The sequence below is a fragment of the Streptomyces sp. NPDC001744 genome (genome assembly GCF_042892575.1).
Classification (GTDB): domain Bacteria; phylum Actinomycetota; class Actinomycetes; order Streptomycetales; family Streptomycetaceae; genus Streptomyces.
The window spans coordinates 1-174,127 of sequence record NZ_JBIAUG010000011.1 but is presented as its reverse complement, the minus strand read 5'-3'; the positions used below and the strand labels follow the sequence as shown (position 1 = coordinate 174,127).

Annotated in this window: 160 protein-coding genes and 1 tRNA gene; 96 read left to right on the top strand and 65 right to left on the bottom strand. The window is 73.8% G+C overall.

Annotation, left to right across the window (positions count from 1 at the left end; genetic code table 11):
* Positions 1–154: 154 nt before the first annotated feature.
* On the bottom strand, positions 155–427 hold the full coding sequence (locus ACFYZY_RS15945) for a hypothetical protein (RefSeq protein WP_388693903.1): 273 nt from the start codon (positions 425–427) through the stop codon (positions 155–157).
* A 212-nt stretch (positions 428–639) separates the two neighbouring features.
* A complete protein-coding gene (locus tag ACFYZY_RS15940) occupies positions 640–1,422 on the bottom strand; it encodes a hypothetical protein (protein WP_388693900.1) in 783 nt (260 codons plus the stop codon).
* A 215-nt stretch (positions 1,423–1,637) separates the two neighbouring features.
* Here ACFYZY_RS15940 and ACFYZY_RS15935 point away from each other — a divergent pair, with 215 nt between their 5' ends.
* The 4 genes from ACFYZY_RS15935 (at position 1,638) to ACFYZY_RS15920 (ending at position 5,294) form a co-directional block, all read left to right on the top strand.
* The gene (locus tag ACFYZY_RS15935) at positions 1,638–2,240 is read left to right on the top strand and encodes a transglycosylase family protein (protein WP_388693898.1); all 603 of its coding nucleotides are present in this window, start codon (positions 1,638–1,640) and stop codon (positions 2,238–2,240) included.
* Positions 2,241–2,373: 133 nt separating this feature from the next.
* Complete coding sequence (locus ACFYZY_RS15930) at positions 2,374–3,648, top strand: glycosyltransferase (RefSeq protein WP_388693895.1); 1,275 nt, start codon at positions 2,374–2,376, stop codon at positions 3,646–3,648.
* 93 nt (positions 3,649–3,741) lie between these two features.
* Entirely contained in the window at positions 3,742–4,839 is a 1,098-nt protein-coding gene (locus ACFYZY_RS15925) for a helix-turn-helix transcriptional regulator (RefSeq protein WP_388693892.1), read from the top strand.
* Between the two features lie 239 nt (positions 4,840–5,078).
* Positions 5,079–5,294 carry a proteinase inhibitor I78 gene (locus ACFYZY_RS15920; protein WP_388693889.1) on the top strand — a complete coding sequence of 72 codons (216 nt, stop codon included), beginning with the start codon at positions 5,079–5,081 and terminating at the stop codon, positions 5,292–5,294.
* Between the two features lie 70 nt (positions 5,295–5,364).
* Here the strand turns inward: ACFYZY_RS15920 and ACFYZY_RS15915 are convergent, their stop codons facing one another.
* Positions 5,365–6,183, bottom strand: a complete 819-nt coding sequence (locus ACFYZY_RS15915; protein WP_388693886.1) for a phosphatase PAP2 family protein — start codon at positions 6,181–6,183, stop codon at positions 5,365–5,367.
* 473 nt (positions 6,184–6,656) lie between these two features.
* Here ACFYZY_RS15915 and ACFYZY_RS15910 point away from each other — a divergent pair, with 473 nt between their 5' ends.
* A complete protein-coding gene (locus ACFYZY_RS15910) occupies positions 6,657–8,351 on the top strand; it encodes an MFS transporter (protein ID WP_388693884.1) in 1,695 nt (564 codons plus the stop codon).
* A 42-nt stretch (positions 8,352–8,393) separates the two neighbouring features.
* Here the strand turns inward: ACFYZY_RS15910 and ACFYZY_RS15905 are convergent, their stop codons facing one another.
* On the bottom strand, positions 8,394–8,825 hold the full coding sequence (locus ACFYZY_RS15905) for a cell division protein SepF (protein ID WP_388693882.1): 432 nt from the start codon (positions 8,823–8,825) through the stop codon (positions 8,394–8,396).
* A 396-nt stretch (positions 8,826–9,221) separates the two neighbouring features.
* On the opposite strand from ACFYZY_RS15905, the gene ACFYZY_RS15900 reads away from it, so the two are divergent.
* Both ACFYZY_RS15900 and ACFYZY_RS15895 read left to right on the top strand, forming a co-directional pair.
* Positions 9,222–10,493, top strand: a complete 1,272-nt coding sequence (locus tag ACFYZY_RS15900; RefSeq protein WP_388693880.1) for a DUF5685 family protein — start codon at positions 9,222–9,224, stop codon at positions 10,491–10,493.
* Positions 10,494–10,846: 353 nt separating this feature from the next.
* Positions 10,847–11,749: a S1 family peptidase gene (locus ACFYZY_RS15895; protein WP_388693877.1), complete on the top strand. Its 903-nt coding sequence runs from the start codon at positions 10,847–10,849 to the stop codon at positions 11,747–11,749.
* Positions 11,750–11,809: 60 nt separating this feature from the next.
* On the opposite strand, the gene ACFYZY_RS15890 is transcribed toward ACFYZY_RS15895, so the two are convergent.
* Complete coding sequence (locus tag ACFYZY_RS15890) at positions 11,810–12,847, bottom strand: DUF3533 domain-containing protein (RefSeq protein WP_388693874.1); 1,038 nt, start codon at positions 12,845–12,847, stop codon at positions 11,810–11,812.
* Positions 12,848–13,147: 300 nt separating this feature from the next.
* Between ACFYZY_RS15890 and ACFYZY_RS15885 the strand changes: the two genes are divergently transcribed.
* Both ACFYZY_RS15885 and ACFYZY_RS15880 read left to right on the top strand, forming a co-directional pair.
* Entirely contained in the window at positions 13,148–14,026 is an 879-nt protein-coding gene (locus tag ACFYZY_RS15885) for an esterase/lipase family protein (protein WP_388693873.1), read from the top strand.
* Between the two features lie 228 nt (positions 14,027–14,254).
* The gene (locus ACFYZY_RS15880) at positions 14,255–15,610 is read left to right on the top strand and encodes a hypothetical protein (RefSeq protein ID WP_388693870.1); all 1,356 of its coding nucleotides are present in this window, start codon (positions 14,255–14,257) and stop codon (positions 15,608–15,610) included.
* Between the two features lie 131 nt (positions 15,611–15,741).
* Here the strand turns inward: ACFYZY_RS15880 and ACFYZY_RS15875 are convergent, their stop codons facing one another.
* Positions 15,742–16,722 carry a lytic polysaccharide monooxygenase gene (locus ACFYZY_RS15875; protein ID WP_388693868.1) on the bottom strand — a complete coding sequence of 327 codons (981 nt, stop codon included), beginning with the start codon at positions 16,720–16,722 and terminating at the stop codon, positions 15,742–15,744.
* A 317-nt stretch (positions 16,723–17,039) separates the two neighbouring features.
* Positions 17,040–17,708 carry a response regulator gene (locus ACFYZY_RS15870; RefSeq protein ID WP_388693865.1) on the bottom strand — a complete coding sequence of 223 codons (669 nt, stop codon included), beginning with the start codon at positions 17,706–17,708 and terminating at the stop codon, positions 17,040–17,042.
* 132 nt (positions 17,709–17,840) lie between these two features.
* On the opposite strand from ACFYZY_RS15870, the gene ACFYZY_RS15865 reads away from it, so the two are divergent.
* The 4 genes from ACFYZY_RS15865 (at position 17,841) to ACFYZY_RS15850 (ending at position 21,427) form a co-directional block, all read left to right on the top strand.
* Positions 17,841–18,824, top strand: coding sequence for a Bug family tripartite tricarboxylate transporter substrate binding protein (locus tag ACFYZY_RS15865; protein WP_388693862.1), 984 nt, complete (start codon positions 17,841–17,843; stop codon positions 18,822–18,824).
* Complete coding sequence (locus tag ACFYZY_RS15860; RefSeq protein WP_388693859.1) at positions 18,821–19,327, top strand: tripartite tricarboxylate transporter TctB family protein; 507 nt, start codon at positions 18,821–18,823, stop codon at positions 19,325–19,327. Before ACFYZY_RS15865 ends, ACFYZY_RS15860 begins: the two co-directional genes overlap by 4 nt.
* A gap of 3 nt (positions 19,328–19,330) precedes the next feature.
* The gene (locus ACFYZY_RS15855; protein WP_388693856.1) at positions 19,331–20,821 is read left to right on the top strand and encodes a tripartite tricarboxylate transporter permease; all 1,491 of its coding nucleotides are present in this window, start codon (positions 19,331–19,333) and stop codon (positions 20,819–20,821) included.
* A gap of 129 nt (positions 20,822–20,950) precedes the next feature.
* A complete protein-coding gene (locus ACFYZY_RS15850; protein ID WP_388693854.1) occupies positions 20,951–21,427 on the top strand; it encodes a DUF6299 family protein in 477 nt (158 codons plus the stop codon).
* 40 nt (positions 21,428–21,467) lie between these two features.
* On the opposite strand, the gene ACFYZY_RS15845 is transcribed toward ACFYZY_RS15850, so the two are convergent.
* Positions 21,468–21,980 (bottom strand): DUF402 domain-containing protein, encoded by a 513-nt coding sequence (locus tag ACFYZY_RS15845; RefSeq protein WP_388693852.1) that lies wholly within the window; start codon positions 21,978–21,980, stop codon positions 21,468–21,470.
* Positions 21,961–22,884 carry a GNAT family N-acetyltransferase gene (locus ACFYZY_RS15840; RefSeq protein ID WP_388693850.1) on the bottom strand — a complete coding sequence of 308 codons (924 nt, stop codon included), beginning with the start codon at positions 22,882–22,884 and terminating at the stop codon, positions 21,961–21,963. The genes ACFYZY_RS15845 and ACFYZY_RS15840 overlap by 20 nt, the downstream gene beginning before the upstream one ends.
* A 72-nt stretch (positions 22,885–22,956) precedes the next feature.
* On the opposite strand from ACFYZY_RS15840, the gene ACFYZY_RS15835 reads away from it, so the two are divergent.
* Positions 22,957–23,346: a GntR family transcriptional regulator gene (locus tag ACFYZY_RS15835; RefSeq protein WP_388693847.1), complete on the top strand. Its 390-nt coding sequence runs from the start codon at positions 22,957–22,959 to the stop codon at positions 23,344–23,346.
* On the opposite strand, the gene ACFYZY_RS15830 is transcribed toward ACFYZY_RS15835, so the two are convergent.
* From ACFYZY_RS15830 to ACFYZY_RS15815, 4 genes are all read right to left on the bottom strand, one after another.
* Complete coding sequence (locus ACFYZY_RS15830; protein WP_388693845.1) at positions 23,328–23,846, bottom strand: DUF5925 domain-containing protein; 519 nt, start codon at positions 23,844–23,846, stop codon at positions 23,328–23,330. The genes ACFYZY_RS15835 and ACFYZY_RS15830 overlap by 19 nt on opposite strands.
* Positions 23,847–23,915: 69 nt before the next feature.
* The gene (locus ACFYZY_RS15825; protein WP_388693987.1) at positions 23,916–24,680 is read right to left on the bottom strand and encodes a polysaccharide deacetylase family protein; all 765 of its coding nucleotides are present in this window, start codon (positions 24,678–24,680) and stop codon (positions 23,916–23,918) included.
* A gap of 119 nt (positions 24,681–24,799) precedes the next feature.
* Positions 24,800–25,894 (bottom strand): glycosyltransferase family 2 protein, encoded by a 1,095-nt coding sequence (locus tag ACFYZY_RS15820; RefSeq protein ID WP_388693843.1) that lies wholly within the window; start codon positions 25,892–25,894, stop codon positions 24,800–24,802.
* Positions 25,891–26,721: a glycosyltransferase family 2 protein gene (locus tag ACFYZY_RS15815; RefSeq protein WP_388693842.1), complete on the bottom strand. Its 831-nt coding sequence runs from the start codon at positions 26,719–26,721 to the stop codon at positions 25,891–25,893. The genes ACFYZY_RS15820 and ACFYZY_RS15815 overlap by 4 nt, the downstream gene beginning before the upstream one ends.
* Positions 26,722–27,355: 634 nt before the next feature.
* On the opposite strand from ACFYZY_RS15815, the gene ACFYZY_RS15810 reads away from it, so the two are divergent.
* Positions 27,356–28,165, top strand: a complete 810-nt coding sequence (locus ACFYZY_RS15810) for an SGNH/GDSL hydrolase family protein (protein WP_388693840.1) — start codon at positions 27,356–27,358, stop codon at positions 28,163–28,165.
* Here the strand turns inward: ACFYZY_RS15810 and ACFYZY_RS15805 are convergent.
* A complete protein-coding gene (locus tag ACFYZY_RS15805) occupies positions 28,149–29,141 on the bottom strand; it encodes a serine/threonine-protein kinase (RefSeq protein WP_388693838.1) in 993 nt (330 codons plus the stop codon). The genes ACFYZY_RS15810 and ACFYZY_RS15805 overlap by 17 nt on opposite strands.
* Positions 29,142–29,475: 334 nt before the next feature.
* Between ACFYZY_RS15805 and ACFYZY_RS15800 the strand changes: the two genes are divergently transcribed.
* Entirely contained in the window at positions 29,476–29,748 is a 273-nt protein-coding gene (locus ACFYZY_RS15800) for a hypothetical protein (protein ID WP_388693836.1), read from the top strand.
* 93 nt (positions 29,749–29,841) lie between these two features.
* Here ACFYZY_RS15800 and ACFYZY_RS15795 read toward each other — a convergent pair whose 3' ends face one another.
* The 4 genes from ACFYZY_RS15795 to hmgA all read right to left on the bottom strand — a co-directional run bounded on the left by ACFYZY_RS15795 (position 29,842) and on the right by hmgA (position 34,569).
* Positions 29,842–31,038 carry a CaiB/BaiF CoA transferase family protein gene (locus ACFYZY_RS15795; RefSeq protein ID WP_388693833.1) on the bottom strand — a complete coding sequence of 399 codons (1,197 nt, stop codon included), beginning with the start codon at positions 31,036–31,038 and terminating at the stop codon, positions 29,842–29,844.
* 149 nt (positions 31,039–31,187) lie between these two features.
* Positions 31,188–32,396 (bottom strand): type ISP restriction/modification enzyme, encoded by a 1,209-nt coding sequence (locus ACFYZY_RS15790; protein WP_388693830.1) that lies wholly within the window; start codon positions 32,394–32,396, stop codon positions 31,188–31,190.
* Positions 32,397–32,456: 60 nt separating this feature from the next.
* Complete coding sequence (locus ACFYZY_RS15785; protein ID WP_388693828.1) at positions 32,457–33,206, bottom strand: GntR family transcriptional regulator; 750 nt, start codon at positions 33,204–33,206, stop codon at positions 32,457–32,459.
* Positions 33,207–33,246: 40 nt separating this feature from the next.
* Entirely contained in the window at positions 33,247–34,569 is a 1,323-nt protein-coding gene (gene hmgA / locus ACFYZY_RS15780) for a homogentisate 1,2-dioxygenase (protein WP_388693826.1), read from the bottom strand.
* A gap of 188 nt (positions 34,570–34,757) precedes the next feature.
* On the opposite strand from hmgA, the gene ACFYZY_RS15775 reads away from it, so the two are divergent.
* From ACFYZY_RS15775 to ACFYZY_RS15735, 9 genes are all read left to right on the top strand, one after another.
* The gene (locus ACFYZY_RS15775; protein WP_388693825.1) at positions 34,758–37,067 is read left to right on the top strand and encodes a right-handed parallel beta-helix repeat-containing protein; all 2,310 of its coding nucleotides are present in this window, start codon (positions 34,758–34,760) and stop codon (positions 37,065–37,067) included.
* On the top strand, positions 37,064–37,876 hold the full coding sequence (locus ACFYZY_RS15770) for a hypothetical protein (RefSeq protein WP_388693823.1): 813 nt from the start codon (positions 37,064–37,066) through the stop codon (positions 37,874–37,876). Before ACFYZY_RS15775 ends, ACFYZY_RS15770 begins: the two co-directional genes overlap by 4 nt.
* Positions 37,873–39,222 carry a hypothetical protein gene (locus ACFYZY_RS15765; RefSeq protein ID WP_388693822.1) on the top strand — a complete coding sequence of 450 codons (1,350 nt, stop codon included), beginning with the start codon at positions 37,873–37,875 and terminating at the stop codon, positions 39,220–39,222. Before ACFYZY_RS15770 ends, ACFYZY_RS15765 begins: the two co-directional genes overlap by 4 nt.
* A gap of 116 nt (positions 39,223–39,338) precedes the next feature.
* Positions 39,339–40,211: a TetR family transcriptional regulator gene (locus tag ACFYZY_RS15760; protein WP_388693820.1), complete on the top strand. Its 873-nt coding sequence runs from the start codon at positions 39,339–39,341 to the stop codon at positions 40,209–40,211.
* Positions 40,212–40,381: 170 nt separating this feature from the next.
* The gene (locus tag ACFYZY_RS15755; RefSeq protein ID WP_388693818.1) at positions 40,382–41,830 is read left to right on the top strand and encodes a CitMHS family transporter; all 1,449 of its coding nucleotides are present in this window, start codon (positions 40,382–40,384) and stop codon (positions 41,828–41,830) included.
* A gap of 285 nt (positions 41,831–42,115) precedes the next feature.
* Positions 42,116–42,778, top strand: a complete 663-nt coding sequence (locus ACFYZY_RS15750) for a hypothetical protein (RefSeq protein ID WP_388693817.1) — start codon at positions 42,116–42,118, stop codon at positions 42,776–42,778.
* A 10-nt stretch (positions 42,779–42,788) separates the two neighbouring features.
* Positions 42,789–43,523, top strand: a complete 735-nt coding sequence (locus ACFYZY_RS15745) for a class F sortase (protein ID WP_388693816.1) — start codon at positions 42,789–42,791, stop codon at positions 43,521–43,523.
* Between the two features lie 295 nt (positions 43,524–43,818).
* A complete protein-coding gene (locus ACFYZY_RS15740; RefSeq protein ID WP_388693814.1) occupies positions 43,819–45,210 on the top strand; it encodes an aldehyde dehydrogenase family protein in 1,392 nt (463 codons plus the stop codon).
* A 151-nt stretch (positions 45,211–45,361) separates the two neighbouring features.
* A complete protein-coding gene (locus ACFYZY_RS15735; protein ID WP_388693985.1) occupies positions 45,362–46,444 on the top strand; it encodes a Zn-dependent alcohol dehydrogenase in 1,083 nt (360 codons plus the stop codon).
* A 178-nt stretch (positions 46,445–46,622) separates the two neighbouring features.
* Here the strand turns inward: ACFYZY_RS15735 and ACFYZY_RS15730 are convergent, their stop codons facing one another.
* Positions 46,623–47,555, bottom strand: a complete 933-nt coding sequence (locus tag ACFYZY_RS15730) for a DMT family transporter (protein ID WP_388693812.1) — start codon at positions 47,553–47,555, stop codon at positions 46,623–46,625.
* Between the two features lie 122 nt (positions 47,556–47,677).
* Between ACFYZY_RS15730 and ACFYZY_RS15725 the strand changes: the two genes are divergently transcribed.
* On the top strand, positions 47,678–48,343 hold the full coding sequence (locus ACFYZY_RS15725; RefSeq protein ID WP_388693811.1) for a TetR/AcrR family transcriptional regulator: 666 nt from the start codon (positions 47,678–47,680) through the stop codon (positions 48,341–48,343).
* Positions 48,344–48,472: 129 nt separating this feature from the next.
* Here the strand turns inward: ACFYZY_RS15725 and ACFYZY_RS15720 are convergent, their stop codons facing one another.
* The 3 genes from ACFYZY_RS15720 to ACFYZY_RS15710 form a co-directional block, all read right to left on the bottom strand.
* Entirely contained in the window at positions 48,473–49,387 is a 915-nt protein-coding gene (locus ACFYZY_RS15720) for a DMT family transporter (protein WP_388693809.1), read from the bottom strand.
* Between the two features lie 152 nt (positions 49,388–49,539).
* Complete coding sequence (locus tag ACFYZY_RS15715) at positions 49,540–50,235, bottom strand: ArsR/SmtB family transcription factor (protein WP_388693807.1); 696 nt, start codon at positions 50,233–50,235, stop codon at positions 49,540–49,542.
* An 18-nt stretch (positions 50,236–50,253) separates the two neighbouring features.
* A complete protein-coding gene (locus tag ACFYZY_RS15710; protein WP_388693806.1) occupies positions 50,254–50,949 on the bottom strand; it encodes a TetR/AcrR family transcriptional regulator in 696 nt (231 codons plus the stop codon).
* A 68-nt stretch (positions 50,950–51,017) separates the two neighbouring features.
* Between ACFYZY_RS15710 and ACFYZY_RS15705 the strand changes: the two genes are divergently transcribed.
* The 4 genes from ACFYZY_RS15705 to ACFYZY_RS15690 all read left to right on the top strand — a co-directional run bounded on the left by ACFYZY_RS15705 (position 51,018) and on the right by ACFYZY_RS15690 (position 53,880).
* Positions 51,018–52,175, top strand: a complete 1,158-nt coding sequence (locus ACFYZY_RS15705) for an acyl-CoA dehydrogenase family protein (protein ID WP_388693804.1) — start codon at positions 51,018–51,020, stop codon at positions 52,173–52,175.
* A gap of 62 nt (positions 52,176–52,237) precedes the next feature.
* Positions 52,238–52,525 (top strand): YiaA/YiaB family inner membrane protein, encoded by a 288-nt coding sequence (locus ACFYZY_RS15700; RefSeq protein ID WP_388693802.1) that lies wholly within the window; start codon positions 52,238–52,240, stop codon positions 52,523–52,525.
* Positions 52,526–52,622: 97 nt separating this feature from the next.
* Positions 52,623–53,147 carry a hypothetical protein gene (locus ACFYZY_RS15695; RefSeq protein ID WP_388693800.1) on the top strand — a complete coding sequence of 175 codons (525 nt, stop codon included), beginning with the start codon at positions 52,623–52,625 and terminating at the stop codon, positions 53,145–53,147.
* Between the two features lie 106 nt (positions 53,148–53,253).
* Positions 53,254–53,880, top strand: a complete 627-nt coding sequence (locus ACFYZY_RS15690) for a TetR/AcrR family transcriptional regulator (protein ID WP_388693984.1) — start codon at positions 53,254–53,256, stop codon at positions 53,878–53,880.
* On the opposite strand, the gene ACFYZY_RS15685 is transcribed toward ACFYZY_RS15690, so the two are convergent.
* A complete protein-coding gene (locus ACFYZY_RS15685; protein WP_388693799.1) occupies positions 53,871–54,332 on the bottom strand; it encodes a MaoC family dehydratase in 462 nt (153 codons plus the stop codon). The two genes, ACFYZY_RS15690 and ACFYZY_RS15685, sit on opposite strands and share 10 nt — an antisense overlap.
* A gap of 203 nt (positions 54,333–54,535) precedes the next feature.
* On the opposite strand from ACFYZY_RS15685, the gene soxR reads away from it, so the two are divergent.
* A complete protein-coding gene (gene soxR / locus ACFYZY_RS15680; RefSeq protein ID WP_388693797.1) occupies positions 54,536–55,015 on the top strand; it encodes a redox-sensitive transcriptional activator SoxR in 480 nt (159 codons plus the stop codon).
* Between the two features lie 105 nt (positions 55,016–55,120).
* On the opposite strand, the gene ACFYZY_RS15675 is transcribed toward soxR, so the two are convergent.
* The 3 genes from ACFYZY_RS15675 to ACFYZY_RS15665 form a co-directional block, all read right to left on the bottom strand.
* On the bottom strand, positions 55,121–55,735 hold the full coding sequence (locus ACFYZY_RS15675; RefSeq protein ID WP_388693796.1) for a hypothetical protein: 615 nt from the start codon (positions 55,733–55,735) through the stop codon (positions 55,121–55,123).
* A gap of 145 nt (positions 55,736–55,880) precedes the next feature.
* Positions 55,881–57,017: a serine-threonine protein kinase gene (locus ACFYZY_RS15670; RefSeq protein ID WP_388693981.1), complete on the bottom strand. Its 1,137-nt coding sequence runs from the start codon at positions 57,015–57,017 to the stop codon at positions 55,881–55,883.
* A gap of 221 nt (positions 57,018–57,238) precedes the next feature.
* On the bottom strand, positions 57,239–58,495 hold the full coding sequence (locus ACFYZY_RS15665) for an exo-beta-N-acetylmuramidase NamZ domain-containing protein (protein ID WP_388693794.1): 1,257 nt from the start codon (positions 58,493–58,495) through the stop codon (positions 57,239–57,241).
* Positions 58,496–58,671: 176 nt separating this feature from the next.
* Here ACFYZY_RS15665 and ACFYZY_RS15660 point away from each other — a divergent pair, with 176 nt between their 5' ends.
* Complete coding sequence (locus tag ACFYZY_RS15660; protein ID WP_388693792.1) at positions 58,672–59,472, top strand: SDR family oxidoreductase; 801 nt, start codon at positions 58,672–58,674, stop codon at positions 59,470–59,472.
* Between the two features lie 117 nt (positions 59,473–59,589).
* Complete coding sequence (locus ACFYZY_RS15655) at positions 59,590–60,183, top strand: TetR/AcrR family transcriptional regulator (RefSeq protein ID WP_388693790.1); 594 nt, start codon at positions 59,590–59,592, stop codon at positions 60,181–60,183.
* Positions 60,184–60,223: 40 nt separating this feature from the next.
* Here ACFYZY_RS15655 and ACFYZY_RS15650 read toward each other — a convergent pair whose 3' ends face one another.
* The 4 genes from ACFYZY_RS15650 to ACFYZY_RS15635 all read right to left on the bottom strand — a co-directional run bounded on the left by ACFYZY_RS15650 (position 60,224) and on the right by ACFYZY_RS15635 (position 64,489).
* The gene (locus ACFYZY_RS15650; RefSeq protein WP_388693788.1) at positions 60,224–61,438 is read right to left on the bottom strand and encodes an acyl-CoA dehydrogenase family protein; all 1,215 of its coding nucleotides are present in this window, start codon (positions 61,436–61,438) and stop codon (positions 60,224–60,226) included.
* Positions 61,439–61,444: 6 nt separating this feature from the next.
* Positions 61,445–62,473: a phosphotransferase family protein gene (locus tag ACFYZY_RS15645; protein ID WP_388693786.1), complete on the bottom strand. Its 1,029-nt coding sequence runs from the start codon at positions 62,471–62,473 to the stop codon at positions 61,445–61,447.
* A 126-nt stretch (positions 62,474–62,599) separates the two neighbouring features.
* Positions 62,600–62,746 (bottom strand): hypothetical protein, encoded by a 147-nt coding sequence (locus tag ACFYZY_RS15640; RefSeq protein ID WP_388693785.1) that lies wholly within the window; start codon positions 62,744–62,746, stop codon positions 62,600–62,602.
* A gap of 240 nt (positions 62,747–62,986) precedes the next feature.
* Positions 62,987–64,489 carry an MFS transporter gene (locus tag ACFYZY_RS15635; protein WP_388693784.1) on the bottom strand — a complete coding sequence of 501 codons (1,503 nt, stop codon included), beginning with the start codon at positions 64,487–64,489 and terminating at the stop codon, positions 62,987–62,989.
* A 155-nt stretch (positions 64,490–64,644) separates the two neighbouring features.
* Between ACFYZY_RS15635 and ACFYZY_RS15630 the strand changes: the two genes are divergently transcribed.
* On the top strand, positions 64,645–65,121 hold the full coding sequence (locus ACFYZY_RS15630; RefSeq protein ID WP_388693980.1) for a MarR family winged helix-turn-helix transcriptional regulator: 477 nt from the start codon (positions 64,645–64,647) through the stop codon (positions 65,119–65,121).
* A gap of 369 nt (positions 65,122–65,490) precedes the next feature.
* Here ACFYZY_RS15630 and ACFYZY_RS15625 read toward each other — a convergent pair whose 3' ends face one another.
* Entirely contained in the window at positions 65,491–66,402 is a 912-nt protein-coding gene (locus ACFYZY_RS15625) for an MBL fold metallo-hydrolase (RefSeq protein WP_388693783.1), read from the bottom strand.
* Between the two features lie 188 nt (positions 66,403–66,590).
* Between ACFYZY_RS15625 and ACFYZY_RS15620 the strand changes: the two genes are divergently transcribed.
* Positions 66,591–67,520 carry an NADP-dependent oxidoreductase gene (locus ACFYZY_RS15620; protein WP_388693782.1) on the top strand — a complete coding sequence of 310 codons (930 nt, stop codon included), beginning with the start codon at positions 66,591–66,593 and terminating at the stop codon, positions 67,518–67,520.
* 98 nt (positions 67,521–67,618) lie between these two features.
* On the opposite strand, the gene ACFYZY_RS15615 is transcribed toward ACFYZY_RS15620, so the two are convergent.
* From ACFYZY_RS15615 to ACFYZY_RS15605, 3 genes are all read right to left on the bottom strand, one after another.
* The gene (locus ACFYZY_RS15615; protein ID WP_388693780.1) at positions 67,619–67,942 is read right to left on the bottom strand and encodes a DUF202 domain-containing protein; all 324 of its coding nucleotides are present in this window, start codon (positions 67,940–67,942) and stop codon (positions 67,619–67,621) included.
* Positions 67,939–68,334 (bottom strand): YidH family protein, encoded by a 396-nt coding sequence (locus ACFYZY_RS15610; RefSeq protein ID WP_388693778.1) that lies wholly within the window; start codon positions 68,332–68,334, stop codon positions 67,939–67,941. Before ACFYZY_RS15610 ends, ACFYZY_RS15615 begins: the two co-directional genes overlap by 4 nt.
* A 126-nt stretch (positions 68,335–68,460) precedes the next feature.
* Positions 68,461–68,982 carry an NUDIX domain-containing protein gene (locus tag ACFYZY_RS15605; protein ID WP_388693776.1) on the bottom strand — a complete coding sequence of 174 codons (522 nt, stop codon included), beginning with the start codon at positions 68,980–68,982 and terminating at the stop codon, positions 68,461–68,463.
* A 154-nt stretch (positions 68,983–69,136) separates the two neighbouring features.
* Here ACFYZY_RS15605 and ACFYZY_RS15600 point away from each other — a divergent pair, with 154 nt between their 5' ends.
* Complete coding sequence (locus ACFYZY_RS15600; RefSeq protein WP_388693774.1) at positions 69,137–70,792, top strand: FAD-binding dehydrogenase; 1,656 nt, start codon at positions 69,137–69,139, stop codon at positions 70,790–70,792.
* A 201-nt stretch (positions 70,793–70,993) separates the two neighbouring features.
* On the opposite strand, the gene ACFYZY_RS15595 is transcribed toward ACFYZY_RS15600, so the two are convergent.
* The 3 genes from ACFYZY_RS15595 to ACFYZY_RS15585 form a co-directional block, all read right to left on the bottom strand.
* The gene (locus ACFYZY_RS15595; RefSeq protein ID WP_388693772.1) at positions 70,994–71,425 is read right to left on the bottom strand and encodes an ASCH domain-containing protein; all 432 of its coding nucleotides are present in this window, start codon (positions 71,423–71,425) and stop codon (positions 70,994–70,996) included.
* A gap of 79 nt (positions 71,426–71,504) precedes the next feature.
* Complete coding sequence (locus tag ACFYZY_RS15590) at positions 71,505–72,902, bottom strand: gluconate:H+ symporter (RefSeq protein WP_388693770.1); 1,398 nt, start codon at positions 72,900–72,902, stop codon at positions 71,505–71,507.
* A gap of 64 nt (positions 72,903–72,966) precedes the next feature.
* Positions 72,967–73,488, bottom strand: coding sequence for a gluconokinase (locus ACFYZY_RS15585; RefSeq protein WP_388693768.1), 522 nt, complete (start codon positions 73,486–73,488; stop codon positions 72,967–72,969).
* 235 nt (positions 73,489–73,723) lie between these two features.
* Here ACFYZY_RS15585 and ACFYZY_RS15580 point away from each other — a divergent pair, with 235 nt between their 5' ends.
* The 4 genes from ACFYZY_RS15580 to ACFYZY_RS15565 all read left to right on the top strand — a co-directional run bounded on the left by ACFYZY_RS15580 (position 73,724) and on the right by ACFYZY_RS15565 (position 77,907).
* Positions 73,724–74,425, top strand: a complete 702-nt coding sequence (locus ACFYZY_RS15580) for a FadR/GntR family transcriptional regulator (RefSeq protein WP_388693766.1) — start codon at positions 73,724–73,726, stop codon at positions 74,423–74,425.
* A 196-nt stretch (positions 74,426–74,621) separates the two neighbouring features.
* Positions 74,622–76,073, top strand: coding sequence for an amino acid permease (locus ACFYZY_RS15575; protein ID WP_388693764.1), 1,452 nt, complete (start codon positions 74,622–74,624; stop codon positions 76,071–76,073).
* Between the two features lie 119 nt (positions 76,074–76,192).
* Positions 76,193–77,278 (top strand): S-(hydroxymethyl)mycothiol dehydrogenase, encoded by a 1,086-nt coding sequence (locus ACFYZY_RS15570; RefSeq protein ID WP_388693762.1) that lies wholly within the window; start codon positions 76,193–76,195, stop codon positions 77,276–77,278.
* Positions 77,278–77,907, top strand: coding sequence for an MBL fold metallo-hydrolase (locus tag ACFYZY_RS15565; protein ID WP_388693761.1), 630 nt, complete (start codon positions 77,278–77,280; stop codon positions 77,905–77,907). Before ACFYZY_RS15570 ends, ACFYZY_RS15565 begins: the two co-directional genes overlap by 1 nt.
* Here ACFYZY_RS15565 and ACFYZY_RS15560 read toward each other — a convergent pair.
* Positions 77,891–78,817: a pseudouridine synthase gene (locus ACFYZY_RS15560; RefSeq protein ID WP_388693759.1), complete on the bottom strand. Its 927-nt coding sequence runs from the start codon at positions 78,815–78,817 to the stop codon at positions 77,891–77,893. The two genes, ACFYZY_RS15565 and ACFYZY_RS15560, sit on opposite strands and share 17 nt — an antisense overlap.
* Positions 78,818–78,887: 70 nt before the next feature.
* Positions 78,888–78,975: transfer RNA gene (locus ACFYZY_RS15555), tRNA-Leu, on the bottom strand.
* 232 nt (positions 78,976–79,207) lie between these two features.
* Between ACFYZY_RS15555 and ACFYZY_RS15550 the strand changes: the two genes are divergently transcribed.
* The 3 genes from ACFYZY_RS15550 to ACFYZY_RS15540 all read left to right on the top strand — a co-directional run bounded on the left by ACFYZY_RS15550 (position 79,208) and on the right by ACFYZY_RS15540 (position 81,819).
* The gene (locus ACFYZY_RS15550; protein ID WP_388693757.1) at positions 79,208–80,533 is read left to right on the top strand and encodes a M20/M25/M40 family metallo-hydrolase; all 1,326 of its coding nucleotides are present in this window, start codon (positions 79,208–79,210) and stop codon (positions 80,531–80,533) included.
* Between the two features lie 207 nt (positions 80,534–80,740).
* A complete protein-coding gene (chpH, locus tag ACFYZY_RS15545) occupies positions 80,741–80,974 on the top strand; it encodes a chaplin ChpH (protein ID WP_388693755.1) in 234 nt (77 codons plus the stop codon).
* 140 nt (positions 80,975–81,114) lie between these two features.
* Positions 81,115–81,819 carry a chaplin family protein gene (locus tag ACFYZY_RS15540; RefSeq protein ID WP_388693753.1) on the top strand — a complete coding sequence of 235 codons (705 nt, stop codon included), beginning with the start codon at positions 81,115–81,117 and terminating at the stop codon, positions 81,817–81,819.
* A 114-nt stretch (positions 81,820–81,933) separates the two neighbouring features.
* On the opposite strand, the gene ACFYZY_RS15535 is transcribed toward ACFYZY_RS15540, so the two are convergent.
* Positions 81,934–82,122, bottom strand: coding sequence for a DUF5703 family protein (locus ACFYZY_RS15535; RefSeq protein WP_388693751.1), 189 nt, complete (start codon positions 82,120–82,122; stop codon positions 81,934–81,936).
* Between the two features lie 47 nt (positions 82,123–82,169).
* Between ACFYZY_RS15535 and ACFYZY_RS15530 the strand changes: the two genes are divergently transcribed.
* A complete protein-coding gene (locus tag ACFYZY_RS15530; protein WP_388693749.1) occupies positions 82,170–82,850 on the top strand; it encodes a hypothetical protein in 681 nt (226 codons plus the stop codon).
* 155 nt (positions 82,851–83,005) lie between these two features.
* Here ACFYZY_RS15530 and ACFYZY_RS15525 read toward each other — a convergent pair whose 3' ends face one another.
* Both ACFYZY_RS15525 and ACFYZY_RS15520 read right to left on the bottom strand, forming a co-directional pair.
* Positions 83,006–85,213, bottom strand: a complete 2,208-nt coding sequence (locus ACFYZY_RS15525) for a helix-hairpin-helix domain-containing protein (RefSeq protein WP_388693747.1) — start codon at positions 85,211–85,213, stop codon at positions 83,006–83,008.
* Complete coding sequence (locus ACFYZY_RS15520; RefSeq protein WP_388693745.1) at positions 85,210–86,187, bottom strand: aldo/keto reductase; 978 nt, start codon at positions 86,185–86,187, stop codon at positions 85,210–85,212. The genes ACFYZY_RS15525 and ACFYZY_RS15520 overlap by 4 nt, the downstream gene beginning before the upstream one ends.
* Before the next feature lie 129 nt (positions 86,188–86,316).
* Here ACFYZY_RS15520 and ACFYZY_RS15515 point away from each other — a divergent pair, with 129 nt between their 5' ends.
* Positions 86,317–87,366, top strand: a complete 1,050-nt coding sequence (locus ACFYZY_RS15515) for an LLM class F420-dependent oxidoreductase (protein ID WP_388693743.1) — start codon at positions 86,317–86,319, stop codon at positions 87,364–87,366.
* A gap of 260 nt (positions 87,367–87,626) precedes the next feature.
* On the top strand, positions 87,627–88,412 hold the full coding sequence (locus tag ACFYZY_RS15510) for a ferritin-like domain-containing protein (RefSeq protein WP_388693741.1): 786 nt from the start codon (positions 87,627–87,629) through the stop codon (positions 88,410–88,412).
* Positions 88,413–88,494: 82 nt separating this feature from the next.
* On the opposite strand, the gene corA is transcribed toward ACFYZY_RS15510, so the two are convergent.
* A complete protein-coding gene (gene corA / locus ACFYZY_RS15505) occupies positions 88,495–89,490 on the bottom strand; it encodes a magnesium/cobalt transporter CorA (RefSeq protein ID WP_388693977.1) in 996 nt (331 codons plus the stop codon).
* A gap of 158 nt (positions 89,491–89,648) precedes the next feature.
* Here corA and ACFYZY_RS15500 point away from each other — a divergent pair, with 158 nt between their 5' ends.
* The 5 genes from ACFYZY_RS15500 (at position 89,649) to ACFYZY_RS15480 (ending at position 96,425) form a co-directional block, all read left to right on the top strand.
* Positions 89,649–90,338 (top strand): histidine phosphatase family protein, encoded by a 690-nt coding sequence (locus ACFYZY_RS15500; protein ID WP_388693739.1) that lies wholly within the window; start codon positions 89,649–89,651, stop codon positions 90,336–90,338.
* A gap of 67 nt (positions 90,339–90,405) precedes the next feature.
* Positions 90,406–90,996, top strand: coding sequence for a DUF3090 domain-containing protein (locus ACFYZY_RS15495; RefSeq protein ID WP_388693737.1), 591 nt, complete (start codon positions 90,406–90,408; stop codon positions 90,994–90,996).
* Positions 90,993–91,799 (top strand): SCO1664 family protein, encoded by an 807-nt coding sequence (locus ACFYZY_RS15490; protein ID WP_388693736.1) that lies wholly within the window; start codon positions 90,993–90,995, stop codon positions 91,797–91,799. The genes ACFYZY_RS15495 and ACFYZY_RS15490 overlap by 4 nt, the downstream gene beginning before the upstream one ends.
* Positions 91,800–91,996: 197 nt before the next feature.
* On the top strand, positions 91,997–93,226 hold the full coding sequence (gene mshC / locus ACFYZY_RS15485) for a cysteine--1-D-myo-inosityl 2-amino-2-deoxy-alpha-D-glucopyranoside ligase (protein WP_388693735.1): 1,230 nt from the start codon (positions 91,997–91,999) through the stop codon (positions 93,224–93,226).
* Positions 93,227–93,341: 115 nt separating this feature from the next.
* Entirely contained in the window at positions 93,342–96,425 is a 3,084-nt protein-coding gene (locus ACFYZY_RS15480; protein ID WP_388693733.1) for an NPCBM/NEW2 domain-containing protein, read from the top strand.
* A gap of 51 nt (positions 96,426–96,476) precedes the next feature.
* Here the strand turns inward: ACFYZY_RS15480 and ACFYZY_RS15475 are convergent, their stop codons facing one another.
* The 5 genes from ACFYZY_RS15475 to ACFYZY_RS15455 all read right to left on the bottom strand — a co-directional run bounded on the left by ACFYZY_RS15475 (position 96,477) and on the right by ACFYZY_RS15455 (position 103,043).
* Positions 96,477–97,658, bottom strand: a complete 1,182-nt coding sequence (locus ACFYZY_RS15475; RefSeq protein WP_388693731.1) for a PAC2 family protein — start codon at positions 97,656–97,658, stop codon at positions 96,477–96,479.
* 215 nt (positions 97,659–97,873) lie between these two features.
* Entirely contained in the window at positions 97,874–99,478 is a 1,605-nt protein-coding gene (locus ACFYZY_RS15470) for an FAD-dependent oxidoreductase (protein ID WP_388693729.1), read from the bottom strand.
* A gap of 16 nt (positions 99,479–99,494) precedes the next feature.
* Positions 99,495–101,024 (bottom strand): glycerol kinase GlpK, encoded by a 1,530-nt coding sequence (glpK, locus tag ACFYZY_RS15465; RefSeq protein WP_388693727.1) that lies wholly within the window; start codon positions 101,022–101,024, stop codon positions 99,495–99,497.
* A 34-nt stretch (positions 101,025–101,058) separates the two neighbouring features.
* Positions 101,059–101,817 (bottom strand): MIP/aquaporin family protein, encoded by a 759-nt coding sequence (locus ACFYZY_RS15460; RefSeq protein ID WP_388693725.1) that lies wholly within the window; start codon positions 101,815–101,817, stop codon positions 101,059–101,061.
* Between the two features lie 461 nt (positions 101,818–102,278).
* Positions 102,279–103,043 carry an IclR family transcriptional regulator gene (locus ACFYZY_RS15455; RefSeq protein WP_388693723.1) on the bottom strand — a complete coding sequence of 255 codons (765 nt, stop codon included), beginning with the start codon at positions 103,041–103,043 and terminating at the stop codon, positions 102,279–102,281.
* A 244-nt stretch (positions 103,044–103,287) separates the two neighbouring features.
* Between ACFYZY_RS15455 and metH the strand changes: the two genes are divergently transcribed.
* From metH to ACFYZY_RS15440, 3 genes are all read left to right on the top strand, one after another.
* Positions 103,288–106,800 (top strand): methionine synthase, encoded by a 3,513-nt coding sequence (gene metH / locus ACFYZY_RS15450; RefSeq protein ID WP_388693721.1) that lies wholly within the window; start codon positions 103,288–103,290, stop codon positions 106,798–106,800.
* A gap of 126 nt (positions 106,801–106,926) precedes the next feature.
* The gene (locus ACFYZY_RS15445; protein WP_388693719.1) at positions 106,927–107,625 is read left to right on the top strand and encodes an HAD family hydrolase; all 699 of its coding nucleotides are present in this window, start codon (positions 106,927–106,929) and stop codon (positions 107,623–107,625) included.
* 484 nt (positions 107,626–108,109) lie between these two features.
* The gene (locus ACFYZY_RS15440) at positions 108,110–109,699 is read left to right on the top strand and encodes an ABC transporter substrate-binding protein (protein WP_388693717.1); all 1,590 of its coding nucleotides are present in this window, start codon (positions 108,110–108,112) and stop codon (positions 109,697–109,699) included.
* An 86-nt stretch (positions 109,700–109,785) separates the two neighbouring features.
* Here the strand turns inward: ACFYZY_RS15440 and ACFYZY_RS15435 are convergent, their stop codons facing one another.
* Together ACFYZY_RS15435 and ACFYZY_RS15430 are read right to left on the bottom strand one after the other, a co-directional pair.
* Positions 109,786–110,457, bottom strand: a complete 672-nt coding sequence (locus ACFYZY_RS15435; protein ID WP_388693715.1) for a response regulator — start codon at positions 110,455–110,457, stop codon at positions 109,786–109,788.
* A 43-nt stretch (positions 110,458–110,500) separates the two neighbouring features.
* Entirely contained in the window at positions 110,501–111,403 is a 903-nt protein-coding gene (locus ACFYZY_RS15430; RefSeq protein WP_388693713.1) for a RecB family exonuclease, read from the bottom strand.
* A gap of 180 nt (positions 111,404–111,583) precedes the next feature.
* Between ACFYZY_RS15430 and ACFYZY_RS15425 the strand changes: the two genes are divergently transcribed.
* The 3 genes from ACFYZY_RS15425 to ACFYZY_RS15415 all read left to right on the top strand — a co-directional run bounded on the left by ACFYZY_RS15425 (position 111,584) and on the right by ACFYZY_RS15415 (position 114,513).
* Positions 111,584–112,717, top strand: coding sequence for a site-2 protease family protein (locus ACFYZY_RS15425; RefSeq protein WP_388693975.1), 1,134 nt, complete (start codon positions 111,584–111,586; stop codon positions 112,715–112,717).
* Between the two features lie 18 nt (positions 112,718–112,735).
* Positions 112,736–113,623, top strand: coding sequence for a tRNA (adenine-N1)-methyltransferase (locus tag ACFYZY_RS15420; protein WP_015032448.1), 888 nt, complete (start codon positions 112,736–112,738; stop codon positions 113,621–113,623).
* A 311-nt stretch (positions 113,624–113,934) separates the two neighbouring features.
* Positions 113,935–114,513 (top strand): hypothetical protein, encoded by a 579-nt coding sequence (locus ACFYZY_RS15415; RefSeq protein WP_388693711.1) that lies wholly within the window; start codon positions 113,935–113,937, stop codon positions 114,511–114,513.
* A 92-nt stretch (positions 114,514–114,605) separates the two neighbouring features.
* Here the strand turns inward: ACFYZY_RS15415 and ACFYZY_RS15410 are convergent, their stop codons facing one another.
* On the bottom strand, positions 114,606–114,917 hold the full coding sequence (locus ACFYZY_RS15410; protein ID WP_388693710.1) for a ferredoxin: 312 nt from the start codon (positions 114,915–114,917) through the stop codon (positions 114,606–114,608).
* A 240-nt stretch (positions 114,918–115,157) separates the two neighbouring features.
* On the opposite strand from ACFYZY_RS15410, the gene arc reads away from it, so the two are divergent.
* The 5 genes from arc to prcA all read left to right on the top strand — a co-directional run bounded on the left by arc (position 115,158) and on the right by prcA (position 120,788).
* Positions 115,158–116,924, top strand: coding sequence for a proteasome ATPase (arc, locus tag ACFYZY_RS15405; RefSeq protein ID WP_388693708.1), 1,767 nt, complete (start codon positions 115,158–115,160; stop codon positions 116,922–116,924).
* Positions 116,925–117,105: 181 nt separating this feature from the next.
* Complete coding sequence (gene dop, locus ACFYZY_RS15400) at positions 117,106–118,617, top strand: depupylase/deamidase Dop (protein WP_388693706.1); 1,512 nt, start codon at positions 117,106–117,108, stop codon at positions 118,615–118,617.
* Between the two features lie 160 nt (positions 118,618–118,777).
* Positions 118,778–118,990, top strand: a complete 213-nt coding sequence (locus ACFYZY_RS15395; RefSeq protein ID WP_388693704.1) for a ubiquitin-like protein Pup — start codon at positions 118,778–118,780, stop codon at positions 118,988–118,990.
* Positions 118,991–119,151: 161 nt separating this feature from the next.
* Positions 119,152–119,991, top strand: a complete 840-nt coding sequence (gene prcB, locus ACFYZY_RS15390) for a proteasome subunit beta (protein WP_388693702.1) — start codon at positions 119,152–119,154, stop codon at positions 119,989–119,991.
* A 44-nt stretch (positions 119,992–120,035) separates the two neighbouring features.
* Positions 120,036–120,788: a proteasome subunit alpha gene (gene prcA, locus ACFYZY_RS15385; protein ID WP_388693700.1), complete on the top strand. Its 753-nt coding sequence runs from the start codon at positions 120,036–120,038 to the stop codon at positions 120,786–120,788.
* 83 nt (positions 120,789–120,871) lie between these two features.
* Here prcA and ACFYZY_RS15380 read toward each other — a convergent pair whose 3' ends face one another.
* Positions 120,872–121,894, bottom strand: a complete 1,023-nt coding sequence (locus ACFYZY_RS15380) for a LacI family DNA-binding transcriptional regulator (RefSeq protein WP_388693698.1) — start codon at positions 121,892–121,894, stop codon at positions 120,872–120,874.
* A 122-nt stretch (positions 121,895–122,016) separates the two neighbouring features.
* Between ACFYZY_RS15380 and ACFYZY_RS15375 the strand changes: the two genes are divergently transcribed.
* The 11 genes from ACFYZY_RS15375 to ACFYZY_RS15325 all read left to right on the top strand — a co-directional run bounded on the left by ACFYZY_RS15375 (position 122,017) and on the right by ACFYZY_RS15325 (position 133,323).
* Positions 122,017–123,291: an MFS transporter gene (locus tag ACFYZY_RS15375; RefSeq protein ID WP_388693697.1), complete on the top strand. Its 1,275-nt coding sequence runs from the start codon at positions 122,017–122,019 to the stop codon at positions 123,289–123,291.
* 66 nt (positions 123,292–123,357) lie between these two features.
* Positions 123,358–124,719: a Pup--protein ligase gene (gene pafA / locus ACFYZY_RS15370; protein WP_388693696.1), complete on the top strand. Its 1,362-nt coding sequence runs from the start codon at positions 123,358–123,360 to the stop codon at positions 124,717–124,719.
* Between the two features lie 118 nt (positions 124,720–124,837).
* A complete protein-coding gene (locus ACFYZY_RS15365; RefSeq protein WP_388693694.1) occupies positions 124,838–125,785 on the top strand; it encodes an FKBP-type peptidyl-prolyl cis-trans isomerase in 948 nt (315 codons plus the stop codon).
* 50 nt (positions 125,786–125,835) lie between these two features.
* On the top strand, positions 125,836–126,216 hold the full coding sequence (locus ACFYZY_RS15360; protein ID WP_388693692.1) for an FKBP-type peptidyl-prolyl cis-trans isomerase: 381 nt from the start codon (positions 125,836–125,838) through the stop codon (positions 126,214–126,216).
* 154 nt (positions 126,217–126,370) lie between these two features.
* Positions 126,371–127,327, top strand: coding sequence for a helix-turn-helix transcriptional regulator (locus tag ACFYZY_RS15355; protein WP_388693690.1), 957 nt, complete (start codon positions 126,371–126,373; stop codon positions 127,325–127,327).
* A 15-nt stretch (positions 127,328–127,342) separates the two neighbouring features.
* Positions 127,343–128,296: a helix-turn-helix transcriptional regulator gene (locus tag ACFYZY_RS15350; protein WP_388693689.1), complete on the top strand. Its 954-nt coding sequence runs from the start codon at positions 127,343–127,345 to the stop codon at positions 128,294–128,296.
* Positions 128,297–128,428: 132 nt separating this feature from the next.
* The gene (locus ACFYZY_RS15345) at positions 128,429–128,683 is read left to right on the top strand and encodes a hypothetical protein (RefSeq protein ID WP_388693687.1); all 255 of its coding nucleotides are present in this window, start codon (positions 128,429–128,431) and stop codon (positions 128,681–128,683) included.
* Positions 128,684–128,715: 32 nt separating this feature from the next.
* Entirely contained in the window at positions 128,716–128,913 is a 198-nt protein-coding gene (locus ACFYZY_RS15340; RefSeq protein WP_388693685.1) for a hypothetical protein, read from the top strand.
* A gap of 186 nt (positions 128,914–129,099) precedes the next feature.
* A complete protein-coding gene (gene tatA / locus ACFYZY_RS15335; protein ID WP_388693683.1) occupies positions 129,100–129,396 on the top strand; it encodes a Sec-independent protein translocase subunit TatA in 297 nt (98 codons plus the stop codon).
* Between the two features lie 104 nt (positions 129,397–129,500).
* The gene (tatC, locus tag ACFYZY_RS15330) at positions 129,501–130,397 is read left to right on the top strand and encodes a twin-arginine translocase subunit TatC (protein ID WP_388693973.1); all 897 of its coding nucleotides are present in this window, start codon (positions 129,501–129,503) and stop codon (positions 130,395–130,397) included.
* A gap of 97 nt (positions 130,398–130,494) precedes the next feature.
* Positions 130,495–133,323 (top strand): DEAD/DEAH box helicase, encoded by a 2,829-nt coding sequence (locus ACFYZY_RS15325; protein ID WP_388693681.1) that lies wholly within the window; start codon positions 130,495–130,497, stop codon positions 133,321–133,323.
* 158 nt (positions 133,324–133,481) lie between these two features.
* On the opposite strand, the gene ACFYZY_RS15320 is transcribed toward ACFYZY_RS15325, so the two are convergent.
* Positions 133,482–134,318 (bottom strand): siderophore-interacting protein, encoded by an 837-nt coding sequence (locus tag ACFYZY_RS15320; protein WP_388693679.1) that lies wholly within the window; start codon positions 134,316–134,318, stop codon positions 133,482–133,484.
* 35 nt (positions 134,319–134,353) lie between these two features.
* Positions 134,354–135,307: a 5'-3' exonuclease H3TH domain-containing protein gene (locus tag ACFYZY_RS15315; protein WP_388693971.1), complete on the bottom strand. Its 954-nt coding sequence runs from the start codon at positions 135,305–135,307 to the stop codon at positions 134,354–134,356.
* A gap of 363 nt (positions 135,308–135,670) precedes the next feature.
* On the opposite strand from ACFYZY_RS15315, the gene ACFYZY_RS15310 reads away from it, so the two are divergent.
* The 3 genes from ACFYZY_RS15310 to ACFYZY_RS15300 all read left to right on the top strand — a co-directional run bounded on the left by ACFYZY_RS15310 (position 135,671) and on the right by ACFYZY_RS15300 (position 139,316).
* The gene (locus ACFYZY_RS15310; RefSeq protein WP_388693677.1) at positions 135,671–136,786 is read left to right on the top strand and encodes a glycine betaine/L-proline ABC transporter ATP-binding protein; all 1,116 of its coding nucleotides are present in this window, start codon (positions 135,671–135,673) and stop codon (positions 136,784–136,786) included.
* The gene (locus ACFYZY_RS15305) at positions 136,779–138,569 is read left to right on the top strand and encodes an ABC transporter permease/substrate binding protein (protein ID WP_388693675.1); all 1,791 of its coding nucleotides are present in this window, start codon (positions 136,779–136,781) and stop codon (positions 138,567–138,569) included. Before ACFYZY_RS15310 ends, ACFYZY_RS15305 begins: the two co-directional genes overlap by 8 nt.
* Positions 138,570–138,764: 195 nt before the next feature.
* Positions 138,765–139,316, top strand: coding sequence for a helix-turn-helix domain-containing protein (locus ACFYZY_RS15300; protein ID WP_388693674.1), 552 nt, complete (start codon positions 138,765–138,767; stop codon positions 139,314–139,316).
* A gap of 58 nt (positions 139,317–139,374) precedes the next feature.
* Here the strand turns inward: ACFYZY_RS15300 and ACFYZY_RS15295 are convergent, their stop codons facing one another.
* Positions 139,375–140,556, bottom strand: coding sequence for a TDT family transporter (locus tag ACFYZY_RS15295; protein WP_388693672.1), 1,182 nt, complete (start codon positions 140,554–140,556; stop codon positions 139,375–139,377).
* Between the two features lie 70 nt (positions 140,557–140,626).
* On the opposite strand from ACFYZY_RS15295, the gene ACFYZY_RS15290 reads away from it, so the two are divergent.
* Positions 140,627–141,724, top strand: a complete 1,098-nt coding sequence (locus tag ACFYZY_RS15290) for a LysR family transcriptional regulator (RefSeq protein ID WP_388693670.1) — start codon at positions 140,627–140,629, stop codon at positions 141,722–141,724.
* Between the two features lie 37 nt (positions 141,725–141,761).
* On the opposite strand, the gene ACFYZY_RS15285 is transcribed toward ACFYZY_RS15290, so the two are convergent.
* From ACFYZY_RS15285 to ACFYZY_RS15265, 5 genes are all read right to left on the bottom strand, one after another.
* Complete coding sequence (locus tag ACFYZY_RS15285) at positions 141,762–143,390, bottom strand: amidohydrolase (protein ID WP_388693669.1); 1,629 nt, start codon at positions 143,388–143,390, stop codon at positions 141,762–141,764.
* A gap of 113 nt (positions 143,391–143,503) precedes the next feature.
* Positions 143,504–144,154: a TetR/AcrR family transcriptional regulator gene (locus ACFYZY_RS15280; RefSeq protein ID WP_388693667.1), complete on the bottom strand. Its 651-nt coding sequence runs from the start codon at positions 144,152–144,154 to the stop codon at positions 143,504–143,506.
* A 10-nt stretch (positions 144,155–144,164) separates the two neighbouring features.
* Positions 144,165–144,989 carry a gamma-glutamyl-gamma-aminobutyrate hydrolase family protein gene (locus tag ACFYZY_RS15275; RefSeq protein WP_388693665.1) on the bottom strand — a complete coding sequence of 275 codons (825 nt, stop codon included), beginning with the start codon at positions 144,987–144,989 and terminating at the stop codon, positions 144,165–144,167.
* 27 nt (positions 144,990–145,016) lie between these two features.
* Positions 145,017–146,498, bottom strand: coding sequence for an ethanolamine permease (gene eat / locus ACFYZY_RS15270; protein WP_388693663.1), 1,482 nt, complete (start codon positions 146,496–146,498; stop codon positions 145,017–145,019).
* 252 nt (positions 146,499–146,750) lie between these two features.
* The gene (locus ACFYZY_RS15265; protein ID WP_388693661.1) at positions 146,751–147,479 is read right to left on the bottom strand and encodes a FadR/GntR family transcriptional regulator; all 729 of its coding nucleotides are present in this window, start codon (positions 147,477–147,479) and stop codon (positions 146,751–146,753) included.
* A gap of 107 nt (positions 147,480–147,586) precedes the next feature.
* Here ACFYZY_RS15265 and ACFYZY_RS15260 point away from each other — a divergent pair, with 107 nt between their 5' ends.
* From ACFYZY_RS15260 to ACFYZY_RS15250, 3 genes are read left to right on the top strand one after another with little or no spacing between them, the layout of a single operon-like run.
* Positions 147,587–148,951, top strand: coding sequence for a glutamine synthetase family protein (locus ACFYZY_RS15260; RefSeq protein ID WP_388693659.1), 1,365 nt, complete (start codon positions 147,587–147,589; stop codon positions 148,949–148,951).
* A 53-nt stretch (positions 148,952–149,004) separates the two neighbouring features.
* Positions 149,005–150,369 (top strand): aldehyde dehydrogenase family protein, encoded by a 1,365-nt coding sequence (locus tag ACFYZY_RS15255; RefSeq protein ID WP_388693657.1) that lies wholly within the window; start codon positions 149,005–149,007, stop codon positions 150,367–150,369.
* Entirely contained in the window at positions 150,366–151,160 is a 795-nt protein-coding gene (locus ACFYZY_RS15250) for a 3-oxoacyl-ACP reductase (RefSeq protein WP_388693655.1), read from the top strand. Before ACFYZY_RS15255 ends, ACFYZY_RS15250 begins: the two co-directional genes overlap by 4 nt.
* A 97-nt stretch (positions 151,161–151,257) precedes the next feature.
* On the opposite strand, the gene ACFYZY_RS15245 is transcribed toward ACFYZY_RS15250, so the two are convergent.
* Positions 151,258–152,460 carry an amino acid deaminase/aldolase gene (locus tag ACFYZY_RS15245; protein WP_388693653.1) on the bottom strand — a complete coding sequence of 401 codons (1,203 nt, stop codon included), beginning with the start codon at positions 152,458–152,460 and terminating at the stop codon, positions 151,258–151,260.
* A 492-nt stretch (positions 152,461–152,952) separates the two neighbouring features.
* Here ACFYZY_RS15245 and ACFYZY_RS15240 point away from each other — a divergent pair, with 492 nt between their 5' ends.
* The 3 genes from ACFYZY_RS15240 (at position 152,953) to ACFYZY_RS15230 (ending at position 155,919) form a co-directional block, all read left to right on the top strand.
* Complete coding sequence (locus ACFYZY_RS15240) at positions 152,953–153,927, top strand: hypothetical protein (RefSeq protein ID WP_388693651.1); 975 nt, start codon at positions 152,953–152,955, stop codon at positions 153,925–153,927.
* The gene (gene mycP, locus ACFYZY_RS15235) at positions 153,924–155,105 is read left to right on the top strand and encodes a type VII secretion-associated serine protease mycosin (RefSeq protein ID WP_388693649.1); all 1,182 of its coding nucleotides are present in this window, start codon (positions 153,924–153,926) and stop codon (positions 155,103–155,105) included. The genes ACFYZY_RS15240 and mycP overlap by 4 nt, the downstream gene beginning before the upstream one ends.
* 82 nt (positions 155,106–155,187) lie before the next feature.
* Positions 155,188–155,919 (top strand): SseB family protein, encoded by a 732-nt coding sequence (locus tag ACFYZY_RS15230; RefSeq protein ID WP_388693648.1) that lies wholly within the window; start codon positions 155,188–155,190, stop codon positions 155,917–155,919.
* 8 nt (positions 155,920–155,927) lie between these two features.
* Here the strand turns inward: ACFYZY_RS15230 and ACFYZY_RS15225 are convergent, their stop codons facing one another.
* Positions 155,928–156,296, bottom strand: coding sequence for a DUF1844 domain-containing protein (locus ACFYZY_RS15225; protein ID WP_388693646.1), 369 nt, complete (start codon positions 156,294–156,296; stop codon positions 155,928–155,930).
* A 353-nt stretch (positions 156,297–156,649) separates the two neighbouring features.
* Here ACFYZY_RS15225 and infC point away from each other — a divergent pair, with 353 nt between their 5' ends.
* From infC to ACFYZY_RS15185, 8 genes are all read left to right on the top strand, one after another.
* Positions 156,650–157,315, top strand: coding sequence for a translation initiation factor IF-3 (gene infC / locus ACFYZY_RS15220; RefSeq protein ID WP_388693968.1), 666 nt, complete (start codon positions 156,650–156,652; stop codon positions 157,313–157,315).
* 123 nt (positions 157,316–157,438) lie between these two features.
* A complete protein-coding gene (rpmI, locus tag ACFYZY_RS15215) occupies positions 157,439–157,633 on the top strand; it encodes a 50S ribosomal protein L35 (RefSeq protein ID WP_015032399.1) in 195 nt (64 codons plus the stop codon).
* A gap of 107 nt (positions 157,634–157,740) precedes the next feature.
* A complete protein-coding gene (gene rplT, locus ACFYZY_RS15210; RefSeq protein WP_003959820.1) occupies positions 157,741–158,127 on the top strand; it encodes a 50S ribosomal protein L20 in 387 nt (128 codons plus the stop codon).
* Positions 158,128–158,296: 169 nt separating this feature from the next.
* The gene (locus tag ACFYZY_RS15205; RefSeq protein ID WP_388693644.1) at positions 158,297–159,136 is read left to right on the top strand and encodes a TrmH family RNA methyltransferase; all 840 of its coding nucleotides are present in this window, start codon (positions 158,297–158,299) and stop codon (positions 159,134–159,136) included.
* A 91-nt stretch (positions 159,137–159,227) separates the two neighbouring features.
* Positions 159,228–160,361: an ATP-binding protein gene (locus ACFYZY_RS15200; protein ID WP_388693642.1), complete on the top strand. Its 1,134-nt coding sequence runs from the start codon at positions 159,228–159,230 to the stop codon at positions 160,359–160,361.
* Between the two features lie 157 nt (positions 160,362–160,518).
* Complete coding sequence (gene pheS / locus ACFYZY_RS15195; RefSeq protein WP_388693640.1) at positions 160,519–161,658, top strand: phenylalanine--tRNA ligase subunit alpha; 1,140 nt, start codon at positions 160,519–160,521, stop codon at positions 161,656–161,658.
* Positions 161,658–164,186 carry a phenylalanine--tRNA ligase subunit beta gene (gene pheT, locus ACFYZY_RS15190; protein ID WP_388693638.1) on the top strand — a complete coding sequence of 843 codons (2,529 nt, stop codon included), beginning with the start codon at positions 161,658–161,660 and terminating at the stop codon, positions 164,184–164,186. The genes pheS and pheT overlap by 1 nt, the downstream gene beginning before the upstream one ends.
* 526 nt (positions 164,187–164,712) lie before the next feature.
* Entirely contained in the window at positions 164,713–166,053 is a 1,341-nt protein-coding gene (locus tag ACFYZY_RS15185; protein ID WP_388693636.1) for a transcriptional regulator, read from the top strand.
* Between the two features lie 140 nt (positions 166,054–166,193).
* Here the strand turns inward: ACFYZY_RS15185 and ACFYZY_RS15180 are convergent, their stop codons facing one another.
* Entirely contained in the window at positions 166,194–167,054 is an 861-nt protein-coding gene (locus ACFYZY_RS15180) for a 3-hydroxybutyryl-CoA dehydrogenase (protein ID WP_388693634.1), read from the bottom strand.
* 167 nt (positions 167,055–167,221) lie between these two features.
* Between ACFYZY_RS15180 and ACFYZY_RS15175 the strand changes: the two genes are divergently transcribed.
* Positions 167,222–168,526 (top strand): glycoside hydrolase family 10 protein, encoded by a 1,305-nt coding sequence (locus ACFYZY_RS15175; protein WP_388693632.1) that lies wholly within the window; start codon positions 167,222–167,224, stop codon positions 168,524–168,526.
* Between the two features lie 114 nt (positions 168,527–168,640).
* Here ACFYZY_RS15175 and ACFYZY_RS15170 read toward each other — a convergent pair whose 3' ends face one another.
* Together ACFYZY_RS15170 and ACFYZY_RS15165 are read right to left on the bottom strand one after the other, a co-directional pair.
* Positions 168,641–168,841 carry a DUF1918 domain-containing protein gene (locus ACFYZY_RS15170; RefSeq protein ID WP_388693630.1) on the bottom strand — a complete coding sequence of 67 codons (201 nt, stop codon included), beginning with the start codon at positions 168,839–168,841 and terminating at the stop codon, positions 168,641–168,643.
* Positions 168,842–168,981: 140 nt separating this feature from the next.
* On the bottom strand, positions 168,982–170,082 hold the full coding sequence (locus tag ACFYZY_RS15165; protein ID WP_388693628.1) for a DMT family transporter: 1,101 nt from the start codon (positions 170,080–170,082) through the stop codon (positions 168,982–168,984).
* Between ACFYZY_RS15165 and ACFYZY_RS15160 the strand changes: the two genes are divergently transcribed.
* The 4 genes from ACFYZY_RS15160 to ACFYZY_RS15145 all read left to right on the top strand — a co-directional run bounded on the left by ACFYZY_RS15160 (position 170,081) and on the right by ACFYZY_RS15145 (position 173,974).
* Positions 170,081–171,577 (top strand): PLP-dependent aminotransferase family protein, encoded by a 1,497-nt coding sequence (locus ACFYZY_RS15160; RefSeq protein ID WP_388693626.1) that lies wholly within the window; start codon positions 170,081–170,083, stop codon positions 171,575–171,577. The two genes, ACFYZY_RS15165 and ACFYZY_RS15160, sit on opposite strands and share 2 nt — an antisense overlap.
* Before the next feature lie 31 nt (positions 171,578–171,608).
* Complete coding sequence (locus ACFYZY_RS15155; protein ID WP_388693624.1) at positions 171,609–172,061, top strand: GNAT family N-acetyltransferase; 453 nt, start codon at positions 171,609–171,611, stop codon at positions 172,059–172,061.
* A 68-nt stretch (positions 172,062–172,129) separates the two neighbouring features.
* On the top strand, positions 172,130–172,705 hold the full coding sequence (locus ACFYZY_RS15150; RefSeq protein WP_388693622.1) for a histidine phosphatase family protein: 576 nt from the start codon (positions 172,130–172,132) through the stop codon (positions 172,703–172,705).
* 108 nt (positions 172,706–172,813) lie between these two features.
* Positions 172,814–173,974, top strand: coding sequence for a methyltransferase (locus tag ACFYZY_RS15145; RefSeq protein WP_388693620.1), 1,161 nt, complete (start codon positions 172,814–172,816; stop codon positions 173,972–173,974).
* Positions 173,975–174,127 lie beyond the last annotated feature (153 nt).

Below are 174,127 nucleotides of genomic sequence, written 5' to 3'. Positions count from 1 at the left end.
TTGTGCGGCTTCGCGGCCCCCCCCACCCACATCGGGGGGGGGGGGCGCTACACGCGCGCCCCAAAGGGGGGGGGGGGGCCGCCGGGGGGGGGGGCGGGGCCCGGGGGGGGGCCCCGCCCCCCGGCCGTTCGCGAGGCGCGGTACGAAGCGCGCCCTAGTGTTCCCTGCGGGGCCCCGGCGGGAGCGCCGCCCGGAGCTGCGGGGACGGCGTCCGCGCCGACCACGCCGCCGGGTGCGCCGCCGTGCCCCGGTGCGGCCGGCCGGTCGCACCCGTGCCCAGCGCCGTGCCGAAGGCCCTGAAGTCCGGCCCCTCCTCGCCGCTGCGGTCACCCGGCAGGGTGCGGAACGACCTGCGGTACTCCGAGCACAGGGCGTCGTAGATCGGCGTGGGCGAGGGGCCCGCCGCGACGTCCCGCGCGGGGCGCATCGAGGGGATCGGGGTCGGATACGGCTGGGGGGAAGGGTCGTATGGGTGCACGTAGGTGCCAACGACCCCGTCGCCCGTCGGATGCGGGCGGTTCTCCGGAAGGAGCGCCGGCCGGGGACGCGGCGCGGTCGGGACGTCCGGTTCCGGCGTGCCCCGTCCCGCCTGCGGGCCGGGGACCCGTACCCACCCCGAACCCGGCCTTCCGTGCTTCATCAGGTGCCGGCCAGCGGCATCGCGGCGGCCACCAGACGCCCGTTCGCGGCGGCCTTCTCCAGCGCGTCGCGCAGCAGGTCCTCGCGCGGCTGCCGGCCGATCGAGCCCACCGGGGCGGCGAAGACCAGGACGGTGTGCGTCTTGTTGGCCGCCGCGCGCCAGCCCTCGGTGACCTGGAGCGGCTGGTGCGCCTGCCACCAGGCGGCCTGTCCGGCGCCGCCCGGACCGGGCTGGAGGACGGAGTGCAGCTGTCCCATGGCGACCAGGACCGACCAGCCCGGGAGCACCTCCGGCCTCACTTCGAGGTCCGTGACCTGCCGGAAGCCCTGCTCGGCCAGGAGCGGGAGGAACTCGTCGGCGAGACCGTCCGATCCCGGGCGGGCCACCGGGGCGGTCGGCTCCACCACGAGCGCCGGGTGCAGGTCGCCGCCGATCAGGACGAGGCCGCTGGTGACCCCCAGGACGGCCTGCTCGGGGTGGGAGACGGCGAGCGCGTCGGCGGCGTCCGAGGCCGCGATGGAGGCGACGGCGCCCTGGAGCTGGTCCTCGGCGACCCGGACGACCTGCGACGGGATGCAGCCGGCGTGGGCGAACGCGAGGACCGCCGTCTCCTCGCCGACGAACAGCACCGTGCTGGTGCGCTCCTGTTCGGAGTCCCCCGGCGTGCGGCAGGAGGTGCAGTCGTAGCTGCCCGGGGCGTTGTCGCCGTCGAGCAGCCGGTCGGCTTCTTCGTCGCCGATCTCGGCGCGTACGTCCTCGCTGACGTCGAGCATGCGCGGCACGGGGGCTCCCTGGACTCGGTACGGGCGGACGCCGGGCCGTTCCCGGGCGCCTCACGCCGAGTTCAACGGGTCAGGCTCGGCCGGGGTCACGCGCGGATGCGGGCCAAGTTGCCGCCGGCCCGCACGGCGGGCGGGTGACTCCGACCGGGTGGGACGCCGGCGGGGCTCCGCGCGGCAGGGGCCCGGGACGCCGGGAGGCTGCCTAGCCTGCCCCGATGTCGAAGATCCGATTTTGGACGGCCGGTCCCCTCGCGGCGGCCTCCGCGGCCGCGCTCCTCGCCCTGGCTCCGGCACCCGCACGGGCCGGGACGCCCTCCGCCGTGCCCGGAGCGACGGCCTCCGTCTCCGGGACGCCCGCCTCCGCTCCCCGGGGCGCCGCCTCCGCGCCCTCCTACGCCTGTGCCCGGGACCAGTGGCCGTGGGGCTGCGTCGCCGAGTGCGAGAGCGGCGGGCGCTGGAACGCCAACACCGGCAACGGCTACTACGGCGGACTCCAGTTCTGGCAGCCGACCTGGGCCGGGTACGGCGGACTCGCGTACGCCCGGCGCGCCGACCTGGCCACCCGGGCGCAGCAGATCACCGTCGCCGAGGAGGTGCTGCGCGTCCAGGGCTGGAGCGCCTGGCCCACCTGCTCCAGGAAGTACGGCCTGAGCGGGCGCGTCCACACCGTCCGGGCCGGCGACACCCTCGGTTCGATCGCCCGCCGCTTCGGGATCAAGGGCGGCTGGCAGGCGCTGTACGCGGCGAACCGGAGCGTGATCGGGGCCGATCCGAACCGGATCTCCGTCGGCGCCATGCTGCGCATCGCCCCGCTCTGACGGCCTGGCCGGACGGGCGGCCGGAGGCGCGCCCGGCCCCCGTCCGGCCCGGTCACCACCCGCGGGTTCCGGCGCCGCACCGGCAAGTACAGTCGGGAGACCGACCAACTGACCGGGGGGAACCGGCAGCGCGATGCGTATCTCCTTTCTGCTCCACAACGGCTACCACTACGGCGGCACGATCCGCACCACCTTCACGCTCGCCGAGGAACTGGCGGAGCGCCACGAGGTCGAGATCGTCTCCGTCTTCCGCCACCGCGACCGGCCCCTCCTGGACCTGCCCGGCGGCGTGACCCTGCGCCACCTCGTCGACCTGCGCCGGGAAAGTCCCGGATACGACGGGGACCACCCCGACTTCCGCCGCCCCGCCGTGGTCTTCCCGCGCGGCGACGGACGCTGGAAGCAGTACAGCGCGCTCACCGACGCCCGGATCGGGGAGCACCTGCGCGGGGTGGAGGCCGACGTCCTCGTCGCCACCCGTCCCGGGCTCAACGTCCACCTCGCCCGGCAGGCCCGGCGGGGGCCGCTCCTGGTCGGCCAGGAGCACCTGATCCTGGACGGCCACAGCTACCGGCTGCGCCGGGACATCGTCCACGAGTACGCCCTCCTCGACGCCGTCACCACGGTCACCGAGGCCGACGCCCGCGCCTACCGGAAGCTGGGGCTGCCCGGCGTGCGGATCGAGTCCGTGCCCAACAGCGTGCCCGCGCCCCCGGGACCGCCCGCCGATCCCGCCGCGAAGACCGTCGTCGCGGCGGGCCGGCTGACCCGGGTGAAGCGGTACGACGTGCTGATCGACGCCTTCGCGGAGGTGGCCCGGGACCATCCCGACTGGACGCTGCGGATCTACGGCGCCGGGGACGCCGTCCAGGACCTCAGGGCTCCGCTGGCCCGCCGGATCGAGGAGCGGGGGCTGAAGGAGCGGGCCTTCCTCATGGGGTCGGTGGCCTCGATGGAGCCGGAGTGGGTGAAGGGCTCGATCGCCGCCGTGACCTCCCAGCGGGAGTCCTTCGGCATGACGATCGTGGAGGCGATGCGCTGCGGCCTCCCGGTGGTCTCCACCGACTGCCCGAACGGACCGCGCGAGATCATCGAGGACGGGGTCGACGGGCGTCTCGTGCCGGTGGACGACGTGGCGGCGGTCGCGCGGGGACTGCGGGAGCTGATCGAGGACGACGGCCTGCGCGCCAGGACGGCGCGGGCGGCCCTCACCGCCTCCGAGCGCTTCGACCCGGCGCGGATCGCCGCCCGGCACGAGGCGCTCTGGACGGAACTCCTCGACCGGGGCGCGGGCCGGCGCACCCACTCCCCGGGCCGGACGGCGCTCCACCGGACGGCGGGCCGGGCGATCGACGCCGTCTACGCCCAGAAGGCACGGGCCGGCCGTCTGGTCCGCCGCTTCCGCTGACCCGGCGGCAGCGACCCCGGGGTCCGGCCGGTGACGGCGTTCCGGCCCCCTCGGGGGCCGTGCCCGTCCACGACGGCTGACAGACTCGGGCGCATGCTGGAAACCTCCGCACGGCTGCTGCGCCTGCTCTCGCTGTTCCAGACCCGCCGCGAGTGGTCCGGGGCCGATCTGGCCGAACGGCTCGGCGTCACCCCGCGCACGGTGCGCCGGGACGTCGGCCGGTTGCGGGAACTCGGCTATCCGGTGCACGCGGGCCCCGGGACCGGCGGCGGTTACCGGCTCGGGGCGGGGGCCGAACTGCCTCCGCTCCTCCTGGACGACGAGGAGGCCGTGGCGGTCGCGGTCGGGCTGCGCGCCGCCGCCGGGCAGGGCGTCGAGGGCATCGGCGAAAGCTCCGTGCGCGCCCTGGCCAAGCTGGAGCAGGTCCTGCCGGGCCGGCTGCGGCGGCGGATCGGGGCGCTCAACGACTTCACGGTGCCCCTGCTGCGCACCCCTCGGGAACGGGTCGACCCCACCGTCCTCACCGAACTGGCCCACGCCTGCCGGGACGGCGAGCGGCTGCGCTTCGACTACCGGGACCACGGCGGCGCGGCCACCCGCCGGAGCGTCGAACCGCACCGCCTGGTCTGCGCCGAGCGGCGCTGGTACCTGGTCGCCTGGGACCTGGGCCGGGAGGACTGGCGTACGTTCCGGGCCGACAGGATCGAGCCCGTGCCGCCGCACGGCCCCCGCTTCCCGCCCCGGGAGCCGCCCGCCGAGGACCTGGCCGCCTACGTGGCGAAGGGGGTGTCCCGGGGCGCCTACGCGCGGGAGGCGACGGTCCGCCTGTTCGTACCGTTCGCCGAGGCCGCGGCGGCCGTCGGACCGCTGGACGGCGTCCTGGAGGCCGACGGGGACACGGCCTGCCTGCTGCGGACGGGGGCGCACGACCTCGACGTGATGGTGTTCCACGTGGCGTTCCTGGGCTTCGACTTCGAGGTGGTCGAACCGCAGGAGCTCACCGAACGGGTCCGGGTCCTCCGGGACCGCCTGTCCCGGGCCCTGGACCGGGCGGGCCGGACGGACGGGGAAGACCGGGAGGACCGGGAGGGACGGGAGGGCCGGGAGGGCCGGGAGGGCTTCGGAACGGCGCCGGAACACCGGCCCCGGACCGGGACGGCCGGGCGTCCGGAAGGCGTAAACACGGTGTAAGGAAAGCGTGGACGTCCCGCGCGGACACCGCCCGGACAATTCGGGGCCGTCGGCCCGGCGGAGGGCCAATTGCCGCCGCTCACCGGCCCTTCCGGACGTGGGGGAGAACGCCCCGCATCTTCCTGTAATTGCCGGGTAAACGTCCGAAAACCATGTTCCGTGTGCGCGGTGAGACGCATCGAACATATGTCGAGAACTTGTGACACAAGCGTGACCGGCAAGGTACTAACGTGAGACCCATGGCACCCACATCGCGCACTCCCGAACCGCCCCACGACTCGCCCGGGTCCTATGTGGGCCTCGACGCGGAAGCCGCCGAGAGGCTCGCCAGGACCCGGGGCTGGAACGTCGTCCGTTCCCTGCCGTCCGGCTCGATCATCACCATGGAGTACCTCGCCGGGCGCATCAACTTCGAGGTCGAGGGCGGCGTCGTCACCCGCTGCTGGCACGGCTGACGGCCGGCCCGCACAGGGGAGGGGCCCCGACCGGCGCACGGTCGGGGCCCCTCCACGCGTACGGGCGCGATCAGCCCCGGGTCGCCGGGGCGCGCCGCCCGCCGGCCACCCCCACCGGCTCCCGGACCGGCTCCTCGGAGCCGGGCGGGCGCGTCGGGAAGAGCCCGGGGCGGGGACCCCCGGACGCCACGGGCAGGGACGGCACCAGGCGCCGACGGTCCCGCAGCCGCTCCCGTACCCGGTCGCGCGCGGCGAGGACCCACGACTCCGCCACGGCCAGGACCGGCTCGCACCAGGGCAGCGCGAGCAGGACGAGGAGCCCGGCCGCCCAGCCCAGCAGGACGTCGCTCAGCCAGTGCGTACCCAGGTAGACGGTGGTGAGGCCCACCCCGAGCGCGACCACGGCGGAGAGCGCCGACAGGTAGCGCCTGGCCCGCGGGGTGGTCGCCAGGTAGGCCAGGATTCCCCAGGTCACGACCGCGTTGGCGGTGTGACCGGAGGGGAATATGTCGCCGCCCGCGAAGAGTTCGGCGGAGCCGACCTGTGTCGCGTAGTGGGGGCCGAGGCGGCCGAGGCCGAGCTTGACCGAGCCGACCGAGACGTTGAGCAGGAGGAGGGCGGCGCCGAGACACAGCAGGGGGCGCAGGGTGTGCTGGCGCCAGGAGCGCCAGCCCAGCCACGCGGCCACCATGACGGCCGTGGGGCCGCGCTGACCGAGGACGACGTAGTAGTCGAGGAAGGCGTGCAGTTCGGGCCACTGCTGGTAGGGCCGGAACAGCATGATCTTCCAGTCGAGGGTCACCAGCCAGGTCGAGAGCAGGACGGCCACGACGATGGCGAGGTAGAACGCCGCCGTCCCGCCGAAGAGGGCGAGACGCGTGCGGGTCATCCCCGGGACCTCTATCTTCGGCGGTTCCGGCTCCCGGTCCAGTCGGGCAAAGATGTCGGTACGCACCCAATCGACGTTACAGGGAGTGAGAAGCCGACCCCGTCAATCCGGCCTCTTCGTGATGACGATGTGATGTGGAGTGGGTCTCAACGGGCGACCCATTCCTGTCGTCCGTCCGGAAATCCGATGACCTGCGTCGCTATTCGGGGAGAAGACATTGCGGAAAGCTGTTTGAACGCCTGCGAATTGTTCGGGACGCGTGACCGGGTGGAATTCCCCCCGACACGCCGGTCCGAACGAGTGGCGTACGACACAGGGGGTGCTCCACGCGGGTGAGAGGTGCGCCACGCGCTCGACGGTCGGACTCGCGTACGCTGGCGGCTCACTCGCCCGTCGATGCCGGGCCGCCCCGGGGGCGTACGCCCTGGTCGGGGCCCGCCGAGCGCGAGAGCTTCACTGTGGGAGGTTGCGAGATGCCGCGGACGGACACGGCCCCAGCACGACCGCGTGCCGCCGCGGGCGGTGACGCCAACCGCTGGCTCGTCCTCGTCGTCCTGTGCGTCAGCCTCCTCCTGGTCGCCCTGGACGCGACCATCCTCCACGTCGCCGTCCCCTCGCTCACCGAGGACCTGCGCCCCAGCTCCACCGCGCTGCTCTGGATCGTCGACGCCTACCCCCTGGTCTGCGCCTCGCTGCTGATCCTCTTCGGGACCCTCGGGGACCGGGTGGGGCGGCGCAGGGTGCTCCTCCTCGGCTACGCGCTCTTCGGGGCCGCCTCCGCGCTGGCCGCCCTCGCCACCGAGTCCTGGGTCCTCATCGCGGCCCGCGCGCTGCTAGGCGTCGGCGGCGCCATGATCATGCCCGCCACGCTCTCCATCCTCCGGACGGTGTTCCCCGACCGGCGGGAGCGCGCCACCGCCATCGGCGTCTGGACCGCGGTCGCCGCGATAGGGGCCGCCACCGGTCCGGTCCTCGGCGGCTTCCTCGTCGAGAACTACTGGTGGGGCTCCGTCTTCCTCATCAACATCCCGCTGATGGCCCTGATCCTGCCGCTCGGCCGCCGTCTGCTCCCCGAATCCCGGGGCGACGGCGACGGACCCTGGGACGTCGTCGGCGCGCTCATGGCCGCGGCCGGCGTCCTCGGCTGCGTCCTCGGTGTCAAGCACGCGGGCGCCGGCGATCCGCCGGCCGTCCTGCCGGCCGCCGGCCCGCTGCTGCTCGGCGCCACGCTCCTCGTCCTCTTCGTGCGGCGGCAGAAGCGGCGCCCGCACCCGCTGATCGACACGGGGCTCTTCTCCCGCGCCGCCTTCACCACCTCGGTCGGCTGCATCGTCCTCGCCATGCTGGCCCTGGTCGGCCTGGAACTCATCGCCGTCCAGTACCTCCAGCTCGTGCTCGGCCTGAGTCCCCTGGAGACCGGCCTCCGGCTCCTCCCGCTGACCTTCGCCGCCATGGCGGCCGGCGCCACCGGCTCGTACACGCTGCGCAGGATCGGGCCGCGCCGGATGGTCGGCTGGGGCTTCGCGCTCACGGCCGGGGCCGTGCTGCTGCTCGTCCTCATGGGGGAGCACGACCGGCCCCTGCTGCTCACGACCGGCTTCGTGCTGCTCGGCTTCGGCCTGCAGACCACGCTCTTCTCGGCGTACGAGTCGATGCTCAGCGAGGCGCCGCCGGGGAGCGCGGGCGGCGCGGCGGCGATCGGCGAGACCTCGTACCAGCTCGGCGCGGGCATGGGCATCGCCCTGCTCGGCAGTGTGATGAACGCGGCGTACGCCCCCGGCCTCAGCGGCATTCCCGGGGTGCCCGAAGAGGCGAGCCGGGACGCCGCGAACTCGCTCGGCGAGGCGTACAAGGTCGCGGACCAGCTCGGCGGGGCCGCCGGAAGCGCCCTGCACCAGGCGGCCCGGCACTCCTTCGTGAACGGGCTGCACGTGACGCTCTGCGTGAGCGCGGCGCTGCTGCTCGCCGGCGCGGTGATGGCCAGGCGGCTGCCCCGCGTCATGGAGTCGCCGGTGGACCCGGAGGACCTGATGGACCGGGAGGGCACGGGCGCCGGGAACGCGCCGCCCGCCCTGGACGGACCCGCCGGGGGAGCGGGGGCCGAGCCGCGGGTGCCCGCGACCCGGGAGGCGGCCGAGCACGCCGGCTCGGGGAGGCCGACGCACTGACCCGGTCCGCCGGGAGGTGTCCGGCCGGACCGGCCGGACGGCTCAGCTCTGGTTGAAGAAGCCGTCCTGACCGCGCCGGCCCGTGTCGCTGACGATCCGGGTGTCGGCGGGGGTCAGCAGGAAGACCCGGGTCGCCACGCGCTCGATCGAGCCGCGCAGGCCGAAGGCGAGGCCGGCGGCGAAGTCGACGACCCGCTTGGCGTCGTTCGGCTCCATCGCGGTCAGGTTCACGATCACCGGGACCCCTTCCCGGAACAGCTCGCCGATGCCCCGGGCGTCCCGGAAGCCGTCGGGGGAGACGGTGGCGATCCGCCGTCCCCGCTCCTCGGCCGTGTCCGTGGCCACCCTGACCCGGGGGTCCGTGACCCAGGCGTCGCGGCTCTCGGCACCGTCGGCGTACTCGTCGTCGTAGTAACGCTCGTCGTTGTCCTCGACGAGTCCCAGCCAGGCACTTGCCTTGCGCACCGATCCCATCGACGCCTCCTTTCAGCGCGGTCACTTGTGGTTCCGCATGTCCCCATCGTCGTCCATGATGCGGATCGCGCGCCAAGTGGATAGTCGGCGCGCAGAGGATTCGTGACGGTACTGGTGCAGAACGTGAGGGGCGTTTCCTGGCGTTTCGTCAGAAATCATGCGGTATAGGTGACCTGGCGAGGGGCCATGTAGATGAAAATATGAAAGTCGTGCCGGAAGGGTGACGATGGGCGCGTACGGGCGAACGAGTCCGCTCGTTACGATGCCGCGAGGCCGTTCGACGGCCCTTCGCACGGTCCCTCGCGCGACCTGCCCGCACGGGCTTCCGTGCGGCCCGGCGCGCTGGCTCCGTGCGGACCTTCGCACCGCCCAGGCCCACGACTCACGGGGGAGTCCTTGTTCGGAATCGTCAGACCCTGCACGCACCGGCTCACCGAGGGCCTCAGGACCGAGTGGATGGCCCACCTCTGCGGCCTCTGCCTGGCGCTCCGCGCGGACCACGGCCAGTTCGCCCGGATCGTCACCAACTACGACGGCCTCATCGTCTCGGTCCTGACGGAGGCACAGACCGGAACCGTGGCGGACGGGAGGCGCACCGCCGGGCCCTGCCCGCTGCGCGGCATGCGGACCGCGCCGGTGGCCCGCGGCGAGGGCGCCAGGCTCGCCGCCGCCGTCTCGCTCGTCCTCGCCTCGGCGAAGGTGCGGGACCACGTCGCCGACCGGGACGGCCTGCTGGCGCGCCGGCCCGTCGCCGCCGCGGCCCGCCGGGTCGCCCGCTCCTGGGACCGTGCCGGGGCCAGGACCGGCCGCGCCCTCGGCTTCGACACCGCCGTCCTCGTCGACGCGGTCGACCGCCAGACCGGCATCGAGGCGCTCGCCGGCCCCGGCACCCCGCTGCTCGCCGTCACCGAGCCCACCGAGACCGCGACCGCCGCCGCCTTCGCGCACACCGCCGTCCTCGCGGGCCGCCCCGAGAACGCCGAACCGCTCGCCGAGGCCGGCCGTCTCTTCGGCCGCCTCGCCCACCTCCTCGACGCCGTGGAGGACCAGGAGGCCGACGCGGCGAGCGGCGCCTGGAACCCGCTCACCGCGACCGGCACCTCCCGCGCGGAGGCCCGCCGGCTCGCCGACGACGCCCTGCACGGCATACGCCTCGCCCTGAAGGACGCCCGGTTCGCCGACGGCAGGCTGGTCCACGTCCTGCTCGCCCACGAGCTGCGCACCTCGGTGGACCGCGCCTTCGGCACGACGGTCTGCTCGCACGGGGACCCGGCCGCCGGCCGGGGTCCGGTGCCGGGGAACCCGTACGCGGCCCACGGGCCGGTCCCCGGCAACTCGTACGCCCCCGGTCCCGGCGGCCCCGGCGGACCGGGAGGCCCCTACGCGCCGGGCCCCGGCGGTCCGGGCGGACCCGGCGGACCGTTCCCGCCCGGACCGCCGGACCGGCGCGGGCTGATCGCCGGATGCGCCCTCTGGGTCGGGCTCGCCTGCACCTGTCAGATGTGCTGCGGGACGTACGAGGACCCCTGGAGCCGGCAGCGGCGCGAAGGTCTCTGCGGTCAGTGCGATCCCGGCAACTGCTGCGATTGCTGCGATTGCTGCGGCAACTGCTCCTCCTGCTGCGAGGGGGACGGCTGCTGCGGTTGCGACTGCGGTTGCGACTGCTGACGCCTGGCGGGGTCCGCGCCCCCGGCCCGCCCGCCGGGGGCGTCCGTCGTCCGATCATCCGGAGGGGCGAATTCCGGCCGTTCCCGGCGGGCGGTCCCCGCGGGGCTTCCGTACCGGAGCGGAGGCGTGCCGCGCGGGCGGGACGACCCGGGACCGGGGGTGGAGCATGCGCCGTTCCGGGACCGTCAACCCCCTCTGAAGCAAGGTGTGTTGGGGCTCACACGGCTGAAAGGCGCCCTTGCGGCGTGAACTCGTCAAGGCCGAGACTCCCCCACAGCGCCGGCCTCCGGGCCGCGCCTCACGGGCCCGGCACCCCACGGCGGGTCCCCGATTCCCCTCGGGAGGAACGAGAAGTGAGGACCATGCGCACCACCCCCACGAGAACGATCCGGACGCTCGCCGTCACCGTCGGTCTCGCCGCCGCCGCGGCGCTCGCCGTCCCCACCGCGAACGCCGACTCCACGCAGCAGACGGGCGCCTTCGGCGCCGCCGCCCTCGCGGCGACGAGCGACGCGGTCCGCGCCGCCGACGTGGCCGGCACCGCCTGGCACGTCGACACCGCCACCGGCAAGGTCGTCGTCACCGCCGACTCCACCGTCTCCGAAGCCGGGATCGCCAGGATCAAGCAGCGGGCCGGAGCCAACGCGGCCGCCCTCCGCGTCGAGCGGACCCCGGGCCGGTTCAGCAAGCTGATATCCGGCGGCGACGCGATCTACGCCGACGCCGGCTGGCGCTGCTCGCTGGGCTTCAACGTCCGCGACGGCGCGGGCAACTACTACTTCCTGACGGCCGGCCACTGCACGGACGGTGCCGGGACCTGGTACTCCAACTCCTCCAAGACGACCGTCCTCGGCACCACCGCCGGGTCCAGCTTCCCCGGCAACGACTACGGACTGGTCCGCTACACCAACAGCTCCGTCACCAAGTCCGGAACGGTCGGCAGCGTGGACATCACGAGCGCCGGCAACGCCACGGTCGGCCTGTCGGTCACCCGGCGCGGCTCCACCACCGGCATCCACAGCGGCAGCGTGACGGCTCTCAACGCCACCGTGAACTACGGCGGCGGCGACATCGTCTCCGGTCTGATCCGCACCAACGTCTGCGCCGAGCCCGGCGACTCCGGCGGCCCGCTCTACTCGGGCAGCCGGGCCATCGGCCTCACCTCGGGCGGCAGCGGCAACTGCTCCTCGGGCGGGACGACCTTCTTCCAGCCCGTGACGGAGGCGCTGAGCGCGTACGGGGTGAACGTGTTCTGACGGCCCCCGCGACACGCCGGAGCCCCTCCGCGAACCCGTTCGCGGAGGGGCTCCGGCGCGTCAGGAGCGGACCGGGCCGCCCTCGCGGGCGGCCGCCCCGGCTTCCGGGGAGCGCTTCAGGGCGGACACCACCAGGGTGACCAGCGTGCCGACGACCGCCCAGGCCGAGAGGACCAGCATCGAGGCGGTCATGTGGTTGCCCCTGAAGTACGCGATGGAGCGCGCCGCCCAGGTGCCCGCGCCCGGCGGCAGGGCCGGGCCGATCGCCTTCCAGAACGGGGGCAGCATCGGAAGCGGGAAGGCGCCGCCGGCGCTGGGGTTGCCCGCGACCACGATCAGCAGGATCGCCAGGCCGATGCCGACGATCCCGAAGACCGACTGGAGGGCGAGGGTGGCGGCGCCCACCGCGAAGACGACCAGGGCCCCCAGGCCCCACAGGCCGGCGACGCTGCCGGGCAGGGCGCCCAGGACCGGGCCGACGACGATCGCGCCGCCGAGGCCGCCGAGGACCGAGTAGACCGCCAGAGCGCCGAGGCGGATGACCGCGCGCGCCGGGTTCTCGGGCCGGGAGCCCGCGCTGATCGCCAGGATGGCGGCGCAGATGTAACCGCCGACGCACCAGCCGATGACCAGGTAGAAGGACGAGAGCCCGTTGAAGTCCCGCGGGGAGGCCGGGGCCACGTCGACGGTCCGCACCGTCCGCTGCTGGGTCTCCTCCACCGTGGTGATCACGGACCGGAGGACGGTGGAGAGCGCGGTGCCGTTGCCGGAGGCGACGAGCAGGGTGTCGGTACGGCCCCGGGGATCGACGACGAGGGCGCCGTCGAGGTCCCGGTTCATGATCCGCTTCCGGGCCTCGGCCGCGTCGGTGACCGTTTCCGGGTCGAGCGGCCCGCCGGGAAGCCCCTCCAGCTTCCCCACGAGGGAGGCGGAGACCTGCGGAGGGGCGACCACGCCGAAGGGCACGTCCTTCGGCCGCGGGTGGTGCAGGGCCCCGACGTACGAGGCGATGAACAGGAGCTGGAGGGCGAAGACGCCCACGACGAGCAGGGCGGCCCGGGGGGTGACGGCGCTTTTCAGTTCATCGACGAAACTCATGTCCCCACGCTCCGGCCCGGGGGGTCCTTCCGCAGGCGGGAGGCGTCCGAATGGCTGACCGGGAGCACGGTCCGGGGCGGGGGTGCCCGGGGCCGGGCGTCCGGGGCGCGGACCGGTGACCGCGCCGCGCCCGGCGCCCCTACACCGGACGGCCATGACGGCGCATCAGTTTTTGCCGACCCGTAACTTCCCAGCGGAGGCTACCCGTGCGTAGCTTGGCTGGAGCGCATCCCCACCCGTGGTCCGGGCCGCAGGGCGTCACACCCCACCTCTCCCCTCGAGCCGCAAGGAGATCGCCCGATGCTGCCCTGGAAGCACGCCGTCAGAGCGCTGTCCGTCCTGCTGCTGACCGCCGCCGCCACGCTCGCCCCCACCGCCTCCGCCTCCGCCGCCCCGACCGGGTCCGAGACCGCCGCGGCCGGCCGCGGCTGGAACGACTTCTCCTGCAAGCCCTCCGCCGCGCACCCGCGTCCCGTCGTCCTCGTCCACGGCACCTTCGGCAACTCCGTCGACAACTGGCTCGGCCTCGCGCCGTACCTCGTCGACCGGGGGTACTGCGTCTTCTCGCTCGACTACGGGCAGCTGCCGAACGTGCCCCTCTTCCACGGGCTCGGCCCCATCGCCGCCTCCGCCGGGCAGCTCGCCTCCTACGTCGACCGGGTCCTCGCCGCCACCGGGGCCCCCGAGGCCGACCTCGTCGGACACTCGCAGGGCGGCATGATGCCGCGCTGGTACCTCAAGTTCCTCGGCGGGGCCGGGAAGGTGAACGCGCTCGTCGGCATCGCCCCCGACAACCACGGCACCACCCTGCTCGGACTCACCCGGCTCCTGCCGTACTTCCCCGGGGCCGAGGACCTGATCGGTTCCGCGACCCCGGCCCTCGCCGACCAGATCGCCGGATCGCCCTTCATGACCGCGCTCAACGAGGGCGGCGACACCGTGCCGGGGGTCCGCTACCACGTCATCGCGACCAAGTACGACGAGGTCGTCACCCCGTACCGCACGCAGTTCCTGAGCGGCCCGAACGTCACCAACGTCCTCATCCAGGACAAGTGCGCGCTCGACCTGTCCGAGCACGTGGCCGTCGGCACGGTGGACCGGATCGCCTTCCACGAGGTGGCCAACGCCCTCGACCCGGCCCGCGCGACCCCGACCACCTGCCTCTCCTCGGCCGGCTGACGGGAGCGGTCCCGGGCGCGGCCGGGCCCCTCCGGGGTCCCGGCCGCGTCGCGCGGATCTCCCGGCGGCCGGGGCCGGGCGTTTTCGCCCCGTCGGACCAAGGAGGCCGTCCCCCGATGGCGCAGTGCCACGGGATACGCGCTAATCGTGGTCAAGTGTGCGTTTCTCGCACTTCACGAGACAGCCACGGTGGACACCTCCGGGACGTCCACGAATGGAGCATGCGACATGACCACCGACGCCCCCCACATCCGTCCGGCGGACGACGACATAGGACCGACCGCGCAGAACGCCCCGGGAACGGCCCGGCGGTCGGCTGTCTCCCCGGCGCCCGGCGCGCCCTCCTTCCCCGAACGGCCGGCCCTGCCGCCCGCCGTCCCGGCCGTGACCGTCCTCCCGTCCGCCCCCGCGCACCCCGGCACCGTTCCGGACGGGGAGGAGCGGTACGAGCGGGCGGCCGGACCGGAGGCGCCGCCGGTTCCGGGAGCACCGGACCCACCGGCGACGGCGGAGGCCCCGGAGGGAGAGGCGGTTCGCGGGGCTCCGGAGGCGACGGCCGGGGCGGCCCCGGCCGTTCCGGAGGACGCCGGGGAGGACTCCGGGCGGGACGGGAGCGTTCGGAACGAGACCGTCCAGGACGGGACCGCGCGGGACGGGACCGTCCGGGCCGGGGCGGCCCCGGCCGGAGCCGCCCGGGACGAGACCGGGGACGAGGCGGTCCACACGCTCCTGTGGACGGCGGCGACCGAGCGCCCGGTCGACGAGGTCGCCGCGCTGGTGGCCCGACTGCAGGCCACCGGTGAACTGTCCAGCCCCGCCGACGTGGCGCTCCGCGCGGCCGCCGTCACCCGCCCCCTGGGCGAGGTGCGGGAACTGCTCGCCCTCCTCAACGCGTCGGGGTACGACCTCCGCCAGGCCGAGACCACGCTGCGCGCCGCGGCGGTGGGCCGGCCGATCGAGGACGTGGTCCAGCTCGTCGGCATCCTCGGCGCCGACAGCAGCGACTGGCGGCCCACCGCCGGGACCGCTCCGGAGCGGGAGCCCGGAGCCGGCCCCGAGGACCACGCGCGCCCCGGCGGAAGCCCCGCCCCGGCCGGCGACGCACCGAAGCGCGGCCGGGGTGCCCGGCGGGAGAAGTCGCGCCTGGACGGCGCGCTGGCCGCGGGACCCGGCAGCCACACCGTCTCGCCCGCGCTGCGGTCGGTACTGCGCTGGCCCGCCGCGGCCGCGCTGTTCGCCTGCGGCCTCGTCCACCTGCCGACGGACCTCGCGGCCCTGCGCGCGGGCGGCGACGTACAGACGCTGACCGTGGTCGTCACCGTGCTCTGCCTGGTGTGCGCGGTGTGGCTCGCGGCCCGGGACACCCTCGCCGTCTGGGCGGCCGCCGCCGGTCTCTCCGGCGCCGTCATCGCGCTCCACGGGGTCGCGAGCGCCCGCGCGGTCGACCTGCTGAGCGGCAGTCTCGGCGCCGCCTTCGCCTGGGCGAAGGCAGCGGCGCTGCTGAGCGCCGTGGCCATCGTCTTCCTGGCCGGCTCGGCGCTGATGCGCCGTACGAGGGCGGCCGGCACGGCGGACGGCGTCTGACGCGCCGGCCGCACGGGGGCCGCTTCCCCGTCCGGGCGAACGAGTGCCGGGGGCCGCCCCCCCGGGGGCCCCCCCCCGCCCCGCGTCCCCCCGGACGGCGCGGGCCCGGCGGGAACCGGGCCCGGCACCCCCTACGCCCGGCGGCGCCGGGCGGTCCCGAAGAGGACGGCCGCGCCGATCGCGAGCACGGCGCCGCCGCCGACCGCGAGGTACGGGGTGGTGGAGTCGCCGCCGGTCTCGGCCAGTTCCGTGCCGGCGGCGTGCGCGCGCGTGTCGGGCGCGGTCCGGTGCGAGGGCGCCGAGGAGGCCGGCGCGGGGGCCGCCGTCCCCTCGGCGCCCGTCTTCCGGGTGCCGGTCCCCTCGGCACCCTTCGCCCCGGCGCCGTGCCCGCCGTGCCCGCCGTGCTGGACCGAGGACCGGCCCGCGCCGCTCTCGATCTGCTGTTCGGTGGGCGCGGTGGCACTCGGCGCCGAGGAGCCGTTGTCCTTCCCGAACACGACGTCCGAGCAGGTGTAGAACGCCTCGGGGGAGTCGGACCGCTGCCAGATCGAGTAGATCAGGTGGCGGCCGGACTTCTTCGGGACCGTCCCCTGGAAGACGTAGTCGCCGTTCTGCATCTTCGGGTCGGTCACGGAGACGAACGGCTTCGCCTCCAGGTCCGACCACTTCAGCGGCTTCGACGGGTCGTAACCGTCCTTCGTCACGTACAGCTCGAACGAGCCCTTGTGCGGGGCCGTCCCCTTGTAGTGGAAGGTGTGCGACCCGGAACTCATGGTGCTCGCCGGCCAGTCGGCCCGCGCCAGGTCGAGGCCCCGGTACGTGTTGTTGCCCGCGCTGCACAGCTTGCCGTCCGGGATGAGCTTGCGGTGCTGTCCGGCCGCGTTCGCGATGTTCACCGCGTTCCAGTCGTAGAACGCCTGCTTCCCGCTCGCCGCCACCGCCGCCTTGCAGGCCGCCGACCGCGGGTTCTCGGGCCCTTCCGCGTAGCAGGTCGAGACCCGGCTCACCGGGTCCGTCATCGACCCGTGCGCGAACGCGGGTCCGGCGGTGAGGCCGGACAGGACCAGCACGGTGCCGGCGGTGACGGCCGCGGCCGAACGGCGAGAGGTCATGGGAGGACAGCTCCTTCACGAGGGGGGCGTGGGGGCGACCGGCGAGCGGGTCGATCAGCAAGCTAGCGGCCCGCAACCGCCCAAAAGCCCCCGGAGAGACGGGAGGGCCGTTTCTTAGGGCCGTTTTAAGGAGCCACTAAGCGACGCCTGAGGAACCCCCCCCCCGGAACAGCGGCCGGGCATCCGGGAATCGCCGCCGGGCACCCCGGAACCGCCGCCGGGCACCCGGGAACGCCCTGCGGGACGCCCCCACCGCCCGGGGCGACGCCCCGCGCGCCGTTCCCGTCGCCCGGGGCGTTCTCCGCGGGCCGCCCCCCTCAGTCCAGGCGCCGGTAGCGCCGTTCCGGGCGGCCCGTGCCGCCGTAGCGGAGGGTGACCTCCGCGCGGCCCGTCTCCGCGAAGTACTCCAGGTAGCGGCGGGCGCTGACCCGGGACAGGGCACCCGCCTCGGCGCACTCCGTCGCCGAGAGGCCCTCCGGGTGGGCGCGGAGGACCGAGTCGACCAGGTCGGCCGTGTGGGCGGCGAGGCCCTTCGGAAGTCCGCGGGAGCCGCGCGGGCGGGTGCCGAAGATCTGGTCGACGTCCTCCTGCCGCGCCTCGTCCAGCCCGTCCAGGCGGTCGCGCAACGAGGCGGCGTGGCGGAGCTGTTCGTGCAGCGCGGCCTGGCTGAACGGCTTGATCAGGTAGTGCAGCGCCCCGGCCCGCAGCGCCGAGCGGATCGTCCCCGCGTCCCGCGCCGCCGTGATGAAGAGCGCGTCGGTGCCGTGCCCGGCCGCCCGCAGCTCCCGCAGCACCCGGATGCCGTCCATGTCGGGCAGGAACACGTCGAGCAGCACCAGGTCGGGCCGGAGCCGTTCGGCGGCGCGCAGCGCCTCGGCGCCGCTGTGCGCGACCCCGGCCACCGTGAAGCCCGCCACCGCCGACACATAGCGGCAGTGCAGCTTGGCGACCATGAAGTCGTCGTCCACGACCAGCACTTTCGTCACGCCGACCCACGCTAGGTCCCGACCACAACGACCACAACGTCCGTTGGTTGCGGAAGAGAGACAGCTTCTTAACGCGCGGGCAACATGTGGGCCACCTCACCCCCTTTCCCTACCTTCTGAGAGGCGGCACACGTGCGGTTGCGCACCCCCTTCGCCCTCCTCGGGGCGGCGCTGCTCGTGCTGGTGGGACCGCCCCTGCTCAGTCCGGGCAGCGGCGCCGACACCGGCACCCGGATCCCCGGCCTGCGCCTCATGGTCCCCAACACCCCCGGCGGCGGTTACGACATCACCGCCCGCACCGTCGCCAAGAACGCCGAGGAGGCCGGCCTCACCGGCGACGTCGAGGTCTTCAACCTGCCCGGCGCGGGCGGCACCGTCGGCCTCACCCGGCTCGTCGGCGAACGCGGCAACGGCCGCCTCGCCATGTCCATGGGACTCGGCGTCGTCGGCGCCGTCCACACCAACAAGACCGTCAGGACCCTCGCCGACACCACCCCGATCGCCCGGCTCACCGAGGAGCAGGACATCGTCGTGGTCGGCAAGGACTCCCCGTACAAGACCGTCCAGGACCTGCTCGCGGCCTGGAAGAAGGCCCCCGGCAAGCTGCCCGTCGGCGGCGGCTCCTCGCCCGGCGGCCCCGACCACCTCGCCCCGATGCTGATGGCGCAGGCCGCGGGGATCGCCCCCTCGGACGTCAACTACGTCCCCTTCGACGGGGGCGGCGAACTCCTCGCCTCCATCCTCGGGAACAAGGTCGCCTTCGGCGTCTCCGGCGTCGGCGAGTACCTCGACCAGATCAAGGCCGGCGAGCTGCGGCTGCTCGCGGTCACCGGCCCGAAGCGGGTCCCCGGCCTCGACGCCCCCACCCTCCGCGAGGCCGGCCTCGACACCGAGTTCACCAACTGGCGCGGCATCGTCGCCCCGCCCGGCCTCTCCGACGCCGAGCGCGACCGGCTCGTCACCCTCGTCACCGAACTGCACGCCTCCCCGCAGTGGCGCGCGTCGCTGAAGACCCACGGCTGGGACGACGCCTTCCTCCCCGGTGAGCGCTTCGGCGCCTTCCTCACCGAGCAGAACCGGCGCGTCGCCTCCGTACTCAAGGAGCTGGGCCTGTGAGACCGACCGTTCCCTCCTGGCTGCGCGGGCGTTCCGAACTCGGCGTCGGAGCCCTGCTGTTCCTCCTCGGCGTCCTCGTCCTGGCCGACGCCCTCACCCTCGGCGACACCGCCGGCGGCCGCGGCCCGGTCGGCCCCGCCACCGTCCCCCTCGTCGTCGGCTGCGGCCTCCTCGTCGTCTCCGTCCTCCTCGCCGTCGACGTCCTGCGCGGCGGCCGGGGCGAGGCCGAGGCGGGCGAGGACGTCGATCTGACGGAACCCGCCGACCGGCGCACCGTCCTGCTCCTCACCGGCGTCTTCCTCGCCTTCGCCGTCCTCATCGGCCCCGTCGGCTTCCCCGTCGCCGGAGCCCTCCTCTTCTGGGGCGCGGCCCACGTCCTCGGCAGCCGCCACCTCCGCCGCGACCCCCTGATCGCGGCGGCCCTGTCGCTCCTCACCTACGTCGTCTTCGACCGGCTGCTCGGCGTCCCGCTGCCCGGCGGCCCCCTGATGGGAGTGATCTGACCCGTGGATTCCCTGAACTCCCTGATCGACGGCTTCGGGACCGCCCTCACCCCGGTCAACCTGCTCTGGGCCGCCCTCGGCGTGCTCCTCGGCACCGCCATCGGCGTCCTGCCCGGCATCGGCCCCGCCATGGCCGTCGCCCTGCTGCTCCCGGTGACCTACGGGCTCGAACCGACCGGCGCCTTCATCATGTTCGCCGGCATCTACTACGGCGCCATGTTCGGCGGCTCCACCACCTCCATCCTGCTCAACACCCCCGGCGAGAGCGCGGCCGTCGTCGCGGCCATCGAGGGCAACCCCATGGCCAAGGCCGGGCGGGGCGCGCAGGCGCTCGCCGCCGCCGCCGTCGGCCACTTCGCCGGCGGCATGATCGGCACGATCCTGCTCGTCCTCCTCGCGCCGACCGTGGCCGCCCTGGCCGTCGGCATCGGCGCCCCCGACTACCTCGCCCTCATGGTCCTCGCCTTCATCGCGGTGACCTCCGTCCTCGGCTCCTCCCGCGTCCGGGGCCTCGCCTCCCTGCTCATCGGCCTCACGATCGGCCTGGTCGGCCTGGACCCGATGACCGGGCAGCAGCGCCTCACCTTCGGCTCGCTCCAGCTCGCCGACGGCGTGGACGTCGTCATCGTCGCGGTCGGCCTCTTCGCGATCGGCGAGGCCCTGTGGGTCGCCGCGCACCTGCGCCGCACGGCGGGGGAGGCCATCCCGGTCGGCCGTCCCTGGCTGGGCCGGGAGGACCTGCGGCGCACCTGGAAGCCCTGGCTGCGCGGCCCGCTCATCGGCTTCCCCTTCGGGGCGATCCCGGCCGGCGGCGCCGAGATCCCGACCTTCCTCTCGTACGTCACGGAGAAGCGGCTCTCGAAGCACAAGGAGCAGTTCGGCAAGGGCGCCGTCGAGGGCGTCGCCGGGCCCGAGGCGGCGGCCTCGGCCTCCGCGGCCGGCACGCTCGTCTCCATGCTCACCCTGGGGCTGCCCACGACCGCCGTCGCCGCCGTGATGCTGGCCGCGTTCCAGCAGTACGGCATCCAGCCCGGCCCGCTGCTCTTCGAGCGGGAGCCGGAGCTGGTGTGGGGCCTGATCGCCTCGCTCTTCGTCGGCATGGTGCTGCTGCTCGCGCTCAACCTGCCCCTCGCCCCGGTCTGGGCCAAGCTGCTGCGCATCCCGCGTCCGTACCTCTACGCCGGCATCCTCTTCTTCGCCGCCGTCGGCGCGTACGCGGTGGGCGGCGAGGCGTTCGACCTGGTCGTCCTGCTCGTCATCGGCCTGATCGGCCTCGGGATGCGCCGCTACGGCCTGCCGGTGCTGCCCGCCGTCATCGGCGTCATCCTCGGCCCGGCCGCCGAGCAGCAGCTGCGCCGCGCCCTCCAGATCAGCGACGGTTCCCCGGTCGGCCTGGTGAACACGCCGTTCTCGATCACCGTGTACGCGGTCGTCGCGGTCCTGCTCGCCTGGCCGCTCCTGAGGAGGGCGGTGCCCCGGCGCGCCGGGGCGTGAAGGGGCCGGGGGAGGGATCGGCGCCCGGTCCGGCCCGCCCCCGAAGGGGTTAATCCCGGCCGTCCGACGGCCGGATCCGGGTATCCCTGGCGGGCAGTACCATCCCCCACACCCGAAGGGAACACCCTCATGCGCGTCCGGCTCGTACTTGCCGCAGCCGCCCTGCTCACCGCCGCCGTCGCCCCTCTCGCCCACGCGGAAGGGGACGACGGCCAGGCGGTCGCCGACTCCGGCCGCCTCACCGACGACCTGAGCCTCGTCGCGGACGGCCACTTCACCAACGCCCTCTCCGTCGACGCGTACGGAACCGTCGCGGCCGACAGCACCGTCACCCTCTCCGGCACCTACCGGTGCCTGGACGACAGCGCGGGCCCCGTGTTCGTCGCCTCCACCCTCGTCCAGGGCGACCGGTCCACCGGGATCGGCGGCACCCGGGCCGTCTGCGACGGGCACCTCCACACCTGGACCAACCGCTCCGTCGTGAAGGACCCCGCCTACCGTCCCGGTGCCGCCCGGGTGGACGCCACCCTGCTCCAGCTCAGCGGGACGGGACTGCCGCTGCCCCGCTTCCTCGTCGTGGAGAAGACGGACGTCGAGCTGCGCTGACGCACCCCGGGCGCGTCCGGAACGCCCCTCGACGCACGCCCTACCCCCCGGACGCGCCCGGGCCCGTCCCCGGCGGACCGGCCAGCTCCGCCAGTCCGTCCCGGCCGAGCGCCTCCAGCGCGTCGAGGGCGGCCACGGCCCGGACCGCCGCCTCCGGATCGGTGGCGGCGAGACCGCTCGCCGCGAACTCGTCCTCGTCCAGCCGCAGCACCTCGCTGCCGTCCGCCGACACCCACAGGTCCAGGTCCAGGTCCTCGACCACCACCCCGGAACCGCCGATCACCGCGGGCCGGGTGACGTCGCAGTACCAGCCCTTGAGGAGGCCGTCGGCGGACCACACCTCCTTGACCGTGAACCAGCGGTCGTCCCAGTAGTGCTCCACGAAGACGTCCCCCGGCTCGAACCGCACGAAGCCGAAGTCCCGCACCCCCTCGGCCGCCCACGGCGCGCGCACCGAGAGCCGGCCCGCCCCCTCGGCGAGCACCTCGGCCGGGTAGCGGATCTTCGTCCGGCCCGCCTTCGTCAGGGTGACCTCAACCGGCCTTCCGGACATGCCGCACCTCCGTCGCCACGATCTCGTAGCCGAACCACCGGTTGATCGCCAGCATCGGGCCGTTCCCGGCGTCGTTCCCCGTGAGCGCCTCGGTGCAGCCCGCCGCCCGTGCCCGGTGCAGGGACGCGTTCTTCACCAGCTTGGCGAGCCCCCGGCCCCGGAAGGCCGGCGCCGTGCCCGTCATCCCGGTGCCGTACCGGCCCAGGCCGTCCGTCTGCCCGGCGGTGAACGCGGCGGGCACCCCGTCCACCACCGCCACCGTCGTCAGCGACCGGTCGAGGAGGGGATGCGCCCAGGTCGTCTCCAGCCAGTGGGCGTAGTCGTCCATCGCGACCGTCACGTCGCCCGGCTCGTCCGCGGTCGTCACCGCGTCCAGCTCGAACAGCGGCCGGGGATCGGCCGCGAAGTCCTCGGCCGTGAGCAGCGTGACACCGGCGGGAGGAGCCTGGAGCGGCGGCAGCACGGCCCCCGTCAGGTCGAGCCGGAGGAAGTGGGCGGAGCGGCTGGGGGAGTACCCCCGCCGCTCGGCCCAGGCGCGGTGCTCCGGCGCGTCCAGGACCCAGCTGTAGAAGGTGTGCGCGCCGTGCTCGGCGAGGTGCTCCTCGGCGGCGCGCAGCAGCAGCGTCCCGGCGCCGTGTCCTTGGTGCGCGGGGTCCACGTACACGTTGACGGAGCCGATGCCCGGTTCCGGGGAATCGTGGGCGATCCGCAGCTGGGCGGTGCCGACGACCCGGTCGTCCCCGGTCACGGCGACGAGTGGACGCGCGTGGCTGTCGGGGTGGGCATACGTTTGCTCGAAGGTGAACTGTTCGGCGGTCGCGAGCACGAAGGGGAGCGCGGCACGGCGGACCCGGGTCCAGCCCTCGGCGTCCCGGTCCCGCACGTCACGGACGATCACGGTCATGTGAGCGCACGTTACGGGGGAGGGCCCGCCGCCGCCTCCCCTTTTCCGGCGGCGTGGAGGCAGAATCGGCGGGTGACACTCACCATCGTCGTGGACCACGAATCCACCACCGCTCCCTACGAACAACTGCGTGCCCAGATCTCGGAGCGGGCCCGGTCGGGCGGACTGCCGGTCGGCAGCAAACTGCCGACCGTACGGGGGCTCGCGGAGCAGCTGGGACTCGCAGCGAACACGGTCGCCAAGGCGTACAAGGCGCTGGAGGCGGACGGGGTGATCGAGACGCGCGGGCGTCACGGGACCTTCGTCGCCGCCGCCGGGGACGCGGCGAGCCGCCGGGCCGCCGGCGCGGCCGCCCGGTACGCGGAGGAGGTCCGCCGCCTCGGCCTCAGCCGCGAGGCCGCCGAGGCGGCGATGAGCGAGGCCCTGCGGGCGGCGTACGACAGTCAGGACCTGCCCGGCTGACCGGGACCGGCCGGGCCGGGCCTCCCGGAAGCGCCACAGGTACGGGCCCGCCCCCGCCGTCCGGGGTTCGGGAAGGTCCGCCGGGGGCGTGCCGCGACGCAGCGCGAACAGCTCCGCCGGCGTCGCGCCCCCGCGCGGCACGCCCTCCCGTGGCCCCGCCGAGGACCCGCGCCGCCGGCTCCGCGCCCGTGGCCGTCACGGTGACGTCCCCGCCCCCGGTTCCAGCGGGAGACCGGCGGCGACCAGCCCCCTCTCGGCGAGCAGGGCGCTGCGGTCGTCGTCCTTCGCGGTCCGCGGCACCGGGGCCCGCCGGGAGCGGGGTCGCCGCGGCCCTGACCCGGGTCCAGGCCGGTGCTGTGCGCGTGGGGCCGCTCACCGGCCGCGAAACGGCCGGGGAAGAGGACGCCGGCCACGTCCGACGGCGCGTCGCCGTCGTCGAGGTTCAGCCGGATCGACAACGACCGCTGGAGCGCGGAGGGTGCCGGTGGGACGGCGGCCATGATCCGGCGACCGGGGTGCCGCGCACCGCGTTGCGGACGGGGCGCGCCCCGGCCGCCGGGTGCGGCACGTCAGATCCAATGGCCCCGCACCGCGCCCCGGGCGCGCCGGGCGAGCGCGTACCCCTTCGTCATGGCCCGGTCCGCCGCGAAGTTCCGCGCGATCGCCCGGCCCTCGATCAGGCGGACGAACTCCCCGGTGCCGGTGGACCGGCGGACGGTCACCCGCTCCAGGGCGTACGGTCCCTGGCGGCGGCGGGCGAGCGCGTTGCCGACGGCGAGCGCCTGGGCGAACCCGGCCTCCCGGACCGCCCGGCGGACCCGGCGGCTGGAGTACCCGTACGGATAGGCGAAGGAGACGGGAGCGGTCCCCAGCTCCTCGCCGACGATCTCCCGGCAGCGCAGCGTCTCGAACCGGAGCCGTTCCGCGCCGAGCTGGTCGAGCTGCGGATGGCTGTGGCTGTGACCGCCTATCTCCGTCCCGGCCCCGGCCAGTTCGCGCACCTGCGCCCAGTCGAGCATGGCGTCGAGCGCGCCGCCCGCGTGGTGCCGGCCGCGCAGCCAGCCGGTGGACACGAAGACGGTGCTCACGAAGGAGTGCCCGGCGAGCACGGGCAGCGCGTGCCGGTGCACGCCCTCGTAGCCGTCGTCGAAGGTGATCAGCAGGGGCCGGGCGGGCAGGGGCGCCCCGTCCCGCCAGGCCGCGGCGAGCCCGGCGGTGGTCAGCGGGGTGAACCCCCGCTCGGCGACCACCGCCATCTGGGCGGCGAACGCCTCGGGCGTGACGGAGAGCCCGAGGGCGGCGGGAGCCGGGTCCCGGGCGACGGCGTGGTACATGAGGATCGGCACGGGGGCGCTCCGGGCCGGCGCGGGCGCGCCGGGGGCCGTGGGTGCCGCGGACGTGCCGGGTGTCCTGGGCGCGCCGGGTGGCGCGGACGCGCCGGGCGTCGTCCCCGTCATCCGACCGCTCCCTCGGCGGCCCCGCTCACGACGGTTCCGTCCCCGGCCCGTTCGCCGGCCTGTTCCCCGGTCCGCGCTCCGGCCCGTTCCCCGGTCCGTTCGACCGGTCCCCAGGAGAAGGTGGTGCCGGAGCGGCGGGCGCGGAGCCGGCCGAGCGCGTAACCGCAGGCCGCGAGCGCCACCCCGGTGACGATGGCCCCGGCGCGGCCCGCGCCGCCGGGACGGCCGCGCAGCGCGTCGCCCGCGCCGCGCAGGACGCCGGCGGGCAGCACGCGGGTGGTGTAGCGCCGTTCGGACTCCAGGCCCTTCTGCGCGCCGACGCTCCGCGCGACGAGCGCCTTGGAGAGCCCCTCGGCGTACACCCGGGTCCGGAAGTAGGCGAAGCGCTCGCGGGCTGCGGGCACCTTGTGGTGGATGACCGCCCGGTCGTCCATGAGCAGGACCGCCCCGGGCAGCGCCTCGGAGAGCCGGATGCACAGCTCGGTCTCCTCGCCGCCCAGGGGGCGCCGGTCGCCGTCCCGGCCGATGCCGAGGGCGAAACCGCCCGCCGCGTCGAAGGCGGTACGGCGGAAGGAGGCGTTGCCGCCGAGCACGTTCCGTACGGGGACGCGGCCCGGGGGCAGGCCCCGGTACGTGCAGCCGACGACCCAGTCGAACTCCTCGGGGAACCAGCCGGGGCGCCGGCCGGACGCCCAGACGGGCAGGGTCCGGCCGCCGACGGCCATGACGCGCGGGTCGTCGTAGGCGGCGGCGAAGTGGCGGAGCCAATCCCGCTCGGCGACGGCGTCGTCGTCCAGGAAGGCCACGAACGCGCCGCGCGAGGCGGCGATTCCGGTGTTGCGCCCGGCGGAGAGGCCGCGGGGGCCCGTGTTGGCGAGCACCCGCACCTCCTCCCCGGGCCGTGCGTCCGCGTACTCCTCGGCGAGCCGTGACCGCAGGCGCTCGTTGTGGTCGACCACGAGCAGGGTCTCCAGGGGCGGCAGCGACTGCCCCCGCACGGAGTCGACGGCGGCGAGGATGTCCTCCCACCGGTCCTCCGTGTAGGCGCAGATGACCACCGAGAAGCCGTGCGGGGACGTGCGGTCGCTCAAAGGGTCTCCCCCCGGGGGACGTTGACGGAGAAGGCGGCGGGCCGGCGGCGTGCCGACCGGCTCACGGCCTTCTCCTTGAGGATGACCTTGAGGACCCGGATGCCGTCGCGCACGGCGTTGAGGTTGCTGACGCCGTGGATGCGCAGGTATTCGTGGCTCGGCACCTCCTGCACCCTGAGTCCCGCCTTGACGACCCGGATGTTGATCAGGGTCTCGATCTCGAACCCGGTGCAGTCGAGGGTGATCTTGTCGAGGCAGTGGCGCCAGAAGGCGTTGTAGCCGTAGCAGAGGTCGGTGTACCGGGCCCCGAACTTGCGGTTGACGAGTGCGCAGAGCACCCGGTTGCCGAGTCTGCGGACGACCGTCATGTCGTCCGTGCCGCCGCCGTTGGCGAAACGGGAGCCCTTGGCGAAGTCGGCGCCGCCGACGAGGGCGGAGACGTAGGAGACGATCTCCTGGCCGTCGGCCGAGCCGTCCGCGTCGACCATGACGATGATGTCGCCGGTGCAGGCGGCGAACCCGCTGATCAGCGCGTCCCCCTTGCCCTTGCCGACCTGTTTGACGACCTTGACGTCGGGCCAGTGCTCACGGGCGACGTCGACCGTGTTGTCGGTGGAGTTTCCGTCGACCAGGACGACTTCGTGTATCCATTCCGGCAGCGTCTTGAAGACGTACGGAAGGTTTTCCGCTTCGTTCATCGCGGGAATGACCACACTCACCGGCGGTGTGATCGCCAGGTGCGAGGTGATGGCCCGGTACTGAGCGGCTATTCGACTCGGCTCGGTCATTTCTTGGCCCGTGGCGGCCGGGCGCAGGAACGAGCTCATGCGTCTGGTTTCCCTCTCGTCCGGTGGGCCGCCCACCCCTTGGGCGGCCCGGTGGTGTGTCCGGTGCGAAAGGGGGGTTCCCGCCCGCCCGCGTGGAAACGATCTCCTTGCGGGATCGACGGGTTGGCATGACCGGCCGCGCGGCACCCGTGTCCCGGCGCACGTGCTGACGCCGAACACGGCACCCCCCCTTTGCCGCGCCCCGACCGGAACCGTCGCGACGCGGGAGCCCTCCCCAGAGCTGTTTGCGCGACGGATCGGATCGGGTGAGATGTACGACGGTATTGATGCAGGGGACTGTATGGCAAGACCCCCCACCCCGGCCCCCGTTTCCGTGCTTTGACGAAGAATCAGCGCTCGGAACGGCCGAGTTTTCGGTCTGATTCGGTCAATTCGATGACGCGGTGAGAAGGGTGGGGCGGGGGCGCTCTTCCGGGGGCCGACGGCCGGACGGTCCGCGCTCCCTCCGACCGCCGAGCGGGAGCGGAGCCTCCGGTTCCCAACATGGCCGGAACTGGTCGCTCTCCAGAGGATTTCGGCAATCCTTCATCCCCGCTTTTGACATGAACACTTCCGGCCGGGCGATTCCGCTGCTACTACCTGGTAGCGCAGAGACCCTGCTACAGGAGGTCCCATGAGACTGACCCGATTCACCGCCCTCTCGTCCTCGCTCCTGCTCGGTGCCGTCCTCGCCCTCACCGGGGCGGGCGCCGCACAGGCCGCCGGAACCGCCGCGGCCGTCGACTACGTGGCGCTGGGGGACTCGTACTCCTCCGGTGTCGGCGCCGGCAGCTACGACAGCGCCAGCGGCGACTGCAAGCGGTCCACGAAGGCGTACCCCGTCCTCTGGAAGAACGCGAACGCCCCCGCCTCGTTCGCCTTCACCGCCTGCTCGGGCGCCCGAACGGGTGATGTGACCGCGAATCAGCTCGGACCCCTCTCGACCGCCACCGACCTGGTCTCCCTCACGATCGGGGGAAATGACGCCGGTTTCGCCGACGTCATGACGACCTGTGTGCTCCAGTCCGAAACCACCTGCGTGAACCGTGTGAATCAGGCCAAGGCGTACGTCGACTCGACCCTGCCCGGCAAGCTCGACTCCGTGTACAACGCCATCGCGGCCAAGGCCCCCAACGCCCGGGTGGTCGTCCTCGGCTACCCGCGCTTCTACCAGCTCGGCGGGAGCTGTGTGGCCGGCCTGAGCGAGGGCGAGCGCAAGGCCATCAACGGGGCCTCCGACTACCTCAACGCGGCCATCGCCAAGCGCGTCGCCGACCACGGCTTCACCTTCGCGAGCGTCGTCCCCGCCTTCACCGGCCACGAGATCTGCTCCGGCTCCGCCTGGCTGCACAGCGTCAACTGGCTGAACATCGGCGAGTCCTACCACCCCACCGCCGCCGGGCAGTCCGGCGGCTACCTGCCCCCCTTCAGGGACGCGGCGTAACCCCTCCGCCGTCCGCCCCCGGGGCGCCGGAACCGGCCGGAGCGGTGCTCGTGACACCGCCCGGCGCACCCGGTCCGGCGCCCCGCCCGTCGTCCTCCACCCAGTGGTAGACCAGCGCCCCCGCGATCAGCAGCGCCCCGACGACCCCCGCCACCAGGACGGGGGTGCGGCGGGACGCGCTCCGCCGGGGCGTTCCGCCGTCCCGCTCCGCCGGGGCACCGGCCGCCCCGCGCGCGTCGTCGTCCCCGTTTTCCCGGGTGCCGGGAGGAGGGGCGGCCGCCCCCGTCCCCGCCGGGTCCGCCGCCCGCGCCCCGCCCCCGGCGATCCGGCGCAGCTCGCGCTCGATCCCGTCCGCCGTCGCGGGGCCGGAGTCCTCCGCCCCCAGGAGCGCGTCGACCACCGCGCCCAGCGGCCCGGACCGGTCGTCCGTCGCGGCCTCCAGGAGCGTCCCCAGGGAGCGCAGGTCGGCCGCCGGGTCCGTGGCGCCGTCCGGTCCGGCGCCGGCGCCGGTGACGAAGCCGGTGACGGCGACCCGGCCGTCGTTCCCCAGGAGGACGTGGTCGGGCCGCACGCCCCGGTGCGGAACGCCCGCCTCCCGCGCGGCCCGCAGCCCGGCCAGGACCTCGGCGCCGACGCGCGCCGCCTCCCGCCGGGGCAGGGGGCCGTCCGCCTCCAGGGTCTCCGCGAGGGAGAGGCCGCGGACCAGCTCCGTCACGACCCAGGGCCGGCCGTTCTCGGAGGCCACCCCGAGGACCCGCACGACGCAGGGGTGGGAGATCCGGGCGGCGGTTCGCGCCTCGCGCTCCCGGCGCGCGTGCAGCGGGGGAACCTCGTCCGCCGGGAGGCCGGGCGGGACCCGGGGCTCCTTCAGGGCCACCTCGTGGCCGTCCGTCTCGTCCAGGGCGCGCCAGACAGTGCCCGTCGCCCCCTCGGCCAGGACGTCCAGAAGCCGGTAACGACCCGCGATCACCGTCATGGCCCCACGGTAGCCGAGGGGCGTCGTCACCGCTCCGGTGCGACGGCGGACCATCGGTGGGATCCGGCGACGCGCCCGGTGGTGGATCTTGGTGGCGGAGATCACACCGGCTTCCGTGCCCCCGGTCGTCGCGCCGGAGTGCAGGATGGTTCATGACGTTTCGACAGGTGTTCGATGCCTGTCCAACTCGCCCTGGAATCAGATGGATTCGGAGGGTGATCGTCAACCCCCGTACGAGTGCGTCGAATCCCGCCGCCGGGATACACGAGTGTCGTGACGGGGCGATAGGGTTAACCTGCCCGGGTCGGGTGCCCTTGTACGGGTGGGGAGTGACATGGAACAGATAGCAATGCGCAGCAGGCCGCGAGTGCCTGCCATCACCTGCGGGAGCAGCGCGACCAGTTCGCGGCTCGACCGCCATCTCGCGGTGCTCGGCGGACCCGCCGTGCCCCGGCGCGAGGCGGCCGAGGCGACCCTGCTGATGCGGGAACTGACGGCACGTACGCACGACACGCCGGTGCGCGGACACCGCAGCCGCAGCGCGCGGGTCTCGCTCTTCGCCCCGCTCCGCCGTCTGCGCCGTTCGCTCTTCGGCACCCGTCACTGATCCGGCCGCCCACGCGGCCCCGACGCGACTCCGCCGGACGTGTCCCCGCCCGTCCGGCGTTCAGTCGTGTTCGCACCCCTCTGTCCGCCCCCGTCAGGCGACCACACCCGCCTCCCGCAGCTCCCGCACCTCCGCCGCGCACAGCCCGAGTCCGGTGAGCACCTCGTCCGTGTCCTGACCGAGCGCCGGAATCCGGTCCATCCGCGGTTCCGGCGCGTCCGGGAACACGATCGGCGGAAGCAGGGCCCGCAGAGGCCCGGCCGGCGACTCCACCTCCCGCCACCGGTCACGTGCCGTCAGCTGCGGGTGATCCGCCAGCTCCGCCACCGAGTTGAGCCGGGCGCAGGCGATGCCCGCCGCGTCGAGACGGGCCAGCGCCTCGTCCGCCGTCAGCGGGGCCAGGGCCCGCGCGACCACCGCGTCCGTCGCCGCCCGCCCGGCCACCCGCGCCGCGTTCGTCGCGAAGGCCGGATCGTCGGCGAGACCGGGCCGGCCGAGAACCCGCCCGGCGAGGCGCCGCCACTCCCGGTCGTTCTGCACGGAGAGCAGCACCAGACTCCCGTCCGCCGTCGGATAGGCGTCGTACGGGGCGATCACCGCGTGCGCGAGGCCCGTGCGCGCCGGGGCCGTGCCCCCGTGCATCCCGTGGTGCAGCGGGTGCCCCATCCACTCGGCGAGCGAGTCCAGCAGGGAGACCTCCACCGGCCCGCCCAGGCCGGTCGCGCCGCGCCGCACGAGAGCGGCGAGGACGCCCGCGAAGGCGTACATCCCGGCGGCGATGTCGGCCGCCGGGACACCCGACTTGACGGGGTGCTCCGGGGTGCCGGTCACCGACACCAGGCCCGTCTCGCACTGGACGAGCATGTCGTAGGCCCGCCGGTGCGCGTACGGCCCCTCCGCCCCGTACCCCGAGACGTCCACCGCGATCAGCCGGGGGTGCGCCGCGCACAGGGTGGCGGCGTCGAGGCCGAGGTGGGCCGCCGCCCCCTGCGCGAGGTTCTGCACGAAGACGTCGGCGCCCGCCACCAGCCGCCGGGCGAGGGCCAGGCCCCGGGGGTCCTTGAGGTCGAGCGCCACCGACTCCTTGCCCCGGTTGCACCACACGAAGTGGGAGGCGAGGCCCCGGGCGGCGGTGTCGTACCCCCGGGCGAAGTCGCCGCCGTCGGGACGCTCGATCTTGACGACGCGGGCGCCGAGGTCGGCGAGCTGCCGGGTGGCGAAGGGGGCGGCGACCGCCTGCTCGACGGCGACGACCGTGACCCCCGCGAGGGGGAGTGGCTGAGTGCTCATGACCGTCCTGCCTATCCTGCCGGGCCACCCCCTGTCATCAGGGGATGCGTCACCCCGCCGGTCCGGGCGGGACACGGCGGGGCCGGGTCCGCGCGGGAGCGGGCCGGATCCCGTCGCTGCCGGGTGCGGGCCGCCGCCCGGCTCCCCGGTCACAGGAGTGCGAACTGCCCCTCCGGGCCCTCCTCCGGGTGATCCAGTACGGACGCGGGGCGGCGGGTCCCGGCCGGCGGCGGCAGCACCCCGGCGGCCCGCAGGTCCGCCGCGCCGGCCGTCCCCGCGGCGAGGGCCGCCCGCTCCGGCTCCCGCGCTCCCAGCAGCGCGAGCACGGTGATCAGGCCGAGCAGCTCCGAGGTCCACTCCCGGGGCCAGGCGGCCGGGCCGATCGCCTCCAGGGAGCCCGGCTCCGCGGGGGCGGTGCGGCACGCGAACCACCGCTCCAGGACCCGCACCCCGCCCACCCGGTACTCCCACGCCTCCGCCGGCACGGGGGAGATCCGGCCCCCGTCGAGCTCCAGCGCCTCGTTCTCCGGGTCGTACGCCATCGTCGTCGGCCGTGCCGGGACCGCCGCCCGCACATAGGGGCGGCGCCCGCCCGGCAGCCTCGGTCCCGTGCCGCTCAGGGCGCCGCGCAGCTGCACGTCGGCCAGCTCCCGGCCGAGCGCCACGCCCGCGGCCCAGACCTCCCGGTCGGCGGGGAGCGGAACGCGGCACCCGGCGGGGGAGGGGCGCGCCGCCGCCACCGTCCACGCCAGCCAGTCGCGCGGGGTGACCCCGTGTCCGTACCGCTCGCCGAGGAAGGCCAGGAGGCCGGGCGCGAGATTGGGCTCGCGGCCGCCGGGGCGCCGGAACAGCGGGCGGACGCGGCCCGGACGGCCCGTCGGGGAGCGGCCTCCCGGCAGGGCGGCCGTCACCAGGAGCGGGGGGCCGGCCGCTCCCGGCCCGTACCCCTGCTCGACGGCGAAGAGCTGCGGCTCGCCGGCGACCCGCCACAGCTCCGGCCGCGCGGAGTCGATCAGCCGGTGGTCGGGGAGCAGCCACTGTTCGTCGAACGGCCCGTGCGCCACCCGTACCGGCTCCGGGCAGGGGCCCGGCTCGCGGGCGAACCGCGCGGTCCCGGTCCGCTGTCCGGGCAGCGCGGCCACCGCGCTCGCCGTGGTGCGCGCCCCGCTGGGCCGGAACAGCGCCTCCCGCTCGGCCCCCTCCGCGGCCACGAGCCGGTCCCAGCGGGCCCGCAGCGTCCGCGCGTCGGGAGCGACGATCCAGGAACGGCCGAGCCGGGGCGGGGCCACGGACCACGGCATCAACTCGTCGAGGAGGGGCGCGTCCTGGGGCCGGGCGTCATCCGTCACGCCCCGCATGCTAACGACCGCCGTCGGTGGTCCTCCACCGGTACGGGGACCGGTGGCGGCGGCCGCCGGTCAGTCGGCCTCCACCGTGACCGTGAAGGAGAAGCGGTCGCCCCGGTAGCGGATGCGCGCCACGTCGACGACCCTGCCGTCCTCGTCGTAGGTCACGCCCGTGTAGTGGAGGATCGGGGAGAGCAGCGGGACCCGGAGCAGCCCGGCCGTCTCCGGATCGGCGAGACGGGCCTCGACCGTGTCCGTGATGCGGCTGATCCGCACGCCGACCACGTCCCGCAGCACCTTCGTCATCGGCCAGCGCTCCAGGTCCGCAGGGTCGATGGCGGCGGCGAGCGCGGGAAGCACGGCGTTCTCCGCCCAGTTCGTGGGCTCCCCGCTCTCGCCGTCGCTGCGCAGCCTCCGGTACGCCACGATCTCCGGCACGTCCGGGAAGTACTCCGCCAGTTCCCCGGGCACGGGTCCGGTGCCGTGCCCGAGGACCGTCGTCCGTTCGCCCGACTGCTGGGCCACGATCGCGTCGATCGAGCCGAGCAGCCGGCGCGGGGCGGAACGCCGGGCGCCCGGCTCGATGAAGGTGCCGCGCCGCCGGTGCCGGCTGATCAGACCCTCCTCCTCCAGCTCCTTGAGGGCCTGGCGCATCGTCAGCACGCTCACGCCGTAGTGGGCCGCGAGCTGCTCCTCGGTGGGCAGCCGCAGCGAGGCGTCCGGCGTCCGGCCCAGTATCGAGGCGCGCAGCGACTGCGAGACCTGGTACCAGAGCGGCAGCTTGCGGTTCAGGACCAGCGAGTCGGGAGCGAAGGCGGTCACGGGTCCTCCGTACGGGAGCTGCGGGCTTGTGGCCGGGATGCTACGGCCGGAAGTGGCGCTCCAGACCCTGCCACACGTCGTCGTACCCCTTCTGCAGATGGTCGGCGTCCGCGGCCTGCGGGGTCGTCGTCACCGGCCAGCGGGTCTCGAACATGAAGGCCAGGCCGTCGTCGATCTTCTGCGGCCCCAGTTCGGCGGCGCTGGCCCTGTCGAAGGTCTCCCGGTCGGGCCCGTGCGCGGACATCATGGTGTGCAGCGAGCCGCCGCCCGGGACGAAGCCCCCCTTCCCGGCGGTCTTCGCGTCGTACGCGCCCTCGATCAGGCCCATGTACTCGCTCATCACGTTCCGGTGGAAGTACGGCGGCCGGAAGGTGTCCTCGCCGACCAGCCAGCGCGGGGCGAAGACCACGAAGTCCACGTTCGCGAGCCCCGGGGTGTCGGTGGGCGAGGTGAGCACCGTGAAGATCGACGGGTCGGGGTGGTCGTACGAGATCGTCCCGATGACGTTGAAGCGACGCAGGTCGTAGACGTACGGGGTGTGGTTGCCGTGCCAGGCGACGACGTCCAGCGGGGAGTGCCCGTACGTCGCCGACCAGAGGTTGCCGCAGTACTTGTTGACGACCTCGACCGGCCCCTCGACGTCCTCGTAGGCGGCGACGGGGGCCCGGAAGTCACGGGCGTTGGCCAGGCCGTTGGCACCGATCGGGCCCAGGTCGGGGAGCTGGAAGGGGGCGCCGTGGTTCTCGCAGACGTACCCCCGGGCGGTCTCGTCGAGCAGCTCGACGCGGAAGCGGACCCCGCGCGGGACCAGCGCGACCTCGCCGGGGCGGGCGGCGAGCAGGCCCAGCTCGGTGCGGAGGAGGAGGCCGCCGCGCTCGGGGACGATCAGCAGCTCGCCGTCCGCGTTCCCGAAGACCCGCTCCATGGAGGCGTTGGCGTGGTAGAGGTGCACGGCCATGCCGGTGCGCCGGGACGCGTCCCCGTTGCCGCCGAGCGTCCACAGGCCGGCCAGCCAGTCGGTGCCCGGGGCCGGGTCGGGCAGCGGATCCCAGCGCAGCCGGTTGGGATCGGGCACGGTCTCGGTGAAGGGGGCGCCCCGCAGCGCGCCGTTGTCGATCCGGGTGTACGGCGGATGCGCGGCCGACGGGCGGATCCGGTAGAGCCACGAGCGGCGGTTGTGGGCCCGGGGCTCGGTGAAGGCGCTGCCGCTGAGCTGCTCGGCATAGAGGCCGAGGGGCGCGCGCTGCGGCGAGTTGCGGCCGTGCGGCAGCGCGCCGGGGACCGCCTCCGAGCCGTGCTCGTTGCCGAAACCGGTGCTGTAGGTGAGCGCCTCGGCCGTCTTCCTGGCCTGCTCCGTGTTCATCGCCCGCTCCTGTCCTGAGCCCGCAAGGGAATCCTATGGGTGACCGTAGGATTCCGCGCGGCTCCCGTCAACGGGGCGCCACCGGAAGCGACCGGAAGGCGCCGGGAGCGGGTGTGCGCGCCGGGCGCGAGGACCGATGTGTGCGCGAGGGGGTCAAAAAAGGTGAACATTGCTCTACTCTCACGCGCATGTCCCGGACCCGAAGGTTCCTCCTCGCGCTCTCGGTCGTGCTCGCGGCGCTCGCCGCGGCCCTGTTCGCCGCACCCGGGGCCCAGGCCCACGAGGAGCGGCCCGTCACCTTCCCCGACGGCTCCGGCAGCGTGCCGAAGCTCCGCACGGGCGAACCCGACCTCCTCGTCTGCAAGACCGACCGGACCGACTTCGCACGCCGGATCTCCGGTTTCCCCGCCGCGCTCAAGGCCCGGAACCTCGCCCTCTTCGAGCGCTGCACGGCCTCCGGGTACCGCCACCTCCAGCAGGCCGTCGACGCCGTCGACCGGCCCGGACTCACCATCGCGCTGCTCCCCGGCCTCTACGAGGAGGAACCCTCGCAGCCCCCGCCCACCGGCGCCTGCGCCGCCCTCGACGCCCCCGACTCCGCGCTCGGCTACCAGATCCTCGACTACGAGCAGCAGCGGCAGTGCCCGCACAACCAGAACCTGGTCGCGATCCTCGGCAAGAAGGAGCTCCAGATCGAGGGCACCGGCGCGTCCCGCCGCGACGTCGTGATCGACGCCGGGTACCGGAAGCTCAACGCGATCCGGGCCGACGGCTCGGACGGCGTCTACTTCCGGAACTTCACCGCCCAGCGCACCACCTTCAACTCGCTGTACGTCCTCGCCGCCGACGGCTTCGTCATCGACGACGTCCTCACCCGCTGGAACGACGAGTACGGCTTCCTCACCTTCGCCTCGGACCACGGCCTCTACAAGAACTGCGAGTCCTACGGGAACGGCGACTCCGGCATCTACCCCGGCTCGGCCTCGAACATCAACGACGGCCGCGGATACGACGTCCCCCGCTACTCCATCGAGATCACCGGCTGCCGCAGCCACCACAACATGGTCGGCTACTCCGGCACCGCCGGGGACTCGGTCTGGGTCCACGACAACGAGTTCGACCACAACATGGGCGGCGCCTCCATGGACTCCGCCTTCCCCGGCCACCCCGGGCTCCCGCAGAACCACGCCCGCTTCGAACGCAACCTGATCCACGACAACAACCAGGACTACTACCCGTACGTCGCCGACGGCACCTGCGCCAAGCCGCCCGCCGAACGCGGCTACGAACAGGGCGTCGTCTGCCCCCAGATCTCCATGCCACCGGGCAGCGGCATCATCACCGCCGGCGGCAACTGGAACCTCTACGAGGACAACTGGGTCTACGGCCACCGGCGCACCGCCTTCTACCTGAACGCCGTCCCCGCCTTCATCCGCGGTGAGTCCGCCTGGGGCAAGCAGACCGACACCTCCCACCACAACCGCTACGCCGGCAACCACCTCGGTGTCGACCGGTCCGGAGCCTCCCGCCCCAACCGCACCGACGTCTGGTGGGACGGCCAGGGCGGCGGCAACTGCTGGCAGGCGGACGCGGGCGCGAGCTCCCCCGGCGTTCTGCCCCGGTGCGGAGCCCGCCGGGGCGAGGTCTCCGGCGCCACGGACCGCCTCGTCGGCGAACCGGTCAAACTCGCCCAGCTCCTCGTCTGCGCCGACTACAACGTCCAGGCGCGCCGCCTCCCGGCCGGCTGCGACTGGTACGGCGCCCGCGGCCTCGAACGCGTCGAGGTCCAGCTCGCCCTCGGCTGCGCCCTCGTCCTCGCCCTCACCGGTGGCGCCCTGTGGTGGCGCCGGCTGCGCGGCCACCGGCTCGCGGGCGCGGCCACCCTCATCGGCCTCACCGGTCTAGCCCTGGACGTGGCCGGCTCGACCCTCACCCTCACCCCGACGTTCGTCCCGGCCCTCGCGCTGCTGCTCACCGGCGTCTGGTGGACCCTGCTCGGCCTCGCTCTGCGGCCCGTCCGGCCCGTCTTCGCCCGGATCACCCTGGCCCTCGGCGCCCTCACCCTCCTCGACGCCTTCGACAAGGCGGTCCTCATGATCCCCGGCATCCCCCTGAGCCCCGCCTGGCTCCGCCTGCTCCTCGGCGGCATCTGGGTCCTCTGGGCGGTGGTCGCGTCGAGCGGGCGGCCTTCGGGCGACGGATCGGAACGGGGATCGGGCGACGGATCGGAACGGGAGGCGGTGTCCGGTACAGACGCGGCACCCGGAGCCGGTACCGAGGCGGCGCCCGGAGCCGGAGCCGGGGATGGGGGTGGAGCTGGGAGCGGGGGCGGACCCGCACCCGATTCGCGTCCTGTTCCCGCGGCCGGTTTCGACCCCGACCCCGACCCCGACCCCGACCCCGGTCCCGGTCCCCGGCCCGGCTCCGGTCCCCGGCCCGGCTCCGGTCCCGTACCCCCGTCCTCCGGCACCCGGCCGCACGGAGAGGAGGCGTCATGACGCGCGCGTACGGGTCCGGGTTCCCCGGCCGCCGGTTCGGCGCTCTCTGCCTGACGTTCGTCCTGTGCGCCCTCCCGGTCCTCACGGGTTGCGGCGGCCGGGCCACCACCCATCACAAACCCGGTACCAGCCACCAGGAGGCCGCCGGTGGCGGCACCCTGCTTCCGGCCCGGGACGAGGCCGGGCACCGGCTCCGGGAGCTGCCCGCCGCCGACGCGCCCACCGTCCGGGTCGAGGCGCGGCCCGATCCCGAGGGCGGCTGGAACATCCACCTCACCGTGGAGAGGTTCCGCTTCACCCCCGAGAGCACCGGCGGCGCGGCCCTCCCGGGCCGGGGCCACGCCCGCCTCCTGGTGGACGGCCGCGAAACCGGCCGCCTGTACGGTCCCTGGGGGTACGTGCCGGCGGGCTCCCACGCCCTGACCGTCCGGCTCCACGCGGACGACCACACCGTCTGGGCCGTCGCGGGCGCCCCCGTCCAGGCCACCGCCCGCCTGGACGACACCCCCACCGCGACTGCGCCACAGACCCCGAGCCCCACCGAAACCGGCCGGACCGTCACCCTCGCCCTCGTCGACGGCACCGTTCGTCCGCCCCCTTCCCGGATCGAGCTGACGAAGGGTGAACGCCTCACCCTCCGCGTCACCAGCGACCGGGCCGACACCCTCCATGTCCACGGCTACGACCGTGAACTGCCCCTCTCGCCCGGCACGCCCGCGTCCCTCACGCTCACGCTGGACCGCACGGGTCTTTTCGAGGTCGAGACCCACGAGTCCGGACTCGTGCTGACCCAACTCGCCGTCCGATGAACGGATTCCTCGCCCACCTCCCCGCTCCGGCCTCCGCCGACCTCCTCGCCCCGGCTCACGCCCATGTCCCCGCCCCGGCTCCCGTCCTCCCACTCGCCCACGGCGTGGGCTCCCGGCACGACCTCCCCCTCTCGCCCTTCTACGCCTACGCCGGTGCCCTCACCGCGCTCCTCGTCTCCTTCCTCGCCCTGGGCCTGCTCTGGTCCTCCTCCCGCTTCCGGGGCGACCTGGCCGGACGCCCCCTCCCCGCCTCCTTCCAACGGGCCGCCGACGCCCCGGCCACCCGCGCCGCCCTCCGTGTCCTCGGCTCCGCCGTGAGCCTGGTCCTCCTCCTCCACCTCCTCCTCGGCCCGGACGACCCGGACCTCAACCCCGCTCCCGGCGCCCTCTACGTCCTCCTCTGGGTCGGACTCGTCCCCGTTTCCCTCCTGTTCGGTCCCGTCTGGCGTCTTCTCAACCCCCTGCGCGCCCTGCACTCCCTCCGTCCGCCGCGTGATCCCCGCCCGCTGCCCGCGGCCCTCGGCATCCGCCCCGCCGCCGCCGGACTCCTCCTCTTCACCTGGCTCGAACTCGTCGCCCCCGACAACACCTCCCGCACCGTCCTCCTGTCCGCCCTCGCCGCCCACGCCGGCTTCCAGCTCCTGGGGGCCGCCCGCTACGGCGACCGGTGGTTCGCCCACGCCGATCCCTTCGAGGTGTACTCCTCCCTCCTCGCCCGACTCTCCCCGCTCGGTCGCCGGGCCGACGGCCGACTGGTGCTGCGTTCTCCGTTCGACGGCCTCGACTCCGTCCCCGGCCTCCCCGGTCTGGTCGCCACCGTCTGCGTCCTCCTCGGCTCCACCGCCTACGACGGCCTCTCCGACAACCCCCGCTGGATCACCACCCTCCAGACCTCACCCCTCGGCCCCGTCCCCACCGCCACGTTCGGCCTCCTCGCCGCCGTCGCCCTCGTCGCCGCCTGTTACGGTCTCTGCGCCGGCGTCCTGCGTCTGATGGACCGTGGACTCACCACTCCGCTCACCTCCTTCGCCCACGCGCTGCTCCCCATCGCCCTCGGCTATCTCACTGCCCACTACTTCTCACTCTTAGTCACTGAATTTTTACGCATAGTGATGATGATGGTGGGTATGGTCCCCGCGTCCGCTCCCGATCCACCGCTGGGACCCGAAGGGCTCGCGACCCTCCAGGTGACAGCCGTCGTCACCGGTCACGTCCTCGGTGTCGTCGCGGCCCATGACCGGTCCGTGCGACTCTTCCCGCCCGCCCGGGCCGTCGCCGGCCAACTGCCCCTGTTCATCCTGATGATCGTGTACACGCTCGGCGGCATCGCCCTGCTCGTCGCCTGAGGCCGGACCCCTCCGAAGCCCACCTCGCCCGAAGTCCGATCCCGGTCCGAGCCCCGTCCCTCGGCCGGTCCGAGCCCTGTCCCTCGACCGGTCCGGGTGGGCGGCATCATGGACCCGTGCCCCAGACCCACCCCCAAACCCGCTCCCAGGCCGCTCCGGTGCTCCGCCGCACTCCCGTGCAGCAGCGCAGCGCCGAACGGCTCGCCCGCATCCTCGACACCTGTGCCGCGCTCCTCGACGAGACCGGGTACGAGCGGTTGAGCACCCGCGCCGTCGCCGCTCGCGCCGGGGTCCCCATCGGCTCCGTCTACCGCTTCTTCGGCAACAAGCGGGCCATGGTCGCCGCCCTCGCCCTCCGCAACCTCGACCGCTACGCCGAGCGGGTCTCCGAACGCCTCGCCGCGACACCGCTCCTCGACGCGCGCGGGGCCATCGACGGCGTCCTGGACGAGTTCATCGCGATGAAACGGACCGTTCCCGGTTTCGCGCTCGTGGACTTCGGCCTGCCCGCCGCCGCGGCCGGGGAAGCGGTCGGCGAGCCGTCCCGGACGGTGGCGGGAAGCGCGTCCCGGGCGACCGGGAGGGCGGCCGGAGCGGTGGCCGAAGAAGCTTCGGGCGGGCACGCGGTCCCGTACGGGGGCACGGCTTCCGGAGGGATCGCGGAGCCGGACGGAGGAGCGGAGCCGGACGGAGGAGCGGAGTCGGACGGAGAAGCGGCCCCGGGCGGAGAGGCGCGGCCGGGGCGCGGTCGCGGCGTGCCCTCCGGCGACGACCCCAACCGTCTCGTCGCCGAGCGGATCTGCGAACTCCTCGCCGCGCACCTGGGCCGTTCCGCCGACGAGGAACTGCACCGGAAGGTGCTCGTCGGGGTCGAGACCGCCGACGCCCTCGTCCGGCTCGCCTTCCGCACGGACCCCGACGGCGATCCGGCCCTCGTCGCCGAGACCCGGCTGCTCCTCCACGCCTACCTGGCGCCTTCCCTCTTGTGACCCGCCACTCCTCGCGGTCGGTCCGTTTCCTGCTGTGTCCCCGGCCCTGACCTGCTTCTTTTGCTCGTATTGCTCACGCGTCAACATCTTGTTAACGCCGGAAGGAGGCACCTACGGTCATCCGGACCGCCGCTCGGCGGCCGTTCAAGGGTGAACGTGAGGTGTCCTCCATGCTGACCGTCCTCGGCTTCGCCATGATCGCGACCTTTCTGGTCCTGATCATGACGAAGAAGATGTCGCCGATCGCGGCGCTCGTGCTGATTCCCGCCCTCTTCTGCGTCGCGGTCGGGCAGGGGGGCCGCCTCGGCGACTACGTCGTCGAGGGGGTCGGCAACCTGGCGCCGACGGCCGCGATGCTGATGTTCGCGATCGTCTACTTCGGCGTCATGATCGACGTCGGCCTGTTCGACCCGATCGTCCGGGGCATCCTGCGCTTCTGCAAGGCCGACCCCCTGCGGATCGTCGTGGGTACGGCGGTGCTCGCCGCGATCGTCTCCCTGGACGGCGACGGCTCCACCACGTTCATGATCACCGTTTCGGCGATGTATCCGCTCTACAAGCGGCTCGGGATGAGCCTGGTCGTCATGACGGGTGTCGCGGCCACCGCCAACGGCGTCATGAACACCCTGCCGTGGGGCGGTCCCACCGCCCGCGCCGCGACCGCCCTGAAGGTGGACGCCGCCGACATCTTCGTGCCGATGATCCCCGCGCTCGCCACGGGGTTGTTCTTCGTCTTCGTCCTGGCGTACGTCCTCGGCCGCCGTGAGCGCAGGCGCGTCGGCCACCTCACGCTCGACGCGGTCCTGGCGCCGGAGCCCGACGCGGTCCTGGTCGCGACGGGCGGGGGCGGTGGCGGTGCCGGTGGTGCCGGCCGTGTCGGCGGTACCGGTGAGAGCGCGGCAGGGAAGGCGGCGGTCTCCGGGAGCGCGGCGGGTGCCGATTCCGGTGCGGGTGCGGGTGAAGGGGACGACGAAGGGTTCCAGGGGCTCGACCCGAACCGCGCCACGCTCCGTCCCCGGCTGTACTGGTTCAACGCGGGTCTGACGGTGGCACTGCTCGCCGCCATGATCCTCGAACTGCTGCCGATCCCGGTGCTCTTCCTGCTCGGTGCCGCCCTCGCGCTCACCGTCAACTACCCGAACATGGCGGAGCAGAAGGCCCGTATCGCCGCCCACGCCGACAACGTCCTGAACGTCACCGGCATGGTCTTCGCCGCCGCCGTCTTCACCGGGGTCCTCACCGGCACCGGCATGGTCAAGCACATGGCCGACTGGCTCGTCGGTGCGATCCCCGACGCCATGGGCTCGCAGATGGGCCTGGTCACCGGCGTGCTGAGCCTGCCGCTCACCTACTTCATGTCGAACGACGGCTTCTACTTCGGCGTGCTGCCCGTCCTCGCGGAAGCGGGCGCGGCCCATGGCGTGTCGTCCCTGGAGATCGCGCGGGCGTCGATCGTCGGCCAGGCGCTGCACATGTCGAGCCCGCTGGTGCCCGCCGTGTACGTCCTCGTCGGCATGGCGAAGGTGGAGTTCGGCGACCACACCAGGTTCACGGTGAAGTGGGCCGCGCTGACCTCGCTGGTCGTCCTGGCGGCGGCGGTTCTCTACGGGATCGTCTGAGGGCACTGGTGACCGGGGCCCGGAGTCCCGTTCCCAGTCTCCGGCCCCCATCTCCGGCCCCGGTCCCCGGTCCCCGGTCCCCGGTCCCCGGTCCCCGGTCCCCGGTCCCCGGTCCCCGGTCCCCGGTCCCCGGTCCCCGGTCCCCGGTCCCCGGATCCCGGCTCTGAGCCGGACGGGCTACTCGGGGGACGACACGGGCATGTCGGCCTCTCTACGGCCAAGGGGTGACTGATAGTCGGATTATCGGTTGAACCATCCGACATGTCCCTTCTCGGAGGAATCAGCATGCCCGTTCGTGCCGTTCGTCCCCTCGCCGCCACCCTCGCGGCCACGGCCGCCTTCGGCGGCCTCGCTCTCGCCGGCGCCCCGGCGGCGTTCGCCGCCCCCGGCGACAACGGCGACATCAAGGTCCACAAGGTCGGCACCCCCTACGGCGACCTGGGCGACGAGGCGAAGGTCTGCAAGTTCTACCTCGCGGCCTTCAACTTCGACGTCCTTCAGGAGGTGAGCTGGGAGATCACCCCCCAGCCGCCCCGCCCGGAGGTCCCGACCCTCACCGGCCGCGTCGCGCTGGCCACCGGGATGGGCCACACCAACCCGCTGACCCTGCCGGAGGGGCAGTACCGGGTCACCTGGACCTTCCCGGGCGCCCTTCCGGCCGGCAAGCAGAAGATCTTCACTGTCGACTGCCACGGCAACGGTCCCGGCCGTCCCGGCCACGGCAACAACGGCCCGGAGAACAACCACGGCAACAACGGCGCGGAGAACAACCACGGCAAGCCCCCGCACGGCGCGGTGGGCGCGGGCGGCGGCGGCAGCGCGGAGCTCGCCGCCGCCGAGGACTCCTCCGGTCCCGGTGTCGGGGCGGCCGTCGCCGCCGGCCTCGCCGGTACGGCCGGACTGGTCCTGATCCGCCGTTCGCGCCGCCGCAGCAATGGCGCCGCGTAGGTCCCGCCTCATGCGCAGGCGGCGGCGCCTGTTCCGGCTCGTCAGGACCGTGGTGGTGACCGTGGTCCTGGTGGTCGGAGGCGTCTGGTGGGCCGGTGACGAGGAGCCGGCCGGGCCGTCCCTCGCCTCCGGTCCCGCCGCCTCCGGTCCGGCCGCCTCCGAAGCGGCCGCGGCCGGGGCGCCGGCCGCCCTGGACCACAACGCGAAACCCGGGGGGCGGCCGGGGGGCGCGTCCCCGCCCCGGTCGAAGGACACGTCCCGGCGGGCGGCCGCGCCGCTTCCCCGTTCGCGTCCCATCGCCGTCGCGGTCCCCGCCATCACCATCGAGGCGCCCGTGACCGACCTCGGCCTCGACGCCGCGGGCCGGCTCGCCGCTCCGCCGGTCGACAACCCGCGGGTCGTCGGCTGGTACGCCAAGGGGCCCGCCCCGGGTGAACGGGGGACCGCCGTCGTCGTCGGTCACCGCGACACCCGTACCGGCCCCGCCATCTTCCTCAACCTCAACGCGCTCAGCCCCGGCAACACCGTCCGGGTCGCCCGCGCGGACGGCAAGGTCGCCGTCTTCACGGTGGACCGCGTCCGGACGTACGCCAAGAACGCCTTCCCCGACAAGGAGGTGTACGGCGCCACCGGGCGGCCCGAACTGCGGCTGCTCACCTGTGGCGGAGCGTTCGACCGGGGGACGGGGTACGAGGCGAACATCGTCGTCTTCGCCCATCTCACCGACATCGCCCAGAAGATCTGACGCCTCCGCGAGCCACGGGCCACGAGTCGGTGGACCGGGTGGAACAGTACGTCCGACCGGCGGCCCCAGCCGCCCCGCCGGTCTCCCCGCCGCGTCCGGCGGGCCACGCCGTCCGGCGCGCGCCCGCCGGACGCGGCGGCATGCCCGCGCCCGGGTTCCGGGACCGACGCCCGGGTTCCGGGACCCGGACCCGGGGACTGAGACCCGGGGCACGTCCCGGAGCCCTGGCGCCGGAAAACTAACGTCGCTAGTTTGGGTGGACGACGAGCCCGTCGGCAACGTGAGGAGACAGCGGATGAAGGCGCACGACGCGATGTACATCGGCGGGGAGTGGCGACCCGCCTCCTCCACGGACACCATCCCGGTGATCAACCCGGCGGACGAGCAGGTCATCGGCCACGTCCCGGCCGGCACCGCCGAGGACGTCGACGCCGCCGTACGCGCCGCCCGTGCCGCGCTGCCCCGCTGGGCCGCCACCCCGCCCGCCGAGCGCGGTGCCCGTATCGCCGCCCTGCGCGACGCGCTCGCCGCCCGCGCCGAGGAGATCGCCGCCACCGTCACCGCCGAGCTGGGCGCCCCGCCGCAGCTCGCCGCCGCCGTGCACGCCGGACTGCCGATCGCCGTCGCCGGCACGTACGCCGAACTCGCCGCCACCCACCCCTTCGAGGAGAAGGTCGGCAACTCCACCGTCTACGCCGAACCGGTCGGCGTCGTCGCCGCGATCACGCCCTGGAACTACCCCCTCCACCAGATCGTCGCCAAGGTCGCCCCGGCCCTCGCCGCCGGCTGCACCACCGTCCTCAAGCCCGCCGAGGACACCCCGCTCACCGCGCAGCTCTTCGCGGAGGCCGTGCACGAGGCGGGTCTGCCCGCCGGCGTCTTCAACCTGGTCACCGGCCTCGGCCCGGTCGCCGGGCAGGCGCTCGCCGAGCACCCGGACGTGGACCTCGTCTCCTTCACCGGCTCCACCGCCGTCGGCCGCCGCATCGGCGCCCTCGCGGGCGGGGCCGTCAAGCGGGTCGCCCTCGAACTCGGCGGCAAGTCCGCCAACGTGATCCTGCCGAGCGCCGACCTCCCGAAGGCCGTCGCCGTCGGCGTCGCCAACGTCATGTCCAACTCCGGCCAGACGTGCAGCGCCTGGACCCGCATGCTGATCCCCGCCGACCGGTACGAGGAGGCGGTCGCGCTCGCCGCCGAGGCGGTCGCCAAGTACGTCCCCGGCGAACGCGTCGGGCCGCTGGTCAACGCCAGGCAGCGGGAGCGCGTCCGCGGCTACATCGAGAAGGGGATCGAGGAGGGCGCCCGGCTCGTCGCCGGCGGTCCCGGGGCCCCGCGCGAGACCGGCTACTACGTCTTCCCGACCGTCTTCGCCGACGTCACCCCGGACATGACCATCGCCCAGGAGGAGATCTTCGGGCCGGTCGTCTCGCTCCTCCGGTACGAGGACGAGGAAGAGGCCCTCGCCATCGCCAACGGCACCGTCTACGGTCTCGCCGGGGCCGTCTGGGGCGACCCCGAGGAGGCCGTCGCCTTCGCCCGCCGCATGGACACCGGCCAGGTCGACATCAACGGCGGACGCTTCAACCCGCTGGCGCCGTTCGGCGGTTACAAGCAGTCCGGCGTCGGCCGGGAGCTCGGTGCGCACGGCCTCTCCGAGTACCTCCAGACCAAGTCCCTCCAGTTCTGACGGTTCCGGCGCCCCCGGTGCCCCCGATGTCCCGGCCGGTGGTTCCGGCGGCTCCGGTGGTCCCGGCGCCCGGCACACCGACGACCCCGGCAGTTCCGGTAGTTCTGGCAGTTCCGACAGTTCCGAGCCCCGAGGAGCACCGCACGTGAGCCTGATCCGCGCCGCCGTCCTGCCCGCCGTCGGCGCTCCGCTGGAGATAACCGACATCGACCTCCCCGAACCCGGTCCCGGCCAGGTCCGGGTCCGCCTCGCCGCCGCCGGCGTGTGCCATTCCGACCTCTCCCTCTCCAACGGCACCATGCGCGTCCCGGTCCCGGCCGTCCTGGGCCACGAGGGCTCCGGCACCGTCGTCTCCGTCGGCGAGGGCGTCACGCACATCGCCCCCGGCGACGAGGTCGTCCTCAACTGGGCACCGTCCTGCGGGCGTTGCCACCCCTGTTCGCTCGGGGAGGTCTGGCTCTGCGCCGACGCCCTCACCGGCGCCGCGAACGTCCACGCCCGCACCCAGGGCGGCACCGACCTCCACCCCGGCCTGAACGTCGCCGCCTTCGCGGAGGAGACGGTCGTCGCCGCCCGCTGCGTGCTCCCCGTGCCCGACGGCGTACCGCTCGCCGACGCCGCCCTGCTCGGCTGCGCCGTCCTCACCGGCTGGGGCGCGGTCCACCACGCGGCGCGGGTCCGGGAGGGCGAGACCGTCGCGGTGTTCGGCGTCGGCGGTGTGGGCCTCGCCGCGCTCCAGGCCGCCCGGATCGCGGGCGCCTCGACGATCGTCGCCGTGGACGTCACCCCGGAGAAGGAGGCGCTGGCGAGGGCGGCCGGGGCCACCGAGTACGTCGTCGCCTCCGGGACCACGGCGAAGGACATCCGGAAGCTGACCGGGGGCCAGGGCGTCGACGTGGCCGTGGAGTGCGCGGGCCGCGCCGTCTCCATCCGTACCGCCTGGGAGTCCAGCCGGCGCGGCGGCCGCACCACGGTCGTCGGCATCGGCGGCAAGGACCAGCAGGTCACCTTCAACGCCCTGGAGATCTTCCACTGGGGCCGCACCCTGGCCGGCTGCGTCTACGGCAACTCGAACCCCGGCGAGGATCTGCCGGTCCTCGCCGGTCACATCCGGGCCGGCCGGTTCGACCTCGCTTCCCTCGTCACCGAACGGATCACCCTGGACGGCATCCCGGGCGCCTTCGACAACATGCTCGCGGGCAAGGGCGGCCGGGCCCTGGTGGTCTTCCCCTGAGACGTGTACGGAGGGCCGCGCCACCCCGGGGGGAGGCGCGGCCCTCCGCGTACACGGGCACGTCGCACGGCACCCGTCACGGACCACGGACCACGGGGCCGGGACGGGGCGCGGGCCGCGCGGACGGCCGTGCCGTACGAACCCTCCCGGGCCGGACCCGGAGAGGGGACCGGCCGGGTCAGGCGAGCTGGATGGTCAGGGAGCCGGCGATCAGCAGGGCGAGCCCCAGGGCACGCGACGTGGTGAGGGGGCGCCGCGGGAGCCTGAAGAGGCCCTTGTGGTCGATCAGGGCCGAGGTGAGCTGCTGGCCCGTCACGGTGAGGGCGACGGTCACCGCGGCGCCGATGGACGGGATGAGCAGGAAGGTGCCGGTGACGTAGGCGGCGGCGCAGACGCCGCCGATCCACCCCCACCAGGGCATCTTCTTCAGCGGGGTGATCCGGGGCCTCGGGGTGCGGCGCGTCGCGTACAGCACGAGCAGGACGACGGCGATGGTGAAGGTCGCCACCGCGAAGCTGATCACGGCCACGGTGAGGGGCTCCTCGAGCCGGGTCCGCAGCTGGGCGTTGACCGCGCCCTGCACCGGCAGCATGCCGCCGGCCGCGATGCCGAGGACGATCCGGCCGGCGCGCCCGGCGCCCGACGTTCCGGGGTGCTGGGCGCCGGCCTTCATGCCCCGGATGATCACGACGATGCCCGCGAGGACGGCCGCGGCGCCGAGGACGATGCCGGCGCCGAGTTCCTTCCGCTCCAGGCCGAGGAGGCCGAGGAGGTCGAGCGCGAGCGAGGCGAACATCTGGCCGGTGACGAAGAGCCCGACGGCCGCGAGGGCGCCGAGCCGCGGGAACAGCAGGATGCCGCTCGTGATGTAGAGCGGACTGGCCAGTCCGCCGAGCAGCTGCCAGGGCTCGACGTCGGGCAGCCCTCCGAGCGCACCGAGCGCGCCGGCCGCCGCCGCGAGCACGACGAGCAGACCCGTCGCGACGCCGAGCTGGAGGGTGGAGGCGCCGTACGGGGTGCCGACGGCCGAGTTGAGCTGGAGGTTCACCGAAGCCTGGACGGCCAGGAGGCAGCCGACCAGCAGGGCCGCGGCGAGGAGCGCGGTGTGCATCTGGATCTCCCCGGGACGGGATGACGGGCAGTCAAGTGGACATTGAGTCCGATTAGGTTGCCATGCGTCATGGCAAACGGACAAGGTGTCCATTTGATTTCGGGGGAAGTAGGGTCGGGGCCATGAGCGACGACGAGCAGCGCGCACGCGGACCCGCCGTGCGCCGGCCCGAAGGGCTCCTCGGTGATCTCCGGGCCCCGGACGACCGGCCGCCCGGGCCCCGCAGGCGCGCGGACGCGGAACGGAACCGTGCCCGGATCCTGGCGGCGGCCGAGCGGCTCTTCACCGAGGGCGACCCGAGGGCGGTCACCATGGACCGGATCGCCAGGGCGGCCGGGGTGGGCCGCGCCACGCTGTACCGGAGCTTCCCCGACCCGCCGTCGGTCGCCGTGGCCCTGCTCGACGACCACGAACGCCGGTTGCAGGAGCAGCTCGTCCACGGCCCGCCGCCGCTCGGTCCCGGCGCTCCGGCGGGGGAGCGGCTGGCGGCGTTCTACCTGGCGATGCTCGATCTCCTCGAACGGCACCTGCCGCTGGCGCTGGGCGCGGAGACCGGGCCCGCCCGCTTCCGGACGGGCGCGTACGGCTTCTGGCGCGTCCACGTCCGGACGCTCCTCGTGGACCACGGGATCGAGGACCCGGATCCGCTGGTCGACATCGCGCTCAGTCCCCTGTCGCCCGAACTCTTCCACTTCCAGCGGCACGAACTCGGCCTGTCGGCCGAGCGCGTCGGGCGTTCGCTCACGGTCTTCGCCCGGCAGCTGCTGCGGCCCGGTGGGGAGCGCTGAGGGCCTTCCGCCGGAAGCGGCGCGGCTCGATCCGGGACCGTACGGGCACGGCGGGCCGGGCGGGCCGCCCGCGCGCCGCCGCCGGGCCCCGGGCGGCCGTGGAGCGGCCGGTGGCGACCGTACGGCCCGTCAGGCGGATCCGGCCGTTCCGGAGGTGGCGGAAGTCCGCGCCCGGGAGCGGGAGACGGCCACGCCCACGAGGCACAGCACGCCCCCGGCGAGGGTGAGCGGGCCGGGCAGCTCGCCCAGGAAGGCCCAGGCGAGCAGCACCACGAGGGCGGGCACGGCGTACGTCGTCGCGCCCATCCGCCCGGCGGTCGTACGGGCGAGGGCGTACGCCCAGGTCGTGAACGCGAGCGCGGTGGGGAACACCCCGAGGTAGACCATGTTCAGGGTCGCCGGCAGCGGCGCCCGCCCCATCTCCCCGATCAGCTGCCCGGCGAACGGCAGGCACGCCACCGCCCCCACCAGGCACCCAAACGTCGTCACCTGGAGCGCGCTGCCGTGTGCGAGCGCCGGCTTCTGGGCGACGACCCCGCCCGCGTACGCCACCGCCGCGACCAGGCAGAGCGCGACCCCCAGTACCGAGGCGTGGCCGCCGGAGGAGCCCCGGGACATCGAGAGGCCGACCGTCACCGCGCCCGCGAACGAGACCGCCATGCCCGCGAGCAGCCGGGGCGGCAGGGCCTCTCCGAGGAACCGCGCGCCGAGCAGGGCGATCAGGATCGGTCCGACGTTCACCACCATCGCCGCCGTGCCCGCGTCCACCTCCTGCTCGCCCCAGTTGAGCACCACCATGTACACCCCGAACCAGAGCAGTCCGGAGACCGCGATCCCCGGCAGGGCCGCCTGTGGCGGGAGCCCCTCCCGCCGCACCAGGAGGACGGCGCCGAGGACCAGCACCCCGGAGAGGAGCCGTCCGAGCGCGAGCGCGCCGGGGGAGTAGGCCGCCCCCGCGCTGCGGATGGAGACGAAGGCGGAGGCCCACAGCACGACGGTGACGCCGGCCGCGGCGAACGCGAGCCGGGAGGACTGTTTCTGCATGGCCCGACGGTAGGCGGTGGACCGTTCGGCGAACACCGCAATGTTCCCGGAGCCGGAGCCGGAGCCGGAGCCGGAGCCGGAGCCGGAGCCCGAGCCGGGGCCCGAGCCCGAGCACGAGCCGGGGCCCGGACCGGAACCAGGAGCGGTCCCCTTCACCGCAGCGTCCCCGGCGCGATCCCCAGACCGTCCCACAGGGCGTTCTCGCCCGCCGGGGTCACCTTCACGGCCCGCTCGGATCCGATCCGTACGCACCACCCGGCGCCGAGCGCGTGGCGGCAGAGCGCGGCGCCCGCGACCCCCGCGAGGTGCGGACGGCGTTCGGTCCAGTCGAGGCAGCCGCGCGCGACGGGCCGCCGTCCCCTCCGTACGAGGGCGATGCCCTGTTCGTCGAACCAGGCCAGGCCCCGGTCCGTGAGCGCGAACCCGGTGTCCTGGCGCAGGAGTCCCCGTGCCGTCAGCGCGTCGGTGATCGCGATGCCGAGCCGCCCGGCGAGGTGGTCGTAGCAGGTCCGGCCGCGGGCCATCGCCTCCCCGGCGCTCGCCTCCCGCAGTGAGCGGGGCCGGGCGGGCACCGCGGGACCCGACCGGGCGGCCAGATCCTCGACGAGCTGCGCGACCCCGGGGTCGGCGAGCCGCACGTACCGGTGCCGGCCCTGCCGTTCCTCCGTGAGCAGCCCGCCCCCGACCAGCTTTCCGAGGTGTTCGCTCGCGGTGGAGGGCGCCACCCCGGCGTGCCGGGCGAGCTCCCCGGCGGTCCAGGCCCGTCCGTCCAGCAGGGCGAGCAGGAACGCGGCGCGGCTCTCGTCCGCGAGGAGCGCCGCGAACGCGGCGAGGTCACCGGCTGTCATGGGTCCAGGTTGCCGTGCTCACGCTTCGGCGGCGGCCGAAGTGCCGGGACCCCGCCCAGACCGCGCGCCCGATCCGCCCGCCCGGTCCGCGTACTGCGCGGCGAGCCCGTCGAGGAGTGCCCGCAGGCCCGTCTCGAAGGCCCCCTCGTCCACCTTCTGGCGGTGCTCCGCGAGCAGGTGGGCCTGGCCCAGGTGGGGGTAGTCGGCGGGGTCGTACGCCGTCTCGTCGTCCACGAAGCCGCGGGCGAAGGAGCCGAGGGCGGAGCCGGTGACGAAGTACCGCATCAGGGCGCCGATGTACGTGGCCTGGGCAGGCGGCCAGCCCGCGCGGACCATCGCGCCGAAGACGGCGTCGGCGACGCGCAGGCCCGCCGGCCGGCGCCCGGGCCCCTGGGCCAGGACCGGGACGATGTGCGGGTGGTCCGCGAGGGCGGCCCGGTAGGAGACGGCCCAGTCGTGCAGGGCGGTCCGCCAGTCGCGGGGGTCGTCCTCCGCGAACATCGACAGGTCGATCTTCGCGCTCACCGCGTCCGCGACCGCGTCGAGGATCTCGTCCTTGGTGCGGAAGTGGTTGTAGAGGGAGGGGCCGCTCACCCCCAGTTCGGCCGCGAGCCGGCGGGTGGAGAGGGAGGCCAGCCCCTCCGCGTCGACCAGCGCGCCCGCCGTCTCGACGATGCGGTCTCGGCTGAGCAGGGGCTTGCGCGGTCGGGCCATGGCCCACATAGTAGGCGTGCGATCCGAAAACTAGCACTGGTAATTAAATGGACGGGTGAGGTGGCACGGTGGATCTGGCGCTGAGCGAGGAGCAGGAGGCCATACGGCGGCTCGCCGAGGACTTCGTCGCACGCGAGGTGAGCCCGCACGCCGCCGCGTGGGACCGCGCGGAGGAGGTGGACCGGGGGATCGTGAAGAAGCTCGGCGCCGTCGGCTTCCTCGGCCTCACCCTCCCCGAGGAGTACGGCGGTTCGGGCGGCGACCACCTCGCGTACTGCCTGGTGACCGAGGAGCTGGGGCGCGGCGACTCCTCCGTGCGCGGCATCGTCTCCGTCTCCCTGGGGCTGGTCGCCAAGACGATCGCCGCCTGGGGGGACGAGGAGCAGAAGCGGACCTGGCTGCCCCGGCTCGCCTCCGGCGAGGCGCTCGGCTGCTTCGGGCTCACCGAACCGGGCACCGGCTCCGACGCCGGGAACCTGGCCACCCGCGCCGTACGGGACGGAGGCACCGGTGACTACGTGATCAACGGCACCAAGATGTTCATCACCAACGGCACCTGGGCCGACGTCGTGCTGCTCTTCGCCCGCACGAACGACACGCCCGGCCACAAGGGCGTCTCCGCCTTCCTCGTCCCCGCCGACGCCCCCGGCCTCACCCGCCGCCCCGTCCACGGCAAGCTCGGCCTGCGCGGCCAGGCCACCGCCGAACTGGTCCTGGAGGACGTCCGCGTCCCGGCCGCCGCGATGCTCGGCCCCGAGGGCAAGGGCTTCGCCGTCGCCATGTCGGCCCTCGCCAAGGGGCGCATGTCGGTCGCGGCGGGCTGCGTCGGCATCGCGCAGGCCGCGCTGGACGCGGCGCTGCGCTACGCGGGGGAGCGCGAGCAGTTCGGGAAGCCCATCGCCTCCTACCAGCTGGTGCAGGAGCTCGTCAGCGACATCGCCGTCGACGTGGACGCGGCCCGGCTGCTCACCTGGCGGGTCGCCGACCTGATCGACCGGGGCGAGGACTTCGCCACCGCCGCCTCGAAGGCGAAGCTGTACGCCTCCGAGGCCGCCGTCCGCGCCGCCAACAACGCCCTCCAGGTCTTCGGCGGTTACGGCTACATCGACGAGTACCCGGTCGGCAAGCTGGTCCGCGACGCGCGCGTCATGACCCTGTACGAAGGCACCAGCCAGATCCAGAAGCTCATCATCGGCAGGGCGCTCACGGGGATCTCGGCCTTCTGAGTACGCCGGCTGAGTACGCGGGCGGATGCGGCGGGTGCCGCGTCCGCCCGATCCTGGCCGGTATGAGCGACACACAGGTCAAGCAGCAGAACACCGCCGCCTACTACACGCAGGCCGTCATCTCCTTCGGGGTCGCGATCGCGGCCGTGGCCGTCGGCGTCTACCAGCTCGACGCCAGCGCCTGGGTGCGGGCCTTCCTCGCCGTCTCGGTCCTCTACCTCACGACCTCGGCCTTCACCCTCGCCAAGGTCGTCCGCGACCGCCAGGAGGCGGGCCAGATCGTCAGCCGCGTCGACCAGGCCCGGCTGGAGAAGCTCCTCGCCGAGCACGACCCCTTCCAGAAGCTCTGAGCCGGCCTCCGTTCCGCTCCGCCCGCCGGTGCTTGGGGACCGGCGGGCCGTGGGTAGGGAGCGGTGGACAGGGGAGTGAACGGCTTCGGGGGGTGTCGTGGATCTCGGTTCCGTGATCATCGCGGTGACGGGCGTGGCGGGGACGCTGGGGGGCGCGGTCCTCAGCCAGCGGGTCGCCGAACGGGTGAGACGCCGGGAGACGGCACTGCTCCGGGACCACGAGGAGGCCCGCGAGAACCTGCTCCTGCGGCGCGCCTGCTACGTGGCCCTCAACCGCGGCGCGCGCCAGTTCACCACGGCGCTCAACCGGCACCTGCACGTCATCCGGGAGGGCGGTGCGGGGGAGGCCGACAAGGAGGCGCTGGAGGAGGCGAAGAGGGTCCACCGCGACAGCCACTCCGAGGCGCAGATGATCGCCCCCGATGCCGTGCTGGCACGGACGAGCGAGGTCAACAGGGCGTTGAGCGAGGTCTACGGCCAGGTCAAGCGCCTCGAACGGGGAGAGCCCGAACCCGGCGAGACGGTGGCCGGCGCGGCCCGGGACCAGGCGGAGATCTGGGGCCTGCTCCGCGCCATGAGGACCGCGATGCGCCGGGACCTCGGCGTGGCCCCGGAGGAGTGACGCCGCGCCGGCCGGTCCGCCCCGCCGGGGCCCCGGGCGAATCTAAGCGCTTGCTCACCCTCGTTGTATGGTGTTCGTCCTGACGGGGACCGAGAGGGAGTACGGAATGAGCGCGGCGGAGGAGACGCCCGGCGGCGAGGACGTGCCCTGGGGCGAGGTCACGCCCGAGGCGGCCCGGCGGCTGCTCGTGGCCGCCGTCGAGGCGTTCGCCGAGCGCGGCTACCACGCCACCACCACCCGGGACATCGCCGGCCGTGCCGGGATGAGCCCGGCCGCGCTCTACATCCACTACAAGACCAAGGAAGAGCTGCTCCACCGGATCAGCCGGATCGGTCACGACAGGGCCCTGGAGATCCTCCGGGCCGCCGCCGACGGCGAGGGCACCGCCGCCGAGCGCCTCGCCGACGCCGTGCGCTCCTTCGTCCGCTGGCACGCCGAGCGCCACACCACCGCCCGCGTCGTGCAGTACGAACTCGACGCCCTCGGTCCCGCGCACCGCGCCGAGATCGTGGAGCTGCGCCGGCGGTCCGACGCGGCCGTGCGCGGGATCATCGAGGAGGGGGTCGCGGCGGGGGAGTTCGACGTCCCCGACGTGTCCGGCACCACGATCGCCGTGCTGTCCCTCTGCATCGACGTCTCGCGCTGGTTCACCACCCAGGGCCGCCGCACGCCCGACGAGGTCGGCGCGCTCTACGCCGACCTCGTGCTCAGGATGGTCGGCGCTCAGAAGTAGTAGCGGGAGATCGACTCGGCGACGCAGACCGGCTTCCCGGAGCCCTCGCGCTCGACGGTCACCACTGCCGTCACCTGCACCCCGCCGGCGACCTCCTCGACCTCCGTCAGGACGGCCGTGGCGCGCAGCCGCGAGCCGACCGGTACGGGGGCGGGGAAGCGCACCTTCCCGGTGCCGTAGTTGACGCCCATCCGCACGTTCTCGACCACCAGGACCTGCGGGACGAGCACCGGGAGCAGCGACAGGGTCAGATAGCCGTGCGCGATGGTCGTGCCGAACGGTCCGGCGGCGGCGCGCTCCGGGTCGACGTGGATCCACTGGTGGTCCCCGGTGGCCTCGGCGAAGAGGTCGATCCGCTTCTGGTCGACCTCCAGCCAGTCGCTGTACCCCAGCCGCTCGCCGACCCCGGCGCGCAGCTCCTCGGCGGAGGTGAAGATCCTCGGCTCGGCCATGTCCCTGCTCCCTCTCGTCACGCTCTCCCGGCCTCCCGGCCCTGCGGTCCCGGGTGTTCCGGTCGCGCTGTCCAAGCGCTTGCTCAGCATTGTGGCGAGGGCGGCACGCTGTCAACGCCCGGCCGGACACCGGGCGGACGCCGGTCCGGACGCCGGGGCGGGCACCCGGCCGGACGCCGGGAGGGGTCCCGTAGGGTCGCGGAGTGCCGCAGATCCCAGAGAAGATCCACGAACTCACCGTCGGCCAGCTCTCCGCCCGCAGTGGAGCCGCCGTCTCCGCCCTGCACTTCTACGAGGCCAAGGGGCTCATCAGCAGCCGCCGCACCAGCGGCAACCAGCGCCGCTACAGCCGCGACGCCCTGCGCCGGGTCGCCTTCGTCCGCGCCGCGCAACGGGTCGGCATCCCCCTCGCCACCATCAGGGAGGCGCTTGCCCGGCTCCCGGAGGAGCGCACGCCCACCCGCGAGGACTGGGCCCGGCTCTCGGCGGCCTGGCGCGCCGAACTCGACGAGCGCATCAGGCAACTGGGCCGGCTCCGCGACCACCTGACGGACTGCATCGGATGCGGCTGCCTCTCCCTGGAGACCTGCGTCCTGTCCAACCCGGACGACGCCTTCGGCGAGCGGATGGCGGGCTCCCGCCTCCTCCCGGTGCGCCGCCCGGCCCCGGAGGACGGGGCGTAGGACACGGCGCCGGCCGTGCCGGACCCTCTCGCCGGGTGCCCGCACCGGGCGCGCGCGGGCCGTGCCGGGACCTCCCGGACCCCGGCCGCCCGCCCGCTCCCCGCCCTACGCCGCCGACGCCATCGGCCGGTGCCGGCCGTCCCGGGCCCGGGCCAGCGCCCCCGGCGTGAGCACCGCGCGCGGGACGCCCACGCCGCAGTCCCCGCACACGGGGCCGTACCGGGGGTCGTACCCGTCGCCCGGTCCGGGCCACTCGATCCGGGGCCCCGCGCACACCGGGCACGCCTCGCCCGGTCCGCGCTCCAGGGCCGTGACCAACCGCCGCAGCACCTCCGGCAGCGGGTCCGACGGGTGCACCCCGGGGTCGCCGCACCGGACCACGCCGTTGCCGCCCCAGACCCGCCGGTGCCAGTCGTCGAGCGCGCCGGGCCGGCGCAGCCCCTCGTGCTTCTCGCGCCGCCGCCGGGCGGCGAACCCCTCCTCGTACGCGAGCCACACGGCCCGCGCCTCCTCCAGCTCGTCGAGCGCCGCCACCAGCCGCTCCGGGTCGAGCTCCCGGTCCTCGGGCCCGAACCTGTGTCTGCGGCACAGGTGGTCCCAGGTCGCCCGGTGCCCGTACGGGGCGAACCGTTCCAGGCACTTGCGCAGGGAGTACCTGCGCAGCGCCGTGTCGCACCCCGGATCGCGCACCTGTCTCGCGAGACTCCGGAAACCGGCCATCTCCCGCCACCTCCGTCGCTGGTCCTTCCGCGGTATCAGAGGGACGAACGGGAGGCCCTCCGCGTTCCATCGGTCTTCCGGAGGCGGCCGCCGACGGGACGGAAGGGGCTCCCGGGGCACGGCGGAACGCCCGTGCCCGCCGGGGCTACCGGCCGCTCCCGGACGCCGCCACCACGACCCGGGCCAGCTCCGGACGACAGACGTCGCCGTGCGAGCGGACCACCTCCGCCACGTCCACGCTGACGCACCCCGCGCGCGGCATCCTCCCGCGCAGGACCGCCGCCAGACTCCGTACCGCCGTCCCCGGCACCGCCCGTATGCCGTCGTGCCCGATCGCTCCCCAGCGCGGATCGTCCGCGCCGGGCGGACCGGAACCGTCCGCGAGCCGCGCCGCCAGCGGGTACAGCACGCCGAGCGCCGTGTCGTGCCGCGAGTGACAGGCCACCAACGGGCCGCGGACCCGGTCCTGGAGGCCCCGCAGCGCGCCCGCCCGTCCGGGCGCGTGCGGCAGCTCCGCCGCGAAGGCGTAGTGCGAGAAGGTTCCCTGGAAGAGGGTCACGGAGGCGACCGGCCCGGCCCCGGCGGGCAGCCCCCGCAGCGCGTACGCCACGAGCCGGGCGCCCGTCCCGTGGCCCGCCAGGTGGACCCTGAGTCCGGGGGCGGCGCGGGCGAGCTCGCCGAGCAGCGGCCCGAGCCCGTGTTCCCCGACGTACCCGGCCCGCCGCCGCAGCACGTGGTACGCGGCCTGCCGCACCGCCTCCCGGGCTCCCCTCCGGTACCGCTCCGCCCCGTCCCGGAGCCCGGGGGCCAGGGCCTCGGCGAACAGGGCGCACGCCTCCGCCGGGTCCGAGGCCAGGAACTCCGGCACCGGCCCGCCGTCCCCCGGCACGTCCGCCAGGGTCCGCAGTAGCGCGCCGAACTCCGCGGACGCCACCGTCCCCGACGCCAGCAGGCCGGTGAGCCGTTCCAGGACCGGCTCCCTGTCCGGGAGGACCGTCGCCAGGGCCCGGTAGTCGGGGCCCGGTTCGCCCGTGAACACCGTCGAGGGCCAGACCACCCCCGCGTACCCGGCCTCGGTCCCGGGAGCGAGCAGTCCGGGGAAGGGCGCGAAGAAGTCCGAACAGAGCCGGGTCGCGCCGGACGGGGAGCCGTTCCGCCCGTGCGCGAACAGCACCAGGTCGGAGACTCCCCGCCGGGCCAGCGCGGCGAGGGCCCCCGCCTGTTCCGGCGGCCCCCCGCCGTCCTCGTCGAAGACGATCTCCCGGTACGGCTCCACACTCATCCCGGTCACGGCACGACCGTCCCTCCGCTTCGAGGGGGCCGCGGCACCGGGTGCGCCCGTGCGCGGGCGGCGGCTCCACGGCCAGCATGCCCGCGCGCGGTCCTCCCCAGACCCGCGGCGAGGGGTCCGGCGTCACCGCGCCACCGGAACACGGGGGCGACGGGCCGGGAGAGCCGCGCGGGAAGGGAGGGGCGCGGAGGGGCCCGCTCCGCGGGCGGCCCTCAGCGGTAGAGCAGGTACCCCCGCCGCACCGCCCGGAAGACGTCCAGGTCCGCCTGCCACGCCCCCACGACCTCGGCCGTGTCCGCGCCCGCGTCGATCAGGGTCCGCACCCGGGCCGAACCGGTCAGCCGGTCGATCCAGTGGTCCGGCCGCCAGGCGAAGCCGGACCAGGTGCGGCGGGCGGTGACCAGGAGGCCGATCCCCGTCCGTACCGGGTCGAAGGCCTCCCGGTCGTGGACGTGCAGCTGCACCCCGCCCACGGTCCTTCCCTGGAACTTGGAGAAGACCGGCGCGAAGTACGCCTCGCGGAAGCGGACCCCGGGCAGGCCGAGCGCGTTCGCCGCCTCCGCCCACCGGTGGTCCACCCCCTCGGCGCCGAGGAGTTCGAAGGGACGGGTGGTGCCCCGGCCCTCGGAGAGGTTCGTGCCCTCGAAGAGGCAGGTGCCCGAGTAGACGAGCGCGGTCTCCGGCGTGGGCATGTTGGGGCTGGGCGGGACCCAGGGCAGCCCGGTGGCGTCGAAGAAGTCCGTCCGCCGCCACCCCGTCATCCGCACGGTCTCCAGGGCGACGGGCTCGTCCAGGAACTCGCCGTTGAAGAGCAGGGCCAGCTCCGCCACCGTCATGCCGTGCGCCTGCGCGACCGGCTCGCGTCCCACGAAGGTGGCGAACGCCCGGTCCAGGACGGGGCCGAGGGCCGCGCGGCCGGTCACCGGGTTCGGCCGGTCCAGGACCACGAACCGCTTCCCGGCGAGGGCGGCGGCCTCCATGCAGTCGTACAGCGTCCAGATGTAGGTGTAGAAGCGCGCCCCCACGTCCTGGATGTCGAAGACGACCGTGTCCACCCCGGAGGCGGCGAAGACGTCGGCCAGCGGCCGGCCGCTCTTCAGGTACGTGTCGTACACGGGCAGCCCCGTCGCCGGGTCGTCGTACCGGCCCTCCGAACCGCCCGCCTGGGCGGTGCCCCGGAAGCCGTGCTCGGGGCCGAAGACGGCGACCAGGTCCACCCGCTCGTCGGCGTGCATCACGTCCACCAGGTGGCGCGCGTCGGCGGTCACGCCGGTCGGGTTGGTGACGACCCCGACCCGTTGGCCGGACAGGAGGGCGTACCCGTCCGCCGCGAGCCGTTCGAAGCCGGTCCGCACCCGGCGGTGCCCGGCCCCCCGGTCCGGGGGCACGGCCCGGGCGGGGTGCGCGGTGGCGGCCGTCGCCCCGAGGGCGCCTCCGGCGGCCAGCAGACTCCGACGCGACAGACCCATGCGCGAACCTCCTCGATCGCCGGCCCCGGCCGGGGCGCGTGACACGGGCACGCACGCTAGCGGTCCCGGCGGCATCCGGGAACGAGGCGTGCGGATCCGCTCTTCCCCCCGTACATACCGACCGGTTAGTCTGCGCGGGTCGTCGTCCCGGAAAGTCCTGGAGAGGTGGGCCACCCATGAGCGCGGACACGAGCACGGGAACGGGTACGGGCGTCCTTCGCGGCGCCGGGGTCGTCGTCACCGGAGCGGGCGGCGGCATCGGCGCCGCCCTCGCCCGCCGCTTCGCCGCCGAAGGCGCCCGGGTCGTCGTCAACGACCTCGACGCCGACCGCGCCCGCGCCGTCGCCCGGGAGATCGGGGCCGTCGCCGTCCCCGGCGACGCCTCCGCCGTCGTGGACGAGGCCCGCGAGGCCCTGGGCGGCGCCGGCGCCCTCGACGTGTGGTGCGCCAACGCCGGCCTCGCCTCGCCCGGGGACGCCTTCGCCGACGAGGACGTCTGGGCCGCGGCCTGGGACGTCAACGTCATGGCCCACGTCCGCGCGGCCCGCGCCCTGCTCCCGGAGTGGCTGGAGCGCGGCAGCGGCCGCTTCGTCTCCACCGTCTCGGCCGCCGGACTGCTCACCATGATCGGCGCGGCGCCGTACAGCGTCTCCAAGCACGGCGCGTACGCCTTCGCCGAATGGCTCTCGCTCACCTACCGGCACCGCGGCCTCGCCGTCCACGCCATCTGCCCGCAGGGCGTCCGCACGGACATGCTCACCGCCGCCGGGAGCGCGGGCGAGCTGGTCCTCGCCCCCACGGCCATCGAGCCCGAGGCCGTCGCGGACGCCCTCATGGACGCCGTCGGGGACGGCCGCTTCCTGGTCCTGCCCCACCCCGAGGTCGCCGGTTACCACCGCAACCGGGCCACCGACCCCGAGCGCTGGCTCGCCACCATGAACCACGTCCAGCGCACCTGGGAGACGGGCGCCCGTTAGGCCGGGCCCCGGCGGATGGGAAGATCTGGGGCGGAGACGGCGTTCCCGGCACGGAGGACGACCGCGCGTGCCGGTACGGGCACGCATCAGAACGAGCGCGAGGGAAGGCGGCGGAGCATGGCCAGGACGACGGACGGGAGCGGAGCCCCCGTCCCCCAGAGGCTCCTCGCCGCCGCCACCCGGCTCTTCGCGGAGCGGGGCTACGACCGCACCTCCGTCCAGGAGATCGTGGAGGCCGCCGGGGTCACCAAGGGCGCCCTCTACCACTACTTCGGTTCCAAGGAGGACCTCCTCCAGGAGGTCTACGCCCGCGTCCTGCGCCTCCAGCAGGAACGGCTCGACGCCTTCGCCGGTGCCGACGCGCCCGTGGAGGAACGGCTGCGCGCCGCCGCCGCCGACGTCGTCGTGACCACCATCGAGAACCTGGACGACGCGGCGATCTTCTTCCGCTCCATGCACCACCTCAGCCCGGAGAAGAACAAGCGGGTGCGGGCCGAGCGGCGCCGCTACCACGAGCGGTTCCGGGCCCTGGTCGAAGAGGGCCAGCGGACGGGCGTGTTCTCCTCCGGGACCCCCGCCGACCTCGTGGTCGACTACCACTTCGGCTCCGTGCACCACCTGTCCACCTGGTACCGCCCGGACGGTCCGCTCACCCCCGAGCAGGTCGCGGACCACCTCGCCGACCTCCTCCTCCGGGCCCTGCGCCCCTGACCGCGCCCCCGTCGAGGGGGGCGCGGCCGGTCCCGGCGGTCTAGAGGTACTTCTTCAGCTCCCGGCGTGCGAGGGACCGCTGGTGGACCTCGTCCGGCCCGTCCGCGAGCCGCAGCGTCCGCGCCGCGGCCCACAGCTCGGCCAGCGGGAAGTCCTGCGACACCCCGCCCGCCCCGTGCGCCTGCACGGCCTTGTCGACGATGTCCACGACCGCGCGCGGAGTCGCGATCTTGATGGCCTGGATCTCGGTGTGCGCCCCCCGGTTGCCGACGGTGTCCATGAGCCAGGCCGTCTTGAGGACCAGCAGCCGCAGTTGCTCGACGGTCACCCGGGCGTCCGCGATCCAGTTCTGCACGACGCCCTGCTGGGCCAGCGCCTTGCCGAAGGCGGTGCGGGAGACCGCGCGCCGGCACATCAGCTCCACCGCCCGCTCCGCCATGCCGATCAGCCGCATGCAGTGGTGGATGCGGCCGGGGCCGAGCCGGGCCTGGGCGATGGCGAAGCCGCCGCCCTCCTCGCCGACGAGGTTCGCCACCGGGACCCGGACGTCGTCGAAGACCACCTCGGCGTGGCCGCCGTGGTAATGGTCCTCGTACCCGTACACCCGCATCGCGCGCCGCACCTCGACGCCCGGGGTGTCGCGCGGCACGAGGACCATCGACTGCTGGCGGCGGGGGTCGGTGCCGTCGGGGTCGGTCTTGCCCATGACGACGAAGACCTTGCAGTCGGGGTGCATCGCCCCCGAGATGTACCACTTGCGCCCGTCGATCACGTACGCGTCGCCGTCCCGCCGGATCCGGGTCTCGATGTTGGTGGCGTCGGAGGAGGCGACGTCGGGCTCGGTCATCGCGAACGCCGAGCGGATCTCGCCCGCGAGGAGCGGCTCCAGCCACTGCTTCTTCTGCGCCTCGTCGCCGAACTGGGCGAGCAGCTCCATGTTCCCGGTGTCCGGGGCGGCGCAGTTGAGGGCGGTCGGGGCCAGTTGCGGGCTGCGGCCGGTGATCTCGGCGAGCGGCGCGTACTGGAGGTTGGTCAGGCCCGCCCCGTACTCCGCGTCCGGGAGGAAGAGGTTCCACAGGCCCTGCCGTTTGGCTTCGGCCTTCAGCTCGGCCACCACCGGCGGCTCGTCCCACGGGGAGGCGAGCCGCTCCCGCTGCTCGTGGGCGGTCCGTTCGGCCGGGTAGACGTGCTCGTCCATGAAGGCGAGCAGCTTCGCCCGCAGTTCCTCGGTGCGGGCGTCGTACGCGAAGTCCATGGCGGTTCAGCCTTCCTGGAGGGTGGTCAGGCCGTGCTCGATGAAGACGGGGACCAGGTCGCCGATGCGGTCGAAGCCGGCGCCGACCGTCCGGCCGAGGGTGTAGCGGTAGTGGATGCCCTCCAGGATCACGGCGAGCTTGAACCAGGCGAAGGCCGTGTACCAGGCCAGGGCGGAGGTGTCGCGGCCCGAGCGGGCCGCGTAGCGCTCGACCAGTTCGGCGGTGGCCGGGTGGCCGGCGGCCGTGGCGGTCGTGGAGACGGGGGAGTCCGGCAGGTCCAGCGGGGTGCTGTACATGACGAGGAGGCCGAGGTCGGTGAGGGGGTCGCCGAGGGTGGACATCTCCCAGTCGAGGACGGCCCGGATCCGGTCGTCGGGACCGACGAGGGCGTTGTCGAGCCGGTAGTCGCCGTGGATCACGGTGGGCGGGGGAGAGGCGGGCAGCGCGCGGCCGAGAGCGGCGTGCAGCTCGTCGATCCCGGGCAGCTCCCGGCCGCGCGAGGCGTCGAGCTGCTTGCCCCAGCGCCGCAGCTGCCGGTCGAGGAAGCCGTCGGGGCGCCCGAAGTCACCGAGCCCGACCGCCCCGGGGTCCACGGCGTGCAGGTCGACCAGGGTGTCGACCAGGCCGAGGACGGCGGCGCGGGTGCGCTCGGGGCCGAGCGGGGCGAGTTCGCGGGCCGAGCGGTACGGGGTGCCCTCCACGAACTCCATGACGTAGAACGGCGCGCCGAGCACCGACTCGTCCTCGCAGAGCAGGACCGTCCCGGGAACGGGCACGTCCGTCGTGTGCAGGGCGCTGATGACGCGGTGCTCGCGCCGCATGTCGTGGGCGGTGGCCAGGACGTGGCCGAGCGGGGGCCTGCGGACGACCCAGCGGCCGGTGGCGGTGCCGTCGGTCACCGCGTACGTCAGGTTCGACCGGCCGCCCTCGATCAGCCGGGCTTCCAGGGGGCCGGCCAGCAGGCCGGGCCGCTCGCGGTCGAGGAAGCGGCGCAGCCGCTCGGGGTCGAGACCTGGCGGCGGGGCGGAACTCATGGGCGTACCTCCGGATCGGCTGCGGTCGGCGTTCATGATGACCGACCAGTCGGTATGTCGTCCAGAGGGCGGCCCTCCGCGCACGGGTGCGAGTGGTCGGCGTGCAGGAGGTCCCGGTGGGAACAATCATGGTCGCGAGCCGGGTGCTGCGGCGTCCGGGTCGGGCCGGGGGGCGTCGCCGGTCTGGAGGACGGCGACGTCGCCGTGGGCCCGCTCGACGGCTTCCGGGCCCCCCTCGCGGGCGACGCCCCGTCCGGCACCGCGCAGGTCCACGGTCTGCCCGCCCTCCCGCGGGGCGGGAGCCCGCTCGACGAGGACGCCCCGCGTTCCGCGCCGTCCGAGCCGGTGGGCCGGGGCCGGACCGGCGATGCCGGCTCCCGCGATCAGCGCGTTCCGGTGCGTCGTGACGCTCCCTCTCGGCTTCCTCGTCCTCCCTCGCGTCGGGCGGCGGCCCCGGTGCGCGGTCCGTTCGGGCCGGCCGGGGCCGCCGCGTGCACGGTCCCCGGCCGGGGCTCAGAGGGCGAGGTGCTGCCGGGTGCTGGAGTCGTCGGCGGCCGTCTCGGGGGTGATGCCGTGCTGCTCTTCTTCGGGGCGGCCCTTCTCGGGCAGCAGGAAGGTGATCGCGAGGAAGGCCACCAGCAGGCACGCCTGGACGATCAGCGCGTGGTGGAAGCCGCTGGTGAAGTCGCCGGTCTTGGCCCGGGCGAAGAACACCGAGCCGAAGACCGCGACGCCGATGGAGCCGCCGACCGCCTGGACCGCCGACAGGACGCCGGAGGCGGATCCGATCTCGTCGTCGTCGACCGCGGCCAGGATGAAGCTGAACAGGGCGGCGATCACCATGCCGGCGCCGATGCCCGCCACCGTCGTGCCCGGGACGATGTCCCAGATCGAGAACGAGGCGGAGTCGAGGCCGTCGAGCTCGAACCACAGCACGGCCGCGCCGGCCAGCTGGACCAGCGGTCCGATCTGGAGCACCTTGCGGCCGATCCTGTCGGCGAGGAACGCGCCGCTGATGGCGCCGCCGATCGCGGTCCCCACCGCGAGGGGCAGGTTGCCGAGGCCCGCGTCACCGGCGGTGAAGTGCCGGCCGATCTGGAGGAACAGGGTCAGGACGAGCTGGGTGCCGACGAGCCCGCCGAAGAACAGGGCGATGCCGCCGAGGCCGACGGTGAAGGCCGGCTTGCGCAGCAGGCCGGGGGTCACCAGCGGCTCGCGGCCCGCGGCGGCCGTGCGGCGCTGCTGGAGGGCGAAGAGGGCGAAACCGGTCACCGAGGCGGCCACGGACAGCCATGTCCACAGCGGCCAGCCGTTCTCCTGGCCCTGGTTCAACGGCAGCACCAGCAGGGCGCAGGACGCCACGACCAGGGCGGCGCCGGCCACGTCGACCCGTACGGTGCGGTCGCCCGCCTTCTTGGGCACGAACCTCGCGGCGACGACCAGTGCCGCGATGCCGATGGGCAGGTTGATCAGGAAGACCGAGCGCCAGCCCAGGCCGAAGAAGTCGCCCTCGATGAGGAAGCCGCCCAGGACCGGGCCGATGATGCCGCCCAGACCGAGGACGGGGCCGAAGATCGCGAAGACCTTGGTGAGCTCGGGGCCGGAGAAGTTCTCCCGCAGCAGGCCCAGGCCCTGGGGCAGCAGCATCGCTCCGGCGGTGCCCTGCAGCAGGCGGAAGGCGATCAGCGACCCGATGTTCGGCGCGATCGCGCACAGCAGCGAGGTCGCGGTGAAGGCGGCGAGCCCGATCAGGAACATCCGGCGCCGGCCGTAGCGGTCGCCGAGGCGGCCGCCGAGCACCAGCCCGGCGCCCAGGGTGAGGGCGTAGCCGCCGATCACCCACTGCAGTCCGACGGAACCGGCGTCGAGGGATCTCTCCAGGTCCGGTCCGGCGACGTTGACGATCGAGGCGTCCAGGAGGTCCATGATCTCCGCGACGATCATCACCGCGAGGATCAGCCACCGCCACCGGTAGGGCCCGGTCGTCTCCTCGGGGATGGGGGAAGGGTCACGCACGCCAGATACCTCCACGGTAAAGTAATTCGACGATGAAGGTAAATTGGTGGCGGTAGGTTGTCAAAGCGGGGTGCGTGGACCGTGCGGCGGGAGAGAAGGGCGGAGGCGTGGAGGAAGCAGTGCGCGACGGTGTCGCGGAGCGGCGCGAGCGGTTGATGGAGTCGCTGAGGATCTACGGCGGCCACTACGCCGAGCTCGGCCGGCGCTTCGCCGGCCGGCTGGGCCTGCACTCCACGGACGCGACCGCGGTCCTGGAGATCGCCGCCGCCGAGGAGCGCGGCACTCCCCTGTCGCCGGCGCGGCTGAGCGAGCGGATCTCCCTGTCCACGGGCGCCACCACCGCGCTGCTGAACCGCCTCGAATCGGCGGGGCACATCACGCGGGCCCGCGAGCACTCCGACCGGCGCATCGTCACGCTGCGCAGCGGCGGGCACATCCAGGAGCGGGCGGACGAGTTCTTCGGCCCGCTCGCCCACCGCCTCGACGCCGCGATGTCGCACTACCCGCCCCGGTTCCTGGAACAGGTCGAAGCGTTCATGGCCGACCTGAACGCCACCGTGGACACCCACCTCACGGAACAGGACGCGGTGACGCCGCGTTCCCTTCGCGGCTCTGCCGAAGGAACTCCCTGACCGGCTCGGAGGAAGAAGAACCGCTCCGGCTCCGGGCGCGTGGGTGCCTCGGTGAACGTCCCGTACGCCTCGGTCCGGCCGTCGGCCGGAAACCCCGCCGGCGCGAGGCGGACCGTAGCCGGCGCCCTGGCCTGCCCGGCGATCTTTCCCCGGACCCGGGCGGCAGCCGCACGCCGTGGGCCGGCCGGCCATGACCGTTCGCACCGGGATTTCCTGTATGCCCGCTCCTCACGCCCGGCGCACCGGGCGAACCGTCGTGCTCCGGCCGGGTCGTGACCGCGAACGGGGACCCCGCGTCCGTGCGGGGGTGCGCCGGGGGCCGGGTCGTTCCCCGGACGGCCCGGCCCCCGCGCTCCTCCTCCGTACGGGTCAGGCGTGGCAGGCCACCGGTACGCCGCCGTTCATCGCCGCCATGTCCCCGAAGATCACCGCCGGGTCGAGCGGATGCCCCTCCGGCAGGCCCTCCAGCTCCGCGTGCGCCCGGTGCAGGTTCGCCACCAGGCGCTCGCTCTCCCGCCACGCGGCGAACTCGCCGAGGTCCGCCCGCCGCGCCGTCTCCAGCGGGGAGTCGCCCTTCGCGTACCCCTCGGCGGCCAGCTCCCGCACCCACAGCAGGTACCGCTCCGTGGCGTCGTACGCGGAGGGGCCGGTCACCTGCCCGTGCCCCGGCACCACGATCGGCGCGTCGAGCGAGCGCAACAGCTCCAGGGCCCGCAGCGAACCGGCCAGCGAGCCCATCGGCAGGAACGGCGTCCCGCCGTGGAAGACCAGGTCGCCGGTGAAGACCACCCCCTGCTCCGGGAGGTGCACGATCGAGTCGCCCGTGGTGTGCGCGGGGCCCGGGTGGATCACCCGCACCTCGACCCCGCCCACGCGCAGGGTCAGCCGGTCGGTGTACGTGACGGACGGCGGCAGGATGTCGATCCGTCCGAAGTCGGTCCGCGGCCAGAGGAGGTGGAGCTGGTGGCCGGCCGCGAGCTGCTCGGCGCGGCAGTTCTCGTGCCCCACGATCCGGGCCTCGGGGGCGAACACCCCGTTCCCGTAGGTGTGGTCCCCGTGGTGGTGGGTGGAGACGACGGTCCTCGGCAGGGGAAGCCCCTCGGCGAGGACCGCCTCGCGCAGCAGCAGCGCCCGGCGCTCGGTGGCGGCGGTGTCGACGAGCAGCGACTCCTCCGCGTCGCCGAGGAAACCGGCGTTGTTCAGGCACCAGCCCCCGTCGGGCTGGACGAAGGCGTGGACGTTCGGTGCGAGCGCGACCACGTGGGGATCGGTGCTGGGCATGAGGATCTCCCCCGATGAGAGCCGACAGGACAGGGGGAAGAGTGCCAGTCGGCCCCGGTCCGGAGGAACCCGGAACCGTCCCGTCCGGAACGTCGGCGCACCGGCCCCCGGGACCGGCCGCCGTCCCGGCGTCCGCCGTGCGCGGCCCCCGAGTTGCGGCCGTTCCGCACCGCGCCGAGGGTCGGGGTATGAAGGCGATCAGCTACAGCCGCTACGGCGGCCCCGAAGTCCTGGAGTACGGCGAGCGGCCGGAGCCGAAGATCGGACCGGACGCGGTCCTGGTCGAGGTCCGTGCCGCCTCCGTCAACCCCGTCGACCGCAAGTGCCAGGAGGGCGCCCTCGACGGCATGCTGGAGGCCGTCTTCCCCGTGGTCCCCGGCTGGGACGTCTCCGGCGTCGTCGTCCGGCCCGGGGTCTCCGTCACCGAGTTCGCCGAGGGCGACGAGGTCATGGGGTACGTCCGCGAGGACTTCCTCTCCCGCGGCACCTTCGCCGAGTACGTCGCCGCCCCCGTCCGCACCCTCGCCCGCAAGCCGCGCTCCCTCGGCTTCGAGGAGGCGGCGGGCCTCCCGCTCACCGGCCTCACCGCGTACCAGGTGCTCCACCGGGCCCTGGAGGCACGCGCCGGCGACACCGTCCTCGTGCACGCGGCGGCCGGCGGAGTCGGTTCGATGGCCGTGCAGATCGCCCGGCACCTCGGCTGCCGGGTCCTCGGAGCGGCGCGGGACGGGGGCCTGGAGCGGGTCGAGGAGCTGGGCGCCGAGCCCGTCCGCTACGACGAGGACACCTTCGCCGACCGGGTCCGGGCCCTCGCCCCGGACGGCCTGGACGCCGTCTTCGACACCCTCGGCGGTCCGTACCTGAAGCGCTCCGCCGAACTCCTCGCCCCGGGGGGCCGCCTGGCCTCGATCGCGGACGCCGGGGTCACCGCCCTGGGCGGCCGCTACTACTGGGTCCGTCCGGACGCCGCCGACCTGGAGGCCCTCGCCGGCCTGGCGGACGAGGGGGCGATCGGCGTACGGGTGGCGAAGACGTTCCCCCTGGAGCGGGCGGCCGACGCCCAGCGCGCCAACGCCGAGGGCGGCCTGAACGGCAAGGTCGTGGTCACCGTCCCGTAGGGGAGGCGGGGAGGACCGGCGGGGGAGGGGCCCGCCGGGGGCACCGCCCCGTGGGGGACGCGGGAGGACCGGTCGGGGACCGAAGCGTCCCCGCCGGGTCACTGGACCAGCACCGCTCCGAAGAGGGCCAGCGCGATCACGCACGCGGCGGCGAGCAGCGCGTCCCGGTGGGAGAGCGGGCGCGGCCGGGCCGTCCCCAGGGCGCGGACGCGGCGGTGGGCCACGACCAGGAAGGCGACCCACACGAGGACCGACAGGGCGAGTCCGGCCGGCCCCCGGGTCGTGGCCCCGCCCTGGACGGTCAGCTTGACGGCGAGCACCGCCACGACCGTGCAGGAGAGCGTCGTGCGGCGCCAGGCGAGCCGGGTCCGCTCCGGCTGGAGCCCGGGGTCGCGGGCCGCCTCGCCGGCCGCCGGGCTCACCGCCCGGTCCAGCCGAAGACGACGACCACCACCATCGCGAGCGCCACCACGGCCACCACGAGGCTCAGCACCGCCGGGAACCGGGACACCGGCAGGTCCTCGCCCCGCCGCATGGCCCGCTCGCAGCGCACCCAGTGGTTCACCGCGCGCAGGGCGCACAGCACCCCGGCGGCGAGCAGCGCGAGCGCGAGCCCGACCCGCGCCCCCCACCGCAGGTCCGGCAGGAACTGGTCGACGGCGAAACCACCGCCGACCAGGGCGAGCGCGGTCCGGATCCAGGCGAGGAAGGTCCGCTCGTTGGCGAGGGAGAAGCGGTAGTCGGGGGTGTCCCCCTCCTCCTGGAGCCGCCGCGGCGCGAACCAGAGCCGCAGACCCCGCACGAAATCGCTCACACGTGCACCCTAGCGGCGCGACGATCACCCGGCGCGGCGCCCCCGGCCCGTCCGCCGACGCTCCGGCCCGGCCCGTCCGACCTGCCGGCCCGCCCGCCCCGCCCCCCAGCCCGCCCGGCCCCGGGCTCAGCCCCGTCCCGCCCCGTGCGCCCGCAGGCGCTCGTACGCGGCGAGTCCGTCCGGCACCCACTCCCACGTGCCGAGCCGCGCGGCCAGCTCGTCCTCCGTCAGGAAGGCGTGCCAGGCGACCTCCTCGGCCTGCGGGTCCACCGGCAGCTCGCAGCGGACCTCGTACACCGCGGACCACCACTTCCCGGCGACGCCCCCGGAGTCGTACAGGAAGCGCAGCACCGGCTCGGGCCGGGGCAGTCCGCGCACCCCCAGCTCCTCCTCGGCCTCGCGCAGCGCGGCCTCGTCGTAGGACTCGCCCGCGCCGACGACCCCGCCGACGAACATGTCGTACAGGGAGGGGAAGACCAGCTTCACCGGCGTCCTGCGGTGCACGAAGACCCTGCCCTCGGCGTCCCGGACCCGGACGAAGACGCAGCGGTGGATCAGGCCCCGCGCGTACACCTCCCCCCGGGGGGCTTGCCCGATCACCCGGTCCCGCTCGTCCACGACATCGAGAATCTCTTCGGAGGCGCTCATGCGGCCATCCAAGCAAAGCCGCTCCGTACGCCGCCTCCCGGCTCCTTCCGCCGCCCGCCGGCCGCGCCCGGCGCCGGGACGCGGAAAGGCTCCCGGAGCGCGGAACGCGTCCGAACGGTTGACTCGATACACCGGTGTATCCAAGATGCGGTCCATGCCCTACGACGCTGATGTGATCGTGATCGGGGCCGGCCTCGCCGGACTCGTCGCCACCGCCGAACTGGTCGACGCCGGCCGCACCGTGATCCTCCTCGACCAGGAGCCCGAACAGTCCCTCGGCGGCCAGGCCCACTGGTCCTTCGGCGGCCTCTTCCTCGTCGACTCGCCCGAGCAGCGCCGGATGCGCGTCAGGGACAGCCACGCCCTCGCCCTCCAGGACTGGTACGGCACCGCCGGTTTCGACCGGGACGAGGACCACTGGCCGAGGAAGTGGGCCGAGGCGTACGTCGACTTCGCCGCCGGCGAGAAGCGCGCCTGGCTCCACGCGCGCGGGGTCCGCTTCTTCCCCGTCGTCGGCTGGGCCGAGCGCGGCGGCTACGACGCCACCGGTCACGGCAACTCCGTCCCCCGCTTCCACATCACCTGGGGTACGGGCCCCGGCCTCGTCGCCCCCTTCGCGCGCAAGGTCCGCGAAGGGGCGGCCCGGGGCCTCGTGACGTTCCGCTTCCGTCACCGCGTCACCGGTCTCGGCCGCACCGCCGGGGCCGTCGACACCGTCACGGGCGAGGTCCTGGAGCCCTCCGCGGTCCCCCGCGGCACCGCCAGCGGCCGCGGGGTCACCGGCGCCTTCGAGTTGCGCGCCCAGGCCGTGATCGTCACCTCCGGCGGCATCGGCGGCAACCACGACCTGGTCCGCGCCCAGTGGCCCGCCCGCCTCGGCACCCCGCCCGCCAAGCTGCTCTCCGGCGTCCCCGCGCACGTGGACGGCCTCATGCTCGGCATCGCGGAGAAGGCGGGCGCCCGCCACATCAACCGCGACCGGATGTGGCACTACACCGAGGGCATCGAGAACTGGAACCCCGTCTGGGCCCGGCACGGCATCCGCATCCTGCCCGGCCCGTCCTCCCTCTGGCTCGACGCCACCGGCAAGCGCCTGCCCGTGCCGCTCTTCCCCGGTTTCGACACCCTCGGCACCCTCGAACACATCATGCGGACCGGTCACGACCACACGTGGTTCGTCCTCGACAAGAAGATCATCGGCAAGGAGTTCGCGCTCTCCGGCTCCGAACAGAACCCCGACCTGACCGGCAAGTCGATCCGCGGCGTCATCGACCGGGCCCGCACCGAGGTGCCGGCCCCCGTCCGGGCCTTCATGGACAAGGGCGTCGACTTCGTCGTGGAGGACGACCTCTCCGCCCTCGTCCGGGGCATGAACGCGCTCACCGGCGAGCCGCTGATCGACGAGGCCGCCCTGCGCCGCGAGATCACCGCCCGTGACCGCGGGATCGCCAACCCCTTCACCAAGGACCTCCAGGTCACGGCGATCCGCGGGGCCCGCAGGTACCTGGGCGACCGGCTCATCCGCACGGCGGCCCCGCACCGCATCCTCGACCCGGGGGCGGGCCCGCTCATCGCCGTACGCCTCAACATCCTCACCCGCAAGTCCCTCGGCGGACTGGAGACCGACCTCGACTCCCGCGTCCTGACGGAGGGCGGCGCGCCCCTGGAGGGCGTGTACGCGGCGGGCGAGGCGGCCGGCTTCGGCGGCGGGGGCGTCCACGGCTACCGCTCCCTCGAAGGCACCTTCCTCGGCGGCTGCGTCTTCTCGGGGCGTGCGGCGGGCCGCGCGGCGGCGAAGGCAGTGGGCTGAGGCCCCGTCGGAGGGGCCGACGGGGACGGTCCCCCGGCGGCCCCTCCGGCCGGGCCGACGGGCTCAGGACGGGCTTCGGTCCGGCCTCCGGCCTCTGGCATCCGACCCCTGGGCCAGGGGCTTCTGGCCGGACCGCCGGGCTCCGGCCGGGTTCCCGGACCTCCGGGCCCGTCGCCCCGGCTCGTCACCCCGGCCCGTCGTTCAGGCGTCCCGGCCCGGTCCCACCACCCGGAACCGTTCCGCCACCACCATCGTCGAGTCGTCCACGGTGAACTCCGGGTCCCCGAGTCCCTCCCGCATCTCCTCGCCGTGCCAGAACCGCTCGTGCGCCTCCCGCCACTCCGCCACCGAGGCGTACCCCTCGCCCTCGTCGAGCACGTGCCGGAGGCCGACCTCGCCGAGCGGCAGGACCCGGACCTCCGTCACCTCCACCACCGCGACCTCGCGGCCGTCCGAGTCGACGAGGGCCGAGCGCTCGCCCACCTCGGGCAACTCCTCCCGTTCGGCCTCCCACTCCACGAGGAGTCCGGTCGTGGCGACCTTCTCGCCGGCGAGCACCGCCGCGACGAGCCGGTCCCGGAGGGGGCCGGGGAAGGCGAGCAGGAAGGGCTTGAGCGCGTGAGGGCCGGTCATGACCGACAGTCTGTCAGCCATGACCGGCCCTCACCCGGCCGTTTCCCGCCGGGCCGCGGCACCGGCGGGGACGGGCGCGCTACAACACCAGCGACAGCAGCAGGACGAACACGATGCCGACGACCGAGATGATCGTCTCCATCACCGACCAGGTCTTGATCGTCTGGCCGACGTTCATCCCGAAGTACTCCTTCACCAGCCAGAACCCGGCGTCGTTGACGTGGCTGAAGAAGAGCGAACCCGCGCCGATCGCGAGGACGAGCAGCGCCGTCTCGCTCGTCGACATGCCCTCCGCCAGCGGGGCCACGAGCCCCGCCGCCGAGATCGTCGCCACCGTCGCCGAGCCCGTCGCGAGCCGTATCGCGACCGCGATCAGCCAGGCGAGCAGCAGGGCCGGGATGGACCAGCTCTTGGAGAAGTCCAGGATCATCTGGCCGACACCGATGTCGATCAGGGTCTGCTTGAAGCCGCCGCCGGCGCCGACGATCAGCAGGACGCCCGCGATCGGGGCGAGCGACTTCTCGACGGTCGAGGACAGCCGCTCCTTGGTGAAGCCGGCCGCCCGGCCCAGGGTGAAGAGCGCGACGAGGACGGCGGCGAGCAGCGCGATCAGCGGCGAGCCGATGACGTCGGTGACCTTCTGGACGCCGTTCTCGGGGTCGTCCACGACGATGTCGACGAGCGCCTTCACCAGCATCAGGACGACCGGGAGCAGCACGGTCGCGACGGTGACACCGAAACCGGGGCGCTTCTCCAGGTCCTCGGAGGGGCGCGCCGGGATCATGCTCTCGGGGGCCGGGATGTCCACCCAGCGGGCGGCGTACCGGGAGAAGAGCGGACCGGCGATGATCACGGTCGGGATCGCGACGACGATGCCGAGGGCGAGGGTGACGCCGAGGTTGGCGCCGACCGCGTCGATCGCGACGAGCGGGCCGGGGTGCGGCGGGATGAGGCCGTGCATCACGGAGAGGCCCGCGAGGGCCGGGATGCCGATCCGCATGAGGGAGTAGTTGCCGCGCTTGGCGACGAGCAGCACCACCGGGATCAGCAGCACGATGCCGACCTCGAAGAAGAGCGGCAGGCCGATCACGGAGGCGATGAGGACCATCGCCCACGGCATGGCCCGGCCGCTCGCCCTGGCCAGGATCGTGTCGACGATCTGGTCCGCGCCGCCGGAGTCGGCGAGCAGCTTGCCGAGGATGGCGCCGAGGGCGATCAGGACGCCCACACCGGCGACGGTGTTGCCGAGGCCGGTGGTGAAGGACTTGATGGCGTCCGCGAGCGGGGCCCCGGCGAACGCGCCGAGCGCGAGCGACCCGATGGTCAGGGCCAGGAACGCGTGCAGCTTGAACTTGGTGATGAGCAGGACGATGACGGCGATGCCGGCGAGCACGGCGATCCCGAGCTGGGCGTTGCCCGCCGAGGTGATCGGTTCGGCGGCGTCCGCTGCCAGGGTCTCGACGCTGAGACTGGTCACGGTGGTGTCCTTCGTACGGGCAGGTGGGAAGGGAAAGAACTGGAGAGGGGGAGCGGGAGGAGGATCAGCCGGTCGCGCCGCGCAGCGCGGCGACGGCCCGTGCCGTGATCTCCTCCGGGGTGCCGGACACGTCGACGGCGACGCCGGCCTCGTCGGCCTGCAACGGCTGCAGGGTGGCGAACTGGGAGTCGAGGAGCGCCGTCGGCATGAAGTGCCCCTTGCGCGCGGCCATCCGGTTCTCGATGAGCTTCCGGTCACCGGTCAGGTGGAGGAAGACGATTCCGGGCGCCGCGTCGCGCAGCCGGTCCCGGTACGCCCTTTTCAGCGCGGAGCTGCTCACCACACCGCCGAGCCCGGCCCGGCCGTGCGCCCACGCCCCGATGGCGTCGAGCCAGGGCCCCCGGTCCTCGTCGTCCAGCGGAACGCCCGCCGACATCTTGGCGACGTTGGCCGCCGGGTGGAAGTCGTCGCCCTCGGCGTAGGGGAGGCCGAGGGCCTCGGCGACCAGCGGACCGATGGTGGTCTTGCCGGTCCCCGCGACGCCCATCACGACGACGACGGGAGGGGCCTGGGAAGTGCTGCTCATGGGGGGTGCCTCGCTGTCCTCGTCGACATCGATTCCGTTTTCCGTCGCGCTCATGAAACCCATTGGGTACGACGTATTCAAGAGACTGTGACATAAAAGTCATACTTTTCATCGCCGGGCCGTGACCCGGGAAGGCGCCGGACCCCGCCCCGGCAGGGCGCCGGACCCCTCCCCGGGCCCGGCGCGGGAGCCGCCCGGAGGGGACCGCCTCCGCGTACCCGCATAGGCTTCGTCCATGACGACACCGGCCCAGGGGCTCCACCCCCACGTCCTGGCCACCCTGGGCCTCGCGATCACCGCGGGGGAGTACCCGCCCGGCACCGTGCTGCGCACCGACGAGCTGGCCCGGCGCTTCGACGTCTCCCGGACCGTGGTCCGCGAGGTCGTCCGGGTCCTGGAGTCCATGCACCTCGTCGAGTCGCGCCGCCGCGTCGGCGTGACCGTGCTCCCCACCGCGCGCTGGAACGTGTACGACCCCCAGGTCATCCGCTGGCGGCTGGCCGGCGCCGACCGTTCCCGCCAGCTCCGCTCGCTCACCGTGCTCCGGTCCGCCGTCGAACCCGTCGCCGCGGGCCTGGCGGCCCTGAACGCCACCCCCGCGCAGTGCCGCGAGCTGACCGAGCAGGCCCTCGGCATGGTCGCCACCTCGCGGGGACGGCGCCTGGAGGAGTACCTCGTCCACGACGTCGCCTTCCACCGGGTCGTCCTCGACGCCTCCGGGAACGAGATGTTCGCCCGCCTCGGCGACGTCGTCGCGGAGGTCCTCACCGGCCGCACCCACCACCACGTGATGTTCGAGGACCCCGATCCGGCCGCCGTCACCCTCCACGTCCAGGTCGCGGAGGCCGTGCGGGAACGGGACGCGGAGCGGGCCGAGGAGCTGACCCGCCGGATCGCGGTCGGCGCCCTCCAGGAGCTGGACGTCCTCGCGCCGTGAGGGCCCGCGCGCCGGGGCGCCGCGCCGTGAGGGCCCGCGCGAAGCTCTGAACCAGCTCAAATCCGGGCGCGCAGTGACATCCGCCACTGCGGCCCGCCGGGCACCGCGACGAGGATGTGCGCCGGTCGCACCGGGGGAGACCCCCACCGGGCGCGACCGGGTACCCCACAGCCCCCTCACGAAGGCGAACAACTCCATGAGCGACCGCGTCACCGCGTCCGCCCCGCCGGCGGCCCCCGGCGGGACCACCCCCCACATCGACGCCGGCGACGCCGGATACCGCAAGGACCTCAAGTCCCGGCACATCAACATGATCGCCATCGGCGGCGCCATCGGAACCGGGCTCTTCCTGGGCGCCGGAGGCCGCATGGCGCAGGCCGGCCCCTCGCTCTTCCTCGCCTACGCCGTCTGCGGCGTCTTCGCCTTCTTCGTGGTCCGCGCCCTCGGCGAGCTGGTGCTCTACCGCCCCTCCTCCGGCGCCTTCGTCTCCTACGCGCGCGAGTTCATGGGCGAGAAGGGCGCCTACACGGCGGGCTGGCTCTACTTCCTCAACTGGTCGACCACCGCCGTCGCCGACATCACCGCGGCCGCCACCTACGCCCACTTCTGGTCGATGTTCAGCGGCGTCGACCAGTGGGTCCTCGCCCTGATCGCCCTCGCGATCGTCCTCGCCGCCAACCTCATCTCCGTGAAGTACTTCGGCGAGATGGAGTTCTGGTTCGCGATCGTCAAGGTCGCCGCCCTGGTCGTCTTCCTGCTGGTCGGCGTCTTCCTCGTGGTGACCTCCCACGACATTGGCGGTCACACCCCCGGCCTGGCCACGATCACCGACAACGGCGGCGTCTTCCCCCGGGGCGTCATGCCCGTGCTGCTGCTCGTCCAGGGCGTCGTCTTCGCCTACGCCTCCGTCGAGCTGTGCGGCGTCGCCGCCGGCGAGACCGAGCACCCCGAGGAGATCATGCCCAAGGCGATCAACTCGATCATGTGGCGCGTCGGCCTCTTCTACGTCGGCTCCGTCGTCCTGCTCGCCCTGCTCCTGCCGTACACGGCGTACTCCGGCGACCAGAGCCCCTTCGTCACCGTCTTCGACAAGCTCGGCGTCCCCGGCGCCGCCGGCGTGATGAACCTCGTCGTCCTCACCGCCGCCCTCTCCAGCCTCAACTCCGGCCTGTACTCCACCGGCCGCATCCTGCGCTCCATGTCGCTCTCCGGCTCCGCCCCCCGCTTCACCGGCGTCATGAACAAGGGCGGCGTGCCCTACGGCGGAATCCTCCTCACCGCCGGCTTCGGCGTCCTCGGCGTCGTCCTCAACTACGTGATGCCCGACGACGCGTTCGAACTGGTCATCAACTTCGCCTCCCTCGGCATCCTGGGCACCTGGGCGATGATCATGATCTGCTCGCTGCTGTTCTGGCGCCGCGCCGGGGAGGGCCGGGTCGTCCGTCCCGGCTTCCGCCTGCCCTGGGCCCCGTACACCCAGATCGTCACCCTCTGCTTCCTCGCCTCCGTCCTCGTCCTCATGTGGATGGACGGCGGCACCGGCCGCACCACCGTCGCCTGCGTCCCGCTCGTCGCGGCCGCGCTGGTCGGCGGCTGGTTCCTGGTCCGCCGCCGGGTCCGCACCGCCTCCGCCGCGCCGCGCGGCTGACGCCCCGCGGGTCCCCCACGAGTCCCCCGCGGGCGCGACCCGCGGGGGACTCGCGTTCCGCCGGGGGATAGTGGTACCCAGGAGCCCGCAAGATCCGTTCGCAGAAAAGGAAGTCCGTGATGCCGCAGCACGTCCAGGGAGTCATCGCCCCCGGCAGGGACGAACCGGTACGGGTCGAGACGATCGTGATCCCCGATCCCGGTCCCGGCGAAGCCGTCGTGAAGATCCAGGCATGCGGCGTCTGCCACACGGACCTGCACTACAAACAGGGCGGGATCAACGACGACTTTCCCTTCCTCCTCGGCCACGAGGCCGCCGGCGTCGTGGAATCGGTCGGCGAGGGCGTCACCGACGTGACCCCCGGCGACTTCGTGATCCTCAACTGGCGCGCCGTGTGCGGCCACTGCCGGGCCTGCCTGCGCGGCCGCCCCTGGTACTGCTTCGACACCCACAACGCGTCGCAGCGGATGACCCTGCTCGACGGCACGGAGCTCTCCCCGGCCCTCGGCATCGGCGCCTTCGCCGAGAAGACCCTCGTCGCCGCCGGCCAGTGCACCAAGGTGGACCCCGCCGTCGCCCCCGAGGTCGCGGGCCTCCTCGGCTGCGGCGTGATGGCCGGCATCGGCGCCGCGATCAACACCGGGAACGTCGGCCGCGGCGACACCGTCGCCGTCATCGGCTGCGGCGGCGTCGGGGACGCGGCCGTCGTCGGCTCCCGCCTCGCCGGAGCCGCGAAGATCATCGCCGTGGACATCGACGACCGGAAGCTGGAGACGGCGAAGGCGATGGGCGCCACCCACACCGTCAACTCCCGCTCCACCGACCCCGTCGAGGCGATCCGCGAACTCACCGGCGGCTTCGGCGCCGACGTCGTCATCGAGGCCGTCGGCCGCCCGGAGACGTACCGGCAGGCGTTCTACGCCCGCGACCTGGCCGGCACCGTCGTCCTCGTCGGCGTCCCCACCCCCGAGATGAAGCTCGAACTGCCGCTCCTGGACGTCTTCGGCCGCGGCGGCGCGCTCAAGTCCTCCTGGTACGGCGACTGCCTGCCCTCCCGCGACTTCCCGATGCTCGTCGACCTGCACCAGCAGGGCCGCATCGACCTCGGCGCCTTCGTCACCGAGACCATCGGCCTCGGCGAGGTCGAGAAGGCGTTCGCCCGCATGCACGAGGGCGACGTCCTGCGCTCGGTGGTGGTGCTGTGATGACCGCCCGCGTCGACCACCTCGTCACCTCCGGAACCTTCAGCCTCGACGGCGGCACCTGGGACGTCGACAACAACGTCTGGATCGTCGGCGACGACACCGAGGCGATCGTCATCGACGCCGCCCACGACGCCGGGGCCGTCCTCGCCGCGCTCGACGGACGCGTCCTGCGCGCCATCGTCTGCACCCACGCCCACGACGACCACATCGACGCGGCCCCGGCGCTCGCGGCCGCCACCGGCGCCCGCGTCCTGCTCCACCCCGCCGACCTGCCGCTGTGGAAGCGGACGCACCCCGACCACACCCCGGACGGCGACCTCGCCGACGGCCAGGTCCTCACCATCGCCGGTACCGACCTCACGGTCCTCCACACCCCGGGCCACGCCCCCGGCGCGGTCAGCCTGTACGCGCCGGCCCTGGGCACGGTCTTCACCGGGGACACCCTCTTCCAGGGCGGCCCCGGAGCCACCGGCCGGTCCTTCTCGGACTTCCCGACGATCGTGGACTCGATCCGCGACAAGCTCCTCGTCCTGCCCCCGGAGACGGTGGTGCGCACCGGTCACGGCGACTCCACCACCATCGGCGCCGAGGCCCCGCACCTGCAGGAGTGGATCAGCCGGGGCCACTGAGCCGCAGCCGGCTCTCGAAGCGCACCGCGCGGCCCGTGAACGGGTCGGTGAACTCCAGCGTCCGCGCCAGCAGGCCCAGCGGACGCCCGAAGTCCTCCGGCCCGTCCCCACGGACCTCCGGATAGACCGGATCGTGCAGGATCGGCAGCCCGAGCGCGTTCATGTGCACCCGCAGCTGGTGCGTCCGCCCGGTCACCGGCACCAGCCGGTACCGGCCGAGCCCGCCCCCGTGCGCCACCAGGCCGATCCGGCTCTCGGCGTTCGGCTCGCCCGGCACCTCCCGGGCGGCCATCACCCCGCGCTCCTTCTCGATCCGGCTCCGCACCGTCGCCGGCAGCTCCACCGCCGGGTCGTACGGCGCCACCGCCTCGTACTCCTTGCGCACGGCCCGGTCCCGGAACAGCGTCTGGTACGCCCCCCGGTCCTCCTCCCGCACGACGAAGAGCACGAGGCCCGCCGTCAGCCGGTCGAGCCGGTGCGCGGCCTGCAGCCGGGGCAGCCCCAGGTCCCGCCGCAGCCGCGCCGTCGCGGTCTCCACGACGTGCCGCCCCCGGGGCACGGTCGCCAGGAAGTGCGGCTTGTCGGCCACCACGATCCGCTCGTCCCGGTACACGATCCCGACCGGGAACGGCACCGGCGTCTCCGGCGGGAAGTCCCGGTGGAACCAGAGCCACCGCCCCGCGGCGTACGGCTCGTCCCCGGAGACCGGCCCGTCGGTCCCGACGAACCGCCCCGCCCGCAGCATCTCCTCGACCCGTCCGGCCCCGACGGCCGCCCCGTACCGGCCGAGCAGGTACTCCCGTACGGTCGGCCAGGTCCCCTCCGGGTCCTCCGGCGTCCGGAGCCGTACGGGATCGATCCCGTACCACTGGGACAGTGGTGGCGCGGGGGGCCTGGTTCTGCGTCTCACCGCTCCGCCTCGTGACCGTACGTACCCATGCGGAAGTCCCGGCCGAGAATATCTCGACCGGGACTCCGTGTGGTGTCCGAGGGGGGACTTGAACCCCCACGCCCGATAAAGGGCACTAGCACCTCAAGCTAGCGCGTCTGCCATTCCGCCACCCGGACAAGGTGTGTTGTCTTCCCGGCCGCTGGGCCCTTCCGACGAGGAAAACCATAGCAAACATTCGGAGCGGTCGATCACCACCCCCGGACCGCACCGGCCCCCTCCGGTCCGCTCCCCGGACACGTGACGGCCGCGTGTCGGCCGGTGGGCGGCCTTGGGCGGGGAGGGGGCCGCGGGAGAGGATGGGGGCGACCACCAAGCAACCACGTGGGGCACGTAGTGGGAGGAAGCAGCGTGAGCGAGTCGAACACGGGCCGGGGCGTCACGGGCGAGGACGAGGTGGTCGACCTCTGTCGCGACCTCATCCGCATCGACACCAGCAACTACGGCGACCACTCCGGGCCGGGGGAGCGGGCGGCGGCCGAGTACGTCGCCGAGAAGCTCGCCGAGGTCGGCCTCGAACCGAAGATCATCGAGTCCCACCGGGGCCGGGCCTCCACCGTGGCCCGGATCGAGGGGGAGGACCCCTCGCGGCCCGCCCTCCTCATCCACGGCCACACCGACGTCGTCCCGGCCGACGCCGGGGACTGGACCCACCACCCCTTCTCCGGGGAGATCGCCGACGGCTGCGTCTGGGGCCGGGGCGCGGTGGACATGAAGGACATGGACGCGATGACCCTCGCGGTCGTGCGGGACCGGCTGCGCAGCGGCCGCAGGCCCCCGCGCGACGTCGTCCTCGCCTTCCTCGCCGACGAGGAGGCCGGCGGCACCTACGGCGCCCGGTACCTGGTCGACGAGCACCGGGACCTCTTCGACGGGGTCACCGAGGCGATCGGCGAGGTCGGCGGCTTCTCCTTCACCGTCAACGAGAACCTGCGGCTCTACCTGGTGGAGACGGCCCAGAAGGGCATGCACTGGATGCGGCTGACCGTCGAGGGCACCGCGGGCCACGGTTCGATGACCAACGACGACAACGCCATCACCGAACTCTGCGAGGCCGTGGGCCGCCTCGGCCGCCACCAGTGGCCGGTGAGGGTCACCAAGACCGTGCGGTCCTTCCTGGACGAGCTCTCGGACGCCCTGGGCACCCCGCTCGACCCCGAGGACATGGACGCCACCCTCGCCAAGCTCGGCGGCATCGCCAAGATGATCGGCGCCACCCTGCGCAACTCGGCCGCCCCGACCATGCTCGGCGCCGGCTACAAGGTGAACGTGATCCCCGGACAGGCCACGGCCCACGTCGACGGCCGCTTCCTGCCCGGACACGAGCAGGAGTTCCTGGCGGACCTCGACCGGATCCTCGGCCCCCGCGTGAAGCGCGAGGACGTGCACGGCGACAAGGCCCTGGAGACCAGCTTCGACGGTGCCCTGGTGGACGCCATGCAGCTGGCGCTGCGCGCCGAGGACCCGATCGCCCGCGCCGTGCCGTACATGCTCTCGGGCGGCACCGACGCCAAGTCCTTCGACGACCTCGGCATCCGCTGCTTCGGCTTCGCCCCGCTCAAGCTGCCGCCGGAGCTCGACTTCGCCGGCATGTTCCACGGCGTGGACGAGCGGGTCCCGGTCGACGGCCTGAAGTTCGGCACCCGCGTCCTGGACCGCTTCCTCGACGCCTGCTGAGGGCACCCGCGGGGAACGCCCGGCGGGAACGTCCCGGAGGGCGCCCGCGGGGCGGGAACCGCCGGGTGACGAGCGGCGGATTCGGCCGTGCGTTTGCGTGTGACCGGAAAGAGTGAATGAACCCGGGGGGTCGTAGCCCCCACGTTTCCCCCTCGTTACAGGTGTTGCGGTCCGCGGCTGGGGCCGCATTGCCAACTAGGAGGAATAATGATCAAGAAGGTCGTCGCTGCTGCGGCTGCCACTGGCGGTCTCGTTCTCGCGGGTGCGGGCATGGCCGTTGCCGACGCGGGTGCCCAGGGTGCGGCCATCGGTTCCCCCGGTGTCCTCTCGGGCAACGTCGTCCAGGTTCCGATCCACGTTCCGGTGAACGTGTGCGGCAACACCGTCGACGTCATCGGGCTGCTGAACCCCGCCTTCGGCAACACCTGCGTCAACGCCTGACGTCGTGCCTCGCCCCATGAGGGTGTGAGCCGGTCCGGCCCCGGAGTGCGTGCCATGCACTCCGGGGCCGGTGGCCATTTCCGCCCCGGGCGCTCCGCCCGGTGGCACTCCTTCGAAGCCGAGCAGGCAGGAAACAAGCTATGCGACAGGTCACGCGCAAGGGCCTCATCACCGTGGCGGCCGCCGGAGGCGTTTTCGTCGCGGTCGGCGGCGGCTGGGCGCACGCCGACTCCGGTGCGAACGGTACGGCCGCGAACTCCCCGGGCGTCGCGTCCGGGAACACCGTCCAGGTCCCGGTGCACGCGCCGGTGAACGTGTGCGGGAACACCGTCAACGTCGTCGGGCTGCTGAACCCGGCGATGGGCAACAAGTGCGCCAACGTCTCCAAGCCCGGTGGACCGGGCGCGTCCGGCGGCTCCTCCGCCGAGGGCCACACCGGCAACTCTCCCGGGGTGGCCTCCGGCAACAACGTCCAGGCGCCGGTCGACGTCCCGGTGAACGTGTGCGGGAACACCGTCGACGTCATCGGGATCCTCAACCCGGCCGCGGGCAACGCGTGCGCCAACGTCGAGCCGCCGCGTCCGGGGAAGCCGGAGAACCCGGGCCACCCCGAGCACCCGGGGAAGCCGGAGAACCCGGGTCACCCCGAGAAGCCCGTCACCCCGCCCGCCCCCGCCCACGAGAACGGACCGAACACACCCGGTGCGCACACCGTGACCCCGCCGCGCGCCGTCGAGGAACTCGCCGAGACCGGCTCCGCGCCGCTCGGCGTGATCCTCCCCGCCGGTGCCGGCATGCTGCTCGCCGGTTCGCTGCTCTACCGGCGCGCCCGTCGCGCCGCCTGAGGCCGCCCGGCCCACCGGTGCCGCACGGTCCGTCCACGGCCGTGTGACACGCACCACGCACAGGGGCCCCGCACACCGCGGGGCCCCTTCTCGTCGCTTCTCGCCGTCCTCGGGTCACCAGGTCGCCCGGACCTGGCGGATGATCCGCCGTTTCAGCCGCACCCTGCGGCTCCCGTCCCGGTGCAGGGTCAGACGGTCCAACTCCCAGTGCCCGTACTCGGCATGATCGGTCAGCAGCCGCGTCGCCTCCCTGCGGGAGACACCGCGCGGCACGTACACGTCGACAAATTCGTATTCCGGCATCGCATCTATTGTGCGGGCACGGCCCCGGTACGGATAGCGTCTGTCCCATGTCTGATGCTGCGCAGCCCACCGCTGTCGAGGTACGCGCCGCCGCCGAGGCGGTCAAAGCCGCACTGGACCGCCACCTCGAGGCGGTCGAACGCCGCACGGGGGACGACGACACGGCCGTCTACGAGGCGTTCAACGCCCTCGCCTCGGCCGCCGAGACCTATGACGAACTCCTCTACGACCGCTACGACGAGGTCACGCCCTTCGAGATCCCCGGAGCCGACGACTCCCTGCCGCCGTACACCGGACCTGACGAACCCCACGCCCTCAGCCTCCTGATCCGCCGCGACTACGCCGTGGCGGAACCCCGGCGGCTGCTCGCCCAGGCCCGCCGCGTCGTCGAGCACGGCGGCGGCGACGAACTCACCGGAGCGGCCGCCAAGGCGGGCGTCTCGCCCCTCGCCGCGCTCGGCGTGCTCTTCGGCGAGTACGAACCGGACGAGATCGCCTCCCGGCACAAGGAGTTCGGCCTGGAGGAGGGCGACTCCACGCTCTGGGTCACCGCCGCCGAGGAGCTTCCGGAACCGGGGGAGTGGCTCCACGCCCCCTTCGAGCACGCCGACCCGGAGCGGATCGTCTGCCGCTTCGACGTCAGCGCCGTCTTCGACGAGGAGGACGGCACGGACACCGGGACCGGCCGCGCGGACGAAGGGACCCGCGGCGCGGCCGACGGCTCCTGAGCGGGCGCGGAGGACGGTCCCCGGCGGCCCCTCCGGGCGGCCGGCGGGAAATCCTCCGCGAGGCGCTCTCCGGCCGGACGCCGGGACACGGGACGGGGAAGGGCCGGGACACCGTACGGGGTGTCCCGGCCCTTCCCCGTCACCGGAGGACGCGCCTACTCCTCGCCGCCGGCGAGCAGCGCCTCCAGGAGCGGCCGCAGCCGCGTCGTACGCTCCGGGGCCACGCCCTCGGCCACCGCGCGGGGCAGCGCCCGGTCCACGCCGTGGACGACCGACAGGTGGCGCTCGGCCCGGCCGAAGGCCGTGTACACCCACGGGCGGCTCAGGCCGCCCGCCGCGTCCCCGGGCAGCACCACGACCACCGCGGGCCAGCGCGTCCCGGCCGCCTGGTGCGCGGTGAGCGCCCAGCCGTGCCGCAGCGCCGACTCCACCCGTTCCTTCGGCACGAGGACCTCGTCGTCCCCGCAGCGCAGCCGCAGTCCCCCGGCGTCGGCCGAGAGGACCGTGCCGGTGACCGTCCGACCCGGCACCGGCGCGTACGCCACCCGGTCGCCGGGGTCGTAGCCGCCGAACCGGCCGGGGCCGGGGTTGAGCCGCTGCTTGAGGGCGGCGTTCAGCGCGCGCGTCCCGGCGGAGCCGCCGTGGCCGACCGTGACGACCTGCGTGTGCTCCGACGGCACCCCGATCGCCCGGGGCACCGAGTCGGCCACCAGCTGGACGGTGCGGTGCACGGCCTCGCCCGCGTCCCGCACCGGCACGATGACGACCTCCTTGCCGGGGGCCTCCACCTGGTTCAGCTCGCCGGCGCCGATGCCCGACACCAGCTCGTTGAGCGGTCCCGGGTCGGGGACGCGCGAGGCGATCCGGGGGCACACCCGGGCCGCCAGCGCGTCGGTGAAGACCCGGCCCGCGCCCGGCGCGCCCAGGACCTCCGGGTCGCCGCTCAGCACGAGCCGGCAGCCGTCCGGCAGCGACTCCACGAGCGTGGCGGCCGTCTCCACGTCCAGCTGCGGCGCGTCGAGCACCACCAGGAGGTCGAGGGCGAAGGCGCCCTCCTCGTCCCGCCCCGGGCCGGCCGCCCCGGACAGCAGGGCGGCGGCCGTCACGGCCTCCGTCCCCGCGGCGCCGAGCGCGCGCCGCCCGTCGTCGGAGTGGACGGCGACCAGGGCGCGCAGCCCCCGCCCGCGGGCCGCCGCGGCGAGCGCCACCGGTTCGGCGCGGGCGGCCTCGCCCCCGGTGTGGAGGACGAGGCCGTGCGCGCCGGCGGCCCGTTCGAGTTCGGGCCCCTCCCAGTCGGCGGGCGTCACCGTTTTGACGAGCCGGGCGAGCCCCTCCGCCAGGCTCTCCTCCGCCAGCGCGTACCGGTCGAGGCCGAGCAGGGCGGGCGGGGGCGGCTCCTGCCCGGACGCGGACGTGTCCGCCTCTCCTGCACCGCCCTCGCCCTCGTCCTCGCCCTCGGCGGGCTCCTCCGCCCGCTCCTCCTGGAAGAGGAGGACCGCCCCTTCGGAGACCGCCGTCCCGACCGCCTCCTCCGGATCGGGCACGGAGTGCGCGGCGAGGCCGGCGCGCACGGTCTCCACGTCCAGCGCGGTGTGTCCCCGGAGCGCGGCCCGCTCCAGGAGCCACACGGTGAGGGCGACCGCCCGGCGCGGGTCGCCGGGCCCGCAGTCCGGGCCGAGCAGGGCCCGTGCGAATCCGTCGGCCTGTTCCGGCCGCACTCCCGCCACCGCGAGGAGCTGCCAGGGGTCGTCGCGCAGGACCGCGGCCGCCCCCTCGCCGAGCGCCGCCGCGACCTGCCCGGCCAGCGCCTCGGGAGCGCCGCCCTCGGTCAGGACCTCGCGGACGGAGGACGCGGCGGCGGGCGGCACGACCGCCGCCGGTACCGGTGCGGCGGGCCGCGCGGCGGTCACCGGGGCGGGTTCGGGGGCGGCGGGGCGGGGCGGGGGTTCGGCCGCCTCGTAGAAGGCGCTGCCCCGCGCCGCGCCGCCCTCCACGGCCCGGACCGCCGCGAGGAGCTCGGCCGCGGTGCCGCTCAGTTTGGCGCCGGCCGCGACCGGACCGCCCTTCCCGGCCTTCCGCGCCTCGATCCTGGCCCGCAGCTCCCGCTGCGCGGCCAGCTCGGCCTGCGCCTCGCCCGGTCCGGGCGCGCCGGGGCTCCCTGCGGGCTCCTCCGGGGCGTCCCCGGCCTCCTCGCGTACGTCCTCGGGCGCTCCCTCCCGTACGTCCTCGGGCGCCTCGGCGCGCGCGTCCTCGGCGGGCTCCGCGTCCGCGGGCGTCCCGGCCGGCGTGTCCCCGGCGGGCGCCGTGTCCTCGGGCGCGTCGGCGGGTGCCTCGGGCACGGTCTCCCCGGAAGGCTCGGTCACAAGGTGCTCCAGTCGTGATCCGGATAGCGGTGCACGGGCGCCGACACGTCGTCCAGCGCCCGGCAGATCTCGTCAGGAAGACTAAGCGTCTCCACCGACAACGCGGTCGTGAGCTGCCGCGCCGTGCGCGCGCCGACGATCGGCGCGGTCACCCCGGGGCGGTCGCGGACCCAGGCGAGCGCCACGTGGAGCGGGGTCGTCGCGAGCCCGTCGGCCGCCGTCGTCACCGCGTCCACGATCCGGCTCGCCGCGTCGTCCAGGTACGGCTCCACGAACGGCGCCATGGTCTCGGACGCGCCCCGCGAGTCGGCCGGCGTGCCGCTCCGGTACTTCCCGGTCAGGACCCCGCGGCCCAGGGGCGAGGAGGGCAGCAGCCCCATGCCGAGGTCCATGGCGGCCGGCAGCGCCTCCCGCTCCACGCCCCGCTGGAGCAGCGAGTACTCCAGCTGCGCGCCCGCGAGCCGGGTGCGGTCCCCGCAGAGCTGCCAGGTGCCCGCCTTGGCGAGCTGCCAGCCGCAGAAGTTCGCCACGCCCGCGTACCGGGCCCGTCCGCTGCGCACGGCGATGTCGAGCGCCTGCAGCGACTCCTCCAGGGGCGTGTGCGGGTCGAAGGCGTGCAGCTGCCACAGGTCCACGTGGTCGGTGCCGAGCCGGGCGAGGGAGGCGTCGAGCGCGGCGAGCAGGTGCCCGCGCGAGCCGTCCGTGCGCCGGTCGGGGTCGGGGACGCTGCCCGCCTTGGTCGACAGGACGAGGTCCCGCCGGGGCACGAGGCGTTCCATGAGGCGCCCGAGCAGGTACTCCGCCTCGCCCCCGCCGTACACGTCGGCGGTGTCCACGAGCGTGCCGCCCGCGTCCCAGAACGCCTTCAGCTGCTCGGCGGCGTCGTGCTCGTCGGTGTCCCGCCCCCAGGTGAGGGTGCCGAGTCCGATGCGCGACACGCGCAGGCCCGTACGTCCGAGATGCCTCTGCTCCATGGGCGCGAGATTACTGGCCGGGCCGTCACGCGGTGGGAGCCTGTGGACAACCACCTCCTGTCGCGGGCGCCGGCCCCGCGCTAGAGTCCGGCCCACAGAGACGTTACCGATGGGTAAGGGGTGCGTGGAATGCGGCTCGGCATCAACCTCGGCTACTGGGGCGCCGGCATGGACGGCGACAACCTCGCCGTCGCCCAGGAGGCGGACCGGCTCGGATACGACGTCTGCTGGGCCGCCGAGGCGTACGGCTCCGACGCCCCCACCGTCCTCGCCTGGGTCGCGGCGAGGACCGAACGGATCGACGTCGGTTCCGCGATCATGCAGATCCCGGCCCGGCAGCCCGCCATGACGGCGATGACCGCCGCCACCCTCGACTCGCTCAGCGGCGGCCGGTTCCGCCTCGGCCTCGGCGTCTCCGGACCCCAGGTCTCCGAGGGCTGGTACGGCGTGAAGTTCGACAAGCCGCTCGCCCGGACCCGCGAGTACGTCGAGGTCGTCCGCAAGGCGATGTCCCGCGAGCGCCTCAGCCACGACGGCGAGCACTGGACCCTCCCGCTGCCGGACGGCCCCGGCAAGCCCCTGAAGCTCACCGTCCACCCGCAGCGCGAGCACATCCCGCTCTACATCGCCGCGATCGGTCCCAGGAACCTGGAGCAGACCGGTGAGATCGCGGACGGCGCCCTGCTGATCTTCCCCTCCGCCGAGCACCTGGAGGAGACCGCCCTGCGGCACATCCGCGCGGGCCGCGAGAGGGCGGGCCTGACCATGGACGGCTTCGACGTCTGTCCCACGGTGCCGCTCGCCCTCGGCGACGACGTGGACGCGCTCGCCGACGTCTTCCGCCCGTACACCGCGCTGTACGTCGGCGGCATGGGCAGTCGCGAGCAGAACTTCTACAACAAGCTCGCGCGGCGCATGGGGTACGAGAAGGAGGCCGCCGAGGTCCAGGACAAGTACCTGGCCGGGGACAAGGCGGGGGCGGCGGCGGCCGTGCCGCACTCGCTGATCGACCGGACCACCCTGCTCGGCTCCGTCGAGCGGATCGCGGACCGGATGGCGGCCTACGCCGGGGCCGGGGTCACCACCCTCACCGTCGCCCCGGCCGGCTTCACCCTCGACGAGCGGGTGGCGGCCCTGCGGGCGGGCGTCGAGGCGCTGGAGCGGGCGGGACTCGCGTAGGGCCGGCTCCTTCCGGCTCCGCGGGGAGACGGAGCCGGAAGGAACCGGAGGGGCCCGCGGCCGTGGTGGGGGCTCGGGGGGTCTTCCCCGCCACGGCCGTCACGCAGCACAACGGTTCCGGCGGCCTCCCGGTTACGCCCCCGGGACTCACTCTTCCGGCCGAACCGGCCCGGCCCCGTGTTGCCCGCCGTCCCGGACCGGACTTGACTCGTTCTCCCCGGACGTACCGGAGTACGGACGTCCGCACGGAGGTGGCGGCGATGCTCACGGCCAAGGGCCTGTTCCAGGAAATCATCGACAACGACGAGTCCTTCCGGCTCTTCTGTTCGATCGCGGCGAGCGGCGAGGCCCAGGGCGGCTGGGAGAATGGCCGGATCGCGGCCCTCGTCCCCCCGGCGATGCGCGGACTCGCGCCCAAGATCATCCGGCACGGTGCCGACGAGGACAAGCACGGCCGGATCTTCCACGCGCTGATGAGGAAGCGCGGCCTCGAACCCGTCCCGGTGCCCCCCGACACCGACTACACGATGCTGCTCGAACGGCGCGGCATCGGCCTCGCGCACGACAAACTCCGCCGCGACGAGCCGCTGACCGAGCGGGACATCGTCGTCTACCTCGCCCACAGCCGTGTCACCGAGCAGCGGGCCGCCGACCAGATGGACATGCTCGTCACGTACTTCGGGGACCACCCCGAGCTGGGCAGGGCCATCCACATGATCGACAACGACGAGACGAATCACCTCGCCTACTGCCACGAGGAGCTGCTCCGGCTCGCCCGCCGGGGCCACGGGCGGCTGATCCAGCGCACCCTGCGCGAGTCCGCCCTCGTCGAGATCCGGGTCTACCGCGACGTCAGCCTCGCCGTGATGCGCCACATGGGCCGCATCCTGAAGTGGCCGAAGCCCAAGGCCCTCGCCCTCGCCGCCGGCGTCCACGGCATGTACGCGTACGAGCGGCTGGCGGGATGGCACCGGATGACCGGCCTCAGGACGCCCGAGCGGCTCGACGCCCTCGGGGGGCCCGCCGCCCCCGCGCCCGCCTTCTGAAAAGCCTCCCGGGACTCCCCGGAGCCCCTGCCGGCCCTTCGCCGGGTCCTCCGGGCGGGGCCGGTGCGGCGGGGGGGGGGGGCTACATCCAGCCGCGCCGTTTGAACATCAGGTACAGGACGACGACGGCCCCCGTCATCAGGAGGATCACCGCCGGGTACGAGTACCGCCAGCCCAGCTCCGGCATGAACTCGAAGTTCATGCCGTAGACCCCCGCGACCATCGTGGGGACCGCGGCCATGGCCGCCCACGCCGAGATCTTCCGCATGTCGTCGTTCTGCCGCACCCCCATCTGCGCCAGATGGGCCGAGAGGACGTCGGACAGGAGCCGGTCGAGCCCCTCCACCTGTTCGTTGGAGCGCAGCAGGTGGTCGTTGACGTCCCGGAAGAACGGCCGCGCCTCCTCGTTCACGAACGGCACCGTCCCGGCCGTGAGCCGCGCCATCGGCCCGGCCAGCGGACCGCTGGCCCGCCGGAACTCCAGGACCTGCCGCTTCGCCGTGTAGATCCGCGCCGCCGTGTTGGCCGCCGCGCCCCCGGTGGGCGCGAAGACGTCCGCCTCCAGCTCCTCCAGGTCCACCTGGAGCTCGCCCGCGATGTCGAGGTAGTGGTCGACGATCGCGTCGCTCACCGCGTACAGCACCGCCGTCGGCCCGTGCTTCAGGACCTCCGGGTCGGCCTCCAGGCGCCGGCGCACCTCCGCCAGCGGGGCCCCCTCGCCGTGCCGGACCGTGACCACGAACGAGTCGCCCATGAACGCCATCAGCTCGCCCGAGGAGACCCGGTCGCTCTCCGGTTCGTACACGACCGGCTTGAGCACCATGAACAGCGAGTCGTCGTAGACCTCCAGCTTGGGCCGCTGGTGGGCCTTCAGGGCGTCCTCGACGGCCAGCGGGTGGAGCGCGAACTCCGAGGCGACGTGGTCGAACTCCGCCGCCGTGGGCTCGTGCAGCCCCACCCACAGGAACGCGTCGTCGCCCGCCGACCGCGCCTCCTCCAGGGCGTCCGAGAGGTCGGAGGGGCCGTCCGTGCGGTGCCCGTCCCGGTAGATGGCAGAGTCCACGATCACGGAGCGCATTTTGCCCCCGAACGGTCTCGTCATGCACACGTGACGGCCTCCCCGGCCCCGGAAAGCCCCCGCGCGGTCCTCCGCCGGCCCCGGCCCTCCCCGCACGCGCGGGCGGTCCCGCGCCTCCCGCGCGGACGCCCCGGCCCGTACGGCCTAGGCTGGCCCGCATGGCCACGCTGATCCTCGTCCGGCACGGACGCTCCACCGCCAACACCTCCGGGGTCCTCGCCGGGCGCACGCCCGGGGTCACGCTCGACGAGCGCGGTGCCGCGCAGGCCGCCGCCCTCCCCGGGCGCCTCGCGGACGTCCCGCTCGTCGCCGCCGTCTCCAGCCCCCTCCGGCGCTGCCGGGAGACGCTGCGCCCCCTCCTCGACGCCCGCCCCGGCCTCCCGCTCCACGTCGAGGAGCGGATCAACGAGTGCGACTACGGCGACTGGTCCGGCCGCAAGCTCTCCGAGCTCGGCGACGACCCCCTGATGGAGGTCGTCCAGACCCACCCCTCCGCCGCCGCCTTCCCCGGCGGAGAGTCCATGCGCGCCATGCAGAACCGCGCCGTCGAGGCCGTACGGGACTGGAACGCGCGGATCGAGGCGGAGCACGGCGAGGACGCCTGCTACGTGATGTGCTCGCACGGCGACATCATCAAGTCGGTCGTGGCGGACGCGCTCGGGCTCCACCTCGACCTCTTCCAGCGGCTCCACGCCGACCCCTGCTCGGTCACCGTCATCCGCTACACGCGCGCGCGTCCCTTCCTCCTCCGCCTCGGCGACACGGGAGAGTTCGCCGGATTCGTCCCCCGCGAGCACGCCCACGGCGACGGGACGGCCGCGGTCGGCGGTGGTGCGGGCGCACCGTGATCCCTTCGCGCAGTAGGGTGGACGCGCCGCTGTAGCAAGACCGTCGAGACGCAAGGGAGCCGGGAACGTGTCCCGTCAGGTGTTCCTCTACGACCCACCGGAGCGTTTCGTGGCCGGTACGGTCGGGCTGCCTGGCCGCCGTACGTTCTTCCTCCAGGCGTCCGCCGGCGGCCGGGTCACCAGCGTCGCCCTGGAGAAGATGCAGGTCGCCGCCCTCGCCGAGCGCATCGACGAACTCCTCGACGAGGTCGTGCGGCGCACCGGCGGCAACGCGCCCGTGCCCGCCGTCGCCCCCGCCGAGGTCGCGGACACCGCTCCCCTCGACGCCCCCGTCGAGGAGGAGTTCCGGGTCGGCACCATGGCGCTCGCCTGGGACGGCGAGGAGCAGCGCATGATCGTCGAGGCGCAGGCCCTCGTCGAACTCGACGCGGACACCGACGAGGACCTCGCCGAGGCCGAGGAGCGGCTGCTCCAGGACGAGGAGAACGGCCCGCCGATGCTCCGCGTCCGCCTCACCGGCGCCCAGGCGCGGGCCTTCGCCAAGCGGGCCCTGGACGTCGTCAACGCGGGCCGGCCGCCCTGCCCGCTCTGCAGCCTGCCGCTCGACCCCGAGGGGCACGTCTGTCCGCGCCAGAACGGATACCGCCGCGGAGCATGAGCAGCAGCCCCCAGACCCTGCCGGGCGCCGAACTGCTCGCCCGCGGTGACCTGACCGTACGCGGACAAATCCGCGAGGCGTCCAACGCCGTGCTGTACTGCTCCGTCGCGTACGAGGGACGGGAGGCGGCCTGCGTCTACAAGCCGGTCGCCGGGGAACGGCCGCTGTGGGACTTCCCCGACGGCAACCTCGCCCGGCGCGAGGTCGCCGCCTACGAGGTCTCCGAGGTCACCGGCTGGGGCCTGGTCCCGCCGACGGTGCTCCGCGACGGCCCGTACGGGGAGGGCATGGTCCAGCTCTGGATCGAGCCCGACCCCGAGGCGCGGCTCCTGGCCCTCACCGAGGACGAGGAGCCGGGGGAGGGCTGGAAGGCCGTGGGGGAGGCCGAGGTGGGCGAGGGCCGCACCGCGCTCCTCGTCCACGCGGACACCCCCGCCCTGCGGCGGCTCGCCGTCCTGGACGCGGTGATCAACAACGGCGACCGCAAGGGCGGGCACCTGCTCCCGGTCCCCGGCGGGCACCTGTACGGCATCGACCACGGGGTCGCCTTCCACGTCGAGGACAAGCTGCGCACCCTGCTGTGGGGATGGGCGGGCGAGGAACTGCCCGCCGAGGCGGCCGGGGTCCTCGACCGCCTGGCCCGGTCCCTGGCGCCGGGGGAGCGGCTCGCCACCCGTCTGGCGGAACTGCTCACCGGCGCCGAAGTGGCGGCGGTACGCGCCCGCGTGGAGGCGCTGAGGACGGGCGGCCGGCACCCGGAGCCCTCCGGGCAGTGGCCGTCCATCCCCTGGCCGCCGGTCTGAGGGCCGGAGTCCCGCCCGGCTCCCGGCGCCCCTCGCGTCCCGGAGGCACGGGGCGGCGGTTTCGGCCATCTCTTCCCGGGGACGCGCACGCCCCCGGCGGGGACGCACACGGGCCTCCGCGCCCGCAAGAGCGCCCAACCGGCCGAGATCCCGTATCCGGTTCGTATCCGGAACACCCGTCCGGTTAGGCTCGGGGCATGCATGCCTGGCCCGCTTCTGAGGTCCCCGCCCTTCCCGGCAAGGGCCGCGACCTCCGGATCCACGACACCGCGACCGGCGGACGAGTCACCCTCGCCCCCGGCCCCGTCGCCCGTCTCTACGTCTGCGGCATCACCCCGTACGACGCGACCCACATGGGTCACGCGGCGACCTACAACGCGTTCGACCTCGTCCAGCGCGTGTGGCTCGACACCAAGCGGCAGGTGCACTACGTCCAGAACGTGACGGACGTGGACGACCCGCTCCTGGAGCGCGCGATCCGCGACGGCGTGGACTGGACCGGTCTCGCCGAGCGCGAGACCGCCCTCTTCCGCGAGGACATGACCGCCCTGCGGATGCTGCCCCCGAAGCACTACATCGGCGCGGTCGAGGCCATACCGGGCATCGTCCCGCTCGTCGAGCGCCTGCGGGACGCCGGCGCCGCCTACGAGCTCGAGGGCGACGTCTACTTCTCGGTCGACGCCGACCCGCACTTCGGCCGCGTCTCGAACTACGACACCGCACTGATGCGCCACCTCTCCGCCGAGCGCGGCGGCGACCCCGACCGTCCCGGCAAGAAGAACCCGCTCGACCCGATGCTCTGGATGGCCGCCCGCGAGGGCGAGCCGAGCTGGGACGGCGGCAGCCTCGGCCCCGGCCGCCCCGGCTGGCACATCGAGTGCGTCGCCATCGCCCTCGACCACCTCGGCATGGGCTTCGACGTGCAGGGCGGCGGCTCCGACCTGATCTTCCCGCACCACGAGATGGGCGCCTCCCACGCCCAGACCCTCACCGGCGAGTTCCCGATGGCCAAGGCGTACGTCCACGCCGGCATGGTCGGCCTCGACGGCGAGAAGATGTCCAAGTCCAGGGGCAATCTGGTCTTCGTCTCGAAGCTGCGCCGCGACGGCGTCGACCCGGCCGCCATCCGGCTCGCGCTCCTCTCCCACCACTACCGCGCCGACTGGGAGTGGACCGACCGGGTCCTCCGGGACGCCGTGGACCGCCTCGGCCGCTGGCGCGCCGCCGTCTCCCGCCCCGACGGGCCCTCCGCCGACGCCCTCGTGGAGGAGCTGCGCGACGCCCTCGCCGACGATCTCGACACGCCCACCGCGCTCGCCGCGGTCGACCGCTGGGCCGAACTCCAGACGGCCGGAGGCGGCACCGACGACTCCGCCCCCGGACTCGTCTCCCGTGCCGTCGACGCGCTCCTGGGTGTCGCCCTGTAAGGGTCTTCGTCGTACAACTCCGTTTTGTGCAACCGTCCTTGGACTTCCGTGTGAAGTCCGGGGGCGGTTCCTTTTTGTCCTGTCGCCGTGCTCGAACATGCGCTAAAGAAGCTCCATGCAATCATCACCGCGCATGAGAGCTGCAGTCGCCGGTGCACTGTTCGGGTTGCTCGCCGCCTTCGCGGGACCCGGCACCACCGCCGCGGCCACCCCCACGCCCCCCACCGAGAGCGCCGGGAACGCCGACACCACCGTCGGCGACGTCACCGGCTTCGCCGCCGAAGGAGCCGCCTACCTGCTGACCGCCGGCCCGTCCCGCGCCCGCGTCACCTTCGTCACCGCCGACACCTTCCGCATCGAACTCGCCCCCGACGGCACGTTCACCGACCCCACCGGCACCGACATCACCCTGCCCCAGGGCCCGCCCCCGGCCACCCGCTGGCACGACCGGGGCGACCGGTACGAACTGAGCAGCGACCGGGTGACCCTGCGCGCCTACAAGTCGCCGCTCCGCTTCGCCGCCGTGCGCGCCGACGGCACCCCCCTCTGGTCCGAGACCCGGGGCCTCACCTGGAACCAGGACCGCACCGTCCAGACCCTCGCCCGCGGCGCGGCGGAGCAGTTCTACGGCGCCGGCATGCAGAACGGACGCGGCAACACCTCCCACCGCGACAAGACCGTCGAGGTCGCCGTCGACTACAACTGGAACGACGGCGGCCACCCCAACTCCGTCCCGTTCTACCTCTCCACCGCCGGCTACGGCGTCTACCGCAACACCTACGCCCCCAACACCTACGCCTTCACCGAGCCCGTCACCACCAGCGCGAAGGAACGGCGCTTCGACGCCTACTACTTCGCCGGCACCGGCCGCGACGCCGCCAAGGACGTCATCGGCCAGTACACCCGGCTCACCGGCAAGCCCTTCATGCCCCCCGTGTACGGCCTGGAGATCGGCGACGCCGACTGCTACCTCCACAACGCCAACCGGGGCGAGCGCCACACCCTCGACGCCCTGAAGGTCGCCGACGGCTACGTCGCGAACGACATGCCCAACGGCTGGATGCTCGTCAACGACGGCTACGGCTGCGGCTACGAGAACCTCGCGGAGACCGCCGCCGGGCTCCAGGAGCGCGGCACGCAGCTCGGCCTGTGGACCGAGGACGGCATCGACCGCCTCGGCGAACAGGTCAGGGCCGGCCAGCGGGTCGCCAAGCTCGACGTCGCCTGGGTCGGCGCGGGGTACAAGTTCGCCCTCGACGGCTGCAAGGACGCCCACGCGGGCATCGAGGCCCACAGCGAAGCCCGCGGCTTCACCTGGGCCCCCGAGAGCTGGGCCGGCGCCCAGCGCTGCGGCGTCCAGTGGTCCGGCGACCAGACCGGGAGCTGGGAGTACATCCGCTGGCAGATACCGACCTACGCGGGCGCCTCCATGTCCGGCCTCGCCTACACCACCGGTGACGTCGACGGCATCTTCGGCGGGAGCGCCAAGACGTACACCCGCGACCTCCAGTGGAAGACCTTCCTGCCCGTCACCATGACCATGGACGGCTGGGCGGCCCAGGACAAGCAGCCCTTCCGCTACGGCGAGCCGTACACCGGCATCAACCGCGCCTCCCTCAAGCTCCACGAGGCCCTGCTCCCGTACATCTACAGCCACGCGTACCGCGCCACGAAGACCGGCGTCGGCCTCGCCCGGCCGCTCGCCCTGGAGTACCCGGACGACCCGAAGGCCGCCACCGAGGCCGCGAAGTACGAGTTCCTCAGCGGCGAGGACTTCCTCGTCGCGCCCGTCTACCAGGACGCCGTAGAACGCGACGGCATCTACCTCCCGAAGGGCACCTGGATCGACTACTGGAGCGGACGCGTCTACGAGGGTCCGCGCACCCTCGACGACTACAGCGCCCCGCTCGACACCCTGCCCCTCTTCGTCCGCGCCGGCGCGGTCGTCCCCCTGTGGCCCGGCGACATCCGCTCGTACAAGGACCGCGCCCCCGGCGACCCGCTCGCCTGGGACGTCTACCCGCGGGGCACCTCCTCCTTCGAGCTGTACGAGGACGACGGCGTCACCCGCGAGCACCGTGCCGGGAAGTACGCCACCCAGCGCGCCGAGGTCCGCGCCCCCGAGTCCGGCCCCGGCGACGTCACCGTCCGGGTCGGCGCGAGCACCGGCACGTACACCGGCAAGCCCGGCGCCCGGCCGTACGCCTTCACCGTCCACACCGGCGACGCCCCCGGCACGGTGAGGCTCGACGGACGCGCGCTGCCCGCCCTCACCTCCCGCGCCGCCTTCGACGCGGCCGGCCAGGGCTGGTGGTACGACCGCGACGAGCGCGGGGGAACGGTCCGGATCAAGACCGCCGCCCTGTCCACCGACCGCGCCTTCGAACTGCGCCTGACCGACACCAGCGCCGTCGGCGGGGCCGTCCCCGGCGCCTCCGCCGTCCTCGCCGCCCCCACCGGGCAGGAGCTCGGCGCGGGCACGCCCGGCACCGTCGCCGTGGACGTCACCGCGGGCACCCGGGACGCCACCGACGTACGGGTCTCCGTGGCCGCCCCGGACGGCTGGCGGGTCACCCCGGCCGCCCCGATCGCCCGCGTCCCGGCCGGCACCACCCGCCGGGTCGAGGTCGCCGTCGCCCCCGCGGCGGACGCGAAGCCCGGCGAGGCCACCCTCACGGCGACCGTCCGCCACCGCGCCGCGGGCACCGACCGCACCGCCGTGCAGCGGTTCGCGGTCGGCGTGATGCCCCCGCCGCCGACCGGCGACGCCTGGGCGAGCGACCTGGTGTGGCTGCGCTCGACCAACGGCTGGGGACCGGCCGAACGCGACCGCTCCAACGGCGAGTCCGGCGCCGCCGACGGCCGGCCCCTCACCCTGGCCGGGAAGACCTACGAGAAGGGGATCGGCGGCCATGCCGACTCCGACGTCGAGGTCTACCTGGGCGGCCGCTGCTCCGTCCTCACCGCCGACGTGGGCATCGACGACGAGATCGACGGCTACGGCGAGGTGGCCTTCTCCGTGGAGGCGGACGGCAAGGTCCTGTGGACCTCGCCCCGGCTCACCGGTGCCTCCGCGACCCTGCCCGTGAACGTCGACGTGACCGGCGCCCGGCACGTCCGGCTGAAGATCACGGACACCAACGGGTCGAAGAGCGGCGACCACGGCGACTGGGCGGCGGCCCGGTTCGGCTGCGCCTGACGCCCGGCGCGCGGGAGGGGCGCCCGTTTCCGGGCGCCCCTCCCGTACCGCTCACCGCTCGCGCTGTCCGCCGGAACCGCCGTCCGGGCCCTCGCCGCCGGACGGATCGCCGTCCCGGGGATCGTCCGGCGTCCCGCCGGCGGCCCCCTCGGGGGCGTCCCCGGCGCCGCTCCCGGGCTTCGCCCCGGGGCCCGCGGCCTCCGGTCGCCCTCCCGGTGCGGCGTCCGCCCCGGTCCCGGCGTCCGGCGCCGTTCCCGGCCCGGCCTCCGGCTTCTCGGGCTTCTCCGTCTTCTCGGGCTTCGGCGGGCGCGGCCGGCCGCTCCCGGACTCCCGCAGGAACGGGGACTCCCCGCCCTCCGTCGCCACCCCGGGTCCGGAACCCGGCCCCGCGCCGGGCTCACGCCGCCGCAGGTACCGCTCGAACTCACGGGCGATCGCCTCGCCGGACGCCTCGGGAAGCTCGGCGGTGTCCCGCGCCTCCTCCAGCGTCTGCACGTACTCGGCGACCTCGCTGTCCTCGGCCGCCAGCTGGTCCACGCCGAGCTGCCAGGCCCGCGCGTCCTCGGGCAGCTCGCCCAGCGGGATGCGCAGCCCGATCAGGTCCTCCAGGCGGTTGAGCAGCGCCAGCGTCGCCTTCGGGTTCGGCGGCTGCGACACGTAGTGCGGCACCGCCGCCCACAGGCTCACCGCCGGCACGCCCGCGTGCGTGCACGCCTCCTGGAGGATGCCCACGATGCCCGTGGGGCCCTCGTACCGGGTCTCCTCCAGGTCCATCGTGCGCGCCAGGTCCGGGTCGGAGGTCACGCCGCTGACCGGGACCGGCCGGGTGTGCGGGGTGTCCCCGAGCAGCGCGCCCAGGATCACCACCATCTCCACGCCCATCTCGTGCGCGAGGGCGAGCAGCTCGTTGCAGAAGGAGCGCCAGCGCATCGAGGGTTCGATGCCGCGCACGAGTACCAGGTCACGGGGCTTGTCGCCGCCGACGCGGACCACGGAGAGCCGGGTCGTCGGCCAGGTGATCTTCCGTACGCCGTTGTCCAGGAAGACCGTGGGCCGGTTGACCTGGAAGTCGTAGTAGTCCTCGGCGTCGAGCGCCGCGAACACCTCGCCCTTCCACTCCCGGTCCAGGTGGGCGACCGCGGTGGAGGCCGCGTCCCCGGCGTCGTTCCAGCCCTCGAACGCGGCCACCATGACCGGGTCGATCAGCTCGGGCACCCCCTCGAGCTCGATCACCCAGCGCCTCCTTCTCGAAGTTCCTGTCGCACGGACCAACCTTACGGCTTTCCGGTGGCCCGTCCGCAGCCCCCGGACATCCCCGAAAACCCGTGCGGCCTCGATCGACTACCCAGGAACCGGCCTCCGCACACGAAGGCCCCACGCCTCCCGGAACGCCGGAGGGGCGGCCCCCGGAGGAGGGACCGCCCCGAGCCGCCCCGGGGGGCGGGAGGTCACTTCCGCAGCATCGACTCGACCCCGGCACGGATCTCGTCCGTCGCCAGGCCCCGGACGGTCAGCGTCGTACGGCGGCGCAGCACGTCGTCCGCCGTCTCGGCCCACTCGTGGTCACGGGCGTAGGCGACCTGCGCCCAGATCTCCGGCGCGTCCGGGTGGATGCGCCGGGCCAGCTCCGGGTCCTCGTTCGCCATGCGGGCGATCTCGAAGGAGAGCGAACCGTAGTGCGTCGCCAGGTGCCTGGCGGTGTCGGCGGCCATGCGCGGACCGGGCGCCGGGCCGTCGACGAGCAGCCGGTGGGCGACGGCGTTCGGGTTGGCGATGCCGGGCAGCGGCAGCCGCTTCGGCAGTGCGGAGACCGGCTCGTAGTCCTCGCCGAGGGGGTGTCCCGGAAGCTGCTCCAGCTTCTTCATCACCGTGCGTCCGATGTGGCGGAAGGTCGTCCACTTGCCGCCGGCCACCGACAGCATCCCGCCCCGGCCCTCGGTCACGACCGTCTCGCGCTTGGCCCTGGAGGTGTCGCCGGGGCCGCCGGGGAGCACCCGCAGACCGGCGAAGGAGTACGTGATGAGGTCGCGCGACAGCTGCTGGTCGCGGATGGAGAAGGCGGCCTCGTCCAGGATCTGGGCGGTGTCCTTCTCGGTGACCTCGACCTGGCCGGGGTCGCCCTCGTACTCCTCGTCGGTGGTGCCGAGCAGCAGCATGTCCTCCCAGGGGAGGGCGAAGGTGATGCGGTACTTGTCGATCGGGGTGGCCAGCGCGGCCTTCCACGGCGAGGTCCGCCTGAGCACCAGGTGCGCGCCCTTGGAGAGGCGGATGGAGGGGGCCGCGGCCGGGTCCTCCATCTTCCGCAGGTGGTCGACCCACGGGCCGGTGGCGTTCAGGACGAGGCGGGCGTCCACGCCGAACTCGTCGCCGGTGGTGCGGTCCCTCAGCTCCGCGCCGGTGACCCGGCCGCGGGTGAAGCGCAGGCCGGTGACCTCGGCGTGGTTGAGGACGGTGGCACCGGCGTCGACGGCGGCGCGGACCGTCATCAGCGCCATGCGGGCGTCGTTCATCTGGTCGTCGCCGTACACGGCCACGGCCCTCAGGTTGTCGGTCCGCAGCTCCGGCACGTCCTGCGCCGCCCTGGAGGGGGAGAGGAGGTGCCCGACGCCGTCGCCGAACGCCGAGAGCGCGGAGTACGCGAAGACACCGGCGCCCAGCTTGGCCGCGCCGTGCGGGCCGCCCTTGTAGACGGGCAGGTAGAAGGTGAGCGGATTGGCGAGGTGCGGGGCCACCTGGCGGGAGACCGCGCGCCGCTCGAAGTGGTTCTCCGCCACCAGCTTCACCGCGCCGGTCTGCAGGTAGCGCAGACCTCCGTGGAGCAGCTTGGAGGAGGCGGAGGAGGTGGCGCCGGCGAAGTCGCCGGCGTCCACCAGGGCCACCCGCAGACCCGACTGCGCGGCGTGCCAGGCGGTGGAGATGCCCAGGATGCCGCCGCCTATCACCAGGAGGTCGTACGTCGCCTTGGAGAGCTGCTCCCGGGTCTCGGCGCGGCTCGGCAGGGAACCGGCGGCCGGGTGCGTCCCCAGGGCGGGGACGCTCTGCAGGGTGGTCATCGTGAATTACTCCTCGTCACTTCTCGTCCGATTCGAGCCAGCCCATGGAGCGCTGCACGGCCTTGAGCCAGTTCTTGTACTCGCTGTCGCGCTTCTCCGCGTCCATGCGAGGCGTCCACTCGGCGGCCCGGCGCCAGTTGGCGCGCAGGGCGTCGGTGTCCGGCCAGAAGCCGACGGCGAGGCCGGCGGCGTAGGCGGCGCCGAGGCAGGTGGTCTCGGCGACCATGGGACGCACGACGGGCGCGTCCACGAAGTCGGAGAGGGTCTGCATCAGCAGGTTGTTGGAGGTCATGCCGCCGTCGACCTTGAGGGCGGTCAGTTCCACGCCGGAGTCCTTGACCATGGCGTCGGCGATCTCGCGGGTCTGCCAGGCGGTGGCCTCGAGCACGGCACGGGCGATGTGCGCCTTGGTGACGTAGCGGGTGAGGCCGGTGATCACGCCGCGGGCGTCGGAACGCCAGTACGGGGCGAACAGGCCGGAGAACGCGGGGACGAAGTAGGCGCCGCCGTTGTCCTCGACGGAGGAGGCCAGGGTCTCGATCTCGGCCGCGGACTTGATCAGGCCCATCTGGTCGCGCATCCACTGCACCAGGGAGCCGGTCACGGCGATCGAGCCCTCCAGGGCGTAGACCGGCTTCTCGTCGCCGATCCGGTAGCCGACCGTGGTCAGCAGGCCGCTGTAGGAGTTGATCGCCTTGTCACCCGTGTTGATCAGCATGAAGGTGCCGGTGCCGTACGTCGACTTGGCCTCGCCCTCGGCGAAGCACGTCTGGCCGAAGAGGGCGGCCTGCTGGTCGCCGAGCGCGGAGGCGACCGGGACGCCGTCGAGGACGCCGCCCTTGACCGTGCCGTACACCTCGGCGGAGGAGCGGATCTCCGGCAGTACGGCGGCCGGGACGTCCATGGAGTGCAGGATGCGCTCGTCCCACGCCAGCTCGTGCAGGTTCATCAGCAGGGTGCGGGAGGCGTTGGTGACGTCGGTGACGTGCACGCCGCCGTCCACGCCGCCGGTCAGGTTCCAGATGACCCAGGAGTCCATGGTGCCGAAGAGGATGTCGCCGCGCTCGGCGCGCTCGCGCAGCCCCTCGACGTTGTCGAGCAGCCAGCGGACCTTCGGGCCGGAGAAGTACGAGGCGAGCGGAAGACCGGTCTCCCGGCGGAAGCGGTCCTGGCCGACGTTGCGGCCCAGCTCCTTGCAGAGGGCGTCGGTGCGGGTGTCCTGCCAGACGAGGGCGTTGTGGACGGGCTCGCCGGTGTTCTTGTCCCACAGCAGCGTGGTCTCGCGCTGGTTGGTGATGCCGATGGCCTTGACGTCGGCGGCGGTGATCTCCGCCTTCTCCAGGGCGCCGGCGACGACCTCCTGGACGTTGGCCCAGATCTCGGCGGCGTCGTGCTCGACCCAGCCGGGCTTCGGGAAGATCTGCTCGTGCTCCTTCTGGTCGACCGAGACGATCCGGCCGTCCTTGTCGAAGACGATGCAGCGGGAGGAGGTGGTGCCCTGGTCGATGGCGGCGATGAACGGGCCGGAGGTGTGTGCGTCGGTCACGGTGTGCTCCAAGGGGGTCTGGAAGAAGGACGGCTCAGGCGAACGCGATGGTGTAGATACCCGCGGCGAGGGCGCCGCCGATCAGTGGACCGGCGACCGGGATCCAGGCGTAGCCCCAGTCGGAGCCGCCCTTGTTCGGCAGCGGGAGCAGGGCGTGCACGATGCGCGGACCGAGGTCACGGGCCGGGTTGATGGCGTAACCGGTCGGACCGCCGAGCGAGAGGCCGATGGAGACCACGACGAAGGCGGTGATCAGACCGCCCAGGGTGCCGAGGCCCTTGCCGCTGTCGTTGAGGCCCTGGGTGAGCACGGCGAGGACCAGCACGGTGGTGCCGATGACCTCGGTGGCCAGGTTCTGCCAGGTGTTGCGGATCTCGGGGCCCGTGGAGAAGACGCCGAGCACCGGGCCGGGGCCCTCGACCGGCGTCTCGCCGCGGGTCTCCGGGTCCGTGAGGTGGGCCAGGAACTGGCCGTAGTAGGCCACCCAGACCAACGCCGCGCCGATCATCGCGCCGAGCAGCTGGCCGGCGAAGTAGACGGGGACGTCGCCCCACTCCCCGTCCTTGATCGCGATTCCGACCGTGACGGCGGGGTTCAGATGGGCGCCCGAGAGGGAAGCCGTCATGTAGACGGCCGTCATGACGGCGAAGCCCCACCCGAAGGTGATCGCGAGCCAGCCCGCGCCGCGGGCCTTGGAGTTCTTGAGCGTGACGGCGGCGCACACACCGCCGCCGAGCAGGATGAGTACGGCGGTACCGATGGTCTCGCCGAGGAAGATGTCGGAGCTGGACACCCGCGACTCCTTTGTCCTTCGTCCAGGGGAAGGCGAACCCCGGTTTCCTCCGGTGTCCGCGCCCTCGTGTGAGGGCGTTGCCGGCCCTAAGCACTGCCCCACCCTAACGCGCATTTCCGTTAAGTGTTCGACAATGCCGACCGGTGAACGGAAGTTTTGCCCCGGCGCAACAGCACGTCAAGGGCCCGGGGAAGGGAAAACCCGCCGATGACGGGATCGTTATCGGCGGGTCGGGGGTGCCGCGCGGAGGGGTACGGCCGCGCGGGACGGCCGTCCGGCGGAGTCGGGGACGGCGGGTCGCCGGGGCGCGCCCGGGCGGCGGCCGGGCACCGGGGCGCGTCCCGGTGGTGGCCGTCCGGGAAACGACGGCCTCGGGGGCGTGCCCGGAAGCGACCCCTCGGAGTGCGCCCGGAAGCGACCCCCGCGGAGTACGCCCGGAAGCGGCCGTCCCCGGGCGTGTCTCAGAAGCGGCCGGCCCCCAGGTCCCGGGAGACCGCGCGGGCGCAGTCCCGCACCGCCGCCACCAGCTCCGGGCGCAGCTCGCCGGCCGGGCAGAGCCGCTCCACGGCGCCCGTCACCGCCACCGCCCCCACCGGCATCCGCCGCCGGTCGTGGATCGGCGCCGCCACCGACGCCACGCCCTCCCAGGTCTCCTCCACGTCCGCCGCCCAGCCCCGGGCCCGCACCGTGTCGAGCAGCGCCTCGAAGTCCCCGAGCGCCGTGGTCGTCCGCGGCGTGAACGCCTCCCGTCCGGCCTCCACCACCTCGCTGTGCGCCACCGGGTCGTACGCCGAGAGGACCTTGCCCAGGGCCGTGGAGTGCAGCGGCTGCATGGCCCCCACCTCCAGGACCTGGCGGCTGTCGTCCGGCCGGAAGACGTGGTGCACGATCAGCACGCCCCGCTGGTGCAGCACCCCCAGGTGCACGCTCTCGCCGCTGGACCGGGCCAGGTCGTCCGTCCAGACCAGGGCCCGCGCCCGCAGTTCGTGCACGTCCAGATAGCTGTTCCCCAGGCGCAGCAGCTCCGCGCCCAGCTGGTAGCGGCCCGACGCCGCCTCCTGCTCCACGAAGCCCTCCGCCTGGAGGGTGCGCAGGATGCCGTGGGCCGTCCCCTTGGCGAGTCCGAGCGAGGACGCGATGTCCGACAGGCCGAGCCGGCGCTCGCCGCCCGCGAGCAGTCGCAGCACGGCCGCCGCCCTTTCAAGCGACTGGATGTTCTTCGCCATCGCCCGGCCCCTCATCCTTCTCACGCTGTTCGACAATGCTGAACACTATCGGCCGATGCCGACCTTGCGTCACTTCAGACAGTGTGGGTCAAGGAGAGGCAGGACCGGGAGTCCCCGGACACAGGATGCCGTCCGCCCCGTGGGACGCCATGTCCACCCCGGGCGGTGCGCGGTTAGGCTGACCCCGTGCCCCCTCCCCCGAGGGCGCAAAGCCGACAGCCGTCGCATCCCAGGGAGATCATCCATGGCCTCGTCGCCGTCCCCTTCCGCCGACAGCCGGAACCGTGCCGCCGCCCTCCGCGAAGCCCTCGCGACCCGGGTGGTGGTCGCCGACGGGGCCATGGGCACCATGCTCCAGGCCCAGGACCCCACCCTCGAGGACTTCCAGAACCTCGAGGGCTGCAACGAGATCCTGAACATCACCCGGCCCGACATCGTCGCCTCCGTGCACCGGGAGTACTTCGAGGCGGGCGTCGACTGCGTCGAGACGAACACGTTCGGCTCCAACCACTCGGCCGCGGGCGAGTACGACATCGCGGACAAGGTCTTCGAGCACTCCGAGGCGGGTGCCCGGATCGCCCGCGGGGTCGCCGACGAGTTCACCGCCGGGGACGGGCGCCCGCGCTGGGTCCTGGGATCGATCGGCCCCGGCACCAAGCTGCCGTCGCTCGGCCACATCACGTACGACGTGCTCCGCGACGGCTACCAGCGGAACGCCGAGGGCCTGCTGACCGGCGGCGCCGACGCCCTGATCGTCGAGACGACCCAGGACCTCCTGCAGACCAAGGCGAGCCTGATCGGCGCGCGGCGCGCGATGGACGCGCTGGGCCTGGACGTCCCCCTCATCTGTTCGCTCGCCTTCGAGACCACGGGCGTGATGCTGCTCGGCTCGGAGATCGGGGCGGCCCTGACGGCCCTGGAGCCGCTGGGCATCGACCTGATCGGCCTGAACTGCTCCACGGGCCCGGCCGAGATGAACGAGCACCTGCGCTACCTCGCCCGGCACTCCCGCACGCCGCTGATGTGCATGCCGAACGCGGGCCTGCCCGTGCTGACCAAGGACGGCGCGTACTTCCCGCTGACGCCGTCCGAGATGGCCGACGCGCAGGAGAACTTCGTCCGCGACTACGGCCTGTCCCTGGTGGGCGGCTGCTGCGGCTCGACCCCCGAGCACCTGCGGCAGGTCGTGGAGCGGGTGCGCGGCCTCGCCCCCGCCGCCCGCGACCCGCGCCCGGAGCCCGGCGCGGCCTCGCTGTACCAGACGGTTCCGTTCCGCCAGGACGTCTCCTACATGGCGATCGGGGAGCGGACGAACGCCAACGGCTCGAAGAAGTTCCGCGAGGCCATGCTGGAGGGCCGCTGGGACGACTGCGTGGAGATGGCCCGGGACCAGATCCGCGAGGGCGCGCACATGCTGGACCTGTGCGTGGACTACGTGGGCCGGGACGGGGTGGCGGACATGGCCGAGCTGGCCGGCCGCTTCGCCACGGCCTCCACGCTGCCGATCGTCCTCGACTCCACCGAGGTGGACGTCCTGCGGGCGGGCCTGGAGAAGCTCGGCGGCCGGGCGGTCATCAACTCGGTGAACTACGAGGACGGCGACGGACCGGAGTCGCGGTTCGCGAAGGTCACCCGTCTGGCCCAGGAGCACGGCGCCGCGCTGATCGCGCTCACCATCGACGAGCAGGGGCAGGCCCGTACCGCCGAGCACAAGGTCGCCATCGCGGAGCGGCTGATCGAGGACCTGACCGGCAACTGGGGCATCCACGAGTCGGACATCCTCATCGACACGCTGACCTTCACGATCTGCACCGGGCAGGAGGAGTCGCGCAAGGACGGCATCGCCACGATCGAGGCGATCCGCGAGCTGAAGCGCCGCCACCCGGACGTGCAGACCACCCTGGGCCTGTCGAACATCTCCTTCGGCCTCAACCCGGCGGCCCGCGTCCTGCTCAACTCGGTCTTCCTGGACGAGTGCGTGAAGGCGGGCCTGGACTCGGCGATCGTGCACGCCTCGAAGATCCTGCCCATCGCCCGCTTCGACGAGGAGCAGGTCACCACCGCCCTCGACCTGATCTACGACCGGCGCTCCGAGGGCTACGACCCGCTGCAGAAGCTGATGGCGCTCTTCGAGGGCGCCACGACCAAGTCCCTCAAGGCCGGCAAGGCGGAGGAACTGCTCGCCCTGCCCCTGGACGAACGGCTGAAGCGGCGGATCGTCGACGGCGAGAAGAACGGTCTGGAGGCCGACCTGGACGAGGCCCTGGCCTCCCGCCCGGCGCTCGACATCGTCAACGAGACCCTGCTCGACGGCATGAAGGTGGTCGGCGAGCTGTTCGGCTCCGGACAGATGCAGCTGCCGTTCGTGCTCCAGTCCGCCGAGGTCATGAAGATCGCCGTGGCCCACCTCGAACCGCACATGGAGAAGTCGGACGCCGAGGGCAAGGGCACGATCGTCCTGGCGACCGTGCGCGGCGACGTCCACGACATCGGCAAGAACCTCGTGGACATCATCCTCTCCAACAACGGCTACAACGTCGTCAACATCGGCATCAAGCAGCCCGTCTCCGCGATCCTGGAGGCCGCCGAGGAGCACAACGCCGACGTGATCGGCATGTCCGGCCTCCTGGTGAAGTCCACGGTGATCATGAAGGAGAACCTGGAGGAGCTGAACGGCCGGGGCCTGGCCGCCAAGTACCCCGTGATCCTCGGCGGCGCCGCCCTGACCCGCGCGTACGTCGAGCAGGACCTCCACGACATCTACCAGGGCGAGGTCCGCTACGCCCGCGACGCCTTCGAGGGCCTGCGCCTCATGGACGCCCTCATCGGCATCAAGCGCGGCGTCCCCGGAGCCGCCCTGCCCGAACTCAAGCAGCGCCGGGTCGCCAAGAAGGACGCCGCCGCCCTCCAGGTCGACGAGCCGGAGCCCGGCGGCCGCTCCGACGTCGCCACCGACAACCCGGTGCCGGTCCCGCCGTTCCGGGGCACCCGGGTCATCAAGGGCATCCCGCTGAAGGACTACGCGTCCTGGCTCGACGAGGACGCCCTCTTCAAGGGCCAGTGGGGCCTCCGGCAGAACCGGACCGGCGACGGTCCCTCGTACGAGGAGCTGGTCGAGAGCGAGGGCCGGCCCCGGCTGCGCGGCTGGCTGGACAAGCTCCACACCGAGAACCTGCTGGAGGCGGCCGTCGTGCACGGCTACTTCCCGTGCGTCTCCAAGGGCGACGACCTGATCATCCTGGACGAGGACGGCAACGAGCGCACCCGCTTCTCCTTCCCCCGCCAGCGCCGGGGCCGCCGCCTCTGCCTCGCGGACTTCTTCCGTCCGGAGGAGTCCGGCGAGACCGACGTCGTCGGGCTCCAGGTCGTCACCGTCGGCTCGAAGATCGGCGAGGCCACCGCCCGGCTCTTCTCGTCCGACTCCTACCGCGACTACCTCGAACTCCACGGCCTGTCCGTCCAGCTCGCCGAAGCCCTCGCCGAGTACTGGCACGGCCGGGTCCGCGCGGAGTGGGACATCGCGGGCACCGACCCCGCCTCCATGGCCGGCATGTTCCGTACGGAGTACCAGGGCTGCCGCTACTCCCTGGGGTACCCGGCCTGCCCCGACCTGGAGGACCGCGCCAAGATCGCGGACCTGCTGAAGCCGGAGCGCATCGGCGTGCACCTCTCGGAGGAGTTCCAGCTCCACCCCGAACAGTCCACCGACGCCATCGTCCTCCACCACCCCGAGGCGAACTACTTCAACGCACGGTGACCGCGGCGGCGTGAATCGCCGCGTTTTCCGTGATCGGGACGTACACTTGTCCGTCCAGTGCAGGCCGGTCCCCCTCCCGCTCCGGGAGGGGGACCGGCCTTCTCGTCCCTCCCTGGAGGTGTCCGGATGACCAGTACGGTCCCCGCGTCCCCGTTCCGTACGAACGGCAGCTCCGCCCTGCAGGCGGTCTTCCTCGACATGGACGGGACCCTCGTCGACACCGAGGGCTTCTGGTGGGACGCGGAGGTGGAGGTCTTCGCCGACCTCGGGCACCGCCTCGACGAGTCCTGGCGGGACGTCGTGGTCGGCGGCCCGATGACCCGCAGCGCCGGCTACCTCATCGAGTCCACCGGCGCCGACATCACCCTCGCCGAGCTGACCGTCCTCCTCAACGAGAAGTTCGAGCAGCGCATCGCGCGGGGCGTCCCGCTCATGCCGGGCGCCGAGCGGCTCCTCGCCGAGCTGGCCCGGCACTCCATTCCCACCGCCCTGGTCTCCGCCTCGCACCGGCGGATCATCGACCGGGTCCTCGCCTCGCTCGGCCCCGACCGCTTCACCCTCACCGTCGCGGGGGACGAGGTCGTACGGACCAAGCCGCACCCCGAGCCGTACCTGGCCGCCGCCCGGGGGGTGGGCGTGGACCCCGCGCTCTGCGCCGTCGTCGAGGACACGGCGACCGGCGTCGCGGCCGCGGAGGCGGCGGGCTGCCGGGTCGTCGCGGTGCCCTCCGTCGCCCCGATCGCGCCCTCCCCGGGCCGGGTCGTCGTGCGCTCGCTCGAAGAGGTCGACGTGCCTTTCCTCCGCACTCTGATCACCAGGATCTGAGCTTTCGCCGAGCTTCTCCGGCGGAATGCGCTTTCCCGGCGCGGTTCCTCACGGTTCTGCGCAGGAAAACGATCAGGCCATTTACCGAAAAGGGACTTGCGTGACCTTGGTCACCCAGAGTGCCCGGTGGTCGATGGCCTGTTCTCGTTCCCTGTCCGGAATCGTCCGACTTCGCCGCCACCATGTGCCCCGTTTCGCTCATGATCGTCCGCATCGTCCGGCGCATGACTATGGAGCGGTCCGCATTCATGATCACTGTGCGATTACCCCCGGCCCCGCCCGTGGTCCGGCAATAGCGGCGCCTCCCACTAATCTTTCGCGAGTACTTCGCCGCATAACCGCGTGCACCGGCGCACACCCAGAACGCCGTGAACACCGGACCGATCGCACCACCCGGCCCGATCGCTCCCGCCCCGACCGGGCGGCAGGCGGCGGAGTGTCCCTGACCGCTGTGACCCAGTGCCGGATGAGGAGATCGTCCCTGATGAACCGCAAGACCCTGGTGCTCCCGGCCGTGGCCGGACTGCTCGTCCCCCTGCTCGCCGCCTGCGGCGGAACGGAGGAGGACCGGGCCATCGTCGTCGGCACCACGGACCAGTTCATCGCCACCGAGGACACCCCCGCCCCCCTCGACCCGGCCTACGCCTACGACACCGGCGCGTGGAACGTCCTGCGGCAGACCGTCCAGACCCTCCTGCACGTGCCCCGCGGCGGCGGCGAGCCCGTCCCCGAGGCGGCCGAGAGCTGCGGCTTCTCCGACAAGGCCGGCGAGAGCTACCGCTGCACGCTCCGCGCCGGCCTCACCTTCGCCGACGGCACCCCGATCACGGCCGAGGACGTCAAGTACTCCGTCGAACGCGTCCTGAGGATCAAGTCGGACAACGGAACGGCCGCCCTCCTCGCGAACGTCGACACCGTCGAGACCCGGGGCGCCAACGGGATCGTCTTCCACCTCAAGACCCCCGACGCCACCTTCCCGTACAAGCTCTCCACCCCGGTCGCCGGCATCCTCAGCAAGGACAAGTACGCCGCCGACAGGCTCCGCGACGGCTTCGAGGTCGACGGCTCGGGCCCGTACACCATGAAGGCCGAACGCGAGGGCGGGAAGGCCACCCGCTTCGTCTTCACCAGGAACCCGAACTACAAGGGCGACATCGTCCCGCGCAACGACAAGGTCGAACTGCGCCCCTACGCCGACGCGACCACCATGGGCAGGGCCCTGGAGGCCGACGACATCGACATGATGGCGCGCTCCCTGTCGCAGAAGCAGGTCAAGAGCCTCACCGAGAACCCCAAGGACGGCATCGAGGTGGTCGAGGTCCCCGGCCTCGAGATCCGCTACCTCGGCTTCAACACCAAGGCCCCCTCCGTCCAGGAGAAGGCCGTGCGCCAGGCGATGGCCGCCGTCGTCGACCGGGGCGCCCTGATCAACCGCGTCTACGGACCCACCGCCGAGCCGCTCTACTCGCTGATCCCCTCCAGCATCACCGGCCACGCCACCCCCTTCTTCGACGAGTACGGCGAGCCCGACACGGACCGCGCGGCCAAGATCCTCAAGGACGCGGGCGTCAAGACCCCCGTCAAGGTGACCCTGAACTACACCACCGACCACTACGGCGCCGAGACCGCCGAGGAGTTCGAGGCGCTCGGCAAGCAGCTCACCGCCAGCGAACTCTTCGACGCCACCGTCAAGGGCGCCGAGTGGTCCACCTTCCGCACCGCCCAGAAGCGCGGCGACTACGCCGTCTACGGTCTCGGCTGGTTCCCCGACTACCCGGACCCGGACAACTACATCGCGCCGTTCCTGGACAGCGACAACTTCCTCAACACCCCGTACGTGAACAAGGTCGTCCGCGACCAGCTCATCCCGCGCTCGCGCCGTCAGGTCGACCGCACCGCCGCCGGCCCGGTCTACGCGCAGATCCAGAAGATCGTCGCCGAGGACGTCCCCGTCCTGCCCCTGTGGCAGGGCAAGCAGTACGTCGCCGCGCGCGACGACATCAACGGGGTCGAGTACGCGCTCAACACCTCCTCCGACCTCCTGCTCTGGGAGCTGGGCCGCGGCACCGTCTGACCCCCGGCCGAGACCGCCGTCCCGCACGGGCGGAGGGGCCCGGCGCGCGTCCCGCGCGCCGGGCCCCTCCGCCGTTCCCGCACCGGCTACTGGCCGCCGGGCCGCACCAGACCGCTCTCGTACGCGTACACCGCGGCCTGCACCCGGTCCCGCAGCCGCAGCTTCGTCAGCACGTGCCCCACATGCGTCTTCACCGTCGTCTCGCTGACGAACAGGTCCGCCGCGATCTCCGCGTTCGACAGGCCCCGCGCCACCAGCTTCAGCACTTCCGTCTCGCGGTCGGTCAGGGTGCTCAGCGTGTCCGGCACCCGTTCCTCGCCCGTCGGCAGGTGCGCCGAGTACTTGTCGAGCAGCCGGCGCGTGACCGACGGCGCCAGCATCGCCTCGCCCGCGGCCACCACCCGGATCGCCTGCACCAGCTCGTTCGCCGGGGCGTCCTTCAGGAGGAAGCCGCTGGCACCGGCCCGCAGCGCCTCCACCACGTACTCGTCCAGGTCGAAGGTGGTCAGCACCAGCACCTTCGCCGGCCCGTCCCGGTCCGGACCGGTGATCCGCCGGGTCGCCTCCACCCCGTCCATCCGGGGCATCCGGATGTCCATCAGCACCACGTCCGGCTGGAGCGCGCGCACCTGCTCCTGCGCCTGGAGGCCGTCCCCGGCCTCGCCCACCACCACGATGTCCCGCTCCGCCTCCAGGATCATCCGGAAGCCGGTGCGCAGCAGCGGCTGGTCGTCGACCAGGAGGACACGGATCGTCACAGGGGCTCCTTCACGGGGCGGGGCGCACGAGGCGGACCGGCCCCTACGGCGCGGGCGGGGCCGGATCCATTCTGCCCTGCCCCGGCCCGTCCGGTTCCGGCGGGCGGACCGGGGTGATCTCCAGCGGGTAGGCCGGGGGAGTCCCGCCGAACTCCGGGCAGACCGCCCGGTGGTCGCACCAGCCGCACAGCTTCGTCGGGCGCGGCCGCCAGTCGCCCGTCTCCGTCGCCAGCCGGATGGCCTCCCACAGCGCCAGCAGCTTCCGCTCCACCCGCAGCAGGTCCGCCTCCACCGGGTCGTACGTCAGCACCTCCCCGCTGCCCAGGTACACCAGCTGGAGCCGCCGGGGGATCACGCCCCTCAGCCGCCGGACCACCAGCGCGTAGAAGGTCATCTGGAACAGGGCGCCGTCCCGGTACTCCGGCCGGGGCGCCTTGCCCGTCTTGTAGTCGACGATCCGCACGTCGCCCGCGGGCGTCACGTCGATCCGGTCGATCACCCCGCGCAGCCGCAGCCCCGAATCCAGCTCCGTCTCCACGAACAGCTCGCGCTCGGCCGGCTCCAGACGCGTCGGGTCCTCCAGCGTGAACCACCGCTCGACCAGCCGCTCCGCCTCGCCCAGCCAGTCGGCGAGCCGCTCGCCGTCCGGGTCCCGCGCGAACAGCTCGCCCAGCTCGGGCCTCGACTCCAGGAGCCGCTCCCACTGCCCCGGCACCATCGCCCGCGCCCTCGGCGCCGTCCGCTCCGCCGCCGGATCGTCGAACAGCCGCTCCAGGACGGCGTGCACCAGCGTGCCCCGGGTGGCCGCCGGACTCGGCTTCTCCGGCAGCCGGTCGATCACCCGGAACCGGTACAGCAGCGGACACTGCATGAAATCGCTCGCCCGGGAGGGCGACAACGACATGGGCGTCCCGGCCGCCGCCGGCACCCGCTCGCTCGTACTCATGCCCCCGACCCTACGACCCGCCACCGACAGCGAGCCGCATACCATCGACCAGGGACCCCGTCGCACTGCATGATCGAACCGTGACGCACCGACGCGGGTCACACCACGCGACGAAAGGAACCCGTGAACCAGGACGAGCCCAAGCCGCAGCGGACCGAGGAGCCCGGCGGCGGCATCCTCATGGGCCGCCCCTTCGGCGTGCCCGTCTACGTCGCCCCCAGCTGGTTCCTCGTCGCCGCCCTCATCACCTGGGTCTTCGGCGACCAGATCGACCGCGTCCTGCCCGACCTCGGCGCCGCCCGCTACCTCGTCTCCCTCTTCTTCGCCGTCGCCTTCTACGCCTCCGTGCTCGTCCACGAACTGGCCCACACGATCGCCGCGCTCCGCTTCAAGCTCCCGGTGCGCCGCATCCAGCTCCAGTTCTTCGGCGGCGTCTCCGAGATCGAGAAGGAGAGCGAGAGCCCCGGCCGCGAGTTCGTCCTCGCCTTCGTCGGCCCCCTCCTCTCCCTCGTCCTCGCGGGCCTCTTCTACCTCACCCTGTACGCCGTCGAGCCCGCCACCGTCCCCGGCGTCCTCCTCGCCGGCCTGATGATCTCCAACCTGATCGTCGCCGTCTTCAACCTGCTCCCCGGCCTCCCGCTCGACGGGGGCCGGATGCTCCGCGCCGTCGTCTGGAAGATCACCGGCAAGCCCATGAGCGGCACCGTCGCCGCCGCCTGGGCCGGCCGCGCCCTCGCCGTCCTCGTCCTGGTCGGACTGCCCCTGCTGACCCGCACCGGACTCCTCGGCAACTCCACCGAGGACATCGGCGGCTTCGAGACCGTCACCGACGCCCTGCTCGCCGCGATCCTCGCCGCCATCATCTGGACCGGCGCCGGCAACAGCCTCCGCATGGCCCGCCTCCGCGAGCACCTGCCCGAGCTGCGCGCCCGCTCCCTCACCCGGCGCGCCATCCCCGTGGAGCCCGGCACCCCCCTCTCCGAGGCGCTCCGCCGCGCCAACGAGGCCGGCGCCCGCGCCCTGGTGGTGGTCGATCCCGCCGGCGACCCCACCGGCATCGTCCGGGAGGCCGCCATCGCCGCCGTACCGCAGCACCGGCGCCCCTGGGTCGCCGTCAGCACCCTCGCCCAGGACCTCACCGACGGCATGCGCGTCCCGGCCGAACTCACCGGGCAGCCCCTCCTCGACCACCTCCGCGCCAGCCCGGCCACCGAGTACCTGGTCGTCGAGGAGACCGGCGAGATCTACGGCGTCCTCTCCACCGGGGACGTCGAGCGGGCCTTCGTCCGGGCCATGGCACGACCCGGTTCGTAACCCCGGTACTCTGGTCGTATGTCCGAACCGACCGGTGCCGCCCGCCGACGCGGGCCCTTCAAGGTCGGGGACCAGGTTCAGCTGACCGACCCCAAGGGCCGTCACTACACGTTCACGCTCGAAGAGGGAAAGAACTTCCACACCCACAAGGGTTCTTTCCCGCACGACGAACTGATCGGCGCCCCCGAGGGCAGCGTTGTCCGCACCACCGGAAACGTCGCCTACCTCGCGCTGCGCCCCCTGCTCCCCGACTACGTCCTGTCCATGCCCCGCGGCGCCGCCGTGGTCTACCCGAAGGACGCGGGGCAGATCCTGGCCTTCGCCGACATCTTCCCCGGCGCGCGCGTCGTGGAGGCCGGGGTGGGCTCGGGATCGCTGAGCAGCTTCCTCCTGCGCGCCATCGGGGACAGCGGCATGCTGCACTCGTACGAGCGCCGCGAGGACTTCGCCGAGATCGCCAAGGGCAACGTCGAGCGCTACTTCGGCGGTCCCCACCCCGCGTGGCAGCTGACCGTCGGCGACCTCCAGGACAACCTCTCCGACACCGACGTCGACCGCGTCATCCTGGACATGCTCGCTCCCTGGGAGTGCCTGGAGGCCGTCTCCAAGGCCCTCGTCCCCGGCGGCATCCTCTGCTGCTACGTGGCGACGACCACCCAGCTCGCCCGCACCGTGGAGTCCATCCGCGAGTTCGGCTGCTACGCCGAGCCGCAGCCCTGGGAGTCCATGATCCGCAACTGGCACGTCGAGGGCCTCGCCGTCCGCCCCGATCACCGCATGATCGGCCACACCGGCTTCCTCGTCACCGCCCGCCGCCTCGCGGACGGGGTCGAACCCCCGATGCGCCGCCGCCGTCCCGCCAAGGGCGCGTACGGCGAGGACTACGAGGGCCCCAACAAGGGCTGACGTCCCGACATCCGCACCGCGCCGCCGTGGGGTTTCCCCCCCCCCCCGGGGTCTCCCACGCCGGGGGGCCCGGGGGGGGGGGGTGGGGGCGCGGCCCGCCCGGGCCCGCCCCCCCCGGGCCCCCCCCCCCCCCCCCCCCCCCCCCCCCCCCCCGCCCCCCCCCCCGGGGGGCCCACCCCCACGGCGGCGTTCCCGTGTTCGAGGCGTTCGGGAAGCGGCCGGACGGGCCCGGCCCCACGGGTGCCACCCCCCTGCGGCGTGTGGCACGATGCCGGGAAACCCGCCGCACCACCCCACAGGAGACGTCTCGCGTGCAGCTCCCCGCCGCCCCGGACCTCACCGACCTCGCGCACACCCACGCCGGGCCGGTGCACTGGCTGGCCACCGCCGCGGCGACCGCCGCGGTCGTCGCCCTCGCGGGACTGCTCCAGCCCGGCCCCGCCGGAGCCACCGCCACCCCGGCCGCCGCCCCGCGCCCGGCCGCGGCCCCGGAGGCCGCCGGGGCCGCCTATCCCCTGGAGTGCGGGAAGGACCCCCGTACGGTCGCGAAGCGGGCCTCCGGGGACCTCGACGGGGACGGGAACCCCGAGACCGTCGCGGTCGTGCGCTGCGCGCCCGGCTTCGGCACCCCGCCGAGCGGCGTCTACGTCCTCACCCGCGGCAGGGAGGCGGGCGCACCCGCGCGCGTGGTGGCCACGCTCGTCGATCCCGGCCGGCACCAGAACGTCACCGAGCTGGCCGTACGCGACGGAGTGGTCCTCGCCACTCTGCTCGGCTACTCGTCCCCCGACGTCCCCCGCTGCTGCCCGGACGAGGAGGAACGGGTCGGCTGGCGCTGGCAGGGGGGCGCCTTCGTCCGCTCCGACGACACCGGCGCGCGCGGCGCCTGACCCCGGACCGCCGGCGCCCGGCCCGCGATTCCTCCGACCGCCGCCCCGGCGCCACCGGTCCGCCCGGCCGCCGCTCCCGGCGCGGCGGGCCCTCAGTCGGCGTCGGGGCCGTACACCTCGACCTTGTCGGCGACCCGCCGCACGTGGATGCAGTCGCCCGGGCACTCCTTCGCCGAGTCCACCACGTCCTGGAGCAGCGGCAGCGGCACCGGAGTCGTGGCGCCGGCGTCCTGGAGGAGCTCGTCGTCGGCGCTCTTCACGTAGGCGAGCCCGTCGATGTCCAGCTCGAAGACCTCGGGCGCGTACTGCGCGCAGATCCCGTCCCCGGTGCACAGGTCCTGGTCGATCCAGACCTCCAGCGCCTCGTCGGCGCCCGTCGCCGGGGCCTCGTTCTGCACGGTCATTTCTCCTGCCGTTTCCGCTTGGCGCGATAAGTCGGGCCACCCGTGGCGGGTGTTGGCCACAGACGACGATACAACCGCCCGCTTCCGGACGCCGAAGGGTGGGTATTCCCCTGGCGAGAGGGGAAGCGCAAGGGTGAAGATCGGACACACCCCGGAGTCTTTTTGATCTAGGGGTTTCAATCACCACCCACGCAGGTAGGGTCAGGAAGCGTCCAGCTCCCCTTGGAGGAGGTGAGGACCGTGGCAGCCCACGACGACGACATCAACCGCGGCATCCGGCCGGGGCGAGGGTCTGAGGACCCCGCCGGCCAGGTTGCCTATCTCGAGCAGGAAATCGCCGTCCTGCGCCGCAAGCTCGCCGACTCTCCGCGTCACACGAGGATTCTCGAGGAGCGGATCGTCGAGCTGCAGACCAACCTGGCCGGTGTGTCCGCGCAGAACGAACGTCTGGCGAACACGCTCCGTGAGGCCCGCGACCAGATCGTGGCCCTCAAGGAGGAGGTCGACCGGCTCGCGCAGCCGCCGGCCGGCTTCGGTGTCTTCCTGCAGGCCAACGAGGACGGCACGTGCGACATCTTCACCGGCGGCCGCAAGCTCCGGGTGAACGTCAGCCCGAGCGTCGAGCTCGACGGGCTCAAGCGCGGCCAGGAGGTCATGCTCAACGAAGCGCTCAACGTGGTCGAGGCCATGGAGTTCGAGCGCGCCGGCGACATCGTCACCCTCAAGGAGATCCTGGAGGACGGCGAGCGCGCCCTGGTGGTCGGGCACACCGACGAGGAACGGGTGGTGAGACTCGCCGAGCCCCTGCTGGGCATCACCATCCGCTCCGGCGACGCCCTGCTGCTCGACTCCCGCTCCGGCTACGTCTACGAGGTGGTCCCCAAGAGCGAGGTCGAGGAACTCGTCCTCGAAGAGGTGCCGGACGTCGACTACGAGAAGATCGGCGGCCTGGGCAACCAGATCGAGCTGATCCGCGACGCGGTCGAGCTCCCGTACCTCTACCCGGACCTCTTCAAGGAGCACGAACTGCGGCCGCCCAAGGGCATCCTGCTCTACGGGCCGCCCGGCTGCGGCAAGACGCTGATCGCGAAGGCCGTCGCCAACTCGCTGGCCAAGAAGGTCGCCGAGGTGACCGGCCGGCCCGCGGGGAAGTCCTACTTCCTCAACATCAAGGGACCCGAACTCCTCAACAAGTACGTCGGCGAGACCGAGCGGCACATCCGCCTCGTCTTCCAGCGTGCCCGGGAGAAGGCGAGCGAGGGCACCCCCGTCATCGTCTTCTTCGACGAGATGGAATCCCTCTTCCGCACCCGTGGCTCCGGTGTCAGCTCGGACGTGGAGAACACCATCGTCCCCCAGCTGCTCGCCGAGATCGACGGCGTGGAGGGCCTGGAGAACGTCATCGTCATCGGCGCCTCCAACCGCGAGGACATGATCGACCCCGCGATCCTGCGGCCCGGCCGGCTCGACGTGAAGATCAAGATCGAGCGTCCGGACGCGGAGGCGGCGAAGGACATCTTCGCCAAGTACCTCACGGGCAACCTGCCGCTGCACGAGGACGACATCTCCGAGCACGCCGGTTCCAAGGCCGCCGCCGCCCACGGAATGATCCAGTCCGTGGTCGAGCAGATGTACGCGGAATCCGAGGAGAACCGCTTCCTCGAAGTCACGTACGCCAACGGCGACAAGGAAGTCCTGTACTTCAAGGACTTCAATTCCGGCGCGATGATCCAGAACATCGTGGACCGGGCCAAGAAGATGGCCATCAAGGACTTCCTCGACCACAACCAGAAGGGCATCCGGGTCTCCCACCTCCTCCAGGCGTGCGTGGACGAGTTCAAGGAGAACGAGGACCTGCCCAACACCACCAACCCCGACGACTGGGCCCGCATCTCCGGAAAGAAGGGCGAGCGGATCGTGTTCATCCGTACGCTCGTCACCGGAAAGCAGGGCGCGGACACCGGACGCTCCATCGACACGGTGGCCAATACCGGTCAGTACCTGTAGAAAGCCCGCCGGCTGCGGATGTCCGGAAACCGGGCATCCGCAGCCGGCGCGTTCCACCCGGTGTTCCTCCGGCGGTACGGGGGAACACCGCGAACGATCTCCCTACGAGCGCGGAGCCGATCCAGGCTCTTCGGTACCGCCGAGTCGCGCACAGTGAGCGCCGCCGGGCAAGGAGGGCCGCATGACCGTACGGCGAGTAATGGGCATCGAGACGGAATACGGGATCTCCGTCCCGGGACACCCGAACGCCAATGCCATGCTCACCTCGTCCCAGATCGTCAACGCCTACGCGGCGGCGATGCACCGGGCGCGCCGGGCCCGCTGGGACTTCGAGGAGGAGAACCCGCTGCGGGACGCCCGGGGCTTCGACCTCGCCCGCGAGGTGGCCGACTCCAGCCAGCTCACCGACGAGGACATCGGCCTCGCCAACGTGATCCTCACCAACGGGGCCCGCCTCTACGTGGACCACGCCCATCCGGAGTACAGCTCACCCGAGGTGACCAACCCGCGCGACGCCGTCCTCTGGGACAAGGCCGGCGAGCGGATCATGGCCGAGGCGGCCGAGCGCGCGGCCCAGCTCCCCGGGGCCCAGCCCATCCACCTCTACAAGAACAACACGGACAACAAGGGCGCCTCCTACGGCACGCACGAGAACTACCTGATGAAGCGGGAGACCCCCTTCTCGGACATCGTGCGCCACCTCACCCCCTTCTTCGTCTCCCGCCAGGTCGTCACCGGGGCGGGACGGGTCGGCATCGGCCAGGACGGGCGGGAGGACGGCTTCCAGATCAGCCAGCGCGCCGACTACTTCGAGGTAGAGGTGGGCCTGGAGACCACCCTCAAACGGCCCATCATCAACACCCGGGACGAGCCGCACGCCGACGCCGAGCGCTACCGCCGCCTGCACGTGATCATCGGCGACGCGAACCTCTCGGAGATCTCGACCTACCTCAAACTGGGCACCACCGCGCTGGTCCTGTCGATGATCGAGGACGGCTTCATCACCGTCGACCTCGCCGTCGACCAGCCGGTGCGCACCCTCCACCAGGTCTCGCACGACCCCTCGCTCCAGTACCTGGTCCCGCTCCGCAGCGGCCGCACGCTCACCGCCGTCCAGCTCCAGATGGAGTACTTCGAGCTGGCCAGGAAGTACGTGGACGAGCGGTACGGCACGGACGCGGACGCGCAGACCAAGGACGTCCTCAGCCGCTGGGAGGACACCCTCAACCGGCTGGAGAACGACCCGATGAGCCTGGCCGGCGAACTCGACTGGATCGCGAAGCGGGAGGTCATGGAGGGCTACCGGCGCCGCGACGGCCTGGACTGGGACGCCGCCCGGCTGCACCTGGTGGACCTCCAGTACGCGGACGTGCGCCCCGACAAGGGCCTCTACAACCGTCTGGCGGCACGCGGGCGCATGAAGCGGCTCCTGGACGAGTCCGAGGTGGAGCGGGCCGAGACGGCGCCGCCCGAGGACACCAGGGCCTACTTCCGGGGCCGCTGTCTGGAGCAGTACGCCGACGACGTCGCCGCGGCCTCCTGGGACTCGGTGATCTTCGACCTGCCCGGCCGGGACTCCCTCCAGCGGGTCCCCACCCTGGAACCGCTGCGGGGCACCAAGGAGCACGTGAAATCGCTCCTGGACCGCTGTCGTACGGCCGAGGAACTGGTGCGCGTGCTCTCGGGCGAATGAACCGGGGGCCCGGGACGGGCCTGAAACGCCCCGGTCCTGGGAATCATGGAATCAGCGCCCGGGCGTTGTGGAAACCACGAGGCCGAAGTCGGACCCGACCTATAGGGTCTGATCTTGCAAGGACTCAACCGAGCGGGCCGATTCGAGCGGGGTGAGGGATATGGCGACCAAGGACACCGGCGGCGGACAGCAGAAGGCGACGCGTTCCGCGGAGGAGGTCGAGGAGACCACCACGGAGGCGGACTCCGACCTCCAGGAGCGCCAGGAGAAGCTGAGCGAGGACGTGGACTCCGTCCTCGACGAGATCGACGACGTGCTCGAGGAGAACGCCGAGGACTTCGTGCGCTCCTTCGTCCAAAAGGGTGGCGAGTAACCGCCGCGCGCACCTGTCGTCCTCCGTCCCCGGAGCCCCGGAGAAAGCCGTGGGCCCGGGGACGGGTGACAGGCTGTGGCACGGGTAAGGTCCGTGCACAGCAAGCAAGATCGGCCCGCGCGTCCCACGGCGGGCCGACTCTCCCACCCGGAAGGAATCGCGTGGAAGCCAACCCTCGTAGCACCGGGCGTCTGCCGGCGGCCTTCCTGACGCCGGGCTCGTCCTCGTTCATGGACTTCCTGTCCGCGCACGCGCCGGAACACCTGCCCGGCAACCGGAGGCTGCCGGAGGGCGTCGTCGAAGCCCCCCACGGCACCACCATCGTGGCCGCCACGTTCCCCGGCGGGGTGGTGCTGGCCGGCGACCGCCGCGCCACCATGGGGAACATGATCGCGCAGCGGGACATCGAGAAGGTGTTCCCGGCCGACGAGTACTCCGCGGTCGGCATCGCGGGCACCGCCGGCCTGGCGGTGGAGATGGTCAAGCTCTTCCAGCTGGAGCTGGAGCACTTCGAGAAGGTGGAGGGCACCACGCTCTCCCTGGAGGGCAAGGCGAACCGCCTGTCCACCATGATCCGCGGCAACCTCGGCATGGCCATGCAGGGCCTCGCCGTCGTGCCGCTCTTCGCGGGCTGGGACGAGAGCAGGGAGAAGGGCCGGATCTTCTCCTACGACGTGACCGGCGGCCGCTCCGAGGAGCACGGCTTCGCCGCCACCGGATCGGGTTCGATCTTCGCGCGGGGCTCGATGAAGAAGCTCTACCGCGACGACCTGACCGAGCAGCAGGCCACCACGCTGGTCGTGCAGGCGCTCTACGACGCGGCGGACGACGACTCCGCGACCGGCGGCCCGGACATGGCCCGCCGGATCTTCCCCATCGTCACCGTCATCACCGACGAGGGCTTCCGCAGGCTCGGCGAGGCCGAGTCCTCCGAGCTGGCCCGATCGGTCACCGAGCGGCGTCTCGTGCAGCCCGACGGGCCGCGCGCCGCCCTGCTCTGACCACCCGTCGCTCCAGAAGCCCAGAAGAAAGGGACGGACCGCCGGTGTCCACTCCGTTCTACGTCTCACCCCAGCAGGCCATGGCCGACCGGGCCGAGTACGCCCGCAAGGGCATCGCCCGCGGCCGCAGCCTCGTCGTCCTCCAGTACGCCGACGGCATCGTCTTCGTCGGCGAGAACCCGTCCCGCGCCCTGCACAAGTTCAGCGAGATCTACGACCGGATCGGCTTCGCGGCCGCCGGCAAGTACAACGAGTACGAGAACCTCCGCATCGGCGGTGTGCGCTACGCCGACCTGCGGGGTTACACCTACGACCGGGGCGACGTCACCGCGCGCGGCCTGGCCAACGTCTACGCGCAGACGCTCGGCACCATCTTCTCCAGCGCGGGGGAGAAGCCGTACGAGGTGGAGCTGGTCGTCGCGGAGGTCGGCACCGAGCCGGAGGGCGACCAGATCTACCGGCTGCCGCACGACGGCTCGATCGTCGACGAGCACGGCTCGGTCGCGGTGGGCGGCAACGCGGAGCAGATCGGCTCCTTCCTGGACCAGCGGCACCGGGACGGCATGTCCCTGGCCGAGGCCCTGAAGCTGGCCGTGCAGGCGCTCTCGCGGGACACCAACGGCAGCGAGCGGGACATCCCCGCCGAGCGCCTGGAGGTGGCGGTCCTGGACCGCACGCGCCCGCAGCAGCGCAAGTTCAAGCGGATCGTCGGCCGCCAGCTGTCGCGCCTCCTGGAGGCGGACAACGCGGCGGTGGCGAAGACGGACGAGCCCTCCGACGAGGCTCCCGAGGAGTAGGCGGTACCACCCCCGGGGGTCCCGGCGCGCGCGAGCGGGCCGGGACCCCTTCGCGTGTCCGGGGCACGTGTCCGGGGCGCGGCTCAGGCGGCCGGCGCGGGGCCGGAGGAACCGCGGGGCACCAGGGAGACCGGCAGCAGGTCCGGCGGTGCGGGCTCGCCCGCCAGGACGGCGAGGAGGGCGGCCATGCCCCGCTCCCCGACGTGTTCGGCGGGCAGCGCGACGGTGGTCAGCTCGGGCTCGACGGCGGTCGCGAGCGCCAGGTCGTCGAAGCCGGTGACCGAGACGTCCTCGGGGACGCGCAGCCCGCGCCGCCGCAGGGCCTTGCAGGCGCCCGCCGCGAGGATGTCGTCGTCGCACACGAGGGCGGTGGGACGGGGCCCGGGGGCCGCGAGGACCCGCTCGGCGGCGGCCGTCGCGCCGCGCACGTCCAGCGGGGCGCGGACGGTCCGCACCGACACGCCCTCCCCGCTCAGGGAGCCGGCGAGGGCGGCGGCCCGGACGTCGAAGGTCCAGGAGTGCACGGCCGAGGCGAGGTGGACGAAGCGCCGGTGGCCGAGCGCGAGCAGGTGGCCGGTCACCTGGCGCATGCCGTCGGCGACGTCCAGGTTGACGTGGGCCGCCGCGCTGCCGGCCGGGTCGCTGTCCAGCATCACCAGCGGCAGGTCGGTGCCCCGGAAGGCCTCCAGGGCGTCCGTGGCCATCGAGGAGGCGATCACCCCGTCGAGGGCGGCGCGGGCGGAGGCGAAGGGGTCCTTCGCGGGGCCGATGCCGTCGGGGGAGGGGTAGAGGACGACGCCGAAGCCGTGCCGGGCGGCGACGGCCGCGGCCCCGGTGTAGACCCGGGCGAAGAACTCGTTGGTGAGGGCCGGCACGACGAGCAGGGCCGTCCGGGTGCGGCCGAGCCGGAGGTTGCGGGCGGCCAGGTTGGGCCGGTAGCCGAGGCCCCGGGCGGCCTCCCGCACGGCGCCGGCGGTGCGCTCGGAGACCCGGCCGCGCCACTTCTCGCCGAGGACCAGGGAGACGGTGGCCTGCGAGACGCCCGCGGCCCGGGCGACGTCCCGGCTGGTCGGGCGCGTGCCGCCGAGCGGCTCCGGGGTCTGCACACAAGCCTCCGCGTCGGACGGTCCGGGAGCGCGGGGTGGACCCGCGCGCAGCCGCCATGGTACGTATGAGGACGGAAGTTATACGTAAAACCTCGGTGGGATCCGGGGTGAGGGGAGACCACATGGCCACCGGGACCACGGCGCACGGGGGCTATCTGGACATACTCCGGGCGCCGCACGCGGCCCGGCTGCTCGCCGGAACGCTCGTGGGGCGCCTGCCCAACGGCACCGGCCCCGTCGCCCTCACCCTCTTCGTCCGCGACCAGGGCGGCAGCTACACCCTCGCCGGCGGCCTCATCGCCGCCTACGGCGTCGCCACCGCCATCGGCCAGCCCCTCCTCGGCCGCGCCGTCGACCTCAAGGGCCAGCCCCGGGTCCAGCTGCCCGCCGCGGTCCTCTCCGCCCTCGGCATGGCGCTGCTCGCCCTCACCGGCATCGCCCCCCTCGCCCTGGCGTACGCGGCCGTCGTCGTCGCCGGGCTCTTCACCCCGCCCCTGGAGGGCGGGCTGCGGGCCCTGTGGCCGAGCGTCCTCGGCCGGGAGGACCGGATCCACCGCGCGTACGCCCTCGACGCGGTCGCCCAGGAGATCATGTTCACCGCGGGCCCGCTGCTGCTGACCCTCCTGGTCTCCCTGTGGTCGCCCGCCGCCGCCCTCCTCGTCATCAACGCCCTGGGCGTCCTCGGTGCCCTCGCCGTCGTCCTCTCCGAGCCCTCCCGCGCCTGGCGCTCCGCACCCCGCGAGGCCCACTGGCTGGGCGCCCTGCGCTCGCCCGGCCTCCTCGCCCTCCTCGGCTCCTTCTTCTTCGTCGGGCTCGCCCTCGGCTCCATCACCGTCGCCGCCGTCGCCTACGCCGACGACCGGAACGCCCCCGCCGTCTACGGCCGGCTGATGGCCGCCCTCGGTCTCGGCGCCCTCCTCGGCGGCGTCGCCTACGGCGCCCGGCGGTGGGCGGGAGCGCCCGAGAGACGCCTGCGCGTCCTCGTCCTGCTCCTCGCGGTCTGCTACCTGCCGCTCGTCCTCGTCCCCGGGCCCGCCGCCATGACGGGCCTCTCGGTCCTCGCCGGGGTCTTCCTGGCCCCCGCCCTCGCCTGCGCCTTCCTCGTGGTCGACCGCCACGCGCCGCGCGGCACCGTGACCGAGGCGTTCTCCTGGCTCGTCACCACCTTCGGCGTCGGTTCGGCCCTCGGCTCCGCCGTCGCCGGGCCCACCGTCGAACTCGCCGGGACCGCCTCCGGGTTCGCCGTCGCCGGAGCGGGCGGCCTCACCGCCCTCCTCGTCCTCCTCGCCACGGCCCGCGTCCTGGCCGCTCCGGCGGCCCCCGGCGACGACGCGCGACACGCCGTGGACGGGGAAGCCCCCGCCGTCGTACACACCGAAAAGAACACGCCCCGTTGAGAAAATGATCGAAACGGGAACGTCCAACCCGGTTTCAGCACAGGCCCTCAGGCGTAATGTTCAGACATGGACCGCCGCATTTTCGGGCTGGAGAACGAGTACGGCGTCACGTGCACGTTCAGGGGACAGCGCCGACTGTCTCCTGACGAAGTGGCGCGCTACCTCTTCCGCCGTGTCGTGTCATGGGGCCGCAGCAGCAATGTCTTCCTGCGGAACGGTGCCCGTCTGTACCTCGACGTGGGTTCGCATCCGGAGTACGCCACACCGGAATGCGACAACGTGACCGAACTGGTCACCCACGACAAGGCCGGCGAGCGCATTCTCGAAGGACTGCTCGTCGACGCCGAACGCCGCCTGCACGAGGAGGGAATCGCGGGCGACGTCTACCTCTTCAAGAACAACACCGACTCGGCCGGAAACTCCTACGGCTGCCACGAGAACTATCTCGTCGCCCGGCACGGGGAGTTCTCCCGGCTCGCGGACATCCTCATTCCGTTCCTCGTCACCCGGCAGCTCATCTGCGGCGCGGGGAAGGTCCTCCAGACCCCGCGGGGCGCGGTCTACTGCGTCTCCCAGCGCGCCGAGCACATCTGGGAGGGCGTCAGCTCCGCCACCACCCGTTCCCGGCCCATCATCAACACCCGGGACGAGCCGCACGCCGACGCCGAGCGCTACCGCCGGCTCCACGTCATCGTCGGCGACTCGAACATGTCCGAGACGACCATGCTGCTCAAGGTCGGCGCCACCGACCTCGTGCTCCGCATGATCGAGGCCGGCACCGTGATGCGCGACCTGACCCTGGAGAACCCCATCCGGGCGATCCGCGAGGTCAGTCACGACGTCACCGGCCAGCGCAAGGTCCGGCTCGCCAGCGGACGCGAGGCGTCCGCCCTGGAGGTGCAGCGCGAGTACTACGAGAAGGCCGTCGACTTCGTGGACCGCCGGGGCATCAGGACCGGCACCGTCGCCCAGGTCCTGGAGCTCTGGGGCCGCACGCTCGACGCGATCGAGGCCGAGGCGCTGGACCGCATCGAGACCGAGATCGACTGGGTCATGAAGTACAAGCTCATCGAGCGGTACCGGGCCAAGCACAACATGACCATGTCGAACCCGAGGGTCGCGCAGATAGACCTCGCCTACCACGACATCCACCGCCGTCGTGGGCTGTACTACCTGCTGCAGAAGAACGGGCAGGCGGCCCGCATCTGCAACGACCTGAAGATCTTCGAGGGCAAGTCGGTGCCCCCGCAGACCACACGGGCCAGGCTCCGCGGCGACTTCATCCGCCGCGCCCAGGAGCAGCGGCGGGACTTCACCGTCGACTGGGTCCACCTCAAGCTGAACGACCAGGCGCAGCGGACGGTGCTGTGCAAGGACCCCTTCCGCTCCGTCGACGAGCGGGTGGAGAAGCTGATCGCCGGAATGTAGGACCGGTGGTACGAAGCGGTGGGGCCCCGCACGTTCGGCGTGCGGGGCCCCCGGCGTCTCGGGGGCACCCCCTAGAGTGTCGGGACAACTACCGTGCCGTCTGAGATCTGAGGAACACGTGCGCCGACTTGCCGGCCTTCTCGTCGTCCCGCTGCTGCTGCTCTCCACAGCGGCGTGCGGCAGCGACACCAAGGACTCCGAATCCGCCTCCACCGCCTCGACGACGAACGGACTGCCCGCCCTCACGGCGGGACAGAAGTTCGGGGAGAAGCCCACCCTCTCCAAGGGCGAGGGCGATCCGCCCAAGGAGCTCAAGGTCAACGTCATCAGCGAGGGCAAGGGGCAGGTGACGAAGAAGGGCGACGCGCTCCAGGTGAACTACCTGGGCCAGGCCTGGGACTCCACCAAGCCCTTCGACAACAGCTTCGACCGGGGGCAGCCCTTCGACCTGACGCTGGGCGCCGGCCAGGTCATCAAGGGCTGGGACCAGGGCCTGGAGGGCCAGAAGGTCGGCAGCCGCATCGAGATCGGCATCCCGCCGGAGCTCGGCTACGGCGCGCAGGGCCAGGGCGACATCAAGCCCAACGCCACCCTCGTCTTCGTCGTGGACATCCTGAAGGCCGTCACGATCCCGAAGACCGCCGAGGGCACCGAGGTCGCGCAGGAGAACAAGGACCTGCCCAAGGTCGGGACGAACACCGACGGCAAGGCCCCCGCCCTGACGGTCCCCAAGACCGACCCCCCGGCCAAGCTGGTCTCGAACTACGTGCTCGAGGGCAAGGGCGAGGCCGTCAAGGCCACCGACACCGTCGTAGTGAACTACGTCGCCGCCCTCTGGAAGGACGGCAAGGTGTTCGACTCGACGTACACCGCGGGCAAGCCCGCCAACTTCCCGCTGCCCCAGCTCACGCTGAAGGGCCTCAAGGACGGTCTCGTCGGCAAGAAGATCGGCAGCCGCGTCCTCATCGTGGCCCCGCCGTCCGAGGCGTTCGGGGACCAGGAGAAGCAGGGGATCCCGAAGAACTCCACGCTGGTGTTCGCCGTGGACATCCTGACGAAGATGTAAGACTGTCCCGTTCGCGCAGTTCAGCAGTGTTCAGTATGAGGAGCAGTTCAGTGAGCATCGAGAAGCCCGAGGTCGACTTCCCGGGCGGCGAGCCGCCGAAGGACCTGGAGATCAAGGACGTCTGGGAGGGCGACGGCGAGGTCGCCGGCGCGGGCGACTTCGTGAAGGTCCACTACGTGGGCGTGTCCTTCGACTCCGGCGAGGAGTTCGACGCCTCCTGGAACCGCGGCGCCCCGCTCGACTTCCAGCTCGGTGTCGGCCAGGTCATCCAGGGCTGGGACCAGGGCGTCCAGGGCATGAAGGTCGGCGGCCGCCGCCAGCTGATCATCCCCGCGCACCTCGCCTACGGCGACCGCGGCGCCGGCGGCAAGATCGGTCCGGGCGAGACGCTGATCTTCGTCTGCGACCTCGTGGGCGTCACCAAGCGCTGACCCCGGACCCGGACCGGGCACGGACCCGGCCGGTGAAGGTCCTGTGGGGCCCCCGCCGTCCACGGCGGGGGCCCTCGGCTTTTGCCCCGGCACTCCGGGGCGGTACGGTCGGACGTCCGAGAAGTGGAACCGGCTGAAGAGGTGCAGGGCGTCGATGGCGATTGCCAAGTCCGAGCGGCTGATGAATCTCGCGCTGTGCCTGCTCGGGACGCGCCGCCCGCTGAGCAAGCGCGAGCTGCGCGGCTCCATCGAGGCGTACCTCGAAGCGAGCGGCGAGGACGCCTTCAACCGCATGTTCGAGCGCGACAAGGACGACCTCCGCGAGCTCGGCCTCGTCATCGAGACCGTCGAGAACCTGGAGGGCGAGACCGGCTACCTCGCCCGGCGCGACTCCAACCGGCTGCCGCCCATCACCCTCGACGCCGAGGAGGCCGCCGCGCTCGGCCTCGCCGCCAGGGTCTGGCAGCAGGCCCGCCTCGCCGGGGCCGCCAGCGGCGCCCTCCAGAAGCTCCGCGCCGCGGGCATGCCCGAGGCGGAGGACGCGTACGACGCCCACCCCAGCGCCCTCGAACCGCGCATCCCGGTGCACGAGGCCGCCTTCGAGCCCCTCATGCTGGCCTGCCGCGACCGGCGTCCCGTCGTCTTCGACTACCGCAAGGCCAACGCCGCCCGCCCCGAGACCCGCCACGTCGAGCCCTGGACCCTCGAATGCTGGCGCGGGCACTGGTACCTCGCCGGCTGGGACCGCGACCGCGGGGCCGAGCGCGTCTTCCGGCTCTCCCGGATCACCGGCAAGGTCCGCTCCCGGGCCGGCGCCTTCACCGCGCCCGTGCCCGACGTCGTCACCGTCCGGGAGACCGTCGAGAGCTGGGCCGGCGAGACCGCCACCCGCTCCGCCCGCATCCGGCTCCGCGCCGGCAGCGGCTATCCGCTGCGGGCCCGCGCCCAGTCCGTGCGGGAGGGCGCCGACGGCTGGGACGAGCTGGAGATCCCGTACGGGCACGGCCTCGACGCCTGGCTCGTCGAGTTCGGCCCCGACGTCGTCGTACTGGAACCGGCCGATCTGCGGGCCGACGTGGTGGACCGGCTGCGCGCCGTGGCCAAGGGCTGAGGGGAAGACGGACGCATGGCTGCCAACGCGATCGACCAGACGAGGCGGATGCTCTCCCTCGTCACCTACCTCCGCGAGCGTCCCGGCGCCCACGTCGCCGACGTGGCGCGCGCCTTCGGGATCACCGAGGACGAGCTGATCTCCGACCTGGACGTGCTGCCCATGTGCGGCACCAGCTTCCGGGGCGGCGACCTCCTCGACATCGACACCGACGGCGACCGGATCTGGTGGCACAACCCCGACGACGTCGCCGCCCCGCTGCGGTTGGCCGCCGACGAGGCGACCGCCCTGCTCGTCGCCGCCCGTGCCGTCGCCACCCTGCCGGGGCTCCGCGAGAGCGACCGGGAGGCCCTGCTCCGGGCCACCGCCAAGCTGGAGGCCGCGGCCGGCGAGGCGGCCGGGGCCAGCTCCCGGCTCTCGGTGACCTTCGAGTCCGAGGGCGGGGTCTTCGCCGAGGTCGACCGGGCGATCTCCGAGCGCCGCCGGCTGTGGGTGCGGTACTACTCGCCCGCGCGCGACGAGCTGACCGAGCGCGAGGTCGACCCGATCCGGCTCTTCGCCGTCGGCCACACCTACATGGAGGCGTGGTGCCGCCTCTCCGAGGCGCGCCGCACCTTCCGGCTCGACCGGGTCGCGGAGATCCGCATCCTCGACGAGCCCGCCGCTCCGCCGGAGCTGGAGCTGAGGGACCTCTCCGAAGGCCTGGTCCACCCCTCCGCCGACGACCCCGAGGTCGTGGTCGAGGTCGGTCCCGGCGGCCGCTGGGTCGCCGAGTACTACCCGCACGACCGGGCCGACGAGCTGGAGGACGGCGGACTGCGGATCACCCTGCGGACGCCGGAACCCGCCTCGCTGCGCAGGCTCGCGCTCCGGCTCGGCAGCGACGGGCGGATCGTCGCGCCGGCCGCGCTCGCCGACAGCGCCAGGACGGCGGCGGCCGCCGCGCTCGCCGCGTACGGGAGCGGGTGAGGCGCGCGGGGCGCCGCGGGGCGGACCGGTCTCCGGACCGCGGGTCCCCGTGGTCCTCCACGCGCGGGCGGGACCTTCCCGCCGGAGAAAGGCGGTGACGGCGGGGTGCCGGAGCCGGGAGAGACGAGGTGGATGTCTGTGACGCACGGTTTCGCGGCGACGGTGGCCCCGGTCCTCTTCAAGGCCGCCTGTCCCGACTGCCGTTCCCGTTGCGAACTCTCGGCGAGCGCCCTGCGCCTCGCCATCGGGGCCAGCCGCCGCACCACCTTCTACTCGTTCACCTGCCCCGAGTGCGGAAGCTCCGTCCGCAAGCCCGCCGGCGAACGCATCGTCGAACTCCTCACCGGCGGCGGCGTCCGGACGCTGCGCCTCCACACCACCGTCTGAACGACCCGCCTCCCAGCGTCTAGGCTCGTCCCATGTTCTGGCCCATGCTCGCCATCGCCCTCGGCTTCCTCGGCCTCGCCGTACTCGGCGTCCTCGCCGTCAGGGTCTTCACGGAGGTCCGGCGCCTCGGCCGCCAGGTGACCCTCACCACCCAGCGGATCACCCGGGCCGCCGAGGAGCTCGAAACGGCCGCCACCGACCTCGCCCGAACCGGCGAGACGCTCCGCTGAACCCGTGCCGTACGCTGCCGGAAGCGGCCGCGGCCGGGGACCGCGGGACGCAACCGGGAGTACGCACGGGCATTGCCCCGCGTTTACTCCTGCGGGTTACGATCGCAGACAGCGCGGTGGCCGGACGCCTGTCCGATCCGCCGGGCACGCACCCCCATGTCGCCTCGGTGAAGAAGGTAAACAGCTATGGGTAGGCTCGGCCCCACCGAGATCATTCTCATCCTCGTCGTCGTCATCCTGCTGTTCGGCGCCAAGAAGCTCCCGGACATGGCCCGCTCGCTCGGGAAGTCCGCCCGCATCCTCAAGAGCGAGGCCAAGGCGATGAAGGCGGAGGACCAGCAGAGCGCCCCCGCCGACCCCCCGCACCCCGGAACCGCCACCGGAACGCCGGACCCGACCGTCCCGCGCACCATCCAGGCCGCTCCCGGTGACGTGACCAGCGCGCGTCCCGTCGCCGAGCCGACGGACACCACCAAGCGCTGACCCGGTCCGCCGCGGCTGCCGCACCGGGCGGCGGCCGCCGCACGAGATGAGGACGTGGGTTGCTCAAGTCTGCCCGCAAGCAGGAGAAGGACCCCGAGGGACGCATGCCCCTCGTGGAGCACCTGCGCGAACTCCGCAACCGACTGGCGAAGGGTCTCCTCGCCGTCGCCGCGGTGACGATCGTGGCCCTCGTGTACAGCGAGGAGCTGATGCAGTTCCTGACCAGATCGGTGCCCACCTGCCCGAAGGACGTGGTCAGCAACGGCGGAAACTGCGCGATCGTCTCCTTCAACACGCTGATGGCCCCGTTCAGCACGACCATCCAGCTCTCCCTGACGGCGGGCCTCGTCGTCGCCAGCCCCGTCTGGCTCTACCAGCTGTGGGCCTTCGTCGCACCGGGGCTGCACAGGAACGAGAAGAAGTACACGTACGCCTTCGTCGGCGCGGCCGTCCCGCTCTTCACGGCGGGCGCCTATCTCGCGTACCTCATCCTCCCCATCAGCGTGAAGGTCCTCATCAGCCTCACGCCCGAGGGCTCCGCGAACATCCTCTCGCTCGGCGACGTCCTCGACTTCACCCTGCGCATGGTGCTCGTCTTCGGCCTCGCCTTCGAACTCCCGCTCATCCTGGTGATGCTCAACCTCACCGGTGTCCTCACCGGCCGCCGCATGGCCGGCTGGTGGCGCGGCGTGATCATGGGCGTCTTCGTCTTCGGCGCCGTCATCACCCCCACCACCGACCCCGTCGGCATGATCGCCCTGGCCGGTCCGATCACCGTCCTGTACTTCGCGGCCGTGGGCTTCTCCCTCCTCAACGACCGGCGGCGCAGGCGCAACGACCCCGACGCCGAACTCGACGACGACGAGGCGTCCGCGCTCGACCTCGTCCCCGAGGCCGTCGGAGCCGTCGAACCCGTGAACGCCTCCCGCGCCCTGCCCGAGCAGGCCACCGGGGAGCACGGCGGCGCGCACCGCCTCAACGGTTACGACGACATCACCTGATCCCGCGGGTCCCCGGATCCCGTCCGCCCCGCCCCCTCCCGGCAACGCGATAAAGGCCGCGTCACTGTCGGAGGGGGCGGGTAGGCTCGACCACAAGATGACAGAGGACCTCACACCAGCCGAGGCGTACGCGGCCGCCCGTGCCCGCAACGCCGAGCAGGCCACCGCGCTGGCCCCCTTCCGCGAGATGTACGACTTCGACCTCGACCCCTTCCAGATCGAGGCGTGCAGGGCACTCGAAGCGGGCAAGGGGGTGCTCGTCGCCGCGCCCACGGGCTCCGGCAAGACCATCGTCGGCGAGTTCGCCGTCCACCTCGCCCTCACGCAGGGCCGCAAGTGCTTCTACACGACCCCCATCAAGGCGCTGTCGAACCAGAAGTACGCCGACCTGGTCAAGCGGTACGGCGCCGGCAAGGTCGGTCTGCTCACCGGGGACAACAGCGTCAACGGCGACGCGCCGGTCGTCGTCATGACCACCGAAGTCCTCCGCAACATGCTCTACGCGGGGTCGCAGGCCCTCTCCGGCCTCGGGTACGTCGTCATGGACGAGGTGCACTACCTCTCGGACCGCTTCCGCGGTGCCGTCTGGGAGGAAGTGATCATCCACCTCCCCGAGTCCGTCACCCTCGTCTCGCTCTCCGCGACCGTCTCCAACGCCGAGGAGTTCGGCGACTGGCTGGACACCGTCCGCGGCGACACCGAGGTCATCGTCTCCGAGAGCCGCCCGGTGCCGCTCTGGCAGCACGTCCTCGCCGGGCGCCGGATGTACGACCTCTTCGAGGAGGAGACCGACCACGGGGGCCGCGGCGCCTCCCGGCGCGAGGTCAACCCCGACCTCCTCCGCCTCGCCCGCACCGAGAACACGCGCACGTACAACCCGCGCGACCGGCGGCGCGGCAAGATGGTCCGCGAGGCCGACCGCGAGCGCGAGCGCCGTCAGCGCTCCCGCATCTGGACCCCCGGCCGGCCCGAGGTCATCGACCGCCTCGACGCCGAAGGACTCCTGCCGGCCATCACCTTCATCTTCAGCCGGGCCGGCTGCGAGGCCGCCGTGCAGCAGTGCCTCCACGCCGGGCTCCGCCTCAACGACGACGAGGGCCGGCAGCGGGTCCGCGAGATCGTCGAGGAGCGCACCGCCTCCATCCCCGCCGAGGACCTCCACGTCCTCGGCTACTACGAGTGGCTGGAGGCCCTGGAGCGGGGGATCGCCGCGCACCACGCGGGCATGCTCCCCACCTTCAAGGAGGTCGTGGAGGAACTGTTCGTGCGCGGCCTGGTCAAGGCCGTCTTCGCCACCGAGACCCTCGCCCTCGGCATCAACATGCCCGCGCGGTCCGTCGTGCTGGAAAAGCTCGTCAAGTGGAACGGCGAGCAGCACGCCGACATCACCCCCGGCGAGTACACGCAGCTCACCGGGCGTGCCGGGCGCCGGGGCATCGACGTCGAGGGCCATGCCGTCGTCCTCTGGCAGCGCGGCCTCGATCCCGCCCACCTCGCGGGCCTCGCCGGCACGCGCACGTACCCGTTGCGCTCCAGCTTCAGGCCGTCGTACAACATGGCGGTCAACCTCGTCGACCAGTTCGGCAGGCACCGGTCCCGCGAACTCCTCGAGACGTCCTTCGCCCAGTTCCAGGCCGACCGCTCCGTCGTCGGGATCTCCCGCCAGGTCCAGCGGAACGAGGAGGGCCTCCAGGGCTACCGAGAGGGCATGACCTGCCACCTGGGCGACTTCGAGGAGTACGCGCGGCTGCGCCGCGACCTCAAGGACCGCGAGACCGAACTGGCCCGGCAGGGTGCCGCCCAGCGCCGTGCCCAGGCGGCCGGTTCCCTGGAGAAGCTGAAGCCCGGCGACGTCATCCACGTCCCCACCGGGAAGTTCGCCGGCCTCGCCCTCGTCCTCGACCCGGGCATCCCGGCGGGCCGCACCAACGGTCACCGGGGGTTCGAGCACCACGACGGCCCGCGTCCGCTGGTCCTCACCGCCGAGCGGCAGGTCAAGAGGCTCGCCTCCATCGACTTCCCGGTGCCGGTCGAGGCGCTGGAGCGCATGAGGATTCCCAAGACCTTCAACCCGCGCTCCCCGCAGTCCCGCCGCGACCTCGCCTCGGCGCTGCGCAGCAAGGCCGGGCACATCAACCCCGAGCGGCACCGCAAGGACCGTTCCGCAGCCGCGGACGACCGCGAGATCGCCCGGCTGCGCACCGAGATCCGCGCCCACCCCTGCCACGGGTGCGACGAGCGCGAGGACCACGCCCGCTGGGCCGAGCGCCACCACCGCCTCCAGCGGGACACCCAGCAGCTGGAGCGGCGCATCGAGGGCCGTACCAACACCATCGCCCGCACCTTCGACCGGATCGTCGCGCTCCTCACCGAGCTGGACTACCTGCGCGACGACGAGGTCACGGACGACGGCAAGCGGCTCGCCCGGCTCTACGGCGAGCTCGACCTGCTGGCGAGCGAGTGCCTCCGCGACCGCGTCTGGGAGGGGCTCACCCCGCCGGAACTCGCCGCCTGCGTCTCGGCGCTGGTGTTCGAGTCCCGTCAGGCCGACGACGCCGTGGCGCCCAAGCTGCCCACGGGCAACGCCAAGGCGGCGCTCGGTGAGATGGTCCGGATCTGGGGCCGCCTGGACGCCCTGGAGGAGGAGTTCAAGATCAACCAGGCGGAGGGGGTCGGCCAGCGCGAACCGGACCTCGGGTTCGCCTGGGCGGTCCACCAGTGGGCCTCCGACAGGAGCCTCGACGAGGTGCTGCGCGAGGCGGAGATGCCGGCCGGTGACTTCGTCCGCTGGTGCAAGCAGGTCATCGACGTCCTGGGGCAGATCGCCGCCGCCGCGCCCAAGGAGAACAGCACCGTCGCCAAGAACGCCCGCAAGGCCGTCGACTCGCTGCTGAGGGGGGTCGTCGCCTACAGCTCGGTGGGCTGACGTCCCCCTCCTCCGAGGGGTTCCGGCCGGGTGCCCGTGGTGATCACACCACGGGCACCCGGCCTTCGTGGTGCCGCGCGTCCGGTCCGGAGCGCGCCGGACGCGCGGCGGGGGCCGCCGGGTCGTCGTGACCCGGCGGCCCCCGCCCGGGGGACCGCTCAGCTCTCCTGCTCGCGCTCCACCTGGTCGTTCCACTCGCGCTTGATCGCGCGCCATGCCTCGTCCGTCTTGCCCAGCCGCCAGTAGCCCGAGATCGACAGGCGCTCGCGCGCCACGCCCCGGTCGAGCCGCAGGTCGCGGCGGAGCTCCTTCACGAAGCCCGCCTCTCCGTGGACGAAGGCGTGCACGTCGCCCGCCGGGAAGTCCAGGGCCCGGACCGCGTCGACCAGCGCCTCGCCCACCGGGCGGTCGCCCCGGTGCAGCCAGGTGACCCCGACGCCGGGCCCGGCCGTCAGCTTCTGCTCCTCCGCCGCGTCCGCGACCTCCAGGAAGACGTGCGCCCGCGCCCCGGAGGGGAGCCGTTCGAGGGACGCCGCGACGGCCGGCAGCGCGCTCTCGTCCCCCACGAACAGGTGCCAGTCGGCCGCGGCGTCCGGCGCGTAGCCGCCGCCGGGGCCCAGGAACCGCACCGTCTCGCCCACCCGGGCGCGCGCCGCCCAGGGCCCGGCCAGGCCCTCGTCGCCGTGGACCACGAAGTCGACGGTCAGCTCGCGCCGGTCCGGGTCCCAGGCCCGTACCGTGTACGTCCGCGTCGTCGGCCACTGCTCCCGGGGGTACTCCTTCCGGATCCGCTCGATGTCGAACGGCTCCGGGTAGGCGACCCCCTCCGGGGCGAAGAGCAGCTTCACGTAGTGGTCGGTGTACTCGCGGGCGTCGAACCCGTCGAGCCCCGGGCCGCCGAGGACGATCCGCACCATGTGCGGGGTGATCCGTTCCGTGTGCACCACGCGCGCTTCGGTGGCCCTCGGTGCCTTGCGGGCCGGCTGCTCTGCCACGACGGACTCTCCTGACTCTGTGTACTTAGGTATGCCTAAGCTAGCACTTCGCCGTGCGGACGGCCGGGCGCGGACCGTCCGGCCCGTTCCTCCAGGACCGGCAGCAGCCGCCCGACGGCCCCGGCCAGGCCCCACCGCTTCACCAGCGCGTCCAGGGCCGCCGGGTCGCGCGGCGCCGGAGGCAGGGCCGGGTCGAACTCCGGCAGGGGCACGTCGGTGGCGACCCGCACCACCTTCGGCGCCACGTCCAGGTACGCCGCCGCCTCCAGGATTCCGCGCCGCTTGGCGGGCGTCAGCCCCGACGCCGGGTCCTCCGCCGCCGCCCGCACCCCCGCCAGGTCGCCGTACTCCGTGACGAGCTGGGCCGCCGTCTTCTCCCCGATGCCCTTCACGCCGGGCAGGCCGTCGCTGGCGTCCCCGCGCAGCGCCGCGAAGTCCGCGTACCGGTCGGGGCGCACCCCGTACTTCGCGCGGATCAGCTCCCCGTCCACCAGGTCGCAGTCGCCCACGCCCTTGCGCGGGTACAGCACCCGCACCCCCCGCGCGTCGTCCACCAGCTGGAACAGGTCCCGGTCGCCCGTGACGACGTCCACCGGGCCCCGGGCCCGCACCGCCAGCGTCCCGATCACGTCGTCCGCCTCGTAACCGGCCGCCCCGACCCGTGCGACGCCGAGGGCCGCGAGGACCTCCTCGATCACCGGCACCTGCGGGGACAGCGTGTCCGGGACCTCCTCCCGGTCCGGTCCCGTCTCCGTCTCCGCGGCCACCCGGTGCGCCTTGTACGACGGGATCAGGTCCACCCGCCACCGCGGTCGCCAGTCCTCGTCCCAGCAGGCCACCAGGTCGTCCGGACGGTGGTCCCGGACGAGCCGGCCGATGAAGTCGAGGAGTCCGCGCACGGCGTTCACCGGAGTGCCGTCGGGGGCCCGGACGGAGTCCGGCACGCCGAAGTACGCGCGGAAGTAGAGGCTGGCGGTGTCGAGGAGCATCAAACGTCGCGTCACCCGGCCGAGTCTAGGGCGCGGCCGGGCGGCGGAGGGGCCGCGCCGGGCTCCGGTCCGGACCGGTCGGGCGGCCTCGGAGTCCGGCGCGGGGCCGCTCGGAGGCGGGCCCCGCCGGGCCCCGGCGGGCGGGGGCGGCCCGGCCGGGTCTCCGGACACCGCCCGTGACCTGGGTCACCTTCGCGTTTGCGTCGCCGGGTCCCGGGCATGGGCGTGCCCGGAGCGGACCCGGTACGGATTTCAACCAAAGGAACACCGTGCGTGACGGGACGCGGGCCGATCCCGCCCGCTCCACGGTCCGGCCTCGCGGGGGTGGCGGGACCGTTCTTCATCGCTACCCGTGAGGTGTATGTGTCCAGGCTCCAGGCCGACCACCTGTACAAGGTGTTCGGCAGACGACCCGACGAAGCCGTCCGGAGGCTCGCCAACGGCGCCGACCGAGAGGAGCTGCGCGCCGAAGGGACGACGGCGGCCGTCATCGACGCCGGATTCGTCGTCGAACCCGGCCAGATCTTCGTCGTGATGGGCCTGTCCGGCTCCGGGAAGTCCACCCTCCTGCGCATGCTCAACGGCCTGCTCGAACCCACCGCGGGCCGGGTCCTCTTCGACGGCGACGACCTCACCGCGCTCTCCCCCCGCGAGCTCCGCGCCGTCCGCTCCCGCCGGATCAGCATGGTCTTCCAGCACTTCGCGCTCTTCCCGCACCGCAACGTCCTGGAGAACGCCGCCTACGGCCTGGAGGTGCAGGGCGTGGCCCGCGCCGAACGCGAGACCCGCGCCACCGAGGCCCTCGAACTGTGCGGCCTCGCCGGCTGGGAGAAGTCCTGGCCCGACGAACTCTCCGGCGGCATGCAGCAGCGCGTCGGCCTCGCCCGCGCGCTCGCCACCGACGCCGACCTGCTCCTCATGGACGAGTCCTTCAGCGCCCTCGACCCGCTGATCCGCCGCGACATGCAGGACCAGCTCCTCGTCCTCCAGCAGCGGCTGAAGAAGACCATCGTCTTCATCACCCACGACCTCAACGAGGCCATGCGGCTCGGCGACCGGATCGCGGTCATGCGCGACGGCGGGATCGTCCAGCTCGGCACCGCCGAGGACATCCTGGTCCGGCCGGCCGACGACTACGTCGCCTCCTTCATCCAGGACGTCGACCGCTCCCGGGTGCTCACCGCCTCCTCCGTCATGACGCGGGGCACGGCGGCCGACTGCCCCGACGGCTGCGCCTGCCGGGCCGTGGGACCCGACACGCTCGTGGCCGACCTGTGCGCCGTCGCCGCCCTCGCCCCGCACCCCGTGACCGTGGAGGACGCCGACGGCAGGGTCCTCGGAGTCGTACCCCCGGAGCGCCTGCTCGGCGTCATGGGCGGACTCGGCGCGGACGCCGGCACGGCGGACGGGACCGGCGGGAAGGGCATCCCGAACGCGCGGAAGCCCCGGAACGCCCAAGGGGTGACCGCCGGTGCCTAGGCTTCCCCTCGGCCGGTGGGTCGACACCTCCGTCGACTGGCTCCAGGCCCGGCTCTCCTGGCTCTTCGACGCCGTCAGTGCCGGCGTCACCGGTCTCTACGACGGCATCGACGCCGTCCTGTCCGCGCCCCAGCCGCTGCTGTTCGCGGGCATCCTCGCCGTGGTCGCCTGGTGGCTGCGCGGTTTCGCCGCCGGCGTCCTCGCCTTCGCGGGCTTCGCGCTGGTCGACTCCGTCGAGCTGTGGGACGAGGCCATGGCGACGCTCTCCCTCGTCCTCGTCGCCACCCTGGTCACCCTGGTGATCGCCGTGCCGCTCGGCATCTGGGCGGCCCGTTCGAAGAGCGCCAGCGCCGTCATGCGGCCGGTCCTGGACTTCATGCAGACCATGCCGGCCATGGTCTACCTGATCCCCGGCATCATCTTCTTCGGCGTCGGCGTGGTCCCCGGCATCATCGCCACCATCGTCTTCGCGCTGCCCCCGGGCGTCCGGATGACCGAACTCGGCATCCGCCAGGTCGACGGCGAACTCGTCGAGGCCGCCGAGGCGTTCGGCACCACCCCGCGCGACACCCTGCTGCGCGTGCAGTTCCCGCTCGCCCTCCCGACGATCATGGCCGGCGTCAACCAGGTCATCATGCTCGGCCTCTCCATGGTCGTCATCGCCGGCATGGTCGGCGGCGGCGGGCTCGGCGGCGCCGTCTACCGCGCCATCGGCAACGTCGACATCGGCCTCGGCTTCGAGGCCGGCGTCTCCATCGTCGTCCTCGCCATGTACCTCGACCGGATGACCGGCGCGCTCGGCCGCCAGGTCTCCCCGCTGGGCCGCCGTGCCGCCGCCAAGGCGCGCGCCGCGAGCGCCGGGCGGACCGGAGCGAAGCTCTGGGCCCACCGGCCGCAGCCCGTCACCGCCCTCGTCGGCGTGGTCGTCCTCGCCCTCGTCGCCGGAGGCACCGGCCTCCTCGGCGGGTCCGGCACCTCCTCCGCCGGGAGCAACGGCAAGAAGGTCAGCGTCGGCTACATCCCCTGGGACGAGGGCATCGCCTCCACCTACCTGTGGAAGGAACTCCTGGAACGGCGCGGCTACGAGGTCGAGACCAAGCAGCTGGAGGCCGGCGCCCTCTACACCGGCCTGGCCGGCGGGCAGCTCGACTTCCAGACCGACGCCTGGCTCCCCGTCACCCACGCCCAGTACTGGGAGAAGTACAGGAACGAGCTGGAGGACCTCGGCTCCTGGTACGGCCCCACCTCCCTGGAACTCTCCGTCCCCTCGTACGTGAAGGGCGTCGACTCCCTCGCCGACCTCAAGGGCAGGGCCGGGCAGTTCAAGGGCCGCATCGTCGGCATCGAGCCCAGCGCCGGGATGATGGGCATCCTCAAGGACAAGGTCCTGAAGGAGTACGGCCTGGAGGGCGAGTACAAGGTCGTCGACGGCTCCACCCCCGGCATGCTCGCCGAGCTCAAGCGCGCGTACGAGCGCAAGGAGCCCGTCGCCGTGACGCTCTGGTCGCCGCACTGGGCCTACTCCGCCCACGACCTGAAGAAGCTGAAGGACCCCAAGGGGGCCTGGGGCAAGGGCGACGGCGTCCACACCCTCGCCCGTAAGGGTTTCACCGAGGAGAACCCCGAGGTCGGCGCCTGGCTGAAGGGCTTCGAGCTGTCCGAGAAGCAGCTCACGGACCTCGAGGCCGTCATCCAGGAGACCGGCAAGGGCAAGGAGCAGCAGGCCGTCCGCGTCTGGCTCGACCGGAACCCCGGCCTCGCGGAGAAGCTCACCCCGCGGTAGGGCGGGGGCCGGAAGAGCCGTCCGCCCGGCGGGGCCGGAACGGTTCCCGTCCGAAAAGGGGAGGTCGCCGAGCGTGTCCGGCGGCCTCCCCTTTTTCGGTACGACGCGAAACCCCGCGCGAAAGCTGCGTAAGGTTCAGGTAACCGACCGGTACGAGGATCGCGACGGGCACGAGGCGCGAGGGAGGGAGCCGACATGGACGAGAAGGAATCGCCCCGCGTGGGCGCGGCCGTCAAGAGGCGCCGCCGGGCGCTCCAGCTCACCCTGGCCGTCGTGGCCTCCCGCAGCGGGCTCTCCGTGCCCTTCCTCAGCCAGGTCGAGAACGACCGGGCCCGCCCCAGCCGCCGCTCCCTCGAACTCGTCGCCGAGGCCCTGGAGACCACGGCCGGGGACCTCCTCGCCGCGGCCGAGGCGTCCCGCGCCGTCGACGTCGTCCGGTCCGGCGAGCGCTCCCCGGACCTGCCCGCGGGCGTCCGGTCGCTCGTCCGGGGCCGTCACCAGCTGCACGCCCTGGAGTTCACCGGCGAACAGGACGCGGGGCGCGAGTTCCAGCACCGCAACGACGAACTGCTCTACGTCGCGGACGGCGCCGCCGAGGTCGAGGCCGAGGGCCGCGCCCACCGCCTCTACCGGGGGGACAGCCTCTACCTCTCCGGCGGGGTGCGGCACCGCTGGCGCGCCACCGAGCCCGGCACCCGGCTCCTGGTCGTGGCCGTCGCGGAACACGTGGAGGCCGAGGAGGAGTGAGGGGCGGGGCCTCCGGGCCCTCCCCGGGGCCGCCGCCACTTCGTGGAGGGCCGCCCGGTCACCCGGTACGGACCGCCGCCGGCCTGGCCCCGGAAGGCGTCGCCCCCGGTTCCACCAGCAGCGTTCCGCCGACGAGCCCGCGCAGGGTGTGCCACCCCGCGCCCAGCCAGGCCGCCACGAGGAGCGCGTACAGGCCGACCGCGAGCCACCGGAAGACGGAGAGGCCGGTGTGGGCGGCCAGCCCCTCGGCACCGGTCACACAGGTCCCGACCGGGAAGGTGAACGCCCAGAACGCCATCGTGAAGCCCATGCCCCGGCGCCGCGCCCGCAGCACCATCGCCCCGGCGAGCGCCAGCCACAGCAGGGCGAAGCCCATGACGGGCACCCCGTAGAGCACGGCGAAGGCGGCGAAGCCGCGCGCGTACGGACCGGGCAGCACGCCCGGGGCCGCGTCGGCGAACTTGGCCGCGGCGGTCGTGGACTGGCCGAGCGGGCCCAGGACCAGGAAGAGCGTGGGCGTGAGCGCCAGGGGCGGGGGACCGCCGGTGACGAGCCGCCCGAAGACCAGGGGCAGGACGACCAGGGTGGCGAGCAGGCTGACGCCGAACAGCGCGTGGCAGGCGAGCAGGAGCGTCTGCCGCGGCTGGCCGGCGGGCAGGTGGGGTACGAGCAGCGGGCCGAGCGCGGCGGACACCATGGGGGCGACGAGCGGCAGCAGCCACACCGGGGACGCGCCCTCGATCCGGTGGTGCACCACCATGAGGTACGGGACGGCCACGGCCACCACCAGGCCGGCCGCCGTGCCGGCGGTGAACAGCACGGCGTCGAGCGCGACGGCGGCCGGGAGCCCCGTCCAGTCCCGGCCCACCACCATCGCCCCGCCGCCGACCGCGAGCAGCGCCATCGGGAGGCAGCCGTGGAACGGCGCCACCGCCGGGTCCAGGAGGTGGGCGCGGGCCCGGTCGCGGTGGCGGAGCCAGTGCAGCGCGCGGGCCGGGAGCAGGACGAGCAGCATCGCGAGCGACAGGGCCCAGACGGCCGCGCAGACGGTACGGAGCCCGGGGACGCCGACCGGCAGGGCGGCGCCCGCCGTGGCGACGATCGCCGTGCCCATCACGGAGGCGTACCAGTTCGGCCCGAGGTGGCGGACGGAACGGGTCCGGGGGGACGGCCGCGCGCCGGGGGTGGTGGCGCGGGGGAGCGGGCCGGGGCCCGGGAGGGGTGGTGCGACGCTTGCCATGGCTCCACCGTCGTCCCCTTCCTCCGTCCTGACCAGGGATCATGCGGCTATGACGTCATAAGCTGGGTTGATGAGCAGGGAGACGCAGGGTGGTGGGAACCGTGACGGCGGGACGCGGGAAGGCGGAGTCTCCGGGGCCGGTGCCGCCGTCGGGGCGGCGTGGGACGGCGGTGCCGCGGCCGGTGGTCCCGTGACCGGCGGTGCCGCGGCCGGTGATGTCGTGACCGGCGGTGCCGGCCGTGGCGACGGGGTCCGGCCCGCCCTCTCCCACCGCGTCCCCGACCTGGGCGCGCTCGAACTGCTGCTCGCCGTGGCCCGGCACGGAAGCCTCGGCGCCGCCGCCCGGGAGGTCGGGATCACCCAGCCCGCCGCGAGCAGCCGCGTCCGCTCCATGGAACGGCAGCTCGGGGTGGCGCTGGTCGACCGCTCCCCGCGCGGCTCCCGGCTCACCGACGCGGGCGCGCTCGTCACGGACTGGGCGCGGCGGATCGTCGAGGCGGCGGAGGCGTTCGACGCGGGGGCGCAGGCCCTGCGCGGGCGGCGCGACTCGCGGCTGCGGGTGGCCGCGTCCATGACGATCGCCGAGTACCTGCTGCCGGGCTGGCTGATCGCCCTGCGCGCCGCACGCCCGGACACCGCCGTGTCGCTCCAGGCGGGCAACTCGGCGGCCGTCGCGGAACGCCTCTCCACGGGCGAGGCGGACGTGGGCTTCGTGGAGGGCCTGGCCGTGCCGGACGGCCTGGACGGGGTGGTCGTCGCGCACGACCGGCTGGCGGTCGTCGTCGCCCCCTCGCACCCGTGGACCCGCCGACGCGCCCCGCTGGACCCGGCGGAGCTGGCCGCGACCCCGCTGATCCTGCGGGAGCGGGGCTCCGGCACCCGCCAGGTCCTGGACGCGGCGCTCTCCGCCCACGGCGGCCTCGCGCGGCCCCTCCTCGAACTCGCCTCGACGACCGCCGTGAAGGCCGCCGTCGTCAGCGGCGCCGGACCGGCCGTCCTCAGCGAACTCGCGATCACCGAGGAGCTGGCCTCCCGCCGTCTGGTCGCCGTCCCCGTCGAGGGGGTGCTGCTGCGCCGGGACCTCCGCGCGGTCTGGCCCGCGGGCCACCGTCCCGCGGGCCCGGCCCGCGACCTGCTCTCCCTGACCCGCGCCCGCCCCGCGGGCTGACGCGGGCCGACACGGGCGGAGTCCGGCGGCCTACGGCTCAGACGTGGGCCGCGCGGTGGGTGATCCGGCCGTCCAGGACCGTCAGCAGGACCGGCAGGTCCGGCAGGTCGGTCGCGGACGTGGTGAGCGGGTCCTCCGCGAAGACGGCGAGGTCGGCACGGTGGCCGAGGGCGATCCGGCCCGCCCCGCGCTCCTCGCCCGCCGCGTACGCCGGGGCCGTCGTCAGGCCCCGCAGCGCCTCCAGCGGCGTCAGCGCCTGCTCCGGGCCGTGCGGGGCCTGGGTGAGGTCGCGGCTCGGGCGCCGGTGCCGGGCCCCCGCCATCACGCCGAGCGGCGGGAACGGCGCGATCGGCCAGTCCGAACCGAGGACCACGGTCGCCCCGGAGTCCACCAGGTCCCGGCAGCGCCAGGCGCGGGAGGCGCGCTCCTCGCCGAGGCGGCGGGACCAGTTGTCGGTGTGGTCGGCGCGGGTGAAGTCGCAACAGTGGGTGGGCTGCATGGAGGCGACGACGCCCAGCTCCGCGAAGCGGCCCAGCGTGTCGTCCGGGACGGTCTCGATGTGCTCGACCCGGTGCCGTACCCCGGCGCCGCCCGTGGCGCGCGCCTTCTCGACGGCGTCCAGGACGTGCCGGACGGCCGCGTCGCCGATGGCGTGGGTCGCGGTGGCCACGCCCGCCCGGTGCAGATCCCCGACGATCCGGGTGTACGCCTCGGGGTCCGGCCAGAAGGCGTGCGTGGACTCGCCGTGGCAGTCGGGACGCTCCAGCCAGGCGGTGCCGTTGTCGATGGTCCCGTCCATGAAGAGCTTCACGCCGGCCACCCGCCACAGCGCCCCGCCGGTGCCCTGCCGCTCGATCAGCTCGCGTACGCCGTCGGCGTCCGTGCCGGGCTGGCACCAGGGCGCCACCCGGAGGCGCAGCGGCAGTTCGCCGGCCGCGTCCAGCTCCTCGTACAGGGCGAGGCTGTCGCCGTTGGCGTCCATGGCGTGGCCGCCGGTCAGACCCGTGGCGGCCATGGCGCGCAGCGCGTCCGCGAGGCGCCGCCGGCTCTCCTCGCGCGTCGGCCGGGGGGCGACCCGCTCGACCAGCTCGCAGGCGGCGTCCTCCTGGAGGAGGCCGGTCGGGCGTCCGTCGGCGTCGCAGACGACCTCGGCGGACGCCTGGTCGAAGGTGCGCGGGCCGTCGACCCCGGCGAGTTCGAGGGCCCGGCGGCTGGCCAGGGCCGAGTGGGCGTCGAAGAGCAGCAGGAAGGCGGGCACCCCGTCGAGGACGGAGTCGAAGGGCGCGGTGCCCACGGGGTGGCCACCGAAGACGTTCGGGTCGAGGCCCCAGCCGAACAGCCACGCCCCGCGCTCCAGGGTCCGCACCTCGCGGGCGAGGGCCTCGCGCACGTCGTCGAGGTCGGAGCAGTACGACAGGTCGAGGCCGTGGGTCAGTTCGGCGCCGGTGACCGGGTGCACGTGGCCGTCGACGAGGCCGGGGGTGACGACGGCCCCCCCGAGGTCCACGACGGTGGTGGCCGGCCCGGCGAGGGCGCGGATCTCGCGGTCGTCGCCCAGGGCCGCGATCCGGCCCTCGTCGGAGACGGCGAGCGCGGTCTCCGGCAGGAACGTCCCCGTGCCGGGGTCGAGGAGACGGGCGGAGAGCAGGACGAGACGGGTGCGCACGGGTGACTCCAGGAAAGGGGTGCGGGAGGGGGCGGACGGGAGGGTGGAAGGTACCGGCCGGGGGCCCGGCGGGTGGGACGGCGCGGGCCGGCCCCGGAGGGCGGCGGCGCGGGTCAGGAGGGTTCGGTGAGCGGCGGGGCGTCGGTCAGCGCGCCGTGGGGCAGGCCGAGTTCGCGTTCCGCCGTGGTGACGGCCATGCGGGACACGACGTCCGGGCGGTTGCCGCGGTCGGTGTTGGCGTGGGCGCCGAGGCCGTCGAGGACCACCAGGATCTGGATGGCCGTCGCGCGCGGGTCGTCCGTCCGGAACTCGCCCCGCTCGACGCCCTCGCGGACGAGTCCTTCGAGGCGGTCGTCGGAGGCGAGTTCCTGCTCGGCGACCCGGTCGCGCAGGAGGGGCCGGTAGCGGCTGAGGTGCCGGGCGTTGATCCACAGGCGGCTGATGTCGTCGTACGCCTCTCCGGCGGAGAGGGCGAAGTAGCGCGCGAGGTACTGCGTGGGGGTCCCGTGCGGCCGCTCGGCGGGCAGCAGCGCGTCCAGCTCACCGGCGGAGGCCACGCCGAACGCCTCGGCCACCAGCTCCTCCGCGGAGGGGAAGTAGTGGCTGATCAGGCCCGGTCGCACGGCCAGCTCGTCGGCGATCCGCCGCAGGGTGACGCACTCGAGCCCCTCGGTCAGGGCGACCCGGGCCGCGGTCCCCACGATCTCCGCCCTCCGGGCCTCCGGAGTTTTCCGGACGCGCTTGCGCTGGACGTTCGACGACATGACCGGGATGTTATTGAGTGCTCGACCAATAAGCAACAGGGGAGGGCGACGGGCTCTCGGCGGACCCGCCCCTTCCCCCGACCCGCAGGGGCCTCCCCGTCTCCCTCCACCCCGGGACCCGCACCGCCCGCGCGGCCGCCCGGCCCCCTCGGGCGCGTTCCGCCGCCGCCTCGACGAGCCCCCGCATCACCCGCGGGTCCTCGCCCATCTCCGGGTGCCACTGCACGCCGAGGGCCCAGGCCGGGGCGGCCAGCTCCACCGCCTCCACCGTGCCGTCCTCCGCGTGGGCCGAGGCCGCGAGCCCCGCGCCCAGCCGGTCCACGGCCTGGTGGTGGTAGGTCGGCACCTCGGCCGGTCCGGGCACCAGGGAGGCGCAGAGCGAACCCGGCACCGGTGTGACCGCGTGCCGGCCGACCACCCCGACCGCCTCCACGTGACCGTCCAGGTGCTGGACCAGCGTCCCGCCGAGCGCCACGTTCAGGAGCTGCATCCCCCGGCAGATGCCGAGGAGCGGGGTGCCGGAGGCGAGGGCGGCGTCGATCAGGGCCAGCTCCCAGGAGTCCCGCTCCCCGGCCGGCGGTCCGGTACGGGGGTCGCGCCCGGCCCCGTACCGCGCGGGATCGACGTCCGCGCCGCCCGCGACGACCAGGCCGTCGATCCGGGCCACGACCGCCGCGGCGGCGGCCGGCCCGTCCGGCGGCAGCATCACCGCCAGCCCCCCGCTCTCCCGGACCAGCCGGGGGTACGGGGCGGGGAGCAGGGCGGCCTCCATGTCCCACACCCCCCAGCGGGCCCGGTCCAGATAGGTGGTCACGCCGATGAGCGGTGCGGACACGGGAACTCCTCCGGGAAGGTCGGGACGTCAGTCGCGTTCGAGCTCGGCCTCGGCCTCGGCGAGCGCCGCGAACTCCTCCTCCGGCGCCCTGGCCACCAGGCGGTGCCGACTGTAGAACGCGAAGTGGGCGAGGGCGACCGCGTACACCCCGAGCGCCGTGAACGCCGCCACCCGGTCCACCAGGAAGGTCGCGACCAGGGCCGAGAGGGCCAGGACGAAGGCCACCGACGAGGTCACGGTCCCGCCGGGCGTGCGGTACGGGCGGTGCAGCTCCGGCTCGCGGCGGCGCAGCACGAGGTGGGAGAGGGCCATCAGGGCGTACGAGATGGTGGCGCCGAAGACCGCGACGTTCAGCATCCGGGCTCCGTCGCCCGTCCCGACGGCGAGGGCGAAGCCGATCGCGCCCGGGACGAGCAGGCCCAGGTAGGGCGCCTTGCGACGGCTGGTCAGGGAGAGGAAGCGGGGCAGGTAACCCGCCCGCGAGAGGGCGAAGAGCTGGCGCGAACCGGCGTAGATGAGGGAGAAGAAGGAGGCGACCAGACCGGCGAGGCCCGCGTAGTTCACGAACCGGCTGAGCGCCGTCGGTCCCCCGTCGCCCTGGAGCGCCACGACCAGCGGGTTCCCGGCCTCCTGGACGGCCGCCGCGCCGCGCGCGCCGGTGGCGGCCAGGAAGGTCATGACGGCGAGCAGCACCAGGACGCCCAGGGAGACCGCCAGCGCCCTCGGCATCGACCTGACCGGGTCCTTCGCCTCCTCGGCGGCCAGCGGCACCCCCTCGACCCCCAGGAAGAACCACATGCCGAAGGGGAACGCCGCCCAGATCCCGAGCAGGCCGAACGGCAGCCAGGAGCTGGACCCGAAGGCGTCGCCGTCCACCGGGATGTCGTTCAGGCCGTCCACCCGGAACTCGGTGAACGCGCCGACCGCGAAGACGATCAGGGCGGCGACCGCGACCGCCGTCACGACCAGGCTGAAGCGCAGCGCCTCGCCCACGCCCCACAGGTGGATGCCGATGAAGAGGGCGAAGCAGACCAGCTGGACCGGCCAGCCGGACTCCAGGCCGAAGAGCCCCAGGGACTCCACGTAGTCGCCGATGAAGAGGGAGATCGCGGCGGGGGCGAGGACGTACTCGATGAGGATCGCGGTGCCGGTGAGGAAGCCGCCCCAGGTGCCGAGCGCGCGGCGGGCGAAACCGTAACCGCCGCCCGCCGTGGGGAGGATGGCGGAGAGTTCGGCGAGCGCGAAGACCAGACAGGCGTACATCGTGCCCATCAGGACGGTGGCGACGGCGAGACCGCCGAAGCCGCCCTTCGACAGGCCGATGTTCCAGCCGGAGTAGTCGCCGGAGACCACGTAGGCCACGCCGAGCCCGGTGAGCAGCAGCCAGCCGGCGCTGCCGCGGCGCAGCGCGCGGCGCCGCAGGTAGTCGTCCTCCGGCGGGACGCCGCCTCCGGAGGCGCCCCCGGGCGTGCTTCCCGACGTGTCTCCGGACGTGTCTTCGAGCGTCATGGCAGCGTCAGCTCCCCGCAACGGGCCCAATGGAACGAGGCCATACCTTTGCGCCGGCCGCCGGGGGAGCGCAACCCCCGTGCGCCACTTTCGGGCCGGCGGTCGCGGCCTCGTGGGTCACGGGCTCGCGGGGCGCGGGCCGCGATCCGTGCGGGCGTACTTCCCGGCCGGGGCGGGGCGGGCCGGTACGGGTGCCGGCCCCGCCGGAGCGGCGCGGGCGCTCCGGCCGTCGGAACGGCGCGGGCGTCCGCCTCACGTCAGGAAGCCCCGCAGCAGCGCCGCCGTCCCCCCGCAGTGCTCCCGCATCACTTCGCGCGCCGCGTCCGCGTCCCCGTCCAGGACCGCCTCCACGAGCGCGGTGTGCTGGTGCTGGGAGTGCTCCAGGTTCCGTACGAGCAGCGGGATGCAGTCCAGCAGGTCGTTCACCGTCGCCCGGACGCCCGCGTACTGGGCCGTCAGCGTCGGCGAACCGGAGAGCTCGGCGAGCGTGAGGTGGAGCAGGCTGTCCCGGCGCCGGTAGTCGTCGAGCGGGGCGTCGTGGGTTGCCGCGAGGGCGGAGCGCAGCCGCCCGGCGCCCGCCGCGTCCAGGCCGTGGGCCGCGCACAGTCCGGCGGCCCCCACCTCGAGCACCTCGCGGAAGCGCAGGGTGTCCTCCACGTCGACCGAGGCGATCCGGCGGCGCAGCTCGTCCTCGCCGGCCCGCCGGGGCCGGGGCAGGACGAACGTCCCGCCGTAGCGGCCGCGCCTGCTCTCCACGAGCCCCTGCTCCTGGAGCACCTTGAGGACCTCGCGCAGGGTCACCCGGCTGATCCCCATCCGGTCGGCCAGCTCCCGTTCGGCGGGCAACCGCTCCCCGTCCGGCACCAGGCCGAGCCGTATCACCTGGAGGATCTGCTCCAGGGCCTCCTCGAACCCGTTGCCCGCCCGCACCGGCCGCAGCACGGGCGTCAGCCGGTCCGCCGATCCACTCGTACCGGCCACGTCCCCGTTCCCCTTCTCCGACACTTCCCGAACACCCCGACGCTTCCCAAGCAAAGGTCTTCCGCAATACCTTATGACTTCCGGCAGGCCGAAGGAGGATCAGTCCCGTGGCAGACCGCACACCCCCGCTCGGCATCGAGGAGCTGCGCGCCCTCGTCGCGAACGGCGAGATCGACACCGTCGTCCTGGCCTTCCCCGACATGCAGGGGCGGCTCCAGGGCAAGCGGTTCGCCGCGCGGTTCTTCCTGGACGACGTCCTCGGCCACGGCAGTGAGGCCTGCGACTACCTCCTGGCCGTCGACACCGAGATGAACACCGTCGACGGCTACGCGATGTCCTCCTGGGACCGCGGCTACGGCGACTTCGCGATGCACCCCGACCTCGCCACCCTCCGCCGCGTCCCCTGGAACGAGGCCACCGCCCTGGTGACCGCCGACCTCGCCTGGGGCGACGGCACCCCCGTCGCCGCGGCACCCCGCCAGATCCTCCGCCGCCAGCTCGAACGCCTGGCGGAACACGGCCTCACCGCCCACGTGGGCACCGAGCTGGAGTTCATCCTCTTCCAGGACGGCTACGAGCAGGCGTGGAACGCCGGCTACCGCGGCCTCACCCCCGCCAACCAGTACAACATCGACTACTCCGTCCTCGGCACCGGCCGTGTCGAACCGCTCCTGCGCCGCATCCGCAACGAGATGACCGCCGCCGGACTCACCGTCGAGTCCGCCAAGGGCGAGTGCAATCCCGGCCAGCACGAGATCGTCTTCAAGTACGACGAAGCCCTGGTCACCTGCGACCAGCACGCGGTCTACAAGACGGGCGCCAAGGAGATCGCGGCCCAGGAGGGCCGCTCGCTCACCTTCATGGCGAAGTACAACGAGCGCGAGGGCAACTCCTGCCACATCCACCTCTCCCTCCAGAACGAGGACGGGGAGAACGTGATGGCCGGGGACGACGAGCACGGCATGTCGGAGACGATGCGCCACTTCCTCGCCGGACAGCTCGCCGCCCTCCGCGAGTTCTCCCTCCTCTACGCGCCCAACATCAACTCCTACAAACGCTTCCAGTCCGGCTCCTTCGCGCCCACCTCCGTCGCCTGGGGCCGGGACAACCGCACCTGCGCCCTCCGGGTCGTCGGCCACGGACGCTCCACCCGCTTCGAGAACCGCCTCCCCGGCGGCGACGTCAACCCCTACCTCGCCGTCGCCGGCCTGGTCGCCGCCGGCCTCCACGGCATCGAACAGCGCCTCGAACTCCCCCCGCCCTGCACCGGGAACGCCTACACCGCCGGGTACGCGCGCGTCCCCACCACCCTGCGCGAGGCCGCCGGGCTCTGGGAGACGAGCCCGATCGCCGAGGCCGCCTTCGGCCCCGAGGTCGTCGCCCACTACCGCACCATGGCCCGCGTCGAACTCGACGCCTTCGACGCCGCGGTGACCGACTGGGAGCTGCGCCGCTCCTTCGAACGCCACTGACCGGACGCCGCCGAGCCGAACCCCCCGCTCCGGACGTCACCGAAAGGAACGAGTTGCTCCAGGTACTGAACCCGGCGACCGGGGAGCCGGTCGCCGACGTCCCCGCGGCCACCCCCGCCGACGTCGACGCCGCCGTGGTCCGCGCCACCGCCGCCCAGCGCGACTGGGCCGCCGCCGCGCCCGCCGACCGCGCCCGGCTGCTCCGCCGCTTCGCCTCCGTCGTGGACGGACACGTCGAGGAACTGGCCCGCCTGGAGGTCACCGAGGCGGGCCACACCATCGGCAACGCCCGCTGGGAGGCCGGCAACGTCCGCGACCTGCTCGACTTCGCCGCCGGGGGAGTGGAGCGGCTGAACGGACGCCAGATCCCGGTGGCCGGCGGCCTCGACGTCACGATCCTCGAACCGCTCGGGGTCGTCGGCGTCATCGCGCCCTGGAACTTCCCCCTGCCGATCGCCGCCTGGGCCACCGCCCCCGCCCTCGCCGCGGGCAACGCCGTGGTCCTCAAGCCGGCCGAGGCCACCCCGCTCACCGCGCTCCGCCTCGCCGAACTCGCCCTCGAAGCGGGCCTGCCCGAAGGGCTCCTCCAGGTCCTCCCGGGAACCGGCCCGGTCGCCGGGAACGCGCTCGTCGAGCACTCCGGCATCGCCAAGATCGTCTTCACCGGCTCCACCCGGGTCGGAAAGTCGATCATGGCGAAGTGCGCCGGCCAGGTGAAGCGGATCACCCTCGAACTCGGCGGCAAGAGCCCCAACATCGTCTTCGCGGACGCCGACGTCGAAGCGGCGGCCGCCGCCGCCCCGATGTCCTTCCTCGACAACAGCGGCCAGGACTGCTGCGCCCGCACCCGCATCCTCGTCCAGCGGAGCGCGTACGACCGCTTCCTGGAACTGCTCGCCCCCGCGATCGAGGAGGTCGTCGTCGGGGACCCCTCCGACGAGCGCACGCAGATGGGGCCGCTCATCTCCCGGGCCCAGCTCGACCGCGTCCGCTCCTACGTCCCCGACGACCTCCCCGGCATCCGGGGCAAGGCCCCCGGGGGCCCCGGTTTCTGGTTCCCGCCGACCGTCCTCACCGGCCTGCCCGAGGACGCCCCCTGCGCCGTCGAGGAGGTCTTCGGGCCCGTCGCCGTCGTCCTCCCCTTCGAGGACGAGGCCGACGCGGTCCGCCTCGCCAACGCCACCGAGTACGGCCTGTCCGGCTCGATCTGGACCCGGGACGTCGGACGCGCCCTGCGCGTCTCCCGTGCCGTCCGCGCCGGGAACCTCTCCGTCAACTCCCACTCCAGCGTCCGCTACTGGACCCCGTTCGGGGGCTACCGGCAGTCCGGCCTCGGCCGCGAACTCGGCCCCGACGCCCTGACCGCCTTCACCGAGACCAAGAACGTCTTCATCAGCACGGAGGACCGAACCGCATGACCACCGAGGGAACCGAAGAGATCGTCTGCCGCCGTCTGGTCGGCCGCACCGCCGTCATCACCGGCGCCGGCAGCGGCATCGGCCTCGCCACCGCCCGCCGCCTCGCCTCCGAGGGCGCGCACGTCGTCTGCGGCGACATCGACGAGACCGCCGGCAAGGCCGCCGCGGAGGAGGTCGGCGGCACCTTCGTACGGGTCGACGTCACCGACCCCGAGCAGGTCGAGGCGCTGTTCCGGGCCGCCTTCGACACCTACGGCTCCGTCGACGTCGCCTTCAACAACGCCGGCATCTCGCCCCCCGACGACGACTCCATCCTGGAGACCGGCCTGGAGGCGTGGAAGCGCGTCCAGGACGTCAACCTCACCTCCGTCTACCTCTGCTGCAAGGCCGCCCTGCCCTACATGCGCCGCCAGGGGAGGGGCTCCATCATCAACACCGCCTCCTTCGTCGCCGTCATGGGCGCCGCCACCAGCCAGATCTCCTACACCGCCTCCAAGGGCGGCGTGCTCGCCATGTCCCGCGAACTGGGCGTCCAGTTCGCCCGCGAGGGCATCCGCGTCAACGCCCTGTGCCCGGGACCCGTCAACACGCCGCTCCTCCGGGAGCTGTTCGCCAAGGACCCCGAACGGGCCGCCCGCCGCCTCGTCCACATCCCCCTCGGCCGCTTCGCCGAGGCCGAGGAGATCGCCGCCGCCGTCGCCTTCCTCGCGAGCGACGACTCCTCCTTCGTCAACGCCAGCGACTTCCTCGTGGACGGCGGCATCTCCGGCGCGTACGTCACCCCCCTCTGAGCCCCGCCCCTCCCCGGCGGGCCGGGCGTCGCGGGGCGCCCGGCCCGCCGGCGCCCCTCTCGGCACACGCCCTGCCTGGTTTCGGCACACGCCCTGCCTAGAGGAAGGTGCGGCCCTCGCCCCGGTACGTCGGCACGGTCGAGGTGACCCGGTCGCCCTCGACCAGGCGCAGGCTCTCGAAGCGCTCGCACAGCTCGCCGGCCTTCGCGTGCCGGAACCACACCTTGTCGCCGATCCGCAGATCGTCGGCCGGCGGGCCGAGCAGCGGGGTCTGCACCTCGCCGGGTCCCTCCCTCGGGTCGTACCGCAGCCCCTCCGGCAGGTACGGCACGGGCAGCCGGTCGGGGCCCGCCACCCCGGAGGCCGGGTACCCGCCCCCGAGCACCGTCACCACGCCCACGCCCGGACGGCGCACCACGGGCTGTGCGAAGAGCGCGGCGGGCCGGCCGCTGAAGGACGTGTAGTTGTCGAAGAGGCGCGGCACGAAGAGCCCCGAACCGGCGGCGATCTCCGTCACCGCGTCCTCGGCGGCGGTGTGCTGCACGCTTCCGGTGCCGCCGCCGTTCACGAACTCCAGGTCCGGCGCCACCGCCCGCACGGCCCGCACCACGGCCGCCCTGCGCTCCGCCAGCTCCCTGCGGGCGGCGGACTGCATCAGCCGGACCGCCCGCGACCGCAGCGGCCGGCCCGTCACCGCGTCCCCGACCCCCGCCACGTGCCCCTCGTACGCCATGATCCCGACCAGCCGGAACCCCGGGCGCCGCACCACCGAGCGGGCCAGCTCCGCCAGCTCCCCGGGCTCCCGCAGCGGGGAGCGGCGGGCGCCGACCCGTATCCGGCCGCCGAGGAGGCTCAGCGCCGTGTCCATCTCCAGGCAGACCCGGACCTCCTCCGTCCCGCCCGCGCGGGAGGCGTCGATCAGGTCCAGCTGCGCCACGTCGTCCACCATCACGGTCACGGCCGCGGCGAGTTTCGGGTCCCGCGCCAGCTCCCCGAACCCGGCGCGGTCCGCCGAGGGGTACGCGAGCAGGACGTCCTCGAAGCCGGCGCGCGCCAGCCACAGCGACTCGTCGAGCGTGAACGACATGATCCCGGCGAAGCCCTCCCGCGCGAGGACCCGCTCCAGGAGCGCCCGGCACCGCACGGACTTGCTCGCCACGCGGACGGGCTTCCCTCCGGCCCGGCGCACGAGGTCCGCCGCGTTGGCGTCGAAGGCCTCCAGGTCGACGATCGCCACGGGCGCGTCGAGGTGAGCGGTGGCCCGGTCGTAGCGGGCCCGATCGGTGGCACGGGGAGTCATGGCCCGAGCTTGCCAGACGGGTTTACGGGTGGGTAGCCCCTGAGTTCCCGTGCGGTGGGGAACAGCCCGTAGAGTGACGGGCATTGTCGACACGAGCGGGAGACGGGGATGACCAGCGAGCACCGCCCCACGCCCTCCCGCATCAGCGAACTCCTCCTTCCCGTCCCCCCGCCGGCGGCCGGCACCGACGCTTCCCCGGCGGCCGGCACCGACGCTTCCCCGGCGGCCGGTGGCACCGCGGCGTCCGGCTCCGCCCGCCCGGCGTCCGGCGACACCGGGCCGTCCGGCGCCGGGCCGTCCGGCACCGGGACGACCGCCCGCCCGCTTCCGGCCCGGCCTCCGGAGCCCCCGCCTCCGCCCGCCCGGCGTCCGCCCGCGCCCTCTCCGGGTCCGGTGCGTCCGGCGGCGCCTGCGCCGGTGCCGGCCCGTCCGGCGGAGCCCCCGTCGATACCGGCCCGTCCGACTGCCCCTTCCCCGGGTCCGGTGGTCCCGGTGGCGGGACCGGTCGCTCCGCCGGCCGCGCCGGCACGGCCGGTTCCGCCGCGCCCGGCGAACGCCCCCGTCACCCCCGCTCCCGCCCCCTCCGTGCCGCCGTACGGCCACACCGGCCACCCTGGTCACACCGGCCACCCCCGCCCTGCCGGTTACGGTCCCCCCGCCGCGTCGTACGAGGTGCCCCTCGGGGGCACCGCGCTGCTGGGCCCCGTCCGGGGGCGGAGCGCCGGGCGGGCCGTCGCCGTCGCCGTCTGCGCCGTGCTCGGGTCCGGCCTCATCGGCGGCGCTCTCGCCGGGGTGTGGCTGGCCGCCGACGAGTCCGGGAAGCCCGTCGCACCCGCCGGGTACGCCGAGGCCCGGGAGCTCTGGCACAACGCCCCCGTCGACGCCCTCTTCCCCCGCACCCTCGCCGGTCCCGGCGCCGGTCCCGGCTCCGCCGCCCGCACCTGGACCCGGATCGTGGTCGCCCCCGACGCCCCCTGTTCGCCCGCCGTCCTCGCCGGGGGGCTCCTCGCCACCGTCGAGCCGCTCGGCTGCGAGCGCGTCCTGCGCGCCACGTACACCGACGCCACCGCCAGCAGCGTGATCACCGTCGGCCTCGTCTTCACCCGCGCCGACGCCACCGCGCAGCGCGCCCTCGGCCAGGGCCTCCCCGCCCGCCTCGGCCAGGACGTCCCCCCGGCCCTGTCCGGCCCCTCCACCGTCGCCGCCCGCTTCGGCGACCGGCAGCGCGCGAGCTGGTGGGTGAGCGCCCCCGCGGACCTCCCCGTCGTCGTCACCGCCGTCTCCGGCTTCGCCGACGGCCGGACCGTCGACGCCCCCCAGCCCGCCGACCGGGCGATGGCCGGGGGCCGTACCGACGCCGTCGCCCAGTCCGGCCTCGGGCACGAGGCCAAGGGCATCACCGAGAGCCTGACGCGCCTGCTGCGCACGACCGCCGCCGAGGCGGCGAAGGAGAAGAAGGCCCGGTGAACCGTCCCGCCCGCCGACGGGCGCGCGGCGCCGCCGCCGTCCTGCTCGCCGCCGCCTTCTCCGTCCTGCCCGCCACCACCGCCCCCGCGCACGCCGACACCATCCGGGCCCGGCAGTGGGGCCTCGACACCCTCCGCACCGCCGAGGCGTGGCGCACCACCAGGGGCGGGGGCGTCACCGTCGCCGTCCTCGACACCGGCGTGGACGCCGACCACCCGGACCTCGCGGGGTCCGTCCTGCCCGGCCACGACCTCATCGGCTTCGGCGCCTCCCGGGGCGACCGCGCCTGGGCCCGGCACGGCACCGCCATGGCCGGGATCATCGCCGGGCACGGCCACGGACCCGGGGACCGGGACGGCGTCCTCGGCGTCGCCCCCGAGGCCGGGATCCTTCCCGTACGGGTCATCCTGGAGTCCTCCGACAAGGAGCGGGACAAGGCCCGCAAGAGCAGGGGCACCGCCCTCGCGGAAGGCATCCGCTGGGCCGCCGACCACGGCGCCGACGTCATCAACCTCTCCCTCGGCGACGACTCCGAGTCCGCCCACCCCGACGCGGGCGAGGACGCCGCCGTCCAGTACGCCCTGGCCAAGGGGGTCGCCGTCGTCGCCTCCGCGGGGAACGGCGGAGAGAAGGGCGACCACGTCTCGTACCCCGCCGCCTACCCCGGCGTCATCGCCGTCACGGCCGTCGACCGCTGGGGCGCCCGCGCCCCCTTCTCCACCCGCCGCTGGTACGCCACCGTCAGCGCCCCCGGCGTGGACATCGTCATCGCCGACCCCGACCGCCGCTACTACGAGGGCTGGGGCACCAGCGCCGCCGCCGCGTTCGTCTCCGGGGCCGTCGCCCTCGTCCGGGCGGCCCACCCCGGCCTCACCCCGGCCCAGGTCAAACGCCTGCTCGCCGACACCGCCCGCGACAGGCCGAAGGACGGCCGCAGCGACGACAAGGGGTACGGGACGGTCGACCCGGCCGCGGCGATCGAGGCGGGCGCCCGGTTGAAGGGCGGCGACCCGAAGAACACCACCACCGGGTACCGGGGCCGCCACTTCGGGCCCGGTCCCGTGGCCCCCGCCGAGGAGGCCCGCCCCTTCGGGCTGCTCGCCCCCCTCCTCGGCGGCCTCGGCGCGCTGCTGCTCCTCACCGCCGTGGCGCTCCGGCGCGCCCACCGCCCCGGCTGACGCCCGCCCCGCCGGAACCGCCCACCGCGCCGGCCGGAACCCGGCGGACCGCGCGCCGCCACCCGGCGGTTAGGCTCGGGGCGTGGCGCTCAAGAACATCCCGGACCCCGGTTTCTCCGAAGACGACGGCACGGCCGACCCGCGGCTCGCCGCGGCCCTCGCGGCCTGGGCGGAGGACAGGACCGCCCACGGGCCGGTCCTCGACGCCCTGCGCGAAGCGCGGCTGCTCGTCCCCGTGGTCGCCGTCCTCGGCGAGGTCGAGACCGACGAGAACGGCCTGCGCCGCGAGAAGACCAGCGACATGGCGGTCCCCACCCTCACGGCCGGCGACCGGCGGGCCCTGCCCGCCTTCACCTCCACCGCCTCGCTCGCCCTCTGGGACCCGGAGGCCCGGCCCGTCGCCGTCCCGCTGCACCAGGCGCTCCAGGCCGTCGCCCACGAGAAGGCGGACACGCTCGTCCTCGACCTCGCGGGCCCCGTGCCGTACCAGGTCACCGGGCCGGCCCTGCTCGCCCTCGCCGAGGGCCGCGCCGGCGCCGACCCGCTCGACGACCCCGCCGTACGGGAGGCGGTCCGGGCCGCCGTCGCCGCCGAGCCCGCCGTCCTCCGCGCCCACCTGGGGCCCGGCGCCGCCGACGGCACCCTCGCCCTGGTCCTCGCCGGGGACGCCGCCCCGGCGGAGGCCGCCCGGCGCGTGGCGCGCGCCCTGGCGGCCGACGAAACGCTGAGGGCCCGCCTGGTGCGGGGCCTCGACCTGGCGTTCCTGCCGGCCTCGGCCACGCCCCCGGGCGAGCCCTTCTACGTAAGAAGCTGAGGGAAGACCTAGCCGTACACCGGCCCCGTGTACTTCTCGCCCGGCCCCTGACCCGGCTCGTCCGGGATCAGGGACGCCTCGCGGAAGGCGAGCTGGAGGGACTTCAGGCCGTCCCGCAGGGGCGCGGCGTGGAAGGAGGAGACCTCGGTCGCGCCGGCGTCCAGCAGCCCCGCGAGGGCGTGCACCAGCTTGCGCGCCTCGTCGAGGTCCTTGTGCTTCTCGCCCTCCTCGGTCAGCCCGAGCTTCACGGCGGCGGCGCTCATCAGGTTGACGGCGACGGTCACGATGACCTCGACCGCCGGGACCTCCGCGATGTCACGGGTCATGGCGTCGAAGTCGGGGGAGTCCGGGTTCTCGTTCCGGGGCGTCTCGCTCATGCCCCCCACGATATGCCGCCGCCGGTTGGTGGAGACCGGCGGGTCCTGCTAACCTTGTGTAACGACCGGCTGGACACCTGTGTGTCCGGCCCACAAGTGGAGGCTCCGTACTCCCACCTGACCACCTTCGCGGGTGGCGGGTCACCGGTCAGGTGGCGCCCATCGTTCCGTACGGACGATGGAGCCGCCCGATGTGCGCCCCGCGGTTGACCGCGGCGGTGTTCCGGTATTTTCCTGGAGCCCCGCCTGTGTCCCGTCCGGGGCATTTTTCATGTGCCGGCTCGGTTGGTCTCAGAAACAGACGTTGCGCGTCCGTCCGCCAGGCGGTCGCGTGGTGCTACCGAGGAGGATCCATCAGCGCCGAGCCCCGCATCAACGACAGGATTCGCGTTCCCGAGGTGCGACTTGTCGGACCCAGCGGCGAGCAGGTCGGGATTGTTCCGCTTGCCAAGGCCCTGGAGCTCGCACAGGAGTACGACCTCGACCTGGTCGAGGTCGCGGCGAACGCCCGTCCGCCCGTGTGCAAGCTCATGGACTACGGGAAGTTCAAGTACGAGTCGGCCATGAAGGCCCGTGAGGCGCGCAAGAACCAGGCGCACACGGTCATCAAGGAGATGAAGCTCCGGCCGAAGATCGACCCGCACGACTACGACACCAAGAAGGGTCACGTCGTCCGGTTCCTCAAGCAGGGCGACAAGGTCAAGATCACGATCATGTTCCGTGGTCGTGAGCAGTCCCGCCCCGAGCTTGGATTCCGGCTGCTGCAGCGGCTGGCGTCGGACGTCGAGGAGCTTGGCTTCATCGAGTCCAACCCGAAGCAGGACGGCCGGAACATGATCATGGTTCTCGGCCCGCACAAGAAGAAGACCGAGGCCATGGCCGAGGCGCGTGAGGCCCAGGCCGCACGCAAGGCCGAGCGCCAGGGCGTCACCTCCGAGGAGACGTCCGAGGCCCCGGCCGCCGAGACCCCGGCCCCCGAGGCTTCGGCCGACGCTCCGGCCGAGACCCCCGAGGCGTGACCCGGCGGGCTGCCACCCAGGCAGCCCCGGGCCCCGCCCGGAACCACCAGACGAAGAACTGACGCTCCCGGATGTCCGGTGCCCGCACCGGGGGAGCGCCACTGACGAGGAGAGAACGGCGCCATGCCGAAGAACAAGACGCACTCCGGTGCCAAGAAGCGCTTCAAGGTCACCGGCTCCGGCAAGATCCTGCGGGAGCGCGCCGGCAAGCGCCACCTGCTCGAGCACAAGTCGTCCAAGCTGACGCGTCGCCTCACGGGCAACGCCGAGATGGCCCCGGGTGACGCCGCCAAGATCAAGAAGATGCTGGGCATCTGATCTGATCTCCCGCCCTCGGCGACGAGGGCATCCGGCCGAGTCCGGGTTCCATCCGTTTTCCGGGTCGTGTGAGGACCACCACGACCCCGCTACAAGGAGTAAAACAAGTGGCACGCGTCAAGCGGGCAGTCAACGCCCACAAGAAGCGCCGGGCGATCCTCGAGCAGGCCTCGGGCTACCGCGGTCAGCGTTCGCGCCTGTACCGCAAGGCCAAGGAGCAGGTCACCCACTCGCTGGTCTACAACTACAACGACCGCAAGAAGCGCAAGGGCGACTTCCGTCAGCTGTGGATCCAGCGCATCAACGCCGCTGCCCGCCTGAACGGCATGACGTACAACCGCCTCATCCAGGGTCTGAAGGCCGCCAACGTCGAGGTGGACCGCAAGATCCTCGCCGAGCTGGCCGTCAACGACGCCAACGCGTTCGCCGCGCTGGTCGAGGTCGCGCAGAAGGCCCTCCCGGCCGACGTCAACGCCCCGAAGGCCGCCGCCTGATCTTCCAGGCCGCAGTACCTCCGCCCGGACCCGCAGACGCCCACGCGCCTGCGGGTCCGGGTGCGTCGGCCCCCGAGACGCCCGGACCGCGCGGCCCCGCGCCGTACCGGAGCGCGCCGCCCCCCGGACCCCGCAGCCCCCGGCCCCGAAGAGAGAACCCCCGCACGCCATGGTCACCCCCGAGCTGATCTCCCCGCGTTCCCCGCGCGTCGTCGCCGCCCGGCGGCTCGCCAAGCGCGCCTTCCGGGGCAAGGACCGCCTCTTCATCGCCGAGGGACCGCAGGCCGTCCGCGAGGCCGTCGACCACCGGGGCCCCAGCGGGGAACCCACCCTGGTCGAGCTGTTCACCACCGTCGAGGCCGCCGGACGTCACGCCGCCATCGTCGACGCGGCCCGCGCCGCCGGAGCCCGCGTCCACCACGCCTCCGACGCCGTCCTCGCCGAGGTCTCCCAGACCGTCACCCCGCAGGGGCTCGTCGGCGTCTGCCGCTTCCTCGACTCGCCGTTCGAGGAGATCGTCGCCGCCCGGCCCCGGCTGGTCGCCGTCCTCGCCCACGTGCGCGACCCCGGGAACGCCGGCACCGTGCTGCGCTGCGCCGACGCGGCCGGCGCCGACGCCGTCGTCCTCACCGACGCCTCCGTGGACCTCTACAACCCCAAGTCCGTACGCGCCTCCGTCGGCTCCCTCTTCCACCTGCCGGTGGCCGTCGGGGTCCCCGTCGAACAGGCCGTCGCCGGACTCCGGGGCGCGGGCGTGCGCGTCCTCGCCGCCGACGGGGCCGGACAGGACGACCTGGACGCCGAGCTGGACGCGGGCACCATGGGCGGGCCGACCGCCTGGATCTTCGGGAACGAGGCGTGGGGGCTGCCCGAGGAGACCCGGGCCCTCGCCGACGCCGTCGTCCGCGTCCCGATCCACGGCAAGGCCGAGAGCCTCAACCTCGCCACCGCCGCCGCCGTCTGCCTGTACGCCTCCGCGCGCGCCCAGCGCTCCCGCGCCTCCGCCTGAACGGACCGGAGGGGGCCGCTCCGCCCCCGCCGCCCAGTAGAGTGACGCACTCGGGGCCCACTTGCGCCGCGCGGAGAGGCGGGGAACGGGGATGACGGTCGGTACGGGCACTCCCGCACAGGCACGGAGCGCCGGTCCGCGCGCCCGGGAAGGGGAGGAGGCCGGCGGCTTCCCCGGCATCCACCCCGACGACCTGCCCGACGGCCTCGTCGTCGCCGACGAGACCGGCCGCGTCGTCTGCTTCAACGCCGCCGCCGCCCGCGTCACCGCCGTTCCCGCCGACCGGGCCCTCGGCCTCCCGCTGGACCGGGCGCTGCCCCTGGAGGACCTCAAGGGACGCCGCTGGTGGGCGCTGACCGACCCGTACGGCGGGCTCGCCACCCGCAGCGGCCAGCCCGAACGCAACCTGCTCCTCCCCGGCGGCCGCGAGGTCCTGGTCTCCGCCCGGTACGTCCGCGAGTACCCCACCGGGCCGGTCCGGCGGGTCGTCGTCTCCCTGCGCGGCACCGAGGCGCGCCGGCGCACCGAACGCAGCCACGCCGAGCTCATCGCCACCGTCGCCCACGAGCTGCGCTCCCCGCTCACCTCCGTCAAGGGCTTCACCGCCACCCTCCTGCGGAAGTGGGAACGCTTCACCGACGAGCAGAAGCGGCTGATGCTGGAGACCGTCGACGCCGACGCCGGCCGCATCAAACGGCTCATCGCGGAACTCCTCGACATCTCCCGCATCGACTCCGGCCGGCTGGAGGTCCGCCGCCAGCCCGTCGACATCGCGGCGGCGGTCGGCCGGCACGTCCACGCCCACACCGCCGGCGGCCAGGCCCCGGACCGCTTCTTCGTACGGATCAGGCCCCAGCTGCCGCCGCTCTGGGCCGACCCCGACAAGATCGACCAGATCCTCGGCAACCTCCTCGAAAATGCCGTGCGTCACGGAGAGGGAACCGTCACCATCGAGGTGGCACCCACCACGACGGACGACGGCGGAGAAGAGGGGACGGAGGTCACCGTGAGCGACGAGGGCCCCGGCATCCCCGAAGAGTCGATGAACCGCGTCTTCACCCGCTTCTGGCGGGGCAGCAAGCGCGGCGGCACCGGCCTCGGCCTCTACATCGTCAAGGGCGTGGTCGAGGCCCACGGCGGCACCATCACCGTCGGACGGGGCCCCCGCGGCGGTGCCGAGTTCCGATTTATCCTGCCCGTCGGCACCCCGGCCCACCTCCTCTGAGGTCTCGCCCGTCGAGACCGAGGACGATCAGGAGCCGCCCGGTCCGCCCACGGGCTCATGCGCGTTCCCCCGCCCCGTTAGACTCGACCTTTGGCACGTTTGCGCCCTTGACGTCGAGCGGGGCCGCCCAGCCAAGCCAACGGAAGCACGGGAAGAGATGTCCGCACCCAATAAGTCGTACGACCCGGTCGAGGTCGAGGCGCTGAAACCGGAAGAGATCGAGCGCATGCGGGACGAGGCGCTCGCCGCCTTCGCCGCCGCGGGCGACCTCGACGCGCTCGCGCAGGCGAAGACCGCGCACACCGGTGGCACCTCACCGCTGGCGCTCGCCAACCGGGAGATCGGCGCCCTGCCCCCGCAGGCCAAGGCCGCCGCCGGAAAGCTCGTGGGCCAGGCCCGCGGCGCCGTCTCCAAGGCGCTCGCCGCCCGCCAGGCCGAGCTGGAGGCCGAGCGCGACGCCCGTGTCCTCGTGGAGGAGGCCGTCGACGTCACCCTGCCGTACGACCGCGTCCCGGCCGGCGCCCGCCACCCCCTGACCACCCTCATGGAGCGCGTCTCCGACGTCTTCGTCTCCATGGGGTACGAGGTCGCCGAAGGCCCCGAGGTCGAGGCGGAGTGGTTCAACTTCGACGCCCTCAACTTCCTCCCGGACCACCCGGCGCGCCAGACGCAGGACACCTTCTTCGTCCGGGGGACCTCCCCCGAGGGGAAGGCCACCACCGGCGACGAGTCCGGTGTCGTCCTGCGCACCCACACCTCCCCGGTGCAGGCCCGCACGCTCGTCGACCGGGAGCCCCCGGTCTACGTCGTGTGCCCCGGCCGCGTCTACCGCACCGACGAGCTCGACGCCACGCACACCCCCGTCTTCCACCAGATCGAGCTGCTCGCCGTGGACGAGGGGCTCACCATGGCCGACCTCAAGGGCACCCTCGACCACATGGTCCAGGCGCTCTTCGGTTCGGACATGAAGACCCGGCTGCGCCCGAACTACTTCCCGTTCACCGAGCCGTCCGCCGAGATGGACATGCTCTGCTACGTCTGCCGCGGCGAGTCCGTCGGCAACCCGGACCGCCCCTGCCGCACCTGCGGCAGCGAGGGCTGGATCGAGCTCGGCGGCTGCGGCATGGTCAACCCGAAGGTGCTCGTCGCCTGCGGTGTGGACCCCGAGAAGTACAGCGGATTCGCCTTCGGGTTCGGCATCGAACGGATGCTGATGTTCCGCCACAACGTCGAAGACATGCGAGACATGGTCGAGGGTGACGTCCGGTTCACCCGGCCGTTCGGGATGGAGATCTGATGCGGGTCCCGCTTTCTTGGCTGCGGGAGTACGTCGACCTGCCGGCGACGGAGACCGGCCGGGACGTCCAGGCCAAGCTCATCTCGGCAGGACTGGAGGTCGAGACCGTCGAGCGGCTCGGCACCGGCCTGTCCGGCCCCCTGGTGGTCGGCAAGGTGCTCACCATCGAGGAGCTGACGGAGTTCAAGAAGCCCATCCGCTTCTGCACCGTCGACGTCGGCGACGCCAACGGCACCGGCGAGCCCCAGGAGATCATCTGCGGCGCGCGGAACTTCGCCGAGGGCGACAAGGTCGTCGTGGCCCTGCCAGGCGCCGTCCTCCCCGGTGACTTCCGGATCGCCGAGCGCAAGACGTACGGCCGCGTCTCCCGGGGCATGATCTGCTCCGGCGACGAACTCGGCATGGGCGACGACGGCTCGCACGGCATCATCGTGCTGCCCCCGGAGTACGAGGTCGGCACCGACGCCACGGTCCTCCTCGAACTGTTCGACGAGGTCCTCGACATCGCCGTCACCCCGGACCGCGGCTACTGCCTCTCGGTGCGCGGCGTCGCCCGTGAGGCGGCCACCGCCTACGGGCTGCCGCTGCGCGACCCGGCGCTGCTGGACGTGCCCGCGCCCAACGCGTACGGCTACCCGGTCCGGATCGCCGACCCGTTCGGCTGCGACCGCTTCACCGCGCGCACCGTCGTCGGCGTGGCGCCCGAGGCCCGCACCCCGATCTGGATGCAGCGCCGGCTGCAGAAGGCCGGCATGCGGTCCGTCTCGCTCGCCGTCGACATCACCAACTACGTGATGCTGGAGCTGGGCACTCCGCTCCACGCCTACGACCGCACCCGGCTCAACGGGCCCATCGGGGTCCGCCGTGCCGAGCCCGGCGAGACCATCACCACCCTCGACGGCGCCAAGCGCATCCTCGACCCCGAGGACCTGCTGATCACGGACGACAGCGGCCCCATCGCCCTCGCCGGTGTCATGGGCGGCGCCCACACCGAGATCGCCGACCCGGAGACCGACCCCGAGACCGGGATCGTCACCGGCACCACCGAGATCGTCATCGAGGCCGCGCACTTCGACGCGATCACGATCGCCCGCACCTCCCGCCGCCACAAGCTCTCCACCGAGGGTTCCAAGCGCTGGGAGCGAGGCGTCGATCCCAAGGCGCCCAGCGCCGCGGCCCAGCGCTGCGTCGACCTGCTGGTGCTGCTCGGGGGCGGCACCGCCGAGGCCGGAGTCACCGAGGTCTCCGCCCCGTCCGCGCCGCGCACCATCACCATGCCGGCGAACCACCCGGACAAGGTCGCGGGCACGGAGTACGGCCGCGAGACCGTCGTCCGCCGCCTCCAGGAGGTCGGCTGCGACGTCTACGGCCAGGACGAGCTCGTCGTCACGGTGCCCTCGTGGCGCCCCGACCTCAACGCGCCGAACGACCTCGCCGAAGAGGTCGTCCGCCTGGAGGGCTACGAGAACCTGCCCTCCACGCTGCCCAGGCCCCCGGCCGGCCGCGGGCTCACCGAGCGCCAGCGCGCCCACCGCCGCGTGGGCCGCGCCCTGGCCGGCGCCGGTTACGTCGAGGTCCTGAACTACCCGTTCATCGGCGAGCAGGCCCTCGACGACCTCGGCCTCGACGCGGACGACGCCCGGCGCCGGCTCGTGAGGCTGGCCAACCCGCTCTCGGACGAGGAGCCCGCGCTCCGCACGACGCTGCTCCCGGGCCTGCTCGGCGCGCTCCGCCGCAACGACAGCCGAGGCAGCCACGACCTGGCGCTCTTCGAGACCGGTCTGGTCTTCCGGCCCGAGGGGGAGCCCGGCATCGCCGTCCGGCTGCCCGTCGACCGGCGTCCCACCGACGAGGAGATCGCCGGGATCGACGCCGTGCTGCCCGCGCAGCCGCGCCGCGCCGCCGTCGTCCTCGCCGGCACGCGCGAGCAGGCCGGCTGGTGGGGCAGGGGACGTCCGTCCGACTGGGCGGACGCGATCGAGGCCGGCCGGACCGTGGCCGCCGCGGCCGGGGCCGAGCTGATCGTCGGCGCGGACCAGCACGCCCCGTGGCACCCGGGCCGCTGCGCCGCGTTCCACGTCGAGGTGGACGGCGAGAAGGTCCTCGTCGGCCACGCCGGCGAGCTCCACCCCCGCGTGGTGAAGGCGTTCGGCCTCCCGGCGCGCAGCTGCGCGATGGAGATCGACCTGGACCTCCTGGAGAAGGCGAACGGGGGCCCCGTGAAGGCTCCCCGGATCTCCTCCTTCCCGGTCGCCACCCAGGACGTCGCCCTGGTCGTGGCCGCCGGCGTCCCGGCCGCCGAGGTCGAGGCCGCCCTGCGCGAGGGCGCGGGCGAACTCCTGGAGTCCGTCCGGCTGTTCGACGTCTACACCGGCGACCAGCTCGGCGAGGGCACCAAGTCCCTGGCGTACGCCCTGAGGTTCCGCGCCCCGGACCGCACCCTGACGGTCGACGAGGCGTCCGCGGCCCGCGACGCGGCCGTCGCCCTGGCGTCCGAGCGCACGGGCGCCGTCCTGCGCGGCGCCTGACGTCCCGCACGGAAGAAGACCGAAGAAGACCGAAGAAGACCGAAGAAGACCGAAGAAGACCGAAGAACGCCGAAGAACACGGAGGGCCGCCCCGGGGTTTCCCGGGGCGGCCCTCCGCCGTTCTCCGGAACCACGGGCATCCGCTTCGTGGGAGCGGCGCTCCCGCCCGGCCCCCTCCTCCCGCCGTTGAGCGGAGGGGACCGGGACCGGCGCCGCCCGTCCCGCCACGGAGTGCCGGGCAGGTCGGCGGGGCGGGCGGCACGGTCCGGACCGCCGCACTGTACGAGGGGGAGCCCGGCGGACCGGTCGTCGCCTTGCGGCGAGGAACACAGTCAACCGGGGGCGGGACGGGCGCGGCAGAGCGCGCGGGGCGGGAGGAGGGGTGCTCCGTTCACACCCCGTGCGAAACCGTCCCGTAGGGGTCCGCCTCGTACGGGACGGACCCGTACGAGGTCATTCCGCGCCACTCCGCCCCGTACGAAATCGGCCACCGCTACGCTGAGTTCACCGAGCGACCGGAGCGGCCATGCAGCCCAACACCTTGCTCGACGCCCTGCTCGACGAAGCGGGCGTCTCGCACGCCGGCCTCGCCGCCCGGGTGAACCGGGCCGGCCGGGCCAGGGGCCTCACCCTGCGCTACGAACACACCGCCGTGGCCCGCTGGTTGAAGGGGCAGCGGCCGCGCGGCCAGGTGCCGGACCTGATCTGCGAGGTGCTCGCCGCGCGGCTGCGCCGGCAGGTGACCCTGGACGACATCGGCCTCGGGGTGCCGCACGGGCCGGCGACGGCACCCGGTTCACCGCTCCCCGGCTTCGTGGAGCGGGCGGCCGCCCTCTGGCGCTCCGACGAGCAGCGGCGGCCGCACATCGTCACCGCGCCGGTCCTGACCGGCACTCCGGCGGTGATGCCCGTGTGGGAGTGGGAGAACCCCCCGGAGGACGCGGACGTCTCCCGCACCGGCCGGACCGCCGTCTCGGCCGCCGACATCGACGTGCTGACCGCCGCCAGGGTCCACTACGAGCAGATGTACCGCAAGGCCGGGGGCGTCGCGACCCGGGCCCGGATCGTCGGCTTCCTCACCACCGGGACGGCGCCCCTGCTCCGGGGCGCGTACGGCGACGCCCTCGGGCGCCGGTTGCACCGCGCCACCGGCGGACTCGTGGCGGTGGCCGGGATCTGCGCCTACGACGCGGACGCGCACGGTCTGGCCCAGCGCTACTTCCACCAGGCCCTGCGGCTCGCGAAGGCGAGCGGGGACCGGGGGCTCGGCGGGTACGTGATCGCGCTCCTCGTCAACCAGTCGCTGTGCCTGGGGGAGTACCGGCAGGCCGTGGCGTTCGCGGAGGCGGCGCTGCGGGCGGCGGGACGGCGGATCACCCCGGCGCTCACCGCCGACCTGACGGCGATGCAGGCGAAGGCGTACGCGCGCCTGGGCGACGGCGCGGCCGCGCTGGCCTGCGTCCGGCGGGCCGAGACGGCGGCCGGGCGGATCCGTCCGGGCGAGGAGCCCGCCGAGACGGGGTACGTGCAACCGGGGCTCGTCGACGTGCAGATCGCCGAGGCCCTCCTCTGCCTGGGCGACCTCCCGGCCGCCCACGAGCACGCCGTCGCGTCGGTCGCGGCGCCCTCGCACGACCGGGGCCGGGTGCACCGGCTCGCCGTCCTGTGCCGGGTCGAGCTGCGGCGGGGCGAGGCCGACGGCGGGGCGCGCACGGCGGTGGAGATGACGGAGCGGGCGCGCGGGATGGAGTCGCGACGGCTGCGGGACCGGCTGCGGCAGGTGCGGGAGCACCTGCTCACGAGCGGCGCGGCGGACGCCCGGGAGGCGGCCGCGCTCATCGACGGGGCGCTGCGCGTCCCCCTGTGATCCCCCGCCGCGACGGCACCACCGCACGGGCGCCCGCCGCCCGCCCCTCCCGGGACCCCGAGACGTGCCGGACGGCCCGTACCTGTGCGGGTGTACGGGCCGTCCGGGTGGTGCGGAGAGTGGTCCTGGGACCGGAGGGGTCAGGCGTACGGGTAGAAGCCCCAACCCGTCTTCCGGCCGAGCCGGCCCGCGTCCACCATGCGCTGGAGCAGCGGGGGAGCGGCGTACAGCGGCTCCTTGAACTCCGCGTACATCGAGTCGGCGATCGAGGCGATGGTGTCCAGGCCGATGAGGTCGGACAGCTTCAGCGGGCCCATCGGGTGGGCGCAGCCGAACTCCATGCCGTTGTCGATGTCCTCGCGGCTCGCGATGCCCGACTCGAACATCCGGATCGCGGAGAGCAGGTACGGCACGAGCAGCGCGTTCACCACGAAGCCCGAACGGTCCTGGGCGCGGATGGCGTGCTTGCCGAGCGTCTTCTCGGCGAAGGCCTGGGCCCGGCTGATCGTGCCCTCGGAGGTGGTGAGGGCCGGGATCAGCTCGACGAGCTTCTGCACCGGGGCCGGGTTGAAGAAGTGGATGCCGATGACCTGGTCGGGGCGGGAGGTCGCCACGGCCAGCTTCACCAGCGGGATGGAGGAGGTGTTCGAGGCCAGGATGGCGTCCGGCCGGACGACCACCTGGTCGAGGACCTGGAAGATCTCGGTCTTGACCTGCTCGTTCTCCACGACCGCCTCGATGACGAGGTCGCGGTCGGCGAACTCGCCCAGGTCGGTGGTGAAACTGAGGCGCGCGAGCGCCGCGTCCCGCTCCTCCTCGCTGATCTTGCCGCGTTCGGCGGCCTTCGCCAGCGAGTTGTAGAGCCGCGTGCGGCCGATCTCCAGCGCCTCGCCGGTGGTCTCGGCGACCTTCACCTCAAGACCGCTCCGGGCACACACCTCCGCGATGCCCGCGCCCATCTGACCGCAGCCCACCACTCCGACGCGCTCAATGTCGGCCATGGAGTCCGTCACCTCGTGCCTTTCGCTCTCTGCTGGCGGCGGGCCCGTGTGTTTCCGCGCGTCCGCCTCGACCCCACGACGTTACCGCTCATTAACCGATGATCGATCGCCCAGGGTGGGCATGCTGTCCCGGTGGGTGTGACGTATCCGACAGAGGAGGGGAACAAATGACGCTTATCGGCAGAAGAAGGTTCGTGACCGGAGCCGCCGGGACGGCGCTCGCCGTGACGGGAACGACAGGCGCGACGGTGCAGGGAGCGGCTTCCGGAACGGCCCGGGAAGCCGTGGGGGCGGGTGCGCTGCCCGAAGTGCGGAGCCCGGCGAGAGGCGGGCCGGGCCGCCGCCGCGCGGAGTTCCGCGGCATGTGGCTGGCGACGGTGGCGAACCTGGACTGGCCCTCGAAGCCGGGCCTGACCGCCGAGCAGCAGCGCGCCGAGCTCCTCGTCCACCTCGACACGGCGGCCGAACGCCGCCTCAACGTGGTGGTCCTCCAGGTCCGGCCGTCCGCCGACGCCCTGTGGCCCTCGCCCTACGAACCCTGGTCGGCGTGCCTCACCGGAACCCAGGGCCGCGCCCCCGGCTGGGACCCCCTCGGCACGGCCGTCGCCGAGGCCCACGCGCGGGGCCTCCAGCTGCACGCCTGGTTCAACCCGTACCGGGTGGCGAGCCACACCGACCCGGCCCGGCTCGTCGCCTCCCACCCGGCGCGGCTCCACCCGGAGTGGGTGCTGCCCTACGGCGGGAAGCTCTACTACAACCCGGGGCTGCCGGAGGTCCGGCGCTTCGTGCAGGACGCCATGCTGGACGCGGTGCGCCGCTACGACATCGACGCCGTGCACTGGGACGACTACTTCTATCCGTATCCGGTCGCCGGGCAGGTCTTCGCCGACGACGAGGCGTACGCGCGGTACGGCGGAGGCTTCCCCGACCGGGCGTCCTGGCGGCGGCACAACACCGACCTGCTGGTCTCCGAGATGTCCGCCCGGATCAAGGAGACCGGGCGGGACGTGGCCTTCGGGGTGAGTCCGTTCGGGGTCTGGCGCAACGCCGGCACCGATCCGGAGGGCTCGGACACCGACGCGGGCGTCCAGACGTACGACGACCTGTACGCCGACACCCGCACCTGGGTCCGGGAGGGGTGGATCGACCACATCGTGCCGCAGCTGTACTGGCACATCGGCCTGGCCCCGGCCGACTACGCCAAGCTGGTGCCCTGGTGGGACGAGGTGGTGCGCGGCACGGGCGTCGGCCTCTACATCGGCGAGGCGCTCTACAAGGCGGGCGACCCGGCCCAGCCCGCCGCCTGGCAGGACCCCGGGGAGCTCTCGCGCCACCTGGAGCTGGCCAAGCGGTACCCCGGGGTCGGCGGTCACTGCTTCTTCTCGGCGAAGGCGGTGGCGAAGGACCGGATCGGGGCGATGGCCGCCGTGGTGGCCGACCACTACCCGACCAGGGTCCGCCCGCCGGGGTAGCTCCCGCCGGGGCGGTCTCCGGCGGGCCCGCCCGCCGGGGCCGTGGGGGCACAACCGCCGCCGGGGCCGTGCCGGAGCGGCTCCCGTCGGAGCCGTCCCCGGGCGGCTCCGGCCTCAGCCGGCCCCCGCCCCCGCGTCGTGGCGTACGACGGTGTCGGGGCCCGGTGACACCAGGGCCTCGTGTCCGTCGTCGAACCTCACGCGGTACGGGGGAGCGCCGTCCTCCCCCAGGACCTGCAGGACCTCGGCCGTACGGTCGTCGTGACCCACGGTCCGGCCGTGCACCAGCAGTGTGTCGCCCACGCTCGCCTGCATCGGAGTGACCTCCTCGCGGCCGATCCGGTTCCGCCCTCCTCGGGGCCTCCGTCTTCCATGGTGACCCCGGACACCCGGTTCCGTCGCGCCGGCCCGCCTGCTCGCCGTCGCACCGGTCCGCCGTCGCGGCGGAACCCGGGTCAGGACCTCGTCCGCTGGGTGACGGCGATGCAGACCAGGACCCCGACGGCCGCGGCGGGGGCGGCCAGGGGAAGGGTCTCGCCGAGCAGGAACACCGACCAGAAGAGGGTGAGGAGCGGCTGGGCGAGCTGGAGCTGGCTGGCCTTCGGGATGCCGATCGTGGCCATGCCCCGGTACCAGACGTACAGGCCGAAGAAGGTCGAACCGGCGGCGACCCACACCAGGCCGAGGACGCCGTGGACGCTCGGGCGGACCGGCTCCACGGACAGCGTGACCGCCGAGGCGACCAGCATCGGCGGCAGGCAGAGGACCAGGGCCCAGCCGATGACCTGCCAGCCCGGCATCAGGGCGGCGAGGCGGCCGCCCTCGGTGTAGCCGGCCGCGCACACGAGCAGCGCCCCGAAGAGGTACAGGTCGCCCCTGGAGACCGCCCCGCCGCTCTGCTGGAACGTGAAGCCGAGCACCACCGCGGCGCCGGCGACGGCCGCGGCCCAGAAGGCGCGGGAGGGGCGCCGCCCCGTCCGCAGGGCGGCGAGGGCCGCCGTGGTGAGCGGCAGGAGGCCCACCACCACGGCGGCGTGGGAGGTGGTGGAGGTCCGCAGGGCCAGGGTGGTCAGGAGCGGGAAGCCGACGACGACCCCGCCGGCGACCACCGCGAGCCCCGCCCAGTGGCGCCGCTCCGGCGGGGGCACCCGGCCGGCGAGCAGGAAGACGCCGGCGACGAGCGCGGCGAGGGTGGAGCGCACGGCCACCAGGGACCAGGGGCCGAAGCTCTCCAGGCCCCAGACGGTCGACGGGAAGGTGAGCGAGAACGCGACCACGCCGAGTCCGGCGAGCAGGGTGCCCCGGACCCGGGAGTCGGGGGCGGGCCGGGCGGGCAGGGGCCGTCCGGCCGCGGCCGGACCGGCGTCGGCGCCTGCCCCGGCTCCGCCGGGCGCGGACCGACCGGCCCCGCTCCCGGTGCGGAGGGAGCCGGCGACCGCGGGCCCGCCGGCGGCCGCGGGCCGCCCGGTGCCGGACGCGGCCGGTCCGTCCGCCCGGAGGGGCGGGGCCGTGACCGCTATCGTCGTGGGCTCGGTAGCGCTATCGTGTGCTCTCATGCGTCAGCGTAGCAGCGTCACCGAACTGGCGAAATCCCTGCGAGCGGAGCTCAACCGCTACTCTCCGGGTGAGAAACTGCCATCGAGTCGAGCGCTCGTCGAGCACTACCGCGTCTCCCCGGTCACCGTCACGCGCGCCCTCGCCCAGCTCGCCGCCGAGGGGCTCGTCGTGACCCGTCCCGGCGCGGGCGCCTTCCGCGCCGAACCGCGCACCCCCGCCCCGGCCGTCGGGGACACCTCCTGGCAGGAGGTGTCCCTCAGCGCCGACACCGCCACCGAGGCCGTCCCCCGGACCGTGGACGCCTCCGGCGTCCTCGTCACCCTCTCCGCGCCCCCGCCCGGGGTGATCGAGTTCAACGGCGGCTACCTCCACCCCTCCCTCCAGCCCGCGCAGGCCCTCGCCGCCGCCCTCGCCCGTGCCGGCCGCCGCCCCGGCGCCTGGGGCAGGCCGCCCACCGACGGCCTGCCGGAGCTGCGCGAGTGGTTCGCCCGCGAGATCGGCGGCAGCGTCACCGCCGCCGAGATCCTCGTCACCGCCGGGGGGCAGTCCGCGATCACCACCGCCCTGCGCGCCCTCGCCCCGCCCGGCGCCCCCGTCCTCGTGGAGTCGCCCACCTACCCGGGCATGCTCGCCGCCGCCCGCGCCGCCGGGCTCCGCCCCGTCCCCGTCCCCGCCGACGCCGGGGGAGTCCGTCCCGAGCACCTCGAAGCCGCCTTCCGCGCGACCGGGGCCCGCGTCTTCGTCTGCCAGCCGCTCTTCCAGAACCCGACCGGGGCCGTCCTCGGACCGGAACGGCGCCGGGAGGCCGTCCGCATCGCCCGCGCCGCCGGGGCCTTCGTCATCGAGGACGACTTCGCCCGCCGCCTCGTCCACGAGGACGCCCCGCCCCTGCCCGCCCCGCTCGCCGCCGAGGACCCGGACGGCGTCGTCGTCCACGTCTGCTCCCTCACCAAGCCCACGTCGCCCAGCCTCCGCGTCGGCGCCCTCGCCGCCCGCGGCCCCGTCCTGGAACGGCTGCGCGCCATCCAGGTCGTCGACAGCTTCTTCGTCCCCCGTCCGCTCCAGGAGGCCGCGCTCGAACTCGTCGGCTCCCCGGCCTGGCCCCGCCACCTCCGCGCCGTCTCCCGGGAGCTCAGGAGCCGCCGGGACGTCATGACCGGGGCCCTCGCCCGCCACCTCCCCGAACTCGTCCTGCCGCACGTCCCCTCCGGCGGCCACCACCTCTGGCTGCGTCTGCCCGACGCGCTGCCCGAGGCGTCCCTCCTCGCCGCCGCCCTGCGCGCCGGGGCCGCCGTCGCCCCCGGCCGCCCCTATTTCTGCGCGGAACCGCCCGCCGGGCACATCCGGCTGAGTTTCGCGGGTGTCGCGGGCCCCGCCGAGCTCGTGGAGGGGGTGGACCGCCTGCGCGCGGCGGTGGACGAGCTCACCGGCCGCCCACCGGCCCCGGGCCGCGCGAGGGGTTCGGCCGGCCCGGCGCCCGGCGAAACCGCCTGACAAGACCGCGCGTTCCTGGGAGCCTTCGTCCATGAGCGACACCCCCGCCCCGGAGCGCCCCGTCCCGCACGGGGCGTACGAGATGTCGGCCGACCGCGCCCGGATCGACGCCGCCCGCGTCCACCACTGGCTCTCCACCGACTCGTACTGGGCCCACGGCCGACCTCGGGAGAAGCAGGACCGGGCCGTCGCGGGCTCGCTCAACGTCGGCGCCTACCACCGGGAGACCGGCGAGATGGCCGCCTACGCGCGCGTCGTCACCGACTACGCCACCTTCGCCTGGCTCTGCGACGTCTACGTCGACCGCCCGGCCCGGGGCACCGGCCTCGGTACCGCGCTCGTCACCGCCGTCCTGGACCTCCTGGAGCCGTACGGGCTGACGCGCGTCATGCTCGCCACCGACGACGCGCACGGCGTCTACGAGAAGGTGGGTTTCACGCCACTGCGAAATCCGGACAAGCTGATGTCTCTCGGACAGGGGTGAGCCGGGCCCCCGCGCCCTTCCGGAGCGATCCCTTGACCGGCGGCGCCACCGGCCTCACGATCGCGGCCATGAGTCTTCGGGTGACGCTCGTCACAGCGGCGCGCAGCTCCTCCCTGCTCGCCGAACGGTTCGACGACGACCGGCCGTTGGACGAGACCGGCTGGTACGAGGTGCAGCAGGCCGCGCCCGCGCTCGTCCCGCTCGGCGCGGCCGAACTGCGCTACTGCTCCCCGACCCCGCGCAGCCGCGCCACCGGCACCGCCCTCGGCTACGCGCCCCTCGTCCAGCCCGCCCTGCGCGACTGCGACATGGGCCGCTGGCGCGGTCTCACCCTCGCCGAGGTCGCCGCCCTCGAACCGGCCGCCGTCGACGCCTGGCTCACCGACGCCCGCACCGCCCCGCACGGCGGCGAACCGCTCCTCGCCTTCATCGTCCGGATAGGGAACTGGCTCGACACCCGCCCCGCCGAGGACGGCGCCGTCGTCGCCGTCGCCGAGCCCTCCGTCGTACGGGCCGCCCTCGTGTACGCCCTGAAGGCGCCGCCCTCCGCGTACTGGAACGTGGAGGTCCGTCCCCTCTCCACCGTCACCCTGGCGGGCCGTCCCGGCCTCTGGCACCTCCGGCTCGACGCGGCCCTCCGCTGACCGCCGCCGTCCGGCCCCCGCGCCGCTTCCGCCCGGCGGCGGGCGGAAGGGAGGGGCGCCGGGCGGCGGGAGGAGCGGCGGCCCCCGACCGGCTAGCCTGAACCCACGATGAACCGTTTGAGCACGTCATGGGGCGCCTTCACGCTGACCCGCCATCCCGAGGACCCGCGCGACCCGCTGCGCGCCTGGGACGCGTCCGACGAGTACCTCCTGGGGCACCTGGCCGAGACCGGCACCGACCTCTCCGGCACGGTGGCCGTCCTCGGCGACCGCTGGGGAGCCCTCGTCACCGCCCTCCACGCCGCGGGACCCGGCGAACTCGTCCAGATCACCGACTCCTACCTCGGCGGACGGGCCACCCGGACCAACCTCGCGCGCGCCGGGGCCGCCCCGGACGCCGTCCGGCTGCTCACCACCCAGGACCCGCCGCCCGCGCGGATCGACGTGCTCCTCGTCCGCGTCCCCAAGAGCCTCGCGCTCCTGGAGGACCAGCTGCACCGGCTCGCGCCCGCCGTCCACGAGGGCACCGTGATCGTCGGCACCGGCATGGTCAAGGAGATCCACACCTCCACGCTCAAGCTCTTCGAGCGCGTCCTCGGTCCCACCCGCACCTCGCTCGCGGTGAAGAAGGCCCGGCTGATCCACACCACCCCCGGCCCCGCCGCCGCGCCGGGCCCGAACCCCTGGCCGTACCGGTACGCCCTCCCGGCGGACACCCCCGCGCCCGGCCTCCCCGGCCGGACCGTCGTCAACCACGCGGGCGTCTTCTGTGCCGACCGCCTCGACATCGGCACCCGCTTCCTCCTCGCCCACCTGCCCCGGGACCTCGGCCGGGCCCGGGTCGCGGACCTCGGCTGCGGCAACGGGGTGGTCGGCCTCGCCGTCGCCCTCGCCGAACCCGGCGCGGAACTGGTCTTCACCGACGAGTCGTACCAGGCCGTCGCCTCGGCCGAGGCGAACTTCCGGGCCCACGCGGGCGACGGGCGCACGGCCGAGTTCCTCGTCGGCGACGGCCTCGCGGACCTGCCCCCCGACTCGGTGGACCTGGTCCTCAACAACCCGCCGTTCCACAGCCACCAGGCCACCACCGACCGCACCGCCCGCCGCATGTTCGCGGACGCCCGGCGCGTCCTGCGTCCCGGCGGGGAACTGCGGGTCGTCGGCAACCGGCACCTCGGCCACCACGTCACCCTCCGCCGGATCTTCGGCAACAGCGAACTGGTCGCGAGCGACCCGAAGTTCGTGGTGCTGCGCGCGGTGCGCCGCTGAGCGTCCCGGCGCCCCCGCCGGGAACTCCCGACGACGGAGAGGGGGGGGGGGGGGGCGGCGGGGGGGGGGGGGGGCGCCCCGCCGCCCCCCCGGGCGGGGGGGGCGGGCCCCCACCCCCCCCCCCCCCGGGGCCCCCCGGCCCGCCCCCGGGGC

Bases quoted from the DNA above. Each gene is read 5' to 3' on its own strand.
- ACFYZY_RS15685 (WP_388693799.1), bottom strand. From the start codon at position 54,332: ATGGCCGAGCCGAGGATCTTCACCTCCGCCGAGGAGCTGCGCGCCGGG.
- ACFYZY_RS15880 (WP_388693870.1), top strand. From the start codon at position 14,255: ATGACCACCGACGCCCCCCACATCCGTCCGGCGGACGACGACATAGGA.
- ACFYZY_RS15775 (WP_388693825.1), top strand. From the start codon at position 34,758: ATGTCCCGGACCCGAAGGTTCCTCCTCGCGCTCTCGGTCGTGCTCGCG.
- ACFYZY_RS15445 (WP_388693719.1), top strand. From the start codon at position 106,927: ATGACCAGTACGGTCCCCGCGTCCCCGTTCCGTACGAACGGCAGCTCC.
- ACFYZY_RS15325 (WP_388693681.1), top strand. From the start codon at position 130,495: ATGACAGAGGACCTCACACCAGCCGAGGCGTACGCGGCCGCCCGTGCC.
- ACFYZY_RS15935 (WP_388693898.1), top strand. From the start codon at position 1,638: ATGTCGAAGATCCGATTTTGGACGGCCGGTCCCCTCGCGGCGGCCTCC.
- ACFYZY_RS15725 (WP_388693811.1), top strand. From the start codon at position 47,678: ATGAGCGACGACGAGCAGCGCGCACGCGGACCCGCCGTGCGCCGGCCC.
- ACFYZY_RS15670 (WP_388693981.1), bottom strand. From the start codon at position 57,017: ATGAGTGTGGAGCCGTACCGGGAGATCGTCTTCGACGAGGACGGCGGG.
- ACFYZY_RS15160 (WP_388693626.1), top strand. From the start codon at position 170,081: ATGCGTCAGCGTAGCAGCGTCACCGAACTGGCGAAATCCCTGCGAGCG.
- ACFYZY_RS15280 (WP_388693667.1), bottom strand. From the start codon at position 144,154: ATGTCGTCGAACGTCCAGCGCAAGCGCGTCCGGAAAACTCCGGAGGCC.
- ACFYZY_RS15425 (WP_388693975.1), top strand. From the start codon at position 111,584: ATGGGCCGCCCCTTCGGCGTGCCCGTCTACGTCGCCCCCAGCTGGTTC.
- ACFYZY_RS15315 (WP_388693971.1), bottom strand. From the start codon at position 135,307: ATGCTCCTCGACACCGCCAGCCTCTACTTCCGCGCGTACTTCGGCGTG.
- ACFYZY_RS15410 (WP_388693710.1), bottom strand. From the start codon at position 114,917: ATGACCGTGCAGAACGAGGCCCCGGCGACGGGCGCCGACGAGGCGCTG.
- pafA (WP_388693696.1), top strand. From the start codon at position 123,358: ATGGACCGCCGCATTTTCGGGCTGGAGAACGAGTACGGCGTCACGTGC.
- ACFYZY_RS15500 (WP_388693739.1), top strand. From the start codon at position 89,649: ATGGCCACGCTGATCCTCGTCCGGCACGGACGCTCCACCGCCAACACC.
- ACFYZY_RS15675 (WP_388693796.1), bottom strand. From the start codon at position 55,735: ATGGCCGGTTTCCGGAGTCTCGCGAGACAGGTGCGCGATCCGGGGTGC.
- ACFYZY_RS15155 (WP_388693624.1), top strand. From the start codon at position 171,609: ATGAGCGACACCCCCGCCCCGGAGCGCCCCGTCCCGCACGGGGCGTAC.
- ACFYZY_RS15655 (WP_388693790.1), top strand. From the start codon at position 59,590: ATGGCCAGGACGACGGACGGGAGCGGAGCCCCCGTCCCCCAGAGGCTC.
- ACFYZY_RS15875 (WP_388693868.1), bottom strand. From the start codon at position 16,722: ATGACCTCTCGCCGTTCGGCCGCGGCCGTCACCGCCGGCACCGTGCTG.
- rpmI (WP_015032399.1), top strand. From the start codon at position 157,439: ATGCCGAAGAACAAGACGCACTCCGGTGCCAAGAAGCGCTTCAAGGTC.
- ACFYZY_RS15790 (WP_388693830.1), bottom strand. From the start codon at position 32,396: ATGCGGGGCGTGACGGATGACGCCCGGCCCCAGGACGCGCCCCTCCTC.
- ACFYZY_RS15805 (WP_388693838.1), bottom strand. From the start codon at position 29,141: ATGACGGTGATCGCGGGTCGTTACCGGCTTCTGGACGTCCTGGCCGAG.
- ACFYZY_RS15535 (WP_388693751.1), bottom strand. From the start codon at position 82,122: ATGCCGGAATACGAATTTGTCGACGTGTACGTGCCGCGCGGTGTCTCC.
- ACFYZY_RS15180 (WP_388693634.1), bottom strand. From the start codon at position 167,054: ATGGCCGACATTGAGCGCGTCGGAGTGGTGGGCTGCGGTCAGATGGGC.
- ACFYZY_RS15890 (WP_388693874.1), bottom strand. From the start codon at position 12,847: ATGAGTTTCGTCGATGAACTGAAAAGCGCCGTCACCCCCCGGGCCGCC.
- ACFYZY_RS15225 (WP_388693646.1), bottom strand. From the start codon at position 156,296: ATGAGCGAGACGCCCCGGAACGAGAACCCGGACTCCCCCGACTTCGAC.
- ACFYZY_RS15800 (WP_388693836.1), top strand. From the start codon at position 29,476: ATGGAACAGATAGCAATGCGCAGCAGGCCGCGAGTGCCTGCCATCACC.
- ACFYZY_RS15170 (WP_388693630.1), bottom strand. From the start codon at position 168,841: ATGCAGGCGAGCGTGGGCGACACACTGCTGGTGCACGGCCGGACCGTG.
- ACFYZY_RS15715 (WP_388693807.1), bottom strand. From the start codon at position 50,235: ATGACAGCCGGTGACCTCGCCGCGTTCGCGGCGCTCCTCGCGGACGAG.
- ACFYZY_RS15825 (WP_388693987.1), bottom strand. From the start codon at position 24,680: ATGTACCACGCCGTCGCCCGGGACCCGGCTCCCGCCGCCCTCGGGCTC.
- ACFYZY_RS15600 (WP_388693774.1), top strand. From the start codon at position 69,137: ATGCCCTACGACGCTGATGTGATCGTGATCGGGGCCGGCCTCGCCGGA.
- ACFYZY_RS15510 (WP_388693741.1), top strand. From the start codon at position 87,627: ATGCTCACGGCCAAGGGCCTGTTCCAGGAAATCATCGACAACGACGAG.
- ACFYZY_RS15185 (WP_388693636.1), top strand. From the start codon at position 164,713: ATGCAGCCCAACACCTTGCTCGACGCCCTGCTCGACGAAGCGGGCGTC.
- ACFYZY_RS15165 (WP_388693628.1), bottom strand. From the start codon at position 170,082: ATGAGAGCACACGATAGCGCTACCGAGCCCACGACGATAGCGGTCACG.
- ACFYZY_RS15290 (WP_388693670.1), top strand. From the start codon at position 140,627: ATGAGCAGGGAGACGCAGGGTGGTGGGAACCGTGACGGCGGGACGCGG.
- ACFYZY_RS15930 (WP_388693895.1), top strand. From the start codon at position 2,374: ATGCGTATCTCCTTTCTGCTCCACAACGGCTACCACTACGGCGGCACG.
- ACFYZY_RS15740 (WP_388693814.1), top strand. From the start codon at position 43,819: ATGAAGGCGCACGACGCGATGTACATCGGCGGGGAGTGGCGACCCGCC.
- ACFYZY_RS15295 (WP_388693672.1), bottom strand. From the start codon at position 140,556: ATGGCAAGCGTCGCACCACCCCTCCCGGGCCCCGGCCCGCTCCCCCGC.
- ACFYZY_RS15770 (WP_388693823.1), top strand. From the start codon at position 37,064: ATGACGCGCGCGTACGGGTCCGGGTTCCCCGGCCGCCGGTTCGGCGCT.
- ACFYZY_RS15470 (WP_388693729.1), bottom strand. From the start codon at position 99,478: ATGACCACCCTGCAGAGCGTCCCCGCCCTGGGGACGCACCCGGCCGCC.
- dop (WP_388693706.1), top strand. From the start codon at position 117,106: ATGACCGTACGGCGAGTAATGGGCATCGAGACGGAATACGGGATCTCC.
- ACFYZY_RS15765 (WP_388693822.1), top strand. From the start codon at position 37,873: ATGAACGGATTCCTCGCCCACCTCCCCGCTCCGGCCTCCGCCGACCTC.
- ACFYZY_RS15630 (WP_388693980.1), top strand. From the start codon at position 64,645: ATGGAGTCGCTGAGGATCTACGGCGGCCACTACGCCGAGCTCGGCCGG.
- ACFYZY_RS15575 (WP_388693764.1), top strand. From the start codon at position 74,622: ATGAGCGACCGCGTCACCGCGTCCGCCCCGCCGGCGGCCCCCGGCGGG.
- ACFYZY_RS15920 (WP_388693889.1), top strand. From the start codon at position 5,079: ATGGCACCCACATCGCGCACTCCCGAACCGCCCCACGACTCGCCCGGG.
- ACFYZY_RS15700 (WP_388693802.1), top strand. From the start codon at position 52,238: ATGAGCGACACACAGGTCAAGCAGCAGAACACCGCCGCCTACTACACG.
- ACFYZY_RS15540 (WP_388693753.1), top strand. From the start codon at position 81,115: ATGCGACAGGTCACGCGCAAGGGCCTCATCACCGTGGCGGCCGCCGGA.
- ACFYZY_RS15755 (WP_388693818.1), top strand. From the start codon at position 40,382: ATGCTGACCGTCCTCGGCTTCGCCATGATCGCGACCTTTCTGGTCCTG.
- ACFYZY_RS15250 (WP_388693655.1), top strand. From the start codon at position 150,366: ATGACCACCGAGGGAACCGAAGAGATCGTCTGCCGCCGTCTGGTCGGC.
- corA (WP_388693977.1), bottom strand. From the start codon at position 89,490: ATGCGCTCCGTGATCGTGGACTCTGCCATCTACCGGGACGGGCACCGC.
- ACFYZY_RS15720 (WP_388693809.1), bottom strand. From the start codon at position 49,387: ATGCAGAAACAGTCCTCCCGGCTCGCGTTCGCCGCGGCCGGCGTCACC.
- ACFYZY_RS15625 (WP_388693783.1), bottom strand. From the start codon at position 66,402: ATGCCCAGCACCGATCCCCACGTGGTCGCGCTCGCACCGAACGTCCAC.
- mshC (WP_388693735.1), top strand. From the start codon at position 91,997: ATGCATGCCTGGCCCGCTTCTGAGGTCCCCGCCCTTCCCGGCAAGGGC.
- tatC (WP_388693973.1), top strand. From the start codon at position 129,501: ATGCCCCTCGTGGAGCACCTGCGCGAACTCCGCAACCGACTGGCGAAG.
- ACFYZY_RS15580 (WP_388693766.1), top strand. From the start codon at position 73,724: ATGACGACACCGGCCCAGGGGCTCCACCCCCACGTCCTGGCCACCCTG.
- hmgA (WP_388693826.1), bottom strand. From the start codon at position 34,569: ATGAACACGGAGCAGGCCAGGAAGACGGCCGAGGCGCTCACCTACAGC.
- ACFYZY_RS15830 (WP_388693845.1), bottom strand. From the start codon at position 23,846: ATGGCCGCCGTCCCACCGGCACCCTCCGCGCTCCAGCGGTCGTTGTCG.
- ACFYZY_RS15515 (WP_388693743.1), top strand. From the start codon at position 86,317: ATGCGGCTCGGCATCAACCTCGGCTACTGGGGCGCCGGCATGGACGGC.
- ACFYZY_RS15200 (WP_388693642.1), top strand. From the start codon at position 159,228: ATGACGGTCGGTACGGGCACTCCCGCACAGGCACGGAGCGCCGGTCCG.
- metH (WP_388693721.1), top strand. From the start codon at position 103,288: ATGGCCTCGTCGCCGTCCCCTTCCGCCGACAGCCGGAACCGTGCCGCC.
- eat (WP_388693663.1), bottom strand. From the start codon at position 146,498: ATGACGCTCGAAGACACGTCCGGAGACACGTCGGGAAGCACGCCCGGG.
- ACFYZY_RS15620 (WP_388693782.1), top strand. From the start codon at position 66,591: ATGAAGGCGATCAGCTACAGCCGCTACGGCGGCCCCGAAGTCCTGGAG.
- chpH (WP_388693755.1), top strand. From the start codon at position 80,741: ATGATCAAGAAGGTCGTCGCTGCTGCGGCTGCCACTGGCGGTCTCGTT.
- ACFYZY_RS15145 (WP_388693620.1), top strand. From the start codon at position 172,814: ATGAACCGTTTGAGCACGTCATGGGGCGCCTTCACGCTGACCCGCCAT.
- ACFYZY_RS15845 (WP_388693852.1), bottom strand. From the start codon at position 21,980: ATGTCCGGAAGGCCGGTTGAGGTCACCCTGACGAAGGCGGGCCGGACG.
- tatA (WP_388693683.1), top strand. From the start codon at position 129,100: ATGGGTAGGCTCGGCCCCACCGAGATCATTCTCATCCTCGTCGTCGTC.
- ACFYZY_RS15585 (WP_388693768.1), bottom strand. From the start codon at position 73,488: ATGAGCAGCACTTCCCAGGCCCCTCCCGTCGTCGTCGTGATGGGCGTC.
- ACFYZY_RS15650 (WP_388693788.1), bottom strand. From the start codon at position 61,438: ATGGACTTCGCGTACGACGCCCGCACCGAGGAACTGCGGGCGAAGCTG.
- ACFYZY_RS15850 (WP_388693854.1), top strand. From the start codon at position 20,951: ATGCGCGTCCGGCTCGTACTTGCCGCAGCCGCCCTGCTCACCGCCGCC.
- ACFYZY_RS15350 (WP_388693689.1), top strand. From the start codon at position 127,343: ATGGCTGCCAACGCGATCGACCAGACGAGGCGGATGCTCTCCCTCGTC.
- ACFYZY_RS15840 (WP_388693850.1), bottom strand. From the start codon at position 22,884: ATGACCGTGATCGTCCGTGACGTGCGGGACCGGGACGCCGAGGGCTGG.
- ACFYZY_RS15745 (WP_388693816.1), top strand. From the start codon at position 42,789: ATGCGCAGGCGGCGGCGCCTGTTCCGGCTCGTCAGGACCGTGGTGGTG.
- ACFYZY_RS15345 (WP_388693687.1), top strand. From the start codon at position 128,429: ATGTCTGTGACGCACGGTTTCGCGGCGACGGTGGCCCCGGTCCTCTTC.
- ACFYZY_RS15565 (WP_388693761.1), top strand. From the start codon at position 77,278: ATGACCGCCCGCGTCGACCACCTCGTCACCTCCGGAACCTTCAGCCTC.
- ACFYZY_RS15605 (WP_388693776.1), bottom strand. From the start codon at position 68,982: ATGAGCGCCTCCGAAGAGATTCTCGATGTCGTGGACGAGCGGGACCGG.
- pheS (WP_388693640.1), top strand. From the start codon at position 160,519: ATGTCCGCACCCAATAAGTCGTACGACCCGGTCGAGGTCGAGGCGCTG.
- ACFYZY_RS15710 (WP_388693806.1), bottom strand. From the start codon at position 50,949: ATGGCCCGACCGCGCAAGCCCCTGCTCAGCCGAGACCGCATCGTCGAG.
- ACFYZY_RS15245 (WP_388693653.1), bottom strand. From the start codon at position 152,460: ATGACTCCCCGTGCCACCGATCGGGCCCGCTACGACCGGGCCACCGCT.
- ACFYZY_RS15665 (WP_388693794.1), bottom strand. From the start codon at position 58,495: ATGGGTCTGTCGCGTCGGAGTCTGCTGGCCGCCGGAGGCGCCCTCGGG.
- ACFYZY_RS15375 (WP_388693697.1), top strand. From the start codon at position 122,017: ATGGCCACCGGGACCACGGCGCACGGGGGCTATCTGGACATACTCCGG.
- ACFYZY_RS15910 (WP_388693884.1), top strand. From the start codon at position 6,657: ATGCCGCGGACGGACACGGCCCCAGCACGACCGCGTGCCGCCGCGGGC.
- ACFYZY_RS15645 (WP_388693786.1), bottom strand. From the start codon at position 62,473: ATGAGTTCCGCCCCGCCGCCAGGTCTCGACCCCGAGCGGCTGCGCCGC.
- ACFYZY_RS15340 (WP_388693685.1), top strand. From the start codon at position 128,716: ATGTTCTGGCCCATGCTCGCCATCGCCCTCGGCTTCCTCGGCCTCGCC.
- ACFYZY_RS15530 (WP_388693749.1), top strand. From the start codon at position 82,170: ATGTCTGATGCTGCGCAGCCCACCGCTGTCGAGGTACGCGCCGCCGCC.
- ACFYZY_RS15570 (WP_388693762.1), top strand. From the start codon at position 76,193: ATGCCGCAGCACGTCCAGGGAGTCATCGCCCCCGGCAGGGACGAACCG.
- ACFYZY_RS15430 (WP_388693713.1), bottom strand. From the start codon at position 111,403: ATGAGTACGAGCGAGCGGGTGCCGGCGGCGGCCGGGACGCCCATGTCG.
- ACFYZY_RS15690 (WP_388693984.1), top strand. From the start codon at position 53,254: ATGAGCGCGGCGGAGGAGACGCCCGGCGGCGAGGACGTGCCCTGGGGC.
- ACFYZY_RS15440 (WP_388693717.1), top strand. From the start codon at position 108,110: ATGAACCGCAAGACCCTGGTGCTCCCGGCCGTGGCCGGACTGCTCGTC.
- ACFYZY_RS15175 (WP_388693632.1), top strand. From the start codon at position 167,222: ATGACGCTTATCGGCAGAAGAAGGTTCGTGACCGGAGCCGCCGGGACG.
- ACFYZY_RS15455 (WP_388693723.1), bottom strand. From the start codon at position 103,043: ATGGCGAAGAACATCCAGTCGCTTGAAAGGGCGGCGGCCGTGCTGCGA.
- ACFYZY_RS15395 (WP_388693704.1), top strand. From the start codon at position 118,778: ATGGCGACCAAGGACACCGGCGGCGGACAGCAGAAGGCGACGCGTTCC.
- ACFYZY_RS15520 (WP_388693745.1), bottom strand. From the start codon at position 86,187: ATGGAGCAGAGGCATCTCGGACGTACGGGCCTGCGCGTGTCGCGCATC.
- ACFYZY_RS15480 (WP_388693733.1), top strand. From the start codon at position 93,342: ATGCAATCATCACCGCGCATGAGAGCTGCAGTCGCCGGTGCACTGTTC.
- ACFYZY_RS15905 (WP_388693882.1), bottom strand. From the start codon at position 8,825: ATGGGATCGGTGCGCAAGGCAAGTGCCTGGCTGGGACTCGTCGAGGAC.
- ACFYZY_RS15490 (WP_388693736.1), top strand. From the start codon at position 90,993: ATGAGCAGCAGCCCCCAGACCCTGCCGGGCGCCGAACTGCTCGCCCGC.
- ACFYZY_RS15300 (WP_388693674.1), top strand. From the start codon at position 138,765: ATGGACGAGAAGGAATCGCCCCGCGTGGGCGCGGCCGTCAAGAGGCGC.
- ACFYZY_RS15595 (WP_388693772.1), bottom strand. From the start codon at position 71,425: ATGACCGGCCCTCACGCGCTCAAGCCCTTCCTGCTCGCCTTCCCCGGC.
- ACFYZY_RS15945 (WP_388693903.1), bottom strand. From the start codon at position 427: ATGCGCCCCGCGCGGGACGTCGCGGCGGGCCCCTCGCCCACGCCGATC.
- ACFYZY_RS15205 (WP_388693644.1), top strand. From the start codon at position 158,297: ATGGTCACCCCCGAGCTGATCTCCCCGCGTTCCCCGCGCGTCGTCGCC.
- ACFYZY_RS15885 (WP_388693873.1), top strand. From the start codon at position 13,148: ATGCTGCCCTGGAAGCACGCCGTCAGAGCGCTGTCCGTCCTGCTGCTG.
- ACFYZY_RS15660 (WP_388693792.1), top strand. From the start codon at position 58,672: ATGAGCGCGGACACGAGCACGGGAACGGGTACGGGCGTCCTTCGCGGC.
- ACFYZY_RS15750 (WP_388693817.1), top strand. From the start codon at position 42,116: ATGCCCGTTCGTGCCGTTCGTCCCCTCGCCGCCACCCTCGCGGCCACG.
- ACFYZY_RS15925 (WP_388693892.1), top strand. From the start codon at position 3,742: ATGCTGGAAACCTCCGCACGGCTGCTGCGCCTGCTCTCGCTGTTCCAG.
- ACFYZY_RS15915 (WP_388693886.1), bottom strand. From the start codon at position 6,183: ATGACCCGCACGCGTCTCGCCCTCTTCGGCGGGACGGCGGCGTTCTAC.
- ACFYZY_RS15420 (WP_015032448.1), top strand. From the start codon at position 112,736: ATGTCCGAACCGACCGGTGCCGCCCGCCGACGCGGGCCCTTCAAGGTC.
- ACFYZY_RS15150 (WP_388693622.1), top strand. From the start codon at position 172,130: ATGAGTCTTCGGGTGACGCTCGTCACAGCGGCGCGCAGCTCCTCCCTG.
- ACFYZY_RS15730 (WP_388693812.1), bottom strand. From the start codon at position 47,555: ATGCACACCGCGCTCCTCGCCGCGGCCCTGCTGGTCGGCTGCCTCCTG.
- ACFYZY_RS15810 (WP_388693840.1), top strand. From the start codon at position 27,356: ATGAGACTGACCCGATTCACCGCCCTCTCGTCCTCGCTCCTGCTCGGT.
- ACFYZY_RS15815 (WP_388693842.1), bottom strand. From the start codon at position 26,721: ATGAGCTCGTTCCTGCGCCCGGCCGCCACGGGCCAAGAAATGACCGAG.
- pheT (WP_388693638.1), top strand. From the start codon at position 161,658: ATGCGGGTCCCGCTTTCTTGGCTGCGGGAGTACGTCGACCTGCCGGCG.
- ACFYZY_RS15795 (WP_388693833.1), bottom strand. From the start codon at position 31,038: ATGAGCACTCAGCCACTCCCCCTCGCGGGGGTCACGGTCGTCGCCGTC.
- ACFYZY_RS15355 (WP_388693690.1), top strand. From the start codon at position 126,371: ATGGCGATTGCCAAGTCCGAGCGGCTGATGAATCTCGCGCTGTGCCTG.